188 protein-coding genes, 2 tRNA genes, 2 pseudogenes and 1 riboswitch (1 of these 193 cut by a window edge) are annotated in these 230686 nt (G+C 66.6%); of the genes and pseudogenes, 121 read left to right on the top strand and 71 right to left on the bottom strand.

All coding sequences use genetic code 11. The features are described 5' to 3' along the window. A partial coding sequence (locus HMPREF2886_RS33295; protein ID WP_139148405.1) for a tetratricopeptide repeat protein occupies positions 1–730 on the top strand: 730 nt, incomplete at its 5' end. 67 nt (positions 731–797) lie between these two features. On the opposite strand, the gene HMPREF2886_RS13855 is transcribed toward HMPREF2886_RS33295, so the two are convergent. Then, positions 798–1754, bottom strand: coding sequence for a LysR family transcriptional regulator (locus HMPREF2886_RS13855; RefSeq protein WP_003095930.1), 957 nt, complete (start codon positions 1752–1754; stop codon positions 798–800). Positions 1755–1818: 64 nt separating this feature from the next. Between HMPREF2886_RS13855 and HMPREF2886_RS13860 the strand changes: the two genes are divergently transcribed. From HMPREF2886_RS13860 to HMPREF2886_RS13870, 3 genes are read left to right on the top strand one after another with little or no spacing between them, the layout of a single operon-like run. Beyond that, on the top strand, positions 1819–3069 hold the full coding sequence (locus HMPREF2886_RS13860) for a D-amino acid dehydrogenase (protein ID WP_070747646.1): 1251 nt from the start codon (positions 1819–1821) through the stop codon (positions 3067–3069). Between the two features lie 25 nt (positions 3070–3094). Further along, positions 3095–3445 carry a RidA family protein gene (locus tag HMPREF2886_RS13865; RefSeq protein WP_042169528.1) on the top strand — a complete coding sequence of 117 codons (351 nt, stop codon included), beginning with the start codon at positions 3095–3097 and terminating at the stop codon, positions 3443–3445. 42 nt (positions 3446–3487) lie between these two features. Then, a complete protein-coding gene (locus HMPREF2886_RS13870; protein WP_070747649.1) occupies positions 3488–4387 on the top strand; it encodes a transporter substrate-binding domain-containing protein in 900 nt (299 codons plus the stop codon). 4 nt (positions 4388–4391) lie between these two features. On the opposite strand, the gene HMPREF2886_RS13875 is transcribed toward HMPREF2886_RS13870, so the two are convergent. Continuing rightward, entirely contained in the window at positions 4392–4868 is a 477-nt protein-coding gene (locus HMPREF2886_RS13875; RefSeq protein ID WP_003095920.1) for an NUDIX domain-containing protein, read from the bottom strand. A gap of 181 nt (positions 4869–5049) precedes the next feature. On the opposite strand from HMPREF2886_RS13875, the gene pip reads away from it, so the two are divergent. The 7 genes from pip to HMPREF2886_RS13910 all read left to right on the top strand — a co-directional run bounded on the left by pip (position 5050) and on the right by HMPREF2886_RS13910 (position 13860). Continuing rightward, positions 5050–6021 (top strand): prolyl aminopeptidase, encoded by a 972-nt coding sequence (pip, locus tag HMPREF2886_RS13880; RefSeq protein ID WP_057388287.1) that lies wholly within the window; start codon positions 5050–5052, stop codon positions 6019–6021. Continuing rightward, entirely contained in the window at positions 6018–6455 is a 438-nt protein-coding gene (dtd, locus tag HMPREF2886_RS13885; RefSeq protein WP_033977048.1) for a D-aminoacyl-tRNA deacylase, read from the top strand. The genes pip and dtd overlap by 4 nt, the downstream gene beginning before the upstream one ends. 456 nt (positions 6456–6911) lie before the next feature. Then, the gene (locus tag HMPREF2886_RS13890) at positions 6912–8489 is read left to right on the top strand and encodes a glucan biosynthesis protein G (RefSeq protein WP_070747652.1); all 1578 of its coding nucleotides are present in this window, start codon (positions 6912–6914) and stop codon (positions 8487–8489) included. Beyond that, positions 8482–11067: a glucans biosynthesis glucosyltransferase MdoH gene (gene mdoH / locus HMPREF2886_RS13895; RefSeq protein ID WP_003135824.1), complete on the top strand. Its 2586-nt coding sequence runs from the start codon at positions 8482–8484 to the stop codon at positions 11065–11067. The genes HMPREF2886_RS13890 and mdoH overlap by 8 nt, the downstream gene beginning before the upstream one ends. A gap of 237 nt (positions 11068–11304) precedes the next feature. After that, entirely contained in the window at positions 11305–12105 is an 801-nt protein-coding gene (locus tag HMPREF2886_RS13900; RefSeq protein ID WP_003095910.1) for a transporter substrate-binding domain-containing protein, read from the top strand. Positions 12106–12170: 65 nt separating this feature from the next. Then, complete coding sequence (locus HMPREF2886_RS13905; protein WP_003103450.1) at positions 12171–13133, top strand: amino acid ABC transporter permease; 963 nt, start codon at positions 12171–12173, stop codon at positions 13131–13133. Beyond that, positions 13126–13860, top strand: coding sequence for an amino acid ABC transporter ATP-binding protein (locus HMPREF2886_RS13910; protein ID WP_033967746.1), 735 nt, complete (start codon positions 13126–13128; stop codon positions 13858–13860). Before HMPREF2886_RS13905 ends, HMPREF2886_RS13910 begins: the two co-directional genes overlap by 8 nt. A 7-nt stretch (positions 13861–13867) precedes the next feature. Here HMPREF2886_RS13910 and HMPREF2886_RS13915 read toward each other — a convergent pair whose 3' ends face one another. The 11 genes from HMPREF2886_RS13915 to ubiE all read right to left on the bottom strand — a co-directional run bounded on the left by HMPREF2886_RS13915 (position 13868) and on the right by ubiE (position 22667). Next, positions 13868–14329 carry a UPF0158 family protein gene (locus tag HMPREF2886_RS13915; RefSeq protein ID WP_033967748.1) on the bottom strand — a complete coding sequence of 154 codons (462 nt, stop codon included), beginning with the start codon at positions 14327–14329 and terminating at the stop codon, positions 13868–13870. Between the two features lie 109 nt (positions 14330–14438). Then, positions 14439–16382, bottom strand: coding sequence for a methyl-accepting chemotaxis protein McpK (locus tag HMPREF2886_RS13920; protein WP_070747655.1), 1944 nt, complete (start codon positions 16380–16382; stop codon positions 14439–14441). A 210-nt stretch (positions 16383–16592) separates the two neighbouring features. Next, positions 16593–17300: a 16S rRNA (uracil(1498)-N(3))-methyltransferase gene (locus HMPREF2886_RS13925; protein WP_033967750.1), complete on the bottom strand. Its 708-nt coding sequence runs from the start codon at positions 17298–17300 to the stop codon at positions 16593–16595. Next, positions 17297–18100 carry a twin-arginine translocase subunit TatC gene (gene tatC / locus HMPREF2886_RS13930; protein ID WP_033967751.1) on the bottom strand — a complete coding sequence of 268 codons (804 nt, stop codon included), beginning with the start codon at positions 18098–18100 and terminating at the stop codon, positions 17297–17299. Before tatC ends, HMPREF2886_RS13925 begins: the two co-directional genes overlap by 4 nt. After that, entirely contained in the window at positions 18097–18522 is a 426-nt protein-coding gene (gene tatB, locus HMPREF2886_RS13935; RefSeq protein ID WP_033967752.1) for a Sec-independent protein translocase protein TatB, read from the bottom strand. Before tatB ends, tatC begins: the two co-directional genes overlap by 4 nt. A gap of 13 nt (positions 18523–18535) precedes the next feature. Beyond that, complete coding sequence (locus HMPREF2886_RS13940) at positions 18536–18784, bottom strand: twin-arginine translocase TatA/TatE family subunit (RefSeq protein ID WP_003095893.1); 249 nt, start codon at positions 18782–18784, stop codon at positions 18536–18538. 25 nt (positions 18785–18809) lie between these two features. Next, complete coding sequence (locus tag HMPREF2886_RS13945; RefSeq protein ID WP_003095892.1) at positions 18810–19145, bottom strand: phosphoribosyl-ATP diphosphatase; 336 nt, start codon at positions 19143–19145, stop codon at positions 18810–18812. Beyond that, the gene (hisI, locus tag HMPREF2886_RS13950) at positions 19138–19542 is read right to left on the bottom strand and encodes a phosphoribosyl-AMP cyclohydrolase (RefSeq protein ID WP_003095888.1); all 405 of its coding nucleotides are present in this window, start codon (positions 19540–19542) and stop codon (positions 19138–19140) included. Before hisI ends, HMPREF2886_RS13945 begins: the two co-directional genes overlap by 8 nt. Before the next feature lie 115 nt (positions 19543–19657). Beyond that, the gene (ubiB, locus tag HMPREF2886_RS13955) at positions 19658–21259 is read right to left on the bottom strand and encodes a ubiquinone biosynthesis regulatory protein kinase UbiB (protein ID WP_003116128.1); all 1602 of its coding nucleotides are present in this window, start codon (positions 21257–21259) and stop codon (positions 19658–19660) included. Continuing rightward, positions 21256–21882, bottom strand: coding sequence for a ubiquinone biosynthesis accessory factor UbiJ (locus tag HMPREF2886_RS13960; RefSeq protein ID WP_033967757.1), 627 nt, complete (start codon positions 21880–21882; stop codon positions 21256–21258). The genes ubiB and HMPREF2886_RS13960 overlap by 4 nt, the downstream gene beginning before the upstream one ends. 14 nt (positions 21883–21896) lie before the next feature. Further along, on the bottom strand, positions 21897–22667 hold the full coding sequence (gene ubiE / locus HMPREF2886_RS13965) for a bifunctional demethylmenaquinone methyltransferase/2-methoxy-6-polyprenyl-1,4-benzoquinol methylase UbiE (protein ID WP_003103462.1): 771 nt from the start codon (positions 22665–22667) through the stop codon (positions 21897–21899). Between the two features lie 135 nt (positions 22668–22802). Here ubiE and HMPREF2886_RS13970 point away from each other — a divergent pair, with 135 nt between their 5' ends. The 3 genes from HMPREF2886_RS13970 to HMPREF2886_RS13980 all read left to right on the top strand — a co-directional run bounded on the left by HMPREF2886_RS13970 (position 22803) and on the right by HMPREF2886_RS13980 (position 24578). Then, positions 22803–23078, top strand: a complete 276-nt coding sequence (locus HMPREF2886_RS13970; protein ID WP_003095874.1) for a polyhydroxyalkanoic acid system family protein — start codon at positions 22803–22805, stop codon at positions 23076–23078. 143 nt (positions 23079–23221) lie between these two features. Beyond that, on the top strand, positions 23222–23638 hold the full coding sequence (locus HMPREF2886_RS13975) for a phasin family protein (RefSeq protein WP_003103463.1): 417 nt from the start codon (positions 23222–23224) through the stop codon (positions 23636–23638). 10 nt (positions 23639–23648) lie between these two features. Beyond that, complete coding sequence (locus HMPREF2886_RS13980) at positions 23649–24578, top strand: phasin family protein (RefSeq protein ID WP_033967758.1); 930 nt, start codon at positions 23649–23651, stop codon at positions 24576–24578. 43 nt (positions 24579–24621) lie between these two features. Here the strand turns inward: HMPREF2886_RS13980 and HMPREF2886_RS13985 are convergent, their stop codons facing one another. From HMPREF2886_RS13985 to HMPREF2886_RS14030, 10 genes are all read right to left on the bottom strand, one after another. Next, the gene (locus HMPREF2886_RS13985; protein WP_003103292.1) at positions 24622–25239 is read right to left on the bottom strand and encodes a TetR/AcrR family transcriptional regulator; all 618 of its coding nucleotides are present in this window, start codon (positions 25237–25239) and stop codon (positions 24622–24624) included. Positions 25240–25294: 55 nt separating this feature from the next. Further along, the gene (gene phaC, locus HMPREF2886_RS13990; RefSeq protein ID WP_033977040.1) at positions 25295–26977 is read right to left on the bottom strand and encodes a class II poly(R)-hydroxyalkanoic acid synthase; all 1683 of its coding nucleotides are present in this window, start codon (positions 26975–26977) and stop codon (positions 25295–25297) included. A gap of 303 nt (positions 26978–27280) precedes the next feature. After that, the gene (phaZ, locus tag HMPREF2886_RS13995; protein WP_003095866.1) at positions 27281–28138 is read right to left on the bottom strand and encodes a poly(3-hydroxyalkanoate) depolymerase; all 858 of its coding nucleotides are present in this window, start codon (positions 28136–28138) and stop codon (positions 27281–27283) included. Positions 28139–28290: 152 nt separating this feature from the next. Continuing rightward, positions 28291–29970 carry a class II poly(R)-hydroxyalkanoic acid synthase gene (gene phaC, locus HMPREF2886_RS14000; protein ID WP_033967761.1) on the bottom strand — a complete coding sequence of 560 codons (1680 nt, stop codon included), beginning with the start codon at positions 29968–29970 and terminating at the stop codon, positions 28291–28293. A gap of 419 nt (positions 29971–30389) precedes the next feature. Beyond that, positions 30390–30761, bottom strand: a complete 372-nt coding sequence (locus tag HMPREF2886_RS14005) for a gamma-butyrobetaine hydroxylase family protein (protein WP_003095857.1) — start codon at positions 30759–30761, stop codon at positions 30390–30392. 94 nt (positions 30762–30855) lie between these two features. Further along, the gene (gene hslU, locus HMPREF2886_RS14010; RefSeq protein WP_003095854.1) at positions 30856–32199 is read right to left on the bottom strand and encodes an ATP-dependent protease ATPase subunit HslU; all 1344 of its coding nucleotides are present in this window, start codon (positions 32197–32199) and stop codon (positions 30856–30858) included. Positions 32200–32227: 28 nt separating this feature from the next. Beyond that, on the bottom strand, positions 32228–32761 hold the full coding sequence (gene hslV, locus HMPREF2886_RS14015; protein WP_003095852.1) for an ATP-dependent protease subunit HslV: 534 nt from the start codon (positions 32759–32761) through the stop codon (positions 32228–32230). A 118-nt stretch (positions 32762–32879) separates the two neighbouring features. Next, a complete protein-coding gene (locus tag HMPREF2886_RS14020) occupies positions 32880–33575 on the bottom strand; it encodes an SPOR domain-containing protein (RefSeq protein ID WP_039026604.1) in 696 nt (231 codons plus the stop codon). A gap of 34 nt (positions 33576–33609) precedes the next feature. Further along, entirely contained in the window at positions 33610–35373 is a 1764-nt protein-coding gene (gene argS, locus HMPREF2886_RS14025; RefSeq protein ID WP_070747658.1) for an arginine--tRNA ligase, read from the bottom strand. Positions 35374–35621: 248 nt separating this feature from the next. Beyond that, positions 35622–37841: a primosomal protein N' gene (locus tag HMPREF2886_RS14030; RefSeq protein ID WP_033967765.1), complete on the bottom strand. Its 2220-nt coding sequence runs from the start codon at positions 37839–37841 to the stop codon at positions 35622–35624. A 175-nt stretch (positions 37842–38016) separates the two neighbouring features. Here HMPREF2886_RS14030 and rpmE point away from each other — a divergent pair, with 175 nt between their 5' ends. The 4 genes from rpmE (at position 38017) to HMPREF2886_RS14050 (ending at position 41866) form a co-directional block, all read left to right on the top strand. Further along, entirely contained in the window at positions 38017–38232 is a 216-nt protein-coding gene (gene rpmE, locus HMPREF2886_RS14035; RefSeq protein WP_003095846.1) for a 50S ribosomal protein L31, read from the top strand. A gap of 59 nt (positions 38233–38291) precedes the next feature. Beyond that, the gene (locus tag HMPREF2886_RS14040; protein WP_025271418.1) at positions 38292–39059 is read left to right on the top strand and encodes a thermonuclease family protein; all 768 of its coding nucleotides are present in this window, start codon (positions 38292–38294) and stop codon (positions 39057–39059) included. After that, on the top strand, positions 39056–40495 hold the full coding sequence (locus HMPREF2886_RS14045; protein WP_033977035.1) for a M48 family metalloprotease: 1440 nt from the start codon (positions 39056–39058) through the stop codon (positions 40493–40495). Before HMPREF2886_RS14040 ends, HMPREF2886_RS14045 begins: the two co-directional genes overlap by 4 nt. Positions 40496–40597: 102 nt before the next feature. Then, a complete protein-coding gene (locus HMPREF2886_RS14050; protein WP_003103278.1) occupies positions 40598–41866 on the top strand; it encodes a malic enzyme in 1269 nt (422 codons plus the stop codon). Positions 41867–41961: 95 nt separating this feature from the next. On the opposite strand, the gene HMPREF2886_RS14055 is transcribed toward HMPREF2886_RS14050, so the two are convergent. Further along, a complete protein-coding gene (locus tag HMPREF2886_RS14055) occupies positions 41962–44433 on the bottom strand; it encodes a penicillin-binding protein 1A (RefSeq protein WP_070747661.1) in 2472 nt (823 codons plus the stop codon). Between the two features lie 184 nt (positions 44434–44617). Here HMPREF2886_RS14055 and pilM point away from each other — a divergent pair, with 184 nt between their 5' ends. The 11 genes from pilM (at position 44618) to hemE (ending at position 60340) form a co-directional block, all read left to right on the top strand. After that, on the top strand, positions 44618–45682 hold the full coding sequence (gene pilM, locus HMPREF2886_RS14060; RefSeq protein WP_003110888.1) for a type IV pilus assembly protein PilM: 1065 nt from the start codon (positions 44618–44620) through the stop codon (positions 45680–45682). Beyond that, entirely contained in the window at positions 45682–46278 is a 597-nt protein-coding gene (gene pilN, locus HMPREF2886_RS14065; protein WP_003095839.1) for a type 4a pilus biogenesis protein PilN, read from the top strand. The genes pilM and pilN overlap by 1 nt, the downstream gene beginning before the upstream one ends. Then, positions 46275–46898, top strand: a complete 624-nt coding sequence (gene pilO, locus HMPREF2886_RS14070) for a type 4a pilus biogenesis protein PilO (RefSeq protein WP_003103268.1) — start codon at positions 46275–46277, stop codon at positions 46896–46898. Before pilN ends, pilO begins: the two co-directional genes overlap by 4 nt. Next, positions 46895–47419: a type 4a pilus biogenesis lipoprotein PilP gene (pilP, locus tag HMPREF2886_RS14075; RefSeq protein WP_003095836.1), complete on the top strand. Its 525-nt coding sequence runs from the start codon at positions 46895–46897 to the stop codon at positions 47417–47419. The genes pilO and pilP overlap by 4 nt, the downstream gene beginning before the upstream one ends. A 53-nt stretch (positions 47420–47472) precedes the next feature. After that, complete coding sequence (pilQ, locus tag HMPREF2886_RS14080; RefSeq protein ID WP_042170908.1) at positions 47473–49617, top strand: type 4a pilus secretin PilQ; 2145 nt, start codon at positions 47473–47475, stop codon at positions 49615–49617. 11 nt (positions 49618–49628) lie between these two features. Further along, complete coding sequence (gene aroK, locus HMPREF2886_RS14085; RefSeq protein WP_003095833.1) at positions 49629–50147, top strand: shikimate kinase AroK; 519 nt, start codon at positions 49629–49631, stop codon at positions 50145–50147. 49 nt (positions 50148–50196) lie between these two features. Continuing rightward, positions 50197–51303, top strand: a complete 1107-nt coding sequence (aroB, locus tag HMPREF2886_RS14090) for a 3-dehydroquinate synthase (RefSeq protein ID WP_033977028.1) — start codon at positions 50197–50199, stop codon at positions 51301–51303. Between the two features lie 6 nt (positions 51304–51309). Continuing rightward, positions 51310–52965, top strand: a complete 1656-nt coding sequence (locus tag HMPREF2886_RS14095; protein ID WP_033967775.1) for an AAA family ATPase — start codon at positions 51310–51312, stop codon at positions 52963–52965. Positions 52966–53189: 224 nt separating this feature from the next. Continuing rightward, a complete protein-coding gene (gltB, locus tag HMPREF2886_RS14100; protein ID WP_003141775.1) occupies positions 53190–57635 on the top strand; it encodes a glutamate synthase large subunit in 4446 nt (1481 codons plus the stop codon). 28 nt (positions 57636–57663) lie between these two features. Continuing rightward, a complete protein-coding gene (locus HMPREF2886_RS14105; protein ID WP_003095829.1) occupies positions 57664–59097 on the top strand; it encodes an FAD-dependent oxidoreductase in 1434 nt (477 codons plus the stop codon). A gap of 175 nt (positions 59098–59272) precedes the next feature. Beyond that, a complete protein-coding gene (gene hemE / locus HMPREF2886_RS14110; protein ID WP_039026608.1) occupies positions 59273–60340 on the top strand; it encodes a uroporphyrinogen decarboxylase in 1068 nt (355 codons plus the stop codon). 120 nt (positions 60341–60460) lie between these two features. Here hemE and HMPREF2886_RS14115 read toward each other — a convergent pair whose 3' ends face one another. Beyond that, a complete protein-coding gene (locus tag HMPREF2886_RS14115) occupies positions 60461–61441 on the bottom strand; it encodes a PA5033 family protein (protein ID WP_033967780.1) in 981 nt (326 codons plus the stop codon). A gap of 342 nt (positions 61442–61783) precedes the next feature. Next, positions 61784–63100 carry an MFS transporter gene (locus tag HMPREF2886_RS14120; protein ID WP_003103690.1) on the bottom strand — a complete coding sequence of 439 codons (1317 nt, stop codon included), beginning with the start codon at positions 63098–63100 and terminating at the stop codon, positions 61784–61786. Positions 63101–63275: 175 nt separating this feature from the next. Here HMPREF2886_RS14120 and HMPREF2886_RS14125 point away from each other — a divergent pair, with 175 nt between their 5' ends. Both HMPREF2886_RS14125 and HMPREF2886_RS14130 read left to right on the top strand, forming a co-directional pair. After that, complete coding sequence (locus HMPREF2886_RS14125) at positions 63276–64181, top strand: LysR family transcriptional regulator (protein ID WP_003095817.1); 906 nt, start codon at positions 63276–63278, stop codon at positions 64179–64181. Between the two features lie 90 nt (positions 64182–64271). After that, positions 64272–65039: a ParA family protein gene (locus HMPREF2886_RS14130; RefSeq protein ID WP_033967781.1), complete on the top strand. Its 768-nt coding sequence runs from the start codon at positions 64272–64274 to the stop codon at positions 65037–65039. Positions 65040–65059: 20 nt separating this feature from the next. On the opposite strand, the gene HMPREF2886_RS14135 is transcribed toward HMPREF2886_RS14130, so the two are convergent. From HMPREF2886_RS14135 to HMPREF2886_RS14170, 8 genes are all read right to left on the bottom strand, one after another. Next, positions 65060–65875: a universal stress protein gene (locus HMPREF2886_RS14135; RefSeq protein ID WP_058173414.1), complete on the bottom strand. Its 816-nt coding sequence runs from the start codon at positions 65873–65875 to the stop codon at positions 65060–65062. A 112-nt stretch (positions 65876–65987) separates the two neighbouring features. After that, positions 65988–66440: a YiiD C-terminal domain-containing protein gene (locus tag HMPREF2886_RS14140; RefSeq protein WP_033967783.1), complete on the bottom strand. Its 453-nt coding sequence runs from the start codon at positions 66438–66440 to the stop codon at positions 65988–65990. A gap of 90 nt (positions 66441–66530) precedes the next feature. Further along, positions 66531–67808, bottom strand: coding sequence for a bifunctional O-acetylhomoserine aminocarboxypropyltransferase/cysteine synthase (locus HMPREF2886_RS14145; protein WP_070747664.1), 1278 nt, complete (start codon positions 67806–67808; stop codon positions 66531–66533). Between the two features lie 120 nt (positions 67809–67928). After that, entirely contained in the window at positions 67929–68903 is a 975-nt protein-coding gene (locus tag HMPREF2886_RS14150; protein WP_033967786.1) for a sulfite exporter TauE/SafE family protein, read from the bottom strand. A gap of 150 nt (positions 68904–69053) precedes the next feature. Then, a complete protein-coding gene (gene selO / locus HMPREF2886_RS14155; protein WP_042164186.1) occupies positions 69054–70514 on the bottom strand; it encodes a protein adenylyltransferase SelO in 1461 nt (486 codons plus the stop codon). 66 nt (positions 70515–70580) lie between these two features. Further along, entirely contained in the window at positions 70581–73937 is a 3357-nt protein-coding gene (mscK, locus tag HMPREF2886_RS14160; RefSeq protein ID WP_033977023.1) for a mechanosensitive channel MscK, read from the bottom strand. A 91-nt stretch (positions 73938–74028) separates the two neighbouring features. After that, a complete protein-coding gene (locus HMPREF2886_RS14165) occupies positions 74029–75771 on the bottom strand; it encodes a potassium/proton antiporter (RefSeq protein WP_003114562.1) in 1743 nt (580 codons plus the stop codon). 292 nt (positions 75772–76063) lie between these two features. Continuing rightward, positions 76064–77866: an acyl-CoA dehydrogenase gene (locus tag HMPREF2886_RS14170; RefSeq protein WP_057389110.1), complete on the bottom strand. Its 1803-nt coding sequence runs from the start codon at positions 77864–77866 to the stop codon at positions 76064–76066. Between the two features lie 301 nt (positions 77867–78167). Here HMPREF2886_RS14170 and HMPREF2886_RS14175 point away from each other — a divergent pair, with 301 nt between their 5' ends. Next, positions 78168–79004, top strand: a complete 837-nt coding sequence (locus HMPREF2886_RS14175; protein WP_003095790.1) for a 23S rRNA (adenine(2030)-N(6))-methyltransferase RlmJ — start codon at positions 78168–78170, stop codon at positions 79002–79004. A 3-nt stretch (positions 79005–79007) separates the two neighbouring features. Here HMPREF2886_RS14175 and msrA read toward each other — a convergent pair whose 3' ends face one another. From msrA to aceE, 4 genes are all read right to left on the bottom strand, one after another. Further along, positions 79008–79655 (bottom strand): peptide-methionine (S)-S-oxide reductase MsrA, encoded by a 648-nt coding sequence (gene msrA / locus HMPREF2886_RS14180; protein WP_003095789.1) that lies wholly within the window; start codon positions 79653–79655, stop codon positions 79008–79010. 93 nt (positions 79656–79748) lie between these two features. Next, positions 79749–82448: a phosphodiesterase DipA gene (gene dipA / locus HMPREF2886_RS14185; protein ID WP_023100009.1), complete on the bottom strand. Its 2700-nt coding sequence runs from the start codon at positions 82446–82448 to the stop codon at positions 79749–79751. A gap of 417 nt (positions 82449–82865) precedes the next feature. After that, on the bottom strand, positions 82866–84509 hold the full coding sequence (gene aceF, locus HMPREF2886_RS14190) for a dihydrolipoyllysine-residue acetyltransferase (RefSeq protein WP_033977019.1): 1644 nt from the start codon (positions 84507–84509) through the stop codon (positions 82866–82868). A 144-nt stretch (positions 84510–84653) separates the two neighbouring features. Beyond that, positions 84654–87302: a pyruvate dehydrogenase (acetyl-transferring), homodimeric type gene (aceE, locus tag HMPREF2886_RS14195; protein WP_033967795.1), complete on the bottom strand. Its 2649-nt coding sequence runs from the start codon at positions 87300–87302 to the stop codon at positions 84654–84656. Between the two features lie 281 nt (positions 87303–87583). Here aceE and glnE point away from each other — a divergent pair, with 281 nt between their 5' ends. The 15 genes from glnE to wapR all read left to right on the top strand — a co-directional run bounded on the left by glnE (position 87584) and on the right by wapR (position 105924). Beyond that, positions 87584–90532 (top strand): bifunctional [glutamate--ammonia ligase]-adenylyl-L-tyrosine phosphorylase/[glutamate--ammonia-ligase] adenylyltransferase, encoded by a 2949-nt coding sequence (gene glnE / locus HMPREF2886_RS14200; RefSeq protein ID WP_033977018.1) that lies wholly within the window; start codon positions 87584–87586, stop codon positions 90530–90532. Between the two features lie 55 nt (positions 90533–90587). Next, positions 90588–91511 carry a branched-chain-amino-acid transaminase gene (gene ilvE / locus HMPREF2886_RS14205; protein ID WP_003095783.1) on the top strand — a complete coding sequence of 308 codons (924 nt, stop codon included), beginning with the start codon at positions 90588–90590 and terminating at the stop codon, positions 91509–91511. Between the two features lie 59 nt (positions 91512–91570). Beyond that, complete coding sequence (gene waaF, locus HMPREF2886_RS14210) at positions 91571–92608, top strand: lipopolysaccharide heptosyltransferase II (protein ID WP_042164175.1); 1038 nt, start codon at positions 91571–91573, stop codon at positions 92606–92608. Further along, positions 92605–93672, top strand: a complete 1068-nt coding sequence (gene waaC, locus HMPREF2886_RS14215) for a lipopolysaccharide heptosyltransferase I (protein ID WP_033967798.1) — start codon at positions 92605–92607, stop codon at positions 93670–93672. Before waaF ends, waaC begins: the two co-directional genes overlap by 4 nt. After that, on the top strand, positions 93669–94790 hold the full coding sequence (locus HMPREF2886_RS14220; protein WP_033967799.1) for a glycosyltransferase family 4 protein: 1122 nt from the start codon (positions 93669–93671) through the stop codon (positions 94788–94790). Before waaC ends, HMPREF2886_RS14220 begins: the two co-directional genes overlap by 4 nt. After that, a complete protein-coding gene (gene rfaP, locus HMPREF2886_RS14225; RefSeq protein ID WP_039026612.1) occupies positions 94787–95593 on the top strand; it encodes a lipopolysaccharide core heptose(I) kinase RfaP in 807 nt (268 codons plus the stop codon). Before HMPREF2886_RS14220 ends, rfaP begins: the two co-directional genes overlap by 4 nt. Next, entirely contained in the window at positions 95593–96327 is a 735-nt protein-coding gene (locus HMPREF2886_RS14230; protein WP_003095773.1) for a lipopolysaccharide kinase InaA family protein, read from the top strand. The genes rfaP and HMPREF2886_RS14230 overlap by 1 nt, the downstream gene beginning before the upstream one ends. Then, positions 96324–97082: a lipopolysaccharide kinase InaA family protein gene (locus HMPREF2886_RS14235; protein ID WP_003095770.1), complete on the top strand. Its 759-nt coding sequence runs from the start codon at positions 96324–96326 to the stop codon at positions 97080–97082. Before HMPREF2886_RS14230 ends, HMPREF2886_RS14235 begins: the two co-directional genes overlap by 4 nt. Further along, the gene (locus tag HMPREF2886_RS14240) at positions 97079–98557 is read left to right on the top strand and encodes a lipopolysaccharide kinase InaA family protein (RefSeq protein WP_033967804.1); all 1479 of its coding nucleotides are present in this window, start codon (positions 97079–97081) and stop codon (positions 98555–98557) included. Before HMPREF2886_RS14235 ends, HMPREF2886_RS14240 begins: the two co-directional genes overlap by 4 nt. Before the next feature lie 103 nt (positions 98558–98660). Next, positions 98661–100418: a carbamoyltransferase family protein gene (locus tag HMPREF2886_RS14245; RefSeq protein WP_033967806.1), complete on the top strand. Its 1758-nt coding sequence runs from the start codon at positions 98661–98663 to the stop codon at positions 100416–100418. Then, positions 100402–101538: a glycosyltransferase gene (locus HMPREF2886_RS14250; RefSeq protein ID WP_003109898.1), complete on the top strand. Its 1137-nt coding sequence runs from the start codon at positions 100402–100404 to the stop codon at positions 101536–101538. The genes HMPREF2886_RS14245 and HMPREF2886_RS14250 overlap by 17 nt, the downstream gene beginning before the upstream one ends. Then, positions 101532–102428, top strand: a complete 897-nt coding sequence (locus tag HMPREF2886_RS14255) for an antimicrobial resistance protein Mig-14 (protein WP_033967808.1) — start codon at positions 101532–101534, stop codon at positions 102426–102428. Before HMPREF2886_RS14250 ends, HMPREF2886_RS14255 begins: the two co-directional genes overlap by 7 nt. Positions 102429–102431: 3 nt before the next feature. After that, positions 102432–103850: a PIG-L deacetylase family protein gene (locus HMPREF2886_RS14260; protein WP_033967810.1), complete on the top strand. Its 1419-nt coding sequence runs from the start codon at positions 102432–102434 to the stop codon at positions 103848–103850. 72 nt (positions 103851–103922) lie between these two features. Further along, positions 103923–104879 (top strand): glycosyltransferase family protein, encoded by a 957-nt coding sequence (locus HMPREF2886_RS14265; protein WP_033977084.1) that lies wholly within the window; start codon positions 103923–103925, stop codon positions 104877–104879. A 160-nt stretch (positions 104880–105039) separates the two neighbouring features. Further along, positions 105040–105924 carry an alpha-1,3-rhamnosyltransferase gene (wapR, locus tag HMPREF2886_RS14270; RefSeq protein ID WP_003116152.1) on the top strand — a complete coding sequence of 295 codons (885 nt, stop codon included), beginning with the start codon at positions 105040–105042 and terminating at the stop codon, positions 105922–105924. 18 nt (positions 105925–105942) lie between these two features. Here the strand turns inward: wapR and waaL are convergent, their stop codons facing one another. Together waaL and HMPREF2886_RS14280 are read right to left on the bottom strand one after the other, a co-directional pair. After that, positions 105943–107148, bottom strand: coding sequence for an O-antigen ligase WaaL (waaL, locus tag HMPREF2886_RS14275; protein WP_033977012.1), 1206 nt, complete (start codon positions 107146–107148; stop codon positions 105943–105945). Between the two features lie 7 nt (positions 107149–107155). After that, positions 107156–107806, bottom strand: a complete 651-nt coding sequence (locus tag HMPREF2886_RS14280) for a BUD32 family EKC/KEOPS complex subunit (protein ID WP_003109893.1) — start codon at positions 107804–107806, stop codon at positions 107156–107158. Positions 107807–107913: 107 nt separating this feature from the next. Here HMPREF2886_RS14280 and msbA point away from each other — a divergent pair, with 107 nt between their 5' ends. The 4 genes from msbA to HMPREF2886_RS14300 all read left to right on the top strand — a co-directional run bounded on the left by msbA (position 107914) and on the right by HMPREF2886_RS14300 (position 113864). Next, entirely contained in the window at positions 107914–109725 is a 1812-nt protein-coding gene (msbA, locus tag HMPREF2886_RS14285; RefSeq protein ID WP_033967815.1) for a lipid A export permease/ATP-binding protein MsbA, read from the top strand. Between the two features lie 40 nt (positions 109726–109765). After that, positions 109766–111190, top strand: coding sequence for a bifunctional D-glycero-beta-D-manno-heptose-7-phosphate kinase/D-glycero-beta-D-manno-heptose 1-phosphate adenylyltransferase HldE (gene hldE / locus HMPREF2886_RS14290; RefSeq protein ID WP_003095747.1), 1425 nt, complete (start codon positions 109766–109768; stop codon positions 111188–111190). 127 nt (positions 111191–111317) lie between these two features. Further along, positions 111318–112607 carry an acyl-CoA dehydrogenase family protein gene (locus HMPREF2886_RS14295; protein ID WP_073648667.1) on the top strand — a complete coding sequence of 430 codons (1290 nt, stop codon included), beginning with the start codon at positions 111318–111320 and terminating at the stop codon, positions 112605–112607. Between the two features lie 48 nt (positions 112608–112655). Further along, positions 112656–113864 (top strand): acyl-CoA dehydrogenase family protein, encoded by a 1209-nt coding sequence (locus HMPREF2886_RS14300; RefSeq protein ID WP_003095742.1) that lies wholly within the window; start codon positions 112656–112658, stop codon positions 113862–113864. Between the two features lie 24 nt (positions 113865–113888). Here HMPREF2886_RS14300 and HMPREF2886_RS14305 read toward each other — a convergent pair whose 3' ends face one another. From HMPREF2886_RS14305 to HMPREF2886_RS14320, 4 genes are all read right to left on the bottom strand, one after another. Further along, a complete protein-coding gene (locus HMPREF2886_RS14305; protein ID WP_057389114.1) occupies positions 113889–114809 on the bottom strand; it encodes a hypothetical protein in 921 nt (306 codons plus the stop codon). Positions 114810–114977: 168 nt separating this feature from the next. Then, positions 114978–115790, bottom strand: coding sequence for an aldo/keto reductase (locus HMPREF2886_RS14310; protein ID WP_003114541.1), 813 nt, complete (start codon positions 115788–115790; stop codon positions 114978–114980). After that, the gene (locus tag HMPREF2886_RS14315; RefSeq protein WP_033967821.1) at positions 115787–116962 is read right to left on the bottom strand and encodes an NAD(P)/FAD-dependent oxidoreductase; all 1176 of its coding nucleotides are present in this window, start codon (positions 116960–116962) and stop codon (positions 115787–115789) included. The genes HMPREF2886_RS14310 and HMPREF2886_RS14315 overlap by 4 nt, the downstream gene beginning before the upstream one ends. Before the next feature lie 61 nt (positions 116963–117023). Beyond that, positions 117024–117356: a DMT family transporter gene (locus HMPREF2886_RS14320; RefSeq protein ID WP_033967822.1), complete on the bottom strand. Its 333-nt coding sequence runs from the start codon at positions 117354–117356 to the stop codon at positions 117024–117026. A gap of 84 nt (positions 117357–117440) precedes the next feature. Here HMPREF2886_RS14320 and HMPREF2886_RS14325 point away from each other — a divergent pair, with 84 nt between their 5' ends. Together HMPREF2886_RS14325 and waaA are read left to right on the top strand one after the other, a co-directional pair. Continuing rightward, complete coding sequence (locus HMPREF2886_RS14325) at positions 117441–118325, top strand: LysR family transcriptional regulator (RefSeq protein ID WP_033967824.1); 885 nt, start codon at positions 117441–117443, stop codon at positions 118323–118325. Positions 118326–118360: 35 nt separating this feature from the next. Continuing rightward, a complete protein-coding gene (gene waaA / locus HMPREF2886_RS14330) occupies positions 118361–119638 on the top strand; it encodes a lipid IV(A) 3-deoxy-D-manno-octulosonic acid transferase (RefSeq protein WP_057389116.1) in 1278 nt (425 codons plus the stop codon). A gap of 48 nt (positions 119639–119686) precedes the next feature. Here waaA and HMPREF2886_RS14335 read toward each other — a convergent pair whose 3' ends face one another. Then, positions 119687–120286 (bottom strand): helix-turn-helix domain-containing protein, encoded by a 600-nt coding sequence (locus tag HMPREF2886_RS14335; RefSeq protein ID WP_070747668.1) that lies wholly within the window; start codon positions 120284–120286, stop codon positions 119687–119689. Between the two features lie 77 nt (positions 120287–120363). Further along, positions 120364–122310 (bottom strand): oxidoreductase, encoded by a 1947-nt coding sequence (locus HMPREF2886_RS14340; protein ID WP_033967827.1) that lies wholly within the window; start codon positions 122308–122310, stop codon positions 120364–120366. A gap of 173 nt (positions 122311–122483) precedes the next feature. Between HMPREF2886_RS14340 and HMPREF2886_RS14345 the strand changes: the two genes are divergently transcribed. The 12 genes from HMPREF2886_RS14345 (at position 122484) to HMPREF2886_RS14400 (ending at position 137845) form a co-directional block, all read left to right on the top strand. After that, positions 122484–123575, top strand: a complete 1092-nt coding sequence (locus HMPREF2886_RS14345; protein WP_070747671.1) for an ABC transporter substrate-binding protein — start codon at positions 122484–122486, stop codon at positions 123573–123575. Between the two features lie 76 nt (positions 123576–123651). Then, entirely contained in the window at positions 123652–124299 is a 648-nt protein-coding gene (locus HMPREF2886_RS14350) for a TetR family transcriptional regulator C-terminal domain-containing protein (RefSeq protein ID WP_033967829.1), read from the top strand. A 117-nt stretch (positions 124300–124416) separates the two neighbouring features. Then, complete coding sequence (gene aruR / locus HMPREF2886_RS14355) at positions 124417–125151, top strand: two-component system response regulator AruR (RefSeq protein ID WP_003095718.1); 735 nt, start codon at positions 124417–124419, stop codon at positions 125149–125151. Positions 125152–125154: 3 nt separating this feature from the next. After that, positions 125155–125931, top strand: a complete 777-nt coding sequence (locus tag HMPREF2886_RS14360; protein WP_033967830.1) for a substrate-binding periplasmic protein — start codon at positions 125155–125157, stop codon at positions 125929–125931. Next, entirely contained in the window at positions 125928–128180 is a 2253-nt protein-coding gene (locus HMPREF2886_RS14365) for an ATP-binding protein (protein ID WP_039026616.1), read from the top strand. The genes HMPREF2886_RS14360 and HMPREF2886_RS14365 overlap by 4 nt, the downstream gene beginning before the upstream one ends. Before the next feature lie 183 nt (positions 128181–128363). Further along, positions 128364–129776 (top strand): amino acid permease, encoded by a 1413-nt coding sequence (locus HMPREF2886_RS14370; RefSeq protein WP_070747674.1) that lies wholly within the window; start codon positions 128364–128366, stop codon positions 129774–129776. Positions 129777–130034: 258 nt separating this feature from the next. Continuing rightward, a complete protein-coding gene (locus HMPREF2886_RS14375) occupies positions 130035–130826 on the top strand; it encodes an enoyl-CoA hydratase/isomerase family protein (RefSeq protein WP_033967833.1) in 792 nt (263 codons plus the stop codon). 20 nt (positions 130827–130846) lie between these two features. After that, positions 130847–132007, top strand: a complete 1161-nt coding sequence (locus HMPREF2886_RS14380) for an acyl-CoA dehydrogenase family protein (protein WP_070747677.1) — start codon at positions 130847–130849, stop codon at positions 132005–132007. Positions 132008–132073: 66 nt separating this feature from the next. Beyond that, on the top strand, positions 132074–134164 hold the full coding sequence (locus tag HMPREF2886_RS14385) for an acetate--CoA ligase family protein (RefSeq protein ID WP_070747680.1): 2091 nt from the start codon (positions 132074–132076) through the stop codon (positions 134162–134164). 111 nt (positions 134165–134275) lie between these two features. After that, the gene (locus tag HMPREF2886_RS14390) at positions 134276–135886 is read left to right on the top strand and encodes a 5-guanidino-2-oxopentanoate decarboxylase (RefSeq protein WP_033967841.1); all 1611 of its coding nucleotides are present in this window, start codon (positions 134276–134278) and stop codon (positions 135884–135886) included. Positions 135887–135908: 22 nt separating this feature from the next. Further along, positions 135909–137090, top strand: coding sequence for an arginine--pyruvate transaminase AruH (aruH, locus tag HMPREF2886_RS14395; protein WP_033998194.1), 1182 nt, complete (start codon positions 135909–135911; stop codon positions 137088–137090). Positions 137091–137140: 50 nt separating this feature from the next. Further along, positions 137141–137845, top strand: coding sequence for an NAD(P)H-dependent oxidoreductase (locus tag HMPREF2886_RS14400; RefSeq protein ID WP_003102071.1), 705 nt, complete (start codon positions 137141–137143; stop codon positions 137843–137845). A gap of 65 nt (positions 137846–137910) precedes the next feature. On the opposite strand, the gene opmH is transcribed toward HMPREF2886_RS14400, so the two are convergent. Continuing rightward, a complete protein-coding gene (gene opmH / locus HMPREF2886_RS14405; protein ID WP_003095699.1) occupies positions 137911–139359 on the bottom strand; it encodes an efflux transporter outer membrane subunit OpmH in 1449 nt (482 codons plus the stop codon). A 229-nt stretch (positions 139360–139588) separates the two neighbouring features. Next, positions 139589–139725: riboswitch (TPP riboswitch) on the top strand. An 89-nt stretch (positions 139726–139814) separates the two neighbouring features. Here opmH and thiC point away from each other — a divergent pair. Next, positions 139815–141698, top strand: a complete 1884-nt coding sequence (gene thiC, locus HMPREF2886_RS14410) for a phosphomethylpyrimidine synthase ThiC (RefSeq protein WP_033967845.1) — start codon at positions 139815–139817, stop codon at positions 141696–141698. Positions 141699–141751: 53 nt separating this feature from the next. On the opposite strand, the gene HMPREF2886_RS14415 is transcribed toward thiC, so the two are convergent. After that, the gene (locus HMPREF2886_RS14415; protein ID WP_033967848.1) at positions 141752–142498 is read right to left on the bottom strand and encodes an RsiV family protein; all 747 of its coding nucleotides are present in this window, start codon (positions 142496–142498) and stop codon (positions 141752–141754) included. A 242-nt stretch (positions 142499–142740) separates the two neighbouring features. On the opposite strand from HMPREF2886_RS14415, the gene HMPREF2886_RS14420 reads away from it, so the two are divergent. The 9 genes from HMPREF2886_RS14420 to HMPREF2886_RS14460 all read left to right on the top strand — a co-directional run bounded on the left by HMPREF2886_RS14420 (position 142741) and on the right by HMPREF2886_RS14460 (position 152242). Then, positions 142741–143358, top strand: coding sequence for an NUDIX domain-containing protein (locus HMPREF2886_RS14420; RefSeq protein ID WP_003095694.1), 618 nt, complete (start codon positions 142741–142743; stop codon positions 143356–143358). Continuing rightward, the gene (locus tag HMPREF2886_RS14425; RefSeq protein ID WP_003102067.1) at positions 143349–143807 is read left to right on the top strand and encodes a DUF1249 domain-containing protein; all 459 of its coding nucleotides are present in this window, start codon (positions 143349–143351) and stop codon (positions 143805–143807) included. The genes HMPREF2886_RS14420 and HMPREF2886_RS14425 overlap by 10 nt, the downstream gene beginning before the upstream one ends. Positions 143808–143960: 153 nt before the next feature. Beyond that, positions 143961–144779 (top strand): 3',5'-cyclic-AMP phosphodiesterase, encoded by an 819-nt coding sequence (gene cpdA, locus HMPREF2886_RS14430; RefSeq protein WP_033967850.1) that lies wholly within the window; start codon positions 143961–143963, stop codon positions 144777–144779. A gap of 132 nt (positions 144780–144911) precedes the next feature. After that, a complete protein-coding gene (locus tag HMPREF2886_RS14435) occupies positions 144912–145532 on the top strand; it encodes a YqiA/YcfP family alpha/beta fold hydrolase (protein ID WP_033967851.1) in 621 nt (206 codons plus the stop codon). An 11-nt stretch (positions 145533–145543) separates the two neighbouring features. Next, positions 145544–147433, top strand: a complete 1890-nt coding sequence (gene parE / locus HMPREF2886_RS14440; RefSeq protein WP_003095690.1) for a DNA topoisomerase IV subunit B — start codon at positions 145544–145546, stop codon at positions 147431–147433. Then, positions 147433–148446: an esterase-like activity of phytase family protein gene (locus HMPREF2886_RS14445; RefSeq protein WP_033976999.1), complete on the top strand. Its 1014-nt coding sequence runs from the start codon at positions 147433–147435 to the stop codon at positions 148444–148446. Before parE ends, HMPREF2886_RS14445 begins: the two co-directional genes overlap by 1 nt. Further along, positions 148443–148967: a retropepsin-like aspartic protease family protein gene (locus HMPREF2886_RS14450; protein WP_070747683.1), complete on the top strand. Its 525-nt coding sequence runs from the start codon at positions 148443–148445 to the stop codon at positions 148965–148967. Before HMPREF2886_RS14445 ends, HMPREF2886_RS14450 begins: the two co-directional genes overlap by 4 nt. Before the next feature lie 7 nt (positions 148968–148974). Then, complete coding sequence (gene parC / locus HMPREF2886_RS14455) at positions 148975–151239, top strand: DNA topoisomerase IV subunit A (RefSeq protein WP_033967854.1); 2265 nt, start codon at positions 148975–148977, stop codon at positions 151237–151239. Between the two features lie 292 nt (positions 151240–151531). Then, positions 151532–152242 (top strand): PqiC family protein, encoded by a 711-nt coding sequence (locus tag HMPREF2886_RS14460; protein ID WP_003102054.1) that lies wholly within the window; start codon positions 151532–151534, stop codon positions 152240–152242. Positions 152243–152299: 57 nt separating this feature from the next. Here HMPREF2886_RS14460 and HMPREF2886_RS14465 read toward each other — a convergent pair whose 3' ends face one another. Both HMPREF2886_RS14465 and HMPREF2886_RS14470 read right to left on the bottom strand, forming a co-directional pair. Next, entirely contained in the window at positions 152300–152836 is a 537-nt protein-coding gene (locus HMPREF2886_RS14465) for a metal-dependent hydrolase (protein WP_003095684.1), read from the bottom strand. Continuing rightward, positions 152833–154371: a YtjB family periplasmic protein gene (locus tag HMPREF2886_RS14470; protein ID WP_033967857.1), complete on the bottom strand. Its 1539-nt coding sequence runs from the start codon at positions 154369–154371 to the stop codon at positions 152833–152835. Before HMPREF2886_RS14470 ends, HMPREF2886_RS14465 begins: the two co-directional genes overlap by 4 nt. 220 nt (positions 154372–154591) lie before the next feature. On the opposite strand from HMPREF2886_RS14470, the gene serB reads away from it, so the two are divergent. Beyond that, positions 154592–155806: a phosphoserine phosphatase SerB gene (gene serB, locus HMPREF2886_RS14475; RefSeq protein ID WP_033967859.1), complete on the top strand. Its 1215-nt coding sequence runs from the start codon at positions 154592–154594 to the stop codon at positions 155804–155806. Positions 155807–155895: 89 nt separating this feature from the next. Here the strand turns inward: serB and fimX are convergent, their stop codons facing one another. From fimX to HMPREF2886_RS14500, 5 genes are all read right to left on the bottom strand, one after another. Then, positions 155896–157971, bottom strand: a complete 2076-nt coding sequence (gene fimX / locus HMPREF2886_RS14480; RefSeq protein ID WP_033967861.1) for a cyclic di-GMP-binding protein FimX — start codon at positions 157969–157971, stop codon at positions 155896–155898. Positions 157972–158035: 64 nt separating this feature from the next. After that, positions 158036–159859, bottom strand: a complete 1824-nt coding sequence (fimW, locus tag HMPREF2886_RS14485) for a cyclic-di-GMP receptor FimW (protein ID WP_033976998.1) — start codon at positions 159857–159859, stop codon at positions 158036–158038. Positions 159860–160176: 317 nt separating this feature from the next. Beyond that, positions 160177–161046, bottom strand: a complete 870-nt coding sequence (gene asd, locus HMPREF2886_RS14490) for an archaetidylserine decarboxylase (RefSeq protein WP_033967867.1) — start codon at positions 161044–161046, stop codon at positions 160177–160179. Positions 161047–161049: 3 nt separating this feature from the next. Continuing rightward, the gene (gene rhdA, locus HMPREF2886_RS14495) at positions 161050–161865 is read right to left on the bottom strand and encodes a thiosulfate sulfurtransferase (RefSeq protein WP_033967868.1); all 816 of its coding nucleotides are present in this window, start codon (positions 161863–161865) and stop codon (positions 161050–161052) included. 74 nt (positions 161866–161939) lie between these two features. Beyond that, the gene (locus HMPREF2886_RS14500) at positions 161940–163451 is read right to left on the bottom strand and encodes an HDOD domain-containing protein (protein WP_039026618.1); all 1512 of its coding nucleotides are present in this window, start codon (positions 163449–163451) and stop codon (positions 161940–161942) included. A 140-nt stretch (positions 163452–163591) separates the two neighbouring features. On the opposite strand from HMPREF2886_RS14500, the gene motA reads away from it, so the two are divergent. Both motA and motB read left to right on the top strand, forming a co-directional pair. Next, positions 163592–164443 (top strand): flagellar motor stator protein MotA, encoded by an 852-nt coding sequence (gene motA / locus HMPREF2886_RS14505; RefSeq protein WP_003102044.1) that lies wholly within the window; start codon positions 163592–163594, stop codon positions 164441–164443. A 19-nt stretch (positions 164444–164462) separates the two neighbouring features. Further along, positions 164463–165506, top strand: coding sequence for a flagellar motor protein MotB (gene motB / locus HMPREF2886_RS14510; RefSeq protein WP_033967874.1), 1044 nt, complete (start codon positions 164463–164465; stop codon positions 165504–165506). Between the two features lie 3 nt (positions 165507–165509). On the opposite strand, the gene rsgA is transcribed toward motB, so the two are convergent. Continuing rightward, positions 165510–166529 (bottom strand): small ribosomal subunit biogenesis GTPase RsgA, encoded by a 1020-nt coding sequence (gene rsgA, locus HMPREF2886_RS14515; RefSeq protein ID WP_003113927.1) that lies wholly within the window; start codon positions 166527–166529, stop codon positions 165510–165512. A gap of 111 nt (positions 166530–166640) precedes the next feature. On the opposite strand from rsgA, the gene orn reads away from it, so the two are divergent. Next, entirely contained in the window at positions 166641–167183 is a 543-nt protein-coding gene (gene orn, locus HMPREF2886_RS14520) for an oligoribonuclease (protein WP_033967877.1), read from the top strand. A gap of 33 nt (positions 167184–167216) precedes the next feature. Here the strand turns inward: orn and queG are convergent, their stop codons facing one another. Beyond that, positions 167217–168302 (bottom strand): tRNA epoxyqueuosine(34) reductase QueG, encoded by a 1086-nt coding sequence (queG, locus tag HMPREF2886_RS14525; RefSeq protein WP_039026620.1) that lies wholly within the window; start codon positions 168300–168302, stop codon positions 167217–167219. Between the two features lie 81 nt (positions 168303–168383). On the opposite strand from queG, the gene HMPREF2886_RS14530 reads away from it, so the two are divergent. The 12 genes from HMPREF2886_RS14530 (at position 168384) to HMPREF2886_RS14585 (ending at position 181388) form a co-directional block, all read left to right on the top strand. Beyond that, positions 168384–169892, top strand: a complete 1509-nt coding sequence (locus tag HMPREF2886_RS14530) for an NAD(P)H-hydrate dehydratase (RefSeq protein WP_083318557.1) — start codon at positions 168384–168386, stop codon at positions 169890–169892. Continuing rightward, the gene (gene tsaE, locus HMPREF2886_RS14535) at positions 169880–170347 is read left to right on the top strand and encodes a tRNA (adenosine(37)-N6)-threonylcarbamoyltransferase complex ATPase subunit type 1 TsaE (protein WP_058017032.1); all 468 of its coding nucleotides are present in this window, start codon (positions 169880–169882) and stop codon (positions 170345–170347) included. Before HMPREF2886_RS14530 ends, tsaE begins: the two co-directional genes overlap by 13 nt. Before the next feature lie 8 nt (positions 170348–170355). Continuing rightward, entirely contained in the window at positions 170356–171783 is a 1428-nt protein-coding gene (gene amiB, locus HMPREF2886_RS14540) for an N-acetylmuramoyl-L-alanine amidase AmiB (protein WP_003123571.1), read from the top strand. After that, positions 171783–173684, top strand: coding sequence for a DNA mismatch repair endonuclease MutL (mutL, locus tag HMPREF2886_RS14545; RefSeq protein ID WP_039026621.1), 1902 nt, complete (start codon positions 171783–171785; stop codon positions 173682–173684). Before amiB ends, mutL begins: the two co-directional genes overlap by 1 nt. Before the next feature lie 57 nt (positions 173685–173741). Beyond that, complete coding sequence (miaA, locus tag HMPREF2886_RS14550; protein WP_003106415.1) at positions 173742–174713, top strand: tRNA (adenosine(37)-N6)-dimethylallyltransferase MiaA; 972 nt, start codon at positions 173742–173744, stop codon at positions 174711–174713. A 105-nt stretch (positions 174714–174818) separates the two neighbouring features. Then, entirely contained in the window at positions 174819–175067 is a 249-nt protein-coding gene (hfq, locus tag HMPREF2886_RS14555) for an RNA chaperone Hfq (protein ID WP_003095657.1), read from the top strand. A 12-nt stretch (positions 175068–175079) separates the two neighbouring features. Next, positions 175080–176381 carry a ribosome rescue GTPase HflX gene (hflX, locus tag HMPREF2886_RS14560; protein WP_058178730.1) on the top strand — a complete coding sequence of 434 codons (1302 nt, stop codon included), beginning with the start codon at positions 175080–175082 and terminating at the stop codon, positions 176379–176381. A gap of 94 nt (positions 176382–176475) precedes the next feature. After that, positions 176476–177675 carry an FtsH protease activity modulator HflK gene (hflK, locus tag HMPREF2886_RS14565; protein ID WP_033967882.1) on the top strand — a complete coding sequence of 400 codons (1200 nt, stop codon included), beginning with the start codon at positions 176476–176478 and terminating at the stop codon, positions 177673–177675. Beyond that, complete coding sequence (hflC, locus tag HMPREF2886_RS14570; RefSeq protein ID WP_003106429.1) at positions 177675–178544, top strand: protease modulator HflC; 870 nt, start codon at positions 177675–177677, stop codon at positions 178542–178544. Before hflK ends, hflC begins: the two co-directional genes overlap by 1 nt. A gap of 95 nt (positions 178545–178639) precedes the next feature. After that, positions 178640–178825: a DUF2065 domain-containing protein gene (locus tag HMPREF2886_RS14575; protein ID WP_003095647.1), complete on the top strand. Its 186-nt coding sequence runs from the start codon at positions 178640–178642 to the stop codon at positions 178823–178825. 34 nt (positions 178826–178859) lie between these two features. After that, complete coding sequence (locus HMPREF2886_RS14580; RefSeq protein ID WP_003095644.1) at positions 178860–180044, top strand: ATP phosphoribosyltransferase regulatory subunit; 1185 nt, start codon at positions 178860–178862, stop codon at positions 180042–180044. A gap of 51 nt (positions 180045–180095) precedes the next feature. Beyond that, positions 180096–181388 (top strand): adenylosuccinate synthase, encoded by a 1293-nt coding sequence (locus tag HMPREF2886_RS14585; protein WP_003095642.1) that lies wholly within the window; start codon positions 180096–180098, stop codon positions 181386–181388. 156 nt (positions 181389–181544) lie between these two features. Here HMPREF2886_RS14585 and HMPREF2886_RS14590 read toward each other — a convergent pair. After that, positions 181545–181631: transfer RNA gene (locus tag HMPREF2886_RS14590), tRNA-Leu, on the bottom strand. Between the two features lie 129 nt (positions 181632–181760). Then, a tRNA-Leu gene (locus tag HMPREF2886_RS14595) sits at positions 181761–181847 on the bottom strand. Between the two features lie 204 nt (positions 181848–182051). Between HMPREF2886_RS14595 and rnr the strand changes: the two genes are divergently transcribed. The 8 genes from rnr to alr all read left to right on the top strand — a co-directional run bounded on the left by rnr (position 182052) and on the right by alr (position 190463). Beyond that, entirely contained in the window at positions 182052–184769 is a 2718-nt protein-coding gene (gene rnr / locus HMPREF2886_RS14600; protein WP_070747687.1) for a ribonuclease R, read from the top strand. After that, positions 184766–185512, top strand: a complete 747-nt coding sequence (gene rlmB / locus HMPREF2886_RS14605; RefSeq protein WP_003095638.1) for a 23S rRNA (guanosine(2251)-2'-O)-methyltransferase RlmB — start codon at positions 184766–184768, stop codon at positions 185510–185512. The genes rnr and rlmB overlap by 4 nt, the downstream gene beginning before the upstream one ends. Positions 185513–185726: 214 nt before the next feature. After that, positions 185727–186146, top strand: coding sequence for a 30S ribosomal protein S6 (gene rpsF / locus HMPREF2886_RS14610; protein WP_003095636.1), 420 nt, complete (start codon positions 185727–185729; stop codon positions 186144–186146). A gap of 29 nt (positions 186147–186175) precedes the next feature. Further along, on the top strand, positions 186176–186406 hold the full coding sequence (gene rpsR / locus HMPREF2886_RS14615; RefSeq protein WP_003095634.1) for a 30S ribosomal protein S18: 231 nt from the start codon (positions 186176–186178) through the stop codon (positions 186404–186406). A gap of 36 nt (positions 186407–186442) precedes the next feature. Continuing rightward, positions 186443–187312, top strand: coding sequence for a hypothetical protein (locus HMPREF2886_RS14620; RefSeq protein WP_003095630.1), 870 nt, complete (start codon positions 186443–186445; stop codon positions 187310–187312). A 21-nt stretch (positions 187313–187333) separates the two neighbouring features. Continuing rightward, on the top strand, positions 187334–187780 hold the full coding sequence (rplI, locus tag HMPREF2886_RS14625) for a 50S ribosomal protein L9 (protein WP_003095627.1): 447 nt from the start codon (positions 187334–187336) through the stop codon (positions 187778–187780). 128 nt (positions 187781–187908) lie between these two features. Then, a complete protein-coding gene (dnaB, locus tag HMPREF2886_RS14630) occupies positions 187909–189303 on the top strand; it encodes a replicative DNA helicase (RefSeq protein ID WP_003100012.1) in 1395 nt (464 codons plus the stop codon). A 68-nt stretch (positions 189304–189371) separates the two neighbouring features. Continuing rightward, positions 189372–190463, top strand: a complete 1092-nt coding sequence (gene alr / locus HMPREF2886_RS14635) for an alanine racemase (RefSeq protein ID WP_070747690.1) — start codon at positions 189372–189374, stop codon at positions 190461–190463. A 23-nt stretch (positions 190464–190486) separates the two neighbouring features. Here alr and HMPREF2886_RS33325 read toward each other — a convergent pair. Beyond that, positions 190487–191881, bottom strand: a pseudogene (locus HMPREF2886_RS33325) (glycoside hydrolase family 1 protein); the annotation flags it as partial. A 343-nt stretch (positions 191882–192224) separates the two neighbouring features. Next, on the bottom strand, positions 192225–194075 hold the full coding sequence (locus HMPREF2886_RS14640) for a diguanylate cyclase (RefSeq protein WP_070747693.1): 1851 nt from the start codon (positions 194073–194075) through the stop codon (positions 192225–192227). 212 nt (positions 194076–194287) lie between these two features. Here HMPREF2886_RS14640 and HMPREF2886_RS14645 point away from each other — a divergent pair, with 212 nt between their 5' ends. The 5 genes from HMPREF2886_RS14645 (at position 194288) to HMPREF2886_RS14665 (ending at position 202210) form a co-directional block, all read left to right on the top strand. Next, positions 194288–196531, top strand: coding sequence for a YgiQ family radical SAM protein (locus tag HMPREF2886_RS14645; protein WP_057388164.1), 2244 nt, complete (start codon positions 194288–194290; stop codon positions 196529–196531). Positions 196532–196793: 262 nt separating this feature from the next. Next, on the top strand, positions 196794–199292 hold the full coding sequence (locus tag HMPREF2886_RS14650; protein WP_033967890.1) for a circularly permuted type 2 ATP-grasp protein: 2499 nt from the start codon (positions 196794–196796) through the stop codon (positions 199290–199292). Beyond that, a complete protein-coding gene (locus HMPREF2886_RS14655; RefSeq protein ID WP_070747696.1) occupies positions 199292–200227 on the top strand; it encodes a transglutaminase family protein in 936 nt (311 codons plus the stop codon). Before HMPREF2886_RS14650 ends, HMPREF2886_RS14655 begins: the two co-directional genes overlap by 1 nt. A gap of 250 nt (positions 200228–200477) precedes the next feature. After that, on the top strand, positions 200478–201329 hold the full coding sequence (locus tag HMPREF2886_RS14660) for a mechanosensitive ion channel family protein (protein ID WP_033977095.1): 852 nt from the start codon (positions 200478–200480) through the stop codon (positions 201327–201329). A 185-nt stretch (positions 201330–201514) separates the two neighbouring features. Next, complete coding sequence (locus tag HMPREF2886_RS14665; protein ID WP_033967893.1) at positions 201515–202210, top strand: peptidoglycan DD-metalloendopeptidase family protein; 696 nt, start codon at positions 201515–201517, stop codon at positions 202208–202210. Between the two features lie 12 nt (positions 202211–202222). On the opposite strand, the gene HMPREF2886_RS14670 is transcribed toward HMPREF2886_RS14665, so the two are convergent. Further along, positions 202223–202810 carry an LOG family protein gene (locus tag HMPREF2886_RS14670; RefSeq protein WP_003109460.1) on the bottom strand — a complete coding sequence of 196 codons (588 nt, stop codon included), beginning with the start codon at positions 202808–202810 and terminating at the stop codon, positions 202223–202225. A 275-nt stretch (positions 202811–203085) separates the two neighbouring features. On the opposite strand from HMPREF2886_RS14670, the gene azu reads away from it, so the two are divergent. Then, entirely contained in the window at positions 203086–203532 is a 447-nt protein-coding gene (azu, locus tag HMPREF2886_RS14675; protein WP_003095591.1) for an azurin, read from the top strand. 68 nt (positions 203533–203600) lie between these two features. On the opposite strand, the gene choE is transcribed toward azu, so the two are convergent. The 4 genes from choE to HMPREF2886_RS14695 all read right to left on the bottom strand — a co-directional run bounded on the left by choE (position 203601) and on the right by HMPREF2886_RS14695 (position 207375). Further along, a complete protein-coding gene (gene choE, locus HMPREF2886_RS14680) occupies positions 203601–204524 on the bottom strand; it encodes a cholinesterase ChoE (RefSeq protein ID WP_070747698.1) in 924 nt (307 codons plus the stop codon). A 133-nt stretch (positions 204525–204657) separates the two neighbouring features. Next, on the bottom strand, positions 204658–205485 hold the full coding sequence (gene nadE / locus HMPREF2886_RS14685) for an ammonia-dependent NAD(+) synthetase (RefSeq protein ID WP_003099998.1): 828 nt from the start codon (positions 205483–205485) through the stop codon (positions 204658–204660). Positions 205486–205513: 28 nt separating this feature from the next. Further along, a complete protein-coding gene (pncB, locus tag HMPREF2886_RS14690) occupies positions 205514–206713 on the bottom strand; it encodes a nicotinate phosphoribosyltransferase (RefSeq protein WP_003099996.1) in 1200 nt (399 codons plus the stop codon). 2 nt (positions 206714–206715) lie between these two features. Continuing rightward, positions 206716–207375 carry a nicotinamidase gene (locus tag HMPREF2886_RS14695; protein WP_033967899.1) on the bottom strand — a complete coding sequence of 220 codons (660 nt, stop codon included), beginning with the start codon at positions 207373–207375 and terminating at the stop codon, positions 206716–206718. 109 nt (positions 207376–207484) lie between these two features. Here HMPREF2886_RS14695 and HMPREF2886_RS14700 point away from each other — a divergent pair, with 109 nt between their 5' ends. Together HMPREF2886_RS14700 and HMPREF2886_RS14705 are read left to right on the top strand one after the other, a co-directional pair. After that, positions 207485–208087 (top strand): adenylyltransferase/cytidyltransferase family protein, encoded by a 603-nt coding sequence (locus HMPREF2886_RS14700; RefSeq protein WP_052151840.1) that lies wholly within the window; start codon positions 207485–207487, stop codon positions 208085–208087. 14 nt (positions 208088–208101) lie between these two features. Then, positions 208102–208797: an NUDIX domain-containing protein gene (locus HMPREF2886_RS14705; protein ID WP_003095579.1), complete on the top strand. Its 696-nt coding sequence runs from the start codon at positions 208102–208104 to the stop codon at positions 208795–208797. 282 nt (positions 208798–209079) lie between these two features. Here the strand turns inward: HMPREF2886_RS14705 and HMPREF2886_RS33330 are convergent. Beyond that, positions 209080–209512 (bottom strand): annotated as a pseudogene (locus HMPREF2886_RS33330) (methyl-accepting chemotaxis protein); the annotation flags it as partial. 56 nt (positions 209513–209568) lie between these two features. Further along, positions 209569–210507, bottom strand: coding sequence for a LysR substrate-binding domain-containing protein (locus tag HMPREF2886_RS14720; RefSeq protein WP_003095575.1), 939 nt, complete (start codon positions 210505–210507; stop codon positions 209569–209571). Between the two features lie 619 nt (positions 210508–211126). On the opposite strand from HMPREF2886_RS14720, the gene HMPREF2886_RS14725 reads away from it, so the two are divergent. From HMPREF2886_RS14725 to HMPREF2886_RS14760, 8 genes are all read left to right on the top strand, one after another. Further along, a complete protein-coding gene (locus HMPREF2886_RS14725; RefSeq protein WP_033967905.1) occupies positions 211127–212251 on the top strand; it encodes a branched-chain amino acid ABC transporter substrate-binding protein in 1125 nt (374 codons plus the stop codon). Between the two features lie 234 nt (positions 212252–212485). After that, positions 212486–213400 (top strand): ABC transporter permease subunit, encoded by a 915-nt coding sequence (locus HMPREF2886_RS14730; protein WP_003095571.1) that lies wholly within the window; start codon positions 212486–212488, stop codon positions 213398–213400. Between the two features lie 10 nt (positions 213401–213410). Next, the gene (gene livM / locus HMPREF2886_RS14735; protein WP_070747705.1) at positions 213411–214688 is read left to right on the top strand and encodes a high-affinity branched-chain amino acid ABC transporter permease LivM; all 1278 of its coding nucleotides are present in this window, start codon (positions 213411–213413) and stop codon (positions 214686–214688) included. Continuing rightward, entirely contained in the window at positions 214685–215557 is an 873-nt protein-coding gene (locus HMPREF2886_RS14740) for an ATP-binding cassette domain-containing protein (RefSeq protein ID WP_033967907.1), read from the top strand. Before livM ends, HMPREF2886_RS14740 begins: the two co-directional genes overlap by 4 nt. Continuing rightward, positions 215554–216270: an ABC transporter ATP-binding protein gene (locus HMPREF2886_RS14745; protein WP_003095563.1), complete on the top strand. Its 717-nt coding sequence runs from the start codon at positions 215554–215556 to the stop codon at positions 216268–216270. Before HMPREF2886_RS14740 ends, HMPREF2886_RS14745 begins: the two co-directional genes overlap by 4 nt. A gap of 69 nt (positions 216271–216339) precedes the next feature. Next, complete coding sequence (locus HMPREF2886_RS14750) at positions 216340–217272, top strand: bifunctional Delta(1)-pyrroline-2-carboxylate/Delta(1)-piperideine-2-carboxylate reductase (protein ID WP_070747708.1); 933 nt, start codon at positions 216340–216342, stop codon at positions 217270–217272. Positions 217273–217629: 357 nt separating this feature from the next. Continuing rightward, entirely contained in the window at positions 217630–218391 is a 762-nt protein-coding gene (locus tag HMPREF2886_RS14755; protein WP_003095557.1) for an SDR family oxidoreductase, read from the top strand. Between the two features lie 63 nt (positions 218392–218454). Continuing rightward, positions 218455–219168: a GntR family transcriptional regulator gene (locus HMPREF2886_RS14760; protein ID WP_033977102.1), complete on the top strand. Its 714-nt coding sequence runs from the start codon at positions 218455–218457 to the stop codon at positions 219166–219168. Here HMPREF2886_RS14760 and HMPREF2886_RS14765 read toward each other — a convergent pair. Together HMPREF2886_RS14765 and HMPREF2886_RS14770 are read right to left on the bottom strand one after the other, a co-directional pair. Continuing rightward, positions 219165–220118, bottom strand: coding sequence for a PDR/VanB family oxidoreductase (locus HMPREF2886_RS14765; RefSeq protein ID WP_070747711.1), 954 nt, complete (start codon positions 220116–220118; stop codon positions 219165–219167). The two genes, HMPREF2886_RS14760 and HMPREF2886_RS14765, sit on opposite strands and share 4 nt — an antisense overlap. Positions 220119–220132: 14 nt before the next feature. Beyond that, a complete protein-coding gene (locus tag HMPREF2886_RS14770) occupies positions 220133–221188 on the bottom strand; it encodes an aromatic ring-hydroxylating dioxygenase subunit alpha (protein WP_070747789.1) in 1056 nt (351 codons plus the stop codon). A gap of 378 nt (positions 221189–221566) precedes the next feature. On the opposite strand from HMPREF2886_RS14770, the gene HMPREF2886_RS14775 reads away from it, so the two are divergent. Next, positions 221567–222901 (top strand): MFS transporter, encoded by a 1335-nt coding sequence (locus HMPREF2886_RS14775; RefSeq protein WP_003112297.1) that lies wholly within the window; start codon positions 221567–221569, stop codon positions 222899–222901. A gap of 14 nt (positions 222902–222915) precedes the next feature. Here the strand turns inward: HMPREF2886_RS14775 and HMPREF2886_RS14780 are convergent, their stop codons facing one another. Next, positions 222916–223812, bottom strand: coding sequence for a LysR family transcriptional regulator (locus HMPREF2886_RS14780; protein ID WP_003095545.1), 897 nt, complete (start codon positions 223810–223812; stop codon positions 222916–222918). Between the two features lie 100 nt (positions 223813–223912). Between HMPREF2886_RS14780 and mdlC the strand changes: the two genes are divergently transcribed. The 5 genes from mdlC to HMPREF2886_RS14805 form a co-directional block, all read left to right on the top strand. Beyond that, positions 223913–225499 (top strand): benzoylformate decarboxylase, encoded by a 1587-nt coding sequence (mdlC, locus tag HMPREF2886_RS14785; protein WP_058173459.1) that lies wholly within the window; start codon positions 223913–223915, stop codon positions 225497–225499. A gap of 51 nt (positions 225500–225550) precedes the next feature. After that, positions 225551–227011 carry an MFS transporter gene (locus tag HMPREF2886_RS14790; protein WP_033967915.1) on the top strand — a complete coding sequence of 487 codons (1461 nt, stop codon included), beginning with the start codon at positions 225551–225553 and terminating at the stop codon, positions 227009–227011. Beyond that, a complete protein-coding gene (locus HMPREF2886_RS14795) occupies positions 227008–227979 on the top strand; it encodes a ketopantoate reductase family protein (protein WP_033967916.1) in 972 nt (323 codons plus the stop codon). Before HMPREF2886_RS14790 ends, HMPREF2886_RS14795 begins: the two co-directional genes overlap by 4 nt. Positions 227980–228004: 25 nt before the next feature. Next, the gene (locus HMPREF2886_RS14800; protein ID WP_033967917.1) at positions 228005–229480 is read left to right on the top strand and encodes an aldehyde dehydrogenase family protein; all 1476 of its coding nucleotides are present in this window, start codon (positions 228005–228007) and stop codon (positions 229478–229480) included. Between the two features lie 107 nt (positions 229481–229587). Beyond that, positions 229588–230686: the 5' portion of an OprD family porin gene (locus HMPREF2886_RS14805; RefSeq protein WP_070747714.1), read on the top strand. Its footprint extends 155 nt past the window's final position; only the first 1099 of its 1254 coding nucleotides appear in the window; it begins with the start codon at positions 229588–229590; its stop codon lies beyond the right edge, outside the window.

The following is a 230686-nucleotide window of genomic DNA, read 5'->3' on the forward strand; positions in this document are numbered from 1 at the left end:
CGCCTTGGCCAAGCCCGATACTCTGCGGCCCTGGAGCCGTATCGTCGAGCTTTACAGCAAGGCAGTTAAGCGTGGGCACTGGAAGGCGATGCATAACCTGGCGAATCTTTATCGTACAGGGTGGCCTGGTGGGGTAGAGAAGGATACGCAGAAAGCGTTGGACCTTTACCAGAAGATGATCGATCTGGGAGTGCCCCAAGGCTTCTATGACATGGGGGTAATGATTGGAAATCGTGCTGGGGTTAAGAATCCTGCGACTGATGGGCTTACCTTCTTGGATAAAGCCGCTAGTTTGGGAAATCCGCCGGCATTGACTGAACTTGGAAGGCTTTATATTTATGTAGCTAAGAAGAAAGATTTGGGTTTGGCGTATACCCATTGCGCTGCCAGTCAGGGTTATTCTCCGGCTAACTATGAGCTAGGGGCGTATTATAAGATAGTAGAGCATAACTTCCCCAGAGCGGCGAGCTATTATCTTCTCGCTGCCAGTCAAGGGAATGATGATGCGGCTTTCTTTCTTTCGCGAGTCTTCGGAGACAAAACTCCCCCCGCAAGTGCAATGTGGTACGTCCCCAACGAAGAATTACATAAAGCGTATTATTCAATTTATAAAAAGCTTGAAGCTGATCCTGATTTACGTTTTCCCAACCTGATGAAAGAGCATCCGTTACCGCCCCACCCGACCCAGGGCTACGACGCGGACCGCCCAGACTGGAAGCCGGAGCGGTAAGGACGCGAGGCGTGGGCCAGGCCAGAACGACGTCCAAGGTTTCCAGCGGCAGGCCGGGCGGCAAATGCTACATCTGCACGGCCCGCAAACGCTCCTCGGCCTGGCGGGCGAGCATCCGCAGCAGCGGAGCGAGGGTGTGCGGCGGGGTTTCGTCGGCGCGGGTGATGGCGTAGAGGGTGACCGGGAAGGCCGGGCTCAAGGGGCGGATCGCGGTGCTGTGCGGGTCGGCGCCGAGGGCGGTGAAGGGATCGACCAGCGCCAGGCCGGCCCCAGCCTCTACCAGGGCGCGGGCGAGGGCGTAGGTCTGCACGGCGATCTTCACCTGCGGCGGTGGCTCCACGGCGCTGAGGTAATCCTCCAGGCGGGCGAACAGCGGGTCGGCGGTGGACAGCCCGATCAGCGCTTCGCCGGCCAGTCCGGCCAGGCTCAGTGGCTGCCGGCGTTCCGCTTCGGGCCAGTGTTCGCGCGGCGCCAGGGCCACCAGCACGCCGCTGGCGATGGCTTCGCCGCGCAGGCCGGGGTGTTCCGGCTGCTTCAGGCTCAGGGCCAGGTCCAGTTCGCGCATCAGCAGGCCCTGCACCAGCTCGCGCGAATGCAGGGTGGCCAGTTCGCAGCCGCTCTGCGGATAGCGCGCGCTCCATTCGCCGATCGCTCGCGGCAGCAGCGACAGCGCCAGGGCCGGGGTGGCGCCGATGCGCAGGCTGTGGCCCGGCTGGCGCCGCAGGTTCTGCGCCAGGCGCCGCACGGCCTGGAGGCTATCGCTGAGCTTGGCCACTTCGCGCTCCAGTTCCAGCGCTTCCGGGGTCGCCAGCAGCTTGCCGCGTACCCGCAGGAACAGCGGGAAGCCCAGTTGCTGCTCGGCGTGTTGCAGGACCTTGCTCACCGCCGGCTGGGACACGTGCAGCAACTGTGCGGCGCCGCTGACCGAGCCAGCCTGGCGGATCGCCTGGAACACTTCGATATGGCGGAGCTTCATCGGTGCGAGCCCATAACCTGGATTTATACCCTGGCCATCTTTATTCATTGTCCTACCGCTGTCATCCGCGCCTATCGTCGAAGCCCTGGAAAACACCTGGATAACGATTGTCATGGCTCAGCGGGTTTGCATCATCGGCGCCGGTGTGGTCGGCCTGGCCACGGCCTACGCCCTGGTTCGCGAAGGGTTCGACGTGATCCTGGTGGAAGCGCGCGAGCGGGGCGGGCTGGAAACCAGCTACGCCAATGGCGGGCAGTTGTCCTATCGCTACGTGGCGCCATTGGCCGACAGCGGCGTGCCGGCCCAGGCGCTCGGCTGGCTGCTGCGCAACGATGCGCCGTTGCGTCTGCGGCCGCGCCTCGATCCGGCGCAGTGGCGCTGGCTGCTGGGCTTCCTCGCGGCTTGCCGCGGCTCGCTGAATCGCCGCAATGCCGCGCACCTGCTGCGCCTGGCATTGCTCAGCCAGCGCACCCTGCAGGCCTGGCGCGAGGAGGATGGCCTCGATGGCTTCGACTGGCGGCGCAACGGTAAGCTGGTGGCGTTCCGCCAACCGGCCAGCTTTGCGCGGGCTCGTCAGGGCCTGGCCGATCCCTCGGCGCAATTCGTCCTGTCCGCCGCCGAGTGCCGCGCGCTGGAGCCGGCCCTGTCTGCCGCGCCCTTCGTCGGCGGCATCCACACGCCGGACGAGGAGGTCGCCGACTGCCATGCCTTCTGCGTGCGACTGGCCGAGCGCCTGCAGGCTTCCGGACATTGCCGGCAACTGTATGGCCGCAGGGTGACGAAGATCGTCGAGGGCGGCGCGACGGTGCGTGGCGTCGAGGCCGGCGGCGATCTCATCGAGGCCGATCATGTGGTGCTGGCCGCCGGCTACCGCAGCGCCGAATTGATGCTGCCGGGCCTGCGCCTGCCGCTATACCCGCTCAAGGGCTATAGCCTGACCCTGCCGGTCGGCGCGCAGCACCGCGCGCCGGATACCAGCATCACCGATTACGACCGCAAGATCGTCTACGCGCGGATCGGCGAGCGGCTGCGGATCGCCGCGATGGTCGACATCGTCGGCTTCGACCCCGGCCTCGAGCCCGCGCGCCTGGCACTGCTGCGCCAGCAGGCGCGGGACACGTTCCCGCAGGGCGGCGATTTCGACGCCGCCGTCGAATGGGCCGGCATGCGCCCGGCGACGCCCACCGGGGTACCGCTGGTGGGCAACGGCGGCTACCGCAACCTCTGGCTCAACCTCGGCCACGGCGCGCTCGGCTTCACCCTGGCCTGCGGCAGCGGGCGCCTGCTGGCCGAACAGATCGGCCGCCGCCCGCCGAGCATCGATACCACTGGCCTGCTGCCGCGCGGCGCGCTGGCTGGCTGAACTCCCCTCGACCTGGAGCACTCCCATGGAACCGACCCGTATCGCCACCAACGACCGCCTGTCCGCCGCGGTCTGCTTCGACGCCCTGGTATTTCTTTCCGGCCAGGTGCCGGGCCAGGCCGAGGATATCCACGGCCAGACCCGCGAGGTGCTGGCGAAGATCGACGCGTTGCTGGCAGAGGCCGGATCGAGCAAGGAGCGTATCCTCAGCGCGACCCTCTACCTGAAGGACATCGCCCGCGATTTCGACGCGCTGAACGAGGTCTGGACCCAGTGGTTGCCGACCGGCCAGGCGCCCAGCCGGACCACCGTCCAGGCGGAGCTGGCGCGTCCGTCGGTGCTGGTGGAGATCACCGTGGTGGCGGCCAGGGGCTGACTTCCTTTCCATAGCCATAAGAAAAAAGAGGCAGAACCTCCGATGAAAACCCTTGTATCCAGCGCTCTCGCACTCTCCCTGTCGTTCGCCATCGGCGCCGCGCAGGCCGAGGAACTCAGCGGCACCCTGAAGAAGGTCGCCGACAACGGCACGATAACCCTGGGTTATCGCGATGCCTCGGTGCCCTTCTCCTATCTTGGCGATAACAGCGGCCAGCCCATGGGCTATTCGGTGGAACTGGCCGGCAAGGTGGTGGAGCGGCTGAAGAGCACCCTCGGCAAGCCGGAACTCAAGGTGAAGTACAACCTGGTCACTTCGCAGACCCGTATCCCGCTGGTGCAGAATGGCACCGTCGACCTGGAGTGCGGCTCTACCGGGGTCACCGCCGAGCGGCAGAAACAGGTGGCGTTCTCCTACGGCTTCATCTACGTCAAGGGCCAGTTGCTGACCCGCAAGGACAGCGGCATCGCCCACTTCGACGACCTCAAGGGCAAGAACGTGGTGACCACCGCCGGCACCACCAACGAGCGCTACCTGAAGAACTACAACGCCGAACACAAGCTGGGGATGAACGTGGTCAGCGCCAAGGACCACGGCGAAGCCTTCCAGATGCTGCAATCGGGTCGCGCGGTGGCCTTCTACATGGACGATGCGCTGCTCTACGGCGAACGCGCCAAGGCGCGCCAGCCGCACGACTGGGTGGTGGTCGGCGAGCCGCAATCGCGGGAGATCTACAGCTGCATGGTGCGCAAGGACGACCCGCAGTTCCTTGCCCTGGTCAACGAGACCCTGGCCGGGCTGTATCGCTCGGGCGAGATACAGGGCATCTACCAGCGCTGGTTCCAGCAGCCGATCCCGCCCAAGGGGCTGAACCTGGAGTTCCCCATGACCGCGGAGCTGAAGGCGATCCTCGAGAACCCCACCAGCGATCCGGTGCAGTGAGCGTCTAGCGCTGCAGGCCGAGGTGGCGGATCGACGGCGTCGGCGCGTCCAGGCGCGACCAGACGTCGTCGGCCAGTTCGGCCGGATAGAAGGACGGCAGGCCAGGCAGTTCGTCGCGGGCGATCCAGCCGACCTCGCGGATATCGAACTCGTCGCCGCCCAGGCCCTTCAGGTTGGCCAGGGTCGGCTCGCCACGCCAGGCGTCGATGCGGTAGAACAGCTCCATGTGGAAGCGCCCGGCGGCGGGTTCGGCGAATTCGCGCACGTAGACCAGCGGGCCGACGTCCACCCGCAGGCCGGTCTCCTCGAAAAACTCGCGCCGGACGGTATCCTTCGTCGATTCGTCGCATTCCGACTCGAAGCCGCCGCCGGGCGGAATCCAGTAGATGTCGCCGCCGACCTCGTGGCGGACCAGCAGGATGCGTTGCTCCACCACCAGCAGGCCGGCGGCGCGGATACGGTGTCGCAAGGCCTCGGCCATGCTCGCTCTCCCGGCGCCAGGCGCCGTTGCTTGGATTGATGGTTTCCCCTCTACCGGGGCGGACATGAAAGCCGCTCGGTTTTTTTCCCGGCGCCGAAGTATCATGCGCGGCAGAGCAAAGGACGGGCCCCGCTGTCGACGTTTGCGCCGGGGGCCGAACACATCGCCTCGGGAGCGCATCATGCTAGTTCTGTATCCGGAAATTAAACCCTACGCTCGCCACGAGCTGGCCGTCGACGAACCGCATGTGCTGTATGCCGACGAAAGCGGTTCGCCGGACGGACTGCCGGTCGTCTTCGTCCACGGCGGCCCCGGCTCCGGTTGCGATGCCCTGTCGCGTCGTTTCTTCGATCCCAACCTCTACCGCATCGTCACCTTCGACCAGCGCGGTTGCGGCCGTTCCACGCCCCACGCCAGCCTGGAGAAGAACAGCACCTGGGAGCTGGTGGCGGACATGGAGCGCCTGCGCGAGCACCTGGGTATCGAGAAGTGGGTGTTGTTCGGCGGCTCCTGGGGCTCGACCCTGTCGCTGGCCTACGCGCAGACCCATCCCGAGCGGGTCCATGCGCTGATCCTGCGCGGCATCTTCCTCTGCCGGCCGCAGGACATCCACTGGTTCTACCAGGAAGGCGCCAGCCGCCTGTTCCCCGACTATTGGGAAGACTATGTCGCGCCGATCCCGCCGGAAGAGCGCGGCGACCTGCTGGCGGCCTTCCACAAGCGCCTGACCGGGAGCGACCAGATCGCCCAGATGCACGCCGCCAAGGCCTGGTCGACCTGGGAGGGCCGCACCGCCACGCTGCGCCCCAACCCCATGGTGGTGGACCGCTTCACCGAGCCGGGCAGGGCGCTGTCGATCTCGCGCATCGAGAACCACTTCTTCGTCAACCAGGGCTTCCTCAGGCCCAACCAGTTGCTCGAGGACATGCAGCGCATCGCCCATCTGCCTGGCGTGATCGTGCATGGCCGCTACGACGCCATCTGTCCGCTGGACAATGCCTGGGCCCTGCACCAGGCCTGGCCGAACAGCGAATTGCAGATCATCCGCGACGCCGGGCATACCGCCAGCGAGCCGGGGATAGTCGATGCGCTGGTGCGCGCCACCAACGAGATCGGCCGGCGACTGCTCGACCTGCCGCCGGAGGCCGAATGAAGGCGTTGCTGCAGCGCGTCGGCGCGGCGCGGGTGGAGGTTGGCGGTGAAATCGTCGGCTCCATCGATCGCGGCCTGCTGGTGCTGGTCGGGGTCGAGCCCGAGGATGGCGAGCGTTGCGCGGCGAAGATGCTGCACAAGCTGCTCAACTACAGGGTGTTCGGCGACGACGAGGGCAAGATGAACCGGTCCTTGCTGGACGTGCAGGGCGGCTTGCTGCTGGTCTCGCAATTCACCCTGGCGGCGAACACCCGCAGCGGGCTGCGTCCGAGTTTCTCCAGCGCGGCCCCGCCGGCGCAAGGAGAGGCAGTGTTCGAGCACCTGGTGAAACTGGCGCGGGAGGCCTATCCGCGGGTGGCGACCGGGCGTTTCGGCGCCGACATGCAGGTACACCTGGTCAACGACGGGCCGGTGACCTTCCTGCTGGAGAGTTGATCGGCTTCGAGAGGGTTATCCCCAAGGTGCCTCAGCGACGGAGGGCGGGGCTGGAACGGTGAATTTTTGTGACAGATACATGGCCTTTTGTCACAACCTCGGTGCATCATCCGCACGCCGATTTCATGCTGTACAGGACAGGCCGGCCGGCATCCCGATGCCGGCCGGGGCGTCCTGCAACCCAATGGACGGGAATCATTCCGCCTGGGCAGGGTCGGAACCTCTGGGATCGCTAGCCGACGAGCGGCATGCCCCCTGGTTTTCCCGGCCCGGTGCACGTAACGCGAATGACTGGAAACAGGCATTCTTTTTGTCAGATCGCGCCAAATCTGGCTATCTATCGGGTTTGGCAGCGAATGTGGCGAAACCATGTTCGACCGGCACTCCGGTGCCGTCGGAGACCCCTGAACGGTCAGGGCGTCTTCAGTAATTCATGTTCACGGACGAGGGGGCCTCGTGATTTTCCGTTCCGTTTCAAACACCGATTTCCGCGCCCGCGTGCGCACCCTGCTGCTTGCCGGCTCGACCGCGCTGGCATTCGTCGCCGCCCCGGTATGGGCGTTCAGCATCGACGACGTGGCGAGCAAGGCCAAGGACCTGGCCGGCGACAAGTATTCCGCGCCGACCAGCAACCTGCCATCGGAATTCAGCGAAATGAAATTCGCCGATTACCAGCAGATCCGTTTCATCAACGAGCGCGCCTACTGGGGCAAGCTGAAGACGCCGTTCAAGCTGAGCTTCTATCACCAGGGCATGCACTTCGACACGCCGGTGAAGATCAACGAGGTGACTGCGACCACGGTCAAGCCGATCAAGTACGATCGCACCAAGTTCGATTTCGGCTCCCTGAAGTTCGACGAGAATGCCACCAAGGATCTCGGCTATGCCGGTTTCCGCGTGCTCTATCCGATCAACAAGGCCGACAAGCAGGACGAGATCGCCACCTTCCTCGGCGCGAGCTACTTCCGCGTGGTCGGCAAGGGCCAGGTCTACGGTCTGTCGGCGCGCGGCTTGGCCATCGATACCGCGCTGCCTTCGGGCGAAGAGTTCCCGCGCTTCCGCGAATTCTGGATCGAGCGGCCGAAGGCGCAGGACAAGCAACTGGTGATCTACGCCCTGCTCGACTCGCCGCGTGCCACCGGCGCCTACCGCTTCGTGCTGCGTCCGGGCAAGGAGGCGGTGATGGATGTCCAGGCCCGCGTGTTCCTCCGCGACAAGGTCAGCAAACTGGGTCTGGCGCCGCTGACCAGCATGTACCTGTTCGGCTCCAACCAGCCGTCCGAGCAGCACAACTTCCGGCCCGAGCTGCATGACTCGAGCGGCCTGCAGATCCATGCCGGCAACGGCGAGTGGCTGTGGCGCCCGCTGAACAACCCGAAGCACCTGTCGGTGAGCACCTTCAGCGTGGAGAACCCGAAAGGCTTCGGCCTGCTCCAGCGCGGCCGCGAGTTCTCCCGCTACGAAGACCTGGACGACCGCTACGACCTGCGTCCGAGCGCCTGGATCGAGCCGAAGGGCGATTGGGGCAAGGGCACCGTGGAACTGGTGGAAATCCCGACCCCGGACGAAACCAACGACAATATCGTCGCGTTCTGGAACCCCGAGACCCAGCCCGAGGTCGGAAAGCCGCTGGACTTCGCCTACCGCCTGCACTGGACCATGGATGAAGACGAGCTGCACGACCCGAAATCCTCCTGGGTCAAGCAGACCATGCGCTCGGTCGGCGACGTGAAGCAGAAGAACCTGATCCGCCAGCAGGACGGCAGCACCGCCCTGGTCGTCGACTTCGAAGGGCCGGCCCTGAAGGACCTGGCGCCGGACGCGCCGGTGACCACCCAGGTCAGCACCGACAGCAACGCCGAGGTGGTGGAGAACAGCCTGCGTTACAACCCGGTCCTGAAAGGCTGGCGCCTGACGCTGCGGATCAAGGTCAAGGATCCGAAGAAGCCGGTGGAAATGCGCGCGGCGCTGGTCGACGAGGCGCAGAAGCCATTGAGCGAAACCTGGAGCTATCAGCTGCCTGCCGATGAATAACCCATCCACTACGAAAGCACCGCTGGCCGACTACCTCGCTCATCTTCCCCTGGCGGAAGAGGAGCGGGAGCGGCTTGGCGAATCCGCTTCCTTCTCCGAGCTGCACGCTCGCCTGGCGGGAGCGGAAGGCGCCGCTGCCGATGCCGGCGGCGATCCCGCCCTGGCCTCGGTACGCGCCCGCCTGCAGCTGGGCACCCCTGAGCTGGACGACGCCGAGATGTTCGGCGTCGACGCCCAGGGTCGCACCTTCCTCAAGATTTCCCCGCCGATCCGCCGTACCAAGGTGATTCCCGAGCCCTGGCGCACCAACATCCTGGTGCGTGGCTGGCGTCGGCTGACCGGACGCAGCAACCCGCCCAAGCCCAAGCGCGCCCTGCCGCGGGCCCGCTGGCAGCGGGTCGGCTCGCTGCGCCGGTTCATCCTGCTGTTGCTGATGCTGGCGCAAACCTCGGTCGCCACCTACTACATGAAAGGCATCCTGCCCTACCAGGGCTGGGCCTTCGTCGACCTGGAGGAACTGGCCCAGCAGAGCCTGCTGGATACCGTCCAGCAGGTGCTGCCCTATGTCATCCAGTTCGGCATCCTGGCGCTCTTCGCGATCCTCTTCTGCTGGGTCTCGGCCGGCTTCTGGACCGCGCTGATGGGCTTCTGGGAGCTGCTCACCGGGCGCGACCGCTACCGGATATCCGGCAGCAGCGCCGGCAGCGAGCCGATCGCCGCCGATGCCCGCACGGCGATCGTCATGCCGATCTGCAACGAAGACGTGCCGCGGGTATTCGCCGGCCTGCGGGCGACCGTCGAGTCGATGGCCGCCACCGGCGAGATGGAGCGCTTCGACTTCTTCGTCCTGAGCGACACCAACGACCCGGATATCGCCGTCGCCGAGCAGCAGGCCTGGCTCGAGCTGTGCCGCGAGACCAAGGGCTTCGGCAAGATCTTCTACCGTCGTCGCCGGCGCCGGGTGAAGCGCAAGAGCGGCAACATCGACGACTTCTGCCGGCGCTGGGGCGGCGACTACCGCTACATGGTGGTGATGGACGCCGACAGCGTGATGAGCGGCGACTGCCTGGCCAAGCTGGTGCGCCTGATGGAGGCCAATCCTGAGGCGGGGATCATCCAGACTGCGCCGAAGGCGTCCGGCATGGACACCCTGTATGCGCGCATGCAGCAGTTCGCCACCCGCGTCTACGGCCCGCTGTTCACCGCCGGCCTGCACTTCTGGCAACTCGGCGAGTCGCACTACTGGGGCCACAACGCGATCATCCGCATGCAGCCCTTCATCGACCACTGTGCCCTGGCGCCGTTGCCGGGCAAGGGCTCGTTCGCCGGCGCGATCCTGTCCCACGACTTCGTCGAGGCTGCGCTGATGCGCCGTGCCGGCTGGGGCGTGTGGATCGCCTATGACCTCGACGGCAGCTACGAAGAACTGCCGCCGAACCTGCTCGACGAACTCAAGCGCGACCGCCGCTGGTGCCACGGCAACCTGATGAACTTCCGCCTGTTCCTGGTCAAGGGCATGCACCCGGTGCACCGCGCGGTATTCCTCACCGGGGTCATGTCCTACCTGTCGGCGCCGTTGTGGTTTTTCTTCCTGGTGCTTTCCACCGCGCTGCTGGCGGTGCACCAACTGATGGAGCCGCAGTACTTCCTGGAACCGCGGCAGCTGTTCCCGATCTGGCCGCAGTGGCATCCGGAGAAGGCCATCGCGTTGTTCTCCACCACCCTGACCCTGTTGTTCCTGCCCAAGCTGCTCAGCGTAATGCTGATCTGGGCCAAGGGCGCCAAGGGTTTCGGCGGGGTGATCCGGGTGACCCTGAGCATGCTCCTGGAGATGTTCTTCTCGGTGCTGCTGGCGCCGGTGCGCATGCTCTTCCACACCCGCTTCGTGCTGGCCGCCTTCCTCGGCTGGTCGGTGCAGTGGAACTCGCCGCAGCGCGACGACGACGCCACGCCCTGGAGCGAGGCGATCCGCCGGCACGGCATGCAGACCCTGCTGGGTATCGCCTGGACCCTGCTGGTGGCCTGGCTCAACCCGCGCTTCCTGTGGTGGCTGTCGCCGATCGTCGGTTCGCTGATCCTGTCGATCCCGGTATCGGTGATCTCCAGCCGGGTGAAGCTGGGCCTGCGCGCCCGCGATGAAAAGCTGTTCCTGATCCCGGAGGAGTACGACACGCCGCGCGAGCTGCGCGCCACCGACGAGTACACCTACGAGAACCGCTGGCATGCGCTCAAGGATGGCTTCCTCAAGGCCGCCGTCGATCCGTTGCTCAACGCCCTGGCCTGCGCCATGGGCACGGCTCGCCACAACCGAGCGCAAGCCATCGAGACGGTGCGCGGCGAGCGTATCGGCAAGGCCATCGAGAAGGGCCCGGAACAGCTCGACGGCGCCACGCGCCTGGCCCTGTTGAGTGACCCGGTAGCACTTTCGCGCCTGCATACGCGGGTCTGGGAAGAGGACCGCGACGACTGGCTCGGCCGCTGGCGCAAGGCCGAGGCGGACGACCCCCACGCCGCCAGCGTACCGCTGGCCCAGGTAGTGCCCGGCGACGCCGGCCTGCTGCCCGCCGCCCAGTCCTGATCCCACGCCCCCGGCGGAACGCCGCCGGGGGCGTGGTCTGTTTCTTGCCTGTTTTCCCCGTGCGGCGCTGCTGTTACCCTGCGCCGGCAATCCAGAAAGTCTCGTATCGTTCGCCAGCTGAGGTACTATCGGCCGCCTTTTGCGCAGCCGGTCATGGCCTGCTGCCCGCCCGGGACGGCGACACGACGAGAGCATCCGTTCGACGACTGTGTTTCTAAGACTGCTGGGGATTGGGGAATGAAAAAGTATCTTGCTTCATTGGTTCTGGGCGTCTGCGCCCTGGTGGGCGTGGCTTCGGTCCAGGCGGCCGGCGCGGTGGAGGACGCGGTCAAGCGCGGCACCCTGCGGGTCGGCATGGACCCGACCTACATGCCGTTCGAGATGACCAACAAGCGTGGCCAGATCATCGGCTTCGAAGTCGACCTGCTCAAGGCCATGGCCAAGTCGATGGGCGTCAAGCTGGAGCTGGTCTCCACCAGCTACGACGGCATCATCCCGGCGCTGCTGACCGACAAGTTCGACATGATCGGCTCGGGCATGACCCTGACCCAGGAACGCAACCTGCGCCTGAACTTCTCCGAGCCCTTCATCGTGGTCGGCCAGACCCTGCTGGTGCGCAAGGAGCTGGAAGGCAAGATCAAGTCCTACAAGGACCTGAACGATCCGCAGTACAGCATCACCTCGAAGATCGGCACCACCGGTGAGATCGTTGCCCGCAAGCTGATCAGCAAGGCCAAGTACCACGGCTTCGACAACGAGCCTGAAGCGGTGATGGACGTGGTCAACGGCAAGGCCGACGCCTTCATCTACGACTCGCCCTACAACGTGGTGGCGGTGAGCAAGTTCGGCGCCGGCAAGCTGGTCTACCTCGACCAGCCGTTCACCTACGAGCCGCTGGCGTTCGGCCTGAAGAAAGGCGACTACGACAGCATCAACTTCATCAACAACTTCCTCCATCAGATCCGCGAAGACGGCACCTATCAGCGCATCCACGACAAGTGGTTCAAGAACACCGAGTGGCTGAAGGAAATGGAATGAACCGCTGACGGCCCCCGCGAAGGGGGCCGTCGTGCCTGCGCATTCCATCGTTCGAGAGAGTTTCCGTGACCAAGAAGAAACGTTCCGTCTGGCCCTGGCACCTGCTGACCGGGCTGATCCTGCTGGTCCTGGCCTGGGCGCTGTGGTTCTCCACCTCGCTGATTTCCTATGAATGGCGCTGGAACCGCGTTCCGCAGTACTTCGCCTACCAGGCCGAGGAGCCGTTGCGGGCCAATGAGATCGGCCGGGTCGAGGCTATCGAGGAACAGGGCAGGGACGCGCGCGTCACGCTGCTCGGCGAGAGCGGCGAGAAGCAGGTCGTGACCGTCGCCCAGGACAGCCTGCAATTCTCCGAAGGCGACGACGTGGCCGAGGGCGACGCGGTCGGGGTGACCCGCCACTGGGCCGCCGGCCCACTGCTCTGGGGCCTGTGGACCACGCTGTGGCTATCGCTGGTGTCCGGTGCCATCGGTCTGGCTATCGGCCTGGTCGCCGGCCTCTGCCGGCTGTCGAAGAACCCGACCCTGCACGACCTGTCGACGATCTACGTCGAGTTGGTGCGCGGCACGCCGTTGCTGGTGCAGATCTTCATCTTCTACTTCTTCATCGGCACCGTGCTCAACCTGTCCCGCGAGTTCGCCGGGGTCGCGGCGCTGGCGCTGTTCACCGGCGCCTACGTGGCCGAGATCATCCGCGCCGGCGTGCAGTCCATCGCCCGCGGGCAGAACGAGGCCGCCCGCTCCCTGGGCCTGAACGCCGGCCAGTCGATGCGCTACGTGATCCTGCCGCAGGCCTTCAAGCGCGTGCTGCCGCCGCTGGCCGGGCAGTTCATCAGCCTGGTCAAGGACACCTCGCTGGTCTCGGTGATCGCCATCACCGAACTGACCAAGAGCGGCCGCGAGGCGATCACCACCTCGTTCTCCACCTTCGAGATCTGGTTCTGCGTCGCCGCGTTGTACCTGTTGTTGAACCTGCCCCTTTCGCACATGGCATCCCGACTGGAGCGGAGGCTCGGACAAAGTGATTGAAGTACGCAACCTGCTGAAGGTCTTCGATACCCGCGGCCAGGTAGTGCGCGCGGTGGACGACGTGAGTACCCACGTGGCCAGGGGCGAGGTACTGGTGGTGATCGGTCCGTCCGGTTCCGGCAAGTCGACCTTCCTGCGCTGCCTGAACGGCCTGGAGGAGTTCGACGAAGGCTCGGTGAGCATCGACGGCGTCGACCTGGCCGACCCGAGGACCGACATCAATGCCTACCGCCGCGAAGTCGGTATGGTGTTCCAGCATTTCAACCTGTTCCCGCACATGACCGTGCTCGACAACCTCTGCCTGGCCCAACGCGTGGTGCGCAAGCGCGGCAAGGCCGAGCGCGAGGCCAAGGCGCGGGCGCTGCTGGCCAAGGTCGGCATCGGGCAGAAGGCCGACGAATATCCCTCGCGCCTGTCCGGCGGCCAGCAGCAGCGCGTGGCGATCGCTCGCGCGTTGTGCATGGACCCCAAGGTGATGCTGTTCGACGAACCGACCTCGGCGCTCGATCCGGAGATGGTCGGCGAAGTCCTCGACGTCATGAAGACCCTGGCCGTGGAAGGCATGACCATGGTCTGCGTGACCCACGAGATGGGCTTTGCCCGCGAAGTGGCCGACCGCGTGCTGTTCTTCGACCACGGCAAGCTGCTGGAGGACGCGCCGCCGGCGCAGTTCTTCGACAATCCGCAGGACCCGCGGGCCCAGGCCTTCCTCCGCCAGGTCCTCTAGTACCGCGCTAGGCGAACGGCTTGCCCGGCGGCGGCAGGAGCGACGTCGGGCCCTGCCGCGCGGCCGGCTGGATATCGTTGTCCTCCAGCCAGTCCAGCGCCCATTCGCGCAGGCGCTCGTTCTGGTAGCGGTACCAGTCCTGCAACAGTTCCGGGTACTCCATCAGGGAGTGCTTGAAGGCCTTGAACGGCTTGCGGCCCTGCAGCGCGTTGGCGAGCGTCGCATAGGCGTGCGGCTCTTCCACCTCGCGGAGGAAATCCTGCATCAGTCCCAGCGACTGGGTGGTGCTCAGCGGGTCGATCAGCAGCAGGCGTTCCGGCTCGTTTTCCAGCAATGCGTCCAGTTCGGGATCGGGCGCCTCGGCGGAGATCAGCAGCACCTTGCCGCTGTACAGGTCGAGGTAGTGGTCGATTCCCGGGGTATCCAGGGCGAAGGCCAGTTCGTCGATATCGATGGTCATCGGGCGCATGGCGTCATCTCCCAAAAGGCGAAAGCCTGATCCTACGCAAAGGTGCCCCTCCTGTCCGCTTTCGATGGACGGGAGGAGCTGCCGATGCAAGGAGGATCCTCTCGGGATGTTACAGGCGGAAGCGTCCCACCTGCGCCTGCAACTGCGTGCCCAGGCGCGCCAGTTCGCCGCTGGAGGCGGCGGTCTGCTCGCTGGCGGCGGCCGACTGTTCGGCGACATCGCGCACGCTGAGGACGCTGCGGTTGATCTCCTCGGCCACCGTGCTCTGTTGCTCCGCGGCAGTGGCGATCTGCAGGTTCATGTTCTGGATGTCGGAGACGGTGCGGGTGATGCTGTCCAGCGCGGCGCCGGCGCGGCGCGCCAGTTCCACCGTGCTGGCGGTCAGCGAGCGGCTGTTCTCCAGGCGTTCGGCGGCTTCGCCGGCGCCCTGCTGGAGACGCTGGATCAGGCCCTCGATCTCGGCGGTGGACTGCTGGGTGCGCTGGGCCAGGCCGCGGACCTCGTCGGCGACCACCGCGAAGCCGCGTCCGGCGTCGCCGGCGCGTGCCGCTTCGATGGCTGCGTTGAGCGCCAGCAGGTTGGTTTGCTCGGCCACCGACTTGATCACGTCGAGGACGCTGCCGATCTGCTCGCTGTCGTTCTTCAGGCGCGCCATGGCTTCGCTGGAAACGTCCATCTCGCTAGCCAGGCGCTCGATGCGGGTCACCGCCTGGTCGACCACCGCGTCGCCCTGGCGCGCCTCTTCGTCGGCCTGGCGAGCGGCCTGGGAAGCCAGTTCGGCGTTGCGCGCGACGTCCTGCACGGTGGCGGCCATCTCGTGCATGGCGGTGGCGACCTGGTCGGTCTCCACTTTCTGGCTGTTGACCCCGGCGCGGGTCTGCTCGGTGACCGCCGAGAGTTCCTCGGCGGAGCTGGCCAACTGGCTGACGCCGTCGCCGATCCGCCCGACCAGCTCGCGCAGGCTGTCGCCCATGCGCTGCATGACTCGCTGCAACTGGCCCAGTTCGTCGCGGCGCTGGAGGGTCAGGGGATTCTGCGGACGCTTGCCAAGGTCGCCGGCGGCGATGGCCTCGGCCTGCGCGAGGGCTTCGTCCAGCGGCCGGACGATCTGCCGGTTGATCGCCCAGCCGGCGACGCAGCCGAAGGCCAGGGCCAGCGCGGCGATCAGCCAGAGGCTGGCGCGGTCGCGGCTGGCGGTGCTCTCGCGCAATTGGCGACCGGCTTCGGTGAGGGTCTGGCCGGCCCGGGCCATATCCTGGGTGCTGCTCTGCATCGCTTGCTGCGCCTGGCGCGTGCGGCCGACGCCGGTACGGAACTGCTCGATCCCGCCACGATAGCCCTGGAGGCTGCGCATGGCCTGTTCCAGCGCCGCATCGGCCTCGCCGGGCAATTGGCCACGCAGCGTCGTGCCGGCCTGACGGAGGGCGTCGAACGCGGCGAACGCGGCCTGCTCGGCCTTTTTGCTGCGCTCGAAGACGTAGCCGCGCACCTGGTAACGCACCATGAGCAACTGTTGGTGCAGGTCGGCCACCGCACGGCTGCGTTGCAACGCCTGCGGGTCGCCGGCCTGCTGCGCAAGGCTGGCGTCCATCAGTTCCTCGAGGCGAGCGAAGCTGTCCAGCGCCTGCTGTGCAGTGCCCACCAGCACACCACGGGCGGTGCTGCGTTGCTGATCGGCTGCGGCGAGGTCGTCGAAGGCCTTGCGGTAGGCTTCGATGGCTTCGGCCTGGTGGGCCAGGGCGGCCGGGTCGAGCTCGCTGTCGCGCAGCGCCTGCAGGCGCTGGAGCATGCCGGACAGGGTCTGGCGGACCTGCTCGGCCTGGCGCGGGTCGCTGCCGGCTTCGAATGCCAGGCGGCCTTGTTCGGCTTGCTGGGCCTGCTCCATCAGGCTGGCGACTTCGGCGAGCTGCTCGCTGAGGGCTGTCTGGTGCGTGAGGGTGCGGTTGCTGCTGATCACTACCAGCAGAAGCAGCGCGAGGAGGACACCGAAACCGACCATCAGCTTGCGGCTGACGCTCAGCTTGGCCAGTTGGAGAACCCACCAATCGTACATCGTCATTACTCCAGGCAGTGCGACACCCTGGGTTGGCAGTCCCATGGCGTGGCGGAACAGGTAATGGCTCAGCGTCGTCGCGCCCGGCGTGCGGGCGCGGAGGGCCGGTACGTGGCCGGCGGGCGAGGTCTTATGGTTGTCGTGCGGAGCCCTGCGCGACAGAGGATGTCGGCCGGGCGGGGAAAACCTTCAGTCTTTTACCGGAGTTTTTCAGAACAACCGCGCAAGCAGGGCGCTGACCGCGGTTTCCACGCGCAGGATGCGTTCGCCGAGCTGCACCGGATGCAGTCCGGCTTCGCGCAGCTTGTCGACCTCGTAGGGAATCCAACCGCCTTCCGGGCCGATCGCCAGGGTCACCGGCTTCTCCACCGCGCGCGGACAGGCCGGCCAGGGGCCGGGATGGCCGACCAGGCCTAGGCTGCCGGCGGCCAGGGCCGGCAGGCGGTCTTCGACGAAGGGTTTGAAACGCTTCTCGACGATGATTTCCGGCAGCACCGTATCGCGGGCCTGCTCCAGGCCGAGGACCAGGTTCTCGCGGATCGCCGCCGGGTCGAGGAACGGGGTCTGCCAGAAGCTCTTTTCCACGCGGTAGCTGTTCAGCAGCACCAGCTTCGGTACGCCCATCGCGGCGATGGTCTGCAACACCCGGCGGAGCATCTTCGGTCGCGGCAAGGCCAGCAGCAGGGTGATCGGCAGCTTGGCCGGCGGCGGCTGGTCGAAGCGTACCTCCAGGGTCGCCTCGCTGGCGTCGAGCTTCAGCAGGCGGCCTTCGCCCATCCAGCCGCCGAGGCGGCCGACCCGCAGGGTGTCGCCGTTCTCGGCGCGGTGTACTTCGTGCAGGTGCCTGAGGCGGCGATCGTGCAGGACCGCACGATCCGCCGACACGAAGTCGGCGTCGTCGAGGAGCAGCAGGTTCACGGGCGGGTGGCCGGAGGCTGGTCGCCGTCGCTGGCCGGTTGGTCGTCCGGATGCTCGCCGCGCTTGCGTACCAGGCGGCCGAACAGCAGGCCGATTTCGAACAGCAGCCACATCGGCACCGCGAGCATGGTCTGGGAGAAGATGTCCGGCGGGGTCAGGACCATGCCGACCACGAAGCAGCCGATGATCACGTACGGGCGGATCTTCTTCAGGTACTCGACGTCGACCACCCCGATCCAGATCAGCAGCACCGTGGCCACCGGGATCTCGAAGGCGACGCCGAAGGCGAAGAACAGGGTCAGGACGAAGTCCAGGTAGCTGTTGATGTCCGTCATCATCGCCACGCCCTCGGGCGTCACGCTGGCGAAGAAATGGAAGATCATCGGGAACACCAGGAAATAGGCGAAGGCCATCCCGGCGTAGAACAGGATGATGCTGGACACCAGCAGCGGCAGCGCCACGCGCTTCTCGTGCTTGTACAGGCCGGGCGCGATGAAGCCCCAGACCTGCGCGAGGATCACCGGCATGGCGAGGAACAGCGCCACCACCATGGTCAGCTTGAACGGCGCGAGGAACGGCGAGGCGACGTCGGTGGCGATCATGCTGGTGCCTTCCGGAAGGAAGCGGCGCAACGGCTCGGAGACCAGGGTGTAGATCTTCTGCGAGAAGTAGAACAGGCCGGCGAAGATCAGGAAGATCGCCGCCACGCTGCGCAGCAGGCGCGTACGCAGTTCGGTCAGGTGCGAGACCAGGGGCATTTCCTGGTCGTGCTCGGGCTGCTCGGGTTTATCGGCGCTCATGGATTACGCGGCGTCTCGGACGGTGGCGAAGGGGGAGTGGAGGCAGCGACTGCCGGCGGTGCCGCGGCGTCCGCGGGCGGAACCGCAGGCGTGCTGGTCGGCGGCGGCGTGGGTACGCTCGGTGCCGGGTTCTCGGCCGCCGGCGGCGGGGTCTCCTGCGGGGGAGTCTGGCCGGTCAGCGGGGCCAGCAGCTTCTGCGCTTCGCGCTCCATCGAGAGGATGTGCTCGTTGTGCAGTTGCCGGCGGATCTCGTCCGCGCCGATTTCCCGTTCCACTTCCTGCTTGATGGTATTGAAACTGCGCTTCAGGCGGCCGATCCACAGGCCGGCGGTACGCGCGGCGCCCGGCAGGCGCTCGGGGCCGAGCACCAGCAGGGCGACCAGCCCGACCAGCAACAGTTCGCTGAAGCTGATTCCGAACATCGATGGCTACCCGTCAGTCCTTGCGCGCCGGCTCTTCGACCTTCTGCGCCTGGGCGTCGATGGTGTGCGGCTGGTTCAGCGGCTGGGCCGGCTGGGCGGCGGGCTGGTCCTTCTTGTCGTCTTCCTCGGTGTTCACCGCCTTGCGGAAGCCCTTGATCGCTTCGCCGACGTCGGAACCGAGGTTCTTCAGGCGCTTGGTGCCGAACACCAGTACCACGACGATCAGGATGACGATCCAGTGTTTCCAGTCAAAAATGCCCATGTCGTATTCCTCGCAATGTGTAGGTTCAGGCCGATGGTTGGCGGGCGGCTTTCTCGGCGTGGCCGGAAAGGCCGAAGCGGCGCTCCAGTTCGTCCAGCACGGCTTGCGGATGCTGGCCGAGGGCCGAGAGCATCACCAGCGAGTGGAACCAGAGGTCGGCGGTTTCGTAGATCAGGTCCTGGCAGTCGCCGCTGGCCGCGGCATCCTTGGCGGCGATGATGGCTTCCACCGACTCCTCGCCGACCTTCTCCAGGATCTTGTTCAGGCCCTTGTGGTACAGGCTGGCCACGTAGGAGCTATCGGGCGCGGCGTTCTTGCGCTCCTCGAGCACCGCCGCCAGGCGGGTCAGGGTGTCACTCATGGTGGTGTCCTGCGTGTTCGTAGATGGCGTCCGGGTCCTTCAGCACCGGATCGACGGTCTTCCAGGCGCCGTTCTCGAAGACGCGGTAGAAACAGCTTTCCCGGCCGGTATGGCAGGCGATCCCGCCGACCTGCTCGACCATCAGGATGACCACGTCGGCGTCGCAGTCCAGGCGCAGTTCGTGCAGCTTCTGCACATGCCCGGACTCCTCGCCCTTGCGCCACAGCTTGCCACGCGAACGCGACCAATAGATTGCACGGTTCTCGCTGGCGGTCAGGGCCAGCGCCTCGCGGTTCATCCAGGCCATCATCAGCACGCGCCCGGTCTCGTGATCCTGGGCAATCGCCGGGACCAGGCCGTCGGCGTTCCAGTGAATCTCATCCAGCCAGTCTTTCATGGTCTTTCCACGTTCGTTGCCGGTACGTTGCGCGCGTTTCCGGCGGAAATGGGAGTAGTGTGCCAGCCGGGAGCGCGACTGGCTATCGGCGCGGGCCTAGTGGCCGTGCGCGACGCTAGCGGCGCAGGATCAGGAACACCCCGCCGGCCAGCATCACCCACGCCGGCCAGGCTTCCAGCTGCTGGCCCAGGCCGACCTCGGCGGCGCCGACCAGCAGCACCGCGCCCACCAGGCGCCCGAGCCAGTCGTGGCGGGAACCTTTCCACTCCGGCGGCGGCGCATTGTGGGCGTGCGGTTGTGACAGGCGTTCGAGGGTATCGCGGGCCATTTGCGACAGGTGCGGCACCTGCTCGACCTGTTGCTGGAAATTGCGCAGCAGTTGCTTCGGGCTGACCCGTTCGCGCATCCAGCGCTCCAGGAACGGCTGGGCGGTGGCCCACAGGTCGAGTTCCGGGTAGAGCTGGCGGCCGAGGCCTTCGATGTTCAGCAGGGTCTTCTGCAGCAGCACCAGTTGCGGCTGGATCTCCATGTTGAAACGACGCGCGGTCTGGAACAGACGCAGCAGGACCTGGCCGAAGGAGATGTCCTTCAGCGGCTTCTCGAAGATCGGTTCGCAGACGGTACGGATCGCTGCCTCGAAGTCGTTGACCTTGGTTTCCGCCGGGACCCAGCCGGAGTCGATATGCAGTTGGGCGACCTTGCGGTAGTCGCGCTTGAAGAAGGCGATCAGGTTGCGCGCCAGGTAGTCCTGGTCCTCGTCGGTCAGGCTGCCGACGATGCCGCAGTCCACCGCGATGTATTGCGGGCTCCAGGGCGCGCGGGTGCTGACGAAGATGTTGCCGGGGTGCATGTCGGCATGGAAGAAGCTGTCGCGGAACACCTGGGTGAAGAAGATCTCCACGCCACGCTCGGCCAGTGCCTTGAAGTCGGTGCGCTGGTCGCGCAGGGTTTCCAGGTCGGTCACCGGGATGCCGTAGATGCGCTCCATCACCAGCACCTTGGGCCGGCACCAGTCCCAGTAGACCTGTGGCACGTAGAGCAGCGGCGAGCCTTCGAAGTTGCGTCGCAGCTGCGAGGCGTTGGCCGCCTCGCGGAGCAGGTCGAGTTCGTCGACGATGGTCTTCTCGTAGTCGCTGACCACTTCCACCGGGTGCAGGCGCCGCGCCTCGCTGGAGACCCGCTCGGCGAGGCGGGCGAGGATGAACAGCCAGGCGATGTCGGAGCGGATCACCGGTTCCAGGTTCGGCCGGATCACCTTCACCACCACTTCCTCGCCGCTCTTCAGGCGCGCGGCGTGGACCTGGGCCACCGAGGCGGAGGCCAGCGGTTCGCGTTCGAAGCGGGCGAAGACCTGTTCGATCTTCGCGCCCAGCTGTTCCTCGATGCGCTTGACCGCCAGCTCCGGCGGGAAGGGCGGCACCTTGTCCTGCAACCAGGCCAGTTCGTTGGCGATGTCGTCGGGCAGCAGGTCGCGGCGGGTGGAGAGAATCTGGCCGAACTTGATGAAGATCGGTCCGAGGTCCTGCAGCGCCAGGCGCAGGCGCGCGCCGCGGGTCAGTTCCAGCTTGCGCCGCGGCAGCCAGCGCCAGGGCAGGGTGGCACCGAGCAGGCGCAGCCACCAGGGCAGCATCGGCAGTTCGAGGATCAGGTCGTCCAGGCGGTAGCGGATGACGACGCGCTGGATGCGCAGGAGGCGGCGGAAAGCGAGGAGCTTCATGCGTCGGGCTTGGTCTTTTGGCTGAGGCGTCCGACGCGCGCGTCGAGACGATCGAGGGCCAGCTTCAGCTGGTCCAGTTCGGCGAAGCGGGCTTCGGCTTCGTGCTGGCCGACCAGCGTGCGGCTTTCCTCGGCAAGGTAGTCGGCCAGGTTCAGGCGCAGGCTGTGCAGGCTCTGCGCGCTCCAGCGCGAAGCGTCGCGCAGGCCGCTGCCGAGCACCTGGGTGGCGAGCGGGCCGAGCCAGCGCGACAGTTCGTACTCCCAGTCCAGCTCCAGGCTCTGCAGGATGCCGGCCAGTTCCAGCAGGGCCGCACTGTCGCCGTCCATGCTGACCTCCGGGCTGTGCAGGACGCGGGTCTTGTCGCGCGCCAGGGCCAGGTGCAGGAGGTTGCCGGCCGGCGCACGCAGGGTGCAGTCGACCTCCGCCTCATGCCGCGCGGCGAAGTGCAGGCCGTCGCCGGCGGGCAGGATGAAGACCCGCAGCGGCGGGCTCAGGCAGTCGACCTCGATGACCTTGGCGGAAAGCCTGCGCAGGCGCGGCAGCGCTGTCCCGTCGAGGCGCAGGACGCGATTGATGCCGGTTTCGGCGGCGGCCAGCACGGCCTGGATCAGCAGCGAGCTCATCGGCGCGCCCCCGGTTAAGGCTTGATACCGCGGTGCAGGGCGACAATGCCGCCGGTCATGTTGTGGTAGGTCACGCGGTCGAAGCCGGCTTCCACCATCATCGCCTTCAGGGTTTCCTGGTCGGGGTGCATGCGGATCGACTCGGCCAGGTAGCGATAGCTCTCGGAGTCGTTGGTGACCAGCTTGCCCATCAGCGGCAGCAGGCTGAACGAATAGGCGTCGTAGGCCTTGGACAGCAGGTTGCTGCTCGGCTTGGAGAACTCCAGCACCAGCAGGCGGCCACCGGGCTTGAGCACGCGCAGCATGGAGCGGATCGCTTCGTCCTTGTGGGTGACGTTGCGCAGGCCGAAGGCGATGGTCACGCAGTCGAAATGGTTGTCCGGGAAGGGCAGCTTCTCGGCGTCCGCCTGGACGAAGCTGACGTTGCCGGAGACGCCCTTGTCGAGCAGCTTGTCGCGGCCGACCTTGAGCATCGAGGCGTTGATGTCGGCCAGCACCACCTCGCCGGTCGGGCCGACCAGGCGCGAGAACTGCCGGGTCAGGTCGCCGGTGCCGCCGGCGATGTCGAGCACGCGGTTCCCGCTGCGCACGCCGGACAACTCGATGGTGAAGCGCTTCCACAGGCGATGGATGCCACCGGACATCAGGTCGTTCATCAGGTCGTACTTGGCTGCCACCGAGTGGAATACCTCGGCGACCTTTTTCGCCTTCTGGCTTTCCGGAACGTTCTGGTAGCCGAAGTGGGTGGTGGGTTCGGCGTCGGCGCCTTTGCGGGGATCGTTCATGACGTTCTCACCTGGAAAGAATGCCGGGCATTCTAACAGGATGTGGGGAAAGTGCTGTGCCGCCGTCCGACGGCGCGGGTGCGGTGTTTTGTCTGGCCGCGTATAGTTTTCCGATCTGCAATCAGGAGTCGATCCATGTCGCGTATCCACATCGAACGTCCGCACAGCCTGGGGCTGGACGCCGCACGGGCCAAGGCGGAGAAACTGGCCGAACGTCTGGCGAAGGAGCACGGCGTGCAGTGCGAATGGCAGGGCGACGAGCTGACCTTCAAGCGCAGCGGTGTCGACGGCAGGATCGCGGTAGGGGCGGACAAGGTCGCGGTGGACGTCAAGCTCGGCTTGATGCTGTCGGCCATGAGCGGCCTGCTCAAGGGCGAGATCGAGAAGGCGCTGGACAAGGCGCTGGCCTGATCCCGCCGGGCGTTCGCCGTCCTGGCGGCGCCCATCTTCCGCTTAGTATGCGGTTTCTAATTTTCCCCGATACCTTGCTCTCACGCTGCCAGCGTTCCGGCGGCGCCTGCGGTTTCTTCAATCCAACGAGCGTGAGGTGCCCCATGGCCAAGATTGCCCTGAAGAAAAAGACCGTTTCCGAATCCACTTCCCTGGTCTCCGAGATCCGCCACTATGCCCGCCAGATCTGGCTTGCCGGCCTGGGTGCGTATTCCCGCCTGGGCACCGAAGGCAGCGACTACTTCAAGGAATTGGTGAAAGCTGGCGAAGCCCTGGAGAAAAAAGGCAAATCGCTGGTCACAAGTCAGGTCGATTCGGCCAATGACAGTGTCAAGACCGGCCTCTCTTCGGTGAAGGGAAAAGTCGAAGACCAGCTCGACAGGATCGAGCAGGCATTCGACAGCCGTGTCGCTAGCACGTTGAACCGGATAGGCATACCTTCCCGGAACGATGTCGAAGCACTCTCTGCTAAGCTGGATGAGCTGAGCGCAGTGCTCGAGCGTGTCGCGAGAACCCAATAAGGAGAGCAGGATGGCTGGCAAGAAGAAGAGCGAAAAAGAGTCCAGTTGGATCGGCGAGATCGAGAAATACTCGCGGCAGATCTGGCTGGCTGGTCTGGGGGCCTACTCGAAGGTCAGCAAGGACGGCAGCAAGCTGTTCGAGACCTTGGTGAAAGACGGCGAGAAGGCTGAAAAAGAAGCGAAGTCCGATGTGGATGCGCAGGTCGGTGCGGCGAAGGCTTCCGCCCGCTCTGCGAAGAGCAAGGTCGACGAGGTTCGGGACCGTGCGCTCGGCAAGTGGAGTGAGCTCGAGGAAGCTTTCGACAAGCGCCTGAACAGCGCCATCTCGCGTCTCGGCGTGCCGAGCCGCAACGAGGTGAAGGAGCTGCACAGCAAGGTCGATACGCTGACCAGGCAGATCGAGAAACTCACCGGCGTCAGCGTCAAGCCGGCGGCGAAGGCAGCGGCCAAGCCTGCGGCGAAACCGGCTGCCAAGCCCGCGGCGAAAACCGCAGCGGCCAAGCCGGCAGCCAAACCGGCAGCCAAGGCCGCCGCCAAGCCTGCGGCGAAACCCGCGGCGAAAAAACCCGCTGCGAAAACCGCGGCAGCCAAGCCGGCCGCCAAGCCCGCCGCCAAACCGGCTGCGAAGGCCGCAGCGAAACCGGCGACCAAGCCGGCAGCCAAGGCCGCGGCGAAACCTGCTGCGAAACCTGCCGCAGCCAAGCCTGCCGCGAAGCCGGCAGCCAAGCCGGCCGCTGCGACCGCCGCCAAGCCCGCGGCGAAACCTGCCGCCAAGCCGGCTGCGAAAAAGCCTGCGGCGAAGAAGCCGGCAGCCAAGCCCGCCGCGGCGAAACCGGCCGCTCCCGCCGCGTCTTCGAGCGCGCCCGCTGCCCCCGCCGCCACACCGGCTGCCAGCGCTCCGGCAGCGAACGCTCCGGCGACGCCGAGCAGCCAGGGCTGAGTCCTGGCGGCAAGGCACACGCCCGGCACTCGCCGGGCGTTTTTCATTCCGGTCCCAGGTAGCGCTGCGCCAGGCTTTCCGCCGAGCGCTGGGCCTCGCTGCGCAGATGCGGGGCGACCAGCATCATGATCTGGTAGACCACCGTGCGCACCTCGCCCTTGCTGCCCAGTACCCGCTGGTAATCCAGGGAGAACAGCAGGGTCAGGGTGATCTGTTCGACCAGTTGGCCGAGTGCCGGCGCGTCGCTGCGCAACTGCCGGTCGGCCTTGAGGCGGGCCAGCAGGGTGGCCAGGGTCCGCTTCAGCGCGCCGAGCCAGGTACGGATGCCGCGAGCCAGCCGTGGCAGGCGCCCGGTCAGGTTGGACAGGTCCTGGAACAGGAAGCGGTAGTGGGCGAGGCGCTCGACGATCAGGTGCAGGAACAGCCAGTAGTCCTCCGCGCCCAGGCGCACCTCCTCGGGCGGATCGAGCAGCGGCGCCAACTCGGCCTGGAACCGCTCGAACAGCGCCATCACCAGCGGTTCCTTGCCATGGAAGTGGTAGTAGAGATTGCCCGGGCTGATGCCCAGTTCGTTGGCGATCTCCAGTGTCGAGACGTTGGGCTCGCCCTGTTCGTTGAACAGCAACAGCGAGCATTCGAGGATTCGGTCGCGTGTCTTCATCCGGACTTCTTCTGGGGATGGAGGTGCCCGGCTCCAGGCGCCCGGGCCGGATCTTTCAGCGTATATGCACGTAGGTGCCCGGGGCCGCTTCGAGGGGCGGATGCGCGGCGCTGCCAAGGTTGAAGTCAGGGTTGCCCAGCTCGCCCGAGCGCTCCTGCAGCCAGCCCAGCCAGACCGGCCACCAGCTGCCCTCTTCGCGCTTGGCGTCGTAGTACCAGGCGCGTGGATCGCTGCTCAGCTTGTCGTTCTCGAAGTAGCAGGCCTTGGGGTTTCCGGGAGGGTTGAGGATGCTCTGGATGTGCCCGCTGTTGGACAGGATGAAGCGGCGCTGGCCGCCCAGCAGGAGGGCCGAGCGATAGACCGCGTCCCAGGGCGTGATGTGGTCGGTGATGCCGGCGACGTGGAAGCTGTCGATCGCCACCTTGCCCAGGTCCACCGCGGTCCCGCTGACTTCCAGCGCGCCCGGGCGGGTCAGCGGGTTGTGCTTGAACAGGTCGAGCAGTTCGCCGTGGAACGCCGCGGGCAGCCGCGTGTTGTCGTTGTTCCAGTAGAGGATATCGAACGCCGGCGGCTGCCTGCCGAGCAGGTAGTTGTTGACCCAGTAGTTCCAGATGAGGTCGTTGGGGCGCATCCAGGCGAACACCTTGGCCATGTCGCGCCCGTCCAGCACGCCATGCTGGTAGGAGCGGCGCTTGCTGCTCTCCAGGGTCTGCTCGTCGGCGAAGAGCATCGCCGGGCTTTCCACCTGGCTGTCGAGCAGGCTGACCAGGTAGGTGACGCTACTGACCTTGCGCAGTTGCCGGCGCACCTGCAGGTGGCCGAGCAAGGCGGCCACGGTGAGCCCGCCGGCGCAGGCACCGGCCAGGTTCACGCTGCGGCTGCCGGTGATCTCGCGGCTGACCTCGATGGCCTGGTCGAGGGCCTCGACATAGGTGCTCAGGCCCCATTCGCGGTGCTGGGCGTCGGGGTTGCGCCAACTGATGACGAAGACCTGCAGGTTGTTCTTCAGGGCGTACTGGACGAAGCTCTTTTCCGGCGACAGGTCGAAGATGTAGTACTTGTTGATCTGCGGCGGCACGATCAGCAGGGGCTTGGCGTACTGGCGCTCGCCCAGCGGCTTGTACTGGATCAGTTCCAGCACCTCGTTGCGGAACACTACCGCGCCTTGCGTGGTGGCGAGGTTGCGGCCGATCTCGAAGGCGGTCTTGTTCACCTGGCTGGGCATGCCGCCGTTGTGCACCAGGTCTTCGAGCAGGTGGCGGACGCCATTGAGCAGGCTGATCCCGCCGGTATTGAACAGTTCCTTTACCGCTAGCGGATTGATCAGGCTGTTGCTGGGTGCCACGGCGTCGGAGAGCAAGGCGACGAGGAAGCGGGCGCGGGCGCGATCGTCGCAGTCCAGGTTGCTTTCGTCGATCCAGGCGAGCAGTTGCTTCTGCCACGCCAGGTAGGCCTGCAGGGTGCGCCGGTAGAAGGGATTGAGGCGCCAGGATGGATCCTGGAAGCGGGCGTCCTGTGGGTTCGGCTGGTGCAGGGTGTCGCCCAGCAGCACCTTGCCCAACTGGCCTCCGAAGGCGACCAGGTGCCGCGCACTGTGCAGCGGCTGGCGCAGGCCGTGGACAGCCAGGCTGCGGACCGTCGTCAGCAGGTCCTTGCCGCGCAGGCCGACGATGGCGCTCTGTGCACTCATGAACTCGGCGGGCACCGGCACGCTACCCGATTCCTGCTTTTCTCGCATGGACCACACTCCGTCGTAGGACCACAGTCTGGATGCCACGGGCGATCGTCCCCTGGCTCGGAATACTCAGTTATAGCCTGTGGATTCCGTTTCACCCGGGGCAGAACCGCACACCTGCCTGAACAGGGAGGATGCCGCCCGACAGTGGGGCAGCAAGCGCTGTACCACAACGCCGGGAGGGGCGTCGCAGAGCTTGCGCTGTCGCGGCGAAGCCAGGCGCCATGCGCCGTTGCGGAGCATTGACTATGCACCTGCACCATGACGAAGCAGTGTCTGCTGCCCTGGTGTTGCCCGTGCAGCAATTCAGCCGGTCTTGGGCAGGAACGGACGAGGGTGCATGACGGCGCGGCGGCGCTCCTCGGCGAGGAACTTCATGATGATCGGCGCCACCGATTCGGCGCGGGTCACCAGGAACAGGTGGCCGTCGTCGATCACGTGCAGTTCGGCGTTGGGAATGCGCCAGGCCAGCACGCGCATGTTGATCAGCGGGATGATCGGGTCGTCGTCGCCGGCCAGCACCAGGGTCGGCTGGCGGATCCGATGCAGCCAGTGGATGCTGGTCCAACCGAGCCCGGCGAACAGTTGCCAGTAGTAGCCCAGCTTGCCCGACGAACGCACCTTGCTGGCATGCGCCATGGCCAGCTTGGGGTCGCGGCGGAAGGCCCCGCCGTAGATGTCCGGGGCGATGTGTACGCCATAGGAGGGCTGGATGTAGCGCCGCGGGCTGGCCATGCGCATCAGTACCTTCGGCTTGCCCGGCACCATCACCGCGCCAGCCGAAGTGGCGGCGAGGATCAGCTTCTTGCAGCGTTCCGGATAGTCGTGGGCGAACTGCTGGGCCAGCGCGCCGCCCCAGGACACGCCGATCGCGTTGACCTGGCCGTAGTCCAGGTAGTCGAGCATCCGCGCCGCCAGCTTGGCCAGGCCGGGAAAGCGGTAGGGCACGCTGGGCGTCGAGGAACCGCCGACGCCGGGAACGTCGAAGGCGATCACCTCCAGTTCCGGGTCGAGCGCCTGGACGAAGGGGAATACCAGTTCCAGGTTGGCGCCTATGCCGTTGAAGATCAGCAGCGGAGTGCTTCCTTCCTTGCCCGGCCGCACTGCGGTGCGGATGGTCTGGCCGTCGAGGTCGATGGTCCGGAAGACGAAGGGCTGGGGCATGCTCGGGGGCCTCGGCGGCGCAGCCGCGGGCTCGGCGATACGGGGCCTGGCCGGCTTCCGCGCGGCGCGGGGCCGCGCCGGAGGCGCTGGCGGGGTTTCGTCGGCGGAGGCCGCGGATCGCTCCTGCGGCAGCTCTTCAGGTTGGTCGCTTTTCATCGTTCATGCACGTAGGTTCCGGGCGCGGCTTCGCCGGCCGGATAGGACTTGTTGCCCAGGCTGGCGGGCGCCTTGCGGGTCTTGCCGGAGCGTTCGGCCAACCATTGCTGCCAGTGCAACCACCACGAGTCGGCGTGCTTGCCGGCCTGTTCCAGCCAGGCCTTGGGCTCGGCGGGCAGTTCCGGATTGGTCATGAAGCGTGCCTTGGGGTTGCCCGGTGGGTTGAGGATGCTCTGGATGTGACCGCTGTTGGAGAGGATAAACTCGCACTTGCCGCCCAGCAGCCTGGCCGACTTGTAGCACGACTCCCAAGGGGTGATGTGGTCGTTCAGACCGGCGACACAGTAGAAGTCGCAAGTCACCTGCTTCAGGTCGATGGGCGTGCCGGAGACCTCCAGGGCGCCGGGGCGGTTCAGCGGGTTGCTCTTGAACAGTTCGACGAACTCGCCGTGCAGCGCGGCGGGCAGGCGCGTGGTGTCGTTGTTCCAGTAGAGGATGTCGAACGCCGGCGGCTGGTTGCCGAGCAGGTAGTTGTTGACCCAGTAGTTCCAGATGAGGTCGTTGGGGCGCATCCAGGCGAACACCTTGGCCATGTCCTTGCCCTCCAGCACGCCGGACTGGTAGGAGCGACGCTTGGCGGCCTCCAGGGTCTTCTCGTCGGCGAATAGCGCGACCTGGGTATTCAGTTCGAAGTCGAGCACGCTGACCAGTTGGGTGAAGGCGTTGACCTTCTTCTCGCCGCTGGCCACGTAGTGGCCGACCAGGGTCGCGGTGGTGATCCCGCCGGAGCAGGCGCCGAGGAGGTTGAGGTCCTTGCTGCCGGTGATCGACAGGACTACCTCGATGGCTTCCTTGAGCGCCTCGATATAGGTGGTCAGGCCCCATTCTCGCTGCGACTTGGTCGGGTTGCGCCAACTGACGATGAAGGTCTGCACGCCGTTGCGCAGGCAGAAGCGCGCCAGGCTCTTGTCCGGCGACAGGTCGAAGACGTAGAACTTGTTGATCTGCGGCGGCACCACCAGCAACGGGCGTTCGTGCACCGATTCGGTGATCGGCCGGTACTGGATCAGTTCCAGCACGTCGTTGCGGAATACCACTGCGCCCTCGGTGGTGGCCAGGTTCTTGCCCACCTCGAAGGCGTCCATGTCCACCTGGCTCGGCATCCCGCCGTTGTTCACCAGGTCCTTGGCCAGGTGGCCGAGGCCGTCCAGCAGGCTCTTGCCGCCGGTCTCGAAGAAGCGCTTGACCGCCGCCGGGTTGCTCAGGCTGTTGGTCGGCGACATCGCCTCGGTCAGCAGGTTGATGACGAACTGGCCACGACTGATGTCCTGCGGCGACAGGTCGCTGTGGCTGATCCAGCTGTGCAGTTCCTTGCGCCAGGCCAGGTAGGTCTGCATGTAGCGCTTGTACAGCGGATTCTGGCTCCAGGCCGGATCGGAAAAGCGTCGGTCGTCGTCGCCTGGGCGTAGCTCCGACTGGCCGAGCAGGACGTTCTTCAGCTCCAGGCTGAAATGCGCCACGTGCCTGGCGCTGTGCAGCGGCTGGCGCACCGCCTGGAGCAGGACCATGCGCGCGGAGGTGAGCAGGTCCTTGCCCCGGATGCCGATCACCGGATTCAGGTTCAGCGTGTTTTCCGCGGCTTGCTTGGGAAGCTCGTTATTGTTCTTCTGACTCATCGGCAACGCTCCATTGTTCGAGGCGAAACAGGGGACCGCAACGAAACCGGGGACCAGGTGTCCGGCCGGCTACTGCTCGACTACCAGCCCACCCGCACGTATCAGGGCGGGGCGGACGCACGTCAGGGAAGGGAACCCGGACAAGGGGGCTGCACCGTCTTGGTTACGCGAGTTTCCGCTGGCGTGCAAGCTGGCAGAAGCATCGGTGGCCGGCGTGTCTGGCCCGGCGAGCGGCCGACCTGCGGACTAGAGCGGTGCTGCCGTGCAGGGTAGGACATTCGCCGTGGCGACCGCGCCGACCGGATGTCTGGTCTGGCAGTCTGCGGGGCGAATGTTGCAAATGACGTGCCCTCGTTCGGGGCAGCGGGGAAAAATCGCCTGGATGCCGTGTGCCGCGAAGGGGCACTCGGCCCGGCGCTTCAGAGCATCAGCTTGACGACCGATTCGTCGGGGTCGCGCGACTTGCCGGCGCTGGCCAGCTCCGCCAGGTAGTCGGCCCATAGCTGGTCCTTGCGGGTCGCCAGCTCGTACAGGTAGTCCCAGGTGAACAGGCCGCTGTCGTGGCCGTCGTCGAAGCTCAGCTTCAGTGCGTACTGGCCGGCGGGTTCGACGCCGACCAGGCCGACGTTCAGCTTGCCGTACTGCAATACCGGGTTGCCGTGGCCCTGGACCTCGGCCGAGGGCGAATGCACGCGGAGGAACTCGGCGGGCAGGTCGTAGCTATCCTCGCCGTAGCGCAGGGTCAGGGTCTTCGAGGCTTTGTGCAGCTGGATGGCGGAAGGGATACGCATCGCATCGGACTCGCGGAAGGGCGGAGTACAAGGATACCCCGGTTCGGGGCCGCGCGGCCCGCCGCCACGGTGCTGGCCGTGGCGGCGGCGTTGGTCAAAGGATGTAGCGGGACAGGTCCTCGTCCTCGGCCAGCTCGCCGAGGTGGCTGTTGACGTAGCCGGCATCGATCAGGATCGGCTTGTCGCTATGCTCGCTGGCCAGGTCGGCGGCGCTGAACGAGACCTCTTCCAGCAGCCGCTCGAGCAGCGTATGCAGGCGGCGGGCACCGATGTTCTCGGTCTTCTCGTTGACCTGCCAGGCGATCTCGGCAAGGCGCTTGATGCCGTCCTCGGCGAACTCGATGGCCAGTCCCTCGGTCTTCAGCAGCTCGCGGTACTGCTCGGTGAGCGAGGCATGCGGCTCGGTGAGGATGCGCTCGAAATCGTTCGGGCTGAGGGCCTTGAGCTCCACGCGGATCGGCAGGCGGCCCTGCAGCTCGGGAACCAGGTCGCTCGGCTTGCTCAGGTGGAAGGCGCCGGAGGCGATGAACAGGATGTGGTCGGTCTTGACCATGCCCAGCTTGGTGTTCACCGTGCAGCCTTCGATCAGCGGCAGCAGGTCGCGCTGTACGCCCTCGCGGGAGACGTCGGCGCCGCCGGCGTTGGCGCGCTTGGCGATCTTGTCGATCTCGTCGATGAAGACGATGCCGTGCTGCTCGACCGCCTCCAGGGCGCGTGCCTTGAGCTCTTCCTCGTTGACCAGGCGCACCGCCTCTTCGTCGCGGATCAGCTTCAGGGCCTCGGCGACCTTAAGCTTGCGGGTCTTCTTCTTGCCCTTGCTCATGCCGGAGAACAGGTTCTGCAACTGGTTGGTCATTTCCTCCATGCCGGGCGGGGCCATGATCTCCACGCCGGCCGGGTTGTCGGCCACCTCGATGTCGATTTCCTTGTCGTCCAGCTGGCCTTCGCGCAGGCGCTTGCGGAACAGCTGACGGGTGTTGCTGTCCTCGCGTGCCGGCTCGTCGCCGAAGCCCATGGCGGGACGCGCGGCCGGCAGCAGGGCATCGAGGATGCGCTCTTCGGCGGCGTCCTCGGCGCGATACTTGACCTTCTGGATCTCCTGTTCGCGAAGCATCTTCACCGCGGCGTCGGCGAGATCGCGGATGATCGACTCGACGTCGCGTCCGACATAGCCGACCTCGGTGAACTTGGTCGCCTCGACCTTGATGAACGGCGCGTTCGCCAGGCGCGCCAGGCGGCGGGCGATCTCGGTCTTGCCGACGCCGGTGGGGCCGATCATGAGGATGTTCTTCGGCGTGACCTCGGCGCGCAGCTCGGCCGGCAGTTGCATGCGTCGCCAGCGGTTGCGCAGGGCGATGGCGACGGCGCGCTTGGCGTCGTCCTGGCCGATGATGTGGCGGTTGAGTTCGTGGACGATCTCGCGGGGCGTCATGGACATTCGTTTACTCCAGCGGGGGACGAGCGCTTCAGACGGCGCTGTCCAGCTCCTCGATGGTCAGGTTCTGGTTGGTGAAGACGCAGATCGAGCCGGCGATGTTCAGCGCGGTCTCGGCGACTTCCCGAGCGCTCAGCTCGGCGTTGTGCTGCAGCAGGGCCAGGGCCGCGGCCTGGGCGAAGCCGCCGCCGGAGCCCATGGCGATCAGGCCGTGTTCGGGTTCGACCACGTCGCCGTTGCCGGTGATGATCAGCGAGGCATCCTTGTTGGCGACCGCGAGCATGGCTTCGAGGCGGCTCAGGGAGCGGTCGGTGCGCCAGTCCTTGGCCAGTTCGACGGCAGCGCGGACCAGGTGCCCTTGGTGTTTCTCCAGTTGCTGCTCGAAGCGCTCGAACAGGGTGAAGGCATCGGCGGTGGCGCCGGCGAAACCGGCCAGGACCTGACCGTGATACAGGCGCCGGACCTTCTTGGCGTTGCCTTTCATCACGGTGTTGCCCAGGGAAACCTGGCCGTCGCCGCCCATGACGACTTTGCCGTTGCGGCGGACAGATACGATGGTGGTCAAGGGGGAAATCTCCACACTGCGGGGCCGAATGCCCGGAATGCTGGGAGATATAGGGGCGATCCGCGGCTTTTCAACCGCACGCACCGCCGTGCGTCGGAACGCACGGCGTGGCCCGCGCTCAGCGGGCCTTGCGTTGCTGTAACAGCAGGTTGCTGAAGCCGTTGGAGGACAGTGTCTTCTGTGCCTGGGACAACTGGTCGCGGCTGTTGAACGGGCCGACCATCACCCGGTACCAGGTCTCGTCGCGGACGTTGCCGGCCTCGACGTTCACCGACTGCCCGAGCAGGATGATCTGCGCACGCACGCGGTCGGCGTCGGACTGCTTGCGGAACGAGCCGGCCTGCAGGAAGAACTGCGTACTGGCGGCGACCACCGCTTTCGGCAGCGGCGGTGGCACCTGCCCGGCGAGTGCGGCCTTGGCCCGCGCTTCGTCGGCCTTGGCCAGCTCGGCGGGGGTGGGTGGCGGCGGGGCCTTCTCCGGTACCGCTTCCGGCGGTACCACGACCTCGGACTCCGGCAGCAGCGTGTAGAACTCGTACTTCGGCTTGGCCTGGGTCGGCGTTTGCGTTTGCGCGGGCTGCTGGGCCTGGCCGTTCTGCTGCGGCTGCTTACCCTGCACGGCGGCCGGGCGCTGGGCGTCCGGGCGTTCGCGCTGGACGTCCTTGCGCCCGGGTTCGAGCTTCATCAGGAACATGATGAAGCCGCCGATGGCCAGGCCGGCGACCAGCCAGACCCAGCCGGGAACGCCGTTCTTCGCGGCGGGCGCCTGGTAGCGGCTGGCGCCGCGCTTGGGGGCGGGTTTCTTCTTTGCCATGGGGGTTCCCGGACTCCTGTTCGGGCGGGTTCGATTACATGCGTTCCAGAGTCTTCAGACCGAGCAGCTCCAGGCCCTGTTCCAGGGTGCGGCCGGTCAGCGCGGCGAGACGCAGGCGGCTGTCCTTCTGCGCCGGGTCCTCGGCGGTGAGGATCGGGCAATGCTCGTAGAAGCTGGAGAACAGACCGGCCAACTCGTACAGGTAGGCGCAGAGCAGGTGCGGCACGCCCTTGAGCGCGACGTTGTTGATCAGGTCGCCGAACTGCGCCAGCTGTGCGGCCAGGGCCAGCTCCTGGGGCTGCTCGAGGACGATCTTCCCGCCCAGTTGCTCGCGGCCCTGGCCGAGCTTGCGGAAGACGCTGGCCACGCGGGTGCAGGCGTAGAGCAGGTAGGGTGCGGTGTTGCCTTCGAAGCTGAGCATCAGTTCGAAGTTGAAGCTGTAGTCACTGGTGCGGTGCTTGGACAGGTCGGCGTACTTCACCGAGTCGATCCCCACCACCCGGCCGATCTCGCGCAGCTGGACCTCGTCGAACGGCTCCTCGCCACGCTCGGCGCGCTGCTCGTTGCGTTCCTTGACCAGCGCATAGGCGCGGCTCTCGGCCTCTTCCAGCAGGTCGATCAGCTTCACCGTACCGCCGTCGCGGGTCTTGAACGGACGGCCGTCGGCGCCGTTCATGGTACCGAAGCCCATGTGCTCCAGCTCCATGCCGGCCGGAACGAAACCGGCGCGCCGCGCCACTTCGAAGACCTGCTGGAAGTGCAGGGCCTGGCGCTGGTCGACGAAGTACAGAACACGGTCGGCGTGCAGCACGTTGTGCCGATAACGCATGGCGGCGAGGTCGGTGGTGGCGTAGAGGTAGCCGCCGCCGGCCTTCTGCACGATCACCGGGAGCGGATTGCCCTCGGCGTTCCTGAACTCTTCGAGGAAGACGCACAGCGCGCCGTTGTCTTCGGTGAGCAGGCCCTTGGCGGTCAGGTCGGCGACCACCTGGGCGAGGTCGTCGTTGTAGGCGCTCTCGCCCATGACGTCGGCCATGCTCAGCTTCACGCCGAGACGGTCGTAGACCTTCTGGCAGTGCGACAGGGAAATCTCGTTGAAGCGGGTCCACAGGCGCAGGCAGTCGGGGTCGCCGGTCTGCAGCTTGACCACCAGCTCGCGGGCGCGGTCGGCGAACTCGGGAGACTCGTCGAAGCGTTTCTTCGCCGCGCGGTAGAAGACCTCCAGGTCATGCAGCTCGGCCTCGGCGTCGACCGGTTGCTCTTCCAGGTAGGCGAGCAGCATGCCGAACTGGGTGCCCCAGTCGCCGACGTGGTTCTGCCGGATCACCGTGTCGCCGAGGAACTCGAGGACGCGCGCGACGGCGTCGCCGATGATGGTCGAGCGCAGGTGGCCGACGTGCATTTCCTTGGCCAGGTTCGGCGAGGACAGGTCGATCACCACGCGCTGCGCCGGGCCTGCCTTGCGCACGCCGAGACGTTCGTCGGCGAGGGCGCGGTCGAGGCTGGCGGCGAGCCAGACGTGATCCTGGAAGAAGTTGAGGAAGCCGGGGCCGGCGATCTCCACCTTGGCCAGTTGCTCGTGGGCGGGGATTGCCTCGACCAGCCTGGCGGCCAGGTCGCGCGGCTTCATACCGGCCGGCTTGGCCAGCATCATGGCGATGTTGCTGGCGAAATCGCCGTGGCTACGGTCCTTGGTGTTCTCCACCTGGATGTCCGGGGTCAGGCCGGCGGGCAGGGTGCCGTCCGCGGTCAGTTGGTCGAGGGCTTGCTGGATCAGCTGGCGAATCGTGTCTTTCATCGTTCTCTCCGTGCTCGCGGGCAGAGGGGCGGCGCGCGACGGTCGGGCAGGGGAAGGGCCGGCGGATGCGGCGCTCCGAAGTTCAGTCCCCGCGATGTGCGCGGGGTGGCCGGTCGAGGCTCAGAACCGCGCATTATCCGTGGGCGGACAGGCGTTGCCAACCGTTGCGGCGATTAGCCGACAGTTTGCGCCGGACATCGCGGATTCCGGCTGACCCCAGTCAAGCGGGGCGTCTTCCTGGAAAGCGCTCAGAACAGGTCGATCGGGTCGATATCGAGTGACCAGCGCACCTGGCGCCCGCCGGGCAACTGTTCGAGGCTCTGCAGCCAGGGCGTCAGCAAGCGATGCAGCGGCGCCCGGCTCATGCACTGCAGCAGCAGCTGCGCGCGGTGCTTGCCGGCACGCCGCTCCATGGGCGCGGGTACCGGCCCGAGCAGTTCCACCTCCGGTCCGCCCATCTGCTCGAGCAATTGCTCGGCGGCACTGCAGGCGCTGTCGAGGAAGGCTTCCGCCTGGCCCGGCTTGTGCGCTTCGGCGCGCAGCAGGGCGAGGTGGGCGAAGGGCGGCAGGCCGGCGGCGCGGCGTTCGCTGAGGGCCTGTTCGGCAAAGGCGAAGTAGCCGTCCTCGGTGAGCTGGACCAGCAGCGGGTGATCGGCCAGGTGGGTCTGGATCAGTACCCGTCCGGGCTCCTCGGCGCGTCCTGCGCGGCCGGCGACCTGGACGATCTGCTGGGCCATGCGTTCGCTGGCGCGGAAGTCGGCGGAAAACAGGCCGCCATCGGCATCGAGGATCGCCACCAGGGTGACCCGTGGGAAGTGGTGCCCCTTGGCGAGCATCTGGGTGCCGACCAGGATGCATGGCTCACCGCTGTTGATGGTGGCGAAGAGGTCGCGCATGGCGTGCTTGCGCGAGGTGCTGTCGCGGTCGATGCGCAGCACCGGATGGTTCGGGAAGAGAATCCGCAGGCGTTCCTCGGCGCGCTCGGTGCCGGCGCCTACCGGGCGCAGGTCGAGCTTGCCGCATTGCGGGCAGTTCATCGGCGGCCGCTGGCGGTGGTCGCAGTGGTGGCAGCGCAACTCGCCGCTGCCCTGATGCACGGTCATCCGCGCGTCGCAGCGCGGGCATTGGCTGATCCAGCCGCAGTCGTGGCAAAGCAGGGTCGGAGCGAAGCCGCGGCGGTTGAGGAACACCAGAACCTGCTGGCCGGCCGCCAGGGTATCGCCGATAGCCTGTTGCAGCGGACGGGAAAGGCCGGCGTCGAGCGGCATGCTCTTCACGTCGAGGCGGATGAACTTCGGCGGGTGCGCGCCACCGGCGCGCTGGGTCAGGCGCAGCAGGCCGTAGCGGCCGGCCTGGGCGTTGTGCAGGCTTTCCAGGGCGGGCGTGGCCGAACCGAGCAGGATCGGCACGTTCTCCAGGCGCGCGCGTACCAGTGCCAGGTCGCGGGCGTGGTAGCGCAGGCCGTCCTGCTGTTTATAGGAGGCGTCGTGTTCCTCATCGACGATGATCAGTCCCGGCCGCTTCAGCGGAGTGAACAGTGCCGAGCGGGTGCCGATGACGATATCGGCCTCGCCATCCCGGGCGGCGAGCCAGGCGTCGAGGCGCTCGCGGTCGGTCAGGGCCGAGTGCAGCAGGGCGATGCGCGCGTTGAAGCGGCGCTCGAAACGCGCCAGGGTCTGCGGACCCAGGTTGATCTCGGGAATCAGCACCAGGGCCTGGCGGCCTGCGGCCAGGGTTTCGCGGATCAGTTGCAGGTAGACCTCGGTCTTGCCGCTGCCGGTGACCCCGGCCAGCAGGAAGCAATGGAAACCGCCGTGGCTGGCGCGGACCGCCTCGAAGGCGGCGCGCTGCTCGGGGTTCAGCGGCAACTCCGCCTGGGCCAGCCAGCCGCCTTCGCGCGGCGGGGTGCTGTGGCGCCGCACCTCCAGTTCGACCAGGCCTTTTTCCTTGAGCAGGTCGAGGCTGTCCTTGTTTATCTGCAACTGGTTCAGCAACTCATGGGACACCCCGTGCGGATGCTGCTTGAGAATCGCCAGGGCCTGGCGCTGGCGCGGTGCGCGGGCCAGGCGCGGATCGTCGAGGCTGGATTGCGCGGTGGCATGCCAGAAGCGCTGCTGGCGCGCCTCGGCCGGCTCGCCCTGGCGCAACAGGTTGGGCAGCGCCCAGGACAGGGTGTCGCCGAGGCTGTGCTGGTAGTACTGGGCGGTCCAGCGACAGAGTTCGAGCAGGTGCGCCGGCATCGGCGGCTTGGCGTCGAGTACCCTGAGGGCAGGCTTGAGCTTGTCTTCGGGTACTTCGGAACGATCCGTCATCTCTATCAGAACGCCAACCAGCTCCCGGCGCCCGAACGGCACCAGCAGGCGAATCCCCGGCTGTAGGGCGCTGCGCGGAATGCCGCGGGGCGCGCGGTAGTCGAACAGGCGGCGGAGTGGCGAAGGCAGGGCTAGGCGTAGGATCAGGTCTGACACTCAGCGGCTTCCGGGGATGAAGGAAACGAGGACTGGGCCGGCGATGTTAGCAGACGACCGGCGGGCGGGGTCGCTTGCATAGATGAATCGGTCTGGTATGATCCACGCCCTTAATTACGTGCGGTGCCTGGTAAACGCGCTGGGTGGCGGCACACAACGCCTCGAGGATTGAATCATGAAAGCGGACATCCATCCGACTTACGAAGCTATCGAAGCTACCTGCAGCTGCGGTAACGTCATCAAGACCCGTTCCACCCTGTGCAAGCCGATCCACCTGGACGTGTGCTCCGAATGCCACCCGTTCTACACCGGCAAGCAGAAGGTGCTGGACACCGGCGGCCGTATCGACCGCTTCAAGCAGCGTTTCGGCGTATTCGGCGCCACCAAGTAAGCCGCTTGCCGCGAACGCGCGCAATGCTACTTGTCGCTGTACCGAGAAAGGCGTCCCTGGTGGGCGCCTTTTTCATGTCCGTGGTTTCCGCCTTCGCCGGTGCGGCAGAGGTCTGCCGGCCTACCGGTGCCTTGCAGAACGTCGAGGTGGCGCGGGTGGTGGACGGCGATACCGTGCGCCTGCGCGATGGCCGCAGCGTGCGGCTGATCGGTATCAACGCGCCTGAGCTGGCGCACAACGGTCGCACCACCGAGCCCTTCGCCGAAGCCGCGAAGCAGCGGCTGCAGGCGCTGGTATCGGCCAGCGACGGGCGTCTCGCCCTGCAGCCGGGCCGCCAGGCCCGCGATCACTACGGGCGGACCCTGGCGCACCTGTTCGATGCCAGCGGCGCCAACCTCGAGGCGCGCCTGCTCGGCGAGGGCCTGGGCTACCTGGTGGCGGTCGCGCCGAACACCGAGCTGACGGCCTGTCAGCAAGCGGCGGAACGTGCAGCGCGTTCGGCTAATCTAGGTGTATGGAAGCGTTCGCCGGTGCTTTCGCTCGATCGACTGGCGCAGAGCGGCTTCGCCGTGGTCCGCGGGCGGGTGCTCGAGGTCGAACGCAACCGGGGCGGTATCTGGCTGGAGATGGACGGTCCGTTGGTCCTGCGGATCGAGCCGAAGGTGCTCAAGGCGTTCGATGCGAAACGGGTGATGCAGATGGCGGGACGTTCGCTGGAAGTGCGTGGCTGGGTGGTCGATCGTTCCCGCCGTGGCGCGGTGCCGGCCGGCAAGGCGCGCTGGCAGATGTCGGTGACCGATCCGGCGATGCTGGAGTGGTTGCCATGAGGGCCGCCTGGCTCCTGCTGCTGTTGCTGGGAGTCGGCGCGCTGGGCGGCTGCGCGGTGAACCCGGCCACCGGCAAGAGCGATTTCGTGATGATGAGCGAGCAGCAGGAACTCGGCATGGGCGCTCGCTACAACCAGGAAATCCTCAAGCAGTTCCCTCGCTACAACGATGAAAAGCTCCAGGCCTACGTGCAACGGGTAGGCGAGCGGGTCGCACGCAGCAGCCACCGCAGCAACCTGCAATACCATTTCACCGTCATCGACTCGCCGGACATCAACGCCTTCGCCCTGCCGGGCGGCTACATCTATATCCATCGCGGACTGATCGCCTACCTTGGCTCCGAGGCCGAACTGGCCGCGGTGCTCGGTCATGAGGTCGGCCATGTCACGGCGCGCCACAGCGTGCGCCAGCAGAGCCAGGCCAGCGCCTGGAACATCCTTGGCCAGGCCGTGGCGATCGGCACCGGGGTCGGCGCCGCCGGCGACCTGGCCAACGTGCTCGGCACGGCCTTCGTCCGCGGCTACGGGCGGGACATGGAACTGGAAGCCGATGGTCTCGGCGCCCAGTACCTGGCCCGCGCTGGCTACGATTCGACGGCGATGATCCAGGTGGTGCGGGTGCTGAAGAACCAGGAGGACTTCGCTCGCGAAGAGGCTGCGCGCAATGGCCAGGCGGTGCAGGCCGGCGGTTACCACGGGTTGTTCGATACCCATCCGGACAACGACCGGCGTCTGCAGGAAGTGGTCGGCCCGGCTCGGCAACTGGCCAACGGACAGCAGGAAGTGGGGCGCGAGGTCTTTCTTCGTCATCTGGAAGGCATGCCCTTCGGCGACTCGGCATCGGCCGGGGTGCGTCGCGGGCAGAACTTCTACCATGCCGAGCTGGACTTCACCCTGAGCTATCCTGCGGGCTGGAAGATCCTCAACCAGCCCAGCGCCCTGCTTGGCTATCCGGCGGACGAGCAGTCGTTCATCGGCATGAAGCTGGTGCCCCATGATTCCCGCCTGACGCCCGCGGAGTTCCTGCGCAAGAATGCCGGGCAACGGCTGGCCCAGGAAGAGTCGCTGAAACAGGCCGGACTGAACGGCTACACGGCGGTGGTGCCAGGCAACCCGGCGCGACGGGTTGCTGTGATCTACCAGGGCGACCGCGCCTACCTGTTCGTCGGCGTGGTCAAGGTCGGTTCCCTGGAGACCCAGGACGACCGCTTCCTCAGCGTGATCCGCAGCTTCCGTCCGCTGCGCGACAAGGAGCGGGCCCTGGCGCAGCCGCGACGCCTGCATCTGGTGCAGGTCAAGGCGGGGCAGACGCTGGAGCAATTGGCGGCTGGCGGCGAGGGGTCATTGAGTGACTCCGTGGCTCGTCTGCGTCTGCTGAATGACCTTTATCCGAGCGGTGAGCCCCGTCCGGGCGATTGGCTTAAAGTCGTACGCTAGAGGTCTTGACAGCCGGGTCCTGACGATCTTGTGGGGCGTCGTCTTCTTGCGTATGCTCGGTCGCCCCGTCTGTCCAACAAGCAATAAAGCGGAAGTGCCCAAATGTCCGATCTTAAAACCGCTGCCCTCGAATATCACGCACAACCCCGTCCGGGAAAACTGAGTGTCGAGCTGACCAAACCCACCGCTACCGCCCGGGACCTGTCCCTGGCCTACAGTCCGGGTGTCGCCGAGCCGGTGCGTGAAATCGCCCGCGATGCCGAGCTGGCCTACCAGTACACCGGCAAGGGCAACCTGGTGGCAGTGATTTCCGACGGCACCGCGATTCTCGGCCTGGGTAACCTCGGCCCGCTGGCCTCCAAGCCGGTGATGGAAGGCAAGGGTGTGCTGTTCAAGCGCTTCGCCGGCATCGACGTGTTCGACATCGAGGTCGACGCCGAGAGCCCGCAGGCTTTCATCGATACCGTCAAGCGTATTTCCATCACCTTCGGCGGTATCAACCTCGAGGACATCAAGGCTCCCGAGTGTTTCGAGATCGAGCGCGCGCTGATCGAGCAGTGCGACATCCCGGTGTTCCACGATGACCAGCACGGCACCGCCATCGTGACCGCGGCGGGTATGCTCAACGCGCTGGAACTGGCCGGCAAGAAGCTGGAAGAAGCGAAGATCGTCTGCCTCGGCGCCGGCGCTGCCGCCATCTCCTGCATGAAGCTGCTGGTGAGCATGGGCGCCAAGGTCGAGAACATCTACATGATCGACCGCAAGGGCGTGATCCACGCCGGTCGCGACGATCTGAACCAGTACAAGTCGGTGTTCGCCACCGAGACCGACAAGCGCACCCTGGCCGACGCCCTGGAGGGCGCCGACGTGTTCGTCGGCCTGTCCGGCGCCAACCTGCTGGAGCCGGAAGACCTCAAGCGCATGGCGCCGAACCCGATCGTGTTCGCCTGCTCGAACCCGGACCCGGAGATCAAGCCGGAGCTGGCCCATGCCACCCGCAACGACGTGATCATGGCTACCGGACGTTCCGACTATCCGAACCAGGTCAACAACGTGCTCGGTTTCCCCTTCATCTTCCGTGGTGCCCTGGACGTACGTGCCACGCGCATCAACGAAGAGATGAAGATCGCCGCCGCCCTGGCCCTGCGCGACCTGGCCAAGCAGCCGGTCCCGGAGGACGTCTGCGCCGCCTATGGCGTGGACAAGCTGGAATTCGGCCGCGAGTACATCATTCCGAAGCCGATGGACAAGCGCCTGATCACCGTGGTCTCCGATGCCGTGGCCAAGGCTGCCATCGAGACCGGCGTGGCTACCCTGCCGTATCCGAAGAACTATCCGCTGAAATCGGTGGACGACGTCTTCAACGGCTGATCGATCCGCCGGATAAAAAGAAACCCCGCCTTGGCGGGGTTTCTTTTTGCCTGTGCCTCGCGCTCCGTCGTCGTCAACGAAGCGCAGGCGCCGGTTCAGAACAGGTCGATCGGCGCGCCTTCGTCATCCGGCAGCGGGCTGCCAGGGAAGCTGCCCGGCGGGAGTTCGTTGACCGAGGGCGGGGTGTCCTCGTTCTTGAACATCTCGAAATAGGCGCCGGGAGTGCCCGGCGCGGCCGAACGGCCGGTCACCGGGTCGATGCGCAGGCTGACGATGCCTGGCGGCTCGGCCATGGTGTGCATCGGCTTGTCCTTGAGGGCGAAGCCCATGTACCTGATCCAGATCGGCAGCGCAACGGTACCGCCGTACTCGCGGCGACCCAGGGTCTCCGGCTGGTCGAAGCCGACCCAGACGCTGGTCACGTAGTCGGAGTTGTAGCCGGAGAACCAGCCATCCTTGGAATCGTTGGTGGTGCCGGTCTTGCCGGCCAGGTCGGTGCGCTTCAGCGCCAGGGCGCGACGCCCGGTACCGCGCTTGATCACGTCCTGCAGCATGCTGGTCATGATATAGGCGGTACGGGCATCGATGATCCGCTCGGCCGGGGTCGGCTCGAAGGTGGTCTGGGCCTTGGCGGCGATTTGCTGGGCTTCGATCGAGCCTTCGCCTTCGGCGCTCTCCGGATTCTCGGGGTCGCCAGGATTCCCGGCGTCCTCCGCATCCGGCGCAGCGACCTGTTCTTCCACCGGCACGCGGGGCGGATTGGCCTGGTACAGCACCTGTCCGTCGCGGCTCTCGATGCGTTCGATGACGTACGGATTGACCTTGTAGCCACCGTTGGCGAATACGCTCCAGGCGCCGGCGATTTCCATCGGTGTGACTGTCGCGGTACCCAGGGCCAGGGAGAAGTTGCGCGGCAGTTCGTCGCGCTGGAAGCCGAACTTGGTGATGTAGCTGATCGCCCGCTCGATGCCCAGGCCCTGCAGGACACGGATCGAGGCCATGTTGCGGGACTTGTACAGGGCTTCGCGCAGCGGGATCGGGCCGAGGAAGGTATTGGTGTCGTTCTTCGGTCGCCAGACCTTGTCCAGGTACTCGTCGACGAACACGATCGGCGCATCGTTGACCAGGCTGGCGGCGGTGAAGCCGTTGTCCAGGGCCGCGCTGTAGATGAACGGCTTGAAACTGGAGCCCGGCTGGCGCTTGGCCTGGATCGCGCGGTTGTAGTTGCTCTGCTCGAAGGAGAAGCCGCCGACCAGCGAGCGGATCGCCCCGTCCTTCGGGTCCAGGGAGATCAGCGCGCTCTGTGCGGCGGGAATCTGTACGAAGCGCAGGGTGCCGTCTTCCTGGCGCTGCACGCGGATCTGGTCGCCGGCCTGGGCCACGTCGGCGGGCTGGCGCGGCATCGGGCCCATGCTGTTGTTGCTGAGGAAGGGGCGTGCCCATTTCATGCTGTCCCAGGTCACGGCTTCTTCCTTGCCGTCGCGGGTCATCACCATGATCCCGCTCTTTTCCACCTGGGTGACGATCGCCGGCTCCAGGCCGCCGATGCTGCGCTGCTGGCCCAGGTGCTTGAGCCAGGCGTCGCGGGTCTGGCCCGGTAGTCGGGTCTCCGGGCCACGGTAGCCGTGGCGCTGGTCATAGTCGATGAGGCCGTCGCGGACTGATTGGCTGGCGGCGTTCTGCAGGTCGCTGCGGACCGTGGTGATGACCTTGTAGCCCTCGGTATAGGCCTCGCTGCCGTAGCGGCCGACCATCTCGGCACGGGCCATCTCGGCGATGTAGGGCGCATTCAGTTCGGGGGTCTGCACGTGGTAGGAGGCGTTGATCGGCTCCTCGACGGCGGCCTGGTAGCGCTGCTGGTCGATGAAGCCGAGCTTGAGCATGCGCTCGAGGATCCAGTTGCGTCGTTCCGTGCTGCGGGTCGGGTTGACCAGCGGGTTGTAGCGCGAGGGCGCTTTCGGCAGGCCGGCGATCATCGCCATTTCGGCCAGGCTCAAGTCTTTGATCGGCTTGCCGTAATAGACCTGTGCGGCAGCCTCGATGCCATAGGCACGGTTGCCCAGGTAGATCTTGTTGACGTAGAGCTCGAGGATCTCGTCCTTGGTCAGCTGTCGCTCGATCTGCAGGGCCAGGAGGATTTCATTGATCTTTCGCGAGAAGCTTCTTTCATTGGTAAGGAAGTAGTTCTTCGCTACCTGCATGGTGATGGTGCTGCCGCCAGTCTGGATGTGACCGCTTTTCAATAATTGCGCGGCGGCGCGCATTAGGCTTTTCACATCGACGCCATAATGGTTGGCGAAATTGTCGTCCTCGGCGGACAGCAGGGCATGGATGAAGTCCTGCGGGATGTCGGCGAAGCGGATCGGCGTCCGGCGCATCTCGCCGAACTCGGAGATCAGCTTGCCGTCCTCGCTGTAGACCTTGAGGGGGATCTGCAGCTGGACGTTACGCAGAGCTTCCACCGAGGGCAGGCTGGGACTCAGATAGAGATAGGCGCCGCTGAAACTGAGCAGCAATCCACAAATCAGGGTGACGCAAGTCCACCACAGGAACTTCAGCAGGCGCATGGGTAGATTCGGATTTCCAGGAAAAAGAAAGAGTTAAGCGAATAGGACAGGAAAAAGGCAAAAGCTGTTCACATTATAAGCAATTTTTCTGTGACCTAGCCATTTGCCTGGCCTTCGGCTCTGGTATCTAATGTGAAAAAAGAAGAATCGTTCGTAAGTATTGAACGCTAATAGGGAATTGGTCGTGCTAGGGCTCATAAAGAAGAAAGCGAACACCTTGCTGGGGATCGACATCAGCTCGACCTCGGTAAAGCTCCTTGAGTTGAGCCGCTCCGGAGGCCGCTACAAAGTGGAGGCCTATGCCGTCGAGCCGCTTCCGCCGAATGCAGTCGTGGAAAAGAACATCGTCGAGCTGGAAGGGGTCGGCCAGGCGTTGTCGCGGGTGCTGGTCAAGGCGAAAACCAACCTGAAGTCGGCCGTGGTCGCCGTCGCCGGTTCGGCGGTGATCACCAAGACCATCGAGATGGAGGCCGGGCTTTCCGAGGATGAACTGGAAAACCAGCTGAAGATCGAGGCCGACCAGTACATCCCCTATCCGCTGGAGGAAGTCGCCATCGACTTCGAGGTCCAGGGTCTCTCCGCGCGCAATCCCGAGCGCGTGGACGTACTCCTGGCCGCCTGTCGGAAAGAGAACGTCGAGGTTCGCGAAGCGGCCCTGGCGCTGGCCGGCCTGACCGCCAAGGTGGTCGACGTCGAGGCCTACGCGCTGGAGCGCTCCTATGCGCTGCTGAGCAGCCAGCTCGGTGCCGATACCGACCAGTTGACCGTGGCGGTAGTGGACATCGGCGCGACCATGACCACCCTGAGCGTCCTGCACAACGGACGCACCATCTATACCCGCGAACAGCTGTTCGGCGGTCGCCAGCTCACCGAGGAGATCCAGCGGCGTTACGGACTCTCGGTGGAGGAAGCCGGTCTCGCCAAGAAGCAGGGCGGTCTTCCGGATGACTACGACAGCGAAGTTCTGCGTCCGTTCAAGGACGCCGTGGTGCAGCAGGTTTCCCGCTCGCTGCAATTCTTCTTCGCCGCCGGACAGTTCAACGACGTCGACTACATCGTCCTGGCGGGCGGTACGGCGTCTATCCAGGATCTCGATCGGTTGATCCAGCAGAAGATCGGCACCCCGACCCTGGTCGCCAACCCGTTCGCCGACATGGCGCTGAACGGCAAGGTGAATGCCGGCGCCCTGGCCAGCGACGCTCCGGCGTTGATGATCGCCTGCGGCCTGGCGTTGAGGAGTTTCGACTGATGGCACGGATCAACCTTCTACCCTGGCGCGAAGAGCTGCGCGAGCAGCGCAAGCAGCAGTTCCTGGTGATTCTTGGCGGCGTCCTGGTGGCATCGGCGGCGCTGGTATTCCTTGGCGACCAGTACTTCACCGCGGCCATCGAGAACCAGAACGCCCGCAACGACTTCCTGCGCAAGGAAATCGTCGTACTCGACGCCCGGATCAAGGAAATCAGCGAGTTGAAGTCGCGGCGCCAGCAATTGCTCGAGCGGATGAAGATCATCCAGGACCTGCAGGGCAACCGTCCCATCATCGGGCGGGTGTTCGACCAGCTCGTGCGGACCTTGCCCGACGGCGTGTATTTCACCGACCTGAAGATGACCGGCAAGAACATCGCCATCGCCGGCGCGGCCGAGTCCAACAACCGCGTTTCCAATCTCATGCGCAACATGGACGCGTCCGAGTGGTTGACCGCTCCGACCCTGAACGAGGTCAAGGCGGTGACCCAGGGTGCAGTGGACCAGGCCAACGTGTTCCAACTGACCGTGCAGCAGACGCAGCCCGGCGAGGAAGACGCCAAGGCGAAGCATGGGGTTGCGCAAGGAGCCAAGAAATGAGTCTGGCCAGTTCCCTGGAAAGTCTGCGCAAGATCGATATCAACGATCTCGACCTGAACAACATCGGTTCCTGGCCGGCGGCGGTCAAGGTCATCGTCTGCGTGCTGCTGACCGCGGCGGTCCTGGCGCTGGGCTACAACTTCCATCTGAGCGACATGCAGGCTCAGCTCGAACAGCAGGCCGCGGAAGAGGAGACGCTCAAGCAGCAGTTCTCCACCAAGGCCTTCCAGGCCGCGAACCTGGAAGCCTACAAGGCACAGATGAAGGAGATGGAAGAGTCCTTCGGCGCCTTGCTGCGGCAGTTGCCCAGCGACACCGAGGTACCCGGGCTGCTCGAGGACATCACTCGTACCGGCCTGGGCAGCGGCCTGGAGTTCGAGGAAATCAAGCTGCTTCCCGAGGTTGCCCAGCAGTTCTACATCGAGCTGCCGATCCAGATCAGCGTGGTCGGCGGCTACCACGACCTGGCGACCTTCGTCAGCGGCGTGTCCAGCCTGCCGAGGATCGTCACCCTGCATGACTTCGAGATCAAGCCGGTCGCGCCCGGCAGCACGTCCAAGCTGCGCATGAGCATCCTGGCCAAGACCTATCGCTACAACGACAAGGGGCTGAAGAAATGAGAGCCCGCCTGATTCTGAGCAGCCTGCTGCTCGCCAGCCTGGCCGGATGCGGCGGCGGTTCCGATTTCGCCGATCTGCAGTCCTACATGGACGAGGTTCGCGCCCGACCCAAGGGCACCATCGAGCCGTTGCCGAAGTTCCAGCCGTACGAGGCTTTCACCTATAGCGCCGCGTCGCTACGCAGCCCGTTCCAGCCGCCGGTGAAGATCGACCTGACCGTGCGGCAGAAGGGCAACAAGGTGATCAAGCCCGACGAGACTCGGGTCAAGCAGTTCCTGGAAGGCTTCAACATCGAGACCTTCGAGATGGTCGGCACCCTGTCCAACGCCCAGGGCACCTTCGCCCTGGTGAAGGGCGCGGGTGGCGTGCACCGGGTGAGGGTCGGGGACTACCTGGGGCGCAACGACGGCAAGGTCGTCGGCATCAGCGAAGGAAAAATAGACGTGATCGAAATCGTTCCTGACGGAGAGGGGAACTGGCTGGAGCGTCCGCGCAGCCTGACTCTCAAGGAACGCTCCTGAGGGCGGGGAAAAACATGCATAACCAACAGCAGTCTGTACAACGGAGTCGGACGATGAACAGTGGCCTCTCGCGCCTCGGGATCGCTTTGCTGGCCGCCATGTTCGCGCCGGCATTGCTCGCCGCGGACCTGGAGAAACTCGACGTGGCGGCACTGCCTGGAGACCGGGTCGAGCTAAAGCTGCAGTTCGACGAGCCCGTCGCCGCGCCGCGTGGCTATACCATCGAGCAGCCGGCGCGAATCGCCCTCGATCTGCCGGGGGTGCAGAACAAGCTCGGCACCAAGAACCGCGAGCTGAGCGTGGGCAATACGCGCAGCGTCACGGTGGTCGAGGCGAAGGATCGCACACGGCTGATCATCAACCTGACCACGTTGTCGTCCTATACCACCCGCGTGGAAGGCAACAATCTCTTCGTGGTGGTCGGCAATTCGCCGGCCGGCGCCAGCGTCGCTTCCACCGCTCCGGTCAAGGCAAGCCCGGCTCCGGCCAGCTATGCCCAGCCGATCAAGCCCAAGCCCTACGTGCCGGCGGGTCGTGCCATTCGCAACATCGATTTCCAGCGTGGCGAAAAGGGCGAGGGCAACGTGGTCATCGACCTGTCCGACCCGACCTTGAGCCCGGATATCCGGGAGCAGGGCGGCAAGATCCGCCTGGACTTCGCCAAGACCCAACTGCCGGATGCGCTGCGGGTTCGCCTGGACGTCAAGGACTTCGCCACTCCGGTGCAGTTCGTCAACGCCAGCGCGCAATCCGACCGTACCAGCATCACCATCGAGCCGAGCGGGCTCTACGACTACCTGGTCTACCAGACCGACAATCGCCTGACCGTCAGCATCAAGCCGATGACCACGGAAGATGCCGAGCGGCGCAAGAAGGACAATTTCGCCTATACCGGCGAGAAACTGTCGCTGAACTTCCAGGACATCGACGTGCGTTCGGTGCTGCAGCTGATCGCCGACTTCACCGACCTGAACCTGGTGGCCTCGGATACCGTGCAGGGCAATATCACCCTGCGTCTGCAGAACGTGCCGTGGGACCAGGCGCTGGACCTGGTGCTGAAGACCAAGGGCCTGGACAAGCGCAAGCTCGGCAACGTGCTGCTGGTGGCCCCGGCCGACGAGATCGCCGCCCGTGAGCGCCAGGAGCTGGAAGCGCAGAAGCAGATCGCCGAGTTGGCGCCACTGCGTCGGGAACTGATCCAGGTGAACTACGCCAAGGCCGCGGACATCGCCAAGCTGTTCCAGTCGGTGACCAGCGAGGGTGGCCAGGAAGGCAAGGAAGGCGGGCGCGGCTCGATCACCGTCGACGACCGCACCAACAGCATCATCGCCTATCAGCCCCAGGAGCGACTGGACGAGCTGCGGCGGATCGTTTCGCAGCTGGATATTCCGGTGCGCCAGGTGATGATCGAGGCGCGCATCGTCGAGGCCAACGTCGGCTACGACAAGAGCCTCGGGGTGCGCTGGGGCGGCGCCTACCACAAGGGCAACTGGAGCGGCTACGGCAAGGACGGCAATATCGGGATCAAGGACGAGGACGGCATGAACTGCGGCCCGATCGCCGGTAGCTGTACCTTCCCGACCACGGGTACCAGCAAGTCGCCGTCGCCGTTCGTCGACCTCGGTGCCAAGGATGCCACCTCGGGGATCGGCATCGGCTTCATCACCGACAACATCATCCTCGACCTGCAACTGTCGGCGATGGAAAAGACCGGCAACGGCGAGATCGTCTCCCAGCCCAAGGTCGTGACCTCGGACAAGGAAACCGCGAAGATCCTCAAGGGCTCGGAAGTCCCCTACCAGGAGGCCAGTTCCAGCGGCGCTACCAGCACCTCGTTCAAGGAGGCCGCGCTGTCCCTCGAGGTGACCCCGCAGATCACCCCGGACAACCGGATCATCGTCGAAGTCAAGGTGACCAAGGACGCGCCGGATTACCAGAATATGTTGAACGGCGTACCTCCGATCAACAAGAACGAGGTCAACGCCAAGATCCTGGTCAACGATGGCGAGACCATCGTCATCGGCGGCGTGTTCAGTAACGAGCAGAGCAAGTCGGTGGAGAAGGTGCCGTTCCTCGGTGAACTGCCTTACCTGGGGCGGCTGTTCCGGCGCGATACCGTCACCGACCGGAAAAACGAACTTCTGGTTTTCCTGACACCGCGGATCATGAATAATCAGGCCATCGCAATCGGTCGCTGATATCGAACAACGTGGTCAACCTGATCCTCGTCGGCCCGATGGGTGCTGGAAAGAGCACCATCGGGCGCCTGCTCGCCAAGGAGCTGCATCTCGCGTTCAAGGACTCCGACAAGGAGATCGAACAGCGGTGCGGCGCGAATATCCCATGGATCTTCGATGTCGAGGGCGAGGTCGGTTTCCGCGAGCGCGAGCAGGCCATGCTCACCGAACTCTGCGCCGCCGACGGCATGGTGATCGCCACCGGCGGCGGGGCGGTGATGCGCGACGGTAACCGCCAGGTGTTGCGCGCCGGTGGCCGGGTTGTGTACCTGCATGCCTCGGTCGAGCACCAGATCGCGCGCACGGCGCGGGACCGCAACCGCCCCTTGTTGCAGAAGCCCAACCCGGGGCAGATCCTCCGCGACCTGATGGCGCTGCGCGACCCGCTCTACCGCGAAATCGCCGATGTGGTGGTGGAGACCGACGAAAGGCCGCCGCGTCTGGTCGTCCAGGAAATTCTCGAACGCCTGCGCAAGTTGCCGCCCCGCTGAGGCGCGGCGAATTGCGTTATCCTATTGCCCTTTCCTGTCTGGGGGCCTCATGCGCACACTTCACGTCGATCTAGGCGAGCGTAGCTATCCCATTTACATCGGTGAAAACCTGCTGGGCGACGCCCGCTGGTTCGCGCCGCATATCGTCGGTCGCCGGGTCGCGGTGATCAGCAACGAAACGGTCGCTCCTCTCTATCTGGAAACCCTGCTCAAGGCACTGGAAGGCCACGAGGTCACCCCTGTGGTGCTGCCCGACGGCGAGGCCTACAAGCAGTGGGAAACCCTGCAACTGATCTTCGATGCCCTGCTGAAGGAGCGGCATGACCGCAAGACTACTCTGATCGCCCTGGGCGGCGGCGTCATCGGTGACATGGCCGGTTTCGCCGCGGCCTGCTACCAGCGTGGGGTCAACTTCATCCAGGTGCCGACCACCCTGTTGTCCCAGGTCGACTCCTCGGTGGGCGGCAAGACCGGGATCAACCATCCGTTGGGCAAGAACATGATCGGTGCGTTCTACCAGCCCCAGGCGGTGGTCATCGACACCGCGTCGCTGAAGACGCTGCCGTCCCGCGAGCTGTCCGCCGGGCTGGCGGAGGTGATCAAGTACGGTTTCATTTGCGACGAACCGTTCATCACCTGGCTGGAAGCGCACATGGATGCCTTGCTGGCACTGGAGCCGACCGTTGTCACCGAGGCCATCGAGCGCTCTTGCGCGGCGAAGGCACGCGTGGTGGGCGCCGACGAGCGCGAGTCGGGCGTGCGTGCCACGCTGAACCTCGGCCATACCTTCGGTCACGCGATCGAGACCCAGCAGGGTTACGGCGTCTGGTTGCACGGCGAAGCGGTAGGGGCGGGAACCGTGATGGCACTCGAGATGTCGCATCGGTTGGGTTGGCTGAGCGCCGCCGAGCGCGATCGCGGTATCCGCCTGCTGCGCCGGGCTGGCCTGCCCGTGGTACCGCCGGCCGAGATGACGGCGGAAGATTTTATGGAACACATGGCCGTCGACAAGAAAGTGCTCGATGGCCGCCTGCGTCTGGTTTTGCTGCAAGGACTGGGGAATGCCGTGGTCACCGGCGATTTTCCCCGTGAGATCTTGGACGCGACCCTGCGCACCGACTATCGGGCCTTGGCCGACCAGCTTGGAGATGAATGAGGTCCCATGACCAGCTTGCATGCCGATGAGGCCTTCCTGGGCCACTACCAATTCAGTCACGACCCGTTCGCGCCGCGCGTTCCGGGTTTCAAGTTCTTCCCGGCGCAGCGCAAGCCGGTGCTCGGCCAGTTGCACCATCTGGCCCGCTACAGCCAGCTCCTGCTGCTGGTCACCGGGCCCCTGGGCAGCGGCAAGACCCTGTTGCGCCAGGCGCTGGTGGCCAGCACCAACAAGGATGCGGTCCTCAGCGTGGTGATTTCGGCGCGTACCGCCGCCGACGAGACTTCGTTGCTGCGCCAGGTGGCGCAGGGCCTGAGCATCAACCAGGCGAGCCTGGAGGCGATCCTGACCAAGGTGGCGCAGCTGGCGATCACCGGGCAGGACGTCTACCTGATGGTGGACGATGCCGAGCAACTCCAGGACAGCGCGCTGGAAGTACTGTTGCTGCTGGCTTCCGGCACCAACGAGGGGCGCCTGCATGTATTCCTGTTCGGTGAGCCGTCGCTGCTGCCGCGCCTGGAGGTGTTTTCCGAGGGTGAGGAGCGTTTCCATGCCATCGAGTTGCAGCCATACAGCGAAGAGGAAACCCGCGACTACCTGGCCCAGCGCCTCGAGGGCGCCGGGCAGGGCATCGAGCTGATTTCCAACGACCTGCTGGTGGACATCCACGAGCAGTCGGAAGGCTGGCCGGGAGCGATCAACCAGGTCGCCCGCGATGCCCTGATCGAAGCGATGCTGGCCAATCGTGGCGCAGCGCGCAAGGCAACCGGAGGGTCTTTCAACTTGCCCAAGAAGCATCTGGTGATTCTTGCGGTCGTGGCCATCGGTGTGATCGCCGCCTGGTTCATGCAAGGCAAGAGCAAGCCGGAGGCGCCGCAGACCGCCTCTACCGAATTGTCCATGAATGGCGGTACGCCCGCCCAGGCCCAGCAGCCGGGCAGCGGCCCGGCGGTAGAGTTCAACGGCTCCAGCCAGCCGTTGCCGCTACCGTTGGTCGGCGAGTCGCAGCCGGTCATTCGCGAGCCGCTGGCCCAGGCCGCCGGGCAAGGTGGCGACGACGAAGGCGGCCTGCCGTCCGCCGCGGTGCCGCCTACCGTTTCCAGCTCGGCTCCTCCGGTGACGCCACTGGCCAACAACGGCGTCACGCCGATGCATCCGGTGCCGCCGGCGCCGACCGAACCGACCGCGCCTGCGGCGACCCCGACTCCGGCGCAGACCCCGGCGCCGGCCGCGCCGGTCGCCAGCGCCCCGGCGAGCAAGCCGGCCCCGGCCCCCGCTCCGGCCAAGCCGGTGGCGAGCAAGCCGGCCACCACCGCCGCGGCGAAGCCGGCCCCGGCTCCGGCCGCCAAGCCGGCCAGCGGTGGCGGTGCGGGAAGCCAGTGGTATCGCAACCAGTCTGGTGGTAACTTCGCCCTGCAGATCCTCGGTACCGGCTCCGAAGCCAATGCCCAGGCGTTCATTCGCCAGCAGGGCGGCGGCGATTTCCGCTACTTCAAGAAAACCCTGCAAGGCAAACCGTTCTACGTCGTCACCTATGGCAGCTTCCCGAACCGTGCCGCCGCCCTGGCCGCAGTGAAAAAACTGCCGTCCAAGGTGCAGGCCGGCAAGCCGTGGCCGCGTACCTTCGCCAGCATCCAGCAGGAGATCGGCCAGGCGCATTGATCCGACCCGCCGTCGCCTCTTGACGAAACTCGCTAGTCGTTAGCATGACCGGCGGGTTTCGTCTTTCATTTTGGCGACATTGAATTTCATTTTCTCGCCGCAAAATTTGTGAGGCCTTGTGCACCTGTGTACAATGGCCTCCCTTTGCCTGTCGAAAACTCGCCGCATGAGCGGGTGACAAGCGAAGTAGATGACTAAAAAAGTTTTGCCGGTGAGAGTTCCTTATGAAAGCAGGTCTGTACCATCCTGAAACGTTCAAGGATAACTGCGGATTTGGCCTGATCGCCCATATGCAGGGCGAGCCGAGCCATCAACTTCTGCAAACCGCAATCGAAGCACTGACCTGCATGACCCACCGCGGTGGGATCAATGCCGATGGCAAGACCGGGGACGGCTGCGGGCTGCTGATCCAGAAGCCTGACCTGTTCCTGCGTGCCGTCGCCAGGGAAGCCTTTTCTGTCGACCTGCCCGAGCAATACGCGGTGGGTATGGTGTTCTTCAACCAGGACCCGGTGAAAGCCGAGGCGGCACGCGAGAACATGAATCGCGAGATCGTCGCCGCCGGACTGGAGCTGGTCGGCTGGCGCAAGGTGCCGATCGATACCAGCGTTCTCGGCCGCCTGGCGCTGGAGCGCCTGCCGCAGATCGAACAGGTGTTCATCGGTGGCGCCGGCCTGAGCGACCAGGACTTCGCCATCAAGCTGTTCAGCGCACGGCGCCGTTCGTCGGTGGCCAACGCCGCCGACAGCGACCACTACATCTGCAGCTTTTCGCACAAGACCATCATCTATAAGGGCCTGATGATGCCGGCCGACCTGGCCGCCTTCTATCCGGACCTTGGCGACGAGCGCCTGCAGACCGCGATCTGCGTATTCCACCAGCGCTTCTCCACCAACACCCTGCCGAAATGGCCGCTGGCGCAGCCGTTCCGCTTCCTCGCCCACAACGGCGAGATCAACACCATCACCGGCAACCGCAACTGGGCCCAGGCGCGGCGGACCAAGTTCACCAACGAACTGATCCCCGACCTGGAAGAGCTCGGCCCGCTGGTGAACCGCGTCGGCTCCGACTCGTCGAGCATGGACAACATGCTCGAACTGATGGTCACCGGCGGCATGGACCTGTTCCGCGGCCTGCGCATGATCATCCCGCCGGCCTGGCAGAACGTCGAGACCATGGACGCCGACCTGCGCGCGTTCTACGAGTACAACTCGCTGCACATGGAGCCCTGGGACGGTCCCGCCGGCGTCGTGCTGACCGACGGTCGCTATGCCGTCTGCCTGCTCGACCGCAATGGCCTGCGCCCGTCGCGCTGGGTCACCACGAAGAACGGCTACATCACCCTGGCCTCGGAAATCGGCGTCTGGGACTACAAGCCCGAGGACGTCATTGCCAAGGGTCGCGTCGGTCCGGGGCAGATCCTCGCGGTGGACACCGAGACCGGCCAGGTCCTGCACAGCGACGACATCGACAACCGCCTGAAGTCGCGCCATCCCTACAAGCAATGGCTGCGGCAGAATGCCCTGCGCATCCAGGCGACCCTGGACGACGACCATGGCGTGGCCAGCTACGACGCCGACCAGCTCAAGCAATTCATGAAGATGTTCCAGGTCACCTTCGAGGAGCGTGACCAGGTGCTGCGTCCGCTCGGTGAGCAGGGCCAGGAAGCGGTGGGCTCCATGGGCGACGATACGCCGATGGCGATCCTCTCCCGGCGCATCCGCTCTCCGTACGATTACTTCCGCCAGCAATTCGCCCAGGTCACCAACCCGCCGATCGACCCGCTGCGCGAAGCCATCGTGATGTCCCTGGAAACCTGCCTGGGCGTCGAGCAGAACATCTTCGAGGAAGCCCCGCACCATGCCAACCAGGCGATCCTCACCACTCCGGTGATCTCGCCGGCGAAGTGGCGGACCATCATGACCCTGGACCGCCCGGGCTTCGACCGCCACTTCATCGACCTCAACTACGACGAGTCGATGGGCCTGGAGGCTGCGGTGCGCAACATCGCCGACCAGGCCGAGGAAGCCGTGCGCGGCGGCAAGGTGCTGCTGATCCTCAGCGACCGCCATATCGCTCCCGGCAAGCTGCCGGTGCATGCTGCCCTGGCCGTCGGCGCGGTGCACCACCGCCTGGTGCAGACCGGGCTGCGCTGCGACTCCAACATCCTGGTGGAGACCGCCACCGCCCGCGATCCGCACCATTTCGCCGTGCTGATCGGCTTCGGCGCCTCGGCGGTCTATCCGTTCCTCGCCTACGAGGTGCTGGCCGACCTGATCCGCACCGGTGAAGTGCTGGGCGACCTCTACGAGGTGTTCAAGTACTACCGCAAGGGGATCTCCAAGGGCCTGATGAAGATTCTCTCGAAGATGGGCATCTCCACCGTCGCGTCCTACCGTGGCGCGCAGTTGTTCGAGGCGGTGGGTCTGTCCGACGAGGTCACCGGCCTGTGCTTCACCGGAGTCGCCAGCCGCATCCAGGGCGCGCGCTTCGTCGATATCGAGAACGAGCAGAAGCTCCTGGCCGCCGAGGCCTGGAGCAACCGCAAGCCGATCCAGCAGGGCGGCTTGCTGAAGTTCGTCTATGGCGGCGAATACCACGCCTACAACCCGGATGTGGTGAATACCTTGCAGGCCGCCGTGCAGCAGGGCGACTACGAGAAGTTCAAGGAGTACACCGCGCTGGTGGACCAGCGCCCGGTGTCGATGATCCGCGACCTGTTGCAGGTGAAGACCGCCGCGCAGCCGCTGGCGCTCGACGAGGTGGAGCCGCTGGAAGCCATCTTCAAGCGCTTCGACGCCGCCGGGATTTCTCTCGGCGCGCTGTCGCCGGAGGCCCACGAGGCGCTGGCCGAGGCGATGAACACCCTGGGCGGTCGCTCCAACTCCGGCGAGGGCGGCGAGGACCCGGCGCGCTACGGCACGCTGAAGAGTTCGAAGATCAAGCAGGTGGCTACCGGCCGCTTCGGCGTGACCCCGGAATACCTGGTCAACGCCGAGGTCCTGCAGATCAAGGTGGCCCAGGGCGCCAAGCCCGGCGAGGGCGGCCAGTTGCCGGGCGGCAAGGTCAACGGCCTGATCGCCCGCCTGCGCTATGCGGTACCCGGCGTGACCCTGATCTCGCCGCCGCCGCACCACGACATCTACTCCATCGAAGACCTGGCGCAGCTGATCTTCGACCTCAAGCAGGTCAACCCGCAGGCGCTGGTATCGGTGAAGCTGGTGTCCGAGCCGGGCGTCGGCACCATCGCCGCCGGCGTGGCCAAGGCCTATGCGGACCTGATCACCATCTCCGGCTACGACGGCGGTACCGGCGCCTCGCCGATCACCTCGATCAAGTACGCCGGCTCGCCCTGGGAGCTGGGCCTGGCGGAAACCCACCAGACCCTGCGCGGCAACGACCTGCGCGGCAAGGTTCGGGTGCAGACCGATGGCGGCCTGAAGACCGGCCTGGACGTGATCAAGGCGGCCATCCTCGGCGCCGAGAGCTTCGGCTTCGGCACCGCGCCGATGATCGCCCTGGGCTGCAAGTACCTGCGCATCTGCCACCTGAACAACTGCGCCACCGGCGTGGCGACGCAGAACGACAAGCTGCGCAAGGACCACTTCATCGGCACTACCGCGATGGTGATCAACTTCTTTACCTTCATCGCCACGGAAACCCGCGAGTGGCTGGCGCGCCTCGGCGTGCGCAGCCTGGGCGAGCTGATCGGCCGCACCGACCTGCTGGAGATCCTACCCGGCGAGACCGCCAAGCAGCAGAACCTGGATCTCGCTCCGTTGCTGGGCAGTGACCTGATCCCGGCCGACAAGCCGCAGTTCTGCGAGGTGGAGAAAAACCCGCCGTTCGACCAGGGCCTGCTGGCCGAGAAGATGGTCGAGCTGTCGAAGGCCGCCATCGAAGGCCTGAGCGGCGGCGAGTACGAGCTGGACATCTGCAACTGCGACCGATCCATCGGCGCGCGAGTATCCGGCGAGATCGCCCGCCTGCACGGCAACCAGGGCATGGCCAAGGCACCGGTGGTGTTCCGTTTCAAGGGCACCGCGGGACAGAGCTTCGGCGTGTGGAACGCCGGTGGCCTGCACCTGTACCTGGAAGGCGACGCCAACGACTACGTAGGCAAGGGCATGACCGGCGGCAAGCTGGTGATCACCCCGCCCAAGGGCAGTCCGTTCAAGACCCAGGAATCGGCCATCGTCGGCAACACCTGCCTGTACGGCGCCACCGGCGGCAAGCTGTTCGCCGCCGGAACCGCCGGCGAGCGCTTCGCCGTGCGCAACTCCGGTTCCCATGCGGTGGTGGAAGGTACCGGCGACCACTGCTGCGAATACATGACCGGCGGTTTCGTCTGCGTGCTGGGCAAGACCGGCTACAACTTCGGCTCCGGCATGACCGGGGGCTTCGCCTACGTCCTCGACATGGACAACACTTTCGTCGACCGCGTGAACCACGAGCTGGTGGAAATCCAGCGGATCAGCGGCGAGGCGATGGAGGCCTATCGCAGCCACCTGCGCAAGGTCCTGGTCGAGTACGTGAACGAAACGGCAAGCGAGTGGGGCGCGAACATCCTGGAAAACCTGGATGACTACCTGCGTCGGTTCTGGCTGGTGAAACCGAAGGCGGCCAGCCTCGGTTCGCTGCTGACCAGCACCCGTGCCAACCCGCAATAAGCGCCCGAAGTTGTGATGAGGTTTCGATATGTCTGAACGTCTGAATTCCGACCGCCTGAACAACGACTTCCAGTTCATCGAAGTCGGGCGCAAGGACCCGAAGAAGAAGCTGCTGCGCCAGCGCAAGCGCGAGTTCGTGGAGATCCACGACCTGTTCAAGCCGCAGCAGGCCGCCGACCAGGCCCACCGCTGCCTGGGCTGCGGCAACCCGTACTGCGAGTGGAAGTGCCCGGTGCACAACTTCATCCCTAACTGGCTGAAGCTGGTTTCCGAAGGCAACATCCTGGCCGCCGCCGAACTGTCGCACCAGACCAACACCCTGCCGGAAGTCTGCGGCCGGGTCTGCCCGCAGGATCGCCTCTGCGAGGGCGCCTGCACCCTCAACGACGGCTTTGGCGCGGTGACCATCGGCTCGGTGGAGAAATACATCACCGATACGGCCTTCGCCATGGGCTGGCGCCCGGACCTGTCCAAGGTCAAGCCGACCGGCAGGCGCGTCGCGGTGATCGGCGCCGGCCCGGCCGGCCTCGGCTGCGCCGACGTGCTGGTGCGCAACGGCGTGACCCCGGTGGTGTTCGACCGCAACCCGGAGATCGGCGGCCTGCTGACCTTCGGCATTCCCGAGTTCAAGCTGGAGAAGCACGTCCTCAGCCGTCGCCGCGAGGTGTTCACCGGCATGGGCATCGAGTTCCGCCTGAACACCGAGATCGGCAAGGACGTGACCATGGAGCAGTTGCTCGACGAGTACGATGCCGTGTTCATGGGGATGGGCACCTACACCTACATGAAGGGCGGTTTTCCCGGCGAGGACCTGCCGGGCGTACACGACGCCCTGGACTTCCTGATCGCCAACGTGAACCGCAACCTTGGCTTCGAGAAGTCGGCCGAGGACTTCGTCGACATGAAGGGCAAGCGCGTGGTGGTCCTGGGCGGCGGCGACACCGCGATGGACTGCAACCGCACCTCGATCCGCCAGGGCGCCAAGTCGGTGACCTGCGCCTATCGCCGTGACGAAGAAAACATGCCGGGCTCGCGCAAGGAAGTGAAGAACGCCAAGGAAGAGGGCGTGAAGTTCCTCTTCAACCGCCAGCCCATCGCCATCGTCGGCGAGGACAGGGTGGAAGGCGTGAAGGTGGTCGAGACCCGTCTCGGCGAGCCGGACGCCCGCGGACGCCGCAGCCCCGAACCGATCCCCGGTTCCGAGGAGATCATCCCGGCGGAAGCCGTGCTGATCGCCTTCGGCTTCCGGCCGAGTCCGGCGCCGTGGTTCGAGCGCTTCGAGATCGCCACCGACAGCCAGGGCCGCGTGGTGGCTCCGGCGCAGGCGCAGTTCAAGCATCAGACCAGCAACCCGAAGATCTTCGCCGGTGGCGACATGGTCCGTGGTTCCGACTTGGTGGTGACGGCGATCTTCGAAGGACGTACCGCGGCCGAAGGCATCCTCGACTACCTTGGCGTCTGACCTGCGGCGCCACCGGCGCTGCGACAAATCACCGCGATAGACAAAAGGCACGGCCCCCGCCGTGCCTTTTGTTTTGTGCTTTGCGACAATAGCGGCCCTTTTCGCCCGCCGGCCTGTGGATAACCCTTTCCGCATGCGCCCGCGTGAAGCCAGCAGCCTTTGATCGGATGCCGTTATGACTGCCCTGAAGAACGACCGCTTCCTCCGCGCCCTGCTCAAGCAGCCCGTCGATGTCACCCCCGTCTGGATGATGCGCCAGGCCGGTCGTTACCTGCCGGAATACCGTGCCACCCGTGCCAAGGCCGGCGATTTCATGAGCCTGTGCATGAACCCGGAGCTGGCCTGCGAAGTGACCCTGCAGCCGCTGGACCGTTACCCGCAGCTGGACGCCGCGATCCTCTTCTCCGACATCCTGACCATTCCCGATGCCATGGGCCAGGGCCTGTACTTCGAGACCGGCGAAGGCCCGCGCTTCCGCAAGGTGGTCTCGTCGCTGGCCGACATCGAGGCGCTGCCGGTTCCCGATCCGGAAAAGGACCTGGGCTATGTGATGGACGCCGTGCGCACCATCCGCCGCGAGCTGAACGGCCGCGTACCGCTGATCGGCTTCTCCGGCAGCCCCTGGACCCTCGCCACCTACATGGTCGAGGGCGGCTCGAGCAAGGACTTCCGCAAGTCCAAGGCGATGCTCTACGACAACCCGAAGGCCATGCACGCTCTGCTGGACAAGCTGGCGCAATCGGTGACCAGCTACCTCAACGGGCAGATCCGCGCCGGCGCCCAGGCGGTGCAGATCTTCGACTCGTGGGGCGGCAGCCTGTCGGCGGCGGCCTACCAGGAGTTCTCCCTGGCCTACATGCGCAAGATCGTCGATGGATTGATCCGCGAGCACGACGGACGCCGGGTGCCGGTGATCCTCTTCACCAAGGGAGGCGGCCTGTGGCTGGAGTCGATGGCCGAGGTCGGCGCCGAGGCGCTGGGCCTGGACTGGACCTGCGATATCGGCAGCGCCCGGGCCCGTGTCGGTGAGCGCGTAGCCCTGCAAGGCAACATGGATCCCTCGGTGCTCTACGCCAATCCGGCGGCGATCCGCGCCGAAGTAGCGCGGATCCTGGCGGCCTACGGCAAGGGCACGGGGCATGTGTTCAACCTCGGCCACGGCATCACTCCGGAAGTCGACCCGGCCCATGCCGGTGCCTTCTTCGAGGCGGTGCACGAGCTGTCGGCGCAGTACCACGGCTGAGCCGGAACGAAAGAAGGGGAGCCGAGGCTCCCCTTTTTCATGCGTGGGCCGACTGCCCTCCGACGCGTTGGTTGGCGGGGTCGCGCCGGTGGCGTACCCGCCCTACGCAACCCGCCCGGCTCAGCTGCTTACCTTGCCGGTGCGGTCGTTGATCACGAACAGCTTGCCGTTGGCGTCGCGTACGAGGATTTCCGCGCCCGGCTGGCCATCCATGTCGGCCACCGAATCGATGCTGTAGTTGACGTCGCCGATGCGGTAGTCGTTGCTGGCGCCGCTGGCGTGGTGGATGACCCGCACCTTGCCCTGCATCACCACGATCAGCTCGTTGCCCGGCTTGCCGTCGGTGTCCGCGGTGCCGCCATAGAGTGCCCAGGCGCTGGCGCCGATGCTGTATTCCTTGCGGGAGCTGGCGTTGCTGATCACGTAGATGCCGGTGCTGGTGCGGCCGATGATCTCCGCGCCGGGCTGGCCGTCGAGGTCGGCGATCTGTGCGAGCGCGTGGTAGCCGCTGAAGGTGAAGTCCTTGGCGCCGCCGGTGCGCGGGTCGATGACCTTGACGCCGTTGCCCATGTTCAGCACCAGTTCCTTGCCCGGCGTGCCGTCCACGTCGGCGACGTCGAACAGGCCCCAGGTGCCGTTGTAGCTGAAGGTGGCGTCGCGTTGCGTACGGGTGCGATCGAATACGGTGCGCACGCCGTTGCCGATGCTGAGGATGACTTCGTCGCCGGCGACGTTGTCGACGTCGGTGGCGCGCATGATCGCCCAGGAGACGTTGCCTACCGGGTACTTGCGCTGGGTGGTGCTGGCGTGGGAAACGATCACCAGGTCGGGACCGGCCTTGACCAGAATTTCCGCGCCGGGCTGGCCGTCGGTATCGGTGGCGCCGAATACCGACCAGACCACGTTGCCGAAGCTGTAGTTGCGGGTGCTGCCGCCTTCCACCACCTGCAGGTTGGCGCCGTCGCGGTAGACCGCGGCGAGCTGGCCGTTGCCCCGCAGGTCCCAGGTTCCTACCAGAACGCCGGCCGCCTGGGCTGCGCTGGCGCAGAGGGAGAACAGTGCCGTGCCGAGCAGGCAGGCGCGCTTGATCGCTGGTTTCATAAAGTCCCTTTCATATCGGTTGTCGAAGCTGGCGGATTGCCAGTCGCAACAGCATAGAGCTGCGCCGGCGGCGCTCAAGGGAAAAACGAAGGATTTGCCGAGCGCTTGGCATTCATTCCGCGCAGGCGTGGCGCCGGCGGGTGCGGCTTGGGACTTCGCCGGCGCGGCGCGAGAAGGGGCAGGGAAGCTGAGCGGGTCGCCGCAGCCGTAGTGCAGGACGATGTACCGCGGCGGTACCTCCGGACGTTGCGGCAGGCTCAGGCCTGGCGCTGGGCGGTTTCCGAGGAGCGGTGCGCGCTCCTGCCCGCTCGATGGGGCGCCAGCGGAGCGGCGCCCGGGGCTTCAGTGGGCGGCCTGCGCCAGGGTGTTGCCAGGCAGGGCCGGCAGGCGCGCCAGGTGCAGCGAGACCAATACCGCGACCACCAGCAGCGAGCCGATGAACAGCCCGATGCCGTTCCAGCCGTAGTAATGCCAGAACACCCCGCCGAGGGTGCCGGCCAGGCTCGAGCCGACGTAGTAGCTGAACAGGTAGAGCGACGAGGCCTGGCCCTTGGCGCGCAGGGCGCGGCGCCCGATCCAGCTGCTCGCCACCGAGTGCGCACCGAAGAAGCCGAAGGTGAACAGCAACAGGCCGGCGAGCATCAGCGGGATCGGCTCGAACAGGGTCAGCAGCAGGCCGCCGAGCATCAGCAGGATGACCGCCCAGAGCACCTTGCGTCGCCCCAGCTTGTCGGCCAGCGAACCGACCCAGGCCGAGCTGTAGATGCCCGAGAGGTAAACCACCGAGAGCACGCCGACCACCGCCTGGCTCATGTGGTAGGGCTCGGCCAGCAGGCGGTAGCCGATGTAGTTGAACAGGGTGACGAAGCTGCCCATCAGCAGGAAGCCGATCAGGAACAGCCAGGGCAGTCCGGCGTCGCGGAAGTGCAGGCGGTAGCCGTTGAGCAGGGTTGCCGGCTTCAGCGGTGCCGGCCGGAAGTGCTTCGATTCGGGCAGCACGCGCCAGAACACCAGCGCGGCGACCAGGGCCAGGCCGCCGAGGACCGCCAGTGCGGCATGCCAGGAGATGAAATCGACCAGGACGCCGCTGATCAGGCGTCCGCTCATCCCGCCGATGGCGTTGCCGCCGATGTACAGGCCCATCGACAGGCCGATGTGCTGCGGATGGATCTCTTCGCTGAGATAGGTCATCGCCACCGCCGCCAGGCCGCTCAAGGACAGCCCGACCAGCGCGCGCATCAGCAGCACGCCATGCCAGGTGGGCATCACCGCGCTGCCGAGGGTGAACAGCGCGGCGGCCAGCAGCGAGACGACCATCACCGGCTTACGGCCGATCGCGTCGGAGATCGGGCCGGTGACCAGCAGGCCAAGGGCGAGCATGGCGGTGGCGACGGACAATGCCAGGCTGCTTTCCGCGGCGCTGATGGAAAACGCCTTGGACAGCACCGGCATCATCGGCTGGATGCAGTAGAGCAGGGCAAAGGTGGCGAAACCGCCGGAGAACAGCGCCAGGGAGGTGCGCATGAACTGCGGGGTGCCTTTCTCGATATAGCGTTCGACTTCGGTGGCGGCTTCCAGCACCTCGTTGGCTGCTTCGCGGGCCGCCTCGATTAACGCGGGTTCTTCTTCGGCCTGTGGCCGGACTTGCGGATTGCTCACGGGGCACCTCTGGGGACGGTGGCGAGCAGGCACAACGAGGCCGCGCCACCTGGATTTCAGGGACAAGGGGTCGTTGTTGGAGGTTATGTGGCAAAGGATATAGATAGGTTTATATGATTTCCAATATATTGATCGACACGATTGATATGTAAAAAGACCTAATCGGAGGGTCCGCTTGGAACTCAGGCACCTGCGCTATTTCATCGCCGTCGCCGAGGAGCTGCACTTCGGCCGCGCCGCCGAGCGCCTGGGGATCTCCCAGCCGCCGCTGAGCCAGCAGATCCAGGCGCTGGAGGAGGAAATCGGTGCGCGCCTGTTCGAGCGCACCAACCGCCGCGTCGAACTCACCGACGCCGGCCGGCTGTTCCTCGACGAGTCCCGCCAGGTGCTGGCCCAGGTAGACAAGGCGGTGCTACTGGCGCGTCGCGCCCACCTGGGGGAACTGGGCGAGCTGAAGATCGGTTTCACTTCCTCGGCACCCTTCACCTCGACCATACCCAGCAGCATCCATGCCTTCCGCAAGGCCTATCCGGACGTACACCTCGACCTGCAGGAAATGAGCAGCCGCCAGGTACTCAAGGCGCTGCTCGAGGAAAGCCTGCAGGTGGGCGTGATCCGCCCGCTGGCGCTGCCGGATGCGGTGCATTGGGTGGAATTGTTCCGCGAACCGCTGGTGGCGGTGCTGCGGGCCGACCATCCGCTGGCGGCCGGCAGCGAGGATGGCCTGGCCATCGCCGCCCTGGCCGAGGAGCCCTTCGTGTTTTTCCCGCGCAGCTACGGCACCGGGCTCTACGACCAGGTCATCGCCCTGACCCGACAGGCCGGCTTCAGCCCGCGCATCGCCCAGGAGGCCAGCGAGGCGATGACCATCATCGGTCTGGTCTCGGCCGGACTGGGGGTGTCGATCCTGCCGGCTTCGTTCCGCCGCACCCGGGTCGACGGCGTGGTCTACCGTACCCTGAGCGATCCCGAGGCGACGACTGCGGTATGGCTGGTCCGCCGGCAGAACGAGGGTTCGCCGCTGGCGCTGTCCTTCATCGACCTGGTGACCCGCGAGGCGGCCAGCCTGCGCCGGCGCTGAACCGCTCTACGTCAGGACCGAGACGGCGCTCGCGCTTGCCCGCGGCTTTGCCTATCATCCGGGATCAGGCTCGGCTCACGGAGATTTCCCATGCGGCGCGTGGTGTTCAATCAGAAAGGCGGGGTAGGCAAGTCCAGCATCGCCTGCAACCTGGCGGCGGTCAGTGCGGCGGAGGGCTATCGCACCCTGCTGGTGGACCTGGACGCCCAGGCCAACTCCACGCACTACCTGACCGGACTGACCGGCGAAGACCTGCCGGTGGGGATCGCCGACTTCTTCAAGCAGACCTTGTCTTCCGGGCCCTTCAGCAAGAAGGGCAGGGTCGAGATCTACGAGACGCCGTTCGACAACCTGCACATCGTCACCTCCAGCCCCGAACTGGCCGACCTGCAGCCGAAGCTGGAGTCGAAGCACAAGATCAACAAGCTGCGCAAATTGCTGGACGAACTGGACGAAGACTACGACCGGATCTACCTGGACACCCCGCCGGCGCTGAATTTCTACACGGTATCTGCGCTGATCGCTGCCGATCGCTGCCTGGTTCCCTTCGATTGCGACAGCTTCTCCCGCCAGGCGCTATATGGCCTTCTCCAGGAGATCGAGGAACTTCGCGACGACCACAACGAAGACCTGCAAGTCGAGGGCATCGTGGTCAACCAGTTCCAGCCGCGCGCCAGCCTGCCGCAGCAACTGCTCGACGAGCTGCTGGCGGAGGAACTGCCGGTGCTGCCGGTGTACCTGATGAGTTCGGTGAAGATGCGCGAGTCGCACCAGGCTTGCACCCCGCTGATCTTCCTCGAACCGCGGCACAAGCTGACCCAGCAGTTCGTCGAGTTGCACGGGCTGCTCGAAAGCTGAGCGGCCTCTCCGGCAGCGCTCTACGAGGTAACCAGGACATCGCAGCTCGGCTGGCGCAGGTAACGCTGCGCCAGGTTGCCGAGCAGCGCCTGCATCAGCGCGTTGCGGCTGTGCCGGCCGAGGGCGAGCAGCTCCGGCTGGCGCTGCTTCAACGCGGCGTCCAGGCTGTACGGCAGCACGCCGGGAACCACTTCGTGGCTCAGCTGCGGCCCGACGTCCGGCAGGCGTTCCTGCTCGTCGCTCAGCAACTGTTCGATCAGCCCGGCCTGGGTGGCCAGGTGCGCGGCATTCTGCCTGGGCAGGCCGAGCACGCCGTCGTCGGGGGACTCGAACACGTGCAGGGCGTGCAGGTCGGCTTCCACCGGCAGCAGGCGGTAGGCCTGGCGCAGCGCGGTACAGGCGCACTGGGAAAAGTCCAGGGCACTGAGCGCCTGGCGGTAGGGTTCGTCCGCCTCGCGCACGGCGAGCAGCACCGGCACCCGGCTGCGCCGCACCACCTGGTCGAGGGTGGTGTTGCCGAAGCGTTCGAAGGTCTTCTGGTGGTGCGCACCCATCAGCAGCAGGTCCGGTTCGAGCGCCCGGGTCTGCTGCAGGATGCCGTCGATCGGCTGGCCCCTGAACAGGTGGATGGCGGTGTCCTCGTCGAGGCCGGCCTCCTTGCGCTTGAGCTGCAGCATGGTGCTGACGGTCTTCACCGCCGACGCCGATAGCCCCGGGTCGTACACGTGCAGCAGGCTGACTCGCGCATCGTGCTGGCGGGCCAGTTGGTCGGCGCGGGCGAGGGCGACGTCGGCTTCCGGGGTGAGGTCGTGGGCGACCAGGAGGTGGCGGATCATGGCGGACTCCGTGGGATGGCTACGCTGGCTTCCCCACTGTCGCGCCGCAGCTCGCTACGGACCTTGATCCATGGCAGAAAAAACCTTCGCCGGGCCCTGCGAAATCTGCCAGTCAGGGCCGCGCGTGGCTGCGCAGCTGGTACAACGCGGTGCTTTCCGCCACCACCTCGCCCTGCTCGTCGGTGAGTTGCAGCTCGAGGCTGTATTCGGCCTTGCCGCGCTCTCCGGCCTCGGCTTCCAGTTGGCGGATGCGCTCGGCATCCAGGCGTGCCTCGACGCGAATGTCGCCTTTGGCCGGGCGGCGGAAGCGCAAGGTCATCTCCTTGACGATGGGATAGAAGCGGGCACTGTCGAAGCTGGTCAGGAACAGCGCGCCACCGGGAATCTCGGCGAGGGTGAAGAGCGCCCCGGCGTACATGCTGCCGATGTGGTTCTCGTTGCCGGCGCCCGGCATGCGCAGGCGCACGTAGCCGGGTTCGAGGACTTCCGCCCTGAGTCCGCTGCGCTGGACGAAGGCGATCTTTTCTTCGGTCAGGTGCCTGGCGAGTTCGGTGGGCAGTGGCATGGCGCTCTCCATGTCGGGGATCCCAGCCAGACTAGCCGGCCGGCCAGGCCGGGCAAGGACCGAAACGCTCGCCCGGACTGACCGATCCGCTCAGCGTGCGGCGGCGGCCAGGGCCTGGTCGAGGTCGGCGAGGATGTCGTCGATGTGCTCGATGCCGATCGACAGCCGCACCATGTCGTCGGAGACTCCGGCGCGGGCCAGTTCCTCCGCGTTCAACTGGCGGTGGGTGGTGCTCGCCGGGTGGCAGGCCAGGGACTTGGCGTCGCCGATGTTGACCAGCCGCACCACCAGCTTCAACGCGTCGATGAAGCGCGCGCCAGCGGCGCTGCCGCCCTGGATACCGAAGGACAGGATCGCCGCCGGGCGGCCCCCCAGGTAGCGCCGGGCCAGGGCGTGCTCGGGGTTGTCGGCGAGGCCGGCGTATTTCACCCAGGCCACCTGCGGATGTTGCTGCAGGTAGAGGGCCACGGCGAGGGCGTTGTCGCAATGGCGCTCCATGCGCAGCGCCAGGGTCTCCAGGCCTTGGAGGATGAGGAAGGCGTTGAACGGCGAGAGCGCCGCGCCCATGTTGCGCAGTGGTACCACCCGGCAGCGGCCGATGAAGGCGGCGGGTCCGAAGGCCTCGGTGTAGGTGACGCCGTGGTAGGACGGATCGGGCGTGTTCAGCAGCGGGAAGCGCGACTTGTTCGCCGCCCAGTCGAATCTGCCGGAGTCGACCACGATCCCGCCGATGCTGGTGCCGTGGCCGCCCATGTACTTGGTCAGCGAGTGCACGATGATGTCGGCGCCGTGCTCGAACGGCCGGCAGAGCACCGGGGTGGCTACCGTGTTGTCGACGATCAGCGGCACGCCGTGGCGGTGAGCGGCGTCGGCCAGGGCCTGCAGGTCGATGATGTTGCCCGCCGGGTTGCCGATGGTTTCGCAGAACACGGCCTTGGTCCGCTCGTCGATCAGCGCTTCCAGGGCGGCGATGTCGTCGTAGGCGGCGAAGCGCGCCTGGATGCCGATACGTGGCAGGGTGTGGGCCAGCAGGTTGTAGGTGCCGCCGTAGAGCTTGGCCACCGAGACGATGTTGTCGCCGGCCTCGGCGACGGTCTGGATCGCGTAGGTGATGGCCGCCATCCCCGAGGCCACCGCCAGCGCCCCGACCCCGCCTTCCAGTGCCGCGACGCGCTGTTCCAGTACGTCGTTGGTGGGGTTCATGATCCGTGTGTAGATATTGCCCGGTACCTTCAGGTCGAACAGGTCGGCGCCATGCTGGGTGTCGTCGAAGGCGTAGGAGGTGGTCTGGTAGATCGGCACCGCCACCGCGCGGGTGGTCGGGTCGGGGCTGTAGCCGGCGTGGACGGCCAGGGTTTCCAGTTTCATGCAGCGTTCCTTCGGGCAGATTGGAAGGACGCAGCATGGGAAAGCGCGGCGGGCGGGTCAATGCGCCCGGGCAAGGAAAAGCGTGCCTGGTTAGACCGTTGTGTTCGCCGCTTATGCCTGTCAGTGCAGGCCGATGTAGATGTTGTAGGCGCTGATCAGGGTGATCAGGGTGCCGACGATGACCAGCAGGGTGCGCGGCGAAAGCTTCTTGCACAGCAGGGCGGCGAACGGCGCGGCGAACAGGCCGCCGAAGACCAGTCCGGCGACCATCTTCCAGGTGTCTGGCTGGCCGGCGAGGAGGATGAAGGAGGTGGCGCTGGCGATGGTCAGGAAGAACTCGGCGAAGTTCACCGAGCCGATGGTGGTGCGCGGGTCGCTACCCGAGCCGATCAGGCTGCTGGTGACCACCGGGCCCCAGCCGCCGCCGCCGGCGGCATCGACGAAGCCGCCGAAGAGTGCCAGCTTGGCCACGTGGCGCGGTGCCCGGCGCTTGATCACGTGGCGGTAGGCCTTGCTCAGGATGTACAGGCCCATCAGCAGCAGGTAGGCGGAGATGAAGGGCTTGAGCTGGTGGCCGTCGAATCGGGTTATCAGCACGGCGCCGAGCACCGCGCCGATCATCCCCGGCAGCAGCAGGCGGAGGAAGAGTGACTTGTTGACGTTGCCGAGCTTGACGTGGGAAATCCCGGAAAATCCGGTGGTGAACACTTCGGCGATGTGCACGCTGGCACTGGCGGCAGCCGGCGTGGCACCGGCGCTGAGCAGGAAGGTGGTGGCAGTAATGCCGTAGGCCATGCCCAGCGCACCGTCGATCACCTGGGCGAAGAAGCCCACCGCCACCGCGCTCCAGAAACCTCGGCTGGTCAGGGTCTGCTCGATGATCTCGAAGCCGCTGCTGCCGCCGTTGTCGAAGAACAGGCGCCAGGCCAGGAAGGCGAGCAGGCCGACCAGGATCAGCACCGCTGCCCACATGGCGGCGCGCAGTACCGGGTGGTCGTCCGGATGGGTGACGAAATCTTCGACAGGAGGCAGACCTAGCGCCTGGTGTTCGGTGTTGATCGAACTCTGGCTGAGATCGAGGTCGCGTATCTTCATGCGGCAAGGCGCCTGACAGGAGGTGGTAGAACAGGCTGGAATAAGTGTGGCGGCGAAGATAATCGGCTTTTCTTAGTGCGTCTAAGAAGTTTTCCGAAGGTATTTATTCTATTTAGGCATTAACGACCGCCGTTCTGCCAGGGCATTCCGTCAGGAGGAACAACTGATTTCCAGGTGCCGCCCCCAATCCGGCGGGCGCCGGGTGAAGCGCTCCATGCCCGGCTGTTCCTCGAACGGGCGACTCAGCACCTGGTGCAGCAAGCGGACCTCCGTGTAGTCGCCCTGCTCGGCCGCTTCGATGGCCTGCTGTGCCAGGTAGTTGCGCAGCACATAGAGCGGATTGACCGCGTGCATGCGCTGGCGCCGCGACTCCTGGTCTCCGCCTTCTTCCTCGACGCGCCGGCGGTAGGTCTCGGCCCAGCGGTCGAAGGCCTCGCGGTCGACGAAGTCGTCGCGCAGGCTGGCCAGCGCCCGCTCCGGAGTCTCTTCGCCGAGTCGGCGGAAGAACAGCGAGTAATCCACCGCGCTGCCCTGCATGCGCTGCAACAGTTCCTGGACCAGGGCCTGGTCGTTCTCCTCGGCGACGCCCAGGCCCAGGCGCCGGCGCATCAGGTCGAGGTAGTGGGCCTGGTAGAGGGGCAGGAACAGGTCGAGGCTGGCGCGCAGTTCGTCCACTTCCACCAGTGGCGTCAGCGCCTGGGCCAGGGCGGCCAGGTTCCAATGGGCGATCGGTACCTGGTTGCTGAAGGAGTAGCGGCCGGCGTCGTCGGAGTGATTGCAGATGTGATTGGCGTCGAAATCGTCGAGGAAGGCGTAGGGCCCATAGTCGAAGGTAATGCCGAGGATCGACATGTTGTCGGTGTTCATCACCCCGTGGCAGAAGCCATAGGCCTGCCAGCGGGCGATGAGTTCGGCGTTGCGCTCGACGACCTGGCGGAACATTGCCGCGTACGGCCGCTCGGCTGCGCCACAGTCGGCGAAATGGTATTCCAGGACGAACGCCGCCAACTGTTTCAACTGGTCGTGTTGACGGGTGTAGTAGAAGTATTCGAAGTGACCGAAGCGTACGTGGCTGGGCGCCAGGCGCAGCAGCGTCGCCGCGCTTTCCTTCTTCTCGCGCCAGACCGGCGTGCTCGAACCGATCACGCAGAGCGCCCGACTGCTGGGAATGCCCAGTGCCGGAAGGGCTTCGGAGGCGAGGAACTCGCGGATCGACGAGCGCAGCACGGCGCGCCCGTCGCCCATCCGCGAGTAGGGGGTCTGGCCGGCGCCCTTGAGGTGCAGGTCCCAGTGCTCGCCGGCCTGGTTGATCACCTCGCCGAGCAGCAGGCCGCGGCCGTCGCCCAGGCGCGGGTTATAGGAGCCGAACTGGTGGCCGGAATACACCATCGCCCGCGGCTCGGCCTCCGACCACAGTTTGTGCCCGCCGAACAGTTCGGCGAACAGCGCTTCGTCGCTGGTTTCCGCTGGCAGGTCGAGCAGCGCCAGGGCGGTGGGGCTGGCTACCACCAGGCGCGGCTCGGCAATGGGGTCGGGCAGGACTTCGGTGGAGAAGGCGTCGCCCAGGCGGGCGAAGCGGTTGTCGAAGTCGAGGTCGTCGAGTGATTTCAAGAGAGGCCTCCGGCAATTCCCGAGCATTGTGCTGGGAATTGCCGGAGGGCGTCCAGGCCCGGAGGTTCAGCGGGTCGGTTCGGCGGGACCGTCCTGGCCCTTGAGCGCGGGCGGATTGCCGACGCCGCTGTGCTGCGGCTCGCCGACGAACAGCTGGACCTGCTGGCCCTGGAGATTCTTGACGAACACATCGACCTGGTTGAAAGCCATGTCGATCTTGTGTTCGCGGAAGCTGGTGGCGATCTTCGTCAGGATCTCGTCGGTGGAGGGGTTGCGGTCGCCCAGTTCGCGGACGTGGAAGCGCAGCTCGTAGTCGAAGGTGCTGGCGCTGATGGTCAGGAAGTACAGCAGCGGCTCCGGGTCGCGCAGTACCCGCGGGTTTTCCTTGACCGCCTGCATCATCAGCTTGCGCGCCAGCGGCAGGTCGGTCTCGTAGGCCAGGCCGATCTTGATGGTGACCCGGGTCACGGTATCGCTCAGCGACCAGTTCACCAGTTGCCCGGTGATGAAGGTCTGGTTCGGGACGATGATCTCCTTGCGGTCGAAATCGGTGATGGTGGTGGCGCGGATGCGGATCCGGCTGACCGTGCCGGACAGGTTGCCGATGGTCACCACGTCGCCGATTCGCACCGGACGCTCGAAAAGGATGATCAGGCCGGAGACGAAGTTGGAGAAGATCGCCTGCAGGCCGAAACCGAGGCCTACCGAGAGCGCCGCCACCAGCCATTGCAGCTTGTCCCAGCTGACCCCGAGGGTGGACAGGGCGCTGACGATGCCGATGCCGCTGATGGCATAGGAAAGCAGGGTGGTGGTGGCGTAGGCGCTGCCCTGGGCCAGGGTCAGGCGCTGTAGCACCAATACCTCCAGCAGGCCGGGCAGGTTGCGCGCCAGGGCCACGGTGACCACCGCGATGGCCAGCGCCGCGAGGAAGTCGCGCAGGCTGATCGGCACGCTGGTGGCCGCTTCGCCGGTGCCGGCGGTGTACTGGTACAGGGTGACGTTGTCGAGGTAGGAGATCACGCTGATCAGGTCGGCCCAGACCCAGTACAGGCAGACGATGAAGCCGATCAGCAGGGCCAGGCGGATCAGCCGCAGCGATTGCTGGTTGATCTGCTCGATGCCGAGGGTCGGCTCCTCGACGTTGGTCTCGCCGTCGGCGCCTTCCTTCGCCGCGTTCTGCCGCTTCGCCAGGGCCCGTGCGTAGGCCAGGCGCCGGGCCGCCACGCCCAGGCCGCGGACGAAGGCGGCCTCGATGACGAACCAGAGCAGCAACAGGTAAAGGGTGTCGATGAGACGGTCGGTGAGCTTCAGCGAGGTGTAGTAGTAGCCGAAGCAGACCGCGACGAAGAGCACCAGCGGCAGCGCGGTGAAGAGGATGCCGACGATCATCTTGATCAGCGACGGACGCTCGTCGCCGGGACTGCTGAACAGCAGGCGGCTGAGCAGCCAGGCCATGGCCGCGTAGCCGAGCAGGACCACGGCGATGCCGATCACGTCGTCGGCCAGGCTCGCCGGCTGGTGCTCGGCCACCGTCACCACGCCGACCAGCGCCAGGACCACAACGCCGAGGCGGACCAGATGCCTGTCGAGGAAGCCGACCTGTTCGCGGCTCCAGTGGAAATGCCGCTCGGCGATGCCGCCCGGGGTGAGGATGCGATGGGCGGTATAGAACAGCAGCCAGACCTGGGCCATTTCCAGCAGGGCGCTGCCGAGGGTGGCGTTCTGGCCGCGGGCGTCCAGCAGCAGGGCCAGGCCGGCGACGGCGAAGGTCAGGGTGCCGGGCAGGGCGAGGAGGATGGTGATCAGGATCGCCAGCGGGGTATGCAGCTGGCTGTCGCGCTTGAAGTGGCCGATGTCATCGTTCAGCTCCGCCAGCTTGTCGTACAGGTAGCGGCGTTTCCACAGCAGCGCGGCGATCAGCAGGAACAGCGGCAGGAACAGCAGCGGCCGATCGACCAGGCCTTCGCCCAGTTCGCGCACCCCGGAGCCCCAGGGGATCTCGGTGAGCTGGTTCTTCAGCAGGGTCGGGGTCATCTTGAACCAGGACAGGTCCAGCGGCTGGTTGCTGGGAATCCAGAACATCTGCTCGTCGAGGGTGGTGCGCAGGCTCTCGCTGGTGGAAAGCAACTGCTTCTGGTTCAACTGCAAGGTGATCGCTTCGTTGAGCAGCGCGTTGAGTTCGTGGTTGAGGCGATCGAGCAGTTCGGAACGGGTCGCCAACAGGGTGTCGAGATCCTTGCGCAGCTCCGGCGTGACCTGCTCGCTGGGCTGCTGGGCGAGCAGGTCGTCCAGGTATTGCTGCGGGGTCGCCAGCTTGTCGCGTTCCTGGTTCAGTTCGAACTGGCCGAGGCGCAGGTCGGCGATCTCGTCGGCCAGGCTCTGGTCGGCCTTGATCTTCGGCAGCGCCTGTTTCTGCTTGTAGAGGATGCGCGACAGCAGCAGGCTGCCGCGCAGGACGTTGATCTGCTCCTCGAGGGCCTGGTTGGACTGGGTCAGGTTGTCCAGTTGCTGCTTGGTCTCGAGGTTGCGCCGGGTGAGCACGTTGAGGCGGTCGGTGGCGCGCAGGAGATAGTCGGAGAGACGCAGGTTCTTGGCGTTCTCCTGGCTCAGCAGGCTGTCGGTGCCGGCTCCCTGGGCGCCTTCCTTGGACAGTTCGGCGACGGTCTTTTCCGACTGCTCGCGGCGCTTCTCGCTGATCAGCGCCTGCAGGTCGAGGGTTTCCTTTTCCAGGCGCGAGATCTTCTCGGTGAGCAGATCGTGCTGGCTCTTGCCGAGGTCCTGCAGCAGGTTGTTGCCGGCCAGTTCCTGGCGCAACAGCTGGCTCTGCACGGTCAATGCGGCCTGCTCGGCGAGCAGCTCGCCGCGACGGTCGGCGTTGATCGCCTTGCCGCTTTCCTTGCCGGCCTTGAGCAGCGAGCCGATTTCCAGGATCCGTGCCTGCATGCTGCTGATGCCGGCCTGGGCTCGTTCCGGACGGGTCTCTGCGGTGATCGACAGGCTATTGGCCTCGCCCAGGGCTTTCTGCCACTCGGCCTGCTGGGTGGTGCGGTCGTTGAGCAGCATCTCCAGGCGGGCCGCGCTCTCGCCGCTGTAGCGTTCGCTGACCGGGCGTTCTTTGGTCTTCTTCAGGCGCTCCAGTTCGCGCTGGTTTTCCTCGATCTGCCGGGGAGCGTCGCTCAGGCGCTTTTTCAGGTCCTCCAGGCTCTGCAGCGCTTCGTCGCGCGCGGCGAGGAACTTGAGGGTCTGTTCGAGGCTGGCCTTGGCGACCTTCTGGTCGGCTTCGGCGAGCTTGCGCTCGGCCAGCTTGTCGAGGCTTTGCTGGACGGCCTCGGCCGAGGGCGGCTCGGACTGGGCGAGGAGCGGCGGACTGGCAAGGCAGAGGCCGAGGAAAAGAATAGCGATCAGGGAGCGGAGGGCAGGCATGGTCGAGAAGAGACTCGAAGAAGGGTGAATGCAGGTTAGTGGTGGCTCCGAGGCGCCGCAAGGCGCCTCGGAACGGGAATTCGACAGGAAATCAGAGGAAAAGTCCGGGCCCTGGGCGGCCTTCCGGAAACTTCACGCCGACCTTGCGGATACGGTTGCCTTCCAGGGCGGCCACGGTCCAGGTCAGGCCATTCCACTCCACCTGGTCGCCGATCACCGCTTCGCCGCCGATCTCGTGGGCGATGAAGCGCCCCAGCGCTTGCTCGCCGTCGATGCCGTCGAGCTTCAGGCCGTAGAGCGAGGCCACCGCCGACAGCTGGGCATCGCCTTCCAGCACGAAGTCGCCGAAGAAACGCGCGCCGAGGCCCCGGTCGGGCGCCTGGCTGAACAGCTTGCCGAGGGCCGGCAGGTCGTGTTCGTGGCCGATCACGCAGAGGATGTCGTCGGCCTCGAGGATGGTGCTGCCCGACGGGTGGAGCAGTTCGGTGCCGCGGAACAGCGCGGCGATCCGGGTCCCGCCGGGCATCTTCAGCTCGCGCAGGGCGGCGCCGATGCACCACTTTTCCTTGTTCAGGTGGTAGACGAACAGCTCCCACTCGCTGGTCGGGTGGATCTCCAGGCCGGCGCGGGATATCGGTGCCGGGTCCGGCGGCACCACCACCCGCAGCAGCCTGGCCGCCCAGGGCAGGCTGGTGCCCTGCACCAGCAGCGAGACCAGGACGATGAAGAAGGCCACGTTGAAGAACAGCTGGGCGTTCGGCAGGCCGGCCATCAGCGGGAACACCGCGAGGATGATCGGCACCGCGCCGCGCAGGCCGACCCAGGCGATGAAGGCTTTCTCGCGGTCGTGGAAGGCGCGGAACGGGATCAGTCCGATCAGTACCGACAGCGGCCGTGCCACCAGGATCATCCACAGCGCCAGGGCCAGTGCCGGCAGGGCGATCGGCCACAGGTCGTGGGGTGTGACCAGCAGGCCGAGGACCAGGAACATGCCGATCTGCGCCAGCCAGGCCATGCCGTCGAGCATGTGCAGGATGCCGTGGCGGCTGCGGATCGGGCGGTTGCCGAGGAGCAGGCCGCACAGGTAGATGGCGAGGATGCCACTGCCGCCGACGGCGTTGGCCAGGGCGAACACCAGCAGGCCACCGCTGATCACCAGCAACGGGTAGAGGCCGCCCGCCAGGTGCATACGGTTGATCAGTTGCAGCAGCAACCAGCCGCCGCCAAGGCCGAGCAGGGCGCCGAGACCGAACTGCTGTACCAGGTGCAGGGCGAAGCCCCAGCTGAGGCCGGTCTGGCCGCTGGCGAGCATCTCGATCAGGGTTACGGTGAGGAACACCGCCATCGGGTCGTTGCTGCCCGATTCGATTTCCAGGGTCGCGGTGACCCGCTCGTTGAGACCTTTGCCGCCGAGCAGGGAGAACACCGCGGCGGCGTCGGTGGAGCCGACGATGGCGCCGATCAGCAGGCCTTCCATCCAGTGCAGGTCGAACAGCCAGGCTGCCGCGATGCCGGTCAGGCCGGTGGTCACCAACACACCCAGGGTGGCCAGCGACAATGCCGGCCAGAGCGCCACGCGGAAGCTGGAGACGCGGGTGCGCAGGCCGCCGTCGAGGAGGATCACGGCGAGCGCCAGGTTGCCCACCAGGTAGGCCATCGGATAGTTGTCGAAGACGATGCCGCCGACCCCGTCGTTGCCGGCGATCATGCCGACGGCGAGGAAGATCACCAGGATCGGGATGCCCAGGCGGGAGGACAGCGAGCTGACGAGGATGCTCATGCCGACCAGCACCGCCCCGATCAGGAAGAAATTATTGACGGTGACGGCGTCCAAGGTCGGCCTCCTCGCGGCGGGACAGGGGGAAGGCGACGCTACGGGTCGGTTTTACGTAGGGGAATTACGTAGACAGGATGCAGGCCGCATGCCAAGTGATTCTAACCTGCGGATTTGGCGGACTGTAAAGGGGCGGCTGCGGTTTTTTTCGAAGGAATTCCAAGGCTTTCGCGTTGTCCGGGCGAGTGCGCGCGGACTCGCCGGCGTGGCCACCAGGCAACGGCAACCCGGCGCCCATGCCCGGGCATAAAAAAGCCCCGGACGTGACCGGGGCGGGAAAGGGCAGGCAGGATCAGAACCATTCTTCCTGCATGCTCGAACACACGTCGTCGCGGGCCTCCAGCAGCGCCAGTTCGTGGTGGCAGCCAGGCACCTCCCAGGTCAGGAAATAGCGTGCGGCCTGCAACTTGCCGCGATAGAAGTCGGCGTCGGCGGAGTCGCCGCGAGCCAGCCCTTCCTCGGCGCGGATCGCCTGCTCCAGCCAGCGCCAGCCGATCACCGCATGGCCGAACACCTTCAGGTACAGCGCCGAGTTGGCCAGGCCCTGGTTGACCTGGCCCTGCATCAGGTCGCCGAGCAGCGCCAGGGTCACCTCGGACAGCCGCGCCACCAGCCGTTCCAGCGGCTGGCGCAGGGCGGCCAGGGATGGATGGGCTTCGGCGCGCCGGCAGGCGTCCTGGATCAGGCGGGTCAGCTGGCGCAGGCCGGCGCCATTGTTCTGCCCGACCTTGCGTCCCAGCAGGTCGAGGGACTGGATACCGTGGGTGCCTTCGTGGATCGGGTTCAGGCGATTGTCGCGGTAGTACTGTTCCACCGGGTACTCGCGGGTGTAGCCGTGGCCGCCGAGGATCTGGATCGCCAGCTCGTTGGCCTTCAGGCAGAACTCCGAGGGCCAGGACTTGACGATCGGGGTCAGCAGGTCGAGCAGTTCGTGGGCCTGGCGCCGTTGTTCCTCGTCCTCCAGGGTCTGGCTGTCGTCGAACAGGCGCGCGGCGTACAGGCCCAGGTCGAAGGCGCCTTCGACATAGGCCTTCTGGGTCAGCAGCATGCGCCGCACGTCGGCGTGGCGGATGATCGCCACCTGTGGCGCGCTCGGATCCTTGCCGTCCGGCAGGCGGCCCTGCGGGCGTTCGCGGGCGTACTCCAGCGAATAGAGGTAACCGGCATAGCCAAGCATCACCGCGCCCATGCCGACGCCGATGCGCGCCTCGTTCATCATCTGGAACATGTAGGCCAGGCCGTGGTGCGGCTTGCCCACCAGGTAGCCGACGCAGGCGCCGTTGTCGCCGAAGTTCAGCGCGGTGGAGGTGGTGCCGCGATAGCCCATCTTGTGGAACAGGCCGGCGAGGATCACGTCGTTGCGCGGCCCTAGGCTGCCGTCGGCGTTGACCAGGAACTTCGGCACGATGAACAGCGAGATGCCTTTCACCCCCGGCGGTGCATCCGGCAGCTTGGCCAGGACCATATGCACGATGTTCTCGGAGAGCGGGTGGTCGCCGCCGGAGATGAAGATCTTGTTGCCCTTGATCCGATAGCTGCCGTCGGCAGCCGGTTCGGCGCGGGTGCGGATGTCGGAGAGAGAGGAGCCGGCGTGCGGCTCGGTGAGGGCCATGGTGCCGAAGAAGCGGCCCTCGATCATCGGTTGCAGGAAGCGCTGCTTCTGCTCCTCGCTGCCGAAGCTCTCGATCAGGTTGGCGGCACCCATGGTCAGGAACGGATAGGCCGAGCTACCGACGTTGGCCGCCTGGAAGTGGGCGAAGCAGGCCTGCGACAGCAGGGTAGGCAACTGCATGCCGCCTTGCTCGAAGCTGCGGGTGGCGTTGAGGAAGCCGGCGTCGAGGAAGGCATCCACTGCCGGCTTCACTTCCGGAATCAGCGTGGCTGAGCCATTCTCATAGAGCGGCTCGTGTTCGTCGCCCTTGCGGTTGTGCGGGGCGAACAGCTTTTCCGCCAGGCTCCGCGCGGTGCCGAGGGCGGCATCGAAGGTTTCGCGGCTATGTTCGGCGAAGCGCGGGCGCTGGGTCAGGGCTTCGGCATCGAGGACTTCGTACAGCTCGAACGCCAGGTTGCGGGAACTGAGCAGGGTTTCGGACATGACGACCTCGGCGAAAGGGGATCGTGGGGCGGCGCGGCGAAGGCATCGACCGTCGCCGGCGGTGCCAGGCTGCCAGCGAGTCTAGGCTGGTGAATGAAGGTCGCCAACCAACATCGATATGCGTGATACAAGGGCCAAACCTGCGACGGCAAGACCGCTGCCGAAGCGCCGGGAGGCTGGTAGAATCCGCGCCCCTCGCCCATGGGCGAGGGCCTGTGCCGACGCGGGGTCGGCGCGAATCCGCAGGGGCCGGGCGGTCCGGCTAGCAGCGCTGCCTGGCGCTGTCCAAGGAGCAGTCATCATGAACTATCGTCACGCTTACCACGCCGGCAACCATGCCGATGTCTTCAAGCACCTGGTGCTGGCGCGGATCTTCGCCCTGCTGGGGCGCAAGGACACGCCGTACGCCTACCTGGACAGCCATTCCGGGGTCGGCCTCTACGACTTGCAGGGTGACGAGGCCAGTCGCACCGGCGAGTGGGAGCAGGGCATCGCCCGCCTGTGGGAACGCGAAGGCCTGCCCGAGCAGCTGGACGATTACCTGGACGTGATCCGTCACCTGAATCCGGACGGCTCCCTGCGCTACTACCCGGGCTCGCCGGAACTGGCGCGGCGCCTGACCCGCGCCCAGGACCGCGTGCTGCTCAACGAACTGCATCCCGAGGACGGCCGCCTGCTCAAGGCCAACATGGCCGGCGAACGGCGGGTCGCCGTGCACCAGGGCGACGGTTGGCTGCTGCCGCGGGCGTTCCTGCCGGCGCCGGAAAAGCGCGCGGTGCTGCTGATCGATCCGCCGTTCGAGCAGGCCGACGAATTGCAGCGTTGTGTCGCTGCGCTCGACGAGGCGATCGGGCGGATGCGCCAGACGGTGGTGGTGATCTGGTATCCGATCAAGGACGAGCGCCAGCTCAAGCGTTTCTACCAGGCCCTGGAGCGTAGCGTCGCGCCGAAGCTGCTGCGTGCCGAGCTGCACGTGCATCCGATCGACGACGCCGAGCGTTTCAACGGCTCCGGGCTGGCCATCGTCAATCCGCCGTGGCCGCTGGAAGACGAACTGCGCGACCTGCTGCCCTGGCTGGCCGAGGTCATGGCCCAGAGCCAGGGCGGCTGGCGTCTCGACTGGCTGGTGGCGGAGTAGTCGTCAGGCCGGCAGGCACACCCCGGTGCCGCCCAGGCCGCAGTAGCCGTTGGGGTTCTTCGCCAGGTACTGCTGGTGGTAGGCCTCGGCGTAGTAGAAGGGCGGGACGTCGGCGATCTCGGTGGTGATGCGGTCGTAGCCGGCTTTCGCCAGTTCGGCCTGGAAGCTCTCCCGGCTGGCCATGGCCGCGGCCTTCTGGGCCGCGTCGAAGGTGTAGATCACCGAGCGGTACTGGGTGCCGATGTCGCCGCCCTGGCGCATGCCCTGGGTCGGGTCGTGGGCTTCCCAGAAAACCTTGAGCAGCTGCTCGAAGCTGGTCTCCTGCGGGTTGTAGACCACCAGTACGACCTCGCTGTGGCCGGTCAGGCCGGAACAGACTTCGTCGTAGGTCGGGTTCGGCGTGTAGCCGCCGGCATAACCCACCGCGGTCACCCAGACGCCCGGTTGCTGCCAGAGGCGGCGCTCGGCGCCCCAGAAGCAGCCCATGCCGAACAGCACCTGTTGCAGGCCGGCGGGGAACGGCGCGGTCAGCGGGCGGCCGTTGACGAAGTGCGCTTCGGGCACCGGCATGGCGCTTTCGCGACCCGGCAGGGCCTGGTCCGGCGTGGGCAGCTCGCTTTTCTTGGTGAGGATTTCAGAACGCAGAACCATGGCTCTCGTCTCCTGCTCAGGGGGTAGGCGAATGACTCGCGGATGAGCACAGAGAGTACAGCCTTTCCGCGCCGGCGGGGGAGGCCTGGGCGATCAGTGCAGGGTGCGGCAGGGATAGCGCAGCAGGCTGGTATTGAGCAGGTCGCTGGGGATCGGCCGGTCGAACAGGTAGCCCTGGCCGATATCGCAGCGGTTGCGCCGGAGGAAGGCCAGTTGCTCGGCGCTCTCCACGCCTTCGGCGACTACCTTGAGCTTGAGGTTGTGGGCCATGGCGATCACCGCCGAGGTGATTTCCATGTCGTCCTGGCTGTCCGGAATGTCCTTGATGAAACTGCGGTCGATCTTGATCACGTCGATGGGGAATTTCTTCAGGTAGCTCAGCGACGAGTAGCCGGTGCCGAAGTCGTCCATCGCCAGGGTCAGGCCGAGGCTCTTCAGGCGTTCGAGTTGCTGGCGGGTATCGTCGGTGGCGTCCAGCAGCAGGCTTTCGGTGAGCTCCAGTTCCAGCTGGCTGGCCGGGATGTTCTCTTCGTGGAGGATCGCCGCGATCGAGCCGACCAGGTCCGGGTCGGTGAACTGCTTGGGCGACAGGTTGATGGCGATCTGCAGCTCGCCCAATCCGGCCTCGGCCAGCTCGCGGGCCTGGCGGCAGGCCTCGCGGATCACCCACTTGCCGATTGGCACGATCAGCCCGGTTTCCTCGGCCACGCTGATGAAGCGGTCCGGGCGGATCATGCCTTTTTCCGGATGCTGCCAGCGCAGCAGGGCTTCCAGGCCGAGCAACTGGCCGCTGCGCAGGCACAGCTTGGGCTGGTAGTGCACCGCCAGTTCGTTCTGCGCCAGGGCGCGGCGCAGGTTGCTCTCGACGAACAGCTTGTAGCTGGCCTCGGCGGTCAGCGCCTCGGTGAACACCTGGACCTGGTGCTTGCCGTTGGCCTTGGCCTTGTGCAGCGCCAGGCCGGCGTACTTCATCAGGGTCTGTGGGTCGCAGCCGTGCTGCGGGGCGCTGGCCAGGCCGATGGAGCCGGTGATGTTGATCAACTGGTTGTCGACGAACAGCGGCTTGTCGAGCATGTGCAGGACCTGCGCGGCGATGCTTTCGCCCTTTTCCACCGCGGTGTCGTCGAGCAGCACGGCGAACTCGTTGCTGGCGAAGCGCGCCAGGGTGGCGCCGTCGCCGAGGCAACTGCGCAAGCGCCGGGCCAGGCTGACCAGCAGCTTGTCGCCGGTCTGGTGGCCGAGGCTGTCATTGATCCGCTTGAAGTTGTCGATGTCCACCAGCAGCAGGCTGAGCGGGCGGTCGCCGCTGCTTTCCAGGCGTTCCTCGAGGGCGCCGATGAAATAGTGCCGGTTGGCCAGGCCGGTGAGGTTGTCGCGGTAGGCGAGTTTCTCGATGTGCTGCTGGGCCAGCTTGTTCTGCGTGATGTCTTCGTAGATGCCGATGTAGTGGGTCAGCTCGCCGAGATCGTCGTAGACCTTCGACAGCGACAACTGGCCCCAGTAAGGCTCGTGGTTCTTGCGGCGGCTGCGGAACTCGCCCTGCCAGCTGTTCTGCTGGGTCAGCGCGGAGCGCGCGTCGAACAACAGCTCGCTGAGGTTCTCCAGCGCCGGTAGCTCGGACAGGCGTCGGTTACGCACTTCGTCGGCGCTGTACTGGGTGATCGAGGTGAAGCTCGGATTGACGTATTCCACCACGCCGTCGCGGTCGATCAGCAGGAAGGCGCTGGCGCTCTGTTCCACCGCGCGCTGGAACAGGTGCAGGGCGCTGGAGACGTTGCGTCGCTCGTGGTTCATCAGGACCTGCGCGTACTGGTCGGCGAGCTCCCCGGCGAAGGCGATCTCGTCGCTCTGCCACATGCGGTTCTCGCCGGCGTGTTCCAGGCACAGCACGCCGACCACCTCGCCGCCGATGCGGATGGTGGCGTCGAGCAGGGCGTTGACGCCCAGTGGCTTCAGGTAGTCCTTGTAGAGTTCCTGGGTGCGTGGGTCGCGCTGGGCGTTGTGGGCATCGATGGCGCGCCCGCTGTGTACCGCCTCGAGGTAGGCGGGGTAGCGGCTGGCGTCGATGCTCTGGGGCTTCTCGTACTGGTCGAGGTCGCGGCGGTAGACGGTCACCGCTTCCAGGCGCTGGTCGTCGAGCAGCCGCCAGATGCCGGCGCGCGCGGTGCCGTAGGCTTCGCAGGCGGCCTGGGTGATCAGTTGCGCGGCCTCCAGCAGCGGGTCGCTGGACAGGTAGCGATGGCGGGCCAGGCGGACGATCAGGTTCTGCTGGGTGCGCGAGCGCAGCAGGTGTTGCAGGTGGTCGTCCTGGGAGCGCTGGTAGAGGTCCAGGGACGCCTTCAGGCGCAGGTTCTGCGATTCCAGGTCGAGCAACTGTTCGCTGCGCTCGGCGCTCTCCGGTCGCTCCTCGACCATCAGGTAGCCGTGCAGCAACTGGCGGCCATGCTGCTGGAAGGCTTCGCCGAACTCCAGCATGGTCAGCACGCCGTTGGGTGTGTGCAGCTTGTAGCTCACCTGGTAGTGCGGGCGCTTCACCAATTGCTGCTGGATCTGCTCGTGCAGGCGGTGGCGGGCCTCGGGTTCCATCAGGCTGGCGTAAGGCGCATCGAGCAGTGCGCAGAGGGTCGTCGCCGGCAGCCCGAGCTGGCGCTCGCAGGCAGGATCGAGGAACAGCAGTGCCCAGCTCGGCTCGTTCAGCCGCTCGAAACGCAGCAGCCCGAGCCGCGACGGCACGGGTAGCTGCGTGACAACCTCGGCCGCCGAACGGCTGGCGGCATCGGGATGACTTTTCATGCGAGGCTGATTCCAGGTACTGAGCGAGGGGGAGGCCTCGACCCGTTTCGATGGGGTGCAGGCAAAGGGTGCATTATGCCGATTGGTCTGACAAGTAACTCTGTATCGGCCTGGCAGGGCCCAAGTTAAGCGCATCCGGGAAAAAACCGCTGGACGGTCGGAGGTCTGCGGCGCCGCTGGAAAAGCCCTGTTTTTCGTAGGGTTGGCTTCGCCGGGAGGGTTGGCGTCGAGCGCCTTTCATCGTGCGCGCCGAGCTGGCGCCTGCGGGGCCTGTGGCATTCGCTGGCGGTACGACGGGCCGCAGTTTCGCCGAGCCGTCAGGCGGGCAAAAAAAGCCCCACCATCCGGTGGGGCCGAGAGACGAGCGTGGCATGCTCGCGAGAGGGTCTGGCCGCTCCGTGGGGAGCGGCGCAGGTATTACAGGAGCAGGGTGCGGATGTCCGCCAGCAGCTCGCCCAGGCGCTTGGTGAAGCGCGCCGCGGCGGCGCCGTTGATCACGCGATGGTCGTAGGACAGCGACAGCGGCAGCATCAGGCGCGGCTGGAAGGCCTTGCCGTCCCATACCGGCTGCATGGTCGCCTTGGACACACCGAGGATCGCGACTTCCGGCGCATTGACGATCGGCGTGAAGCCGGTGCCGCCGATGTGGCCGAGACTGGAGATGGTGAAGCAGGCGCCCTGCATGGCATCGGCCGAGAGCTTCTTGTTGCGGGCCTTGTCGGCCAGCTCGGCGGCCTCGGCGGCCAGTTGCAGGAGGCTCTTCCGGTCGACATCGCGGATCACCGGGACCAGCAGGCCGTCCGGAGTGTCCACGGCGAAGCCGATGTGCACGTACTTCTTGCGGATCAGCGCCTTGCCGCTGGGGGCCAGCGAACTGTTGAAGTCCGGCAGCTCCTTGAGCAGGTGGGCGCAGGCCTTGAGCAGGATCGGCAGTACGGTCAGCTTGACCCCGGCCTTCTCCGCCGCTGCCTTCTGGGCAACGCGGAAGGCTTCCATGTCGGTGATGTCCGACTGGTCGAACTGGGTCACGTGCGGCACGTTCAGCCAGCTGCGATGCAGGTTGGTGGCGCCGACCTGCATCAGGCGGGTCATCGCCACTTCTTCCACTTCGCCGAACTTGCTGAAGTCGACTTCCGGGATCGGCGGGATGCCGGCTCCGCCGGTGGCGCCGGCGCCGCCGGACTTGGCGCGCTGCAGTTGCTCCTTGACGAAGACCTGGACGTCTTCCTTGAGGATGCGACCCTTGGGACCGCTGGCTTTCACTTCACTCAGCTCGACGCCGAACTCGCGCGCCAGCATGCGCACCGCCGGGCCGGCGTGGACCTTGGCGCCGTCGCGGCTGGGTGCGCCGACCGGAGCCGGGGTATCGGCCTTGGCTGGCGCAGGGGCCGCCGCGGCGGGCTTCTGCTCGGCGGTGGGCGCCGCGGCCTGGGCCGGAGCGGCTGCCGGCTGCTCTTCGGCTGCCGGAGCGGCGCCTTCCACCTTCAGCTTGAGGATCAGGTCGCCGGTGCCGACTTCGTCACCGACCTTGATCGAGACGCTTTCCACCACGCCGGAGGCCGGCGAGGGGATCTCCATGCTGGCCTTGTCGGATTCCAGGGTGATCAGCGATTGGTCGGCCTCGACCGTGTCGCCGGGCTTGACCATCACTTCGATGACATTGGCCTTGCCCGCCGAGCCGATGTCCGGGACGTTGATATCCTGGACGCTGGCCGCGGCGGGGGCGGCCGGCTTGCTCTCGCTCGGTGCGGGAGCAGGTGCTTCGGCTTTCGGCGCTTCCGGTTGGGCGGGCGCTGCCTCGGCCTTGGCTTCGGCAGGCTGTTCGCCGCCTTCCACTTCCAGCTCGAGGATTTCGTCACCTTCTTTCAAGGTGTCGCCGACCTTCGCCTTGATGCTTTTCACTACCCCGGCCTTGGGACTGGGGATTTCCATGCTGGCCTTGTCGGATTCCAGGGTCAGCAGGCTCTGATCGGCCTCGACCTTGTCGCCGGGCTTGACCAGCAGCTCGATGACTTCACCCTCACCGTTGCCGATGTCGGGTACGCGAATGAGTTCGCTCACATTCCTCTCCTTTTACGTGCCACCACCGCTGTGCGGCGCGCAAAACAAAGACTTTTGGTCCTTGGTTCGTTGTGAGCCGGCGCTGCCCGTTGGCGGCGCCGGCGTGCTCGAAACCCCTCGCTGCCGAGGGGAGTATGGAGCGAATTAGCAATCCAGCGGGTTGCGCTTCTCCGGATCGATACCGTACTTGGCGATGGCTTCGGCCACCACTTTCGGCTCGATATCGCCGCGATCGGCCAGCGCTTCGAGCGCGGCCAGCACCACCCAGTGACGATCCACCTCGAAGAAGTTGCGCAGCTTCCTGCGGCTGTCGCTGCGGCCGAAGCCGTCGGTGCCGAGCACCTTGTACTCCTTGGAGGGAACCCACTGGCGGATCTGCTCGGCGTAGAGCTTCATGTAGTCGGTGGAGGCGATCACCGGGCCGCGACGGCCGCCCAGGCACTCCTCGACGTAGCTCTGCTTCGGCTTCTGGCCCGGATGCAGGCGGTTCCAGCGCTCGACGGCAAGGCCGTCGCGACGCAGCTCGTTGAAGCTCGGCACGCTCCAGACGTCGGCGCCGATGCCGAAGTCGTTGCGCAGCAGCTTGGCCGCTTCCTCGACTTCGCGCAGGATGGTGCCGGAGCCCAGCAGTTGCACGTGGTGAGCGGCTTCCTTCTTGTCCTCCTCGAGGAGGTACATGCCCTTGATGATGCCTTCTTCCGCGCCCTTCGGCATGGCCGGCTGGACGTAGTTCTCGTTCATCACGGTGATGTAGTAGAAGATGTCCTGCTGCTCTTCGATCATCTGCCGCGAGCCTTCGCGGATGATCACCGCCAGTTCGTAGGCGTAGGTCGGATCGTAGGTGCGGCAGTTCGGGATGGTCGAGGCCAGTAGGTGGCTGTGGCCGTCCTCGTGCTGCAGGCCTTCGCCGTTCAGCGTGGTGCGACCAGCGGTGCCGCCGATCAGGAAGCCGTGCGCGCGGCTGTCGCCGGCGGCCCAGGCCAGGTCGCCGATGCGCTGGAAGCCGAACATCGAATAGAAGATGTAGAACGGCAGCATCGGCTGGTTGTGGGTGCTGTAGGAAGTACCGGCGGCAATCCAGCTGGACATGGCACCGGCCTCGTTGATGCCTTCCTCGAGGATCTGGCCCTTCTTGTCCTCGCGGTAGAACATCACCTGGTCCTTGTCCACCGGCTCGTAGAGCTGGCCTACCGAGGAGTAGATGCCGAGCTGGCGGAACATGCCTTCCATGCCGAAGGTACGGGCCTCGTCCGGGACGATCGGGACGATGCGCGGGCCGAGTTCCTTGTCCTTGACCAGCTGCGAGATGATCCGCACGAAGGCCATGGTGGTGGAGATCTCGCGATCGCCGGAGCCGTCGAGCATGGCCTTCAGGGTTTCCAGCGGCGGAACCGGCACGCTCATGCTCTTCTGCCGGCGCACCGGCATGAAGCCGCCCAGCGCGGCGCGGCGCTCGGCCAGGTACTTGGCCTCGGCGCTGCCTTCTTCAGGCTTGTAGAACGGCAGCTTCTCCAGGTCGGCGTCCTTGACCGGGATGTCGAACTTGTCGCGGAACGCGCGCAGGCTGTCGACGTCGACCTTCTTCACGTTGTGCGCGATGTTCTTCGCTTCGCCGCTGCCGGTGCCGTAGCCCTTGATGGTCTTGGCCAGGATGACGGTCGGCTGGCCCTTGTGGTTGACCGCCTGGTGGTAGGCCGCATAGACCTTGTAGGGGTCGTGGCCGCCGCGGTTGAGCTTCCAGATTTCCTCGTCGGAAAGGTCCTTGACCATTTCCAGCAGTTCCGGACGCGCGCCGAAGAAGTGCTCGCGCACGTAGGCGCCGTCTTTCGCCTTGTAGTTCTGGTATTCGCCGTCGATGACCTCGTCCATGCGCTGCTGCAGCAGGCCGGCGGTGTCCTTGGCGAACAGCGGGTCCCAGAAGCGACCCCAGATGACCTTGTTGACGTTCCACTCGGCGCCGCGGAACACGCCTTCCAGCTCCTGGATGATCTTGGCGTTGCCGCGGACCGGGCCGTCGAGGCGCTGCAGGTTGCAGTTGATGACGAAGATCAGGTTGTCCAGCTTCTCACGGCCGGCCAGGGAGATCGCGCCGAGGGATTCCGGCTCGTCGCACTCGCCGTCGCCCATGAAGCACCAGACCTTCTGCTTGCCGGCGGGGATGAAGCCGCGGCTTTCCAGGTACTTCATGAAGCGTGCCTGGTAGATCGCCTGGATCGGGCCAAGGCCCATGGATACGGTGGGGAACTGCCAGAAGTCCGGCATCAGCCAGGGGTGCGGGTAGGAGGACAGGCCGTTGCCGTCCACTTCCTGGCGGAAGTTCTCCAGTTGTTCCTCGCTGATGCGGCCTTCGAGGAAGGCGCGGGCGTAGACGCCGGGGGATGCGTGGCCCTGGAAGAACACCAGGTCGCCGCCGTGTTCGTCGGTGGGAGCCTGGAAGAAATAGTTGAAGCCGATGTCGTAGAGGGTCGCCGAGGAGGCGAAGGTGGAGATGTGGCCGCCCAGGTCCGGGTCGTGCTTGTTCGCCCGCATCACCATCGCCAGGGCGTTCCAGCGCACCAGGGAGCGGATCCGGCGTTCCATGAACAGGTCGCCGGGCATGCGTGCTTCGTGGGTTACCGGAATGGTGTTGCGATAGGGCGTGGTGATCGCGTAGGGCAGTTGGGTGCCGCTACGGCTGGCCAGCTCGCCCATGCGGGTCATCAGGTAATGAGCGCGGTCTTCACCTTCGCGGTCGAGTACGGACTCCAGGGCGTCCAGCCATTCCTGGGTTTCGACGGGATCGAGGTCTTGCATGGCTTGCTCCAGGGCGGAAAGGCTTCCAGAATCGGATGCCATAGGTGAGCGGCCGGCCTCGTGGGCGACCGCAGCTAATTCTTGGATGTTCTCCGGGGGGGTACCCGGCGACTTGTAGTTTTACTACAGATCAGTCTGAGAAACAGCCCTCTGGATACAATTTTTAGTAGTAAAACTACATTTCGATTGTCGCTGTCAGGCTATAAGGCCCGATGTAGAGCCTTTTCGACGTTGTGCGTCGAGCCTGTGGTCTTCGGTCGGAAGCCCAAACAGGATAGACCATGAGCCTGCCTTCGCTGGCGAATCTGCCGGCCACTCTGCTGCCCGCCGCCGAACGCGCCGGGACTGCCCTCCGCTCCGCTGTCGCCGCCCTCGATGCCGCCGCCCTGGCCCGCCTGGAGGCCTGGCCCGAGGAGCGCCTTGAGGATTTCCGACGGGTCGCCGCGGCCAGCGATTTCGTCGCCGAGCAGGCAGTGCGCGACCCGGCGATGCTGCTGGAACTGGCCGAACGCGGCGAGCTGGAGAACCCCCAGGCGCCCGGCGAACTGCGCAGCCAGTTGCAGGCACGGCTGGAGGATTGCACCGACGAGGACGAACTCGGTCGGCGCCTGCGACGTTTCCGCACACGCCAGCAACTGCGCATCATCTGGCGCGACCTGACCCGTCGCGCCGCGCTGGCGGAAACCTGTCGCGACCTGTCGGCCCTGGCCGACGCCTGCATCGGCCTGGCTTGCGAGTGGCTCCATCGGCGCCAGTGCGAGCAGTTCGGCACGCCGATCGGCCGGCGCTCCGGCGAACCGCAGCGGATGGTGGTCCTGGGCATGGGCAAGCTGGGCGCGGTGGAGCTCAACCTGTCGTCGGACATCGACCTGATCTTCGGTTACCCGGAGGGCGGCGAGACCGAGGGGGCGAAGCGTTCGCTGGACAACCAGGAGTTCTTCACCCGCCTGGGGCAGAAACTGATCAAGGCGCTGGATGCGATCACCGTCGACGGCTTCGTCTTTCGCGTCGACATGCGCCTGCGTCCCTACGGCTCCAGCGGACCGCTGGTCTACAGCTTCGCCGCGCTGGAGCAGTACTACCAGGACCAGGGGCGCGACTGGGAGCGCTACGCGATGATCAAGGCGCGGGTGGTCGGCGGCGACCAGCAGGCAGGCGAGCAACTGCTCGGCATGCTGCGGCCGTTCGTCTATCGGCGCTACCTGGACTTTTCCGCCATCGAGGCGCTGCGTACCATGAAGCAGCTGATCCAGCAGGAGGTCCGGCGCAAGGGTATGTCGGAAAACATCAAGCTGGGCGAAGGCGGTATCCGCGAGGTGGAGTTCATCGCCCAGGCGTTCCAGTTGATCCATGGCGGGCGCGACCTGAGCTTGCAGCAACGGCCGCTGCTGAAGGTGCTGGCGACCCTGGAGGGGCAGGGTTACCTGCCGCCGGCGGTGGTCGAGGAACTGCGCGGCGGCTACGAGTTCCTGCGCTACGCCGAGCATGCCATCCAGGCGCTGGCCGACCGGCAGACGCAAATGCTGCCCAGCGACGAATACGACCGTATCCGCGTGGCCTTCATCATGGGGTTCGCCAGTTGGGCCGCATTCCACGAGCGCCTGAGCTACTGGCGGGCGCGCATCGACTGGCACTTCCGCCAGGTGATCGCCGACCCGGACGAGGACGAAAGCGGCGAGGCGGCCTGCGGCAGCGTCGGCGCCGAGTGGATCCCGCTGTGGGAGGAGGCGCTGGACGAGGAGTCGGCCAGTCGGCAACTGGCCGACGCCGGCTTCGTCGATGCCGAGGCGGCCTGGAAACGTCTCAGCGATCTGCGCCACGGACCCCAGGTGCGAGCGATGCAGCGTCTCGGCCGGGAACGCCTGGATGCCTTCGTTCCGCGCCTGCTGGCGATGACCGTGGAAAACCCCCAGCCGGACCTGGTGCTGGAGCGGGTCCTGCCGCTGGTGGAGGCGGTGGCGCGGCGCTCCGCCTACCTGGTGTTGCTGACCGAGAACCCCGGCGCGCTGGAACGCCTGCTGACCCTCTGCGCGGCCAGTCCGATGGTCGCCGAGCAGATCGCGCGGTTCCCGATCCTGCTCGACGAACTGCTCAACGAAGGGCGCCTGTTCCGTCCTCCACAGGCCGCCGAGCTGGCCGCCGAGCTGCGCGAACGGCTGATGCGGATTCCCGAGGACGACCTCGAGCAGCAGATGGAGACCCTTCGTCACTTCAAGCTGGCCCACGGGCTGCGGGTGGCGGCCTCGGAGATCGCCGGCACGCTGCCGTTGATGAAGGTCAGCGACTACCTGACCTGGCTGGCCGAGGCGATCCTCGTCGAGGTCCTCGAACTGGCCTGGCGGCAGTTGGTGCAGCGTCACGGCCGGCCGTTGCGCGCCGACGGCACGCCGTGCGATCCGGATTTCGTCATCGTCGGCTACGGCAAGGTCGGCGGGCTGGAGTTCGGTCATGGCTCGGACCTCGACCTGGTGTTCATCCATGACGGCGACCCCCAGTGCGAGACCGATGGCGGCAAATCCATCGATGGCGCGCAGTTCTTTACCCGCCTGGGGCAGAAGATCATTCATTTCCTCACCGCGCAGACGCCATCCGGCACCCTCTACGAGGTCGACATGCGCCTGCGTCCGAGCGGCGCGGCCGGCCTGCTGGTGAGTTCGCTGGGCGCCTTCCAGCGCTACCAGGAGCAGGAGGCCTGGACCTGGGAGCACCAGGCGTTGGTCCGCGCCCGGGTGCTGGCCGGTTGCCGGCGGGTGCAGGCGAGCTTCGAGGCAGTACGTGCCGAGGTGCTGGCGAGGCCGCGCGATCTCGACGCGTTGCGCACCGAAGTCAGCGAAATGCGCGCCAAGATGCGCGACAACCTGGGAACCCGCGCTACCGCCGCCGGCACCGCCTCGAATGCCTTCGAGGCCACGGCAGCCTTCGATCTCAAGCACGATGCCGGTGGTATCGTCGATATCGAATTTATGGTGCAATATGCGGTTCTAGCTTGGTCCGGAGAACACCCGGCGCTGCTCGAATTCACCGATAACATCCGCATTCTGGAAGGACTGGAACGGGCTGGCCTGATCGCCAGCGAGGACGTCCGTCTCCTGCAGGAGGCCTACAAGGCCTATCGCGCAGCCGCACACCGCCTGGCACTACAGAAGGAGGCCGGGGTCGTGAGCGGCGAGCACTTCCAGACGGAGCGGCGAGAAGTGATCAGGATCTGGCGCGAGCTGCGGCTCGGCTGATCCACTCAGGCACGTAACGCAAGTACGTAACGAATATCTGAAGGAGCTGGCAACTATGTCGATGGCCGATCGTGATGGCGTGATCTGGTATGACGGTGAACTGGTGCAGTGGCGCGACGCGACCACGCACGTACTGACCCATACCCTGCACTATGGAATGGGCGTGTTCGAGGGCGTGCGCGCCTACGATACCCCGCAGGGCACGGCGATCTTCCGCCTGCAGGCGCATACCGACCGGCTGTTCGATTCCGCGCACATCATGAACATGCAGATCCCGTACAGCCGCGACGAGATCAACGAGGCGACCCGCGCCGCCGTGCGCGAGAACAACCTGGAAAGCGCCTACATCCGCCCGATGGTGTTCTACGGAAGCGAAGGCATGGGCCTGCGCGCCAGCGGCCTGAAGGTCCATGTGATCATCGCCGCCTGGAGCTGGGGCGCCTACATGGGCGAGGAAGCCCTGCAGCAAGGCATCAAGGTGCGCACCAGTTCCTTCACCCGCCACCACGTCAACATCTCGATGACCCGCGCCAAGTCCAACGGCGCCTACATCAACTCGATGCTGGCCCTCCAGGAAGCGATCTCCGGCGGCGCCGACGAGGCCATGATGCTCGATCCGGAAGGCTACGTGGCCGAAGGCTCCGGCGAGAACATCTTCATCATCAAGGATGGCGTGATCTACACCCCGGAAGTCACCGCCTGCCTGAACGGCATCACTCGTAACACTATCCTGACCCTGGCCGCCGAACACGGTTTTAAACTGGTCGAGAAGCGCATCACCCGCGACGAGGTGTACATTGCCGACGAGGCCTTCTTCACCGGCACCGCCGCGGAAGTCACGCCGATCCGCGAAGTGGACGGTCGCAAGATCGGCGCCGGCCGCCGTGGCCCGGTCACCGAAAAGCTGCAGAAAGCCTATTTCGACCTGGTCAGCGGCAAGACCGAGGCCCACGCCGAGTGGCGTACCCTGGTCAAGTAAGCACCGAAGAAGGGTGTGACAGGGAGGCGAAAGCCTCCCTGATCATTTCCGGAGCCTGAATGAGAATTCTGATCGTAGGTCCCTCCTGGGTGGGGGACATGGTGATGGCGCAGACCCTGTTCCAGTGTCTGCGCCAGCGGCATCCCGAGTGCGTGATCGACGTGCTGGCGCCCGAGTGGAGTCGTCCGATCCTCGAGCGCATGCCTGAGGTGCGCCAGGCCCTGAGCTTCCCGCTCGGCCACGGAGTGATGGACGTCGCCACCCGGCGCCGGATCGGACGCAGCCTGCGCGGTCAGTACGAGCAGGCGATACTGCTGCCCAACTCGCTGAAGTCGGCGCTGGTGCCCTGGTTCGCCGGAATACCGAAGCGCACCGGCTGGCGCGGCGAGATGCGCTATGGGCTGCTCAATGACATCCGCAAGCTCGACAAGCAGCGCTATCCGCTGATGATCGAACGCTTCATGGCCCTGGCCTTCGAGCCGGGCGTGGAGTTGCCGAAGCCCTATCCGCAGCCGCGCCTGCGGATCGACGACGGCAGCCGCCAGGCGGCGCTCGCCAAGTTCGCCCTGAGCCTGGACCGCCCGGTGCTGGCGCTCTGTCCCGGCGCCGAGTTCGGCGAGGCCAAGCGCTGGCCGGCGGAACACTACGCCGCGGTCGCCGAGGCGAAGATCCGGGCCGGCTGGCAGGTCTGGCTGTTCGGCTCGAAGAACGACCATCCCGGTGGAGAGGAAATTCGCCAGCGCCTGATTCCGGGGTTGCGCGAGGAGTCCTTCAATCTTGCCGGGGAGACTTCGCTGGCCGAGGCCATCGACCTGATGTCCTGCGCTGGCGCGGTGGTGTCCAACGATTCCGGCCTGATGCATGTGGCGGCCGCGCTGGATCGCCCGCTGGTGGGCGTCTATGGCTCCACCTCGCCGCAGTTCCCCCCGCCGCTGGCGGACCGGGTAGAGATCGTCCGCCTCGGTCTCGAGTGCAGCCCGTGCTTCGAGCGCACCTGTCGCTTCGGCCACTACAATTGCCTCCGCGAGCTGCCGCCTGGCCTGGTATTGCATGCCCTGGAGCGGCTGGTCGGCGATCCTGCCGAGGTCGCCGGATGAGGGTACTGCTGGTCAAGACCTCGTCCCTCGGTGACGTGATCCATACCCTGCCGGCGCTTACCGACGCCGCCCGGGCGATTCCCGGCATCCAGTTCGACTGGGTGGTGGAGGAAGGTTTCGCCGAGATTCCCGCCTGGCATCCGGCGGTGGCGCGGGTGATCCCGGTGGCAATCCGGCGCTGGCGCAAGAGCCTCTGGCAGACCTTGCGCAACGGCGAATGGCGACGCTTCAAGCAGCGCCTGAAGGAAGTCGACTATGACCTGGTGATCGACGCCCAGGGGCTGCTGAAGAGTGCCTGGCTGACCCGTTACGTGGGCAAGACGCCGGTCGCCGGTCTCGATCGCGACTCGGCACGCGAGCCGCTCGCCAGCCGCTTCTACCGCCGTGCCTATCCGGTCGCCTGGGGACAGCATGCGGTGGAGCGCACGCGCCAGTTGTTCGCCCAGGCGCTGGACTACCGGTTGCCCGAGTCGGTCGGTGACTATGGCCTGGACCGCGAGCAGTTGGCCGACGCCGACCCTGGCGCGCCGTACCTGGTGTTCCTGCACGGTACTACCTGGGTCACCAAGCATTGGCCGGAGGCCTACTGGCGCGAACTGGCCGAGCGCATGTGCGAGCGCGGCTGGTCGGTGCGCCTGCCCTGGGGCAGCGCCGCCGAGCGGGAGCGGGCCGAGCGCCTGGCGGCGGGGTTGGAAAATGCCGCGGTACTCCCCAGATTATCCCTGGCCGGCATGGCCAAGGTGCTTGCCGGCGCGCGCGCCTGCGTGGCGGTGGATACCGGCCTCGGTCACCTGGCGGCGGCGCTGGACGTGCCGACGCTGTCGCTGTTCGGCCCGACCAATCCTGGCTTCACCGGCGCCTACGGGCGTTCCCAGGTCCACCTGGGCAGCGACTTCCCCTGTGCGCCGTGCCTGAAGAAGACCTGTACCTACCAGCCGACCGAAGAGGACCGCAAACTGTTCGATCTCAAGCGTGAGCAGCCGCTGTGCTTCACCCGGCTGAATCCCCAGCGCGTGGCCACCCAGCTGGAGGCCATGCTGCTGGCCCCGGAGACCCTCCGATGACCCTGGCGTTCATCCTCTACAAATACTTCCCCTTCGGCGGCCTGCAGCGCGACTTCATGCGCATCGCCCTGGAATGCCAGCGGCGCGGGCACGACATCCGTGTCTATACCCTGATCTGGGAGGGCGACGTGCCGGACGGCTTCGAAGTGCTGGTGGCCCCGGTGCGCTCGATCTTCAACCACCGGCGCAACGAGAAGTTCACCGCGTGGGTCCGCGCCGACCTGGCCAGGCGGCCGGTGCAGCGGGTGATCGGCTTCAACAAGATGCCCGGACTGGATGTCTACTACGCCGCCGACGCCTGTTTCGAGGAAAAGGCCCAGACCTTGCGCAACCCGCTGTACCGCCAGTGGGGCCGCTACCGCCACTTCGCCGGCTACGAACGGGCAGTGTTCGACCCGGCCTCGAAGACCGAGATCCTGATGATCTCCGAGGTGCAGCAGCCGCTCTTCGTCAAGCACTACGGCACCCAGGCCGAGCGTTTCCATCTGCTGCCGCCGGGGATCAGCCAGGATCGCCGGGCACCGGCCAACGCCGCGGACGTGCGTGCGGAATTCCGCCGCGAGTTCGGCCTGGAGGAGGACGACCTGCTGCTGGTGCAGATCGGTTCAGGCTTCAAGACCAAGGGCCTGGATCGCAGCCTGAAGGCGCTGGCCGCGCTGCCCAAGGCGTTGCGCAGGCGTACCCGGCTGATCGCCATCGGTCAGGACGATCCCAAGCCGTTCCTGCTACAGATCGCCGCCCTCGGTCTCAACGATCAGGTACAGATCCTCAAGGGTCGCAGCGATATCCCGCGCTTCCTGCTCGGCGCCGACCTGCTGATCCACCCGGCCTACAACGAGAACACCGGTACGGTGCTGCTGGAGGCGCTGGTCTCCGGCCTGCCGGTGTTGGTGACCGATGTCTGCGGCTATGCCCACTACATCGCCGAGGCCGACGCCGGGCGGGTGCTGCCGAGTCCGTTCGAGCAGGACAGTCTCAACCGCCTGCTCGCGGAAATGCTGGAGGACGCTCCGGCGCGCGCCGCCTGGTCGCGCAATGGCCTGGCCTACGCCGATCACGCCGACCTCTACAGCATGCCGCAGCGCGCCGCCGACCTGATCCTCGGGGGGGCCTCATGAGGCTGGTGCTGGAAGAGCCGTTCAAGCGTCTGTGGCGCGGGCGCGACCCGTTCGAGGCGGTGGAGGCGCTGCAAGGCAAGGTCTACCGCGAACTGGAGGGGCGCCGCACCCTGCGCACCGAGGTCGACGGGCGCGGCTACTTCGTCAAGATCCACCGTGGCATCGGCTGGGGCGAGATCGCCAAGAACCTGCTCACCGCCAAGCTCCCGGTGCTCGGCGCGCGCCAGGAGTGGCAGGCCATCCGGCGCCTGCACGAGGCCGGCGTAGCGACCATGACCGCGGTCGCCTACGGCGAGCGCGGCAGCGATCCGGCGCGGCAGCATTCCTTCATCGTCACCGAGGAACTGGCGCCGACCGTGGACCTCGAGGTGTTCTCCCAGGACTGGCGCGAACGTCCCCCGCCGCCGCGGCTCAAGCGTGCGCTGGTCGAGGCGGTGGCGCGGATGGTCGGCGACATGCACCGTGCCGGAGTCAACCATCGCGACTGCTACATCTGTCATTTCCTGTTGCACACCGACAAGCCGGTGAACGCGGACGACTTCCGCCTCTCGGTGATCGACCTGCACCGCGCCCAGACTCGCGACGCCACGCCGAAACGCTGGCGTAACAAGGATCTGGCGGCATTGTATTTCTCTGCGCTGGACATCGGACTGACGCGTCGCGACAAGCTACGCTTCCTGCGCACCTATTTCCGCCGGCCGTTGCGCGAGATACTGCGCGACGAGGCCAGCCTGCTGGCCTGGATGGAACGCAAGGCGGAAAAACTCTACGAACGCAAGCAGCGTTACGGAGACCTGCTCTGATGGCGGGGTGGACCCTCGAACCCGATTACCGTCACCTGGCCGCCGATTTCGGTAGCCTCGATAGCGTGTTCGCCCTGGAGGGCGAGCGCCTGACCCGCGACCCGTTGTCCGAAGTCATCCGCATCGAGCGCGACGGCGTGCGTTACTACGTCAAGCGCTACCGCAGCGCCGGCAAGGGCCTGCGCCGCTACCTGGCGCGACCGCGGATCAAGGCCGAGTGGCAGAACCTCAAGCGCTTCGAGAAGTGGGGCATTCCCACCGCCGAAGTGGTCGCCTGGGGGCTGGAGCGCAAGGCCGGCGCCTTCCAGCGCGGCGCCATGATCACCCGCGAACTGCCGGGCACCGAGGACTTGTCGGTGCTCGCCTGCAACCGGGATCCGCGCCTGAAGGACCCGCGCTGGGTGGACGGCGTCAGTCGGCAGATCGCCAAGGCTACGCGCCTGATGCACGACCAGCATTTCACCCACAACGACCTGAAGTGGCGCAACCTGCTGGTGGACGACCAGCCGCTGGTGTATTTCATCGACTGCCCGAACGGCGCGTTCTGGTGGAGCTTCATGCTGCGCTACCGGATCACCAAGGACCTGGCCTGCCTGGACAAGGTGGCCAAGTACCACCTGTCGCGCACCCAGCGCCTGCGCTTCTACCTGCAATATCGCCGTCGCCGGCACCTGAACGAATCCGACAAGAAGCGTATTCGCCAGGTGGTGGCTTTCTTCGAGGGGCGCGAATGAGCGTTTTCATCGCCGCGCAGGACCACGACCTGCTCCAGCGCAACCGTCTGGACAGCTTCGACGCCCTGTGGGCCTTGCAGCTGGACGCCGTGGACGAACCGAATACCGAACGGGGTGGCTGGAGCAGCGTCTACCGCCTCGACCTGGGCGACTCCGCCTACTACCTGAAGCGCCAGAGCAACCACCTGACCCGCAGCCTGCGCCATCCGCTGGGCGAGCCGACCTTCGCCCGCGAGTTCCGCAACATCGAGCGCTACCGGGCGCTGGGCATTCCCGCCCTGCAGGCGGCGTTCTTCGCCCAGCAGGCGGTCGGCGGAGAGCGCCAGGCGATCCTCCTGACCCGCGCCCTGGACGGCTGGCAGGACCTGGACACCTGGCTGGCGTCCTGGCACGACCTGGCCGAAGAGCGGCGCCGGGCGATTCTCCGGGCGGTTGGCAGGCTGGCGCGCCAGCTGCACGCGGCCGGACAGATGCATGGTTGCTTCTATCCCAAGCATGTATTCCTCCGCGAGGGGGCCGATGGCGTCTTCGAGGCCTGCCTGATCGACCTGGAGAAGACCCGGCCGATCTGGTTCGGCCGCCGCGACCAGGTCAAGGACCTGGAGCCGATGCTGCGCCGCGCCCCGGACTGGAGCGAAGCGGACGTGCATGAATTCATCTCCGCCTATGTCGACGAACCCCTCGACTCGGCCGAGGTCGAGCAGTGGTACCGCCTTCTCGACCAGCGCCGTCGGCGCAAGGAGTCGCGCCGATGAGACTGGCCGAACTGCAAGCCGCCGGGCGCCACCCGCAACTGCCATTGCGGGTGACCCTGGCGGATGGCGCCGGCGCAGCCGAACTGCGCCTGGACAGTCTGCTGCGGGTGCTGCCCGGGCAGCGCTACGTCGGTGCCGGCGAATGGCGTGGGCGCAAGGTGCTGGCCAAGCTGCTGGTGGGCGGCAAGGCCGCACGGCATTTCCAGCGCGAACTGGACGGGGCGCGTCTGCTCGCGGCCCAGGGGCTGACCACCCCGGCGCTGCTGGCCGACGGGCTGCAGGAGGGCGAGGGCGGCTGGCTGCTGTTCGACTACCTCGACGCGGCGCAGAGCCTCGGTGACGCCTGGCGTGCGGTGGAGGCCCAGGCGCCGCTGGGCGATGCCCAGCAAGCGGTGCTCGGCGAAGCCCTGGCGGCCATTGGCGAGCTGCATGCAAAGGGCCTCTGGCAGGACGACCTGCACCTGGACAACCTGTTGCGCCACGCCGGCCGCCTGTATCTCATCGACGGTGGCGGCGTGCGTGCGGAAACTCCCGGCCAGCCGCTGTCGCGACAGAAAGTGCTGGAAAACCTCGGGGTGTTCTTCGCCCAGTTGCCGGCGGTCCTCGATCCTTTCCTGGAGGAGTTGCTGGTGCATTACCTGCTGGCCAACGGCGAGCATGCGCTGCCGCTGGAAGCCTTGCAGAAGGAAATCGCCAAGGTTCGTCGCTGGCGGGTGCGCGACCTGCTGAGGAAGGTCGGTCGCGACTGTAGCCTGTTCAGCGTCGTGCGCGGTCCGTTCCGCCTGTTCGCCGCCCGCCGCAGCGAGGCCGGGACGATGGCGCCGCTGCTGGCGGACGCGGACCGCCTGATCGCCGCCGGCCACGTCTACAAGGACGGCGGTGCGGCCACCGTCGCCCGGGTCGAAGCGAATGGCCGCACGCTGATCATCAAACGCTACAACATCAAGGGCCTGGTCCATTGGCTGAAGCGCTTCTGGCGGCCGAGCCGGGCCTGGGCCTCCTGGCGCGAAGGCAACCGCCTGGAATTCCTCGGCATCGCCACCGCCCGTCCGCTGGCGATGCTGGAGCGGCGCTGGTGCTGGCTGCGCGGGCGCGCCTACCTGATTACCGATTATCTCGGCGGTCAGGATATAATCGCTCGTTTTAAACCTTGCCTGGACATGCCCGATGGCGCCGTTTCGCCACCGGAAGCCGAGTTGGCGGCACTGGATCGGCTGTTTTCGACGCTGATCCGCGAACGCATCAGCCACGGCGACCTGAAGGGACACAACCTGTTCTGGCAGGCCCATGAACAAGGCGGCGAATGGGCGCTGATCGACCTGGACGCGATGCGCAAGCATCACAGTCAGGCGTCCTTTGCCCGCGCCTACGCCCGCGACCGCGCGCGCTTCCTGCGCAACTGGCCGCAGGACAGTGGCCTCTATCGGCTGCTGGAGCAACGGATTCCCCGCCTCGGCGACGCCGCCGGGGCTTGAACGACAAGCGACGACCACCGCCTGCGGCGGTCGACGAGTTAAACGAAAGCCGCGGTTGTCGGTCCCACTCCGCAACCGCGAGCTGCTTTGAAGAGGTTCTACCGTGGCATTGACCGTCCTAGGCCTGTCTGGCGCCGTAAGCCATGACCCGTCCGCCGCCCTGTACATCGACGGCAAGCTGGTCGCGGCCGTCGAGGAAGAGCGCTTCGTGCGCGACAAGCACGCGAAGAACCGCATGCCCTACGAATCGGCGAAGTTCTGCCTGGAGCAGGCAGGGATCGAGCCGGCCGATGTCGACGTGGTGGCGATTCCCTTCGCTCCCATCAGCATCATGGAAAAGGCCCGCTGGCACTACGCCAAGCGCTACGCCTACGCGCCGGATCGCGCGCTGGATGCGATCCTGCTCGGCAACCGCCGCTACAAGCGTTACTACAAGCGCATCGAGTGGTGCCTGCAGCAACTCGGCTTCGACCTGAAGAAAATCAAGATCCAGCCGGTCGAGCACCACCTTGCCCACGCCTCCAGCGCCTACCATTGCTCGGGGTTCAAGGAAAAGACCGCGATCCTCGGCATCGACGGCAAGGGCGAGTACGCCACCACTTTCTTCGGCTGGGGCGAAAACGGTCGGATCCACAAGATCAAGGAGTTCTACGATCCGGATTCGCTGGGCGGCCTGTACGGCGCGATCACCGAGTACCTCGGCTTCGACATGCTCGACGGTGAGTTCAAGGTCATGGGCATGGCGCCCTACGGTGACGCCAGCAAGTACGATTTCTCCCGTCTCGCCAAGTTCGAGAACGGCGAACTGGTGATCAACACCGATTATGCCAATGTCATCGGCTTCCGCCGATACAAGGAGAAAGGCAAGGGCTACTACTTCTCGCCCAAGCTGATCGAGTGGCTGGGGCCCAAGCGCGAAGGCGACATCGCCGACGATCCCTACATCCATTACGCCGCGAGCATCCAGGCGCTGTTCGAGAAGCTCGCGCTGGAGATGATGGACTACTACCTCGGCGATATCATCCGCGAGACCGGCAAGGTCGCTTTCGCCGGCGGCTGCGCGCTGAACGTCAAGCTCAACCAGAAGATCATTTCCCGCCCCGAAGTGAAGGAGCTGTTCGTCCAGCCGGCGGCCAGCGACGCCGGCACCGCGGTCGGCGCGGCGGCCTACGTGTCGCACCAGCGCGGCGTGCCGGTGGAGAAGATGGAGCACGTCTACCTCGGCCCGGAGTATTCCAACGAGGACGTCATCGCCGCCTGCGCCCGTCACGAGGCCAGGCCGCAGTGGAAGAAGATCGACAACCGCAGCCAGCGTATCGGCAGGATCCTTGCCGACGGCAACCCGGTGGCCTGGTTCCAGGGACGCATGGAGTTCGGTCCGCGTGCCCTCGGCGGCCGCTCCATTCTCGGCTGCCCGAGCGTGCCGGGCGTGGCCGACCGGATCAATGCGCAGATCAAGTTCCGCGAGCGCTGGCGGCCCTTCTGCCCGTCGATGCTGGATACCGTCGGCCCGCAGATGTTCAAGATCGACCACCCGGCCCCGTTCATGACCTTCACCTTCGAAGTCAACGAAGAGTGGAAGGAGCGAGTGCCGGAAGTGGTGCACGAGGACGGCACCTCCCGCGCCCAGGTGCTGAAGCGCGAGTACAACCCGCGCTACTACGACCTGATGAAGGAACTGGAGAACCTCACCGGCAACGGCGTGGCCCTGAACACTTCGCTCAATCGTCGCGGCGAACCGATGATCTGCTCGCCGACCGACGCCCTGAACATGTTCTTCGGCTCCGATCTGCAGTACCTGATCATGGAGGACATCCTGGTCGTGAAGGAGGGCGTGGACTGGTATGACTCGGTCGGCTGAACCTCGCGTCCTGCAGTTCTGTCACGGCTACGACGGGCCTTTCCTCGACTGTGCCCGTCAGTACGCCAGCCTGTTCGCCGGAACCCCGTACAAGGTCACCACGGTGTTCCTCACCGGGCGTTCCGATCCTGAGGTGGCGGCGCGTTGCGCCTCCGACGAGGTACTGTTCCTCGAGTACGGCTCCAGGGACATCCGTGGCCTCAAGCTGAAGGCGATCCGCGACTTGCGCGAGATCGCCCGTTCGCGCGACTTCCGCTTCTGCATCGCGCACCGCTTCAAGCCGATCTGGATCGCCAGCCTGGCCACTCGTCTGCCGATCGTTGGCGTGCACCACGCCTTCGGCGATTACCAGCGGTTGTCGCGCAAGGTCTTCGCCGGCCTGATGAGCAAGCGCCTGAGCCTGCTGGCGGTGTCCGACGCGGTGCGCGACGATATCCGCCGTTGCCTGCCGAAGTGGCCGGCGGAGCGGATCGAGACGCTCTACAACCGCATCGACGTCGCTGCGCTGCAGGCCGAGCAGGTCGAGCGCCTGAGTGCGCGCCGGCAACTGCGCCTGCCCGACGAGGCCTGGGTGGTCGGCAACGTCGGCCGCCTGCATCCGGACAAGGACCAGGCTACCCTGCTGCGCGGCTTCGCCGCCGCTCTGCCGCGCCTGCCGCAGAACAGCTTGCTGGCGATCCTCGGCAGCGGCCGCCTGGAAGAGCAGCTCAAGGACCTGGCCTGCGAACTGGGCATCGGCGAGCGCGTGCTGTTCCTCGGCCAGGTCGAAGAGGCACGGCGCTACTTCAAGGCGTTCGACGCCTTCGCCCTGAGTTCCGACCACGAGCCGTTCGGCATGGTCCTGCTGGAGGCCATGGTCGCCGGCGTACCGCTGATCGCCACCGCCTGTGGCGGCGCCCGCGAAGTGGTGGAAGGGGTCGGCATCCTCTTCCCGCTGGGCGACGAGACGGCCCTGGCCGAGGGGCTGACCCACCTGGCGGCGCTCGACCGCCGCCAGCGCGAGGCCTGTGCGCGGCTCATGCTCGAGCGCCTGGAGACACGCTTCTCCGACGCCGCGGTGCGCCGCGAATTCTGGCGCCTGCCGACGATTGCCGGCTTCGCTTCGGAGTCTGCATGCTGAACAGGTTGCGCGCCTTCCGCGAACGCGGTTGGCGCGAAGTGGATGCGCCGACCTACGCCCAGGCATGGCAGCGTTTCGGCGGCAGCGTCGCGACCCACCCGCTGGTGGTCGAACAACTCGCCGAAATGGCTGGAATCCCGGTGCGTTACCTGGGTTGGGAGAGCGCTGGCGAACTGGTTGCGGCGATCCCGACCTGGGGCCGCCACCTGGCGTTGTCCAAGGACGTGCTCAAGCGGCGCGGCAAGAAGGGCCTGTACGACCTGGGCAACGCCGAACTGATCCTGCCGGTGGCCGGCGATGCCCGCATTGCCCTCCGCCATGCGGGACGCTACCTGTCGGCGCTGCATGAGCGGAACATCGTCACGCTGCGCCCTCAGGCCGAGCAACTGGCTTTCGCCCGCGCCCCCGAGGATTTCTCCAAGAAGTTCCGCTACAACCAGCGGCGCGAAGTGCGCCTGGTGGAGGAGGCCGGTGGCCAGGTGCGCCAGGCAGACAGCTTCGCCCCGGCCGAGTTCGCCGCCATCTATCTCGAACTGTTCCAGCGTCGCTGGGGCTTCCCGGCCACCGGCGCGGAGCGCATGGCCGAGGTCTTCGAGCGGCTGCGCGAATTGCTGCGCGGCTCGGTCCTGCTGCTCAACGACCAGCCCATCGCGGTCCAGGTTCTGTATCGCGCCGAAGCGCCGGGCTGGCTCAGCGTCGAGTACATCAACGGCGGCGTCGATCCGCAGACCCGCGAGTTCAGCCCTGGCAGCGTGCTCAGTTACCTGAACACCCAGGCCGCCTGGGAGGATGCGCGAGCGCTGGGCAAGCCCCTGCGCTATTCGTTCGGTCGCGCCGACCGCGAATACAAGGATCGCTGGTGCCATCCTTCTCCGGTCTTCCAGGTCTGAAGCATGAGCGCACGCAAGCAGCAGTTGCTCAAGCGTCATCGACGCAACAAGCGGATCGGCCTACTGGTTGCGCTGGTGGCGTTGCTGGCCGTCGGCCTGCTGGTCAGCCCCTGGTTGTTGCCGATCCTCCTCGTGGCCCTGTGGGTCGCCCACGAAGCCTGGTTCGCCGATCACCTGTTCTATTCGCCGGGCGAGGACTACCGCTACCGTTTCGCGGAAGGGGTCGAGCCGCTGCCGGTACGCCTGGCGGATGGCCGTCTGCGAGTCGACGGCGAGCTGCGCGAAGGCGATACGCTGGTGCTTGGCATCGGCGTGCGCGCTGGCTGGCTGGGGCGTTTCCTCGAACCCTCGGTGCTGCTGGAAGGTGGCGCGGAGGCCGATGCCCAGGCTTTCGAACGTGGGGTGAACGGCTTGCGCTACCTGAACCTGACGGGACTGGCCGGGCCGCTGGGCGAGGGCCGGATTCGCCTGCGCGGTCGGCATTGCCGGCTGCTCGGCGAACCGACCCTGTGGCGTGCGCGTCATCCCGACTACCGTGATCGGCGGGTGATGGTCATCGCTCCGCATGCCGACGACGCCGAGCTGGCCGCCTTCGGCCTCTACAGCCAGGCACGCGAGGCCTGGATCGTGACCCTCACCGCCGGCGAGATCGAAACCGAGCATTACCGCCGCATGGGCCTCGACGGAGTAGCTGCGGCACGCCTGAAGGGCCGCCTGCGCGCCTGGGATAGCCAGGCCGTGCCGATGTGGGGTGGGGTGCCGGCCGAGCGCTGCGTGCAACTGGGTTATTTCTGCCTGCAATTGCCTGCCATGCAGGCGAACCCGGGCGAGGTGGTGCCGTCCCGTGAGGCCGATCTCGCCGATATCCGTCCGTTCCGCCAGTTCAATCGCCTGCGCCTGGCCAGCGATGCCGACGGCCTGTCGACCTGGAACAATCTGCTGGCCGATCTCCGCGAGCTGATCCTGCTGGCACGTCCCGAGGTCATCGTCCTGCCTCACCCGCATTTCGATCCGCACCCGGACCATGTCCGCGCCCAGGAGGCCGTGCGCGAGGCGCTCCAGGGGCTGGACTGGCAGCCGCAGGCATTGTTGCACTATGCCAATCACCTGCACGACAACGACCGCTGGCCGATGGGCGATGCGCACATGGGGGTCAGCCTGCCGCCGCTGACGGAAGAATGCCCGCCGTTGCTGCCATGGACGCTGGCGCTGGAGCGCACGCGCCAGGTGGACAAGGCCATGGCCTTGGGCATGATGCACGACCTGCAACCCAGGCCGCCGTTCAAGCGCCGTCTGCGCCGCCGTCTGCAGGGCTGGCTCGCCGGGCGTTGCTGGCCGGCATACGGCGAGGACGAGTTCATGCGCAAGGCGGTGCGTCGGCACGAGTTGTTCTGGGTGGAGTCGCTGGACGGGGAGGCGTGATGCTTGGGTCGAGCGCTCGGCAAGGTTCGAGCCGCCATGCTGCTTCGGAGCAGCCGCGAGGATGAAGGTCTGATGAAAGTTCTGTTTCTGGTCCAGAAAGAGCAGCGGGCGATCCTGGATCGTCTGTACGATGGCATCGCCGCCCATTGCGAGTGCGATACCCGCTGGCTGAGCAGCGAGGAGCAGGCCGACCTGCGCGGCTACTTCCGCAAGCACGTGGATGTCTCGCGCTACGACCGTATCCTGTTCTTCCTCCGCTTCAAGAAGGAAATGCGCCAGGTCCGCTTCATCCGCAGCGTGCCCAACCTGGTGATCCTCGAGCACGATGCCTACCAGAACTACATTCCCTGCAAGTACACCGGCAAGTTCAGCGCCCATTACCGGCGCCTGCCCTGGGCACGAGTGATCAGTTCGGGCCATACGGTCAGCGAACGCCTGCGCCAGGAGGGATTCGACGCGGTATTCGTGCCCAAGGGCTACGATCAGACCCTGTTGCATGACCTGGGCCTGGCGCGCGATATCGAGCTGGGCTTCGTCGGCAGTACCGGCAGCGTGGCCTACAGTGGACGCAAGGCGCTGCTCGACGAGTTGGGCGGAGTCGAGAACCTGCTGGTGACCAAGACCAAGTCCGGCGAGGAGTACCTGCGCACGCTCAACCGCATCCGTTTCTTCGTCAGCGCGGATGTCGGCATGGGCGAATACATGATCAAGAATTTCGAGGCGATGGCCTGCGGTTGCGTACTGCTGGCCTACGACCAGGGCGAGCGGGAAAACGAGGCCTTGGGTTTCCGCGACATGGAGAATATCGTGCTGTATCGCTCGGTGGCGGACATCCAGGAAAAGCTCGCGATCCTGCGCCTCGATACGGTCCTCGCCGAGCGGATCGCGCGAAGCGGCCAGGCGCTGGCCATCGAACGATTCAGCTTCGCCGCTGTCGGTCAGAGTATCGTCGAGGCCATGCGGCCCGCGTTGCGCGAGCCGGAGCGTCCCGGATGGCTGGAGAAGACCTGGCGACGTATTTTTACCTGAGAGTGGCAGCCGAAAAGAGCTGGGGCTTCAGGCGTGTTTGCTATTGTTCAGCTTGTTTTTCCGGGCTGGGGGGAGGTGTAGGACCGATGAAGATCGCAGGATCGCTCATGCATGTCTGGCGCTTTGAATGGGGACGTGAAGGACAGGTAAGGTTGTAGCTATGGCGCTCGTCGATGATGGTTCGCAGCCATTGGTTTCCGTGATCATCGCTTCCTATAACCACGAAAAGTATATAGAAGCGAGCATCGCCAGCGTGGCTGCGCAGACATACCGCAACGTGGAACTGCTGGTGGTGGACGATGGTTCCAGCGATGGCAGCGTCGAGCTTTTGCGCGGGCTCCAGGCGAAGTACGGCTTCGACCTCAGGGTCCAGCAGAACCAGGGACTGTCGAGAACGCTCAACGAGGCGATCGCCCGGGCCCGGGGAAATCTCATCGTGCCTTTCGGTTCGGACGACATCATGTTGCCGCAACGCCTGGAGAAACAGGTGGCACACATGTGGGACAAGCCCGAGGTAGGTATCTGCGCGGGCAATATCGAGATCATCGACTCCAATGGCCGGGTCATGCCGGGAAAGGAGCAGCGCAAACGCGACCTGCCTTTCCGCCGCCTCGACTTCGATGACCTGTTCCTGGACCGCAAGCCGGGCCCGATGGCGCCCACCCTGATGTTCCGGCGGGAAGCCCTGGAGAAGGTCGGCGGTTTCGATCCGGACATACGCCTGGAAGATGTCTACATCGAACTGGCGGTGACCAAGGCTGGCTACGTCATCGACATTCTTGGCGAGGTCCTCGCCCAGTACCGCAAGCATCCCACCAATACGTACAAGAACGCCCGTTTCATGGTGGACAACGTATTCAAGACGTACAGCCAGTTCAGCGATCACCCCGATTACGAGCAGGTGATCATGCGCTTCCGCAATTCGATGTTCCTCAAGTGCTCGAACCGGGACAAGGTGCTGGCCCGGGAGCTGCTCTCCGGCTTGCCGCTGAAGTACTGGAACGAGAAGACCTTTCGCGGCATTGCGCGGCTGTTTTTTTCCTGACCGCTGATATCGCCGCGCTCAAGGCGCGGCGATATCCTCACCAGGTCTGCTGGCGGCGAACCTTTGCTGGATCCACAGCGCATACAGCAGCGCCATGGGAATCCAGATCAGGAACCAGTGTTCCTTGGGACGGGGCAGGAAGGCGTTGCCCTCCGTGAGTCCGGCTGCCAGGCCGAACACCAGCCAGGTCGAGGCTAGCAGAACGGCTGGAGACTTCCGGTTTTTCCAGGAGAAGGCGAAGGCCAGGGCGTAGATCGCCACCCACAGCAGGAGCCCGATGATCCCTCCAGCGAAAAGCACACCCAGTTCGATGTTGTGCGGGTCGGCGAGCAGCATGCCGTTGCTCAGGACGATTCGCATCGGATGATCGTAGCCGTGGCCGAGCCATGGATGCTCGCTGATCTGGCGTAGGGCGTCGGCCCAGATTTCCGGGCGGAACGATGCCCCTCTCTGGGTGATCACTTCCGGGTACAGGATGTAGCACAGTAGCGCTCCAGCCAGGGCGAGTGCCAGGGCGATGAGGGCTTTTTTCCTGTCTCCGGCCAGGACCAGCCACATAAGGGCCGCTGTGAGCCCTACCAGGGGAGTACGTGAACCGGTCGCGATGAGAAGGCCGCCGAGCAGCGCCAGAGAAATCAGTGGCAAGGGGGCCAGGATGGGGCGGGATTGCATCCAATAGGTCAGCCAGAGTGCCGTGAAGGCGCCATAGACATGGGCACTCAGTAATGGGTTATAGAGTGCGCCATAACCGGTAAGGCGCAGCGGGTTGGCGTCCCAGTAGTATTGCAGCAAGGTGGCTGCCGCGGAGATCACCGCGCCAAGGGCTGCCAGCCAGGTCGCGGTCTTGAGGCGGAGGGGAGCTTCGAGCGCCAGGATGGCGGCGCAGAAGAACAGGAGGGCGATGTACAGGGGGCGCTTGAGCAGCGAGCCGGTGGAGTTCTCGGGCGCCGACCAGGACAGGCTCAGCATCATGTAGCTGCTGAAGGCGAGGAAGGCGATGAACAGCGGCGAGCCCGTTAGCGGGCGAAGCAGACGCGGTTGCAGTATCACGTACAGCAGCGTCGGTGCCGCCAGGAGGATATAGAAAAGGCGATGGTAGTCGGAGCGGTCGCCGACCCAGAACATTCCGGTGAGCAGGGCCAGCCAGCCCAGCGGCAGGATCCAGTGGCTGAGGATGCGGCTGGTATCGTGGCGAAGACGGGTCAGTCGGGTAGCTGCGAACATTCCTTGCTCAATCCAGTTGCAGTTGCTTGAGGAGCTGCTCGAGTGTCCAGTGGACCTGGCTGCTGCGGAGATAGGCCTTGAGCACCAGGTGCTCGCTGTCGTCGAGGAACCAGGTTCGATCCTGTTCGTAGCGCAGCAGGTGCTTGAAATTGCGAATGCGCTGGGCGGCGCTGAGCGCCGAGCGTTGGACCCGTAGGTCGGCGATGTCGATCAGGCCCATCCGGCCTTCCGGCGTGCGCACCACGTTGCCCAGGTGCAGCGAGCGGAAGTACACCCCCTTGGCGTGCAGCGCGGCGATCAGCTCGCCCAGTTGCGTCCGGACTGTGTCGCCGCACTCCGGGTCGTTGCGGTCGAGTTGGCGGAGGGTCTGCCCCGGTAGCGGCTCGTAGTGCACCGCGTCGCGCTGGATATGTGGAATCCGCAATACGTCCAGCACCTTCGGGCAAACGATGCCGCGCCGCGCCAGTTCGCTGGCGTTGCGGGCGAAGCGCTCCGCATAGGGGAACAGGGCTGCGGAGGAAATCAGGCGCTTGCGGCGAAACAGCTTGAGGAAGGACCCGTCGCGCAGACGCAGAACCTTGTCCCCATGACCATCGGCTTCCAGCACTTCTGCGTTGTCACGCAACTGCAAGTAGGAGGGGTAGTCTATGACTCGCATGCGAGCTCCTGAACGAACGGCCCGCCATCTTACCCCAACACGCCTTCCAGGCGGAGTGATGGAGGTCCTGTGCTACACTCCGGGACCTTTTCAGCATGTAAGAAACCATGAGCGATAGTCCTCAGAATCCCGGACCTTCCAGTCTCAAGATCTATTTCCGCCTGTTGGGCTACGTGAAGCCCTACATCGGAATGTTCCTGCTCAGCATCGTCGGTTTCCTGATCTTCGCGTCGACCCAGCCGATGCTGGCGGGCATCCTCAAGTATTTCGTCGACGGCCTCTCCAATCCTGACGCGGCATTGTTTCCGAATGTGCAGTGGCCCTGGTTGCGCGACCTGCACCTGGTCTACGCGGTGCCGTTGCTGATCATCCTGATCGCTGCCTGGCAGGGGCTGGGCTCGTTCCTCGGCAACTTCTTCCTGGCCAAGGTTTCCCTGGGGCTGGTGCATGACCTGCGGGTCGCCCTGTTCAACAAGCTGCTGGTGCTGCCGAACCGCTATTTCGACACGCACAGCTCCGGCCACCTGATCTCGCGCATCACCTTCAACGTGACCATGGTCACCGGAGCGGCCACGGATGCCATCAAGGTGGTGATCCGTGAGGGCCTGACCGTGGTCTTCCTGTTCCTCTACCTGCTGTGGATGAACTGGAAGCTGACCCTGGTGATGCTGGCGATCCTGCCGGTCATCGCGGTGATGGTGACTACCGCCAGCCGCAAGTTCCGCAAGCAGAGCAAGAAGATCCAGGTGGCCATGGGCGACGTCACCCACGTCGCCTCGGAAACCATCCAGGGCTACCGGGTGGTGCGCAGCTTCGGCGGCGAAGCCTATGAAGAGAAGCGCTTCCTCGACGCCAGCCAGAGCAATACCGACAAGCAGTTGCGGATGACCAAGACCGGCGCGGTCTACACGCCGATGCTGCAATTGGTGATCTATGTCGCCATGGCGATACTGATGTTCCTCGTGCTGTGGCTGCGCGGGGACGCCTCGGCCGGCGACCTAGTGGCCTATATCACCGCGGCGGGCCTGTTGCCCAAGCCGATCCGCCAGCTTTCCGAGGTCAGTTCCACGGTCCAGCGCGGCGTCGCCGGCGCCGAGAGCATCTTCGAGCAGCTCGACGAAGCGGCGGAGGAAGACCAGGGTGCCGTCGAGAAGGAGCGGGTCAGCGGGCGCCTGGAAGTGCGCAACCTGAGCTTCCGTTATCCCGGAACCGACAAGCAGGTGCTGGATGACATCAGTTTCGTCGCCGAGCCCGGGCAGATGATCGCCCTGGTCGGCCGTTCCGGTAGCGGCAAATCGACCCTGGCCAACCTGGTTCCGCGCTTTTACCAGCACAGTGATGGCAAAATCCTGCTTGATGGCGTTGAAGTCGAGGATTATCGCCTGCGCAACCTGCGCCGCCACATCGCCCTGGTGACCCAGCAGGTCACGCTGTTCAACGACAGCGTGGCCAACAACATCGCCTACGGCGACCTGGCTGGCGCGCCGCGCGAGGAAATCGAGCGGGCGGCGAAGGCTGCCAACGCCAAGGAATTCATCGACAACCTGCCGCAAGGCTTCGACACCGAGGTCGGCGAGAATGGCGTGCTGCTTTCCGGCGGCCAGCGCCAGCGTCTGGCGATCGCCCGGGCGCTGCTCAAGGACGCGCCCCTGCTGATCCTCGACGAGGCGACCTCGGCGCTGGACACCGAGTCGGAGCGGCATATCCAGGCGGCGCTGGACGAAGTGATGAAAGGGCGCACCACCCTGGTGATCGCCCACCGCCTGTCGACCATCGAGAAGGCCGACCTGATCCTGGTGATGGACCAGGGGCAGATCGTCGAGCGCGGCAGCCACGCCGAGCTGCTGGCGCAGAACGGCCACTATGCGCGGCTGCACGCGATGGGACTGGATGAGCAGGCGCCGGCGCCTGTCGGCTGATAAACTGGGCGTCTGCCCCGAGAGGTTGTTTGGAGTTCCCATGAAGTTGTCCATGCCCCGTTTCGACCAGGCCCCGGTGTTGGTGGTCGGTGATGTGATGCTCGACCGCTACTGGCATGGCGCGACTTCGCGCATTTCGCCGGAGGCCCCGGTGCCGGTGGTCCGCGTCGAACAGCACGAGGACCGCCCCGGCGGTGCCGCCAACGTCGCGCTGAACATCGCCGCGCTGGGTGCGCAGGCCTTGCTGGTCGGCGTCACCGGCCGCGACGAGGCCGCCGACAGCCTGGCCAACAGCCTCAAGGCCGCTGGGGTGGACGCGCGCTTCCAGCGCATCGACAGCCAGCCGACCATCGTCAAGCTGCGGGTCATGAGTCGCCACCAGCAGCTGCTGCGGGTCGACTTCGAGGAGCCGTTCCGCACCGACGCGGCGGCCCTGGCCGTGGACGTCGAGTCGCTGCTGGCCAAGGTCAAGGTGCTGGTGCTGTCCGACTACGGCAAGGGCGCGCTACAGAACCACCAGGTGCTGATCCAGGCGGCGCGGGCGCGCAACATTCCGGTACTGGCCGATCCCAAGGGCAAGGACTTCGCCATCTATCGCGGCGCCAGCCTGATCACCCCGAACCTGTCCGAATTCGAGACCATCGTCGGCCGTTGCGCCGACGAAGCCGAGCTGGTCGCCAAGGGCCAGGCGCTGATGAGCGAACTCGACCTCGGCGCCTTGCTGGTGACCCGCGGCGAGCATGGCATGACCCTGCTCCGCCATGGCCAGCCGGCCCTGCACCTGCCGGCGCGGGCGCGGGAAGTGTTCGACGTCACCGGTGCCGGCGATACGGTCATCTCCACCCTGGCCGCGGCGCTTGCCGCCGGTGAGGAGCTGCCGTCCGCGGTGGGCCTGGCCAACCTGGCCGCCGGCATCGTGGTCGGCAAGCTGGGTACCGCGGCGATCAGCGCGCCCGAACTGCGTCGCGCGGTGCAGCGCGAGCAGGGTTCCGAGCGTGGCGTGCTGGGCCTGGAGCAATTGCTGCTGGCAATCGAAGACGCCCGCGCCCACGGCGAGAAGATCGTCTTCACCAATGGCTGCTTCGACATCCTTCACGCCGGCCACGTGACCTACCTCGAACAGGCGCGCGCCCAGGGCGACCGCCTGATCGTCGGGGTCAACGACGACGCCTCGGTCACTCGCCTGAAGGGCGTTGGCCGGCCGATCAACTCGGTGGACCGGCGCATGGCGGTACTCGCCGGGCTCGGCGCGGTGGACTGGGTGGTGAGCTTCGCCGAAGACACTCCCGAGCGCCTGCTCGAGCAGGTGCGTCCGGACGTGCTGGTCAAGGGCGGCGATTACGGCGTCGAGCAGGTGGTCGGCGCGCAGATCGTCAAGGCCTACGGCGGCGAGGTACGGGTGCTCGGCCTGGTGGAGAACAGCTCCACCACCGCCATCGTCGAGAAGATCCGCCAGAAAGGCTGAGCCTTTCCCCGGCCGGTTGCCCCTGGCGGATGACTGGCTGGCCTGACAACTCCCTTCGGCGAGACGGTCATAGGCGCTGCCCGTGCGGCGGCGCATGATCCGGGCATCCCATCCTGCGTGGAGCAAGATGCCCATGAGCACCGATGTACAGGGCCGTGCCCTGGCTGTACTGAACCGTGTCGCCCAGGCCGACTGGCCGGATCGCTTCAATCTTCGCAAACCCTTCGAGAAACTGCTCTACAGCGGCAGCCGTACCGGCTTCCGCCTGGCCAGCGAGCGTTCGGCGAAGCAGGCGAAGGGACCGCGCAAGGCCGATCCGGACGGGTTGTTCGACCTGTCGTTCTCCGACGACCAGCAGATGCTGGTGGACATGCTCGAAGGCTTCGCCCTGGAGGTGCTGCGTCCGCTGGCTCATGACGCGGATGCCGAGGCCAGCCTGCCGGCGGAACTGCTCAACCAGGCGCTGGAGCTGGGCCTGACCCACTATGGGGTCGGCGAGGTGCACGGCGGCATGGCCGGTGAGCGCACCACGGTGACCACGGCCCTTATCGCCGAGGCCCTGGCCAAGGGCGACCTGTCGCTGGCGGCGGCCCTGCTGGTGCCGTTGTCGGCGGCCAACTGCATCCGCCGCTGGGGCAGCCCCTCGCAGCAGGCGCAGTGGCTGCCGGCGTTCGTCAGCGAAGAGGGGGCGCCGCTCACCGCCATCGCGGTCAACGAGCCGAGTCTGCTGTTCGACCCGCAGAAACTGGCGACCCGCGCCCGGCGCAAGGGCAGTCACTACCTGCTTTCCGGAGAGAAATGCCTGGTCCTGCGCGGCCTGGAAGCCAGCCGCCTGATCGTCGCGGCGAAGACCGACGAGGGGCCTGCGCTGTTCCTGGTGGAAGCCTCCGCCAAGGGCGTCGAGCGACGTGCCGAGCCGGCGATGGGACTGAAGGCCGGCGGCACCGCCCGGTTGCGCCTGAAGAGCGTCAAGGTGCCGGCGGACAACCGCCTGGCCGCCGCGCATTTCGACTACCGGGCCTTCCTCGATCACGCGGCCCTGGCCTGGTGTGCCCTGGCGCTGGGCACCGGGCAGGCGGCGCTGGACTACGTGATCGCCTACTGCAACGAGCGCGAGGCCTTCGGCGAGCCGATCAGCCATCGCCAGGGGGTCGCCTTCATGGTCGCCGACATCGCCATCGAACTGGACGCCATGCGCCTGATGGTCTGGCGCGCCTGCGCCCTGGCCGAGCGCGGCCAGCCGTTCCAGCGCGAGGCTTACCTGGCGCGCCTGCTGTGCGCCGAGAAGGCAATGAAGATCGGCACCGACGCGGTGCAACTGCTCGGCGGCCACGGCTTCACCAAGGAGCATCCGGCCGAACGCTGGTACCGCGACCTGCGCGCGGTAGCGCTGATGGCCGGCGGCCTGCACCTGTGAACCCGAGCGAGTGCGCGGCCCGCCGCGACGAGTGAACGAGGAACCGACATGTACCTGGAAACCCCGAAGAAATTCCGCAGCCTGGCCAACCAGGCGCATCAGGTCGCGGAAAACTATTTCCGGCCGATCTCGCGCAAGTACGACAAGGCCGAACACGCCTATCCGAAGGAACTGGACCTGCTCGCGGCCTTGCTGGACGGCATGAACAGCGGCTCGCCCGAGGCTGTCGGCGCGACCTCGGCGAGCAAGCGCGCCGGCAAGCAGGTAGAGGAGGGCATCAAGAACGGCGGCAACCTGTCGGCGTTGCTCGGCGTGATGGAACTGTGCTGGGGCGACGTCGGCCTGCTCCTGGCCATGCCGCGCCAGGGGTTGGGCAACGCGGCGATCGCCGCGGTGGCCAACGAGGAGCAGTTGCAGCGCTTCGGCGGCACCTGGGCGGCGATGGCGATCACCGAGCCGGGCTGCGGCTCGGACTCGGCGGCGATCCGCACCACCGCGACCCAGGATGGCGACCACTATGTGCTGAACGGCGAGAAGATTTTCGTCACTTCCGGCGAGCGGGCCGACGCCGTGGTGGTCTGGGCGACCCTGAACCGCAACCTGGGGCGGGCGGCGATCAAGTCCTTCGTGGTCGAGAAGGGCACGCCGGGGATGACCGTGACGCGCCTGGAGAAGAAGCTCGGGATCAAGGCTTCGGATACCGCTTCGATCAGTTTCAATGATTGCCGGGTGCCGGCCGCGAACCTGCTGGGCAACGCCGAGGTCGACGTGCAGAAGGGGTTCGCCGGGGTCATGGAGACCTTCGACAATACCCGCCCGCTGGTGGCCGGCATGGCCGTCGGGGTGGCCAAGGCGGCGCTGGACCGGACCCGCGAATTGCTGAAGAAGGCTGGCTGCAAGTTCGACTACAGAAAGCCGCTGCTCACCGTCAGCCACGCCGAGGCTACTCTGTATCGCCTGGAGGCGGAGTGGGAGGCAGCCCGCCTGTTGACCCTGAAGGCGGCATGGATGGCCGACAACAAGCTGCCCAACTCGAAGGAAGCGTCCATCGCCAAGGCCAAGGCTGGACGGGTGGCCAACGAGATCACCCTGAAGTGTGTGGAGCTGGCCGGCGCCCTCGGCTACGCCGAGGATGAACTGTTGGAGAAGTGGGCGCGGGACTCGAAGATCCTCGACATCTTCGAGGGCACCCAGCAGATCCAACTGCTCATCGTCGCCCGCCGCCTGCTCGGCAAGTCTTCCAGCCAGTTGAAGTAGAAAGGGCGGCAAAGCCCGCCCGGTTCAGGCGCTGGCGCGGTCGCGCCCACCGCCGGCCTGGTCGCCATCGCTGGATGGCCACAGCGCCAGCCAGTCGCGGAAACGGATGCGTTCCTCATGCACCAGCCAGCCGTCCTGTACGGCAAAGCTCTCGGCCAACCACAGGCCGCGGGTGGCCGCAGGGCGCAACTGGCCCTTGCGCAGGGTGAACAGATCGCCGGTGGGGCGCCCCTGGTCCAGCGGCAGCAGGTAGAGATCGGGGCGTCGACGGTCCAGGCGCGCCACCAGCGGACCGCTCTCGAGCCGCTCGTCGACATGGTAGAGGCTCGGCTCGCGCGCATCGCGCGGCAGCTCCAGGCGCATGTCGTAGACCAGTTGCAGCGAGGCCGTGGGCAGGTGTACGTAGGCGCGCGGGCGCTCCAGCAAGCGCAGGCTGCCGGCTTGTACCGGACGGGCGGCGCCGGACAGCGGGGTGAGGACGAAGTGGCTGTTCTCCCGGTAGCGCAGCGAACCCTGGTAGGGGGTCGGCAGCCAGGTGTCGCCGAAGCGCCCGCCGAGCCAGCCGCCGGCGGTCTCCACCAGGCATTCCTCGGCGACTTCCTGGATCGCCGTGAGCAACGGCAGGTTCAGTTCGTGGGCCGGTACGTAGCCGGAGATCAGCTTGAGCACGGTATCGCCGCGGTCCAGCCGGCGCTGACGGACCAGCACCCAGTAGTCGCGGCCCTGCCAGTTCAGGGTCAAGCGCACCGAGACCCCCAGGTTGGCCAACTCGGCGACGAAGCGCTGCGGGTCGGCTACCTCCATGCGGCGGCGGCGTACGAGCATCTGCTGGAAGTTCAGCGGCAGGCCGAGGGCCTGGTAGACCAGCCCGTCCGGGGAGGCCTCCACCAGCAGCGGCAGGGTCTTGAAGGCGGACGGATCCTTGCGGGCGAGCATACGGGGCATACGGGGCTCCTTGTCGGGTCATCGCGCCGGGGCGGGACGGAGGCTCACGTTCGATGCACCGGCCACCGGAGGCGAGGGCGGCAGGCAGGATACGGCTCGTTCGGGAGGAACATGGCAGCGGAATGCACCGCGGGTGTCAACCCGCGGTTGTTGCAGCCGATGTATGGTTCAGGCCTTTTTCAGGGCTTGCGCGGCCATCGCGACATTATGGGCCAGGTGCAGCGGATTGATCGTGCCGACGATGGCGGCGGCGACGCCCGGCTGGTCGAAGACCAGTTCGAAGCTGGCGCGCACCGGGTCCTGTCCGGCGCCCAGGCAGGCATGCCCGCTGGCCAGTGCCTTCTTCACCAGGATGCCCTTGGCATGGGCCGCGGCGTACTCGATGACCGGGCGCTCGGCGCGCTCGTTCAGGTTGTAGGTGACCATCGCGCAATCGCCCTCGCGCAGGGCGCGCAGGCCACCTTCGACGGTCTTGCCGGAGAGTCCGTAGGCGCCGATCAGGCCCTCGCGCTTGAGCGCGGCGAGGGTCGGGTAGACCTCGCTGTTCTCGAGGATATCCAGGTCGTTGCCATCGGAATGCACCAGCACCAGCTCGATCCGGTCGGTCTCCAGGCGCTTCAGGCTGCGTTCGACGGAGCGCCGGGTATGCGCGGCGGAGAAGTCGAAGACTGACTGGCCGTCGACGAACTCTTCGCCGACCTTGCTGACGATCACCCAATGCTCGCGCTGGCCGCGCAGCAGCGGGCCGAGGCGTTCCTCGCTGCGGCCGTAGGCCGGGGCGGTGTCGATCAGGTTGATGCCGAGGTCGCGGGCCAGGGCCAGCAGGTCGGCGGCTTCGCGGTCGTCGGGGATGGTGAAGCCGGAAGGGTACTTCACTCCCTGGTCGCGGCCGAACTTGACGGTGCCCAGGCCCAGCGGCGAAACGGCCAGGCCGGTGTCGCCCAGCGGGCGGTGCAGGTCGTGGAGGGTATCCCTGATCATGCGAAGGCTACCTCCCAGGCCGGTTCGGCGAGCGGCGGACGCGGCAGTTGCGGCAGCGCGGCATGTTCGCTGGGGCGGATGCCGTCTTCTTCCAGGCGGGCGCAGACCCGGTCGGCGAAGTCAGGGGCCAGCGCCAGCTTGGTCGGCCAGCCGACCAGCAGGCGTCCCTGTTCGGCGAGGAAGGCGTTGTCCGGGCGCAACAGGTTGGACTGTGCCGGCTCGGCGCGATCCACCCGCAAGGTGGCCCACTGCGCCTGGCCGAGGTCGATCCAGGGCAGCAGCTTTGCCAGTTCGCGACGCGCTTCGGCGATCTGCGCGGCTTCGTCGCGGGCCACGCCATCGGCTTCGGCGATGGCGCCGCCGAGGTACCAGACCGACTGGCCGTCGCGGGTCGGATGGGTGGTCACGGTGATCCGTGGCTTCGGCCCGGCCCCCAGGCAGTGGGCGTACAGCGGTTTCAGGGTTGCCGCCTTGACCATCACCATGTGCAGCGGCCGCCGCTGCATGGCCGGTTGTTCCAGGCCCAGTTCGCGGAGCAGCGCCTCGTTGCCGGCACCGGCGCTGAGCACCACGCGCTGGGCACGGATCTCGCGGCCGTCGACGCGCAGGCCGGCCAGTTCCCGGCCTTCGCGCAGCGGTTCGATGCGCTCGCCGGCGAGCAGGCTGTCGCCGGCCAGTTCCGCCAGGCGGCGAATCAGGTCGGGGACGTCGAAGACGATTTCCGTGAGGCGGTAGGCCTTGCCCTTGAACCCCTTGTCGCGCAGCGCCGGAGGCAAATCTTCGCCCTTGGCCTGCTCGACCCGGCTGCGCACCGCCTTGCTGGCGAAGAAGCTGGTAAGGCTGCCGGCCAGGCCGCCCGGCGACCACAGGTAGTGCGCCTCGGAAAGCAGGCGCACGCCCCGCAGGTCGAGTTCGCCGTCGCTGCCGAGACAGGCGCGCCAGCGCCGCGGCATGTCGGCGATGGCTTCGGAGGCGCCGGTCAGGGCGCCATGCAGGGCGTACTTGGCGCCGCTGTGGATGATCCCCTGCGACTTCACGCTCTGTCCGCCGCCGAGGCTGGCGCTTTCCACCAGCACGGTGGCGTAGCCGGCCCGGCGCAAGCGGGCGTTCAGCCAGAGGCCGGCGATACCGCCGCCAACGATGAGGATGTCGGTGGAAAGGGCTTGGGGCATTGGGGCTGCCTTATCGGATACGGAAAGGGCGCAGTATACAACCTGCGCCCTCGACGGTCGTTCAGTGCCCGGAAGCGCGGGAGAACAACTGGATCACCAGCACGCCGGCGATGATCAGGCCGATGCCGAGAAGGGCGGCGAGGTCCAGGCGCTGGCCGTAGACGAACATCGCCACCAGGCTGACCAGGACGATGCCCAGTCCGGACCAGATGGCGTAGACCACGCCGACCGGCAGGGTGCGCATGACCAGCACGAGCATGCTGAAGGCGAGCACGTAGCCGCCCACCACCAGCAGCAACGGCAGTGGCTTGCTGAATCCGGCGACGGCTTTCAGCGAGGTGGTGGCGACCACTTCGGCGGCGATGGCGATGGCGAGGTAGAGATAGTTGGTCATGGCGGGGGCCTCCGGAAACTGCGGCCATTCTAGGGAGCCGGCGGATGGGATAAAGTCGTTACCTATCTTTATTGGAGATAGGTCATGCAGTGGAACCTGGAGCAGATCCGCCTGTTCGTCAGCGTCGCCGAGCGCCAGTCGTTCTCTGCCGCCGCCCGCGAACTGAAGCGGGTGCAATCGGCGGTGAGCAACGGCATCGCGCTGCTGGAGGCGGACCTCGGCGTCACCCTGTTCGAACGCAGTAGCGGACGCCAGCCGCGCCTGACCGACGAGGGCCGGGTGCTGCTGGCGGAGGCGCGCGAGGTGTTGCGCCAGTGCGAGCGCCTGCAGGGGCGCGCGCTGGGGCTGGCGCGCGGCGAGGAGCCGCGGCTGCGCCTGGCCCAGGACGAGGCGATGCCCTACCAGCCGGTGCTGGACAGCCTGGAAGCGCTGGCGCAGCGCTTTCCCAGGCTGGAGGTGCAGGTGTCCAGCGGCGGCCAGGGCGACGTGACCCGCCGTTTGCTCGAGGAGCAGGCTGACCTCGGCCTGCTGTTCCACCATGAGCGCATGCCTGAGTCGCTGGAGCGGCGGCGCCTCGGCAGCGTCGAGATGGTTACGGTGTGCGGTGCCGCCCACCCACTGGCCGGGCTGCAACGGGTCAGTCGCCGCGAGCTGGCACAGCACCGGCAACTTTTGATCGTGCCCCAGCAAAGCGGCTATCCGGGCGGCGAGCAGATCAGCCCGCAGGTCTGGCGGCTGGACAGCTTCTATTCCATGGCCGAGCTGCTGATGCGCAACCTCGGCTGGGCCTGGCTGCCGCGGCACGTGGTGCAGTACCCCACCTACGATCGGCTGATGGTGGAGCTGACCAGCGACTGGACGCCGCCGTCGCTGGTGGTCGAACTGGTCTGGCGGCGCAACGAGGTGCTCGGCCCGGCGGCGGCCTGGCTCGGCGAAACCTTCACCCGCCACCTGCGCGCCATCGGCTGAGCCGGTCGGCGGGAGTTTTGCTAAGCTGCGCGCCCATGAACCGTACCCTCTATACCCTGCTGTTCCACCTCGGCTTGCCGCTGGTGGCGTTGCGCCTGTGGTGGCGCGCGCGCCAGGCGCCGGCCTATGCCAAGCGCATCGGCGAGCGTTTTTCCCTGTCCTTGCCCGAGGTGCCGCCCGGCGGCATCTGGGTGCACGCCGTCTCGGTGGGCGAGAGCATCGCCGCCGCGCCGATGGTGCGGGCGCTGCTGGAGCGCCATCCGCAACTGCCGGTCACCGTCACCTGCATGACCCCGACCGGCTCGGAGCGCATCCGCGCATTGTTCGGCGAGCAGGTTCGGCACTGCTACCTGCCCTACGACCTGCCCTGGGCGGCGGCGCGCTTCCTCGACCGGGTGCGGCCGCGCCTGGCGGTGATCATGGAAACCGAGCTGTGGCCCAACCATATCCATGCCTGCGCCGTGCGCGGGATCCCGGTGGCGCTGGCCAATGCGCGCCTGTCCGAGCGCTCGGCGCGTGGCTACGCGCGCTTCGCCGGGCTGACCCGGCCGATGCTCGCCGAGCTGTCCTGGATCGCCGTGCAGACCGAGGCCGAGGCCGAGCGCTTCCGTCGTCTTGGCGCGCGTCCGGAGTGCGTCAGCGTTACCGGCTCGATCAAGTTCGACCTGCGCATCGACCCGCAACTGCCGCTGGCCGCTGCCGCCCTGCGCGAGGAATGGGGCGCGACGGCGCGACCGCTGTGGATCGCCGCCAGCACCCATGCCGGCGAGGACGAGATCGTCCTGGCAGCCCACCGGCGCCTGTTGGAAACGCGTCCCGACGCGCTGCTGATCCTGGTGCCGCGCCATCCGGAACGCTTCGCCGGCGTCCACGAGCTATGCCGCCGCGAAGGCTTCGCCACGGTCCGGCGCTCCGGCGGCGAGACGGTGGCACGCGCGACCCAGGTGCTGCTCGGCGATACCATGGGCGAACTGCTGTTCCTCTATGCCCTGGCCGACATCGCTTTCGTCGGCGGCAGCCTGGTGCCCAACGGCGGGCACAACCTGCTGGAGCCGGCGGCCCTGGGCAAGCCGGTGTTCGCCGGGCCGCACCTGTTCAACTTCCTCGACATCGCCGCGCAATTGCGCGACGCCGGGGCGCTGTTCGAGGTGACGGATGCCGGCGAGCTGTGCGACGGCCTCGCGCGCCTATGGGCGCAGCCGCAGGTCGCAACGGCCATGGCCACTGCCGGAGAGAAAGTGCTGCGCAACAACCAGGGCGCCCTGGAGCGGCTGCTGGCGGGGCTGGCGCGATTGCTCGGGCGCGGCGGGTAGCGCGCGCCGCGCCGGCCCTCCCCTGGCCCTGCATCGCGACAGGGCGTTTCAGAATGTCGGCGGGGTGATCACCCAGAGCACCAGGGTATCGCTGTCGCCCGGGTTGCCGTAGCGATGCGGTTCCTGGCTGGAGTAGCTGAAGCTGTCGCCCTCGCGGAGCTGGAAATGGCGGTCGCCGACCCAGAGTTCGAAGATCCCGCCGAGGATGTAGCCGGCTTCCTCGCCCTCGTGGCTATAGCTCTGCTGGCTATAGGTGCCCGGCGGGAAGCGCGAGTGGAGGATCTCCAACTGGCGGCTGGGCTGCGGGGTGAGCAGTTCGTCGATGATGCCGTCTTCGTAATGCACGCTCATGCGCGTGTTGCGCCGCACCACGTAGCCGGCGTCCGCCGGGTGCACCGCGGCCTCGCTGGCGAAGAACCACTGGATGGTCACGCCGAGGCTGCGGGCGATGTTGAACAGCGCCGGAATCGACGGATACGCCAGGTTGCGTTCCAGTTGGCTGATGTAGCCGGCGGTGAGTTCGCTCTGTGCGGCCAGCTCGGCCAGGGTCAGGCCGCGGCGCTTGCGCAGGCCGCGGATGCGGGTGCCGAGGAAGTGCGTTTCGCTGCGCGGCGTGTCGGTGGCGTCCGGCGGTGACGGGCGGGGCATGCGGCGGGGTCCTGGCTGCGTTTGCGGCATTCTAGGGGCTGGGCCGGGACCCGTCGAGGGAGCCGCGGCCGCGCCGCTCAGATGCTCCAGGCGGCCTTGAGCCCTTCGTAGATCGCCTCCTCGGCGGTGCGGGGGGCCAGGCAGTCGCCGATCCGCAGCACCTCCGCCAGGCCGTGCAGGCTGTCGGCCAGGCGGTCCACCGGCTGGTGGCCCTGGCATAGCACCAGGGTATCGACCTCCTCGAACAGCATCGCCTCGCCGCTGGCGCTGTGCTGCATGTACACCGTGGTATCGTCGCAGCCGTACAGGCGGGCGTAGGGCGTGACCGGGATACCCAGGCGGTGCAGCTCGCCGGCCAACTGGTCGCGCACGTACAGCGGCAGGCTCTCGCCGCAGTGGGTGCCGTTCACTGCCAGGCGCACCTGGTGGCCCTCGCGTACAAGCTTTTCCGCGATACCGGGGCCGATCCAGTCGCCCCGCCAGTCGGTGACCAGCACCGAACGACCGACCCGCACCTCGCCGCGCAGCACCTGCCAGGCATCCACCACCTGCAGCTCGCCGCCGCGCTCGAAAGGCGGCCAATAGGGTTCGGCGCCGGTAGCGACGATCACCAGGTCCGGCCGTTCGCGCTCCACCAGCGCGCGGTCGACCGGCGTGTTGCGGCGTACCTCGACGCCGGCCAGTTGCATCTCCCGTTGCAGGTTGGTGGAGGCGCCGCCGAATTCGGCGCGGCGCGGCAGCAGTTGCGCCAGGTTGACCTGGCCGCCGAGCTGGGCACCGGCCTCGCAGAGCACTACCTCGTGGCCGCGCTGTGCCGCCACCGCCGCCGCCTTCATCCCCGCCGGGCCGCCGCCGGCGACCAGCACGCGCTTGCGCCGCGAGGGCGGATTGGGCATTGCGTAGGTCAGCTCGCGGCCGGTTTCCGGGTGCTGGATGCAGGAGATCGGATAGCCCCGGTGGAAATGTCCGATGCAGGCCTGGTTGCAGGCGATGCAGGCGCGCACGTCGTCGCTGCGCCCGGCCTCGGCCTTGTTCGGCATCTGCGGGTCGCAGATCAGCGCGCGGGTCATGCCGCAGACGTCGGCCTGGCCCCGGGCGAGGATGGCCTCGGCCTCCTGGGGCTGGTTGATGCGCCCGGTGACGAACAGCGGGATCGCCAGGCGCGCCTTGAAGGTACCGGCTTCGCGGGCCAGGTAGGCCGGCTCGATGGCCATCGGCGGGACGATATGGATGGCGCCGCCGAGGGAGGCCGAAGTGCCGGCGACGATGTGCAGGTAGTCCAGCTCGCCCTGGACCGCCTCGGCCGCCTGCAGCGACTCGCTTTCGCTGAGACCCTCCGGGTCGCGCTCGTCGGCGGACAGGCGCAGGCCGACGATGAAGTCCTCGGAGGTGGCCGTGCGCACCGCCGCCAGCACTTCGCGGAGGAAACGCAGGCGGGCATCGAGGTCGCCGTTGTAGCCATCCTTGCGGCGGTTCACCCGCGGGTTGAGGAACTGCGCCGGCAGGTAGCCGTGGCTGGCGACCACCTCCACCCCGTCCAGTCCTGCCTGGTGCAGGCGGCGCGCGGCGGCAGCGTAGCCGGCGACGATCTCGTCGATCAGCGTCTGGTCGAGTTCGCGCGGCATTACCCGGAACCGTTCGTTGGGCGAGGCCGAGGCGGAATAGGCCACCGCCAGCAGGCCGTCGGCGGATTCCATGATCTCGCGCCCGGGATGGAAGATCTGCGACAGCACCATGCAGCCTTCGGCGTGACAGGCCTCGGCGACCCGCCGGTAGCCGGGGATGCAGGCATCGTCGGTGGCCATCAGCACGTGCGAGGTGTAGCGCGCGCTGTCGTGGACCCCCGCCACCTGCATGACGATCAGTCCGGCGCCGCCGCGGGCCCGGGCGCGGTGATAGGCGACGAGTGGCTCGTTGACCAGGTTGTCGGTGGGCATCGACGTGTCGTGGCCGCTCGACATGATGCGGTTTTTCAGGCGTTTGCCCCGGATTTCCAGGGGGCTGAACAGGTGCGGGAAATTCACGGTTGGCGTCCTTCTTGTTGTTCTCGCGGCGCGCTTCAGAAACAGGATATGAATTTACCCTCAGTAAAAAATCAACTTGTTTTTTTAAAATCGACTGGCTAGCTTCTGTCCCGTGGCCGCTTCCCTGCGGCTCGCTGCGATCCACTCCACAACAAGAACAAGAGGAGACGCACATGAACCGTTCCTTTTCGTTGCGCCGCGCGGCCAGCGCCCGTCCGCATCCCGTTTTTCCTTGCCGCGTCCTGCTCGGCGCCGTCCTGCTGGCGTTCGGCGGCCTCGCGCCGGTCCAGGCCGATGATGGCCTGGTGGTGGTCGGCTACGGCGGTGCCGGACAGAAGGCCCAGGAGGTGGCGTTCTTCCAGCCGTTCACGCAGCAGACCGGGATTCCCGTGGTGCAGAGCGAGTACAACGGCGAGATGGCCCGGATCAAGGTGATGGCCGACACCGGTCACGCCGACTGGGACCTGGTCCAGGTCGAGGGGCCGGACCTGGCGCGCGGTTGCGACGACGGCCTGTTCGAGCGCCTGGACTGGCAGGCCATCGGCGGCAAGCAGCAGTTGATCGCCAATGCCGCCCAGGAATGCGGTTCCGCCGCGCTGGTCTGGGGCGTGGCGATCGGCTACGACGCCGACCGGCTGCAACAGCCACCGGCCTCCTGGGCCGATTTCTGGGACGTCCAGCGCTTCCCCGGCAAGCGCGGCCTGCGCAAGCGGGCGATCTACAACCTGGAGTTCGCCCTGCTCGCCGACGGCGTGCCACGCGAGCAGGTCTATCCGCTGCTGGCGACCCGCGCCGGCGCCGACCGTGCCTTCGCCAAGCTGGGCCAGCTCAAGCCCTACATCCAGTGGTGGGAGGCGGGAGCGCAGCCGGCGCAGTGGCTGGCCGCCGGCGACGTGGTGATGACGTCCACCTACACCGGGCGCATCGCCGACGCCCACCGCGCGGGGCGCAACCTGGCGCTGGTATGGCCGGGCAGCCTGTACGGCATGGACTACTGGGCGGTGGTCAAGGGTTCGAAGCGCGGCGCCGAGGCGCGTCGCTTCATCGCCTTCGCCAATGCCCCGGATGCCCAGGTGCGCTACGTCGAGAACATTCCCTACGGGCCGACCAACCGCCAGGCCGCCCAGCGTCTGCCCGCGCAACTGGCGAGCTGGGTGCCTACCGCATCGGCGAACCTGGAGCAGGGCCTGGCGATGGACGACGAATTCTGGGTCGAGCACGGCGAGGAGTTGGAGGAGCGCTTCAACGCCTGGGCCAGCCAGTGAGACGGGCGCCACGTAACCTGCGATCATCGGGGTTGCCCGCCGGTGGACGCGGGCGACGAGCAGGAGCCGCGAAAGGATGAACCAGGAAGTGCGCTTTTCCCGTCTGGAGCCAGAGCAGCGCAAGGCGCTGCTGATCGAGGCGACCCTGGCCTGCCTGAAGCGGCATGGCTTCCAGGGCGCCTCGGTGCGCAAGATCTGCGCCGAGGCCGGGGTATCGGTGGGCCTGATCAATCACCACTACGATGGCAAGGACGCGCTGGTGGCCGAGGCCTACCTGGCGGTCACCGGACGCGTCATGCGCCTGCTCCGCGGTGCCATCGACGCCGCACCGGGCGGCGCCCGCCCGCGGCTCTCGGCGTTCTTCGAGGCATCCTTCTCCGCCGAGTTGCTCGATCCGCAATTGCTCGACGCCTGGCTGGCGTTCTGGGGCGCGGTGGGCAGCATCGAAGCGATCGGGCGGGTCCACGACCATTCCTATGGCGAGTACCGGGCGCTGCTGGTCGGCGTGCTGCGGCAACTGGCGGAGGAGGGCGGCTGGGCGGACTTCGACGCGGAACTGGCGGCCATCAGCCTCAGCGCCCTGCTCGACGGGCTGTGGCTGGAGTCTGGGCTGAATCCCGCGACCTTCACGCCGCGGCAGGGCGTGCAGATCTGCGAGGCCTGGGTGGATGGCCTGGAGGCGGGCGCCCATCGCCGCTTCCGGCGTGCGACGGAAGCTTGTTGATCGTCCGTTCAGTAGTGGATAGGCTGCTGCTGGCAGCGGAAGGCGCCCCGGCCCCTTCCGCCCACCGTCCGACAACCCAGAACAAGAAACGCCCCGGCCCGCCGGAGGCGCAAGGTGATGGCGATGGTTCCGCGCGTATTGGTGGTCGACGACGACCCGGTGATTCGTGAGCTTCTCCAGGCCTATCTCGGCGAGGAGGGCTATGACGTCCTCTGCGCCGGCAACGCCGAGCAGGCGGAAGCCTGCCTAGCCGAGTGCGCCCATCTCGGCCAGCCGGTCGAACTGGTGCTGCTGGACATCCGCCTGCCCGGCAAGGACGGCCTGACCCTGACCCGCGAGCTGCGGGTGCGCTCCGAGGTGGGGATCATCCTGATCACCGGACGCAACGACGAGATCGACCGTATCGTCGGCCTGGAGTGCGGCGCCGACGACTACGTGATCAAGCCGCTGAACCCGCGCGAACTGGTATCGCGGGCGAAGAACCTGATCCGCCGGGTGCGCCATGCACAGGCCAGCGCCGGCCCCGCCCGGCAGGCCCTCAGGCAGTTCGGCGACTGGCTGCTGGACGCCGACCGGCGCCGCCTGATCGACCACGCGGGCAACGAGACCCTGCTCACCCACGGCGAATTCCAGTTGCTCGGTGCCTTCCTGCGCAACAGCGGGCATACCCTGAGCCGCGACCAGTTGATGGACCAGATCCGCAACCGCGAGTGGCTGCCCAGCGATCGATCCATCGACGTGCTGGTCGGCCGCCTGCGCCGCAAGCTGCGTGACGACCCGGCCGAACCGCAACTGATCATCACCATCCACGGCGCCGGCTACCTGTTCACCGCCGCGGCCAGCGACGCCTGAGTCATGCAGGCCCGCTGGCTGGCACTCTGCGGATGGCTGCTGGGCGGCCTGGCACAGGCTGCGGAGACCATCCGCTATTGCGACTATCCGGTATATCCGCCGATCTCCTGGAGCGACGGCCAGCAGGTACGGGGGCTGGCGCCGGAGCTGGTGAAGCGGCTGTCCGGCGCGCTGGGCTACCGGGTCGAGGTGGTGGTGCTGGGCAACTGGCGGCGCTGCCTGCTGGACGCCGCCGCCGGACGGGTCGACCTGGTACTGGCCTACCGCACGCCCGCGCGCGATCGCGACCTGGCGTTTTCCGCCGAGCCGGTGCTGCGCGAGGACGTGGCGATCTTCTACAACCGCCAGCGGCCGGTGCGCATCCGTTCCCTCGGCGACCTCGCCGGCTATCGCGGCGGGCTGTTGTTCGGCGAAAGCTACGGGGCGGACTTCGACCGCTTCGTCGGCCGCCACGGCAACGTCGAATGGGTCTCCGACAGCCGACAGAACTTCGGCAAGCTGGTGCGCCAGCGCATCGACTACATCGCCCACGAACGCCGCACCGGCACGCTGTTCACCGAGCGCCTGGCCGGCGGCGAGAACATCCGTGCGCTGCCTGAACCGCTGACGGTGGACTACCTGCGGGTGGCGGTCTCGCGGCACTCGCCGCTGGCGGCGAAGATGGACGAGATCGACCGGGCCCTGCGTGGTTATCGCGACGACGGCAGCATCCAGCGTTGGCTGGACGACAGCGTGCGCGACTATCGGCGCCTCGCCGGCAACCGCGCGGAGGCCTGGTGAGCGGCCGCGGCGGAGTATTGGCGCGGCGCCTGCTGTGGCGGGTGCTGCTGTTCAGCCTGTGTTTCACCGTCCTCGCCGGCGCCGTGCAGCTGTTCTTCGAGTACCGCCGCGAAATGCGCGAGATCGAGGCGCGCCTGGAACTGATCCGCAGCGGCTACCTGGCCAGCTTCGAGCGCAGCCTGTGGGATCTCAACCAGGAGCAGTTGAACGTGCAGTTGCGCGGCCTCGGGGATTTTCCCGACATCGCCCGTGTCAGCCTGCAAAGCGCCGATTTCAACCTGTTGCAGGGCGACCAGCGTCCACGCGGCATGCTGCGGGTCGAGCGCTTTCCCTTGAGCTACCAGCCGCCGGGGGGCGAGCGTCGGCAACTGGGCGAGCTGGAGATCGCCATCGACCTGGCGGCGGTCTATCGCCGGCTGGTTTCCGGCGGCCTGGCCAGCCTCTTGTGGATGGGCAGTTTCCTTTGTGGCCTGGCGGTGGCCCTCAGTTGGCTGTTCCACAGCCTGGTCACTCGGCACCTGTGGCGCATGTCCGAGTTCGCCGGGCATATCGCCGAAGGCGACCTGCAACAGCCGCTGCGACTGGACAAGGCGGACCGCGAGCGCGACGAGATCGACGCCGTCGCCGCCGCCCTGGAAGACATGCGCCAGGCCCTGCGCACCGATCGCCGCCGGCGCGATGCCGACCGCGACGAGTTGCGCCGACAAGTCGAGCGACGCACCGCCAGCCTGCGCCGGGCGAAGGACCAGGCGGAAGCCGCCGACCGCGCCAAGAGCCGTTTCCTCGCGACCATGAGCCATGAGATCCGTACCCCGCTGAACGGCATCCTGGGCATGGCCGAGCTGCTGCGCGAGGCTTCGCTCGGCGAGCGTGACCGCCAGCGCCTGCGGGCACTGGCGACAGCGGGGGAGGGACTGTTGGCGATCCTCAACGAGGTCCTCCACTTCGCCCGGCTGGAGGAAGCGCCCGATGCGCCGGAAGCGGTGGATTTCTCCCTGCGGAGCCTGCTCGAGGACGTCCTCACCCTGCTCGAACCACGGGCGCGGGAGAACGCCACGCGGCTGGACCTGTGGCTGGACCCGCAGGTTCACGACGGCCATCGCGGTGCCGAGCAGTTCCTGCGCCAGGTGTTGACCAACCTGCTGGGTAACGCGGTGAAGTTCACCGAGGCCGGCGAAGTGCGCGTTCGCGTCGAGCGGCTGGCGCGCAGTGCAGGAGGCGAGCGACTGCGGCTGAGCGTCGCGGACGATGGAATCGGCATTCCCGAGGAAATGCACGAGCGCATCTTCGAACGCTTCACCCAGGGCGGCGACGCCGTGACCCGCCGTTACGGCGGAACCGGCCTGGGCCTGGCGATCAGCAAGCGGCTGGTGGAAGCGCTGGGCGGGCGGATCGGCGTGGAAAGCCGGGTCGGCCAGGGCAGCACGTTCTGGTTCGAGATCGAGCTGGCGCTGGCGAGCTTACCCGGCGCGATGCCACCGGCGGCATCGGTGTCTGCGCTGGAGGTGCTGCTGGTAGAGGACGTGGCGCTCAACCGCGAGGTGGCCCAGGGCCTGCTCGAGCGGGACGGCCACCGGGTGATGCTGGCCGAGGACGCAGGGCCGGCCCTGGCGCTGTGCCGGCTGCGGCGCTTCGACCTGGTCCTGCTGGACATGCACCTGCCGGGGATGGCTGGCCTCGAGCTTTGCGCCGGGATTCGCCGGCAGCTCGACGGCCTGAACCGCGTCACGCCGATCTTCGCCTTCACCGCCAGCATCCAGCCGGACATGGTGCGTCGGTACTTCGCCGCGGGCATGCAGGGCGTGCTCGGCAAGCCCCTGCGGATGGACGAGCTGCGCCGCGCGCTGGGCGAGGTCGGCGCCAGCGTGCCTGCACTTGCGGCGGACGCCACGCTGGACCGGCAGATGCTCGAGACCCACCGCCGCCTGCTGGGGCGGCACAAGCTCGCCGGACTGCTGGGCAACCTGCTGGCAAGCCTGGACGAGCAGTTACCGCTGCTGGACGAAGCCCTGGGCCAGGCGGACCTGGCCGAGGCGGCGAACATCGCCCATCGCCTGTCAGGAAGCTGCCACTCCATGGGCCTGGTGGCGCTCGGCACCGGCCTGGGCGAGCTGGAGCGAGAGGCCCTGGGCGCGGCCGGGGTCGACCCGCGGGCCTGGGGCGAACGCCTGGGCAGCCTGCGCCACGACGGCGCCGAGGCCCTGCGCCGCGCCGGCTTCCTCGGCGAAGCCGACGCAGCGGCCGGTTGAGTGGCGCGGCGAACAACTTCCTTACAGCTTTTTACATCTTCGATCCGCGCGTTCAACGGCGTCTTACATCCGCCGCCAATAATCCGCACATCCGTGCGCAAGACACGGCCTCTGACAGAGTGGAGACAAGAATAATGAGCCATCTCGAAGATCCCTGCGCATACCCTCATCCGGAGGTGCGCCATGGCTGAAGGCAAGGAAAGACTGCAACTCACCCGGGCCCTGGCGAGCCGCCACATCTTCATGCTGTCCCTCGGCGGGGTGATCGGCACCGGGCTGTTCATGGGCTCCGGCGTGACCATCAACCAGGGCGGCCCGGCCGGCGCGGTGCTGGCCTACCTGGTGGCCGGGGTGCTGATGTACCTGGTGATGGTCTGCCTCGGCGAGCTGTCGGTGCAGATGCCGGTCTCCGGTTCGTTCCAGGTCCACGCGACGCGCTTCATCGGCCCGGCGACCGGCTTCATGATCGGCTGGGTCTACTGGATGAGCTGGGCCTCCACGGTAGGCCTGGAATTCACCGCGGCCGGGATGCTCATGACCCGCTGGTTCCCGGAGGTGCCCGTGTGGCTATGGTCGGGTTTCTTCGTGGTCGTGCTGTTCTCCCTCAATGCCCTGGCGACCCGCGCCTTCGGCGAGGCCGAGTACTGGTTCGCCGGGATCAAGGTGGCGGCGATCCTGGTGTTCATCGTGGTCGGGGGACTGGTGATCTTCGGCGGTATCGAACTGAAGAGCGGTGCGCCGGCGCCGATGTTCTCCAACCTGGTCGGCGAGCGGCTGTTCCCCAACGGGCTGTCGGCGGTGTTCGCGGTGATGATGACGGTGGTCTATGCCTTCCAGGGTTGCGAGATCATGGGCGTCGCCGCCGGCGAGACCGAGCGACCGGAGAAGAGCATCCCGCGGGCGGTGCGCAACGTGGTGTTCCGCGTACTGATCTTCTACGTGCTGGCCATCGTCGTGCTTTCCGCCATCATTCCCTGGCAACAGGCCGGGCTGGTGGAAAGCCCGTTCGTGCAGGTCTTCGACATGGTCGGGATTCCCTACGCGGCGGACCTGATGAACTTCGTCATCCTCACCGCCATCCTCTCGGTAGGTAACTCGGGCCTGTACGCCTCGACGCGGATCCTCTGGGCGATGTCCAGGACCGGCATGGCCCCGCGCGGCCTGTCGAAGCTCAGCGCGCGCGGCGTGCCGCTCTACGCGTTGCTGATCACCCTGTGCTTCGCCCTGCTCTCGTTGCTGACCAGCGTGGTCGCCGCCGACACCCTGTTCATGGTGCTGATGGCGGTGAGCGGGATGTCCGGCACCGTCACCTGGATCGTCATCGCCTACGCCCAATACCGCTTCCGCCGCGAGCACATGGCCGGCGGCGGCACGGTCGCCGAGCTGAAATATGCCGCGCCGCTGTTCCCGCTGGTGCCGCTGGCCTGCATCGCCGTGTGCTGCTCGCTGTTCGTCTTCCTCGCCCTCGACCCCACCCAGCGGCCGTCCTTGTACTGGGGCTTCGGCTTCATCGCCGCCTGCTACCTGGCCTATTACGTGGTTCGTCGCCGGCAGCCGCAGGGACTGGGCGACCCTGTTCTGGGACGGGCCGGCTGAACGGCCATTCGCAGGTCCCGACGCCCGCCGCATCCGGCGGGCGTTTTCGTTTTCGCCTGGCCGGTTTGTTCGAAGTTGTAACAGCTGGCTCGCGCGGGCCTCCGCCGCTTTTCGGCGGATCGCATGGCGTGTGGCTTTGCGCCTGCCACAGGGCCGTTACATACACCCGAATGGGTGGATTGTGGTCTTGTTGAACGAGCGTTTAGTATTGTCTGAAAGCCGCGATCGCCATCAACCAACAATAAGAACGAGGGCCGCATGACTGACCTTTCCCCACTGCAGACACGGGTCGAAGCCGGGATCGCCTGGCTCGTCCTGAACCGTCCGCAACAGCGCAATGCACTGGATATCCCCACCCTGGAGGCCCTGCACGTCCGACTCGATGCCTGCGAGCGCGACCCGGCAGTGCGCGCCGTGGTCCTCGGCGGCAGCGGACGCAGTTTCTGCGCCGGGGCCGATCTCGCCGAATGGGCGGCGGCCGAAGCCTGTGGCGAGCTGGAAAGCTATGGCTGGACAGAGGCCGCCCACGCCCTGATGGGGCGCCTGCACGCCCTCGACAAACCCACAATCGCCGCCGTCAACGGCAGCGCCGTGGGCGCTGGCATGGACCTGGCGCTGTGCTGCGATTTCCGCATCGCCGCCGCCTCGGCGCGCTTCAAGGCCGGCTACACCGGCATGGCCTACTGCCCGGACGCCGGCGCCAGTTGGCATCTGCCACGGCTGCTCGGCAGCGAGGCGGCCAAGCGCCTGCTGTTCCTCGACGAAGCCTGGAGCGCGGAGCGCGCCCTGGGCGCCGGACTGGTCGGCGAGGTGGTCGCCGACGAGCGCCTGGTCGAGACGGTCGGCGCCTTCGCCGCGCGTCTTGCCAGCGGCCCGACCTTCGCCTTCGCCCAGACCAAGCGCCTGCTGCGCGACGGCGCCGGGCGCTCGCTGGCCGAGCAGTTGCGGGCCGAGCAGGCCGCCGGGCTGCTCTGCGGGCGCAGCGAGGATGCCGCCGAGGCGCTGCGTGCCGTGGCCGAGAAACGTTCCCCTCAATTCAGCGGGCGCTAGGCGCCGAGCAGGTGATTCCCATGGATTTCAGGCTGACCCAGGAACAGGACATGCTGGTCGAGGCGGTGCGCAGCTTCGTCGAGAAGGAACTGTTGCCCCACGAGGACGATGTCGACCGCGCCGACGCGGTGTCGCCGGAGTTGGCCGCGCAGATTCGCGGCAAGGCCATCGCCGCCGGTTTCTATGCCTTCAACATGCCCGAGGAAGTGGGCGGCGGCGGCCTCGACTACCTGTCCCAGGCGCTGGTCGAACGCGAGCTGTCGAAGGTCTCCTGGGCCCTCCACGTATTCGTCGCGCGGCCCTCGAAGATCCTCATGGCCTGCACCGGAGAACAGCTCGGCGACTACCTGTTGCCCTGCGTGCAGGGCGAAAAGACCGACTGCTTCGCCCTCACCGAGCCGGGCGCCGGCTCCGACGCCAATTCGATCAAGACCCGCGCGGTGCGCGACGGCGACGCCTTCGTGATCAACGGTAGCAAGCACTTCATCAGCCACGCCGGGCACGCCGACTTCGCCATCGTCTTCGCCGTAACCGACAGCTACGAGCACAACGGTCGCAAGCGCAACGCGGTGACCGCCTTCCTGGTGGACAAGGGCACGCCCGGGATGACCGTGCGCCGCGGACCGAAATGCGTGAGCAACCGTGGCTACCACACCTACGAGATCTTCTTCGACGATTGCCGGGTGCCGGCCTCCAAGGTGCTCGGTGAGGTCGGCAAGGGCTGGGAAGTGGCCAACGCCTGGCTCACCGCCGGACGGGTGATGGTCGCCGCCAACTGCGTCGGCCAGGCCCAGCGCGCGCTCGACCTGTCGCTGCGCTGGGCGGCCGATCGCAAGCAGTTCGGCCAGCCGATCGGCAGCTACCAGGGCGTTTCCTTCAAGCTCGCCGACATGGCCACGCAGATCCGTGCCGCCGAGCTGATGACCCTGCACACCGCCTGGAAGATGGACCAGGGCAGCATGACCGACGGCGAGGCCGGCATGGCCAAGCTGTTCGCCAGCGAGACCCTCGGCAAGGTCGCCGACGAAGCGGTGCAGATCTTCGGCGGCATGGGCCTGATGGATGAAGGTCCGGTCGAGCGCATCTGGCGCAACGCGCGGATCGCGCGGATCTGGGAGGGTACTTCGGAAATCCAGCGGCACATCGTTTCCCGCGAACTGCTGCGGCCGTTGCTGCGTTGAAGTCCTGGTTCCCCTCTCCCTTCAGGGGAGAGGGGAAGGCTGCCATGCTCCGAATCGAGAACCGACATGAATCGTGAAAACCTCAAGCGCCTGCTGGCACCCAGGCATCTCGCCTTCATCGGCGGCCGTGGTATGGCGCGTGCCCTGAAACGCTGTGTCGAAGGCGGTTTCGCCGGCCAGTTGTGGCTGGTCAATCCGCAGCACGCCGAACTCGAAGGCGTACCCTGCGTGGCCAGCGTCGCCGACCTGCCGTGCGGCCCGGACGCGGCGTTCGTCGCCACCAACCGCGAACTGACCCTCGACGCGGTCGCCGCGCTCGCCGCCAAAGGTGCCGGCGGGGCGATCTGCTATGCCTCCGGTTTCGCCGAAGCCGGCGAACAGGGCCTGGCCGTGCAACGCCGGCTGCTGGCCGCTGCCGGTGAAATGGCGCTGCTCGGCCCGAACTGCTATGGCCTGCTCGACTATCTGCACGGCGCCGCGCTATGGCCGGTGGCACATGGCGGTCGGCAGGTGGAGCGGGGCGTCGCGGTGCTGACGCAGAGCGGCAACTTCGCCTACAACCTGTCGATGAGCGACCGTTCGCTGCCGGTGGCCTATATGGCATCGGTGGGCAACCAGGCGCAGCTGGGCATCGCCGAACTGATGGACGTGCTGCTCGACGAGCCGCGGGTGACTGCCATCGGCCTGCATCTGGAAGGGCTGAAGAACGTCCCGGGGTTCGCCCGCGCGGCCTACAAGGCGTTGCAGAAAGGCGTGCCGGTGATCGCCCTGAAGACCGGGGTGTCGGAGATCGGCGCGGCCCTCGCGCTCAGCCACACCAGTTCCCTGGCCGGTTCCGACGCGCTCTACGACAGCCTGTTCGAGCGCCTCGGGATAATCCGCGTGAGCGGCCCGGTGAGCTTCGTCGAAACCCTCAAGGCCGCCGCCTGCGGCCACCTGCCTGGCGGGCCGAGCCTGGTCGCGCTGGCCTGTTCCGGCGGCGACGCCGGGTTGATCGCCGATTACGCCGAGCGCAACGGCCTGGCGTTGCCGTCTTTCGACGCCGGACAGCGCGACGAACTGGCCGGGGTGCTGCCCGACTACGCCAACATCGCCAACCCGCTGGACTTCACCACCGCCATCTGGGGCGATGCCGCGGCCCTGGAGGAAATGCTCGACAGCGCTTTGCGCAGCCCTGCCGACGCCGCCCTGCTGGTGCTCGACTATCCGGGCGAGGAAACCGGCGAGCGGCCGCAGTGCGACCTGCTTCTGCAACGCTACTGCGCCGCGCTGAAGCGCCACGGCAAAGTCGGCTTCATCGCCTCGGCGTTCCCGGAACTGCTGCCGGCCCGGGCCCGCGAGCTGTTGCACGGCGAGGGCGTCGCCGCGCTGCAGGGCGTCGAGGATGGTCTCGCCGCCTGGGGACGGATCGCCCGCTACCGCCAGCGCCGCGCGGCGCTGCTGGAGCGCGGCGAGGCGGCGTTGGTGCCGATCTGCCCTGGGCCGCTGGTGGGCGACGGCTACCTGCTCGACGAGTGGCAATCCAAGCAGGCGCTGAAACCCTTCGGCCTGCCACTGCCCCAGGGGGTGCTGAGCACCCCCGGGCAGGCCCGCGAAGCGGCCCTCGACCTCGGCTTCCCGCTGGTGCTCAAGGCGGTCAGCGCCGCACTGCCGCACAAGACCGAGGCCGGCGGCGTGGCGCTCGGCCTGCGCAACGAGGCGGCGTTGGAGGCGGCATTGTTCGACATGCGCGAAAGCCTGGCCCGGCACGCGCCGCAACTGGTCTTCGAGCGTGTGTTGTTGGAGCGCATGGCTGGCGCGCCGCTGGCCGAGCTGATCGTTGGGGTCAAGCGCGAGGAGGGCTTCGGCCTGGCGTTGGTGATCGGTGCCGGCGGGATACTCGTGGAGCTGCTGCGCGACAGTCGCAGCCTGCTCCTGCCGACCACCGACGCGGCGATCCGCGATGCCCTGCTGAGCCTGCGCAGCGCGCCGTTGCTCAGCGGCTTCCGCGGTCGCCCGGCGGTATGCATGGAGGCCCTGGTGGCGGCGATCCGCGCGGTCGCCGAGTTCGCCTGCGAACATGCCGAGCGCTTGCTGGAGCTGGACGTCAACCCGTTGCTGGCGGATGCCGAGGGAGCGCTGGCGGTGGATGCGTTGATCCGGCTGGCCAATGGCTGAAGGCCCGGGGGGACACGACGGCTCCCCCTCCCGCTTGTGGGAGGGGGAGCAAGAGCGCTGCGGCGCGAACGGCGACTCCGGTGGTCGCCGAACTGGACGAGGATATTGCCCATGCAACCACAGAAGACCCTCACCGCCGGCCAGGCCCTGGTCCGCTTGCTGGCCAACTACGGCGTGGATACCGTTTTCGGCATCCCCGGCGTGCATACCCTGGAGCTATATCGCGGACTTCCGGGCAGCGGCATCCGCCACGTGCTGACCCGCCACGAGCAGGGCGCCGGCTTCATGGCCGACGGTTATGCGCGGGTCAGCGGCAAGCCGGGAGTGTGCTTCGTCATCACCGGGCCGGGCGTGACCAACGTCGCCACCGCCATCGGCCAGGCCTACGCCGACTCGGTGCCGCTGCTGGTGATCTCCAGCGTCAATCACAGCGCCAGCCTGGGCAAGGGCTGGGGCTGCCTGCACGAGACCCAGGACCAGCGTGCCATGACCGCGCCGATCACTGCCTTCTCCGCCCTGGCCTTGAGCCCGCAACAGCTGCCCGAACTGATCGCCCGGGCCTACGCGGTGTTCGACAGCGAGCGTCCGCGCCCGGTGCATATCTCGATCCCGCTCGACGTGCTTGCCGCGCCGGTGGCCCATGACTGGAGCGCTGCCGTGGCGCGCCGCCCTGGTCGTGGCGTGCCGTGCACCGAGGCATTGCGGGCGGCGGCGGAGCGCCTGGCTGCGGCCCGGCGACCGATGCTCATCGCCGGCGGCGGCGCGCTGGCGGCCGCCGAGGCGCTTGCCGCGCTGAGCGAGCGCCTGGCCGCGCCGCTGTTCACCAGCGTCGCCGGCAAGGGCCTGCTGCCGCCGGACGCGCCGCTCAACGCGGGGGCCAGCCTGTGCGTGGCGCCGGGCTGGGAGATGATCGCCGAGGCCGACCTGGTGCTGGCGGTGGGCACCGAGATGGCCGACACCGACTTCTGGCGCGAACGCCTGCCGTTGTCCGGCGAACTGATCCGCGTCGATATCGACCCGCGCAAGTTCAACGACTTCTATCCTTCTGCCGTGGCGCTCAAGGGCGACGCCCGGCAGACCCTGGAGGCGCTGCTGGCGCGCCTGCCGCAGGAGGCCCGCGATGCCGCGCCGGCCGCCGCGAGGGTGGCGCGCCTGCGCGCGGAGATCCGCGCGGCACACGCGCCGCTGCAGGCGCTGCACCAGGCGATCCTCGACCGGATCGCCGCTGCGCTGCCGGCCGATGCTTTCGTCAGCACCGACATGACCCAGCTGGCCTATACCGGCAACTACGCGTTCGCCAGCCGAACGCCGCGCAGCTGGCTGCATCCCACCGGCTACGGCACCCTCGGCTACGGCCTGCCGGCCGGCATCGGCGCCAAGCTCGGCGCCCCGCAGCGCCCGGGCCTGGTGCTGGTCGGCGATGGCGGCTTCCTCTACACCGCGCAGGAACTGGCCACCGCCAACGAGGAACTGGACAGTCCGCTGGTGGTGCTACTGTGGAACAACGACGCGCTCGGCCAGATCCGCGACGATATGCTCGGCCTGGACATCGAGCCGGTCGGCGTGCTGCCGCGCAACCCCGACTTCGCCCTGCTGGGCCGCGCCTACGGTTGCGCGGTGCGCCAGCCGCAGGACCTGGACGAACTGGAGCGCGACCTGCGCGCCGGCTTCGGGCAGCCCGGCGTGACCCTGATCGAGCTGCGGCACGCCTGCGCGCGCTGACCGCCGGACAAGGAGAGCATCCATGCGCTATTCCGACTTCACCCAACGTATCGCCGGCGACGGCGCCGCTGCCTGGGACATCCACTATCGCGCACTGGCGCGGGTCGAGCAGGGCGAGGAAATCCTCCTGCTGTCGGTCGGCGACCCCGACTTCGATACCCCGGCGCCCATCGTCCAGTCGGCCATCGACAGCCTGCTGGCCGGCAACACCCACTACGCCGACGTGCGCGGCAAGCGCGCCCTGCGCCAGCGCATCGCCGAGCGCCACCGGCGGCGCAGCGGCCAGGCGGTGGACGCGGAGCAGGTGGTGGTGCTGGCCGGTGCCCAGTGCGCGCTGTACGCGGTGGTGCAGTGCCTGCTGAATCCGGGCGACGAGGTGATAGTCGCCGAGCCGATGTACGTCACCTACGAAGCGGTGTTCGGCGCCTGTGGCGCGCGGGTGGTGCCGGTGCCGGTGCGCTCCGAGAATGGCTTCCGCGTGCAGGCCGAGGAGGTCGCCGCACTGATCACCCCGCGCACTCGCGCGATGGCGCTGAACAGCCCGCACAACCCGTCCGGCGCCAGCCTGCCGCGGGCCACCTGGGAAGCCCTGGCCGAGCTGTGCACGGCCCATGACCTGTGGATGATCTCCGACGAGGTCTACAGCGAACTGCTGTTCGACGGCGAGCACGTCAGCCCGGCCAGCCTGCCGGGGATGGCCGAACGTACCGCGACCCTCAACAGCCTGTCGAAATCCCACGCCATGACCGGCTGGCGGGTCGGCTGGGTGGTCGGTCCCGCGGCGCTCTGCGCGCACCTGGAGAACCTCGCCCTGTGCATGCTCTATGGCTCGCCGGAATTCATCCAGGATGCCGCCTGCACCGCGCTGGAGGCGCCGCTGCCGGAGTTGGAGGCGATGCGCGAGGCCTACCGCCGCCGCCGCGACCTGGTAATCGAGTGCCTGGCCGACAGCCCCGGCCTGCGTCCACTGCGCCCGGACGGCGGCATGTTCGTGATGGTCGACATCCGTCCCACCGGACTTTCCGCCCAGGCCTTCGCCGACCGCCTGCTGGACCGCCATGGCGTATCGGTGCTCGCCGGCGAAGCCTTCGGCCCGAGCGCCGCCGGTCACATCCGCCTCGGCCTGGTGTTGGGCGCCGAACCGCTGCGCGAAGCCTGTCGGCGCATCGCGCTGTGCGCCGCCGAGTTGCTCGGCCAGGCCTGAACCCCTCGGCCGCGAGCGATGCGGCCGGTCACCACGATTCGGAAACCACGATGAACGTACTGATCGTCCACGCCCACAACGAACCGCAATCCTTCACCCGCGCGCTCTGTGACCAGGCATGCGAGACCCTGGCAGGCCAGGGCCACGCGGTGCAGGTCTCGGATCTCTACGCGATGAACTGGAATCCGGTGGCCAGTGCCGCCGACTTCGCCGAGCGCGCCGATCCCGACTACCTGGTCTACGCCCTGGAGCAGCGCGAGAGCGTCAAGCGCCAGAGCCTGGCCGCCGACATCCAGGCCGAGCTGGACAAGCTGCTGTGGGCCGACCTGCTGATCCTCAACTTTCCGATCTACTGGTTCTCGGTGCCGGCGATCCTCAAGGGGTGGTTCGACCGGGTACTGGTGTCCGGGGTCTGCTATGGCGGCAAGCGCTTCTACGACCAGGGTGGCCTGGCCGGCAAGAAGGCGCTGGTCAGCCTGACCCTGGGCGGGCGCCAGCACATGTTCGGCGAGGGTGCCATCCACGGACCGCTGGAGGACATGCTGCGGCCGATCCTGCGCGGCACCCTGGCCTATGTCGGCATGCAGGTGCTGGAGCCCTTCGTCGCCTGGCACGTGCCATACATCAGCGAGGAAGCGCGCGGCAACTTCCTGCGCGCCTACCGGGCGCGGCTGGAAAATCTCGAGCAGGATGTACCCCTGCGGTTCCCGCGGCTGGAGCAGTTCGACGCGCTGCTCCAGCCGCTGGCGCGCTGACCCGGGCGACGCGCGCCAGGCCAGTCAAGCGAAGACGCCCCCGACCGGGGGCGTCTTGGCTCGTGCTAGTACTGCTGGCGCGGCTTGCTCTGTAACTGCTCGGCGGCGGCCTTGGCCAGGTCCGGCGGGAGGAAGTCCTTGTCCGGATCGTAATCCTGCTTCAGGTAGGCGCTGAGCGCCTCCAGGTCGGCCGGGCTGAGGGTGCCGGCCGCCTGCTTCAGGCGCAGGGTATCGAGGATGTAGTCGTAGCGGCTGTTGTTGTAGTCGCGCACGGCGGCGTACAGCTGGCGCTGGGCGTTGAGCACGTCGACGATGTTGCGGGTGCCGACCTGGTAGCCGATCTCGGTGGCTTCCAGCGAACTCTGGTTGGAGATGATCGCCTGGCGCCGCGCCTGGACCTGCTCGACGTCGGTATTCACCGCGCGGTGCAGGTTGCGGGTGTCCTGCACCACCTGGCGGCGCTGGCCTTCGCGGGACTGCTCGCTCTGGTTGAGGCGCTGGTAGGACTCGCGGACCTGGGAGGAGGTCAGGCCGCCGCTGTAGATCGGGATGTTCAGTTCCAGGCCAATGCTGCGCTCGTCGACATACTTGCCATAGTGCACCAGCGGATTGGCGGCGCTGTTGGCGAAGCCGAGGGCGTCGTTGTCGCCCTTCTGGTACTGGGCCACGGCATCGAGGGTCGGCAGGTGCCCGGCCTTGCGCTGGCGGAGGGTTTCCTCGGCGGCGTTGACCGCGTAGTTGCTGGCCAGCAGGCGCAGGTTCTGCTGCACCGCGGTGTCGACCCAGGCCTTGGCGTCGTTCGGCGCCGGCGGCACCACCGGCAGGGTGTGGCGCATGCCCTCGATGGCGCTGTAATCGCGGTTGGTCAGGGTCACCAGGGCCTGGAAGGCATCGTCCACGCGCTGTTCGGCGATCAGCCGGTTGGCGCGGGCGGTGTCGTAGCTGGCCTGGGCCTCGAGCACGTCGGTCTTGTCGGAAAGGCCCACGTCGAAGCGCTCGTTTGCCTGGTCCAACTGGCGCTTGAAGGCGGCTTCCTCGGCCTTGCTGGTGGCCAGGTTGTCCTGGGCGCGGAGCACCGTGAAGTAGGTCTCGGCGCTGCGGAGGATCAGGTCCTGCTGGGTCGCGGAGAATTCCAGCCGGGCCTGGTCGCTGGTTTCCTTGGCGGCCTGCCACTGGAACCAGCGGTCGGCGCGGAACAACGGCTGGCTGAGGGTGGCCTGGACGACCTGGCTGTTGCGCTTGACGGTCGCCGGACGCTCGTCGAATGCGATCCGGGTGTCTCCGACGCGGGCGCCGGCGCCGAGTTGCGGCAGCAGGCCGGCGCGGGCCTGGGGCACCACTTCCTTGCGCGCCAGGTAGTCGGCCTGGGCGGCGGCGAGGTCGGCGTTGTTGTCGACGGCTTCCTTGTAGACGCTGATCAGGTCGGTCTTGGTCGGCAGCGGGGTCGGCTGGGCGGCCCAGGCGACACCGGTAGCAGCGGCCACGGCGGCCGCCAGGGAGAGTCTGCGCAGCATTCGTTCGTCCTGGAAAAGATGCGAGGTGGGGCAAGGCTAAGGTCGCTACCGGTGGCGGTCAAGGCACCTGCGCGGCAACTGATCGAAGAGCCAGTCCGGATCGATGTGCCGGCGAACGTGCGGGGATCTGCGTCTTCCCTGGCGAGAGGGCGCCGGACTGGACCATGACTGCCGGTCGGGCGGGGCGTTTTCCCGTTGGCGAATCCCGCCGGTGTTGATTAGACTGCCGGGGTTCTTGTCGGGGTGCCCTATACGAGGGGCTGAGATCGGATAGTTCCGGATCCCGTTGAACCTGATCGGGCTAGCGTCCGGTTCCGCCTCGCGCGGACCGCAGCAACCCGCGTAGGGAACAAGATGTCCGCGCCATGCCTGCCTTGCCGGCGCGTCCTTCTCGCCACCAGTCCCGGTGGCCCCGCGTGCCAGGTTCTCCCGACAATCACCCAGGAGAGCCATCGATGAGCGCAACGCAGAACAACAACATCACCCGCCTTGAGCAGCTCGACCGCCAGTCGACGCAGCCTTTCCCGAACTCGCGCAAGGTCTACCTGACCGGCTCGCGCCCGGACATCCGCGTCCCGGTGCGGGAAATTTCCCTCGCCGACACCCCCACCGCCTTCGGCGGCGAAAAGAACCCGCCGGTGTTCGTCTACGACACCTCCGGCCCGTATACCGACCCCGAGGTCCGCATCGACCTGCGCAAGGGCCTGCCTGACGTGCGTTCGCGCTGGATCGACGAGCGCGGCGACACCGAGATCCTCCCCGGCCTGACCTCCGAGTTCGGCCAGGCCCGCCTGGCCGACGCCAGCCTCGACGCCCTGCGCTTCGCCCACGTGCGCACGCCGCGCCGGGCCAAGCCGGGCGCCAACGTCTCGCAGATGCACTACGCGAAGAAAGGCATCATCACCCCGGAGATGGAATACATCGCCATCCGCGAGAACATGAAGCTGCAGGAAGCCCGGGCCGCCGGCCTGCTCGACCAGCAGCACCCGGGGCACAGCTTCGGCGCCAACATCCCGAAGGAAATCACCCCCGAGTTCGTCCGCGAGGAAGTCGCCCGCGGCCGCGCGATCATTCCGGCGAACATCAACCACACCGAGCTCGAGCCGATGATCATCGGCCGCAATTTCCTGGTGAAGATCAACGGCAACATCGGCAATAGCGCGCTGGGCTCGTCGATCGAGGAAGAAGTGGAGAAGCTCACCTGGGGCATCCGCTGGGGCGCCGACACGGTGATGGACCTGTCCACCGGCAAGCACATCCATGAAACCCGCGAGTGGATCCTGCGCAACAGCCCGGTACCGATCGGCACCGTACCGATCTACCAGGCGCTGGAGAAGGTCAACGGCGTCGCCGAGGACCTGACCTGGGAAATCTTCCGCGACACCCTGATCGAACAGGCCGAGCAGGGCGTCGACTACTTCACCATCCACGCCGGCGTGCTGCTGCGCTATGTGCCGCTGACCGCCAAGCGGGTCACCGGCATCGTTTCCCGCGGCGGCTCGATCATGGCCAAGTGGTGCCTGGCGCACCACCAGGAGAACTTCCTCTACACGCATTTCGAAGAGATCTGCGAAATCATGAAGGCCTACGACGTCAGCTTCTCGCTGGGCGATGGCCTGCGTCCGGGTTCGGTGGCCGACGCCAACGACGCCGCCCAGTTCGGCGAGCTGGAAACCCTCGGCGAGCTGACCAAGATCGCCTGGAAGCACGACGTGCAGGTGATGATCGAAGGTCCCGGCCACGTGCCGATGCAATTGATCAAGGAAAACATGGACAAGCAGCTGGAGTGCTGCGACGAGGCGCCGTTCTACACCCTCGGCCCGCTGACCACCGACATCGCCCCCGGCTACGACCACATCACCTCCGGCATCGGCGCGGCGATGATCGGCTGGTTCGGCTGCGCCATGCTCTGCTACGTCACGCCCAAGGAGCACCTGGGTCTGCCGAACAAGGATGACGTGAAGACCGGGATCATCACCTACAAGATCGCCGCCCATGCCGCCGACCTCGCCAAGGGTCACCCGGGCGCGCAGATCCGCGACAACGCGCTGTCCAAGGCGCGCTTCGAGTTCCGTTGGGAGGACCAGTTCAACCTTGGCCTGGACCCGGACACCGCGCGGGCGTTCCATGACGAGACCCTGCCGAAGGACTCGGCCAAGGTCGCGCACTTCTGCTCCATGTGCGGACCGAAGTTCTGCTCGATGAAGATCACCCAGGAAGTCCGCGACTATGCCAAGGAAAACGGCCTGTCCGACGAGAGCAAGGCCATCGAGGCCGGCTTCCAGGAGCAGGCGGCGCGCTTCAAGGACGAAGGATCGGTGATCTACAGGCAGGTGTAGGTCGCGCCACCGGGCCCCTCGCCGTGGCGAGGGGCTTCGGCGCGTCGGAAGAGTCAGCCGCGGCCGGGGAACAGGTTCGGCTTGACGATGCCGTTCAGGCGCGGATACGGGATCTTCAGTTCGGGGTGGGCATAGGAATACGGCGCGATGGAGTAGGCGTCGTACTTCAGCGTCACCGCGCCGAAGGTCAATGCCACGTGCGGGGTGCGCTGGAACGGCCAGGTCTTCTGGAAATCGGCGTCCTGGTCGAGCTTGTTGGCCAGCAGCCAGGCCTTATGCGCCAGCTCGGCCTGTTTCCAGAAGGCTTCTTCCTGGCCGGGAACCAGCATGTCCTGCAGGCTCAGCACCTTGTGCTGCTTGCGGTCGTAGTTGATGAAGCCGCGACCGGGCATGCCGTGGGCGCCGCCGGTGAACAGGTAGCTGGAAAGCTCGATGATCACCAGACCGTCATGTTGTTCGCGCACCTTGGCTTGCAGGTAGCTGCTCCAGCCCGGCTCGGCGCTGTCCAGGAACTGCCGTTCGTAGGCCGCCAGCGATGCCGGCAGGGGCGTCTCGTTGTTTTCCCGGGTCATTTCCAGCAGGGCGCGCTCGACGATCGGGTCCAACTGCGGTTCGTCGGGGAACTTCAAGGTGTCGATGTTTACCAAGGGACACTGTTCGCCCTGGCAGCCGGGCTTCAGGTGCTCGCTGGCGAGGCGCTCGGTGGGCAGCGGGTCGTCGAGGCCGGGCTTGAAGAAGCTCTGGCAGGCGCTCAGCAGAACGACCAGGCTGCCGAGGGCGGCGAATTTCAGAAGGCGCATGGGATTCCTTTTGCGACGGTGGATGGGCGGGCTCGAAGCGTCGACCAGTCCGTTTCGACCCTGGCGCCGCGCTTGAGTTCGGCCCGCGCAAACCCCAAGTATGGCCTAGCCGTGGCCGGGAAACACGCCCGTGCGGCGAGCGCCACGAAGTTTTCCCGAGCTGTCCTGAAAGTGGCTGCGCCCTGCGCCGGGCCGCGATAGGATGGCGCGAAACCCACATACCCGAGTGAAGTGAGTCGAGGATGTCCGAAACCTTCAAACCCGCCCCCGGTGACGTCGAGCTCGTGCAGCGCGAGGAATGCTTCCGCGGCTTCTATCGTCTCGATCGCCTGCGCCTGCGGCATCGCCAGTTCGACGGCAGCATGGGCCGGGAAATCAGTCGGGAACTGTTCGTCCGCCATGACGCGGTCTGCGTGCTGCCCTACGACCCGCAGCGCGATTGCGTGGTGCTCATCGAGCAATTCCGCGTCGGGGCGATGCAAAAGCTCGCCAACCCCTGGCTGCTGGAGCTGGTCGCCGGCCTGATCGACAAGGACGAGCAACCGGAGGAAGTGGCCCATCGCGAGGCGATGGAGGAGGCCGGGCTGACTCTCGGTGCGCTCTGGCCGATAACCCAGTACCTGCCGTCGCCGGGCGGCACCGACGAGGTGGTGCACCTGTTCGTCGGTCGTTGCGACAGCGAAGGTGTCGGCGGCGTGCATGGCTTGCCGGAGGAGGGTGAGGACATCCGGGTCCACGTCTGGCCGTTGGAAGATGCGCTGCAGGCTGTGCGCGACGGGCGGATCAACAACGCGGCGAGCATCATCGCCCTGCAGTGGCTGGCCCTGAACCGGGCCGAGGTGCGTGGGCTATGGGCCTGAACCTGCTGCGCGAGCGCTACCGGGTCGACCTGGCCAGCCTGCAGGCGACCTGCGAAGCGAACTACGCGCGGCTCATGCGCCTGCTCCCGGACATGCGCGAGGCGCAGGCATCGCGCCGGGTCGCGCTGAGCGAAGGGGAGCGGCTGCTCGGCGTACTGGCGCTGGAAGTGACCGAGGCTTGCCCCTACACCACCACCCTGCAGGTGCGCCAGGAGCTGGGCTTGCCCTGGTTGCCGGCGCCGCGGCTGGAAGTGCGGGTCTACCACGATGCGCGGATGGCCGAGGTGATCGGCGCCGAACAGGCGCGGCGGCTGATGGCGATCTATCCCTACCCGAACCAGGCGATGCACCAGCCCGACGAGAAGAACCAGCTCAACCTGTTCCTCGGCGAGTGGCTCGCCCATTGCCTGGCCTGCGGCCACGAAATGGAGCCGGTGGCCCAGCGCTGAGCGGTTGCAGGCAAAAGGCCAGTTGAATGACATCAAGCCAAAAGTAGTCCTCGCAACTGTGATCTGTTCCGCTTTCCGGGTTTGCCGCCACTTTCGTCGGTCACCATAATCATCCCTTTCACCGCGGACGCCTCGCCTTCAGGAGACGGCCCTTTGTCACGCCATTCGAACACTCCCGCCACCGACGCCTCCGTACTGCTGGTGCAGCTCTCGGACAGCCACCTGTTCGCCGAGGATGGCGCGCGCCTGCTTGGCATGGATACCGCCCATAGCCTGGAGAAGGTGGTCGAGCGGGTCGCCCGGGAGCAGCCGCGGATCGACCTGATTCTCGCCACCGGCGACGTCTCCCAGGACGGCAGCCTCGATTCCTACACACGCTTCCGCAGGTTGAGCGCCCCCCTGGACGCGCCGTTGCGCTGGTTCGCCGGTAACCACGACGAACGCGAGCCGATGCAACGGGCGACCGAGGGCAGCGACCTGCTGGAGCAGGTCGTCGACGTCGGCAACTGGCGCGTGGTGTTGCTCGACTCGAGCATTCCCGGCGCGGTGCCGGGCTATCTCGAGGAGAATCAGCTGGAGCTGCTGCGGCGCGCCATCGACAGCGCCGGCGAACGCTTCCTGCTGGTTTCCTTCCATCACCACCCGGTGCCGATCGGCAGCGACTGGATGGATCCCATCGGCCTGCGCAACCCGCAGGCGCTGTTCGACCTGCTGGCGCCCTATCCGCAGGTGCGCTGCCTGCTGTGGGGGCACATTCACCAGGAGTTCGACCGTCAGCGCGGCCCGCTGCGCCTGCTGGCTTCGCCGTCCACCTGCGTACAGTTCGCCCCCGGTAGCAGCGACTTCACCCTCGACCGCCTGGCGCCGGGCTACCGCTGGTTGCGCCTGCACGACGACGGGCGCCTGGAAACGGGGATCTCGCGGGTCGACGACGTCGTCTTCGAAGTGGACTACGACACCGCCGGATACTGACATGCCCCCCGGTCGCGGGATACCGCGGCCGCGTACGTCGTTGCCGATCGGCGCGCAGGCTGGAAGATGAAGCCTGGAAGCTGGTACCGTTCGGCTTTCCCTACCGAGTTGAAGCCCATTAGCCCGTTCCCGATGACCGCGACCAGCCTATCCCTGCTGTATATCCACGGCTTCAACAGTTCGCCCGAATCGCACAAGGCGCGCCAGCTGCAGGCGGCCTTCGGCCAGTTGGGCCTGGCCGAAGGCCTGCGCGTCCCGGCCCTGCACCATCACCCACGGCAGGCCATCGCCCAGTTGGAGCGGGCCATCGCCGAGCTCGGGCAACCGGTGCTGGTCGGCAGCTCCCTGGGTGGCTACTATGCGACCCATTTGGCGGAGCGCCATGGCCTGGCGGCGATCCTGGTCAATCCGGCGGTCGCCCCGCATCGCTCCTTCGACGGCTACCTGGGCCCACAGACCAACCACTACAGCGGCGAGACCTGGGAACTCACCGAGGACCACGTGGCGGCGTTGGCCGAACTGGAAGTCACGCACCTGCAACGTCCCGAACGCTACCAGGTATGGCTGCAGACCGCCGACGAAACCCTCGACTATCGCGCCGCGCAGGCCTTCTACCGAGCCTGCGCGCTACGTATCCAGGCCGGCGGCGACCACGGTTTCCAGGGCTTCGCCCGGCACCTGCCGGCGCTGCTGGCGTTCGCCGGCTATCCGTCGGCGCTGTGGCGCGACACCGACTTTTCGACTTTTGACTGAATAGAGACCCCATGGCTACTTACAACGCAGACGCCATCGAAGTCCTTTCCGGCCTCGACCCGGTGCGCAAGCGCCCGGGGATGTACACCGACACCACCCGCCCCAACCACCTGGCCCAGGAAGTCATCGACAACAGCGTCGACGAAGCCCTGGCCGGCCACGCGAAGAGCGTGCAGGTGATCCTGCACCAGGACAACTCGCTGGAAGTCATCGACGACGGCCGCGGCATGCCGGTGGACATCCACCCGGAAGAGGGCGTGCCGGGCGTCGAGCTGATCCTTACCAAGCTGCATGCCGGCGGCAAGTTCTCGAACAAGAACTACCAGTTCTCCGGCGGCTTGCACGGGGTCGGCATCTCGGTGGTGAACGCGCTCTCGACCCGGGTCGAGGTACGCGTCAAGCGCGACGCCAACGAGTACCGGATGACCTTCGCCGACGGCTTCAAGGACAGCGATCTGGAAGTCATCGGCACGGTCGGCAAGCGCAATACCGGTACCAGCGTGCATTTCTGGCCGGATCCGAAGTATTTCGATTCGGCGAAGTTCTCGGTCAGCCGCCTCAAGCATGTGCTCAAGGCCAAGGCGGTGCTGTGCCCGGGCTTGAGCGTGGTGTTCGAGGACAAGAACACCGGCGAGCGCGTCGAGTGGCACTTCGAGGACGGCCTGCGCTCCTACCTGACCGACGCGGTCGCCGAGCTGCCGCGCCTGCCGGACGAACCCTTCTGCGGCAACCTCGAAGGTTCCAAGGAGGCGGTGAGCTGGGCCCTGCTGTGGCTGCCCGAGGGTGGTGAGTCGGTGCAGGAAAGCTACGTCAACCTGATTCCCACGGCCCAAGGCGGCACCCATGTGAACGGCCTGCGCCAGGGCCTGCTCGACGCCATGCGCGAATTCTGCGAGTTCCGCAACCTGTTGCCGCGCGGCGTCAAGCTGGCGCCCGAGGACGTCTGGGAACGGATCGCCTTCGTCCTCTCGATGAAGATGCAGGAACCGCAGTTCTCCGGGCAGACCAAGGAGCGCCTGTCGTCCCGCGAGGCGGCGGCGTTCGTCTCGGGCGTGGTGAAGGACGCCTTCAGCCTGTGGCTCAACGAGCACGCCGAAATCGGCCTGCAACTGGCGGAACTGGCGATCAGCAACGCCGGGCGTCGCCTCAAGGCGGGCAAGAAGGTCGAGCGCAAGAAGATCACCCAGGGGCCGGCGCTGCCCGGCAAACTGGCTGACTGCGCCGGACAGGAACCGATGCGCGCGGAACTGTTCCTGGTCGAGGGCGACTCCGCCGGCGGCTCGGCGAAGCAGGCGCGGGACAAGGAGTTCCAGGCGATCATGCCGCTGCGCGGAAAGATCCTGAACACCTGGGAAGTGGACGGTGGCGAGGTGCTCGCCAGCCAGGAGGTCCACGACATCGCGGTGGCCATCGGCGTCGATCCGGGCGCCAGCGACCTGGCCCAGCTGCGCTACGGCAAGATCTGTATCCTCGCGGATGCCGACTCCGACGGCCTGCACATCGCTACGCTGCTCTGCGCGCTGTTCGTCCGCCATTTCCGCCCGCTGGTGGAAGCCGGCCACGTCTACGTGGCGATGCCGCCGCTGTACCGCATCGACCTCGGCAAGGAAATCTACTATGCCCTCGACGAAGCCGAGCGCGACGGCATCCTCGAGCGCCTGGCCGCCGAGAAGAAGCGCGGCAAGCCGCAGGTCACCCGCTTCAAGGGCCTTGGCGAAATGAATCCGCTGCAACTGCGCGAGACCACCATGGATCCGAATACCCGGCGGCTGGTCCAGCTCACCCTGGAGGACGCCACCGGTACCCTGGAGATCATGGACATGCTGCTGGCCAAGAAGCGCGCCGGCGACCGCAAGTCCTGGCTGGAAAGCAAGGGCAACCTGGCCGAGGTGCTGGTCTGATGCGCCGCCTGCTGGCCATCCTCGGCCTGTTCGGGGGCCTGGTCCAGGCGGCCGAGGCGCCGCCAGAGCCACCGGTTCCGGCAGCCTTGAGCTTCATCTCCGAACATGCGGTGGAGGGCATGCGCGGCGGCAACCTCTCCGGGCTGGCCTGGTGCGGCAGCGCGCTGTGGACGGTTTCCGACCGCGACGACGACCGCCTGTATCGCCTGCAACCCTCGGCCGAAGGCTCCGACCAGCCCTGGCAGGCCGAGGCCGAGAGTTTCATCGCTCCGACCCCGCCGGACAGCGGGCTGCCCTGGGGCATGAGCACGCGGGTCTGGCTCAGCGGCCTGGTGCGCGGCGGCAACCTCGACTTCGAAGGCATCGCCTGCGATGCCGCCGGCAATCGCTACCTGGTCAGCGAGGCGCACGCGGCGGTCCTGCAACTGCCGGTGAGCGGCGCGCCGAACTGGCTGCGCCTGCCGCCCGGCCTGCTGCCGCAAGCGCGGGCCAGCGGCATGCTGATGAATTTCAACGCGCTGTTCGAAGGGATCGCCGTCGACCCCGAGGGCAAGCGCCTCTGGCTGGCTGCCGAGCGCGAGCGCCGCGGCCTGCTGGTGGCCCACCGCGACAACAGTGCCTGGCGCTGCGAGGGCAGCTGCGTACTGCTCGCCGAGGGCGGCAAGATCGAGCCGCCGCCGGAACTGGGCAGCGCGCGCAAGCTGCCGAAGGATTTCTCCGACCTCGCCTTCTACCGCGGCAAGCTGTTCACCCTGGAGCGCCTGGCGCACCAGATCTGCCGCCGCGACCTGGCCCAGGCCAAGGTCGAGCGCTGCTGGTCGTTCGCCTCGGCGGTCCTGGCACCCGAACGTCGCTACGAACTGCCCTACGGCGTCGCGGAGGCCTTGTCGCTGGACGACAAGGGGGCATGGCTGGGCATCGACAATGGCGACCATGCGCGTGCCGATGGCGACGTGCGGCCCTTCGTCCTGCGCTTCGCCGCGCCCGCCGGCGGCTGGTTGGGGGACAAGTGACGCAACAGGCGCCCGGTCAGCGGCTGGGACGGATCATGCTGGTGCTGGCCTGGGTCGCCGGGCTGGCGCTGGCGACGCGCTATTTCGACGTCTGGGAAGATCGACAGCGCAACCCGAATCAGGCGCCGCAATCGATCCATGGCGACGGCTACGTCGAGTTGCGCCTGGCCAGCAGCCGCCAGGGCCATTACCTGCTGAACGGGCAGATCAACGGCCAGGGCGTGACCTTCCTGCTCGATACCGGGGCGACCCAGGTGGCGGTGCCGGAAGCCCTGGCGGCAAGACTCGCGCTGGAGCGCGGCGCGCCGATTACCCTGAGCACGGCCAACGGCCGTGCCACGGGCTGGCGCACGCGGCTGGAGCAGCTGCAACTCGGCGATATCCGCCTGTCCGGGGTCGCGGCGCTGATTGCGCCGGGCATGGACGGCGATGAGGTGCTACTCGGCATGAGTGCCCTGAAACAACTCGAATTCACCCAGCGCGACGGCACCCTGGTGCTGCGCCAAAACACTTCTCCGTGAGGTACGCATGAGCGAATCCCTCGATCTGAGCCTGGAAGGGGTCGAACGCCGGTCGTTGGCCGAGTTCACCGAGCAGGCCTATCTGAATTATTCCATGTACGTGATCATGGACCGCGCCCTGCCGCATATCGGCGACGGCCTGAAGCCGGTGCAGCGACGCATCGTCTACGCCATGAGCGAACTGGGTCTGGATGCCGATTCCAAGCACAAGAAGTCGGCGCGCACCGTCGGCGACGTGCTCGGCAAGTTCCACCCGCACGGCGACTCGGCCTGCTACGAGGCCATGGTGCTGATGGCGCAGCCGTTCTCCTATCGCTATCCGCTGGTGGACGGCCAGGGCAACTGGGGGGCGCCGGACGATCCCAAGTCCTTTGCCGCCATGCGTTATACCGAGGCGCGCCTGTCGCGCTATTCCGAGGTGCTGCTCAGCGAACTGGGCCAGGGTACCGTGGACTGGGTACCGAACTTCGACGGCACCCTCGACGAGCCGGCCGTGCTGCCGGCCCGCCTGCCCAACCTGCTGCTCAACGGCACCACCGGCATCGCGGTGGGCATGGCCACCGACGTGCCGCCGCACAACCTGCGGGAAGTCGCCTCGGCCTGCGTGCGCCTGCTCGACCAGCCGGGCGCGACGGTCGCCGAATTGTGCGAACACGTGCCGGGCCCGGACTTCCCCACCGAAGCCGAGATCATCACCCCGCGCGCCGACCTGCAGAAGGTCTACGAGACCGGCCGCGGTTCGGTGCGCATGCGCGCGGTGTACCGCGTCGAGGACGGCGACATCGTCATCCACGCCCTGCCGCACCAGGTGTCCGGTTCCAAGGTGCTGGAACAGATCGCCGGGCAGATGCAGGCCAAGAAGCTGCCGATGGTGGCCGACCTGCGCGACGAGTCGGACCACGAGAACCCGACCCGCATCGTCATCATCCCGCGTTCGAACCGGGTCGATGTCGAGGAACTGATGACCCATCTGTTCGCCACCACCGACCTGGAGACCACCTATCGGGTCAACCTGAACATCATCGGCCTCGACGGCAAGCCGCAGGTCAAGGACCTGCGCCAGTTGCTCTCGGAGTGGCTGCAGTTCCGCATCGGCACCGTGCGTCGACGCTTGCAGTTCCGCCTGGACAAGGTCGAGCGCCGCCTGCATCTGCTGGATGGCTTGCTGATCGCCTTCCTCAACCTCGACGAGGTGATCCACATCATCCGCACCGAGGACCAGCCCAAGGCGGTGCTGATGGAGCGCTTCGAACTCAGCGAGGTGCAGGCCGACTACATCCTCGACACCCGCCTGCGCCAGTTGGCGCGCCTGGAAGAGATGAAGATCCGTGGCGAGCAGGAAGAGTTGCTGAAGGAGCAGAAGCGCCTGCAGACCCTGCTCGGAAGCGAGGCCAAGCTGAAGAAGCTGGTGCGCGAGGAACTGATCAAGGACGCCGAGACCTACGGCGACGACCGCCGTTCGCCGATCGTCGCCCGCGCCGAGGCCCGCGCGCTGTCGGAAACCGAGCTGATGCCCACCGAACCGGTGACCGTGGTGCTCTCGGAAAAAGGCTGGGTGCGTTGCGCCAAGGGCCACGACATCGACGCTGCCGGTCTCTCCTACAAGGCCGGCGACGGTTTCAAGGCCGCCGCACCGGGACGCTCGAACCAGTATGCGGTATTCATCGACTCCACCGGGCGCAGCTACTCGCTGCCGGCCCACAGCCTGCCGTCCGCGCGGGGCCAGGGCGAGCCGCTCAGCGGCCGGCTGACGCCGCCGCCGGGGGCCAGCTTCGAATGCGTGCTGCTGCCGGACGATGATGCGCTGTTCGTGATCGCTTCCGACGCCGGCTATGGTTTCGTGGTCAAGGGCGAGGACCTGCAGGCCAAGAACAAGGCCGGCAAGGCCCTGCTCAGTCTGCCCAACGGCTCCGCCGTGGTGGCGCCGCGCCCGGTGCGCGATGTGGAGCAGGATTGGCTGGCGGCCGTGACGACCGAGGGCCGTCTGCTATTGTTCAAGGTCTCCGACCTGCCGCAGCTCGGCAAGGGCAAGGGCAACAAGATCATCGGCATCCCCGGCGAACGCGTGGCCAGCCGCGAGGAATACCTCACCGACCTGGCTGTTCTGCCAGCCGGGGCAACGTTGGTCCTGCAGGCCGGGAAGCGTACCCTGTCGCTCAAGGGCGACGACCTGGAACACTACAAGGGAGAGCGCGGCCGTCGAGGCAACAAGCTGCCGCGCGGATTCCAGCGCGTCGACAGCCTGCTGGTGGATATTCCGCCACAGGATTGAAATGAGCCGTTACCGGTCTCCGATCGCTCGCATATCCGCAAGGGAATGGCGAAAGCGGCCTCTTCCGAGGCCGGCTTTCCGGGCGAATGTCGTTTCCCTGGCGGGTTCCGCCGGGTTTTCCCCTGACGCAGGTGGTCCGAAACCGGTTTCGGAATACGCTCTGCCTCTGGAGCTATGGCGCTGGTTAGGGGATGATACGCCCCTTCGGTCGCCGTTTCCGATGGCGGGTGGCCAGTGGAATTCAAGTCTTGCATCAGTAGTGCCGATCTTCGGCGAAATACGGTGGTTCTCGATGAGCGCGTGGCGCGTCTTCGCATGTCTTTCCCTCGTCAGCCTGCTCGGGCTGACGGGTTGTGCGGTCCATCCGCCGGCCCAGCTCTACCAGTTGGACGTCGGTGCCGCCGCGGTACCGAAAAAGGACGGCGGTGCGGCCGTCCTGCTCGGGCCGGTACAACTGGCCGACTATCTCAAGCGCGATGTGATGGTGCAGCGGCAGGCCGATGGCATTCTCAGTCTGTCCACCGAAGCGCGCTGGGCGGGCAACCTGGAGACCAATGTCAGCCAGCAACTGCTGCGGCAGATGTCCAGCGAGCTGGGCAGCAGCCGCCTGGCGCTGTTCCCGGAAAAACCCGGTTTCACCCCCCAGGTCCAGGTGATGCTGACCATCAGTCGCCTCGACTCCGGCCCCAAGCAGCCGGCAGTGATCGAGGCGCGCTGGCGCCTGTTGGACCAGAAGGGCGACCTGAAGGACAGCCGGGTGTTCCACGAGGAAGAACAGCATCAGGGCAGCATCGGCGACCAGATCCGTGCCCAGAGCGACCTGCTCAAGCGTCTGGCGGCGCAGTTGGCCAAGGACGTCAAGCCGATCGCCGTAGCGGCCGAGGCGCCGCCGCCGGCGACCGCGCGCAAGCCGGTAGCCAAGCCGAAGGTCAAGGAAGAGGAAGGTCCGAAAATGCCGCTGGTGGTGCCGATTCGCACCGACGCCGAGGTCTATCGGTTCTGATTGTCGATAGCCGACCAGGAGAAAGCCCCGCCGAAGCGGGGCTTTTTCGTTTCGGCGTCAGCGTGAGCGGCGCAACAGGAAGCGCAGGGCCATGCCGGCGAGCGCCAGCAGCAGGCAGGGCAGCCAGACCCAGCGCGCCTCCGATTGCAGCACCAGCAATCCGCGTTCGCTGAGGAAGCGCGACAGACCGATCGGCGACACGGCGATCGGATGGAACGGCATGAAGTAGCGGGCGTCGCTCCAGGGCCAGAACCAGGCGACGCCCAGCCCGCCGTTGGTCATCGCGTCCAGCAGGCTGTGCGAGGCGGTGGCCAGCGCCACCCACAGCCCGGCTTTCAGCGGTCCGCTATGCAGCGGCCGGCAGGCGAGGGCGGCGAGCGCGCCGAGGATCGCGGCGAACAATAGCGAATGGCTGAAGCCGCGATGGCCGAAGGCATCGTGATAGGCGATGCCGAGCTTGAAGGCGACTACGTCGAAGTCCGGCAGGCAGGCGGCGAGCATGCCTGCCAGCAGCAGGCGTGGCGGGATCACCCGGCTGCCAAGGGCCAGTCCCACCGCCAGCACCGGCAGCGGATGGGTGATCAGGGTGGTCACGGGCGGGCGCGATCGTGCATGCGCGCCAGTTGGCGCTCGAGCATCGACGGATACGGCTCCAGCAGGCGCTCGACGCAGCAGGCTCCTTCCGGACTGGCGATGGCGCGGATACGGGCGCGCTCGCGGACCACCGCGTCGTCGGCGATGCTGCGTTCGACCAGCAGCAGGTTGCGGCTGTGCTGGTTGAGGGCGAGGGCGTTCTGCACGGTTTCGTTGAGCAGCAGGTCGGCCTGGGTCAGTTCGCTGAGGTCTTCGCCGAGGCTCAGGCCCAGTTGCAGCTGCAAGGTGATGCCGCTGTCGGCGACCTCGATCTGCAGGGCATGGCCGAGCGCGCGCATCAGTTCACCGCAGCAGAGCGCATTGGTCAGGTAGTCGGCGCGGTTGTCGCGGCTGTGGAAGAGAATCAGGCTGCCGCCGTCGCTGAGCGTGTGCAGGCTGCCCTTGTACTGGCGGGCGGCCTGTTCCAGGCAGTCGCGATAGCGTTGCAGGAGGTCCACCAGGCGGCTGCGCGGCAACCGGCGCAACTGCTCCTGGGCGCCGAGCTGGATCGCCAGCACCGCACTGTGTTGCGGTTCGCGCATAGCGGCGGGCGCCGCGGACTGGTCCCCGGCTTCGGCTCCGTTCTCGTCGAAGGCGTCCTGGTCCAGCGGGTCTTCGTCGATGGAGGTGAATTCCACCGGCTTGGTCTCGTCCAGCAGGGCATCGCCCAGCGGAATGTCGTCATCCTCGAAGGCCGAGGCCTCGACCTTGCGGCTGCGCAGGTCGGCTTCGTCGTCCTCCAGCAGGATGTCGTCGAAGTTCTGCGGCAGCGGTGCTTCTTCCGGCTCCGGCGCCGGCGGCTTCTCCGGCACCAGGCGCTCTTCCAGGTCGCGCGCCAGGTCGCCCAGCTCGTTCTGCAATTCGGCGCCGGGGGCCGGATTGTCCGGATCGCGCAACCAGACACGCAATTGCAACAAGGGTGTGGAAATCTGCCGCCCCAGGCGCAGGCTGAAATACAGGGCGAGGATCAGCAGGATCAGGCTGATCAGGCCCATGCTCTGCAGGCTGATCATCATCGGCTGCTGGAACTGCTGCATGTCCAGGCTGATGCGCAGGTGTCCGGCGATCACTTCCTGGAAGGTGATCGGCGTCGAGTACAGGCCTTCGGTGGCGCCGAGCAGGCTCTGCTTCGGACGGCTGCCGGCCTCGGCGAGGATGCGCTGGTCGACGCTGTAGATCGCCGCGTGGGCCACCAGCGGGTTCTTCACCAGGTTGTTCAGCAGCACGTTGAGGCTGAGGATGTCGTTGGACACCAGCAGCTCGGTGGCGGAGGCGGCGGTCTGGGTGATCAGGCTCTGGCCCAGGGCATCGGCTTGCTGCTGCATGGCCTGGCGAAACTGCATGCCCATGACCCAGGCGTAGATCAGCAGGGCCAGGGCCACCAGGATCAGGCTATGGCTGGCGAGCCGCAGGGCGATCGGGACGCGGCGCTGGCGCAAGGCACGAAACAGCAGGAGGAAGAAATTGTCGGGCTTGACGGACGTGGGCCGGGTCACAGGGGGCTCGGTCTTCTGAAATAGAGGTATCGCGCAGTATAACCAGCGCCCCCCGAGGGGCAAAGGGCCGTTGACGCGCTTTCCAGGCCGCCGCGCGGCGGTTTCACGGGTTTTCCCGGACGGTTCCGACCGGTGGTGATGGCAAATGCCTGCGCCAGCGTCTCTCGAGTGCGTGGGAAAGCGGGTAGAATGGCGTCTTTTACCTGGCGGAGCTTACGCCTTGCGCGAAATTGTCCTGATCAACATCACCGGGGAAGACCGCCCCGGTCTCACCGCGGCCATCACCGGCGTACTGGCCCACGGCGGGGTGAGCATCCTCGACATCGGCCAGGCGGTGATTCACGACACCCTGTCGTTCGGCATCCTGGTGGAAATCCCGGATACCGAGGCCGGTTCCTCGGTCCTCAAGGACGTGCTGTTCACCGCCTACAAGCTGGACCAGCAGGTGCGCTTCACCCCGGTCTCGGAAGAGGACTACCGGCAATGGGTCGACGGCCAGGGCAAGGCGCGGCACATCGTGACCCTGCTCACCCGCCGGGTGACTGCCGAGCAACTGCAGAGGGTCAGCTCGATCACCGCCAAGTACGCGCTGAACATCGACCACATCGACCGTCTCTCCGGACGCATGCCGCTGGACATGCCCGCCGACCAGGGCAAGGGCTGCATCGAGTTCTCGGTACGCGGCGAACCGGCCGATCCGGCGGCGCTGCGTGCGGAATTCCTCAGCGTCGCCCAGGAATTGAACGTCGACATCGCTTTCCAGCAGGACAGCGTGTTTCGCCGCAACCGCCGGCTGGCGGTGTTCGACATGGATTCGACGCTGATCGAGGCGGAAGTCATCGACGAACTGGCCAAGGCCGCCGGTGTCGGCGAGAAGGTCGCCGCGATCACCGAGCGGGCGATGCGCGGTGAACTGGACTTCCGCGCCAGCTTCAAGGAGCGCCTGGCGCTGCTGCAGGGGCTGTCGGAGGACGTACTGGAGGAGATCGGCGCCTCGCTGCGTCTGACCGAGGGGGCGGAAACCCTGTTCGCCGAACTCAAGCGCCTGGGTTACAAGACCGCGATCCTGTCCGGCGGCTTCACCTATTTCGCCCGTCAACTGCAGGCGAAGCTGGGGATCGACTACGTGTTCGCCAACGAGTTGCAGATCGTCGACGGCAAGGTCACCGGGGTGGCGGTCGAGCCGATCGTCGATGCCCAGCGCAAGGCCGACCTGCTGCGCGAACTGGCGGCGAAGGAAGGCCTGAGCCTGGAGCAGACCATCGCCGTCGGCGACGGCGCCAACGACCTGCCGATGCTTGGCCTGGCCGGCCTGGGCGTGGCGTTCCGCGCCAAGCCGCTGGTCAAGCAGTCGGCCAAGCAGGCGATCTCGACCCTGGGCCTGGACGGCATCCTCTACCTGCTCGGCTACCGCGACCGCGAAGGACGGGCCTGAGGCCTGCGGGCGCCTCTTGCCGGCCCGCCGGCAGCCACGAACCAGGTCGGTAGAGCGGAAAAGCAACGGGCGCCCAAGGCGCCCGTTCTTCATTCGTCTCCCGAGGAGAAGTCGTAGTCCATCGCCTGGCTCGGCCCCTGCAGGTAGTAGCCCTGGATATAGGTGGCGCCGGCCTGCCACAGGGTGGCGAGGACGCTGGCGCTCTCGACGAAGGGGACGATGCTGAGCTTCTGCTGTTCGTGCAGTTCGGCGATCAGGCCCTTGAGGATCTCCTGGTTTTCCACCTGGTTGAGGTCCTGGACGAAGGAGCCATCGATCTTGATGAATTGCACGGTCAGGTGCTTCAGCGCGTTGAACGGGTTCAGCGAGCAGCCGAACTGGCTGATCGCCGCCTGGCAATGCAGGGTGGCCAGGCCCTGGGTCAGTTGCTTGGCCTGCTTCAGATAGCTGGTGGCGTCGGCTTCGCTGATCTGGAACACCAGCGACTCCGGCGGCAGGCGCGCGGCCTTCAGCGCCACCCCGAGCCAGGGCAGCAGGCCGGGGTCTTGCAGGCTCGCGCTGGACAGGTGGACGAACAGCTTGGTCTGGTGCCCCTTGGCGCGATGCTCGGCGAGCAGCTTGATCGAGTTTAGGATCACCCAGCGGTCGATCTTCTCCGCCAGCCCGGCTTCCTTGGCGGCATGCAGGAACTCCGCCGGCGGCACTTCCTGGCCCTGCGGATTGAGCAGGCGCAGGAGCACCTCGTAGTTCTCGTGGCTGTCGCCGCGCAGGCTGATGACTGGCTGGAACAGCAGGCGGAAGCTGTTGGTCTCCAGCGCCTGCTGGAGGATCGCGATGACGTCGCCGCGCTGGGCGGCGGCGGCAAGCTCTTCCGCCGGGTTGTACTGCTTGATCTGCGACCCGCCCTTGCGTGCCGCGTCGTCGGCGCAGCGATGCGCACGGTTCATCACGTCCTGGGCCTTGGCGGTCTTCTCATCGAGACCGGCGACGCCGATGCTGAGGGTGGCCTGGGCGCTGCGGCCGTTCAGCTCGAAAAGGTGGTTCTCGACCTTCTTCAGCAGTCGTTGCAGTGCCGCTTGCGACTGCTCGGGAGTCTTGCCCTTGAACAGGGCGGCGAAGATCGAATCGCCGAAACGCGCCAGGTCGGCTTCCTCGCCGAACTGTTCGCGCATCAGTCCGGCCAACTGGCCGAGCAGCAGGTCGATCCCGGAAAGCCCGTGGTCGGCCTGGAGCGAGGGGTAGCCGTTGAGATGGATATAGGCCAGGGTCGACGGCTTGCGGGCGGTCACTGCCTGCTGCACGGCGGCATCCATCAGGTCGAGGAAGTGGCTGCGGTTGTAAAGTCCGGTGACCGGGTCCTGGCTGCTGACTTCGCGAAGCTTTTCTTCCAGTTCGGCGTTGTCGACCTCACCGCGGATCACCACCTGGATGCAGGGTTCGCCGTCGTAGGTGGCGGCGGAGAGGCTGATGCGCGCCTTGAATTCCTGGCCGTCGAGCTTGACCCCGGTGCAAACCAGTTCGGTCTGGCGCTGGTCGTTCTGGTAGCCCTTGAGGAAATCCTTGAAGGCGCCCTGGTCGCAGGAAGCGATCAGGTCGATGACCGGCAGGCCTTCCAGTTCCTCGGCGTCCTCGTAGCCGAACAGCGCCATGTAGGAGCGGTTGGCGTAGATGTGCATGCCGTCGTGGACGTAGGTGATGGCGTCGACCGAGCTGTCGAGCAACAACTGGCAGCGTTTTTCCGCCTCGCGCAGGGCGAGTTCGGCGGCGCGGCGCGCACGGCGTTCGGCGAGGCCGGCCAGCTCGCGGTTGGCGACCAGCACCAGGCGCTCGTCCTCGCCTTGCGGCAGGGCGTCCTGGGCGCCGAGCATCAAGGCGTCGGTGATGGCGTCGGAGCTGTTGTCGGCCACCAGCTGGATGAACGGGATGTCGCGCGACTGGCGGCGCAAGGTGGCGAGCGCCTCGCCGGGCTCGAGACATTCGCTGGTCGGCGCGGCGATCAGCAGGTCCCAGCTTTGCTGGAGGGTTTCGGCGAGGTCCTCGGGAGAGGTCAGTCGATGTACGCGGGTCGCGTGGCCGGCATTGCGGAACAGACTGACCAGGCGTTCGGCTTCGTTCTGCGAGTCTTCCAGAATCAGCAGGCGGATGGTTTTCTTTTCGATGGCCATGGAAAGGGCTCAGTCCGCGTCCGGGCGGGCGCGAAAAGACGGCGAATGGAGGTGTCGGGGCAATCTACAGAGACTTCCAGAGCGAGTCAAAATCTTCCTCCCCCGCAGGCGGCCGGGCCACTGGCGCTGTGACCGGCTTATCGCTCGGGGTGTTCACCGGTTCCGCCGAGCGGTATTCGAACTGGCTGAAGCTGCCGGTCGAGGCCTGCCGGCGATTCAGCACCGCGCGCCGCTCCTCGCCGTGCAGGTTGATCTGCACCCGGCTGCCCTCCTGGAACGGCAGGCGCGGGGTGATCACCGTCGCCGGCCGCGAGATCGCGGCGATCGCCGGCAGCAGCAGGGCGCGCAGGTAGTGGCTGCTCTGCTCGGTCTTGCGCAGCAGTTGCAGGCCGCAGGGCTGTGCCGCCGGGGCGATCATCTCGATGCCCATCTGCGTGCCGCCATTGCGTACCTGGCGGATCCAGCGCACCACCGCGATGCTCCACGCCTGGCCTGGAAGGTCCTGCAGGCCGACCAGTTCGCCCGCCTGCAGTTGGGCGGGCACCTCCTTCGGCCAGCTCAGGCAATAGCCGCCGGGGCTGTGGTTGACGATGGGCAGGGCGTAGGTCGGGTAGTCCTCGGTGGCGTCAGCCTGTGCGTGGGCCTGCGGGTGCCCGGGTTGCACACTGCGGGGCGACTGGTGCGGGCGGTACTCGATTTCCTCCAGCGGCATGCCGGGCTGCCAGTCGGTGACCTTCTGCGCATCGAAGGCGCCGGCCCAGGCGTCCTGGACGTCGGCCTTGAAGCGAGGCGCCTCGGGCGCTTCCTGGATCTGCAGGACCTCGTTGAACGGGCGGCGCCCGGCGAGGAAGTAGTGCAGGGCGCTCATGCCGATGCACAGGGTCAACTGGCCCTGGCCCTGGGTGCGCTGGAAGGTACGTTCGGCGATGTCCCCCCAGGCCGAGGAGAGATGTTGCAGCAGGTCCAGGGTCACCCCTTCGATCAGCGGCAGGCGCGCTTTCGCGCGTTCGGCCTCGGGCTGCAGCAGGTATTCGCGGATCAGCTCGACCAGCGGCTGGGTGTCGATGCCGAGGGCATTGGCCAGTTGGGTTTCCGGGTACAGCGAACGGTAGCGCGGCGGGCCGTCGATCTGCGGTACGGCGATGAACAGCGAGCCGGGCAGCGTCGCGCTCTGTATCGACAGCAGCTGGCTCCAGGGTTCGAGCACCTCGGCGAGCCGTGCAATGTTGTTCTGGCGCATCTGGTTGCAGCGTGCGCAGCCGAGCAGCAGCGGTATCAGGTAGGCCTGCTCGACGCTCAGGCCGGGGGTGTGCTTGGCCAGTTCGTCGCGCACCGCGAGACGATGCACGCCGCGCTGGCTGGCCAACTGGTACAGCTGGTGGAGTTCCAGCCAAAGCCCCTCGGGGACCGGGCAGTACAACTGGCTGGCGCGGATCAGCGGCCCGCACAGGCTGCGGATCGCCCGCTGGATGCCGACCGCGAGCAACTGCGCGCGGTCGCGGCTGTTGCGCGGCGCTTCCTGGACCACGATCAGCTTGTAGCCGATGGCCAGGTGGTTCTGCAGGGCCTGGCAGAGGTTGGCGATCTTGCGCGGCCGTTCGTCGAGGACGATGGCCTGGTTGAGGAAGTGCCGTTCCAGGTGGGCGCAGACGAAATGTACCTCTGGACGGAACAGTTCGAGCAGTTGCAGGCGGGCCTCGACGGGCAGCACCATCTGGTTGAGTTCGATCAGGCCCTGGTAGAGCTGGCGCGCGGTTTCCCCGAGGTTGGCCTTGGGCAGGTGCGCCAGCCAGTACTTGATGTCCTTCGGGGTGGCGTCGCAGAAGCTCAGGTTCTGCTGCGTCGGAGTGGGGACGCGCAACGAGAGGTGGGGGCTCTGGTTTTCCATGGGGGGTTAGACGGCTCCGCTACTGAAAAGGCTCTACGGGGGGATGAAGCCCCGGAGAGGTGCCGGACTTCCGATCGCCGCGGCTGCGCCTCCTCTTTCTTAACACGGGAGGCGGGTTCATCGTCGTGGCCAGGACAGGAACTGTGCGGCAGTCCGCTTTCCTGACCGAGGGGTCGGCACGGGCTCGATAGGACCTTTCCGAACTCTAGCAGCATCGAAATGGACCCGCAGCCTTCGGACGCCACGATCCCGCCGGGAGGTTCCGGCGGCGGGGAGAGATGGGACGGGGACGCTCGGGGCGTTCCGTCCCGGCGAGGTCAGGACTGTTTCGGTAGTGCCAGGCATTCGCCCATGCGCACCGGGCTCGCTGCCCCGAGGCCGTCGGTGAACGCGACCTGCTGCGGGCCGAACAGGACGATGGCGGTGGAGCCCAGCTTGAAGCGACCGAGTTCGGCGCCTTTTTCCAGGCGGATCGGCGCGCGGGCGGCTTCGTCGTAGCGGAAGGTCTTCAGTTCGCGCTTCGGCGGCGTAACCAGGCCGGCCCAGACGGTTTCGATGGAGGCCACGATCATCGCGCCCACCAGCACCACGGCCATCGGACCGCGCTCGGTGTCGAACAGGCAGACCACCCGCTCGTTGCGGGCGAACAGTTCGGGAACGTTTTCCGCGGTGGTCTGGTTCACCGAGAACAGCCGGCCGGGAACGTAGACCATCTCGCGCAGGGTACCGGCCAGCGGCATGTGCACACGGTGGTAGTCCCGGGGGGACAGGTAGACGGTGGCGAAGTCGCCGCCCATGAAGGGCGCGGCCAGTTCGGCGTCGCCGCCGAGCAGTTCGGCCAGGCTGTAGCTGTGGCCCTTGGCCTGGAAGATCCGCCCGTGCTCGATCGGGCCGAGCTGGCTGATCGCGCCATCGGCCGGGCAGAGCACCGCGCCGGGCTCCTGGGCCAGCGGGCGGGCGCCATCCTTGAGTGCGCGGGTGAAGAAGGCATTGAAATGTTCATAGGCCTGCAGGTCCTCGACCTGCGCTTCGCGCATGTCGACCTGGTAGCGCCGGGCGAACCAGGCGATCAGGCGGTCCTTGAACCAGGTCGCCCGGCAGTCGGCGGCGAAGCCGATCAGCCGGGACAGCAGGTGGTGCGGCAGCAGGTACTGGCTGCAGATGAACAGACGATCTTTGAACGACATTCCTCAAACCTCTACAGGGGTATCGGGGTGGTTGCCCCATTCCGACCAGGAGCCGGCGTAGCCTTTGACCCGCGGGTAGCCCAGTGCCTTGGCCACCAGGTAGGTGAAGCCGGAGCGATGGTGGGTCTGGCAGTGGGTGATCACTTCCTTGTCCGGCGTGATGCCGAGGTCCTCCAGGACTTCGGCGATATCCGCGCGGATGCGCAGGGCGCGAGCCGGGTCCATGCCGGCGGTCCATTCGAAATTGATCGCGCCGGGCACATGCCCGGCCTTCGCGGCGAGCACCTTGGTACCGGTGTATTCGCTGGGGTTGCGCGCATCCCATACCACCAGGTCGGCGGCGCCGAGGCGGCTTTGCAGGTATTCGCGGGTCGCGCTGGGCTCGTCGTGCAACGTCAGCGACAGCGGGCCGCCGACAGGCGCCGGGACCTCGCGGTCGAGCGCCCGGGCGTCGGCGATCCAGGCCGGCAGGCCGCCGTTGAGATAGTGGTAGCGGTGGTGGCCGATCACGTCCAGCAGCCAGATGAAGCGGCCCGCCCAGCCGCCACCTTCGTCGTCGTAGACCACGTAGGTCGCCTCCGGGCGGTGGCCCAACTCGCCGAACAGAGCTTCCAGGTCGGCCTTGGCCGGTAGCAGGCCGGGTGCCGGGGGTTGTCCCCACTGGGTGCGTTTGGGGTCGACGAAACGCGCGCCGGGGATATGCCCTTCGGCGTAGCGGGCGGCACTGGTCAGGTCGACCAGGATCAGCTCGGGCGCGCCCAGGCGCGGCGCGAGATCGCTGGGCTCGATCACCAATGGCAGGTCGGAGAAGACGGACATGCGAGTACCCCCGGGTTGAAGAAGGGCAGCAGTTTAACGGAAAGCGCGCCCGACCAGTGTGCCGGGCATATCCCTCATTCAGTGCGGCGCTGGCGGCCGAACTGCTGGATCGCGCGCTCGGTGCACTGGGCGGTCTTGGCAAAGGCCTGGGCATGCAGGTCGCTGAACGGCTGGCCGCCGAGGTCGGCCAGGACCAGCATCACCACCCGCGAGCCGTTGCCCAGCGAGCGCAGCAGCAGGTGAGGTCCGGGGAACAGCTGGCGCAAGGGTTCGCCGAGGGCCGGCAGCAACTGGTCCTGGTTGTTCGGGCCGATGCGCAGCAGGGCGGGTTGCTGGAACAGTTTCTTCAGCAGCGGGCTGCCGGCAATCTCCAGTTGCAATTTCGCCTGGCCCGGTTCGAGTCCGGCGCTCTGCTGCGCCAGCACGTATACCTGGGTGCGATCGGCCACCAGCAGCAACATCCTTTGCAGGCCACAGGCGAGCAACGCATCGCGGGCACAGGCGGTGAGCTGCACTACGTTGCTGAACGGGCTGGGCTCGCGGAGCAGCTCGGCGCAATGCTGCCGCCACTCGGCCAGGGCTTCCGCCGAGGGCGGCGGCGGGGGCGCCGCTTCGGCACGCCAGCGGCTGGCCTGCCAGGGCCAGATCAAGGCCACCGCCGGATGCCACAACGGCGGCCGGGCGTGCAGGCGCGCGCTTTGCGCGGCGAGCATGTGCACCTGCTGCTGGACTTCGGTCAGCGGCTGGCCCAGGTACAGGCCGGTCAGGCGCTGCCAGCGCAGCATGTGTGGCCCGTCCCAGCTTTGGTGCGCGGCGATGGCCAGGCCATTGGCGAGGAGAGTGCAGTTGGCCGGCTGGGTCAGCCAGCGGGCGAGATCGGGCTGGGCATCGAGTTGCTGTTGCTGGAGCAGGGGCGACTGATGGTCGCGGGCGATACGCAGGGCTCGAACCAGCAGGCGACGGTCGCAGGCGAGCAGGCGATAGCCCTGGATAACCCATTGCGGTAGCCGCCAGCGTTCGGCCAGCGCCAGGCAGATCGGCAGCAGGCGCATGCCGAGCAGTTCGCGCTCCACCCGCAGGGTCGGTTCGCCCTGTACCAGCACGCGTTGCTGCCATTGCTCCAGCAACTGCGGGCGGGCGTTGGCCAGCGCCCAGACCGGAGCCATGGTCAGCAGGCTGCCCCAGTGGATTTCCTGCCAGAGCCTGGCCAGGCGCGCGCCGAACAGGCCGCTGGCCTGTTGCATGGCGTGCTGGCTGATCAGCAGCATCTGCCCGAGGACCCTGGGCATCTCCGCATCCTGGATGCTCGGCAGGGTCTTCAGAAGTTGGCTCGCGCGCGCCAGACCGAGGCGGCTGAGGGCCACCTCCAGGCTTTCCGCGGGGTTGTCGCGGGCGCTCTCGGCGCGATTGGCCTCGCGCAGGATGGACAAAGCCAGTGTCGGGCTGCCCTGCAACTGGTCGGCGATCTCGCGCAGCGAGCGACGACTGTCGCTCAGCGCGGCGTGCAGGCCGGCATAGTGGCTGGCGGGGATCGGCAGGGGTTGCCGGTCGAGCTCTTCGAGCCAGGCGGCGAGGCGGTCTGTCATGGGTGTCGGGCTCGGTGTCGGCGAGGCGGCGAACTGGCTTTTCGAGTATTCGGACTATAGTCTTGCGGCTAGCAACCGATAACAAGAGGGAGCCTAGCAGTCCCCCTCCTTATCCTGTTCATTTCGCACGTCCGGTCCTCATGTCAAAAATCATCGGCATCATCGTCGTTTTCGCCAGTGTCCTCGGGGGCTTCCTGCTCTCCGGCGGCAAGATCGGCGCCATCATCCAGCCCTTCGAGGTCCTGATCATCGGTGGCGCGGCACTGGGGGCGTTCCTCCAGTCCAACCCGGGCAGCACGTTCATGGTGGTGCTGAAGAAAGCGCCGAAGATGTTCAGCAACCGCTTCACCCAGACCTACTACCTCGAGGTGCTGGGCATGCTCTACGAGATCCTCAACAAGAGCCGGCGCGAAGGGATGATGGCGATCGAGGCGGACATCGAGGACCCCGCGGCCAGCCCCATCTTCAGCAAGTACCCCGGTGTGCTGAAGGATGAGCGGATGACCGCCTATGTCTGCGACTACCTGCGCATCATGTCCTCTGGCAACATGGCGCCGCACGAGCTGGAAGGCCTGTTCGACATGGAGCTGTCCAGTCTCAAGGAGGACCTGGAGCACCCGTCCCACGCGGTGACCAAGGTCGCCGACGCCCTGCCGGGCTTCGGTATCGTCGCCGCGGTACTCGGTATCGTCATCACCATGGCGTTGCTTGGCGAAGGCAGCCAGGCGGAGATCGGCCACCACGTCGCCGCCGCCCTGGTGGGCACCTTCCTCGGGATTCTCGCCGCCTACGGCTTCGTCGGCCCGCTGGCGGGCGCCCTGGAGCACGATGCCAAGGAAGAGTTGAACCTGTTCGAGGCGATCAAGGCCTGCCTGGTCGCTTCCGCTTCCGGCATGCCGCCTTCGCTGGCCGTCGAGTTCGGCCGCAAGGTGCTGCTGCCCGCCCATCGGCCGACCTTCGCCGAGCTCGAGCAGGCCGTGCGCGGCCGCTGAGTGGAGGCACTGTCGATAGATGGACAATAACCAGCCGATCATCGTCAAGCGCGTCAAGCGCTATGCCGCCGGCCACCACGGCGGCTCGTGGAAGATCGCCTTCGCCGACTTCGCTACGGCGATGATGGCGTTCTTCCTGGTGCTCTGGCTGCTGTCTTCGGCCACCCCGGAGCAGAAGAAGGCGATTTCCGGATACTTCCAGGACCCCATCGGTTTCAGCGAAAGCGCCAGCCCCTACGTCATCGACCTCGGCGGCACGCCGACGCCGGCGCCGGACAAGACCCTCAATCCGCAGGTCCAGGCCCAGCCGGACTCCAACGAAAGCCGGATCAGCCCCGAGCAGGACCACCAGGTCAACGCCGACCAGGCCGAGAACCTTGCCGAGCAGGTTGAGCGAGAGCGCCTGGCGCTGCTGCTGCAGGAGTTGCAGAACAAGGTCGACGAAAATCCGATGCTCAAGGACTTCAAGGACCAGATCCACTTCGAGATCACCCGCGACGGCCTGCGCATCCAGATCGTCGACGCCGCCAACCGGCCGATGTTCGACCTCGGCAGCGCGCGCCTGCAGCCGTATTTCGAGGACATCCTGCTGGCCATGGCCGAGACCATCCGCCAGGTACCGAACAAGATCAGCATCAGCGGCCACACCGACGCCAAGCCCTATGCCGGCAACGGCGACTTCGGCAACTGGGAGCTATCGGCCAATCGCGCCAACGCCGCGCGCCGCGCGCTGGTCGCCGGCGGCTATCCGGAAGGGCAGATCGCCCAGGTTGTCGGCTATGCCTCGGCACGCCTGTTCGACGACAAGGACCCGCTGAACCCGGTGAACCGGCGGATCGACATCGTGGTCCTGACCCGCAAGGCGCAGAAGGCCATCGAAGGCGAGACCGGCGCTCCCGAAGCCAGCGCCCCCGCGGCGGCCCCGGGCGAGCAGCCTAAGCCGGCTGCCGAGGCACCGGCGGCGGGCGCGCAACCTTCGCTACCGGCGGACGAGGTGCAGAAGAAGCTCAACCTGTTCGACGACGGCGGCAGCCTGAAGCTGCAGCAGATCAAGGGCAACTGAGGTTCAGTAGTCCGTTTCCGGCATGCTTGCCAGAATGTGCCGGTAGCTGGCCATGCGTTGCGGCATGATGCGCCCGTCCTCCAGGGCCTGGAGCAGGGCGCAACCTGGTTCACGGTCGTGCTTGCAGTCGCGGAAGCGACAATGCCCGAGCAGATCGCGGAACTCGATGAAACCGGCCTCGACGTCGTCTCGCGACACGTGCCCCAGGCCGAACTCACGGATGCCGGGCGAGTCGATCAGGTCGCCGCCGCCGGGAAAATGGAACAGTCGCGCGGTGGTGGTGGTATGGGTGCCCTTGCCGGTCACCGTGGAGAGGTCGCCGACACGGGTGTCGACACCCGGCAACAAGGCATTCACCAGCGACGACTTGCCCACCCCGGACTGGCCGACGAAGACGCTCACGTGACCGTCCAGCGCGCCGCGCAGTTCGTCCATCGCCAGGCCATTGAAGGCCGACACCTCGATCAGCGGGTAACCCAGGGTGCGGTAGACATTCAGCAGTGCATCGATGCCTTCGGCATTGCTCTCGTCGACCAGGTCGGCCTTGTTCAGCAGCAGCAGCGGCTGGATGCCGGCATGTTCGGCGGCGATCAGGTAGCGGTCGATCAGGTTGGCGTGCGGTTCGGGACGCGGGGCGAAGACGATGACGATGCGGTCGACGTTGGCCGCCACCGGCTTGAGCAGCCCGCGCATGTCCGGGCGGCACAGCTCGGAGCGGCGCGGCAATTGCGCGACGATCACGCCGATGCCCTGGTTGCCGGCGCGCCAGACCACCTGGTCGCCGGTCACCAGGGCGGGCAGGTTGGCGCGCAGGTGGCAGCGGGAAACCTGGCCGTCGGCGGACTCGACCTCTACCTGAACCCCGAAATGGGCGATCACCTGGCCGGTCTGCTCCGGTCCCAGGTCGCCGCCCTCCAGCTCCTCCACGGCACGCGACTCGCGACGGGCCGCCCGGGCCGCGCGTTCTTCCTGGATCTTTTCGATGCGCCAGCTCTGCCGGCGGGTCAAGTGGCGTTTGGCCATGATGCGTCCGCATGAAAAATCGGCGGCGAGTTTAACATGGGCGCGCCGCCATCATTCGCGCGGCGGCGTTCCACGCTAGAATGCACGGCATAGCGACTGGAGCGACTCCCCATGCAGAACCCGCAGAACCTTATCTGGATCGACCTGGAGATGACCGGCCTCGATCCGGACCGGGACGTCATCATCGAGATGGCCACCATCGTCACCGACAGTGACCTCAACACCCTGGCCGAAGGGCCGGTGATCGCCATCCACCAGCCAGAGGAAATCCTCGCCGGCATGGACGAGTGGAATACCCGCCAGCACGGCCAATCCGGCTTGACCCAGAGGGTCCGGGAAAGCACCGTGAGCATGGCCGAGGCCGAGGCGCAGACCCTGGCCTTCCTCGAGCAGTGGGTGCCCAGGCGCAGTTCGCCGATCTGCGGCAACAGCATCTGCCAGGACCGCCGCTTCCTCTATAGGCACATGCCCAGGCTGGAAGGCTACTTCCACTACCGCAACCTCGACGTCTCCACCCTCAAGGAACTGGCCGCGCGCTGGGCGCCGCAGGTCCGCGAGAGTTTCAAGAAGGGCAACACCCACCTGGCGCTGGACGATATCCGCGAGTCGATCGCCGAGCTGCGCCACTACCGCGACCACTTCATCAAGCTCTGATCCGTCCGGACCGGGCGGCAGGCACCGGCCGGGCTAGGTTTCCCCGTGGCGCCGCAGGGCCCATTCCACGTGTTCGCGGACCAGTTCCGAAGGGAACCCTCGGCGCGCCTTCAGCGCCTCCAGCACCGGGATGGTCGAGGGCGCGTTGCCCAGCCCCACCGCCAGGTTGCGCAACCAACGCTCGTAGCCGGCGCGGCGCAGCGGCGAACCCTCGGTGCGGCCGAGGAACTCCTCTTCGCTCCAGAGGAACAGTTCGGCGAGTTCGGCGTTGTCCAGGCTGTGGCGCGGCTGGAAGTCGCCCTGTCCGGTGGGGCGGGCGAAGCGATTCCATGGGCAGACGATCTGGCAGTCGTCGCAGCCGAATACCCGATTGCCGACCAGCGGTCGCAGCTCCAGCGGAATCGCGCCCTTGTACTCGATGGTCAGGTAGGAGATGCAGCGTCGCGCGTCCAGCCGGTAGGGACCGACGAAGGCCTTGGTCGGGCAGATATCCAGGCAGGCCGAGCAGCGTCCGCAATGCTCGCTGTCCATCGCCGGGTCGACGGGTAGCGGCATGTCGACGAACAGCTCGCCGAGGAAGAAATAGCTGCCGGCCTTGCGGTTGAGCACCAGCGTGTTCTTGCCGATCCAGCCGAGGCCGGCCTGTTCGGCGATGGCCTTTTCCAGCACCGGCGCGCTGTCGACGAAGGCGCGGAAACCGAACGGGCCGACTTCGGCCTGGATGCGCTCGGCCAGTTGTTGCAGACGCTTGCGGATCAGCTTGTGGTAGTCGCGGCCGAGGGCGTAGCGCGAGACGTAGGCTTTTTCCGGTGTCGCGAGGACCTGCGCCATGCGCGTGTCGCCGGGCAGGTAATCCATGCGCAGGGAGATCACCCGCAGCGTGCCGGGAACCAGTTCGGCAGGTCGCGAGCGCTTGCTGCCGTGCGCCGCCATGTAGTCCATCTCGCCGTGGTAGCCGGCCTCCAGCCAGCGCTGCAGGTGCGCTTCGTGCTCGCCCAGCTCGACGTCGCTGATACCGACCTGCTGGAACCCCAGCTCGCGGCCCCAGTCCTTGATGGACTGGGCGAGGCGGGCGGGGTCCGGCGGGGAAAGGTTGTCGGCCAGAGGTTGGGGAGTCATGAGAGGCAACGAAGGCGAGGGAAAGCGAAATGGGATAGGTATAATTCTGCCAGACTGCGCGCCTGACGCCGAATCGATCCGATGACCATGACCTTCCAGCACGACGACCTGCCACTCGCCCTCTATTCCGCCGCCCAGGTGCGCGACCTGGATGCGCGCCTGATCGCCGCCGGCACGCCAGGCTTCGAACTCATGCAGCGCGCCGCCCACGCAGCCTGGCGTGCCTTGCGCCGCCGTTGGCCGGAGGCCGCGGGGCTGACGGTGCTCGCCGGGCACGGCAACAATGCCGGCGACGGCTACCTGATCGCGGCGCTGGCGCAACGTGCGGGTTGGCGAGTGCGGGTGCTGGCGGTCGCGGCGCCGCAGCGACTTGCCGGCGACGCGGCGCAGGCGCATGCCGCCGCGCTGGCGACCGGGGTCGTGGTGGAGCCCTGGAGCGAGTGCGCCGTGCTCGAGGGCGTAGTAGTGGATGCATTGCTCGGCACCGGCCTGGCAGGTGCCGTGCGCGAGCCCTTTGCGCAGGCCATCCGCCTGGCCAATGCCGCCGACCTGCCGGTGCTGGCGGTGGATATTCCTTCCGGCTTGAGCGCCGACACCGGCGCGGTATTGGGGGAAGCGATCAGGGCGGATCTGACAGTGACTTTCATCGGCCTGAAGATCGGGCTGTTCACTGGCGAGGCGCCGGCACGGGTCGGCGAGCTGGTGTTCGACCAACTCGGCAGCGACGCCGTCGTGCTGCAAGCGCTCCAGCCCCGGGCCCAGCGCCTGGCGCGAAATGCCCTGCCGAGTCTGGCAGCGCGGTCGCGGACCGCGCACAAGGGGCTGTTCGGCCACCTGCTGGTGGTCGGCGGCGACACCGGCATGGGCGGGGCAGTGCTACTGGCCGCGGAAAGCGCCCTGCGCTGCGGCGCCGGGCTGGTCTCGGCGGCGACCCGCGTCGAACATGTGCCGGCGTTGCTGGGCCGCTGTCCCGAGGTCATGGCCCATGGCGTGGCTTCGGCGAACCAACTGCTGGCCCTTGCCGAGCGCGCCAGCGTGCTGGTACTCGGCCCCGGGCTTGGCCAGCGCGCCTGGGGGCGCAGCCTGCTGAGCGCTGTCCGGTCGCGACCGTTGCCGCAGGTCTGGGATGCCGACGCGTTGAACCTGCTGGCCCTGGAACCTGTCGGAGCAGGGCCGCAGGCATGGATTCTGACGCCGCATCCCGGCGAGGCCGCGCGCCTGTTGGGGCGCTCGACCGCCGAGGTGCAGGCGGATCGCCCGGCGGCGGCGTTGGAACTGGCGCGTCGCTACCAGGCGGTGGTGGTGCTGAAGGGCGCCGGCAGCCTGGTCGCCGCGCCCGACGGACGACTCGCCGTCTGTACCCAGGGGCATCCGGCGATGGCCGGCGCCGGCCTGGGTGACGTGCTGTCGGGCATCACCGGTGCCTTGCTGGCCCAGCGCGTGGAGGCGTTCGAGGCGGCCTGCCTGGCGGTCTGGCTGCATGCCGCCGCCGGTGAGCGGCTCGGCGCCCAGGGTCGCGGGCTGGCGGCGACCGATCTCATACCTACCATTCGTCAGTTGCTCGAGGAGTGCAGTCCGTGTCTGAAGTGATCCTGTCCGCCGAAGGGGAAGACGCGATGCTCGAACTGGGCGGGCGCATCGCCCGGGCCAGCGGGGGGCAGGGGGTGATCTACCTGCATGGCGACCTCGGCGCTGGCAAGACCACCCTCTCGCGCGGCATCCTGCGCGGCCTCGGCCATGCCGGCTCGGTGAAAAGCCCGACCTTTACCCTGGTCGAGCCTTACGAAATCGGCGAGCTGCGCGCCTACCATTTCGACCTGTACCGGCTCGCCGATGCGGAGGAATTGGAGTTCTTCGGCATCCGCGACTATTTCGACGGCAGCGCACTCTGTCTGATCGAGTGGCCCGAGCGCGGTACGGGCGTTTTGCCAACCGCCGATCTGGACATTACCATTACTGCCCAAGCGGGTGGACGGACACTGCGCCTGGTACCGCACGGTGCGCGGGGCGAAGCCTGGTGTGCCACCCTGACCATGGGAGCATGAGAAAAACGATGGGTTGGGGCTTGCGTCTGCGGACGTTGTTGACTGGGGTGATGATTCTGCTGGCCTGCCAGGTCGGCGAGGTTCTGGCCGCCGCGCAAATCAAGAGCGTGCGGATCTGGCGCGCTCCGGACAACACCCGTCTGGTCTTCGATCTCTCCGGTCCGGTGCAGCACAGCCTGTTCACCCTGGCCGCTCCCAACCGTATCGTCATCGACGTCAGCGGCGCCCAGCTGGCGACCCAGCTCAACGGTCTCAAGCTCGGCAACACCCCGATCACCGCCGTGCGCTCCGCCCAGCGCACGCCCAACGACCTGCGCATGGTCCTCGACCTGTCGGCCCAGGTCACCCCGAAGAGCTTCGTCCTGCCGCCCAACCAGCAATACGGCAACCGCCTGGTGGTCGATCTCTACGACCAGGGCGCCGACCTGACCCCGGACGTGCCCGCGACGCCGACCCCGAGCGTGCCGGTCACCCCGGTGACGCCGACCCAGCCGGTGGCCAAGCTGCCGTTGCCGACCAAGGGTGGTACCCGCGATATCGTCATCGCCATCGACGCCGGCCACGGCGGTGAAGACCCTGGCGCCCTTGGCCCGGGCGGGCTGCACGAGAAGAACATCACCCTGTCGATCGCTCGCGAGCTGCAACGCCAGATCAATCAGGTGCGCGGTTACCGGGCCGAGCTGACCCGTACCGGCGACTACTTCATCCCGCTGCGCAAGCGCACCGAGATCGCCCGCAAGAAGGGCGCCGACCTGTTCGTCTCGATCCATGCCGACGCCGCGCCGAGCCGCAGCGCCTTCGGTGCCTCGGTGTTCGCCCTGTCCGACCGCGGCGCCACTTCGGAAACCGCGCGCTGGCTGGCCGACAGCGAGAACCGTTCCGACCTGATCGGCGGCGATGGCAGCGTCAGCCTCGGCGACAAGGACCAGATGCTCGCTGGCGTGCTGCTCGACCTGTCGATGACCGCCACCCTCTCGTCGAGTCTGGACGTCGGCCACAAGGTACTGACCAATGTCGGCCGCATCACTTCGCTGCACAAGCGTCGTGTCGAGCAGGCCGGGTTCATGGTGCTGAAGTCGCCGGACATCCCGTCGATCCTGGTGGAGACCGGCTTCATCTCGAACGTCAACGAGTCGCGCAAGCTGGCCAGCGCGAGCCACCAGCAGGCCTTGGCGCGTTCGATCACCAGCGGCATCCGCCAGTATTTCCAGCAGAGCCCGCCGCCCGGCACCTACATCGCCTCTTTGCGCGCCCAGGGCAAGCTTTCCATGGGGCCGCGCGAGCACGTGGTGCGGCCCGGAGAGACCCTGGCGATGATCGCCCAGCGCTATGAAGTGAGCATGGCCGCGCTGCGCAGCAGCAACAGCCTGTCCAGCGACAACCTGAAAGTCGGCCAGGCCCTGTCCATCCCGAGCACCGCCCTGGCGGCCCAGTGATGAACGAAGCACCGCGTATCCAGCTGCTGAGTCCGCGGCTGGCGAACCAGATCGCCGCCGGTGAGGTGGTCGAGCGTCCCGCCTCGGTGGCCAAGGAACTCTTGGAAAACAGCCTCGACGCCGGTTCCCGGCGCATCGACGTGGAGGTCGAGCAGGGCGGCATCAAGTTGCTGCGAGTGCGCGACGACGGTCGCGGCATCCCCGCCGACGACCTGCCGCTGGCCCTGGCTCGCCACGCCACCAGCAAGATCCGCGAGCTGGAAGACCTGGAGCGGGTGATGAGCCTCGGCTTCCGTGGCGAGGCGCTGGCCTCGATCAGCTCGGTAGCGCGCCTGACCATGACCTCGCGCACCGCCGACGCCGGCGAAGCCTGGCAGGTGGAGACCGAGGGCCGCGACATGCAGCCGCGGGTACAGCCGGCGGCGCACCCGGTGGGGACCAGCGTCGAGGTTCGCGACCTGTTCTTCAACACCCCGGCGCGGCGCAAGTTCCTGCGCGCCGAGAAGACCGAGTTCGACCATCTGCAGGAAGTCATCAAGCGCCTGGCGCTGGCCCGCTTCGACGTGGCTTTCCACCTGCGCCACAACGGCAAGACCATCTTCGCCCTGCACGAGGCGCGAGACGAGCTGGCCCGCGCGCGCCGGGTCGGCGCGGTGTGCGGCCAGGCATTCCTCGAGCAGGCGCTGCCGATCGAGGTCGAGCGCAACGGCCTGCACCTGTGGGGCTGGGTCGGCTTGCCGACCTTCTCCCGCAGCCAGCCGGACCTGCAGTACTTCTATGTGAACGGGCGCATGGTGCGCGACAAGCTGGTCGCCCACGCGGTACGCCAGGCTTATCGCGACGTGCTGTACAACGGCCGGCACCCGACCTTCGTGCTGTTCTTCGAAGTCGATCCGGCGGTGGTGGACGTCAATGTGCACCCGACCAAGCACGAAGTTCGCTTCCGTGACAGCCGGATGGTCCATGACTTCCTCTATGGCACCCTGCATCGTGCGCTGGGCGAGGTCCGTCCCGACGACCAGCTCGCGCCGCCAGGGGCGACCAGCCTGACCGAGCCGCGTCCGACCGGCGCTGCCGCCGGCGAGTTCGGCCCGCAGGGCGAGATGCGCCTGGCCGAGAGCGTGCTGGAGAGTCCGGCGGCACGGGTGGGCTGGAGTGGCGGCTCGTCGGCATCCGGCGGCTCCTCCGGCTATTCCGCCTATACCCGGCCGGAGGCGCCGCCTTCTCTGGCCGAGGCCGGTGGCGCCTACAAGGCCTACTTCGCACCGTTACCCGCGGGCGAGGCGCCAGCCGCGCTGCCCGAAAGCGCCCAGGACATCCCGCCGCTGGGTTATGCCCTGGCGCAGCTCAAGGGCATCTACATCCTCGCCGAGAACGCCCACGGCCTGGTGCTGGTGGACATGCACGCGGCCCACGAGCGGATCACCTACGAGCGCCTCAAGGTGGCGATGGCCAGCGAAGGCTTGCGTGGGCAGCCGTTGCTGGTGCCGGAGTCGATCGCGGTCAGCGAGCGCGAGGCGGATTGCGCGGAAGAACATTCCAGCTGGTTCCAGCGCCTGGGCTTCGAGCTGCAGCGCCTGGGGCCGGAAAGCCTGGCGATCCGGCAGATCCCTGCATTGCTCAAGCAGGCAGAAGCGACCCAGTTGGTGCGCGATGTCATCGCCGACCTGCTGGAATACGGCACCAGCGACCGTATCCAGGCGCACCTGAACGAGTTGCTCGGCACCATGGCCTGCCATGGTGCGGTGCGCGCCAACCGGCGCCTGACCCTGCCGGAAATGAACGCCCTGTTGCGCGACATGGAAATCACCGAGCGCAGCGGCCAGTGCAACCATGGGCGTCCGACCTGGACCCAACTGGGCCTGGACGAGCTGGACAAGCTCTTCCTGCGCGGACGCTGAACCTTGCAGCTTCGGGCGCAAAGCCCGAAGCTATGCGCTTTGTCCAAGAGCTTTCCGATGTCTTCCCTGCCTCCCGCGATCTTTCTCATGGGGCCGACCGCCGCCGGCAAGACCGACCTGGCGATGGCGCTGGCCGATGCGCTGCCCTGCGAGCTGATCAGCGTCGACTCGGCGCTGATCTACCGCGGCATGGATATCGGTACGGCCAAGCCTTCCCGGGAGCTGCTGGCGCGCTATCCGCACCGCCTGATCGATATCCGCGACCCGGCGGAGAGCTATTCGGCCGCGGAATTCCGCGCCGATGCCCTGGCGGCGATGGCCGAGGCCACCGCGCGCGGCAGGATTCCCCTGCTGGTGGGGGGCACCATGCTCTATTACAAGGCGTTGCTCGAGGGCCTGGCCGACATGCCCGGCGCCGATCCCGAGGTGCGCGCGGCGATCGAGGCCGAGGCCCAGGCCGAAGGTTGGGAGGCGCTGCACCGGCAACTCGCCGAGGTCGACCCGGAGTCGGCTGCGCGCATCCACCCCAACGACCCGCAGCGACTGATGCGGGCGCTCGAGGTGTATCGCCTCGGCGGGGTGTCGATGAGCGACCTGCGTCGCCGGCAAAGCGCTGAAAAGGCGGATTTTGACGCGTCAGGCAGGAATCAATTGCCGTATACTGTCGCTCAGCTGGCGATTGCTCCCGAGCAGCGCCAGGTGTTGCACGCGCGGATTGCGCAGCGTTTTCGCCAGATGCTGGAACAGGGTTTCATCGCCGAGGTCGAAGCACTGCATGCCAGAAGTGACTTGCATGCAGGATTACCGTCTATTAGAGCCGTGGGTTACCGTCAGGTGTGGGATTACCTGGATGGCAAGCTGTCCTACGCTGAAATGACCGAACGCGGCATCATCGCTACCCGCCAGTTGGCCAAGCGCCAGTTCACCTGGCTGCGAAGCTGGAGCCATCTACACTGGATGGACAGCCTAGCAGGTGACAATCTGCCGCGTGCCTTGAAATACCTGAAAACGGTCTCCATATTGGCCTGAGACCTTAATTTGTCCGTCTGTTTCCGGAACGACTCCGGAGTTTGGACGGCGCCAAGTCACCCTATTCGACTACTTCAAACTACGATCCTTAAAGGAGTGCGGCACATGTCAAAAGGGCATTCGCTACAAGACCCTTACCTCAATACCCTGCGGAAAGAACGCGTCCCGGTTTCCATCTATCTGGTCAACGGCATCAAGCTGCAAGGCCAGATCGAGTCCTTCGACCAGTTTGTCATCCTGCTGAAGAACACCGTCAGCCAGATGGTTTACAAGCACGCGATCTCCACCGTGGTACCGAGCCGTCCGGTGCGTCTGCCGAGCGGTGACCAGCCGGCCGAGCCGGGCAACGCTTGACGGGAGTCCGCTTTGTTCTTTGAGCGCCCAGGTGGTGGGGAACAGGCTGTTCTGGTGCATCTGGAAGGGCAGAACCCCGAGGCGCGTGAAGACCCGCAGGAGTTCCAGGAGCTGGTGCGTTCGGCCGGCGCGGAAACGGTGGCATTCGTCAGCGTCTCCCGCCACCAGCCGAGCGCCAAATATCTTATCGGCAGTGGCAAGGTCGAGGAGTTGCACGACCTGGTCAAGGCCGAAAACGTCGAGCTGGTGATTTTCAACCATACCTTGACGCCCAGCCAGGAGCGCAACCTCGAGCGTGCGTTCGAGTGTCGCGTACTCGACCGGACCGGGCTGATCCTCGACATTTTCGCCCAGCGCGCACGTACCCACGAAGGCAAGTTGCAGGTGGAACTGGCGCAACTGGAGCACATGAGCACGCGGCTGGTACGCGGCTGGACCCACCTCGAACGGCAGAAAGGCGGTATCGGCCTGCGCGGGCCGGGCGAGACCCAGCTGGAAACCGACCGACGCCTGCTGCGCGTGCGCATCCGCCAGATCAAGCAGCGCCTGGAGAAGGTTCGCAGCCAGCGCGAGCAGGCTCGACGCGGGCGCAAGCGCGCGGATATCCCGGCGGTCTCGCTGGTCGGCTATACCAACGCCGGCAAATCGACCCTGTTCAATGCGCTCACCGCCTCCGAGGTGTATGCCGCCGACCAGTTGTTCGCCACTCTCGATCCCACCCTGCGTCGCCTGCAACTGGACGATCTCGGGCCGGTGGTGCTGGCCGACACGGTGGGCTTCATTCGCCACCTGCCGCACAAGCTGGTGGAGGCCTTCCGCGCTACGCTGGAAGAGTCGAGCAACGCCGACCTCCTGCTGCACGTGATCGACGCCTACGAGCCCGAGCGGGATGCGCAGATCGAGCAGGTGCTGGCGGTGCTCGGCGAGATCGGCGCCAACGAATTGCCGATGCTCGAGGTCTATAACAAGGTCGACCTGCTACCCTCGGTCGAGCCGCACATCCAGCGCGACGATTCCGGCAAGCCGGTGCGCGTCTGGCTGTCGGCGCAGACCGGCGAAGGCCTCGACCTGTTGCGCCAGGCCATCGCCGAGCTGCTCGGCGAGGACCTGTTCGTCGGGACCTTGCGCCTGCCCCAGCGGCTCGGGCGCTTGCGCGCCCAGCTGTTCGAACTGGGCGCGGTGCAGTCCGAGGCGCACGATGAGGAAGGTTGTACCCTGCTGCAGGTGCGCCTGCCGCGGGCCGAGTTGAATCGCCTGGCGAGCCGCGCTGGCTGGCAGCCGGCGGAGTTCGTTGCGCAACACACTTTGCAATAAAGCCCGTATCGCTGCTTTTGGCAGCGGGCAGGGCATTCGGTAGCATGGGTGGCCGCGCCGCAGGCGCGTTTCGCGTTACTAGATGGAGAGCGCTATGGCTTGGAACGAGCCGGGTGACAACTCGAACAACAACGATCGAGACCCGTGGGGAGGCCGCCGCGGTGGTGGCGGCGGTGGTGACCGCAAGGGGCCGCCCGACCTGGATGAGGCTTTCCGCAAGCTTCAGGACAGCCTGAACGGGCTGTTCGGTGGAAAAAAACGCAGTGGCAACGGTTCCGGCTCCGGTTCCGGCGGCAAGGGCGGTGGCCTGGGCCTGTTCGGCATCGGCCTGGCGATTCTCGCCGTGCTCTGGCTGTACAACGCCATCTATGTGGTGGACGAGCAGGAGCAGGCGGTCATCCTGCGCTTCGGCAAGTATTACGAGACGGTCGGTCCCGGCCTGAACTTCTACTTCCCGCCGATCGACAAGCGCTTCCAGGAGAACGTCACCCGCGAGCGTGCGTACAGCAAGCAGGGGCAGATGCTCACCGAGGACGAGAACATCGTCGAAGTGCCGCTGACCGTGCAGTACAAGATCAGCAACCTGCAGGACTTCGTGCTCAACGTCGACCAGCCCGAGGTCAGCCTGCAGCAGGCGACCGAGAGCGCGCTGCGGCATGTCGCCGGCTCCACCACCATGGACCGGATCCTCACCGAAGGCCGCGAGCAGATGGCGACCGAGGTGCGCGAGCGTCTGCAACGCTTCCTGGATACCTACAAGACCGGTATCACCGTGACCCAGGTGAACATCCAGAGCGCCCAGGCCCCGCGTGAGGTGCAGGAAGCGTTCGACGACGTGATCCGTGCCCGCGAGGACGAGCAGCGCGAGAAGAACCAGGCCGAAGCCTATGCCAACGGCGTGGTGCCGGAGGCGCGTGGCCAGGCCCAGCGCATCATCGAAGAAGCCAACGGTTACCGCGACGAGGTGATTTCGCGCGCCCAGGGCGAGGCGGATCGCTTCTCCAAGCTGCTGGTGGAATATCGCAAGGCTCCGGAAGTGACGCGCGAGCGTCTGTACCTGGACACCATGCAGGAAGTCTTCAGCCAGACCAGCAAGGTGCTGGTGACCGGTCAGCAGGGGCAGAACAACCTGCTCTACCTGCCTTTGGACAAGATGATCGATGGTCGTAACGCCGCGCCCGCTACGGGTGCCGGTGCTTCCGCCGGTGGCGGCAGCGCCAGCGCTTCCGACCTGGGGTCGCGGATCGTCAACGATCTGCGCCAGCAAGACGCGCGTACGAGGGAGAGCCGCTGATGGGCAACAAGTCTTTGATCGCTCTGATCGTCGGTGTCGTCGCCGCCATCGTCCTGTGGAACAGCGTCTACGTAGTCCAGCAGACCGAGCGCGCGGTCATGTTGCGCTTCGGCCGGGTGGTCGAGTCCGACGTCAAGCCGGGCCTGCACTTCAAGATCCCGTACGTCAACCAGGTGCGCAAGTTCGACGCTCGCCTGCTGACCCTGGATGCCCCGACCCAGCGCTTCCTGACCCTGGAAAAGAAAGCGGTGATGGTGGATGCCTATGCCAAGTGGCGGGTGGCGGATGCCGAGCGCTTCTACACCGCCACCTCGGGCCTCAAGCAGATTGCCGACGAACGCCTGTCGCGGCGTCTCGAGGCGGGCCTGCGCGACCAGTTCGGCAAGCGCACCCTGCATGAAGTGGTATCGGGCGAGCGCGACGCGCTGATGGGTGACATCACCGCTTCGCTGAACCGCATGGCGCAGAAGGAGCTGGGTATCGAGGTGATCGACGTGCGGGTCAAGGCCATCGACCTGCCGAAGGAAGTCAACCGCAGCGTCTTCGAGCGGATGAGTACCGAGCGTGAGCGCGAGGCCCGCGAGCACCGCGCCAAGGGTCGCGAACTGGCCGAAGGCATTCGTGCCGACGCCGATCGCCAGCGCCGGGTAATCGTTGCCGAAGCCTACCGCGAGTCGGAAGAGACCCGCGGTGACGGCGACTCCAAGGCTGCCGCGATCTACGCCAAGGCCTACAACCAGGATCCGGAGTTCTATTCCTTCTACCGTAGCCTGAAGGCGTATCGCGAAAGCTTCGCCGAGAAGCGCGACGTACTGGTGCTCGATCCGAGCAGCGAGTTCTTCCGCTATCTGAACAAGGCCAACAAGTAATACCCGGTTCTCCGGCGGGCGGCAGCGCCCGCCGGAGAAATCGTGTTATGATGAGCCAGCCGGGAAATCCCGGCTTTTTTGCGTCCGCGAGAATCATGTGGCAGGAATTCGGCATCGCTTTTTGTCTCGTGCTGGTGCTGGAAGGCATCCTGCCGTTCCTGTGTCCGCGACAATGGCGCGAGGCGGTCACCGGCATCGGCCGGCTGAGCGACCGTCACCTGCGTCTCGTGGGGCTGGGCAGCATGCTGCTCGGCACCCTGCTTCTTTACTGGATTCACTGATGATGTGCCGCCCGGCTGAAAGGGGAGAGGCGAAATGGCAACGGTAGACCGCTGGCTGCTGCCAGATGGGATCGAAGAGGTGCTGCCCCCGGAGGCGGCGCGCATCGAAGCAGCCCGCCGTCAGGTGCTGGATCTGTTCCACCGCTGGGGTTACGAGTTCGTCGTGACCCCGCATATCGAATACCTGGAGTCGCTGCTCACCGGCGCGGGACAGGATCTTGACCTGCGCACCTTCAAGGTGACCGACCCGGCGTCCGGCCGGCTCATGGGTTTCCGTGCCGACATTACGCCGCAAGTGGCGCGGATGGATGCGCACAGCCTGCGCCGCGAGGGACCTAGCCGCCTGTGCTATGCCGGCAGCGTGCTGCATGCGCAGCCGCGCGCGCTGTCCACCTCGCGTAGTCCGATCCAGCTGGGCGCCGAGCTGTACGGCGATCCGAGCCCCGCCAGCGATGTCGAGGTGATCAGCCTGATGCTGGAAATGCTCGAGATGGCGGAAGTGCCGGACGTGCACATGGACCTCGGTCATGTCGGCATCTACCGCGGCCTGGCGCGCGCGGCAGGGCTGTCCGGCGAAGTCGAGCAGCAGTTGTTCGATGCCTTGCAGCGCAAGGCGGTGGACGAGGTCGAGGCGCTGACTGCAGACCTGCCTGCCGAACTGCGTGGCATGTTGCGTGCGCTGGCCGAGCTATGCGGCGGCCGCGATGCGCTGGAGCAGGGCCGTGCCCGTCTGGCGGCGGCGCCGGCCGATGTCCAGGTGGCGCTGAACGAGCTGATCGAGATCGCCGATTCGCTGGCCGGGCGCTTCCCCGGCTTGCCGCTGTATTTCGATCTCGGCGAGCTGCGTGGCTATCACTATCACACTGGCGTGGTGTTTGCGGCCTTCGTGCCCGGCGTTGGCCAGTCCATCGCCCAGGGCGGTCGCTATGATGATATCGGTGCCGATTTCGGGCGCGCCCGCCCGGCCACCGGTTTCTCCACCGATCTGAAAAGCCTGGTCACTCTCGGCCAGGCCCGGTTGGACCAGGCTGTATCGGGTATCTGGGCGCCGGCCGAAGGGGCCGGGCTCTGGCAGGCGGTGCAACGACTGCGCCGCGACGGGCAGCGTGTCGTCCAGGCTCTGCCCGGGCAGGATGCGGCTTCTGCGCGCGAGGCGGGCTGCGACCGGCAGCTGGCGCTGCGCGATGGCAATTGGCAGGTGGCGCCGCTGGCGTCCTGAGATTCCGCCGGCCGCGGCCGGCATCGAACTTCCACGATGGGGACAAGTGTTATGGGTAAGAATGTCGTAGTCCTGGGCACCCAATGGGGTGATGAGGGCAAGGGCAAGATCGTCGACCTGCTCACCGAGCAGGCGGCTGCCGTAGTTCGCTACCAGGGTGGTCACAACGCTGGTCACACCCTGGTGATCGATGGCGAGAAAACCGTCCTGCACCTGATTCCATCGGGCATCCTGCGCGAAGGCGTGCAGTGCCTGATCGGCAATGGCGTGGTGCTGGCGCCGGATGCGCTGCTGCGCGAAATCACCAAGCTGGAAGAGAAGGGCGTGCCGGTGCGCGAGCGCCTGCGCATCAGTCCTTCCTGTCCGCTGATCCTGTCCTATCACGTCGCCCTCGACCAGGCGCGCGAGAAGGCCCGCGGCGAAGCCAAGATCGGCACCACCGGTCGCGGTATCGGCCCGGCATACGAGGACAAGGTGGCGCGTCGCGGCCTGCGCGTCGGCGACCTGTTCCACCGCGAGCGCTTCGCCGCCAAGCTGGGCGAGCTGCTGGACTACCATAACTTCGTCCTGCAGCACTACTACAAGGAGCCGGCCATCGACTTCCAGAAGACCCTGGACGAGGCGATGGAATATGCCGAGCTGCTCAAGCCGATGATGGCCGATGTCGCCGCGACCCTGCACGACCTGCGCAAGCACGGCAAGGACATCATGTTCGAAGGCGCCCAGGGATCGCTGCTGGACATCGACCATGGCACCTATCCCTACGTGACCAGTTCCAACACCACCGCTGGCGGTACCGCCACCGGTTCCGGCTTCGGCCCGCTGTACCTGGACTACGTGCTGGGTATCACCAAGGCCTATACCACTCGCGTCGGCTCCGGGCCGTTCCCGACCGAGCTGTTCGACGACGTCGGCGCCTACCTGGCCAAGCGCGGCCACGAGTTCGGCGCCACCACCGGTCGCGCTCGTCGCTGCGGCTGGTTCGACGCCGTGATTCTGCGCCGCGCCATCGAGATCAACAGCATCTCCGGCCTGTGCCTGACCAAGCTCGACGTGCTCGATGGCCTGGATGTGGTGCGCCTGTGCGTCGGCTACAAGAATGCCGATGGCGATGTGCTGGAAGCGCCGACCGATGCCGACAGCTACATCGGCCTGCAGCCGGTCTACGAGGAAATGCCTGGTTGGAGCGAGTCGACCGTGGGTGCGAAGACCCTGGAAGAGTTGCCGGCCAACGCCCGCGCCTACATCAAGCGCGTGGAAGAGCTGGTGGGTGCGCCGATCGATATCATCTCCACCGGTCCGGACCGCAACGAAACCATCATCCTGCGCCATCCATTCGCCTGAGGCGGATAGCGGGGCGATGACGGAACGGGCTGCGCATGCGGCCCGTTTTCATTTCCGGGGTCGGCGCCGCGGCGAGCGGGGGAGGGTGGCGTGGCTCGAAGGGAAAAATCGCAGGCAACAAAAAGCCGAGCGATGCTCGGCTGTTTGTCTTGAAGATGGTGCCCAGGAGAAGACTCGAACTTCCACGGTGTTGCCACCGCTAGGACCTGAACCTAGTGCGTCTACCAATTCCGCCACCTGGGCATGCTTTTCAGCATTGTGCGATGATCGCTCATCGACTTGGGTGTTGCAAACCTTGTCGCAGTTTCAATGCCTGGTAGTGGCTGAACTGCTGAAACAAAAACGGTCTAATGTCCGGCTTTGTCTGAAATATGGTGCCCAGGAGAAGACTCGAACTTCCACGGTGTTGCCACCGCTAGGACCTGAACCTAGTGCGTCTACCAATTCCGCCACCTGGGCACTGGAGGCGATGATCGCTCATCGTTTCCGTGTTACAACGTCTCAGCAACGTTGTGGGCGCGAACTATACGAGTACGTATTCTGCTTGTAAACCCCTGATGCGATAAAAATTATTCTGCTACCGAAGCTGACCGACGAAGCGTTTTCGCGCTTCAATAGAGCAATGGCAGCAAACGCTAAAGAAGAAAAGGTGACCTACCTCTAATGGCCGATTGGCAAAACCTCGATCCCGAGGCCGCTCGCGAAGCGGAAAAGTACGAAAACCCCATCCCCAGCCGGGAACTGATCCTGGCTCACCTATCCGAGCGGGGCGCTCCGGCGACTCGCTCCCAGTTGCTCGACGAGTTCGGGCTCGCCGGCGAGGAGCCGGAAGAGGCCTTGCGTCGTCGCCTGCGCGCCATGGAGCGCGACGGGCAGCTTATCTATACGCGTCGTGGCGCCTATGCGCCGGTGGACAAGCTGGACCTGATCCGCGGCCTCATCAGCGGGCACCGCGACGGCTTCGGCTTCCTGATCCCCGACGATGGCAGCGACGACCTGTTCCTCAGTCCCACCCAGATGCGCCTGGTGTTCGACGGCGACCGCGCCCTGGCCCGGGTGTCCGGCCATGACCGGCGCGGACGCCGCGAAGGCCAGCTGGTCGAGGTGATCGAGCGGGCCCACGAGATCGTGGTCGGCCGCTATTTCGAGGAAAGCGGCATCGGCGTGGTGGTCGCGGACAACCCGAAGATCCAGCAGGAAGTCCTGATCCCGCCGGGCAAGGCCGGCAAGGCCAGGCACAACCAGTTCGTCCAGGTGCGCATCGAGCAATGGCCGAGCATCCACCGCCAGGCCCAGGGCGAGATCGTCGAGGTGCTCGGCGACTACATGGCGCCGGGTATGGAGATCGAAGTCGCCCTGCGCAGCTACGATATCCCCCACGTCTGGCCGGCCGCGGTGGAGAAGGAAGCAGCCAAGCTCAAGCCGGAAGTGGCGGAGAAGGACAAGGAAAAGCGTATCGACCTGCGCCAGGTGCCCTTCGTCACCATCGACGGCGAGGATGCCCGCGACTTCGACGACGCGGTGTATGCCGAGGCCAAGCGCGGCGGCGGCTGGCGCCTGTTCGTGGCGATCGCCGATGTCTCGCACTACGTGAAGGTCGGTTCGGCGCTGGACGAAGAGGCGGCCAGGCGCGGCAACTCGGTGTATTTCCCCGAGCGGGTGATCCCGATGCTGCCGGAGGTGCTGTCCAATGGCCTCTGCTCGCTGAATCCGCTGGTCGACCGGCTGGCCATGGTCTGCGAGATGACCCTGTCCAAGGCCGGCAAGCTGACCGGCTACCAGTTCTACGAGGCGGTGATCCACTCCCATGCGCGCCTGACCTACACCAAGGTCAGCCAGTTGCTCGAGCATCCCGACAGCGTCGAGGCCGAGAACCTGCGCCAGCAGTTGCCCGGCGTGGTGCCGCACCTGCAGCAGCTGTATGCGCTGTATAAAGCGCTGCTGGCCGGCCGCCATGTCCGCGGCGCGATCGATTTCGAGACCCAGGAAACCCGCATCGTCTTCGGTGCCGACCGGAAGATCTCGGAAATCCGCCCGACCCAGCGCAACGATGCGCACCGCCTGATCGAAGAGTGCATGCTCTGCGCCAACGTGGCGACCGCACGCTTCCTGCAGAAGCACGCCATCCCGGCGTTGTATCGGGTGCATGACGGCCCGCCGCAGGAGAAACTCAACAACCTGCGCCAGTTCCTCGGCGAGCTGGGGTTGAGCCTCGGCCGCGGCAAGGCCGCGCCGACCCCGGGCGACTACCAGGAGTTGCTGGAGAAGATCCACGACCGCGCCGACTTCCGCCTGATCCAGACGGTCATGCTGCGTTCGCTCAGCCAGGCGGTGTACAGCCCGGACAACAATGGCCACTTCGGCCTCAACTACGACGCCTACACCCACTTCACCTCGCCGATCCGGCGCTACCCGGACCTGCTGGTGCATCGTGCGATCCGCAGCGTGATCCGCTCCAAGGCGGAGACTCCGCACGTGCAGCGGGCCGGCGCGGCGAGCATGCCCAAGGCGCGTATCTATCCGTACGACGAATTGCGCCTGGACCAGTTGGGCGAGCAGTGCTCGATGACCGAGCGGCGTGCCGACGAGGCCACCCGCGACGTGACCAACTGGCTGAAGTGCGAATACATGCGCGAGCGGGTCGGCGAGACCTTCCCTGGGGTAATCACCGCGGTCACCGGTTTCGGTCTGTTCGTCGAGCTGACCGACATCTTCGTCGAAGGCCTGGTACATGTGACCGCGCTGCCTGGCGACTACTATCATTTCGACGCCGTGCACCATCGCCTCAGCGGCGAGCGCACCGGGCGCAGCTTCCGTCTCGGCGACACCACGGAAGTGGTAGTGGCGCGGGTCGACCTGGACGAGCGGAAGATCGACTTCGAGCTGGCCGGAAACGTGCTGAGCGCGCCGATCGGACGCAAGAAGCGCAACGGCGACAAGTCGGCGAACGCCGGCAAGGCGCCGAAAGGGCGCAAGGGCGCATCCGTGCCCGAGGTCGACCTGGAGCCGGCGCTGGCCAGTCCCGACGCCGCAGTGGTGCCGCGGCGCAAGGCCGGAAAGGTGCAGGCGCTGCCGCCGGTCGCGCCGGAGCTGCTGGCGCAGGCCGCGGAGATGCTCGGCAACACCGACGTACGCAAGAGTCGCGAGGTGAAGCAGGCGCTGCTCGCCGAGGCGCGCGTCGGCGGCGGCAAGGACAAGGGCGGGAAGAAGGGCAAGGTCGTTCCTGCGGGCAAGAGCGCGAAGGGCAAGGCCAAGGGCGGCAAGCCCGCCGCTGCCGCCAAGCCGGGAAAGCCGACCAAGCATCGCAAGGGGCCTTCCAAGCCGAAGGCCGACAACGCTCCGGCTGCCACCGGGGCGCGCAAACGTAAGGCCAAGTCATGAGTCAGTGGGAAAAGGTCTACGGCGTGCATGCCGTGGAAGCGTTGTTGCGCCATCATCCGAAGCGGGTCAAGCAGTTGTGGCTGGCCGAGGGGCGGCATGACCCGCGGGTCCAGGTGCTCACCGAGCTGGCCGCCGGGTTCCGTATTCCGGTAGGGCAGCGCGACCGGCGCGAACTCGACGAGTGGGCGGAAGGCGTCCACCAGGGCGTGGTCGCGGAAGTCAGCCCCAGCCAGGTCTGGGGCGAAAACATGCTCGAGGAACTGCTCGAGCGGAGCGAGGGCGTGCCGCTGCTGCTGGCCCTGGATGGCGTCACCGATCCGCACAACCTCGGCGCCTGCCTGCGTACCGCCGATGCGGCGGGGGTGCAGGCGGTGATCGTGCCCAAGGACAAGTCCGCGACCCTCAACGCCACCGTGCGCAAGGTCGCTTGCGGCGCCGCCGAGGTGATCCCGCTGGTGGCGGTGACCAACCTCGCGCGCACCCTGGAAAAGCTCCAGCAGCGCGGCCTGTGGGTGGTCGGCACCGCCGGCGAGGCGGACAAGACCCTCTACCAGCTCGACCTCAAGGGGCCGACCGTGCTGGTGATGGGCGCGGAAGGCAAGGGCATGCGCCGGCTGACCCGCGAGCACTGCGACTTCCTCGCCAGGTTGCCGATGGCCGGCAGCGTCAGCAGCCTGAACGTCTCGGTCGCCACCGGCGTCTGCCTGTTCGAGATCCTCCGCCAGCGCACCCCGCTGGAGTGAGCGCGTGCGGGGCCGCCGCGGCGCGGCCCCGCGCCATTCCATCCGCTGTACAAATATTCGCCAATCTTCCTTGCTTCGCCGGTTGCCCTTCTCTAGAATGTCGCCCCTTGCCGCGCGGGCAGGCGTTCGTTCGCCTCTCCGCCAGGCAAGCCAAGAAAACATTCACTCCTTGCCTGACCGTTCTGCGGCAGGCTGCAACCCGTAAGGAGCATTTATGCGTCATTACGAAATCGTGTTCCTGGTTCACCCGGACCAGAGCGAACAAGTCGGTGGCATGGTCGAGCGTTACACCAAGGCCATCGAAGAAGACGGCGGCAAGATCCACCGTCTGGAAGACTGGGGCCGTCGTCAGCTGGCCTACGCCATCAACAACGTGCACAAGGCCCACTACGTTCTGATGAACGTCGAGTGCAGCGCCAAGGCCCTGGCTGAGCTGGAAGACAACTTCCGTTACAACGATGCCGTGATCCGTAACCTGGTCATGCGTCGCGACGAAGCTGTCACCGAGCAGTCCGAGATGCTCAAGGCTGAAGAAAGCCGCAACGAGCGTCGCGAGCGTCGTGAGCGTCCGAACGATAACGCTGAAGGCGCCGATGGCGACGACAACAGCGATAGCGATAACGCTGACGAGTAATTCCGGACCAGTATTGAGGAGCCAATCACATGGCACGTTTCTTCCGTCGTCGTAAGTTCTGCCGCTTCACCGCCGAAGGCGTGAAAGAGATCGATTACAAGGATCTCAACACCCTGAAGGCCTACGTTTCCGAAACCGGCAAGATCGTTCCGAGCCGTATCACCGGCACCAAGGCCAAGTACCAGCGTCAGCTGGCGACCGCTATCAAGCGCGCCCGCTACCTGGCCCTGCTTCCTTACACCGACAGCCACGGCCGTTGAGATCGGGCAGTCGAACGCTGGTAAGGGATAGATCGCATGCGCGCACTGGCTGAGTTCACCATGCGCGGCCGCATGCAGGCCACGCTCGCCGTGGCAGGCTCCGCGGTTGTTCCACTGTTGTTCTGGCTGAGTGCCGCCGCCGGTAGCCTGGTGCTGCTGCGGCGCGGATTCGGCGACGCCTTCGGCGTCCTGGCCTGGGCGGTGCTACCGGCGATGTTCTGGTGGTACCTGGGCGATCCGAGCATCCTTCTGGTCCTGCTCGGTACCCTGACGCTGGCGCAGATCCTGCGCGCCAGCACGTCCTGGAGCCATGTGCTGCTGGGCAGTGTTGCAGTTGGCGTGGTATTCGCGCTGGTGCTGGGGCATACCTCCAGCGAGCTGATCGGCGCCCTGGCGACGGAAGTCACCAAGGTCCTGACCCAGCTTCGCGGGGAGTCCCAGCTGTCGGGCGAAGAGCTGGACAAGTTGCAGGTGGCGCTGGTGCCGACCCTGACCGGGGTCATGGCTTCCTCGCTGCAGGTGACCTGCCTGCTCTGCCTGATGCTCGCGCGGTACTGGCAGGCTTCGCTGTACAACCCGGGCGGCTTCGGCCGCGAATTCCGGAGTTTGCGGCTGGCGCCGGCGGTTGCCGTGATCCTGCTGCTGGGGGCCGTCGTGGTCCCGGCGCTGGAAGTGCAGGCCGCGGTGCTCGGTCCGTTGTGCAGCGTGCCGCTGATCATCGCCGGCGTGGCGCTCGGGCATGGCCTGATCGCCCTGAAGCGCCTCGCGGGTGGTTGGCTGGTGGGCTTGTACCTGGCTGTATTGCTGCTGGGGAACCTGATCTGTCTTTTGGCGGTTGTCGACAGTCTGTTTGATTTTCGTGGACGCCTGGCCCGGCGCCAGGGTTCCACGAACGGTGAAGGTTAAAAGTTAAGAGGTAAGACTCAAATGGAAGTCATCCTGCTGGAAAAAGTCGCCAACCTGGGCAACCTGGGCGACAAGGTGAACATCAAGGGCGGTTACGCCCGTAACTTCCTGCTGCCGCAGGGCAAGGCCACCGTCGCCACCGCCGAGAACGTCGCTGCGTTCGAAGCCCGCCGCGCCGAGCTGGAAAAGGCTGCCGCCGAGAAGAAGGCCGCTGCCGAAGCCCGTGCTGCCCAGCTCTCCGAGCTGGTGGTAACCCTCGGCGCCCACGCTGGCGACGAAGGCAAGCTGTTCGGCTCGATCGGCACCCGCGACATCGCCGAAGCCGTTTCCGCTGCCGGTTACCCGCTGGAAAAAGCCGAAGTTCGCCTGCCCAACGGCGCGCTGCGCAACACCGGTGAGTTCGACGTCGCCGTGCACCTGCACACCGACGTGGAAACCACTCTGAAGCTGATCATCGTCGCTGAGTAAGCGATCCGATCGGTAGGGCTGGGCGGGCATATGCGTGTCCGCGGCAGTCCGCTAACATCGGGCACGGTACCGGCAACGGCACCGTGCCCGTTGTTTTTTCCGCTGTTCCTTTTTCTTGCGTCGAGTCTATGAACGAGATCACCAGCCCCGAGCAATACGACCTGGAAACCACAGCCCTGAAGGTGCCGCCGCACTCGATCGAGGCCGAGCAGGCCGTGCTGGGTGGCCTGATGCTGGACAACAACGCCTGGGAGCGTGTGTCGGACTCGGTGTCCGACGGCGATTTCTACCGCCATGACCATCGCCTGATCTTCCGCGCCATCTACAAGCTGGCCGAGGCCAACCAGCCGATCGACGTGGTGACCCTCTCCGAGCAGTTGGAGAAGGAAGGACAACTGGCCCAGGTCGGCGGCCTGGCCTATCTCGGCGAACTGGCGAAGAACATTCCGTCGGTTGCCAACATCAAGGCCTACGCGCAGATCATCCGCGAGCGCGCCACCCTGCGCCAACTGATCGGCATCAGCAACGAGATCGCCGACAGCGCCTTCCACCCGGAAGGGCGCGGCGCCAACGAGATCCTCGACGAGGCCGAGCGGAAGATCTTCGAGATCGCCGAAGCGCGACCGAAGACCGGCGGGCCGGTAGGGATCAGCGATATCCTGGTCAAGACCATCGACCGCATCGACTACCTGTTCAACACCACCGAGGCGCTGACCGGGGTGTCCACCGGTTTCACCGACCTCGACGAGAAGACCAGTGGCCTGCAGCCGGCCGACCTGATCATCGTCGCCGGGCGTCCGTCGATGGGTAAGACCACCTTCGCCATGAACCTGGTCGAGAACGCGGTGATGCGCACCGACAAGGCCGTGTTGGTGTACTCCCTGGAGATGCCCTCCGACTCGATCGTGATGCGTATGCTCTCGTCGCTCGGGCGTATCGACCAGACCAAGGTGCGTTCCGGCAAGCTCGACGACGAGGACTGGCCGCGCCTGACTTCGGCGATCAACCTGCTCAACGACAAGAAGCTGTTCATCGACGATACCGCCGGCATCAGTCCCTCGGAAATGCGCGCGCGGACCCGTCGCCTGGTGCGCGAGCACGGCGATCTGGCGCTGATCATGATCGACTACCTGCAACTGATGCAGATACCCGGCTCCAGCGGCGACAACCGGACCAACGAGATTTCCGAGATTTCCCGCTCGCTGAAGGCCCTGGCGAAGGAATTCAACTGCCCGGTGATCGCCCTGTCGCAGCTCAACCGCTCCCTGGAGCAGCGACCCAACAAGCGCCCGGTGAACTCCGACTTGCGCGAATCCGGGGCGATCGAGCAGGACGCCGACGTGATCATGTTCGTCTACCGCGACGAGGTGTACCACCCGGAGACCGAGTTCAAGGGTGTCGCCGAAATCATCATCGGCAAGCAGCGTAACGGTCCGATCGGCACGGTGCGCCTGGCCTTCATCGGCAAGTACACGCGCTTCGAGAACCTTGCCGCCGGCATGTACAACTTCGAGGACGAATGACCCGGCTTGGGTCTTGCCCGGCGGGCGCCTTACCATAGGCACCCGTTTCAGTTGCAGGACCCGATGCCATGCGTCCCCTCGTTGCCACCGTCGACCTTTCCGCCATTCGCCACAACTATGCCCTGGCCAAGCGCTGCGCGCCGCAGCGCCAGGCGTTCGCGGTGGTCAAGGCGAACGCCTATGGCCACGGTGCGCGCGAAGTGGTTACCGCGTTGCACGACGATGCCGATGGCTTCGCCGTGGCCTGCCTGGAGGAGGCCGCGGAAGTCCGCGCCTTGCACGCCAGCGCGCGCATCCTGTTGCTGGAAGGCTGCTTCGAGGCGAGCGAATACGCCCTCGCCGGGCAATTGCGCCTGGACCTGGTGATCCAGGGCGCGGAGCAGGGCGAGGCGTTCCTCGCCGCCGGCCTGGATATTCCACTCAACGTCTGGCTCAAGCTCGACTCCGGCATGCACCGCCTGGGCTTCGATCCTGCCGCGCTGCGCGCCTGGCATGCGCGCCTGCGCAACCATCCTGGTGTGCGCGAGCTGAACCTGATCAGCCATTTCGCCTGCGCCGACGAACGCAACCATCCGCTCACCGAGCAGCAGGTGGAGAGTTTCCTCGGCCTGCTCGACCTGGACTTCGACCAGCGTAGCCTGGCCAACTCGGCGGCGGTGCTGACTATCCCGGCCGCCCACATGGACTGGCTGCGGCCGGGAATCATGCTCTACGGGTCGACCCCGCTGGCCGACCTGAGTGCCGCCGAACTGGGCCTGAAGCCGGCCATGAGCCTGGGCGCGCAGTTGATTTCACTGCGCGAGGTGGCCGTGGGCGAGAGCGTCGGCTACGGTGCCACCTGGATCGCCGAGCGGCCGGCGCGGATCGGCACGGTCAGTTGCGGCTACGCCGACGGCTATCCGCGTACCGCGCCGGCCGGGACTCCGGTACTGGTCGGGGGACGCCGCGCGCCCCTGGTCGGGCGGGTCTCGATGGACATGCTGGCGATCGACCTCTCCGACCTGCCGGAGGCTCGCGTTGGCGACCCGGTGGAGTTGTGGGGCGCCGGGTTGTCGGTGGACGAGGTCGCCCGTGCCTGCGGCACCCTCGGCTACGAGCTTCTGAGCAAGGTTGGTGCGCGGGTTCCGCGTGCCTTCCAGTACGGACCTGGCCGCCTATAGCGGCAGGTCTTTTTTTGAAGTCGTTAACCTGAGTGCCGGCTTTGCTGGGGCAGGCACTTGTTACGCTCTTTATAATCCTTGATCTTCTCTTGGTATTTGTAATAGCTGGATTTTGGTGTCCTCGTTAGTTGTGGGCTTTCAAAGTCGACTCCAATCATTCCGAATCGATTTCTGTAGCCGAACAGCCACTCGAAGTTGTCCAGAAGACTCCAGAATAGATACCCTTCTACTTTCACTCCTGCATGCCTGGCTGAGAGTACTGCATCAATGTGGTCAGAGAGATACTTTGCCCTGAGTGGGTCTAGTACCCTATTTCCAGTGAGTTTTTCATCGTCCACTCCGAAACCGGCTCCGTTCTCCGTTATGATCAGAGTGGGATGGTCGTATTCTTTGTTTATCTGCATTAGTAATTCGACCAGATGAGAAGGAGAGACGGGGCCGTTATAGGAAGGATACTGGTCTGGATTTGGGCGATTTGCTATTCCGAAGGGCTGGCTTGGATCGTCTTTCACCAGGGTGGGAGAGTAGAAGTTTACGCCGATGAAGTCCGGTCTTCCCTGCATGATTTTTTTCATATCATCCTGAGAGGGCTGGAACGCGGGTGCGTACTTCTGATAGAGAGTTTTTATATCTTTCGGGTAGTTTCCTTTGTAAAGCGCGTCCAGAACCCAGGCATTGTGCACAGAGTTGCAGCTCCTCTTGGCTGCGCTGTCCGGGATCTCATTATCGACACAGGGAGATAGATTCAGGGCAATACCGATTCGTCCCTTGTACCCTGCTTCCTTGTATGAGGTAACCGCTAGCGAGTTCGCCAGCAGGAGGTTGTGCATGGCCCCTGCCTGAGCTGCGCGTGACTCTACGGATAGTACTTTCTCATAAGGTGAGGGGGTTTCGGAGAGGAAGTTCTCTACCAAGGGCGTCAGGGTAAAGATATTGCCTTCCGGCTCATTGAAAGTTATGAAGTAAGGTACTTCTTCGCCAAAGTTGCTGAAAATGAGCTTTGCGTAGCCAGCGAACCAGTCGGGCGATTTAGGGGAGTGCCACCCACCTTTCTTATAAAGAGCTAGGGGCATATCCCAGTGGTAAAGTGTTACAATTGGAGTTATTCCGGCATTCTTCAAATCTTGTATGAGTATCTTGTAGTATTCGAGCCCTTTGGGGTTTGTCGTATGGCCATCGGGCAGCACTCGTGCCCAGCTTATCGAGAAACGGTACGAGTTGACTCCGAGTTTGCGCATCAGATCTATGTCTTTTAGATAGACGTCTCTGGATATCTGGTTCGTGGCAACATCGCCAGTGTGGCTCTCTCCGATAAGATACTTGGTAATGCCTCTGTGGGTGAAGGCGTCCCAGTTCGAAGGTCCTTTCCCGTCCAGATTCCAACCGCCCTCTACCTGATAGGCCGCTGAGGCCGTTCCCCAGAGAAAGTTGCAGTTTTCCTAGGGCTTCGCAGTGGCCAGTGAGGTGTCACATAGGAGCGCAAGAGAAAGAAGCGCCAGAGGGTTTTTTATATTTTTTATGAGGGATTTTCGAAAATTTTTAAATTGGAGGGGGCTTCTTCGCATTTTTATGGCTTTTTAGGTTGGTTTACGATTGTAGGAGTCTAGGTGCACTCGTGCTGTCGAGACGATTTTTATATTTCCACTCGTTTTGAGCGTTTTACTCGCAGGTCTGGAAATCATCTCTCAAAGGAACGGTAGGGTAGCTCGATATGTGGGCTGTCTCCAGGCTTCATTTGTAAGTTCAAAGGCTGTCCATGGCTTACTCCAACTGTAGCTCGTGGACCATCGCATAATCGGCGCGCCCGGCGCCCTTGACCCGGTACAGCGCCTGGTCGGCGGCCTTGTAGAGTTTGCCGAACTGCAGGGCGTCGCCGGGAAACAGGGCGACGCCGATGCTCGGTGTGATCACCAGCCACTGCTTGGCGAACTCCACCGGTTTCGCCAGTTCTCGCAGCAGGCGTTCGGCGATGTCGCGGGCATGCTGCTCGGCATTCGACCCGCCGACCAGCACGGCGAATTCGTCGCCACCGAGGCGCGCCACGCAATCCTCGGTGCGTACGCAATGGCGCAGCCGCTGGGCCACGCTCTGCAGGACGAAGTCGCCGGCATCGTGGCCATGGGTATCGTTGATCGGCTTGAAGTGATCCAGGTCGATCAGCAGCAGCGCCATGCTGTTGCCGTGGCGGCGGGCATCGTCCAGGGCGCTTTCGGCGAATTCCATCAGGTGCCTGCGGTTGCCAAGTCCGGTCAGCGAGTCGTGATGGGCGGCGTACTGCAGTTGCGCTTCGCGCATCTGCAACTGGCGATTGGCCTCGCTCAGCTCGTTGGTACGGACTTCCACGGCGCGTGCCAGGTCGCGCTGGGCGCTGTGCAGCAGGGCCAGGCGCGCGTTCTTTTCCTGGTCGGCCTGGTCCAGGGCCAGGGCCCTTTCCTGCTTCAGATCCTGGATGCGCGAGGCGAGCGCCAGGGAGAACAGCAGGGCCTCCAGGGTCAGCGCCAGCGGGAAGACCATGGCGTTGGCCGAGGTCGGCTGGACCAGCGCGGTGGCGCGCATCACGCCAAGGCTGACGCTGCCGAGCACCAGGCCGAAGCCGACCAGGTACAGGCGCGCCGTGGCCGAACCCTGGCGCCAGCGCTGCACTGCCAGGCCGATGGCGATCGGCAGGTTGGCCAGCAGGGTCAGCGCCAGCACGCCGGCCGCCTGCCAGCGCCAGCCGGCGGCGTTGAACGCCAGGCAGGCAAGGAACAGCAGGCAGCAGGCGTTCAGCAGGTGATGGGCCCAGCGTGCGTGCTGCCGGCTTTGCAGCAGGTTCTGGCTGAAGCGGATCACGCAGATGCCCCAGATCGCCAGCAGCGCCAGGCGGTCAAGCCACCAGGGCACCGCCCGCTCGGGCCAGAAATACTCGAAACCATGGCCGCTGATGCTCAGGGTCAGCACCAGCGCGCTGGCAGCGGTCAGCACGTACCAGAAATAGGCGCGATCGCGCAGGCTGGTGAAGAGGAACAGGTTGTACAGCAGCAGGGCGAGGATCAGCCCGTAGGCCATGCCGAACAGCAGGTTGCCCTGGCTGCGGTATTCCAGCAGTTCGTCGTGGCTCCAGAGTCTCAGCGGAAAGGCGTTGCCGCCGGGATCGTAGCTGCGCAGGTAGATGCGCAACGGTCCTTCGCCGGGAGGGAGCTGGAACAGCGGATGACGATAGGCGTGGTCGCGGCCTTCGGCGAAGGGTACCGCTTCGCCGCTGCGATGTTCGCGGAACCCGCCGCGCTCGTCGGGGAGGTACAGGCGCAGGTCGTGCAGGCTGGCGCTGGCGACTTCCAGCCACCAGCCGCCGGGTACCGCCTCGCGCCTCGGCAGGTCTAGGCGCAGCCACCAGGCGCTGCGACTGAGGCCGACGCTGGTGCGGCCGGCGGCGGCGACGAAGCGGCCGGCCTGCTCCGCTTGTTCGAGGTCCTCCACCGCCAGGTTGCCATCGGGGTCTTCGAGCAGGTCCAGCGAGCCGTTCAACCAGGCGCCGCTGGCCGGGCCCGTAGGAAGCTCCGGCGCTGCGTTCGACGCGGCGCTGGCCAATAGCAGGAAGACGACCGTGAACAGGGCAAGAGGGTGGCGCACGATGACTCTCCCGGGGGGCCTCTCGTGGAGGCCGGGTGAGATGACGATGGATGGAGTATAGAAAGAAGGTGGCGAAATGATGGCAGTTTTGCGAGACCAGCCGACGACAGGCAATCCCCAGTGAAAACGTCGGAATTGCTCATTTTTTGTGCTATATTCCGCGCCCGCGTTTACGCGACCCCCCATTCCTAGAGATACCCCTGGTGCCCGTGATGCAAGCCGCCAAGCCGCTGTTCGACTATCCCAAGTACTGGGCCGAGTGTTTCGGTCCGGCGCCCTTCCTGCCTATGAGTAGGGAAGAGATGGATCAGCTCGGCTGGGACTCCTGCGACATCATCATCGTCACCGGCGATGCCTACGTCGACCACCCGTCCTTCGGCATGGCCATCATCGGTCGCCTGCTGGAGGCCCAGGGGTTCCGCGTCGGCATCATCGCCCAGCCGGACTGGCAGTCGAAGGACGACTTCATGAAGCTCGGCGAGCCGAACCTGTTCTTCGGGGTGGCGGCCGGCAACATGGACTCGATGATCAACCGCTACACCGCGGACAAGAAGGTTCGTTCCGACGACGCCTATACCCCCGGCGGCCTGGCAGGCAAGCGTCCGGACCGCGCCAGCCTGGTCTACAGCCAGCGCTGCAAGGAGGCCTACAGCCATGTGCCGGTGATCCTCGGCGGGATCGAGGCCTCGCTGCGCCGTATCGCCCATTACGACTACTGGCAGGACAAGGTCCGCCGTTCCATCCTGATGGACGCCACGGCCGACATCCTGCTCTACGGCAACGCCGAGCGTGCGGTGGTGGAAATAGCCCAGCGCCTGGCCCAGGGCGAACCGCTGAGCGCGATCAGCGACGTGCGCGGCACCGCCTTCGTCCGTCGCGACACCCCGGAGGGTTGGTTCGAGATCGATTCCACGCGGATCGACCGGCCAGGCAAGATCGACAAGATCATCAACCCCTACGTGAATACCCAGGACACCGCCGCCTGCGCCATCGAGCAGGAAAAGGGCGTGCCGGAGGACCCGCAGGAAGCCAAGGTCGTGCAGTTGCTGGCGAATCCCAGGCTGACCCGGGAGAAGACCGTGATCCGCCTGCCGTCTTTCGAGAAGGTGCGCAACGACCCGGTGCTCTATGCCCATGCCAACCGCGTGCTGCACCTGGAGACCAACCCGGGCAACGCCCGTGCCCTGGTGCAGAAGCACGGCGAAGTGGATGTCTGGTTCAACCCGCCGCCCATTCCGATGAGCACCGAGGAAATGGACTACGTGTTCGGCATGCCCTATGCCCGCGTGCCGCACCCGGCCTACGGCAAGGCGAAGATACCCGCCTACGAGATGATCCGCTTCTCGGTGAACATCATGCGTGGCTGCTTCGGCGGCTGCACCTTCTGCTCGATCACCGAGCATGAGGGACGGATCATCCAGAACCGCTCGCACGACTCGATCATCCGCGAGATCGAGGAGATGCGCGACAAGGTGCCCGGCTTCACCGGCGTGGTCTCCGACCTTGGCGGACCGACGGCGAACATGTACCGCATCGCCTGCAAGAGCCCGGACATCGAGCGGCACTGCCGCAAGCCGTCCTGCGTGTTCCCCGGCATCTGCGAGAACCTCGATACCGACCACAGCTCGCTGATCGAGCTGTACCGCAAGGCCCGGGCGCTGCCGGGGGTGAAGAAGATCCTGATCGCCTCCGGCCTGCGCTACGACCTCGCCGTCGAGTCGCCCGAGTACGTCAAGGAACTGGTGACCCACCACGTCGGCGGCTACCTGAAGATCGCCCCGGAGCACACCGAGCGCGGTCCGCTGGACAAGATGATGAAACCGGGGATCGGCACCTACGACCGCTTCAAGCAGATGTTCGAGAAGTTCTCGAAGGAAGCCGGCAAGGAGCAGTACCTGATCCCGTACTTCATCGCCGCCCACCCCGGGACCACCGACGAAGACATGATGAACCTGGCCCTGTGGCTCAAGCGCAACGGCTTCCGCGCCGACCAGGTCCAGGCGTTCTATCCTTCGCCGATGGCCACTGCCACCGCGATGTATCACTCGGGCAAGAACCCGCTGCGCAAGGTCACCTACAAGAGCGATGGCGTGACCATCGTCAAGAGCGACCAGCAGCGGCGCCTGCACAAGGCCTTCCTGCGCTACCACGACCCGAAAGGCTGGCCGCTGCTGCGCGAGGCGCTGGAGCGGATGGGGCGCGCCGACCTGATCGGCAATGGCAAGCACCACCTGGTCCCGACCTACCAGCCGGATACCGGCGAATACCAGAGCGCCCGGCGGAAGAACTCCACGCCGGCCGGCAGCAAGAAGGCCGGCAAGCTGCTGACCCAGCATACCGGCCTGCCGCCACGCGCCAGCGACGGCGGCAAGCCGTGGAACAAGGGCCAGCAGAACAAGGCGACGGCCTTCGCCAAGGGCAAGAAGAAGTCGCGCCAGCCGAACATCCCGCGCTGATCGCCGGGGGCGGCCCTGCCGCCCGCAAAGCGTGCGCGGCTGCAACCTTGCCTGCGGTCGCGCACCGTCGCAGTGCATTGCCGCGGCACGACCTCCTGGGCGCCCGGGCCTGGCGGCGCTGGCACAAGTCTTGCCCTTCCGGGGCATCCCGGTCTTCACGAAGAACCGTCGTGGCGGACCCGGCAACGCCTCGTCGCTTCGCTCCGGCGTCGCGCCGCCGACTCCGCTACAGTGACCGCAACCCCAGCCCCGCGAGCCTTCGATGCCCGAGCTGCTTGCCCACTATCCGTTCACCGATACGGCCTACCACGAGTTGCTCGATCGCCAGGGCGGCGTGCGTCCCCATTGGCAGCGCCTGTTCCGCCAACTGGAGCGCAGCAGCCCTGAGCAACTGCGCCAGCGCCAGGCCCTGGTGGAGCGGCAGATCCAGGAGAACGGCGTCACCTACAACGTTTACGCCGATCCCAAGGGCACCGACCGCCCCTGGGCGCTGGACCTTCTGCCGAACCTGCTGTGCGCCGCCGAGTGGCAGCCGATCGCCGCTGGCGTGGCGCAGCGTGCTCGGCTGCTCAATGCGCTGCTGGCCGACCTGTACGGCGACCAGCGTCTGCTCGCCGAAGGGCTGCTGCCCAGCGAACTGGTCTTCGGCCATCCGAACTTCCTCTGGCCGGCGCTCGGCATCCGGCCGCCCGGCGGGATCTTCCTGCACAGCTATGCCGTGGACCTGGCGCGCGATGCCGACGGACGCTGGCAGGTCCTTGCCGACCGCACCCAGGCTCCGTCCGGCGCGGGCTATGCTCTGGAGAACCGGCAGATCGTCTCGCGGGCCTTGCCGGAACTCTATCGCGACCTGCGCGTGCAGCATCTCGCCGGGTATTTCCGCACCCTGCAGGAGACCCTCGCCAGCCAGGCCGCCGGCGACGGCGAGACGCCGCTGGTGGCGCTGCTGACTCCCGGACGTTTCAACGAAACCTACTTCGAGCATCTCTACCTGGCGCGCCAGCTCGGCTTCCCGCTGGTCGAGGGGCACGACCTGACGGTGCGCGACGCCACCCTCTATCTCAAGACCCTTGGCGGCCTGAAACGGGTGCACGCGGTATTGCGGCGCCTCGATGATGACTTCTGCGACCCGCTGGAATTGCGTACCGACTCGGCGCTGGGCATTCCCGGCCTGCTCGAGGCGGTACGCCAGGGACGCGTGCTGGTGGCCAACGCGCTGGGTAGCGGAGTGCTGGAGTCGCCCGGCCTGCTCGGCTTCCTCCCGCAGGCCTGTCGCCGCCTGCTTGGCGAGGAACTGGCGCTGCCCTCGCTCGACACCCGCTGGTGCGGCGAGCCGCAGGCCCTCGAGGCGATACTCGCGGCACTGCCCGACCTGGTGATCAAGCCGGCCTTTCCCGGCCAGCGCTGCGAACCCCTGTTCGGCCACGCCCTCGACAGTGCCGGCCTGGCATCCCTCGGCGAGCGCTTGCGCGAGCGCCCGCAGGCCTACGTGGCGCAACGCCTGGCGCAGTTGTCCCAGGCACCGGTCTGGCGCGACGGCAAGGCCGGCGTCGGCCTGCAGTCGCGGGCCATCGGCATGCGCGTATTCGCCGTCGCCGCCAGCGACGGCCGCTACTGGGTGATGCCCGGCGGCCTGACCCGCGTAGCCTCGGCGGCGGACGCCGAAGTGGTGTCGATGCAGCGCGGCGGGGCGAGCAAGGACACCTGGGTGCTGGCCGAGCGAGCCGTCGGCGGCGAGCCGTTGCGACCGCGCCGGCTCGGCGTGCGCGACCTGGTCCGCGAAGACCCCTACCTGCCGTCGCGGGTGGTGGAGAACCTGTTCTGGTACGGCCGCTATGCCGAGCGTTGCGACGACCATGCGCGCCTGTTGCGGGTGGTGCTGTCGCGCTACGTGGATGCCGATGGCGACGAAGAGGCGTTGCGTAGCGCCCTGGCCCTGGCCGGCGGCATCGGCCTGCTGCCCGGGGATGGCGAGCCGTTGGAAAGGTGCCTGTTGCGGGCGTTGCTCGACGAGCACTGGCCGGCGAGCCTGTGCGCCAACCTGCGGCGCCTGCACTGGGCGGCGGCGCAGGTGCGCGGGCGCTTGTCCGGGGAGAACTGGCTGGCCTTGCTGGAGCTGCAACGCGACATGCAGGCGCTCGATCCGGCACGCACCGACCTCGGCGAAGCGCTGGACTTCCTCAACCGGCTAGTGATGTCCCTGGCCGCGTTGTCCGGTTTCGCCCTCGACGACATGACCCGCGACGACGGCTGGCGTTTCCTGATGATCGGCCGGCGCATCGAGCGCGTGCGCTTCTTCGCCGAGAGCATCGCCGCCTTCCTCGACGGCGGTAGCGCCTGGGACGCCGGCGCGCTGGAGTGGCTGCTGGAACTGGGTAACAGCGGCATCACCTACCGCTCGCGCTACCTGGCGTCGCCGCAGCTGGTCCCGGTGCTCGACCTGCTCCTGTTGCACGAGCAGAACCCGCACTCGCTGCGCTTCCAGTTGCAGGCCCTGGAGCGTTCGCTGGAGCGCCTGCACGAGGAGTTCGGCGCGCCACGCGAGCGGGAACTCAGGGCCCTGGGCGAACGCCTGCGCAGCTTCGACCTGGCGGCCCTGGAAAGCCCGCTGTTCGGCGCGGCAGGACTCGACGAGGTGCTCTTCGGGCTGGCGCGGCTGCTGCGCGACATCGCCGCCTGCGCCGGACAGGTCTCCGATCGGCTAGGCTTGCGCTATTTCGCCCATGTCGACGATGTCAGCCAGAGAACGGTATCCACCTGATGTCCGCAACCGCACGTCGCTCCGTTCCGCTCCAGGGCGCCCGCTACCAGGTGCTGCACGACACCCATTACCGCTATGCGACGCCGGTCTCGCTGTCGCGGCAACTGGCGCATCTCTGGCCACGCGAATGTGCCTGGCAGGCCTGCCATGAGCGGGCACTGCTGATCGAGCCGGGGCCGAGCCGGCGCGAGGATGGCCACGACGCATTCGGCAATCCGCTGAGCCGGCTGGCCTTCGAGCGTCCCCACGAGGCGCTGCGGGTCAGCGCGCGACTGCAGGTCGAAGTGTTTGCCCATGCGCCGGCGCAACTGACCGCGTCGCCGGCATGGGAAACCGTCGCCGCCGGGCTGGCATTTTCCGGGCGGGCGCTGTCCGCCGCCGAGCTGGAAGCCTGCCGCTATCGCGTCGAGTCGCCCTATGTGCGCATCCAGCGGCGATTCGCCGAGTTCGCCGCCGACTGCTTCCCGCCCGGACGGCCGTTGCTGGTGGCGGCGGCGGCACTGATGGAGAAGATCTTCCGCGAGTTCGCCTTCGATGCGCAGGCCACCCAGGTGGCGACGCCGCTGGACGAAGTGCTGGAGCGCCGTCGCGGGGTCTGCCAGGACTTCGCCCACCTGATGCTCGCCTGCCTGCGCGCGCGCGGACTGGCGGCGCGCTACGTCAGCGGCTACCTGCTGACCCGCCCGCCGCCCGGACAGGCGCGACTGATCGGTGCCGACGCCTCGCATGCCTGGGTCTCGCTGTATTGCCCGGAGAACGGCTGGGTGGATTTCGACCCGACCAACGACCTGTTGCCCGACCTGGAGCACATCACCCTGGCCTGGGGGCGGGATTTTTCCGATGTGTCGCCGTTGCGCGGGGTGATCCTCGGTGGCGGTAGCCATGACCCGGAGGTGCGGGTGACGGTGCTGCCGCTACAGGAAACAGCCGGCTGATCAAAAAGTGATCGGTCTCGCGGAGGCCCTGCCGCCCGGGACTCCCGGACCTTTTCACCCAGGTTGTCCACAGCCTCGCCCACGCCGTTTGGGGACAACGAAGCGGTGCTCCGGCAAATTCGCGGCGCCGTGCTAGCTTTTCCAGAATCCGCTACGGACGTTGTCGGGCCAAGGGCCGGAGCCTGCCTTTCCGGTGCCAGGGGCGGTTCTCGTACGGAGCCAGACTCCTTCCTTGCGCACGGTGAGCGATATGGATGACACGACGATCGTCAACGTAGGTACCGAGAAGATCAACGCGCTCTGGGCGACGGTGTCCCAGTACGCCTTCGCCTTCGGCATCAAGATTCTCGCGGCCATCGCCTTCTGGGTGATCGGCCGCTGGCTGATCGGCTTCGCCGTCGGCATGGTGCAGAAATCCCTCGAGCGGCAAAAGGTCGATCCCACCGTGCTGCGCTACGTGGGTTCGTTCATCACGGTGACCCTGAACGTGCTGCTGGTGGTGGGCATCCTCGGTTTCTTCGGCATCCAGACCACCAGCCTGGCGGCGCTGATCGCGGCGGTCGGCCTGGCCATCGGCATGGCCTGGTCGGGATTGCTGGCGAACCTGGCGGCCGGCGGTTTCATCATCGTCCTGCGGCCGTTCAAGGTCGGCGACTTCATCTGCGCCGGCGGAGTGACCGGCACGGTCAAGGAGATCGGCCTGTTCACCACGGCGATCAACACTCCGGACAACGTGCTGACCATGGTCGGCAACAACAAGATATTCGGCGACAACATCCAGAACTTCACCCACAACCCGTTCCGCCGGGTCGAGTTGAAGGCACAGCTTTCCGGTGCCGCCGACTACCAGGCGGCCATCGCCCTGCTCAAGCAGCGCGTCGCGGCGATTGCCAACGTGCTCGGCGAGCCGCCGGTGGACGTGGAGATACTCGAGTTCAACCTGGTCGGGCCGGTGCTGGCGGTGCGCCCGTATTGCCACAACGACCATTACTGGCAGGTCTATTTCGATACCAACAAGGTGATCAAGGACGCCCTCGGCGCCGACTTCCCGGCACCGATGCCGGCGCAGACGGTGATCGTGCAGCAGTCCGCCGGCGCCTGATTTTCCCTGCCGGCACCGACGCCCCGTCCTGCGGGGCGTTGGCGTTTGTGCAGGGCCCCGGTGACGGGTCGTGCGGAGAAAACGGGCCATCGGCGAGTCCAACGGGCACCCCGGCGAACAAGGTATAGTGCGGGCCTGCAACCGTCGCCGCAGCCGGCCGGGTTTCATCGGGAAAAGGATTCCGTGTGTTCTTCAGATTGCTCTTGATCGCCGTCCTGCTGGCGGTATCCGCGTGCAGCTCCAAGGCTCCCGGCCCGGGGGCGTCGGTGCCGAAGGTCGTGCGCGGCGAGTATCGCGTCAAGCGCGGCGACACCCTCTATTCGATCGCCACCCGGCACGGCTGGAACTACAAGGACCTGGCGCGCGCCAACGGTATCCGCCCGCCCTACGCGGTCAAGGTCGGCCAGGTGGTGCGCTTCGACGGGCGCAAGTCGACCTACGTCGCCAGCAGCCGCTCCTCGTCGAGCACCCGTGCGCGCAAGCCGCCGCCTCCGCCGCCGTCGGTGACCCTGCGCGGCTGGCAATGGCCGATGAAGGGGCCGGTGATCCGCCGCTTCTCCAGTTCCGACAAGCTCAACAAGGGCATCCGCATCGCCGGCACCCTGGGCCAGCCGGTGCAGGCCTCGCTGGCCGGCAAGGTGGTGTTCGCGGTGAACAACATGCGTGGCTACGGCAACCTGGTGATCATCCAGCACGGTACCTCGTACACCAGCACCTACGCGCACAACAGCCGCTTGCTGGTGAAGGAGGGGCAGATGGTCGGCAAGGGCCAGAAGATCGCCGAGGCCGGTTCCTCGGATGCCGACCGGGTGCAGCTCTACTTCGAGATCCGCCAGAACGGCCGGCCGCTCGACCCGCTGAGCCTGCTGCCGCCGTCCTGAGAGAGGAGCGGATCACTGCGGGGTGCGGTCGACCCACTTCGGCGCCACGCTCGGTGTCCAGGCGGCGAGGGCATCGAGCAGCGCCTCCGGGCTGGCGCCGCGCTGCAGCATGCCGCGGTGTTCGGCGCGGACGAAACGTTCGTCGACCAGGTGGTCGAGGAAGGTCAGCAGCGGGTCGTAGAAGCCGTTCACTTCGAGCAGGCCCAGCGGCTTGGCGTGGTAGCCCAGTTGGCCCCAGGTCCAGACCTCGAACAGCTCTTCCAGGGTGCCGAGCCCGCCGGGCAGGGCGATGAAGGCGTCGGCCAGCTCGGCCATGCGCGCCTTGCGCGCGTGCATGCCGTCTACCACTTCCAGGCGGGTCAGGCCCTTGTGGCCGATCTCGGCTTCCTGCAGGCTCTGCGGGATGATCCCGATCACTTCGCCACCGGCGGCCAATGCGGCGTCCGCCACGGTGCCCATCAGGCCGACCGCGCCGCCACCGTAGACCAGGGTCAGGCCGCGCTCGGCCAGGTGCCGGCCGAGGGCCACGGCGGCTTCCTGGTAGACCGGGGAAGCGCCGGGGCTGGCGCCACAGAATACGCAGACGGAACGCAAGGTCATGATCGACTCCTGTCGGGGGTGGAAAAAGGCGCACAGGGTAGCGGCTGGGAGCGCTTCGACCAAGCCGTGCGAAGCATTGCCGGACGTTGCGTCGCAGGCGCGAAGCGGCACATCTGTGCTAAAACAGGAGTTCCCCGTAGTAAACGCCGGGCAGATCCCGCTCGATGCCCCGCCACGTCCGGTTCGGGTTTGACCTGAATCAGTGGAACTCGGTGCCCGATCGGGCAGTCTGCTCTTTCAGGATTCATCGCCCAACCTGCCTAGGAGGCTGCTCCATGCTACGTAAACTCGCTGCGGTATCCCTGCTGTCCCTGCTCAGTGCGCCGCTGCTGGCTGCCGAGTGCTCGGTGGACATCCAGGGTAACGACCAGATGCAGTTCAACACCAATGCCATCACCGTCGACAAGAGCTGCAAGCAGTTCACCGTCAACCTGTCCCACCCCGGCAACCTGCCGAAGAACGTCATGGGCCACAACTGGGTACTGAGCACCGCCGCCGACATGCAGGGCGTGGTCACCGACGGCATGGCTTCCGGCCTGGACAAGGATTACCTGAAGCCCGACGACAGCCGTGTCATCGCCCACACCAAGCTGATCGGCTCGGGCGAGAAGGACTCGGTGACCTTCGACGTCTCCAAGCTGAAGGAAGGCGAGCAGTACATGTTCTTCTGCACCTTCCCGGGCCACTCCGCGCTGATGAAGGGCACTCTGACCCTGAAGTGATGCGCGAGCGATCCGCTGCATGAAAAAGCCCGGCCGCTGCCGGGCTTTTTCATGGGCGCGCGCCGGGCTCAGCGCGCGTAGCGCGCCGCCATCGCCTCGCCGGCCAGTTGGTGCACGCGCCGGGTCGGATGCCACTCGTCCCAGAAGTAGTACTGGTCCGGGTTGGCGCAGGCCGGGCGGACGCTGGGCTGGGTCGGCTGGCAGGGCGCGTCCAGCTCCACCAGGCCATAGCGCGCCGGGTTGCGCCGCAAGTGGCGGCTGAAGGTGAGATGGTCGAACCAGCTCAGCTCCAGGCCGCGGGTCTTGCGCAGGGCGGCGAGCTGGATCGGCAGGCTGGCGTTGACCGCTTGCAGGTAGCGCTGCGCCCGCTCGACCCGGTTGCCGGCGACCACCGCCGGGACCACGCTCAGGTCGGTCGAACTGACCACCAGGAAGCGTCGTGCGCCGGCCTCTCCGAGACGCTGCACCGCGGCGCGGATGTTCGCCACGCTGCTGCCGGCCAGTTGTTCCAGGGTCTGCTCGCCGGCGAAATCCTCGTGCTCGAAGAAATCGTTGGCGGAGACGAAGATGAAGTGCAGCGCCTGGCCGTCGACCGGCTTGCCGTCCAGCGTGGCGAGGTAGGCGTCGACCTGGCCGGCGAGGCCGGTATGGCGGTAGTCGCTCATCCAGCCGTAGTAGTTGTCCGTTCCGCTCTTGGCGCCGCCCACCGCATGGTCGGCCAGTTGCGCGCCGAGCTGGCGGGCGAGCACCTCGACGGCGGTCGGGCCGTTGCTCCAGCGGCCCTGCCAGTAGACTTCGCCGGGCAACGCCTGGGCGCCGGCGATGCCCTTGGCGAGCATCTCGCGGGTCAGTCGCTGGCTTTCGCCGTTGTCCGAATAGCTGTCGCCGAAGGCGTGGATCTGCCGTACCGGCGCGAGCAGCGGGGACGTGTGTCCGCAGGCCTGGCCGGCCAGCAGGACACCGAGGAGCAGGGCGGGGAGACGGGTGCGCATGGCTGGCCTTCGCAGGGATTCAGCTTCCTTCTAGCGCGCCGCCGCGCGGACTTGAAGACCTGGTTGCGACAGGCACATTCCCGCCCGCGACAAAGGCCCGTCGACGACGGGCCTGCCGCACGGACCGGGAGGCTCAGGGCGCCTTCGGCAGTTCGCGCTTGTGCTGGGTCTTGTGGTAGGTGTCGACGATCACCCGCGCAGCTTCCTCGCGCAGCGGCTGGCCGTGCAGGAAGGCGTCGATCTCGGCATAGGTGACGCCGTGGGAAGCCTCGTCCGGATGGCCGGGGCGCAGGTCCTCGAGGTCGGCGGTGGGGATCTTCTCCACCAGGTTCTCCGGAGCGCCTAGGGCGCGGGCGAGGGCGCGTACCTGATGCTTGGCCAGGCCGCTGAGCGGAGCCAGGTCGCAGGCGCCGTCGCCGAACTTGGTGAAGAACCCCATGACCGCCTCGGCGGCATGGTCGGTGCCGATCACCAGGCCGCCGCGTGCGCCGGCGATGGCGTACTGGGCGACCATGCGGATGCGCGCCTTGATATTGCCGATGACGAAGTCGCTCTTCGCCGGCTCGAGTCCTTCCAGGGCTTCCAGCTGTTCCGCCAGGGCTTTCACCGACGGACCGATGTTGACGGTCTGCTCTTCGTCGGCGCGGATGGTCGCCAGCGAGGCCTGGGCATCGGCCTCGTCCTGCTGTACCTGGTAGGGCAGGCGCACGGCGATGAAGCGGTAGGCCTGGTCGCCGGTCTGCTCGCGCAGTTGCTCGACGGCGCGCTGGGCCAGCAGGCCGGCGGTGAGCGAGTCGACGCCGCCGCTGATCCCCAGCACCAGGGTCTTCAGCCCGGAATCCTTCAGGCACTGCTGGATGAAGGCGATGCGCCGGGCGATCTGCGCCTGCACGTCGGCCTCCGACTGGAACGGCGGCTGGACCTGCAGGGCTTGGGCGATGTCGCGTTGGATCTGTTGCATGTTCGGGCTCCCGTTAGGTGCGAAAGGATTAGGCCGGCACGTTGAAGACGTGGCGGAGGTAGGCGACGAAGTTCTCGTCGCGGCATTGGGTCTTGCCCGGGGCGTCGGATATCTTCGCCACCGGATGGCCGTTGCAGGCCGTCATCTTCAGGACGATGTTCATCGGTTCGACCCCCGGGATGTCGCAGGTCAGGTTGGTGCCGATGCCGAAGCTGACGTTGATCTTGCCACGTAGCGCGCGGAACAGCTGCAACGCCTTGGGCATGTCCAGCCCGTCGGAGAACACCAGGGTCTTGCTCAGCGGGTCGATACCCAGGCGGCGGTAGTGGGCGATGGCTTTCTCCGCCCAGGCCAGCGGGTCGCCCGAATCGTGGCGCAGGCCGTCGAAGAGCTTGGCGAAATACAGGTCGAAGTCGTCGAGGAAGGCATCCATGGTGATGCAGTCGGTCAGGGCTATGCCGAGCTGCCCGCGGTACTCGCGGACCCAGCAGTCCAGCGCCGCCTGCTGGCTGTCGACCAGCCGCGGGCCGAGTTGCTGATGGGCCATCAGCCATTCGTGGGCCATGGTGCCGATCGGCTTGAGATCGTACTCGCGGGCCAGGTGCACGTTGCTGGTGCCGACGAAGCGCCCGGGGAAGTCGCGCTTGAGGATATGCACCACTTCCTCCTGGGTGCGGTAGGAGAAGCGCCGGCGGGTGCCGAAGTCGGCGACCTGGAATTCCGCCAGCTCCTCGCTGCTGGCCTGGGCGGAGAGCCAGTCGAGCTTGCGATAGAGCTGCTCGCCGACCTGTTCCAGGACCACCTCGCGGTAGCGATAACGGTTGCGCACCTCGCTGACGATGGCCAGCAGCGGCACCTCGAAGAGGATCACGTGCAGCCATGGGCCGCGCAGGCGGATCGCCAGTTGGCCATCCTCGATGCCGGTGTGTACGTAGCGCAGGTTGAAGCGGAACAGGCTGAGGAAGCGGATGAAGTCCGGCTTCATGAACGGGATGCGTTCGAGGAAGGCGAGCTGGTCGGCGGTTACCTCGACTTCGGCGAGGCGCTCGATCTGGTAGCGGATCTCCGCCAGGTACGGACGCAGGTCCTCGGCGTTGCGGCAGCGGAATTCCCACTCCACTTCGGCGTTGGGGTAGTTGTGCAGCACCGCCTGCATCATGGTCAGCTTGTAGAAATCGGTATCGAGCAGGTTCTGCACGATGCGCTCGGCAAAGACGCTTTCGGCCATGTTCACTTCTCCTTGTCGGCGCCGGCGAGGGCGCTATCCAGTCGTTCCAGGTCGGCGCAGAGGATCACCCCTGCGTCGCGCATCTCGTCGCAGGCCCGCAGCGCGGTGTCCTCGGCGATGGCCCGGCAGGCGGGCAGGTAGAGCAGCACCTCGAAACCGGCGCGGCGCAGTTGCAGGGCGGTGTTCTTCACGCAGTAGTCCAGCGCCAGGCCACCCACCAGCACATGGCTCACGCCATTCTGCCTCAGGTATTCGATGACCCCGGTGCTGCGGCGTTCCGCCAGATCGTGGTAGCAGGCGCCGTAGGGATGCAGGTCCGGCTCCACGCCCTTCCAGACGAAGAAGTCGTAGTCGATCGGCCGCGGCAGTTCGTCGAGCAGCTCGAAGCCCGGCGTACCCGGTACGCAGTGGCTCACCCAGGTCAGGTCGGCATCCGGATAGGCCAGCGGCCGCAGCATCTGCTCGGCGCTTTCCACTACCCAGGCGGCCTTCGGGCTGTGCGCGTCCTTGCTGCCCAGGCGCAGCGCGGCGCGGCTGGCCAGTTGGTTGAGGGCGGCGCCGATGGCGTCGCCGCCGGGCACCGGCAGTTCGTCCGGGCACAGCGGGGTGAAGCCTTTCTGGGCGTCGACATCGAAGCTGGCGATCTTGCTGGGACGATTCATGGAAGCCTCCGCTTGACGGGTTGGGGCTGAATGTGGGTACATAATTCATCACGTGAAATAAGTCGTCAAGCACTTGTACTACAAAATTTCGCAGTGGAAGGTATTTTCTATGCGTGATGAAATAAGTTCCCGGATTCGCCGACTGCCTGCCGGGATGAGCGGCGGACACGCGCCCGTCTTCGCCCTCGCGGTCTACGGCGGGGCGTTCGACCCGCCGCACCCCGGCCATGAGTCGGTGATCCGCCGGGCGCTGCTTTGCGCCGAACGGGTCGCCCTGGTGCCGAGTCACCGCCACGCCTTCGGCAAGCGCATGGGCGATTTCGAGCTGCGCTGCCGCTGGCTGGCGCGGCTGGCCCGGCGGATCGATCCGCGGCGGGTGTATTGCGAACCGATCGAAGCAGGATTGATGCCCGATCATCCGGCGGTCTACAGCATCGACCTGCTGGAAGCGCTGGCCGCGCGTAGCGGCCTGGCGTCAGCGCGGATCGCCCTGCTGATCGGCGCCGACAACGAGGCGGAACTGCCGCGCTTCGAACGCGCCGCCGAATTGTGCTGGCGCTTCGGCCGGCTGGTGGCGGAGGAGCGGCTGCCGCTGCACAGCTCGATGATCCGCCAGCGCCTGCGCGAAGGGTTGGCGGTACCGGAGGCCTGGTGCCTGCCGGAAGTGAAGGACGAACTGCACTGCTATGGCGGCGAACGCCAGGCGGGTTGAAGAGAGGAGTGACGATGAGTTCAGCGGAAGTATTGGCCAGCGTGGATATCGTGGCGTTGCGCCTGAACCCCGGGCACGGACTGGAGCTGTTGCTGATCCGCCGCGCCCAGGCGCCTTTCGCCGGCCAGTGGGCCTTGCCCGGCGTGCTGGTCAACGGCCGCAGCGCCGACCACAGCCTCGACGACGCGGCGGTGCGCGCCCTGCGCGACAAGGCGCGGCTGGAGCCGGCCTACATCGAGCAGGTGGCCACGGTCGGCAACGCGGTACGCGACCCGCGCGGCTGGTCGCTGAGCGTGTTCTACCTGGTGCTGGTCGGCCCGGACACCCGGGTGGAGGACGACGACCTCGACTTCGTGCCGCTGCGCGACGTTCGCAGCGAGCGCTTCGCCCTGCCATTCGACCACGCCCAACTGGTACAGCAGGCCTGCGAGCGCCTGGCGAGCAAGTCGGTGTACAGCGCCCTGCCGCTGTTCCTGCTGGCGCCGCGCTTCACCGTGGCCGAGGCGCTGAAGGCCTTCGAGTGCGCCATCGGCCAGGAAGTCCAGCATTCCAGCCTGCGTGGCCGCCTGGAGCGGATGAAGGAGGCTGGCTGGGTCGAGGATACCGGCGAACGCCAGCGTCCTCCCATGGGGCGCCCGCAACACGTCCTGCATTTCACCCCGAAGCCGGGCGGCGCCTTCGTTTTCGACCGCAGCCTGCTGGCCTCCTGACAAACGCCTGCCGGTGCGGCAGGGCCGGTGAGGACGCTCCCTGCCGCGCTTGCCAGACGGTGAAGCGTTGGATCTGCTGCTCTCCAGTCCGTTTGCCAGCTCGACACTGGAGGGGGAGGTCTTCACCGCGCCCTCGGCGACTTCGCCGATGCTGGCATTGAGCGAGTCGATGTTCTGGCTGACCTCGCTCGCCGTGGCGGTCTGTTCTTCCGTCGCCGTGGATATCTGCGCGTTGCGCTGGGCGATACCTTCTACCGGCTGGGCGATGAGACCGAGCGCCTTTCCCGCCTCGCGGGCGCGCTGGACGCTGACCTGGGCCTGCTTGCCGTATGCCAGGGTCATCCGCTCGAGCCGTTCCAGGGGGGACCAGTGACTCGACGATTTCCTTTTCGGCGGCAGTCCGGTGGTCTGCGGAGTAATCGGCCCATGACTTCTCGATGCGCGACAGCGCTCCACTCAACTCCTGTTGCAGGCGCTCTTCATCGAAGACCCCCGCACGATACTTGTGCAGGACGTCGACCACGCTGACGGCAACGGCGTCGGCGACGATCTTGAGCTGGCTGATGGGCTTCATCCGGTTGTTGAAAAGGTCCTGGAAGCTGGCATCGAGTCGACTGGCGTTGGCCGGCGCCATCGCGATGACCGTGACGAGCATCGTCAGCGGTAGCAGCGCCAGGCCCAGCAGGCGGATTCGAACCGTGACGCCAGTGAGCATGGGACGTTCCGAGGTGAACCGAGTGAGAGTAGAGACGGTTCCACGCAGCGAAAACGTCAAACCGGGCCGTGGCGCGTCTGGCGGGGGCCCGCTGAGGGTTGCTCCTGCTCCAGGCGCTCTACCATCCACTCGATGAAATGGCGCACCTTGGGGACTTCCGCGGCATGCTCGGGATAGGCCAGGTAGTAGGCCTCCTGGCTGGGCAGGGCGTGCGGCCAGGCGATCGCCAGCTTGCCTTCGGCGAGTTCCTCCTCGACCAGGAAGCGCGGTAGCAAGGCTACCCCGCAACCGGCCTGGGCGGCGCGGATGCACATGTAGAAGGTGTCGAAGCGTGGACCGTGGTAGCAACCCTGGCAATTTCGCTCCAGGCTGGCGAACCAGTCGTGCCAGGCCTCCGCGCGGCTGGCGTTCTGCAGCAGCACCAGCCCCGCCAGTTGGGTCGGCTCGTCCAGTCCGCCGGCCGGCAGCAGGGATGGCGCGCAGACCGCCACCAGTTGTTCGCCGAACAGGCGTATGCACTCGGCGCCCGGCAGGGTGCCGGGGCCGAAGAAGAACGCCAGGTCGCAATGGCCCTGGCGCAGGTCGTCCGGTTCCAGTTCCTGGCGCAGGTCGAGGTGGATGTTCGGGTGGCGGTGGCGCCAGCCGTTCAGTTGCGGGATCAGCCAGCGCGCGCCGAAGGTCGGCGGGGTCGCCACCCGCAGCACTTCGGTCTCGCCGCCGTAGGAGAGCAGGAAGCGGGTGGACAGTTCTACCTGTTGCAGGATGCGTCGTACCTCGGCCAGGTACAGCTCGCCGGCCGGGGTCAGTTGCAGGCGCTTGCGCACCCGGCGGAACAGGGCGTGCTGCAGCTGCTCCTCGAGTTGCGCGACCTGCTTGCTCATGGCGCTCTGGGTCAGGCTCAACTCTTCGGCGGCGCGGGTGAAGCTCAGGTGCCGGGCTACCGCTTCGAAGCATTGCAGGGCGGTCATCGACGGCAGGCGGCGTTTGTTCAGCATGGCGGGTTTCCTGGCGCGGGTGGAGCGGGCGGAACGCGTTATATGAATAAACGGAATGACGTGGGGAGGAAAGCTCGCTTGCCGGAGTGCCGGGCGACGCTTATTACTGCCGGCAAGTCTCGCGATAGAGCATTCGCTGGCTTATGACGAATCCGTCACAGGGCTTTGCGCCGAACGTGGCGTCGCTAATGGATATGTCCATGTCGTATTCGAATCGACTTTTTCCGCCAAGTACCGAATCCCGGGAAGTTCATGTTCATATTAATTTTAAAAACCGCTCTGTCCTGCACTTTCATTGAAAAAGAGGACCTCAATTAGTGCGTGGAACGCACCAGTGACGTGCAGTTTCTAACCGCTTCAATATCGTTGTAGAGTTATTCCTAGGAACGGTTCAGGCCTTGTGAGGCCTGAGCTGTAGCTCTTCGAAGGGGATTCGGAGAAATGCCTAAATGACTGATTTCCAATAACAAAGATAAAAACGGAAAGGAGGGCTAAAGTTCTTGTGGCCGGCCACTCAGGAAAAAAACGAATGGCACGCCGCTTGCTCTGCCTGTTGAGCGAAACACAACAACAACATCGTAGTTACGAGCGCCAACATCATCCTCAGGAGCAACACCCCATGTCCAAGAAGCTGTTCAGAAAAGGCATCCTGGCTCTCGCGGTTTCGTCCGTGATGGGTCTTTCCACGCATGCGCTGGCCGACGTCGTGATCGGCGTGGCCGGACCGCATACCGGCGCCAACGCCTCCTTCGGCGAGCAATACTGGCGCGGCGCGTCCCAGGCGGCGGAAGACATCAACGCGGCGGGTGGGATCAACGGCGAGAAGATCAAGCTGGTCAAGGCCGACGACGCCTGCGAACCGAAGCAGGCCGTGGCCGTGGCCAACCGTCTGGTGGACCAGGACAAGGCCATCGCCGTGGTCGGCCATTTCTGCTCTTCTTCGACCATCCCCGCGTCCGAGGTCTACGACGAGGCCGGGATCATCGCCATCACCCCCGGCTCCACCAACCCGCAGGTCACCGAGCGCGGACTCTCCGGGATGTTCCGCATGTGCGGCCGCGACGACCAGCAGGGCGTGGTCGCCGGCGACTATATCGTCAACGTGCTGAAGGCCAGGAAGGTCGCGGTGATCCATGACAAGGACACCTACGGCCAGGGCCTGGCGGACGCCACCAGGGCGCAACTGAACAAGCTCGGCGTGAAAGAGGTTCTCTACGAGGGCCTGACCCGCGGCGAGAAGGACTTCAACGCGCTGGTCACCAAGATCCGCGCCTCCGGTGCCGAGGTCGTCTACTTCGGCGGCCTGCATCCGGAGGCCGGTCCGCTGGTACGGCAGATGCGCGAACAGGGACTGACCGCCAAGTTCATGTCCGACGACGGCGTGGTCACCGACGAACTGGCGACCACCGCCGGCGGTCCGCAGTACGTCAAGGGCGTGCTGATGACCTTCGGCGCCGACCCGCGGCTGATCCCCGACGGCAAGGCGGTGGTGGAGAAGTTCCGTGCCGGCGGTTTCGAGCCGGAGGGCTACACCCTCTACTCCTACGCCTCGATCCAGTCCCTGGCGGCGGCCTTCAACGGCGCTGGCGCCAACGATCCGGCCAAGGCCGCCGAGTGGCTGAAGTCGCATCCGGTGCAGACCGTGATGGGCAAGAAGGAATGGGACAAGAAGGGCGACCTGAAAGTCTCCGACTACGTGGTCTACGAGTGGGACGACAAGGGCAAGTACCACCAGTTGCCCTGATCGCGCTCGACCGCCATGCGCCGGGCACAGGCCCGGCGCATGGGTAAGTCCGGGAGCTGCTGAAGTGCTCGCCCGTGCTTGCCGCCGTAGTGCGGATTCACCGAAGACGTCTGCGTGTGGTCGGTCTGGAGTCCCGCGATCCGGGGCCGTTTCAGTAGCACCCGTCCGCTTTCACCGGCGAGCGCCGGCGCGCCTTACAAAGGCCGTCGCGATTCGCCCTGAAGAGACTGAAAAATGGACGGCATCTTCCTCCAGCAAATGATCAACGGGCTGACCCTCGGCTCGGTCTACGGCCTCATCGCCATCGGCTACACCATGGTCTACGGCATCATCGGCATGATCAACTTCGCCCACGGCGAGGTGTACATGATCTCCGCCTACCTGTCGGCCATCGCCCTTGCCCTGCTGGCCTTCTTCGGCCTGCAGAACTTCCCGTTGCTGATCCTCGGCACCTTGCTGTTCACCGTGCTGGTGACCTGCACCTACGGCTGGGTGATCGAGCGCATCGCCTACAAGCCGCTGCGCAACTCCACGCGCCTGGCGCCGCTGATCTCGGCGATCGGCATGTCGCTGATCCTGCAGAACTACGTTCAGGTGGCGCAGGGACCGCGCCAGCAGGGGATCCCGACCCTGCTCGACGGCGCCCTGAAGTTCCACGTCGGTGACGGTTTCGTCCAGCTCACCTACACCAAACTGTTCATCCTGATCGCTTCGCTGATCGGCATGGCGGTGCTGACCTACGTGATCCGCTACACCAAGCTCGGGCGCATGTGCCGGGCGACCCAGCAGGACCGCAAGATGGCTTCGATCCTGGGGATCAACACCGACCGGGTGATCTCCTACGTGTTCGTCATCGGCGCGGCGATGGCCGCCCTGGCCGGGGTGCTGATCACCATGAACTACGGCACCTTCGACTTCTACGCCGGCTTCATCATCGGCATCAAGGCGTTCACCGCAGCGGTGCTCGGCGGCATCGGTTCGCTGCCCGGGGCGATGCTCGGCGGCCTGGTGCTGGGAGTGGCCGAGGCGCAGTTCTCGGGGATGGTCAACACCGACTACAAGGACGTGTTCGCCTTCTCGTTGCTGGTACTGATCCTGATCTTCCGTCCCCAGGGCCTGCTCGGCCGCCCGCAGATCGCCAAGGTGTAAGGGGACGACGATGAGCAACGAGACTTCCATCGATCTCAAGCAGTGCGTCCTCGATGCCGTGCTCTCCGGGTTGATCGCCCTGGTGGTGTTCGGCCCCATCGTCGGCGTGGTCCTCGACGGCTACGGCTTCAACCTGCATTACGAGCGGGTCGGCTGGATCATCGCGATCGTGATGGCCGGGCGCTTCCTGCTCAGCCTCTACCTGCAGACCCGCGGCGGACGCGCCGTGCTGGAGCGCTTCGAGGGGGCCGGCAGCGGCGTCCACGTCCTGCCGCCGGGCTACAAGACCCGCTTGCGCTGGATCGTGCCGCTGATCCTGGTGGCCGCGGTGATCTTCCCGTTCTTCGCCAGCAAGTACCTGCTGGCGGTGGTCATCCTCGGCCTGATCTACGTGCTGCTGGGCCTGGGCCTGAACATCGTGGTCGGCCTCGCCGGGCTGCTCGACCTCGGCTACGTGGCCTTCTACGCCATCGGCGCCTATGGCCTGGCGCTGGGCTACCAGTACCTCGGCCTGGGCTTCTGGACCGTCCTGCCGCTGGCCGCGCTGACCGCCGCGATGGCCGGGGCGATCCTCGGCTTCCCGGTGTTGCGCATGCATGGCGACTACCTGGCGATCGTCACCCTGGGCTTCGGCGAGATCATCCGCCTGGTACTGAACAACTGGCTGTCCTTCACCGGCGGGCCGAACGGCATGCCGGCGCCGTCGCCGACCTTCCTCGGCCTGGAGTTCGGCCGCCGGGCCAAGGATGGCGGGGTGCCGATCCACGAGTTCCTCGGCATCGCCTACAACCCCAACATGAAGTTCCTGTTCATCTACGTGGTGCTGTTCCTGGTCGTGCTGCTGGTGCTCTACATCAAGCACCGGCTGACCCGGATGCCGGTCGGGCGCGCCTGGGAAGCGCTGCGCGAGGACGAGATCGCCTGTCGCGCGATGGGCCTCAACCATGTGCTGGTGAAACTCTCGGCGTTCATGCTCGGCGCCTCCACCGCGGGACTGGCCGGGGTGTTCTTCGCCAGCTACCAGGGCTTCGTCAACCCGTCCTCGTTCAACTTCTTCGAGTCGGCGCTGATCCTCGCCATCGTCGTGCTCGGCGGCATGGGCTCGACGGTCGGGGTGGTGATCGCCGCCTTCGTCCTCACCGTGGCGCCGGAGCTGCTGCGCAGCTTCGCCGACATCCGCGTGCTGCTGCTCGGGATACTCATGGTGGTGATGATGATCTGGCGGCCGCGCGGGCTGATCCGCATCAGCCGGGTGGGCTTCGCCCCGCGCAAGGGGGTGGCGCCATGAGCGACAAGATTCTCAGCGTCGAGCACCTGATGATGCACTTCGGCGGCATCAAGGCGCTCAACGACGTCAACCTCGACGTCGAGCGCGGTTCGATCACCGCGCTGATCGGCCCCAACGGCGCCGGCAAGACCACCGTGTTCAACTGCCTCACCGGCTTCTACAAGGCCACCGGCGGCAACATCCTGCTCAACACCCAGGGGCGCACCACGGACGTCATCCAGGTGCTCGGCGAGCCGTTCCAGCTGGACGACTTCGTCAAGCCGCCGCAACTGGGCAGTCGCCTCTACTACAAGATGTTCGGCGGCACCCACCTGGTGAACCGCGCCGGGCTGGCGCGGACGTTCCAGAACATCCGCCTGTTCAAGGACATGTCGGTGGTGGAGAACCTGCTGGTGGCGCAGCACATGTTCGTCAACCGCAACCTGCTCGCCGGCATCCTCAACACTCCTGGCTATCGCCGCGCCGAGAGCGAGGCGCTGGACCACGCGTTCTACTGGCTGGAGGTGGTCGACCTGGTGGACTGCGCCAACCGCCTGGCCGGCGAGATGTCCTACGGCCAGCAGCGGCGCCTGGAGATCGCCCGGGCCATGTGCACGCGGCCGGAACTCATCTGCCTGGACGAACCGGCCGCCGGCCTCAACCCGGCCGAGACCCAGGCCCTGAGCAACATCGTCCGCTACCTGCGCGACCACCACGGGATCACCGTACTGCTGATCGAGCATGACATGGGCATGGTGATGAACATCTCCGACCACATCATCGTGCTCGACCACGGCGACGTGATCGCCCGTGGCAATCCCGAACAGATCCGCCATGACGAGAAGGTGATCGCCGCCTATCTCGGTGCCGACGAAGAGGAGCTGTCATGAGCGCGGCGTTGCTGGAATTCCGTGAGGTGGACGTGTTCTACGGGCCGATCCAGGCGCTGAAGAAGGTCTCGCTGCAGGTCAACGAGGGCGAGACGGTGAGCCTGATCGGCGCCAACGGCGCGGGCAAGTCGACGCTGTTGATGTCGATCTTCGGCCAGCCGCGCGCGGCGGCCGGGCAGATCCTCTATCGCGGCCAGGACATCCGCCAGAAGTCGGCGCACTACGTGGCGTCCAACGGCATCGCGCAGTCGCCGGAAGGACGCCGGGTGTTCCCCGACATGAGCGTCGAGGAAAACCTGCTGATGGGTACCATCCCCATCGGCATGGACCACGCCGAGGAGGACATGCAGCGCATGTTCGAGCTGTTCCCGCGCCTGAAGGAGCGGCGCAACCAGCGCGCCATGACCATGTCCGGCGGCGAGCAGCAGATGCTCGCCATCGCCCGCGCGCTGATGAGCCGGCCGAAGCTGCTGTTGCTCGACGAGCCCTCCCTGGGCCTGGCGCCGATCGTGGTCAAGCAGATCTTCCAGACCCTGCGCGAGCTGGCCAGGAGCGGCATGACCATCTTCCTCGTCGAGCAGAACGCCAACCATGCGCTGAAGCTCTCCGACCGCGCCTACGTGATGGTCACCGGGGAAATCCGCATGAGCGGCAGCGGCGAAGAACTGCTCGGCAACCAGGAGGTGCGCAACGCCTATCTCGGCGGACATTGAGCGCGCCCGCCCCGGCTGCCTGGCCGCCGGGGCGGGCGCTGCCCTGGAGCCACGGAGGAAACTCGACTTATGCACAGCCTGCGCTTTTTCAGCAACGCCGAGGTCGCCGAGCGCCTGTCTTATCCACAACTGATCGAGGCGTTGCGCATCGGCCTGGCCAAGCCTTGCAGCGCGCCGCTGCGCAGCTGCCATGCCTTGCCGGCGCAGGCCTCGCTGCTACAGATGCCGGTGTGGCAGGCCGGTGAGGGGATCGGCGTGAAACTGGTGACGGTGTTCCCTGGCAATGGGGCGCGTGGCCTGCCGGCGGTGGCCGCGGTGTTCGCTCTGTTCGACGGCGAAGACGGTCGCCCGCTGGCGTTGCTGGAGGCTTCGGAGCTGACCGCCCGGCGTACCGCCTGCAGCTCGGCGCTGGCCGCCGACTACCTGGCGCGGGACGATGCGCGGCGCCTGCTGGTGGTCGGCTGCGGAACCCTGGCTGCGCACATGGTGCGGGCTCACGCCTGCGTGCGCGACTATCGCCACATCGACATCTGGGGCCGCGATCCGGCCAAGGCCGCCGCGCTGGCCGCCCGGCTGCGCGAGGAGGGCTACCCGGCGCGAGCGGCCGACGGGTTGCGCACGGCGGTGGAGGCGGCCGATTGCGTCAGTTGCGTTACCACCTCCCGCGAAGCGCTGGTGCGCGGCGCATGGCTGAAGCCGGGCGTCCATCTCGACCTGGTCGGCGCCTTCCTGCCGTCCATGCGCGAGACCGACGCCCTGGCGGTGGCGCGCGCGCGGGTCGTGGTGGACACCCGCGCAGGCGCGCTGGAAGAGGCCGGCGACCTGTTGCAGGCGATCGCCGAAGGCGCCATCGGGCGCGAGGCGATATCCACCGAACTGCGCGATTTGCTGGGCGGGGCAGGGCGGCGCGGCGATCCCGCGGAAATCACCCTGTTCAAGTCGGTGGGTTATGCGCTGGAGGACCTGGTCGCCGCGCGCCGGGTTGTGGATAACGCCACCTGAGGTTGTTCAGGATTTCTGTGCGGGGGCTTGTGGATAAGGTGGGTAAGAACCGCCAAGCCCCTGAATCGGCGAGGGTTAGGCGTGGCTGGTCAGAAAATGATCAGTGTTCGCGCCGGGGCACTTATCCCCAACGCGTGGTCATGCCGCTGCCACAGTTGTTCAGGAAAACTGTGCGACGACCTGTGGACAAGTTGGTGGCTATTCGCTGCGGCCCAAGCACAGTGCGGGTTCCGCGGGGTTGGTCGTTTTTTGAGCAGGCGCCTCGGCAAACTCGTGCGCAACTGTATGGCCAACCGGGCACGGCGAGGCTCTAGAATCCCCGGACATCGTTTTTCCGCCCCGTACGAGGAGATGCCCATGTCGTCCACCCTGTTCATCACCGGCGCCACCTCAGGCTTCGGCGAAGCCTGCGCCCGTCGTTTCGCCGAGGCCGGCTGGTCGCTGGTGCTCACCGGCCGTCGCGAGGAGCGTCTGCAAGCCCTGGCCGGCGAGCTTTCGGCGAAGACCCGGGTGTTGCCGCTGACCCTGGACGTGCGCGACCGCGCGGCGATGAGCGCGGCCGTGGACAACCTGCCGGAAGAATTCGCCACCCTGCGCGGCCTGATCAACAACGCCGGCCTGGCGCTGGGCACCGACCCGGCGCAGTCCTGCGACCTGGACGACTGGGACACCATGGTCGACACCAACATCAAGGGCCTGCTCTACAGCACGCGCCTGCTGCTGCCGCGGCTGATCGCCCACGGCGCCGGGGCGAGCATCGTCAACTTGGGTTCGGTGGCCGGCAAGTGGCCCTATCCGGGTAGCCATGTCTACGGCGGCACCAAGGCTTTCGTCGAGCAATTCTCCCTGAACCTGCGTTGCGACCTGCAGGGCACCGGGGTGCGCGTGACCAACCTCGAGCCGGGGTTGTGCGAGAGCGAGTTCTCCCTGGTCCGCTTCGGCGGCGACCAGGCGCGCTACGACAAGACCTACGCCGGGGCCCATCCGATCCAGCCGGAAGACATCGCCGAGACCATCTTCTGGATCATGAACCAGCCCGCCCACCTGAACATCAACAGCCTCGAGATCATGCCGGTGAGCCAGTCCTGGGCCGGCTTCGCCATCCACCGCGAAAGCTGACCGGCGGAGGCGGCCGGGGCACGCTATGATGCCCCGGTCGTCCCGATCGAATAAGCGAATTCCATGAGCAAACCGGGCCAACGCGTGCTGGCCGAGCTGCGCAAGCTGATCGCTTCCGGTGAACTCGCCGCCGGCGAGCGCATCGTTGAGATTCCCACCGCCGAACGCCTGCAGGTCTCGCGCATGCCGGTGCGCATCGCCCTGCGTACCCTCGAGCAGGAAGGCCTGCTGTGCAAGACCGGGCGCGGCTACAGGGTGCGCGCGGTGACCCGCGAGGATATCGCCGGCGCGGTCGAGGTGCGCGGCGTGCTGGAAGGCCTGGCGGCGCGCCAGGCGGCCGAGCGCGGGTTGTCCGCCGAGGCACGGGCGACCCTGGAGGAATGCCTGGCCGAGGGCGACCGATTGTTCGCCAACGGCCGGGTCCTGATGGAGGAGCTGGAGCGCTACCAGCGCATGAACATGCGTTTCCACCGTACCATCATCGAGGCCAGCGGCAACCCGGCGATCGCCGTGGCGCTGGCGCGCAACGACCACCTGCCGTTCGCCTCGGTGAGCGCCCTGGCGGTGGATCGCGACAATCTCGAGCAGGAGTTCCGCCGTTTCAACTTCGCCCACATGCAGCACCACGCGGTGGTCGACGCGCTGGTCAACGGCCAGGGGGCGCGCGCCGAGGCGATCATGCGCGAGCACGCCAACGCGACCCTGCGCTACGCCGACTACTTCGATCCGGCGCGGCAGGGTGTCACCGTGCTTCACGGCGACGTCGCCGCCGACTAGAGATCCAGCACCAGCCGTGGGCTGCGCGAACGCGAACAGCAGGGCGTGAAGCAATCGTTGGCGGCCTGCTCCTCTTCGCTGAGGTAGAGGTCGCGATGCTCCGGCTCGCCGTCCAGCACGCGGGTCAGGCAGGTGCCGCAGATGCCCTGCTCGCAGGACGCCGGCAGGTCCACCCCGGCTTCGCGCAGCGCCGCCAGCACGGTCTGCCCGGCGGCGACCCGGATCAGCGCCCCGTTGCTGGCCAACTGCACTTCGAAGGTGCCGTCCGCACTGGCGTCTCGTGGCGCGGCGGCGAAGTGCTCGCGATGCAGCCGACCTGCTTCCCAGCCCAGTTCGCGGGCGCTTTCTTCGATCCACTGCATGAAGCCCGCCGGCCCGCAAAGGTATAGCTGGGCGTCGCGCGGACTGGTCGCCAGCAGGGCGCGAAGGTCCGCGCGCCGGCTGCTGTCGCCGTGGTCGAAGTGGCAGTGCACGCGGTCGGCGAAGGCACACTGGCCAAGGTAGTCGACGAAGGCCGCGCGCTCGGCGGAATGCGCGCAGTAGTGCAACTGGAAGTCGGCGCCATCGCGGGCCAGGTGTTCGGCCATCGCCAGCAGCGGCGTGATGCCGATGCCGCCGGCGAACAGCAGGCGCGGACCGGGCTCCGGCGACAGCGGGAAGAGATTGCGCGGCTCGCCGATGCGCAGCCGCTGGCCGACCCGCAGTTCGGCGTGCAGCGTGGCCGAGCCGCCGCGCGAGTCGCGGCAGCGCAGTACGGCGATACGGTAGTGGCGCGGCCGTTCGGCGGGGCCGCAGAGGGAGTACTGGCGGACCAGGCCGTTGGGCAGGTGCAGGTCGATGTGCGCGCCCGGCTCGAAGGACGGCAGTGCCGCCCCGTCGGCCCGGAACAGTTCGAAGCTGTGGATATCCTGCGCCTCCAGGCGGATGGCGCCGACGATGACCTCGATCATGGCGAAGGCTCCCGTCAGGCCTGGGCGCAGTTGGGGGCGGCGGCCTGGCGCTCGTCCGCCAGCAGGCGCTCGATGATGCGCCGGGCCTGCACACCGCCGGCGTCGATGTTCAGTTTCAGCAGGTCGCGCCGTGGATGGCGCAGCAGGTTGCGCTGCTGGCTTTCGAGCATTTCCAGGTCTTCGCCGAAGATCTTTCCCTGGCCTTCGCGAATGCTCTCGGTGAGCGCCTGGTCGTGGGCCTGGAAGTTGCGCGCCATGCCCCAGAAGTACCAGATGGAGGTGTCGCTCTCCGGGGTGATGAAGTCGACCACGATGCTCGCCGCCTTGCGCTCCGCCGGCGCCTGGTAGCCGCCGTGGCCGGCGTGGGCCACGCCGACCTCGATCAGCACGTGGCTGGGCGGCGTGAAGCGGCAGATCTGCCAGCGGTCCACCGCCACGTCGTCGGCCAGGCCGTTGCCGCGCAGGGCCATGCGCCAGAACGGCGGGGCCATGACATTCTCCATGTGGCGGCTGGTGATCACCTCGTCGCCTTCCACCCGCGTGGTCGGCGCGGCCTCATCGATTTCCTTCTGGCCGATGCTGGACGCATGGACGTAGGTCTCGTGGGTCAGGTCCATCAGGTTGTCGATCATCAGGCGATAGTCGCAGTGGATGTGGTACAGCCCGCCGCCATAGGCCCAATCGGGGCTTTCCGCCCATTCCAGGCGGGGTATCAGCGCGGCGTCGGCCTGTTCTTCCGCGCCCGGCCAGACCCAGACGAAGCCGTGCCGTTCCTGCACCGGGAAGCGGCGGATACAGGGGAAGCCGCGAACTCGCTGGCCGGGCATCGCGCGGGTGCGGCCGTCCTCGCCCATCGCCAGGCCGTGGTAGCCGCAGACCAGCACGCCGTCCTCGACGAAGCCCAGCGACAGCGGCGCGCCACGGTGCGGGCAGAAATCCTCGAGGGCCGCCACGCGACCGTCCTCGCCTCGGTAGAAAACCATCGGCTCGTCGCAGATGCGTCGGCCGAGCGGCTTGCCGGCCAGTTCGTCGGGGGTGCAGGCCACGTACCAGGCGTTCTTCGGAAACATCATCGGATCCTCTCGTTGTTTTTGTAATTGGATCCAATGATTCGCGAGACAACTTTTCCAAGTCAACCGATTCTGTACAAAAAATAATCTGTTCGATAGTCGAACATAAAAAACTTCAGGAGTAGACCGCTCAATTACCTCGTTCCAGAGCCTTTCTCATATTCCGTTGACAGTGGGATATCCGCTGCTCATCCGTTTTCTTGTCGCAAAAATGGATCCAATAAGATTGCGGCATCGACGCAACGGTGCCAGGGTGCCTGCGCTTGCCGTGCCTACAACAACAAGAAAAAGGGTCTTCCCGATGATGGATTCCTGCATTCCCGCGCCTCGCTCCCACCTGCCGTCGCTTCCTTCCTGTCCGCTCGGGGAGGGCCGCCCATGAACCGGGACTTGCGCCGCGCTCTCGACGACGAACCGATGCGGCCGTTCCAGTGGCTGGCGGTGGCTGTGTGCATCGTGCTCAACCTGATCGATGGCTTCGACGTGCTGGTGATGGCCTTCACCGCATCCTCGGTGGCCGCCGAATGGAACCTGGGCGGCGCCGAGATCGGCCTGCTGCTCAGCGCCGGCCTCTTCGGCATGGCTGCCGGCTCGCTGTTCATCGCGCCCTGGGCCGACCGCTGGGGGCGCCGCCCGCTGATCCTCGCCTGCCTGGCGCTGTCGGGCCTGGGCATGCTCGCCTCGGCGCTGAGCCAGGCGGCCTGGCAACTGGCGTTGCTGCGCGGGCTGACCGGGCTGGGCATCGGCGGCATCCTCGCCAGCAGCAACGTGATCGCCAGCGAGTACGCCTCGCGGCGCTGGCGCGGCCTGGCGGTAAGCCTGCAGTCCACCGGCTACGCGCTCGGCGCGACCCTTGGCGGACTGCTCGCGGTATGGCTGATCGGCGCCTGGGGCTGGCGCTCGGTGTTCGTCTTCGGTGCTGGCCTGACCCTGGCGGTGATCCCCCTGGTCTGCCTGTGCCTGCCGGAGTCGCTGGACTTCCTCCTGGCGCGCCGGCCGCCGCGGGCGTTGCAACGGGTCAACGCGCTGGCCCGGCGCCTGGGCCGCGCGGCGCTCGCGGAACTGCCGAGCCCGCCCGGCGGCGGAGCGGAGCACGGTAGCCGCCTCGCCCGGTTGCTCTGCGTTGCCCAGCGACGCACCACGCTGCTGCTCTGGGCGCTGTTCTTCCTGGTGATGTTCGGCTTCTACTTCATCATGAGCTGGACGCCGAAGCTGCTGGTCGCCGCCGGCCTGTCCACCGCCCAGGGCATCACCGGCGGTACCCTGCTGAGCATCGGCGGGATCTTCGGTGCCGCCTTGCTCGGCGGGCTTGCCGCGCGCTTTCGCCTGGAGCGGGTGCTGGCGCTGTTCATGCTGCTTACCGCCGCTCTGCTCGCGCTGTTCTCGCTGAGCGCCGGGCTGCCCGGCGCGGCCTTGCCGCTGGGACTGCTGATCGGGCTTTGCGCCAACGCCTGCGTGGCCGGCCTGTATGCCCTGGCGCCGAGCCTCTACGACGCTTCGGTGCGCGCCACCGGGGTCGGCTGGGGGATCGGCGTCGGTCGCGGCGGGGCGATCCTCTCGCCGCTGGTGGCCGGGCTCCTGCTCGACGACGGCTGGCAACCGCTGTCCCTCTATGGTGCGTTCGCGGCGGTGTTCGTCGTCGCGGCCGCCGTGTTGCCGCTGCTCGGTGCGCGGCGTCGCGAGCGCTCGCCGACGCTGGGAGACGCTGCGTGAGGGCCGCCGGCGTTTCAGCGCTGGGCGGCGATGATCGCCTCGGCGATGGTGGTGCGGAACCAGTTCAGCGCCGCCGAGCGTTCGCTGCTCTCGTGCCAGTGCAGGGAAACGTCGAACGGCGGCAGGGTGAAGGGCAGTTCGAGCATGCGCATGCCGCCTTCGGCGACGAAGCGATAGGCGATCTGCGCCGGCAGGATGGTCAGCAGCTCGGTACCGGGAATGATCTTCGGCAGCACCGAGAAGTGCGGCACCCGCAGGCTGATGCGGCGCTGCACCTGCATGGCCTCGAGCACGTCCTCGGCGATGCCGTGGCCGGAGGTACGGGTCACCACGATGTGCCGCTCGGCCAGGTACTGCTCCAGGCTCAGGCTGTCGCCGATCCGTGGGTGGCGGTCGCTGAGCAGGCACACGTAGCGCTCGTGCAGGACCCGCTGGCTGCGCGCGCCGGGCACCGGCTGGCGGCAGATCGCCGCGTCGACCTTGGCGCTGCTCAGCCAGGCGCCGACCTCGTCCACCTGCAGCGGCAGCACTTCCACTTCGGCGAACGGCGCGTCGCGGGTCAGGCGTTCGAGGATCAGCGAGAGGAAACCCACTTCGCCGAGATCGGTGAGGGCGATGCGGAAACGTCGCTCGGTGGTCGCCGGATCGAAGTGGCGAACGCTCTGTACCGCGCCCTCGATGCGCGTCAGCGACTCGCGGAAGGTGCCGTAGAGCTGCTCGGCGACGAAGGTCGGCTGGATGCCGTCGCGGGTGCGGGTGAACAGCGCGTCGTCGAACAGTTCGCGCAGGCGTGCCAGGGCGTAGCTCACCGATGGCTGGGTGACGAACAGGCGCTCCGCGGCGAGGGTCACGCTGCCGGCTTCGTAGAGGGTGACGAAGGTGCGGATCAGGTTGAGATCGATCGGACTCATATAGATCGGTTCTATTTTTTATAGAAAGAGTATCGATTTGATTGATTATCGAGCGGCTGCAACAGTAGCGCAAATCCAGGAAACGAGCTTGAAGGCCTGCATGAAAACCGTCCATTCCGCGTCTTACCAGATTCTCCGTCGCCACGGCCTGACCACCGTCTTCGGCAACCCCGGCTCCAACGAGCTGCCGTTCCTCAAGGACTTCCCCGAGGATTTCCGCTACATCCTCGGCCTGCACGAGGGCGCGGTGGTCGGCATGGCCGATGGCTTCGCCCTGGCCAGCGGCCGCCCGGCCTTCGTCAACCTGCATGCGGCGGCTGGCACCGGCAACGGCATGGGCGCGCTGACCAACGCCTGGTACTCCCATAGCCCCCTGGTCATCACCGCCGGGCAGCAGGTGCGCTCGATGATCGGGGTCGAGGCGATGCTCGCCAACGTCGATGCCGGGCAACTGCCCAAGCCGCTGGTGAAATGGAGCCACGAGCCGGCCTGCGCCCAGGATGTGCCGCGCGCGCTGAGCCAGGCGATCCAGACCGCCAGCCTGCCGCCGCGGGCGCCGGTGTACCTGTCGATTCCCTACGACGACTGGGCGCAACCGGCACCGGCCGGCGTCGAACACCTGGCCGCACGCCAGGTCAGCGGCGCCGCGCTGCCGGCGCCGGCGTTGCTGGCCGAACTCGGCGAGCGCCTGTCGCGCTCGCGCAACCCGGTGCTGGTGCTCGGTCCGGACGTCGACGGGGCGAATGCCAACGGCCTGGCCGTGCAACTGGCGGAGAAGCTGCGGATGCCGGCCTGGATCGCGCCGTCGGCCTCGCGCTGTCCGTTCCCCACCCGCCATGCCTGCTTCCGCGGCGTGCTGCCGGCGGCCATCGCCGGGATCAGCCGGCTGCTGGACGGCCATGACCTGATCCTGGTGGTCGGCGCGCCGGTGTTCCGCTATCACCAGTTCGCCCCCGGCGACTACCTGCCGGCCGGCGCCGAGCTGGTGCAGGTCACCTGCGATCCCGGCGAAGCGGCACGGGCGCCGATGGGCGACGCGTTGGTCGGCGACATCGCGCTGACCCTCGAGGCACTGCTCGAACAGGTCCGCCCCAGTGCGCGGCCGTTGCCCGAAGCGTTGCCGCGACCGCCGGCGCTGGCCGAGGAGGGTGGACCGCTGCGTCCGGAAACCGTGTTCGACGTGATCGATGCGCTGGCCCCGCGCGACGCCATCTTCGTCAAGGAGTCGACTTCCACCGTGACCGCCTTCTGGCAGCGCGTGGAGATGCGCGAGCCAGGCAGCTACTTCTTCCCGGCCGCCGGCGGACTCGGCTTCGGCCTGCCGGCGGCGGTCGGCGCGCAACTGGCGCAGCCGCGGCGGCAGGTGATCGGGATCATCGGCGACGGCTCGGCCAACTATGGCATCACCGCACTCTGGAGCGCCGCGCAATACCGCGTGCCGGCGGTGTTCATCATCCTCAAGAACGGTACCTACGGCGCCCTGCGCTGGTTCGCCGGGGTGCTCGAGGTGCCCGATGCGCCGGGGCTCGACGTGCCCGGCCTGGACTTCTGCGCGATCGCCCGCGGCTATGGCGTCGAGGCGCTCCACGCAGCCACCCGCGAAGAGCTGGAAAGCGCCTTGAAGCATGCCCTGGCCGCTGATCGCCCGATTTTGATCGAGGTGCCGACGCAAACCATCGAGCCCTGAGTGCCGGCGTGCCGGCCACAGATACACCACAACAATAAAAAAGAGGTGGTCATGAACACGATTTCCGTTCGCGCGGCGCTTGGCGCCGCTTCCCCGGTCGAGCCTGGCGGCGATCGCGTCGCCGATATCGGCAGCCTGCTCGACGACGGACCTTTCACCCGCATGCAAAAGCTGGTGGTCCTGCTGGCCGCGCTTTCCATCGTGCTGGACGGTTTCGACGGCCAGCTCATCGGTTTTGCCATCCCGTTGATGATCCAGGAATGGGGGATCAGCCGCGAAGCCTTCGCCCCGGCGGTGGCCGCCGGGCTGATCGGGATGGGGATCGGCAGTGCTTGCGCCGGCCTGTTCGCTGACCGCTTCGGCAGACGTACAGCGGTGGTCGCCAGTGTCTTCCTGTTCGGTTCCGCGACCTGTGCCATCGGCCTGGCGCCGGACGCGCTGACGGTGGCGCTGCTGCGCTTCGTCGCCGGGCTGGGGATCGGCGGCGCCTTGCCCAGCGCCACCACCATGACGGCGGAGTTCACACCGGCACGCCGGCGCACCGTGGCGGTGACGGCGACCATCGTCTGCGTACCTCTGGGCGGGATGCTGGCTGGTCTGTTTTCCGCCCACATCCTGCCCTTGTATGGCTGGCGCATGCTGTTCTTCCTGGGAGGGGCGCTACCGCTGGCGCTGGGTTTCCTGTTGCTGGTGGCGTTGCCGGAGTCGCCGCGTTTCCTGGCGCGTCGGCCTGGGCGCTGGAAGGAGCTGGGGCGGCTGCTCGGACGCATGGAGCGGCCCATGGCCAGTGGGATGCGCTACATCGATGCGCTGGAACAGGCGAAAGAAAAACAGGATGGCTTCCGTGCATTGTTCGCCCCTGGCTACGGACGCGACACTCTCGCCATATGGGTAGCGTTCTTCATGTGCCTGACCGCTGTCTACAGTGCCTTCAGTTGGCTACCGACCATGCTCCTGTCCGAAGGGCTGCCGCTCGCAGTCGCCGGTTCCGGCCTGACCGCCTACAACCTGGGCGGCGTGATCGGCGCGCTGGTCTGCGCCAGCGTCATGACCCGCTGGGGTTCGTTCTGGCCGCTGCTCGTCTGTTGCGCCGCGGGGGCTGCCAGCGCCTTCGCCATGTTGGCGCTCGACGCCGACCGGCAGAGCGCGTTGCTGATCTTCGGCTTCGGCGTGCATGGACTGTTCGTCAATGCCGTGCAGTCCACCTTGTATGCGCTGTGCGCCTACATCTACCCGACCAGCGTTCGGGCCACCGGCACTGCCTCGGCGTTGGCCTTCGGTCGGCTGGGGGCGATCCTGAGCGCATTCGCCGGTGCCGGCGTGATCAGCCTGAGTGGCGCGCAGGGCTATCTGATCCTGCTGGGGACGGTAATGCTGCTGGCCCTGCTGGCCCTGACCCAGGTGCGACGCCACATTCCCGTGGCCTGGGGGCGGCAGGTTCCGGCAGGTGGCGCGGATGGCCGCGCAGGAGAGCGGTTGCTGGCAACCGGAGTGAGAGAGGAGGAGCGATGAGGATCAGTATCCTGGGGGCGGGAGCCATGGGCTCGCTGTTCGGTGGCTTGCTCGCGGAAAGCGGGCAGGACGTGGTGTTGCTGGATATCGACGAGGCGCATCTGGAGACGATTCGCCAGCGGGGCCTGCGCTTGCAGACCGACAGCGGCGACCGGCGGATCGGCGGGCTGCGGGCCTGCCGTCCGGAGCAGGCGCCGGGCCGGCCCGACCTGCTGCTGGTGTTCACCAAGACCTTGCATACTGACAAGGCGCTGGAAAGCGTCGCCGGGCTGGTCGACGGACGGACCCTGGTCCTGTCCCTGCAGAATGGCCTGGGTAACGCCGAGCGGTTGTGCCGGCACTTCTCCCCGGAGCAGGTGATGATCGGCATGACCACCTGGCCCGCTGATCGCGTGGGGCCGGGACACGTTCGCTCCCACGGGCAGGGCGTGGTGCGGATGCTGTCGGCTGATGCCGTGGAGCGTGCCGCGGCTGCCGAGGTCGCGGCCGTGCTCGACGCCGCAGGGCTGCGTTGCGCGGTGGACCGGGAGGTCTGGACCTCGATCTGGGAAAAGGTTGCGTTCAACGCCGCCCTGAACAGTTTGTGTGCGGTTACCGGCTGCCGGGTGGGGCAATTGACTGCGCTACCGGCGGGCGCCGAACTGGCCCGTGGCATAGTAGAGGAAGTCGTCGGCGTGGCCCACGCGGAAGGCGTAGCGGCGGATGCGCGACGTTGCCTGGCCAGTGTCGCCGAAGCCATGGCCCAGCATCGCGCGCACCAGCCGTCGATGCTGCAGGACGTGCTGGCCGGACGGCCCACGGAAATCGGCTCGATCAACGGCGAAGTGCTGGCCAGGGCGCGTCGTGCGGGTCTCGCGGTACCTCATTGCGAAATGCTGCTTGGCCTGGTGCGCCTGATCGAGGCGCGCATGGCCGACGAGCGACAAGCCGCGGCGACGCCAGCCGTCGCCAGCAGTCATCACCCATGATCCCTGTGCACCTAGGAGTCCTGCCATGAGCGAATTCAATACTGTCTATCCGGATCTGCACCTGCTACCCATCGCCGGCGAGTGGCGCCACGGCCGGGCCGGTCGCCGGCTGAAGGTGAGCAACCCGTTCGACGGCAGCCTGCTGCTGGAGATCGAGCAGGCCGACCGCGACGACCTCGATGCCGCCTACGCCAAGGCCGCCGAGGTCCAGCCGGCATGGGCCGCGCTCGGGCCCTCGGCACGCGCGGCGGTGCTGTACAAGGCGGTGGAGGTGTTCGACCGCCGCCACGAGGAGATCGTCGACTGGATCATCCGCGAGTCCGGCAGCACCCGCCTGAAGGCCGAGATCGAATGGGGCGCGGCGCGCGCGATCACCCTGGAGTCGGCGTCGTTCCCGGCACGGGTGCACGGGCGCATCGTCGAGTCCGACGTGCCGGGCAAGGAAAGCCGGGTCTACCGCAGCGCCATCGGCGTGGTCGGGGTGATCAGCCCGTGGAACTTCCCGCTGCACCTGACCCAGCGTTCCATCGCCCCGGCCCTGGCGCTGGGCAACGCGGTGGTGGTCAAGCCGGCCAGCGACACGCCGGTCTGCGGCGGACTGCTGCTGGCGCGGATCTTCGAAGAGGCCGGGCTGCCGGCCGGGCTGTTCAGCGTGGTGGTCGGTCCCGGCAGCGAGATCGGCGACGCCTTCGTCGAACACCCGGTGCCGGGCCTGGTGACCTTCACCGGATCGACCCCGGTGGGCCGCAACATCGGCCGCATCGCCAGCGGCGGCGCGCACCTCAAGCACGTGGCGCTGGAGCTGGGCGGCAACAGTCCGTTCGTGGTGCTCGGCGACGCCGACCTGGAGCAGGCGGTGAATGCCGCGGTGTTCGGCAAGTTCCTCCACCAGGGGCAGATCTGCATGGCGATCAACCGCATCATCGTCGAGGACAGCCTCTACGACGCCTTCGCCGCGCGCTTCGTCGAGCGGGTCAAGGGCCTCCGCGTCGGCGATCCGCAGCGCGCCGATACCGCGGTCGGGCCGATCGTCAACGCGCGCCAGCTCGAAGGCCTGCTGGAGAAGATCCGCCTGGCCCGCCAGGAAGGCGCCAAGCCGCTGTACGAGGGCGGCGTCGATGGGCAGTTGCTGGCTCCGCACGTATTCGGCGAGGTTACCGCGACGATGGAGATCGCCCGCGATGAAATCTTCGGCCCGCTGGTCGGCCTGCTCCGCGCGCGCGACGAGGCGCATGCGCTGGAGTTGGCCAACGCCAGCGAATACGGGCTGTCCAGCGCGGTGTTCAGCCGCGACCTGGAACGCGCGGTGCGCTTTGCCCGCCAGCTTCGTGCGGGGATGACCCACGTCAACGACATTCCGGTGAACGACGAGGCCAACGCGCCGTTCGGCGGCGAGAAGAACTCCGGACTTGGCCGCTTCAACGGCGACTGGGCCATCGAGGAATTCACCACCGACCACTGGATCAGCGTGCAGCACGCGCCGCGCCAGTACCCGTTCTGACCCTGGCGGCGGGGCCCGTGCCCCGCCGCTGACCCGACCGTCGTCGCCAGGTGGCCCGCAGAGGCTGCCGGGGCCCGGTCGTCCCTGAAAAACGGAGCACAATAACAATGAAAATCCGTCGTAAAACCGCAGTCCCGCGCAACGCAGGGGCGGTCCTGCCGATGCTCGCCTGTCTTGCCGCGCAAGCCGCCGAGGGCGGCTTCCTGGAGGATGCGAAGACCGATCTGGTCCTGCGCAACTATTACTTCAACCGCGATTTCCGCGACCACGATGCCGGCAAGAGCCTGGTGGACGAGTGGGCGCAGGGCTTCATCCTCAAGTTCAGTTCCGGCTATACCCCGGGCACGGTCGGCGTCGGCCTCGACGCCATCGGCCTGTTCGGCGTGAAGCTGAACAGCGGACGTGGCACCAGCAATTCCGAGCTTCTTCCGTTGCACGATGACGGTCGTGCGGCGGACAACTATGGGCGTGTCGGCGTCTCCGCCAAGCTGCGCGTTTCGGCCAGCGAACTGAAGATCGGCGAGATGCTCCCGGACATTCCGCTGTTGCGCTACGACGACGGACGCCTGCTGCCGCAGACGTTCCGCGGCTTCGCCGTGGTTTCCCGCGAGCTGCCGGGCCTGGCCCTGCAAGCCGGACGCTTCGACGCGGTGAGCCTGCGCAATTCGGCGGACATGCAGGACCTGTCGGCCTGGAGCGCGCCGACGCGGAAATCGGACGGTTTCAACTACGCCGGCGCCGAGTACCGCTTCAACCGCGAGCGCACCCAGCTCGGGCTGTGGCATGGGCAACTGGAGGATATCTACCGGCAGAGCTACGCCAACCTGTTGCACAAGCAACGCGTCGGCGATTGGACCCTGGGCGCCAACCTCGGCCTGTTCGTCGACCGCGACGACGGCGCCGCGCGCGGCGGCGAGATCGACAGCCACACCGTCTACGGCCTGTTCTCCGCCGGCATCGGCCTGCACACTTTCTATCTCGGCCTGCAGAAGGTCGGCGGCGACAGCGGCTGGCAGTCGGTCTACGGCAGCAGCGGGCGGAGCATGGGCAACGACATGTTCAACGGCAACTTCACCAACGCCGACGAACGCTCCTGGCAGGTGCGCTACGACTACGACTTCGTCGGTCTCGGCTGGCCGGGCCTGATCGGCATGGTCCGCTACGGCCATGGCTCCAACGCCAGCACCAAGGCCGGCAGCGGCGGCA

Origin of the sequence: Pseudomonas sp. HMSC066A08, from assembly GCF_001813025.1 — a bacterium.
Classification (GTDB): Bacteria; Pseudomonadota; Gammaproteobacteria; order Pseudomonadales; family Pseudomonadaceae; genus Pseudomonas; species Pseudomonas aeruginosa.

Bases quoted from the DNA above. Each gene is read 5' to 3' on its own strand.
- HMPREF2886_RS13855 (WP_003095930.1), bottom strand. From the start codon at position 1,754: ATGAATAAAGATGGCCAGGGTATAAATCCAGGTTATGGGCTCGCACCG.
- HMPREF2886_RS13860 (WP_070747646.1), top strand. From the start codon at position 1,819: ATGGCTCAGCGGGTTTGCATCATCGGCGCCGGTGTGGTCGGCCTGGCC.
- HMPREF2886_RS13865 (WP_042169528.1), top strand. From the start codon at position 3,095: ATGGAACCGACCCGTATCGCCACCAACGACCGCCTGTCCGCCGCGGTC.
- HMPREF2886_RS13870 (WP_070747649.1), top strand. From the start codon at position 3,488: ATGAAAACCCTTGTATCCAGCGCTCTCGCACTCTCCCTGTCGTTCGCC.
- HMPREF2886_RS13875 (WP_003095920.1), bottom strand. From the start codon at position 4,868: ATGGCCGAGGCCTTGCGACACCGTATCCGCGCCGCCGGCCTGCTGGTG.
- pip (WP_057388287.1), top strand. From the start codon at position 5,050: ATGCTAGTTCTGTATCCGGAAATTAAACCCTACGCTCGCCACGAGCTG.
- dtd (WP_033977048.1), top strand. From the start codon at position 6,018: ATGAAGGCGTTGCTGCAGCGCGTCGGCGCGGCGCGGGTGGAGGTTGGC.
- mdoH (WP_003135824.1), top strand. From the start codon at position 8,482: ATGAATAACCCATCCACTACGAAAGCACCGCTGGCCGACTACCTCGCT.
- HMPREF2886_RS13900 (WP_003095910.1), top strand. From the start codon at position 11,305: ATGAAAAAGTATCTTGCTTCATTGGTTCTGGGCGTCTGCGCCCTGGTG.
- HMPREF2886_RS13915 (WP_033967748.1), bottom strand. From the start codon at position 14,329: ATGCGCCCGATGACCATCGATATCGACGAACTGGCCTTCGCCCTGGAT.
- HMPREF2886_RS13920 (WP_070747655.1), bottom strand. From the start codon at position 16,382: ATGTACGATTGGTGGGTTCTCCAACTGGCCAAGCTGAGCGTCAGCCGC.
- tatC (WP_033967751.1), bottom strand. From the start codon at position 18,100: ATGAGCGCCGATAAACCCGAGCAGCCCGAGCACGACCAGGAAATGCCC.
- tatB (WP_033967752.1), bottom strand. From the start codon at position 18,522: ATGTTCGGAATCAGCTTCAGCGAACTGTTGCTGGTCGGGCTGGTCGCC.
- HMPREF2886_RS13940 (WP_003095893.1), bottom strand. From the start codon at position 18,784: ATGGGCATTTTTGACTGGAAACACTGGATCGTCATCCTGATCGTCGTG.
- HMPREF2886_RS13945 (WP_003095892.1), bottom strand. From the start codon at position 19,145: ATGAGTGACACCCTGACCCGCCTGGCGGCGGTGCTCGAGGAGCGCAAG.
- hisI (WP_003095888.1), bottom strand. From the start codon at position 19,542: ATGAAAGACTGGCTGGATGAGATTCACTGGAACGCCGACGGCCTGGTC.
- ubiB (WP_003116128.1), bottom strand. From the start codon at position 21,259: ATGAAGCTCCTCGCTTTCCGCCGCCTCCTGCGCATCCAGCGCGTCGTC.
- HMPREF2886_RS13960 (WP_033967757.1), bottom strand. From the start codon at position 21,882: ATGAGCTCGCTGCTGATCCAGGCCGTGCTGGCCGCCGCCGAAACCGGC.
- ubiE (WP_003103462.1), bottom strand. From the start codon at position 22,667: ATGAACGATCCCCGCAAAGGCGCCGACGCCGAACCCACCACCCACTTC.
- HMPREF2886_RS13970 (WP_003095874.1), top strand. From the start codon at position 22,803: ATGTCGCGTATCCACATCGAACGTCCGCACAGCCTGGGGCTGGACGCC.
- HMPREF2886_RS13975 (WP_003103463.1), top strand. From the start codon at position 23,222: ATGGCCAAGATTGCCCTGAAGAAAAAGACCGTTTCCGAATCCACTTCC.
- HMPREF2886_RS13980 (WP_033967758.1), top strand. From the start codon at position 23,649: ATGGCTGGCAAGAAGAAGAGCGAAAAAGAGTCCAGTTGGATCGGCGAG.
- HMPREF2886_RS13985 (WP_003103292.1), bottom strand. From the start codon at position 25,239: ATGAAGACACGCGACCGAATCCTCGAATGCTCGCTGTTGCTGTTCAAC.
- phaC (WP_033977040.1), bottom strand. From the start codon at position 26,977: ATGCGAGAAAAGCAGGAATCGGGTAGCGTGCCGGTGCCCGCCGAGTTC.
- phaZ (WP_003095866.1), bottom strand. From the start codon at position 28,138: ATGCCCCAGCCCTTCGTCTTCCGGACCATCGACCTCGACGGCCAGACC.
- phaC (WP_033967761.1), bottom strand. From the start codon at position 29,970: ATGAGTCAGAAGAACAATAACGAGCTTCCCAAGCAAGCCGCGGAAAAC.
- HMPREF2886_RS14005 (WP_003095857.1), bottom strand. From the start codon at position 30,761: ATGCGTATCCCTTCCGCCATCCAGCTGCACAAAGCCTCGAAGACCCTG.
- hslU (WP_003095854.1), bottom strand. From the start codon at position 32,199: ATGTCCATGACGCCCCGCGAGATCGTCCACGAACTCAACCGCCACATC.
- HMPREF2886_RS14020 (WP_039026604.1), bottom strand. From the start codon at position 33,575: ATGGCAAAGAAGAAACCCGCCCCCAAGCGCGGCGCCAGCCGCTACCAG.
- argS (WP_070747658.1), bottom strand. From the start codon at position 35,373: ATGAAAGACACGATTCGCCAGCTGATCCAGCAAGCCCTCGACCAACTG.
- rpmE (WP_003095846.1), top strand. From the start codon at position 38,017: ATGAAAGCGGACATCCATCCGACTTACGAAGCTATCGAAGCTACCTGC.
- HMPREF2886_RS14045 (WP_033977035.1), top strand. From the start codon at position 39,056: ATGAGGGCCGCCTGGCTCCTGCTGCTGTTGCTGGGAGTCGGCGCGCTG.
- HMPREF2886_RS14050 (WP_003103278.1), top strand. From the start codon at position 40,598: ATGTCCGATCTTAAAACCGCTGCCCTCGAATATCACGCACAACCCCGT.
- HMPREF2886_RS14055 (WP_070747661.1), bottom strand. From the start codon at position 44,433: ATGCGCCTGCTGAAGTTCCTGTGGTGGACTTGCGTCACCCTGATTTGT.
- pilN (WP_003095839.1), top strand. From the start codon at position 45,682: ATGGCACGGATCAACCTTCTACCCTGGCGCGAAGAGCTGCGCGAGCAG.
- pilO (WP_003103268.1), top strand. From the start codon at position 46,275: ATGAGTCTGGCCAGTTCCCTGGAAAGTCTGCGCAAGATCGATATCAAC.
- pilP (WP_003095836.1), top strand. From the start codon at position 46,895: ATGAGAGCCCGCCTGATTCTGAGCAGCCTGCTGCTCGCCAGCCTGGCC.
- pilQ (WP_042170908.1), top strand. From the start codon at position 47,473: ATGAACAGTGGCCTCTCGCGCCTCGGGATCGCTTTGCTGGCCGCCATG.
- aroB (WP_033977028.1), top strand. From the start codon at position 50,197: ATGCGCACACTTCACGTCGATCTAGGCGAGCGTAGCTATCCCATTTAC.
- HMPREF2886_RS14095 (WP_033967775.1), top strand. From the start codon at position 51,310: ATGACCAGCTTGCATGCCGATGAGGCCTTCCTGGGCCACTACCAATTC.
- gltB (WP_003141775.1), top strand. From the start codon at position 53,190: ATGAAAGCAGGTCTGTACCATCCTGAAACGTTCAAGGATAACTGCGGA.
- HMPREF2886_RS14105 (WP_003095829.1), top strand. From the start codon at position 57,664: ATGTCTGAACGTCTGAATTCCGACCGCCTGAACAACGACTTCCAGTTC.
- hemE (WP_039026608.1), top strand. From the start codon at position 59,273: ATGACTGCCCTGAAGAACGACCGCTTCCTCCGCGCCCTGCTCAAGCAG.
- HMPREF2886_RS14115 (WP_033967780.1), bottom strand. From the start codon at position 61,441: ATGAAACCAGCGATCAAGCGCGCCTGCCTGCTCGGCACGGCACTGTTC.
- HMPREF2886_RS14130 (WP_033967781.1), top strand. From the start codon at position 64,272: ATGCGGCGCGTGGTGTTCAATCAGAAAGGCGGGGTAGGCAAGTCCAGC.
- HMPREF2886_RS14135 (WP_058173414.1), bottom strand. From the start codon at position 65,875: ATGATCCGCCACCTCCTGGTCGCCCACGACCTCACCCCGGAAGCCGAC.
- HMPREF2886_RS14140 (WP_033967783.1), bottom strand. From the start codon at position 66,440: ATGCCACTGCCCACCGAACTCGCCAGGCACCTGACCGAAGAAAAGATC.
- HMPREF2886_RS14145 (WP_070747664.1), bottom strand. From the start codon at position 67,808: ATGAAACTGGAAACCCTGGCCGTCCACGCCGGCTACAGCCCCGACCCG.
- HMPREF2886_RS14150 (WP_033967786.1), bottom strand. From the start codon at position 68,903: ATGAAGATACGCGACCTCGATCTCAGCCAGAGTTCGATCAACACCGAA.
- mscK (WP_033977023.1), bottom strand. From the start codon at position 73,937: ATGCCTGCCCTCCGCTCCCTGATCGCTATTCTTTTCCTCGGCCTCTGC.
- HMPREF2886_RS14170 (WP_057389110.1), bottom strand. From the start codon at position 77,866: ATGTCCGAAACCCTGCTCAGTTCCCGCAACCTGGCGTTCGAGCTGTAC.
- HMPREF2886_RS14175 (WP_003095790.1), top strand. From the start codon at position 78,168: ATGAACTATCGTCACGCTTACCACGCCGGCAACCATGCCGATGTCTTC.
- msrA (WP_003095789.1), bottom strand. From the start codon at position 79,655: ATGGTTCTGCGTTCTGAAATCCTCACCAAGAAAAGCGAGCTGCCCACG.
- dipA (WP_023100009.1), bottom strand. From the start codon at position 82,448: ATGAAAAGTCATCCCGATGCCGCCAGCCGTTCGGCGGCCGAGGTTGTC.
- aceE (WP_033967795.1), bottom strand. From the start codon at position 87,302: ATGCAAGACCTCGATCCCGTCGAAACCCAGGAATGGCTGGACGCCCTG.
- glnE (WP_033977018.1), top strand. From the start codon at position 87,584: ATGAGCCTGCCTTCGCTGGCGAATCTGCCGGCCACTCTGCTGCCCGCC.
- ilvE (WP_003095783.1), top strand. From the start codon at position 90,588: ATGTCGATGGCCGATCGTGATGGCGTGATCTGGTATGACGGTGAACTG.
- waaF (WP_042164175.1), top strand. From the start codon at position 91,571: ATGAGAATTCTGATCGTAGGTCCCTCCTGGGTGGGGGACATGGTGATG.
- waaC (WP_033967798.1), top strand. From the start codon at position 92,605: ATGAGGGTACTGCTGGTCAAGACCTCGTCCCTCGGTGACGTGATCCAT.
- HMPREF2886_RS14220 (WP_033967799.1), top strand. From the start codon at position 93,669: ATGACCCTGGCGTTCATCCTCTACAAATACTTCCCCTTCGGCGGCCTG.
- rfaP (WP_039026612.1), top strand. From the start codon at position 94,787: ATGAGGCTGGTGCTGGAAGAGCCGTTCAAGCGTCTGTGGCGCGGGCGC.
- HMPREF2886_RS14230 (WP_003095773.1), top strand. From the start codon at position 95,593: ATGGCGGGGTGGACCCTCGAACCCGATTACCGTCACCTGGCCGCCGAT.
- HMPREF2886_RS14235 (WP_003095770.1), top strand. From the start codon at position 96,324: ATGAGCGTTTTCATCGCCGCGCAGGACCACGACCTGCTCCAGCGCAAC.
- HMPREF2886_RS14240 (WP_033967804.1), top strand. From the start codon at position 97,079: ATGAGACTGGCCGAACTGCAAGCCGCCGGGCGCCACCCGCAACTGCCA.
- HMPREF2886_RS14250 (WP_003109898.1), top strand. From the start codon at position 100,402: ATGACTCGGTCGGCTGAACCTCGCGTCCTGCAGTTCTGTCACGGCTAC.
- HMPREF2886_RS14255 (WP_033967808.1), top strand. From the start codon at position 101,532: ATGCTGAACAGGTTGCGCGCCTTCCGCGAACGCGGTTGGCGCGAAGTG.
- HMPREF2886_RS14260 (WP_033967810.1), top strand. From the start codon at position 102,432: ATGAGCGCACGCAAGCAGCAGTTGCTCAAGCGTCATCGACGCAACAAG.
- HMPREF2886_RS14265 (WP_033977084.1), top strand. From the start codon at position 103,923: ATGAAAGTTCTGTTTCTGGTCCAGAAAGAGCAGCGGGCGATCCTGGAT.
- wapR (WP_003116152.1), top strand. From the start codon at position 105,040: ATGGCGCTCGTCGATGATGGTTCGCAGCCATTGGTTTCCGTGATCATC.
- waaL (WP_033977012.1), bottom strand. From the start codon at position 107,148: ATGTTCGCAGCTACCCGACTGACCCGTCTTCGCCACGATACCAGCCGC.
- HMPREF2886_RS14280 (WP_003109893.1), bottom strand. From the start codon at position 107,806: ATGCGAGTCATAGACTACCCCTCCTACTTGCAGTTGCGTGACAACGCA.
- msbA (WP_033967815.1), top strand. From the start codon at position 107,914: ATGAGCGATAGTCCTCAGAATCCCGGACCTTCCAGTCTCAAGATCTAT.
- hldE (WP_003095747.1), top strand. From the start codon at position 109,766: ATGAAGTTGTCCATGCCCCGTTTCGACCAGGCCCCGGTGTTGGTGGTC.
- HMPREF2886_RS14295 (WP_073648667.1), top strand. From the start codon at position 111,318: ATGCCCATGAGCACCGATGTACAGGGCCGTGCCCTGGCTGTACTGAAC.
- HMPREF2886_RS14300 (WP_003095742.1), top strand. From the start codon at position 112,656: ATGTACCTGGAAACCCCGAAGAAATTCCGCAGCCTGGCCAACCAGGCG.
- HMPREF2886_RS14305 (WP_057389114.1), bottom strand. From the start codon at position 114,809: ATGCCCCGTATGCTCGCCCGCAAGGATCCGTCCGCCTTCAAGACCCTG.
- HMPREF2886_RS14310 (WP_003114541.1), bottom strand. From the start codon at position 115,790: ATGATCAGGGATACCCTCCACGACCTGCACCGCCCGCTGGGCGACACC.
- HMPREF2886_RS14315 (WP_033967821.1), bottom strand. From the start codon at position 116,962: ATGCCCCAAGCCCTTTCCACCGACATCCTCATCGTTGGCGGCGGTATC.
- HMPREF2886_RS14320 (WP_033967822.1), bottom strand. From the start codon at position 117,356: ATGACCAACTATCTCTACCTCGCCATCGCCATCGCCGCCGAAGTGGTC.
- HMPREF2886_RS14325 (WP_033967824.1), top strand. From the start codon at position 117,441: ATGCAGTGGAACCTGGAGCAGATCCGCCTGTTCGTCAGCGTCGCCGAG.
- waaA (WP_057389116.1), top strand. From the start codon at position 118,361: ATGAACCGTACCCTCTATACCCTGCTGTTCCACCTCGGCTTGCCGCTG.
- HMPREF2886_RS14335 (WP_070747668.1), bottom strand. From the start codon at position 120,286: ATGCCCCGCCCGTCACCGCCGGACGCCACCGACACGCCGCGCAGCGAA.
- HMPREF2886_RS14345 (WP_070747671.1), top strand. From the start codon at position 122,484: ATGAACCGTTCCTTTTCGTTGCGCCGCGCGGCCAGCGCCCGTCCGCAT.
- HMPREF2886_RS14350 (WP_033967829.1), top strand. From the start codon at position 123,652: ATGAACCAGGAAGTGCGCTTTTCCCGTCTGGAGCCAGAGCAGCGCAAG.
- aruR (WP_003095718.1), top strand. From the start codon at position 124,417: ATGGCGATGGTTCCGCGCGTATTGGTGGTCGACGACGACCCGGTGATT.
- HMPREF2886_RS14360 (WP_033967830.1), top strand. From the start codon at position 125,155: ATGCAGGCCCGCTGGCTGGCACTCTGCGGATGGCTGCTGGGCGGCCTG.
- HMPREF2886_RS14370 (WP_070747674.1), top strand. From the start codon at position 128,364: ATGGCTGAAGGCAAGGAAAGACTGCAACTCACCCGGGCCCTGGCGAGC.
- HMPREF2886_RS14375 (WP_033967833.1), top strand. From the start codon at position 130,035: ATGACTGACCTTTCCCCACTGCAGACACGGGTCGAAGCCGGGATCGCC.
- HMPREF2886_RS14380 (WP_070747677.1), top strand. From the start codon at position 130,847: ATGGATTTCAGGCTGACCCAGGAACAGGACATGCTGGTCGAGGCGGTG.
- HMPREF2886_RS14385 (WP_070747680.1), top strand. From the start codon at position 132,074: ATGAATCGTGAAAACCTCAAGCGCCTGCTGGCACCCAGGCATCTCGCC.
- HMPREF2886_RS14390 (WP_033967841.1), top strand. From the start codon at position 134,276: ATGCAACCACAGAAGACCCTCACCGCCGGCCAGGCCCTGGTCCGCTTG.
- aruH (WP_033998194.1), top strand. From the start codon at position 135,909: ATGCGCTATTCCGACTTCACCCAACGTATCGCCGGCGACGGCGCCGCT.
- HMPREF2886_RS14400 (WP_003102071.1), top strand. From the start codon at position 137,141: ATGAACGTACTGATCGTCCACGCCCACAACGAACCGCAATCCTTCACC.
- opmH (WP_003095699.1), bottom strand. From the start codon at position 139,359: ATGCTGCGCAGACTCTCCCTGGCGGCCGCCGTGGCCGCTGCTACCGGT.
- thiC (WP_033967845.1), top strand. From the start codon at position 139,815: ATGAGCGCAACGCAGAACAACAACATCACCCGCCTTGAGCAGCTCGAC.
- HMPREF2886_RS14415 (WP_033967848.1), bottom strand. From the start codon at position 142,498: ATGCGCCTTCTGAAATTCGCCGCCCTCGGCAGCCTGGTCGTTCTGCTG.
- HMPREF2886_RS14420 (WP_003095694.1), top strand. From the start codon at position 142,741: ATGTCCGAAACCTTCAAACCCGCCCCCGGTGACGTCGAGCTCGTGCAG.
- HMPREF2886_RS14425 (WP_003102067.1), top strand. From the start codon at position 143,349: ATGGGCCTGAACCTGCTGCGCGAGCGCTACCGGGTCGACCTGGCCAGC.
- HMPREF2886_RS14435 (WP_033967851.1), top strand. From the start codon at position 144,912: ATGACCGCGACCAGCCTATCCCTGCTGTATATCCACGGCTTCAACAGT.
- parE (WP_003095690.1), top strand. From the start codon at position 145,544: ATGGCTACTTACAACGCAGACGCCATCGAAGTCCTTTCCGGCCTCGAC.
- HMPREF2886_RS14445 (WP_033976999.1), top strand. From the start codon at position 147,433: ATGCGCCGCCTGCTGGCCATCCTCGGCCTGTTCGGGGGCCTGGTCCAG.
- parC (WP_033967854.1), top strand. From the start codon at position 148,975: ATGAGCGAATCCCTCGATCTGAGCCTGGAAGGGGTCGAACGCCGGTCG.
- HMPREF2886_RS14460 (WP_003102054.1), top strand. From the start codon at position 151,532: ATGAGCGCGTGGCGCGTCTTCGCATGTCTTTCCCTCGTCAGCCTGCTC.
- fimX (WP_033967861.1), bottom strand. From the start codon at position 157,971: ATGGCCATCGAAAAGAAAACCATCCGCCTGCTGATTCTGGAAGACTCG.
- fimW (WP_033976998.1), bottom strand. From the start codon at position 159,859: ATGGAAAACCAGAGCCCCCACCTCTCGTTGCGCGTCCCCACTCCGACG.
- asd (WP_033967867.1), bottom strand. From the start codon at position 161,046: ATGTCGTTCAAAGATCGTCTGTTCATCTGCAGCCAGTACCTGCTGCCG.
- rhdA (WP_033967868.1), bottom strand. From the start codon at position 161,865: ATGTCCGTCTTCTCCGACCTGCCATTGGTGATCGAGCCCAGCGATCTC.
- HMPREF2886_RS14500 (WP_039026618.1), bottom strand. From the start codon at position 163,451: ATGACAGACCGCCTCGCCGCCTGGCTCGAAGAGCTCGACCGGCAACCC.
- motA (WP_003102044.1), top strand. From the start codon at position 163,592: ATGTCAAAAATCATCGGCATCATCGTCGTTTTCGCCAGTGTCCTCGGG.
- motB (WP_033967874.1), top strand. From the start codon at position 164,463: ATGGACAATAACCAGCCGATCATCGTCAAGCGCGTCAAGCGCTATGCC.
- rsgA (WP_003113927.1), bottom strand. From the start codon at position 166,529: ATGGCCAAACGCCACTTGACCCGCCGGCAGAGCTGGCGCATCGAAAAG.
- orn (WP_033967877.1), top strand. From the start codon at position 166,641: ATGCAGAACCCGCAGAACCTTATCTGGATCGACCTGGAGATGACCGGC.
- queG (WP_039026620.1), bottom strand. From the start codon at position 168,302: ATGACTCCCCAACCTCTGGCCGACAACCTTTCCCCGCCGGACCCCGCC.
- HMPREF2886_RS14530 (WP_083318557.1), top strand. From the start codon at position 168,384: ATGACCATGACCTTCCAGCACGACGACCTGCCACTCGCCCTCTATTCC.
- amiB (WP_003123571.1), top strand. From the start codon at position 170,356: ATGGGTTGGGGCTTGCGTCTGCGGACGTTGTTGACTGGGGTGATGATT.
- mutL (WP_039026621.1), top strand. From the start codon at position 171,783: ATGAACGAAGCACCGCGTATCCAGCTGCTGAGTCCGCGGCTGGCGAAC.
- miaA (WP_003106415.1), top strand. From the start codon at position 173,742: ATGTCTTCCCTGCCTCCCGCGATCTTTCTCATGGGGCCGACCGCCGCC.
- hfq (WP_003095657.1), top strand. From the start codon at position 174,819: ATGTCAAAAGGGCATTCGCTACAAGACCCTTACCTCAATACCCTGCGG.
- hflK (WP_033967882.1), top strand. From the start codon at position 176,476: ATGGCTTGGAACGAGCCGGGTGACAACTCGAACAACAACGATCGAGAC.
- hflC (WP_003106429.1), top strand. From the start codon at position 177,675: ATGGGCAACAAGTCTTTGATCGCTCTGATCGTCGGTGTCGTCGCCGCC.
- HMPREF2886_RS14575 (WP_003095647.1), top strand. From the start codon at position 178,640: ATGTGGCAGGAATTCGGCATCGCTTTTTGTCTCGTGCTGGTGCTGGAA.
- HMPREF2886_RS14580 (WP_003095644.1), top strand. From the start codon at position 178,860: ATGGCAACGGTAGACCGCTGGCTGCTGCCAGATGGGATCGAAGAGGTG.
- HMPREF2886_RS14585 (WP_003095642.1), top strand. From the start codon at position 180,096: ATGGGTAAGAATGTCGTAGTCCTGGGCACCCAATGGGGTGATGAGGGC.
- rnr (WP_070747687.1), top strand. From the start codon at position 182,052: ATGGCCGATTGGCAAAACCTCGATCCCGAGGCCGCTCGCGAAGCGGAA.
- rlmB (WP_003095638.1), top strand. From the start codon at position 184,766: ATGAGTCAGTGGGAAAAGGTCTACGGCGTGCATGCCGTGGAAGCGTTG.
- rpsF (WP_003095636.1), top strand. From the start codon at position 185,727: ATGCGTCATTACGAAATCGTGTTCCTGGTTCACCCGGACCAGAGCGAA.
- rpsR (WP_003095634.1), top strand. From the start codon at position 186,176: ATGGCACGTTTCTTCCGTCGTCGTAAGTTCTGCCGCTTCACCGCCGAA.
- HMPREF2886_RS14620 (WP_003095630.1), top strand. From the start codon at position 186,443: ATGCGCGCACTGGCTGAGTTCACCATGCGCGGCCGCATGCAGGCCACG.
- rplI (WP_003095627.1), top strand. From the start codon at position 187,334: ATGGAAGTCATCCTGCTGGAAAAAGTCGCCAACCTGGGCAACCTGGGC.
- dnaB (WP_003100012.1), top strand. From the start codon at position 187,909: ATGAACGAGATCACCAGCCCCGAGCAATACGACCTGGAAACCACAGCC.
- alr (WP_070747690.1), top strand. From the start codon at position 189,372: ATGCGTCCCCTCGTTGCCACCGTCGACCTTTCCGCCATTCGCCACAAC.
- HMPREF2886_RS14645 (WP_057388164.1), top strand. From the start codon at position 194,288: ATGCAAGCCGCCAAGCCGCTGTTCGACTATCCCAAGTACTGGGCCGAG.
- HMPREF2886_RS14650 (WP_033967890.1), top strand. From the start codon at position 196,794: ATGCCCGAGCTGCTTGCCCACTATCCGTTCACCGATACGGCCTACCAC.
- HMPREF2886_RS14655 (WP_070747696.1), top strand. From the start codon at position 199,292: ATGTCCGCAACCGCACGTCGCTCCGTTCCGCTCCAGGGCGCCCGCTAC.
- HMPREF2886_RS14660 (WP_033977095.1), top strand. From the start codon at position 200,478: ATGGATGACACGACGATCGTCAACGTAGGTACCGAGAAGATCAACGCG.
- HMPREF2886_RS14670 (WP_003109460.1), bottom strand. From the start codon at position 202,810: ATGACCTTGCGTTCCGTCTGCGTATTCTGTGGCGCCAGCCCCGGCGCT.
- azu (WP_003095591.1), top strand. From the start codon at position 203,086: ATGCTACGTAAACTCGCTGCGGTATCCCTGCTGTCCCTGCTCAGTGCG.
- choE (WP_070747698.1), bottom strand. From the start codon at position 204,524: ATGCGCACCCGTCTCCCCGCCCTGCTCCTCGGTGTCCTGCTGGCCGGC.
- nadE (WP_003099998.1), bottom strand. From the start codon at position 205,485: ATGCAACAGATCCAACGCGACATCGCCCAAGCCCTGCAGGTCCAGCCG.
- pncB (WP_003099996.1), bottom strand. From the start codon at position 206,713: ATGGCCGAAAGCGTCTTTGCCGAGCGCATCGTGCAGAACCTGCTCGAT.
- HMPREF2886_RS14695 (WP_033967899.1), bottom strand. From the start codon at position 207,375: ATGAATCGTCCCAGCAAGATCGCCAGCTTCGATGTCGACGCCCAGAAA.
- HMPREF2886_RS14700 (WP_052151840.1), top strand. From the start codon at position 207,485: ATGCGTGATGAAATAAGTTCCCGGATTCGCCGACTGCCTGCCGGGATG.
- HMPREF2886_RS14705 (WP_003095579.1), top strand. From the start codon at position 208,102: ATGAGTTCAGCGGAAGTATTGGCCAGCGTGGATATCGTGGCGTTGCGC.
- HMPREF2886_RS14720 (WP_003095575.1), bottom strand. From the start codon at position 210,507: ATGCTGAACAAACGCCGCCTGCCGTCGATGACCGCCCTGCAATGCTTC.
- HMPREF2886_RS14725 (WP_033967905.1), top strand. From the start codon at position 211,127: ATGTCCAAGAAGCTGTTCAGAAAAGGCATCCTGGCTCTCGCGGTTTCG.
- HMPREF2886_RS14730 (WP_003095571.1), top strand. From the start codon at position 212,486: ATGGACGGCATCTTCCTCCAGCAAATGATCAACGGGCTGACCCTCGGC.
- livM (WP_070747705.1), top strand. From the start codon at position 213,411: ATGAGCAACGAGACTTCCATCGATCTCAAGCAGTGCGTCCTCGATGCC.
- HMPREF2886_RS14740 (WP_033967907.1), top strand. From the start codon at position 214,685: ATGAGCGACAAGATTCTCAGCGTCGAGCACCTGATGATGCACTTCGGC.
- HMPREF2886_RS14745 (WP_003095563.1), top strand. From the start codon at position 215,554: ATGAGCGCGGCGTTGCTGGAATTCCGTGAGGTGGACGTGTTCTACGGG.
- HMPREF2886_RS14750 (WP_070747708.1), top strand. From the start codon at position 216,340: ATGCACAGCCTGCGCTTTTTCAGCAACGCCGAGGTCGCCGAGCGCCTG.
- HMPREF2886_RS14755 (WP_003095557.1), top strand. From the start codon at position 217,630: ATGTCGTCCACCCTGTTCATCACCGGCGCCACCTCAGGCTTCGGCGAA.
- HMPREF2886_RS14760 (WP_033977102.1), top strand. From the start codon at position 218,455: ATGAGCAAACCGGGCCAACGCGTGCTGGCCGAGCTGCGCAAGCTGATC.
- HMPREF2886_RS14765 (WP_070747711.1), bottom strand. From the start codon at position 220,118: ATGATCGAGGTCATCGTCGGCGCCATCCGCCTGGAGGCGCAGGATATC.
- HMPREF2886_RS14770 (WP_070747789.1), bottom strand. From the start codon at position 221,188: ATGTTTCCGAAGAACGCCTGGTACGTGGCCTGCACCCCCGACGAACTG.
- HMPREF2886_RS14775 (WP_003112297.1), top strand. From the start codon at position 221,567: ATGAACCGGGACTTGCGCCGCGCTCTCGACGACGAACCGATGCGGCCG.
- HMPREF2886_RS14780 (WP_003095545.1), bottom strand. From the start codon at position 223,812: ATGAGTCCGATCGATCTCAACCTGATCCGCACCTTCGTCACCCTCTAC.
- mdlC (WP_058173459.1), top strand. From the start codon at position 223,913: ATGAAAACCGTCCATTCCGCGTCTTACCAGATTCTCCGTCGCCACGGC.
- HMPREF2886_RS14790 (WP_033967915.1), top strand. From the start codon at position 225,551: ATGAACACGATTTCCGTTCGCGCGGCGCTTGGCGCCGCTTCCCCGGTC.
- HMPREF2886_RS14795 (WP_033967916.1), top strand. From the start codon at position 227,008: ATGAGGATCAGTATCCTGGGGGCGGGAGCCATGGGCTCGCTGTTCGGT.
- HMPREF2886_RS14800 (WP_033967917.1), top strand. From the start codon at position 228,005: ATGAGCGAATTCAATACTGTCTATCCGGATCTGCACCTGCTACCCATC.